This is a genomic window from Stenotrophomonas sp. CFBP 13724 (assembly GCF_014841975.1).
GTDB classification, from domain to species: Bacteria; Pseudomonadota; Gammaproteobacteria; order Xanthomonadales; family Xanthomonadaceae; genus Stenotrophomonas; species Stenotrophomonas lacuserhaii.
In genome coordinates, this window is the sequence record NZ_JACYUW010000001.1 from 573,593 (window position 1) to 803,027 (window position 229,435).

Below are 229,435 nucleotides of genomic sequence, written 5' to 3' on the forward strand. Positions count from 1 at the left end.
CGTCCAGCATCAGCACCGCCACCGAGCGTCCGGTGGCCTCGCGGGCGGCGATGATCTGCGCGGAGCGCTCTTCGAAATGCCGTCGATTGGGCACGCCGGTCAACGGGTCCGACGAAGCCAGGCGCCGCAGTTCGGCCGCCATCAGCAGGTCCGCGGTGATGTCGGTGAACAGCCAGATGCGGCCCTGCTCCCCATCGCCGCGCACCGGATGGGTATCCACCTCGAAGGTGCGCTCGCCCATCACCCAGTTCAGGGTGGTGGCGAAGTTGAGGTTGCCCACCTGCGCGGCGTATGCCTGTTCCAGTTCGGCATGGTTGTCGCAGCGCTGCCGCAGGGCGCGCATGGGGCCGACGAGATCCGCTGCCCGGTGCTTGCCAGGCTTCTGCCCCAGCAATTCGGCCGCACGCTGGTTGATGACCGTCCCCAGGCCGTCGCCGTCGAACAGCACGATACCGGCCGGAACACTTTCCACCAGGTCGATGAACTGGTTGCGCACGACGATGTCATGCACCGCGCCGCGTCGCGCCGAAAGAAGCTGCGCCACACTGGGGCCAAGCAATGCCATCGAGGCAGGGGGCGGGTCGGGGCTGGCACCGGGCTTCCAGAGCAGCAGCAGGCCGCTCGATGGGGCGTCGTCCGACGGCGCGGGGATGAACAGCACGCTGGCCGCAGGGCCGCCCAGCGCGGTGAGAACAGCTGTTGGCAGGCGGAAGCGCGAGGCGTCCACCGGCTGATCATTCCAGGCGTGCTCCAGCACGCCACTGCGCGCGAGATTGAAGCCGGAGAACGAGGTCACGGGAAAGCCGGTAGACCATGCGACGCGCCCGTCGGTCTGCACTTCAACCACGATTGCCAGGTCGGCGCCGGAGGCGCTACGTGCAAACTGGCTCAGGCTGACCAGGGCATTGCTGTCGGCCATGTTCAGCGCGCCGTCCGATCCAGTCGCTGTTCGAGTATTCGGGTCACTTCATCGGGTGCGGTCATGTGCGGAAGGTGGCCGGAGGCCTCGATGATGTCGAGAGTTGCCCCCTCGATGGCCTCGGCCAGCCACTGACCGACGGCCACCGGCACGGCGACGTCGACCGAGGTCTGGATCAGGTGCACCGGGCGCGAAACCTGTGCCGCCAGTGCCCGGACATCTGAAGTGAAAATGGTGCGGGAGGTATTCAGCGCGATATCCGGACGCATCCGGAACAAGGCGTTGGAAAAATCGGCGATGACCTCGCGGTCATCCACGCCGACCACCATCGGGGCGAAGCCGGCGACCCAGGCCTGGTAATTCGCGCTCATGCTGTCGAACAGCTTTTCCAGGTCATCCGGCTTGAACCCACCGGTGTAACCGTCGTCGTCAAGATAACGCGGCGACGCCCCGATGAGCACCATGCGCTCGAACAGCTCCGGCCGCGCGATGGAGGCAAGGGCGCCGATCATCCCGCTCATGGAGTGCCCGATATAGGTGCAGCTCTGCACGTCCTGCTCGTCCAGGATATCCAGAAGATCATCGGCATAGCCGGCCAACGAACCGTGCCGTTCGAAGTCGTAGGTTTCCGTACCACGGGGACCGCAGCCGGCGAGATCGAATGAAATGACATCGAACCGTTGTTCGAACCAAGGACGCAGGGCAGACCAGGCGTTCTGGTCGGTGCCAAAGCCATGCGAAAGGACCGCGATGGGCTTGCCTGCACCGCTGCGGTGGCCGTTGAATCTGTCAAAACTTTCCACGAACAAGGTACCCATGGCGTTTCGTAACCCGCGATAGTAGGCCACGTTGGGGCGAGGGTCCATTACACCTGCGGGGTAGGGGGGATACACCCGGCCGCGGGCGGCACCTTGGCGCAGGGCGGCCGGTTACTGTCCTGCTTCCGCCCTCAACTGCACCCCCAACGCCCGGCTCACCCCAAGCACCGTCTCGAAATACAGCGGTCGCGTGCCATCCAGTTGCCGGCGCATGGCGTCGCTGCGCATCCCGCAGGCGCGGGCGACGCGGCTCATGCCGTGCAGTTCGGACATCAGCAGCAGGGCGCGCGCGATGCTCGCTTCGTCGCAGTCCTGCAGGCGCAGGCGGGAGTCCAGATGTTCCGCCATCTGCCAGGCCGGATCCATGTTGCGGGGCGGACGATGCCCCGGACTTCCGTTGCCGCCAGGGCTCATTGGCTCCTCCACGCTGTCTGCGCGGCGTCACTGACCAGTGCCTGTCCGGCAAGGAGCAGGCCCTCAACGTGCCGTTCGCTGATGCCGCTGTTGGTGATGCCATTGATGCGGACCGTGTAGGCGGCATGCAGCAGGTCCAGCACGCAGGCCAGTCCTTGCAGGGTTCGCATCGGCACGGCGACGCGGCTGGCGTAGGCGCTTTCCTCGTGTTGCTTCGGCGTGTTCTGTAAGGCGTTCTCGACGTTATCGGCGACCAGCCGCAGATGCACCACGCTTTCGCCACGGGCGCGCGAGGTTTCGTACTCTTCCAGCCTTCGCTCGAGTCGTTCAATGAAGTGGGGCGGGAAGTCGAGCATTCTGTCGCCCAACAGGGCGTGCAGACGTTTGGCACTGAGCGGATGCTTCGGATCCATCGGTCGTCCTTCGCAAGGCGTGAGGCCACCTGCGCGTGCGCGCAAGGTGGCAGGCGATGCGGGTTGCCATACCGGTGAACATTGACAAAAAAGCCGGCGGATCAGGGATCCCCCACATCGCCCGCCATGGAATCCACGGGCAATGCAGTGCATTCTCCGCCGTGCCCAAAGGGCAAAACAGAGCAAAGTTGTCAATGTCTCAAACAGGATGGCAATCCCGACTGATGCTCTTCGTCATCAGCACGGCCATCCCAACAGCCATTGCCCCACGCGTACATGGGCGGATCTTCAAAAGCAGGCGGCGTCCGTCGTCCGGTGCGTCGGTATCAGCCCGCGCGTGCCGGGAAAAGTGCACCGGATCCCAGCCGACCCACACCGAATGCCAGCTGCCGCAGGTAGCCGCCCATCGCGCCCGCCGCGATGCCCGCCAGCGCCCGCCGCGCCACGCCAAGCGCCGGCCCCGCATGGCCGCGCAGCCACGGCAAGGTCGCCAGCATCTGCGCCCCCAGCAGCATCGCCAGCACGTCCAGGCCCAGCGCATCCACCACCGGCAGCAGCGGCAGCAACTCCGGATTGCAGGCCATCAGCAGCGCGAACACCGTGGTCAGCAGGAACAGCGTGCGCTTGCCCGCAGGGGAGGTCGTCCAGCGGACGATGCGTGACATGAGCAACATGGCGGGGCCTCATGGGCGGTTGACCGACAGTGTAGCGCCGGGCGACCCTCGCGCCTGTTACAGTCCGCAAAACGTCATGGGGAAGGAAGTCCTGTATGAAAGTCGCCGTTTTCAGCGCACGCCCCTATGACCGCCGCTCGTTGGATGAAGCCAATCAGCAGGGAGGGGCGGCCAACGGGGTCGAGTTCCAGTATTACGACGCCACGCTGGACGTCCACACGGCCACTCTGGCGCAGGATTGCGACGCGGTCTGTGTGTTCGTCAACGACCGTCTGGACGCTCCAGTGCTGCAGGCATTGCATGGAATGGGGGTGCGCGCGGTGCTGCTGCGCTGCGCCGGTTTCAATAATGTCGACCTCGCCAGCGCCGAAGGCCTGGGGTTCTTTGTCGCGCGCGTGCCCGCCTATTCGCCCGAGGCCGTCGCCGAGCACACGCTGGCGTTGATCATGACGCTGAACCGCCAGACCCACCGGGCGTACAACCGGGTGCGCGAGGGCAACTTCATGCTTGAGGGACTGCTCGGCCGCACCCTGCATGGCAAGACCGCGGGTATCGTCGGCACTGGAAAGATCGGTCTGGCGACCGCGCGCATCCTGCACGGCATGGGCTGCATCGTGCTCGGCCATGACCCTTATCCGTCACCGGACTTCGCCGGGTTGGGCCAGTTCGTGCCGTTGCAGGAGCTGCTGGCACGTTCGGATATCGTCTCGCTGCACTGCCCGCTGACGGCCGACACCAAGCACCTGATCAACGATGATTCACTGGCGCTGATGAAGCCCGGCGCGATGCTGGTCAATACCTCGCGCGGCGGGCTGGTGGATACCGATGCGGTGATCCGCGCGCTGAAGTCGCGGCAGCTCGGTCACCTGGCCGTCGATGTGTACGAGCAGGAAAGCGCGCTGTTCTTCCAGGACCGTTCCGGACAGATCATCGACGACGATGTGTTCCAGCGCCTGATGACTTTCCCCAATGTGCTGGTGACCGGCCACCAGGGGTTTTTCACCGCCGAGGCGCTGCAGGAAATCGCCGAGACCACGCTGGGGAATCTCCAGCATTTCGCTGCCGGCACCGACTGTCCCAACAAGGTAGCCAAGGCGTAACAACGGTCTTCATGCGCGCACCCGCCGGGCATGCCCGGCACCACCATAGGAAGGCGGGCCATGTGGCAACAGAACTACGATCCGCTGGGTAACCCCAATCTGTCGGCGCTGCTGGCCGCCTTGCCGGTGCTGGTATTCCTGCTGGCATTGACCGTGCTGCGCTTGAAAGGGCTGACCGCCGCGTTGCTGGCGGTGGTGGTGTCCGCGCTGGTTTCTGCCCTGGTATTCGGCATGCCGGCCGGCACCATCGCCGGGGCCGGGCTGCTGGGCATCGCCAACGGCGTGTTCCCGATCAGTTTCATCGTGCTGATGGCCCTGTGGTTGTACAAACTCGCCATCCGCAGCGGCAAGTTCGAGGTGATCCGCGGCAGCATCGCGACCATCTCCGAAGACCAGCGCATCCAGGTGCTGCTGATCGCGTTCTGCTTTGGTGGCTTCCTGGAGGGCGCGGCCGGCTTCGGCGTGCCGATCGCCATCTGCGCCGCGTTGCTGGTGGAGCTGGGTTTCCGCCCGTTGAAGGCGGCCATGCTGTGCCTGCTGGCCAACGGCGCGGCCGGTGCGTACGGGGCGATCGGCATCCCGGTGCTGGTGGGCGCGCAGCAGGGCGGGGTCAGCCTGGATGCGATGTCGCTGATGCTGATGGCGCTGGTGCAGGTGATCGCGCTGCTGTCCCCGGCGATCCTGGTGCTGATGCTGGATGGCTGGCGCGGTGTGCGCGAGACCTGGCCGGTGCTGCTGGTGGTGGGCGGGGTATTCAGTGGCGTGCAGACGGCGGTGCTGTATCTGCTGGGGCCGGAACTGGTGGACATCATCGGACCGCTGGCGGCGATGGCCGCACTGGCCGGCTTCATGCAGGTCTGGCGGCCCCGCCGCATCTACCGTGAAGCGGATACGCCGCCGGGGCCGGTGCAGCGCTACACCTTGAAGGAGGTGCTGCTGGCGTGGTCGCCGTTCTACATTCTTACCGGCGCCATCCTGCTGTGGAGCCTGCCGGCGTTCAAGGCGCTGTTCGCCGCCGGCGGTGCGCTGGGCAGCACCGTGCTGCACCTTCCGATCCGTCTGCTGGATGGCCGCGTGCAGGAGTTGCCGCCGCTGGTGGAAAACGTGCATACGCTGCCGGCGGTGTGGAATGTCGGCTGGTTGAATGCTTCAGGTACCGCCATCCTGGTGGCTGCCGTGCTGACCGTGGTGCTGTCGCCCCGGCTCAACCTGCGCATGGCCGGGGAGGAGCTGGCACAGGCCGGCCGGGAGATGTGGAAGCCGCTGGCCACGGTGTCGCTGGTGATGGCGGTGGCCTACATCACCAATTACTCCGGCGCCTCGTCCACCATCGGGCTGGCGCTGGCGCAGACCGGCGGCGTGTTCCCGTTGCTGTCGCCGGTGATCGGCTGGATGGGCGTGTTCATCACCGGCTCGGTGGTCAACAGCAATACCCTGTTCGCCCATCTGCAGGCGGTCACCGCCGCCCAGATCGGGGTGCCCGAAGCCCTGCTGGTGGCGGCCAACACGGCCGGCGGGGTGATGGCCAAGCTGGTGTCCCCGCAGTCGATCGCCATCGCCGCCGCAGCGGTCAAGCTGGTGGGGCAGGAGTCGGCGATCATGCGCACCACGCTGGGCATCAGCCTGGGTCTGCTGGCTTATGTATGCCTGTGCACGTGGGGGCTGTCGGTGTTGCTGGGGTAGGGGGGCACCCACGCGCCTTGGCGGCCGAAAAGCACGCATTTCGCAATTTTTCTCATGTACGGCGATGACGTCAGGCCACACGATGAACGTGCTGGACGCAGCTCCTCCGGCCGGTGGCGGCCCCTTCTCTCGAGGGCGTCGCCACCGTTTCAGCCTGTCATTGGGCAACGGCGGAAGTGTGGCGTCCTCGTCCTCACAGGGGGGGCGTCTGCATGGGGTCATGCCCATCCGCCGTATTTTTTTTCATCTGGTTGGTTGCCCTGCTTGGGGGCAAGGGGTAGGGTGCCTGGGGGAAGAGCGTGACGACCAACGGTCGTCACCCACCAGAGCGGCAGTCGTCGCGCACAAGGGCGGCGGTCGGCATCCATGGGGTGCTTTTTTCGGGCGACCTGCGCCCTGCGACAGGCGGCTGCGACAACGTGTCGCAGGCCGAAAACGTCGAAAACTGCGTCAGATCAATGTCAATGGCTTTCTTAAATGGGCAGTGACGGCCTAAACTTGAAAGGCTGACTCTTCCCCCGTTCTCCGAACCCGTCGATTCCTGACAGGTCGGGCCGGCTTTTGCCGGACTGGGCAGGGCGGGGTGGCATTCCCTCGCAATTGGATCGACCGATGATTCCGTTGAAAACCCTTGGACGCTTCTTGCGTCCGGGCCTGCTGTTCGCACTGGCGGTGTTCCTCACCGGCTGCAACACGGCCATCCTGAACCCGAAGGGCCAGATCGGCCAGGATGAGAAGACCCTGCTGATCACGGCTGTCGTGCTGATGCTGCTGGTCGTCGTCCCGGTCATCATCATGACCCTGACGTTCGCCTGGAAGTATCGCGCTTCCAACACCAAGGCCCGTTACGAGCCGAACTGGTCGCATTCCACCGCGATCGAAGTGGTGGTCTGGTCGATCCCCTGCATGATCGTGCTGGTGCTGGCCGTGCTGACCTGGCGGTCTTCCCACGCGCTGGACCCGTATCGCCCGATTGAATCGGACGTCAAGCCGGTCGTGATCGAGGCCATCTCGCTCGACTGGAAGTGGCTGTTCGTCTACCCGGAAGAAAAGATCGCCGTGGTCAACGAGATCAAGTTCCCGGTCAACACCCCGCTGAACTTCAAGATCACCTCCGATACCGTGATGAATGCGTTCTTCATCCCGCATCTGGGCAGCATGATCTACTCGATGGCCGCGATGGAGACCAAGCTCCACCTGATCGCCAATGAGACCGGTGAGTTCCCGGGCATGTCCTCGCACTACAGCGGTGCCGGCTTCGCCAAGATGCATTTCACCGCCCATTCGGTCACCGAGCCGGAGTACCGCGCGTGGGTGGACCAGGTGCGTGCCGAGCAGGGCAACAGCCTGAACAAGGACACCTTCCGTGCGTTGGGCGAAGAGCGCAACTCCGACTGGCATCCGGTGACCTACTACGGTCAGGTGGAAGAAGGCCTGTTCGACTGGGTCATCGCCAAGCACATGGGTGACAACAAGCACTACGGCATGAAGCACGCCCATGCCGGTGCTGCGGCGGCCGACGCGGGCTCGCAGGAAGACCATGAGGGCCATGCGCCGATGGACGACCACGAGTCCAAGGCGTCTGGCGAGAACCTCGACGCCAACACCAACCACGACGAGCACGCGGGCCACGCCGGCCACGAGGGCTCGGGAGAATGAACATGCTGGGTAAACTCTCTATTGAGTCGATCCCCCACGATCCGATCGTCCTGACGACGTTGATCGGCGCGATCCTTGGTGGCCTGGGCGTTGTCGCCCTGATCACCAAGTTCAAGCTGTGGGGTTATCTGTGGAAGGAGTGGTTCACCTCGGTGGATCACAAGAAGATCGGCGTGATGTATCTCATCGTCGCCTTCGTCATGCTGCTGCGCGGTTTCTCCGACGCCATCATGATGCGTACCCAGCAGGCCATCGCCGTCGGCGGGTCCGAGGGTTACCTGCCGCCGCACCACTACGACCAGATCTTCACCGCCCACGGCGTGATCATGATCTTCTTCGTGGCGATGCCGCTGATCACCGGCCTGATGAACCTGGCCGTGCCGCTGCAGATCGGTGCGCGCGACGTCGCGTTCCCGTTCGTGAACTCGCTCAGCTTCTGGCTGTTCGTGTCCGGTGCGGTGCTGATCATGCTGTCGCTGTGGATCGGTGAGTTCGCCGCCACCGGCTGGCTGGCATTCCCGCCCTTGTCCGGCATCGAGTACAGTCCAAGCGTCGGCATGGACTACTACATATGGGGACTACAGGTCGCAGGCCTGGGCACCACGCTGAGCGGCATCAACTTCTTCATTACCATCCTGAAGATGCGCACGCCCAGCATGAAGCTGATGCAGATGCCGATCTTCACCTGGACCGCGCTGATCACCAACATCCTGATCGTCGCCGCCTTCCCGGTGCTGACCATCACCCTGGTGCTGCTGACCCTGGACCGTTACCTGGGCACGCATTTCTTCACCAATGACGGTGGCGGCAACGCCATGCTGTACATCAACCTGATCTGGATCTGGGGCCACCCGGAAGTCTATATCCTGGTGCTGCCGGCCTTCGGCGTGTTCTCCGAAGTGATCGCCACGTTCTCGCGCAAGGCGCTGTTCGGTTACAAGGGCATGGTGTACGCCACGGCCGCCATCGGCGTGCTGTCCTTCATCGTGTGGCTGCACCACTTCTTCACCATGGGCTCGGGTGCCAACGTCAATGCCTTCTTCGGCATAACGACGATGATCATCTCCATCCCCACCGGCGTGAAGATCTTCAACTGGCTGTTCACCATGTTCCGCGGTCGCGTGCACTTCACCTCCCCGGTGCTGTGGACCATCGGCTTCATGATCACCTTCGTCATTGGCGGCATGACCGGCGTGATGCTGGCGATCCCGGCCATCGACTTCGTGCTGCACAACAGCCTGTTCCTGATCGCTCACTTCCACAACGTGATCATCGGCGGTGTGGTGTTCGGCATGTTCGCGGGCATCACCTACTGGTGGCCGAAGATGTTCGGCTACAAGCTCAATGAGTTCTGGGGCAAGTGCGCCTTCTGGTGCTGGTTCATCGGCTTCTACGTGACCTTCATGCCGATGTACGTGCTGGGCTTCATGGGCATGACCCGTCGCCTGCAGAGCACCGTCAACCCGGCCTACGAGCCGCTGCTGCTGATCGCTGCAGGTGGTGCCTTCATCGTCGGCGCCGGCATCCTGTGCCAGGTCATCCAGATCTTCGTGTCGGTCCGCGACCGCAAGAAGAACATGGACCTGACCGGCGATCCGTGGGATGCCCGTACGCTGGAGTGGGAAACCTCTTCGCCGCCGGCCTTCTACAACTTCGGTACGCTGCCGCAGGTCACCGAGCTGGACGATTTCTGGGCGCGCAAGCAGCGTGGTGAAGCCTGGCCGAAGCCGGCCAAGTACTCCGACATCCACATGCCGCGCAACACCGGCACGGGCGTGGTGATCGGTGCCTTCAGCATGGTGTTCGGCTTTGCGATGATCTGGCACATCTGGTGGCTGGCCATCATCGGCCTGGTCGGCATGATTGGCACGTTCATCTACCGCACCTTCGACAAGGACGTGGACTACTGGGTCCCGGCCGCCGAAGTGGAGCGCATCGAAAACGAACACCGCAAGCACCTGGTTGCCCAGGGCCTGGTCAAGTCGGAGCTGAAGGCATGAGCACCCATACCCCAACCGTGAACCACGGGCACGCCGCGCAAGCGGCGGCCCATGGCCATGACGAGCACGAGCACCACGACACCGGCGGCAACACCGTCTTCGGTTTCTGGGTGTACCTGATGAGCGATTGCCTCATCTTCGCTTCGCTGTTTGCCACCTACGTGGTGCTGGTCGGTGGTACCGACGGCGGCCCCGGCCCGGGCGATCTGTTCGAGCTGCCGTTCGTTGCGTGGGAAACCGCGCTGCTGCTGACCTCCTCGCTGACCTTCGGCCTGGGCATGATCGCCATGCACAAGAACAAGGTCGGCCAGCTGTACCTGTGGCTGGGCATCACCTGGCTGCTGGGCTTCGGCTTCATGTGCATGGAAGTCTGGGAGTTCAACCACCTGATCCACCAGGGTTACGGTCCGGACCGCAGTGCTTTCCTGTCGGCGTTCTTCGCCTTGGTGGGTACCCACGGCCTGCACGTGAGCGCTGGCCTGCTGTGGCTGCTGGTGATGTTCATCCAGGTCAAGCAGAACGGCCTGACCCCGACCAACAAGACCCGCCTCGCGTGCCTGAGCCTGTTCTGGCACTTCCTGGACCTGATCTGGATCGGCGTGTTCTCCGTCGTCTACCTCAATGGAGCGCTGTAATGGCACATGACAACGCACACGACCATGGCCACGGCGCCGGCGGCGAAAGCCACGGCAGCGTCAAGTCGTACCTGATCGGCTTCGTGCTGGCGGTGATCCTGACCGTCATCCCGTTCTGGGTGGTGATGTCGGGTGATTTCTCCCGCACCGTCAGCGGCGTGGTGATCGCGGTCTCCGCGGTGCTGCAGATGCTGGTCCACCTGGTGTTCTTCCTGCACCTGGACCGCTCGTCGGAAAGCCGCTGGAACGTCAATGCGGCGGTGTTCACCGTCGTGGTGATCGGCATCATCGTCGCCGGCACCCTGTGGGTCATGCACAACATGAACGTGCACATGATGCACTGACGTCTTCGCGACGTTGCCGCAAACGAAAAGGCCACCCCCAGGGTGGCCTTTTTGCTGGGTAGTGACGGCCGCTGGCCGTCATGGGTTGGACGCATTGCCCCGGTAGTGACGGCCGCTGGCCGTCATGGGTTGGGCGCATTGCCCCGGTAGTGACGGGCGCTGGCCGTCATGGGTTTCTCGTGTTGACGGCCAGCGGCCGTCACTACCGTGATGGGTGTTGACGGCCAGCGGCCGTCACTACCCTCAGGCGACCTTGCGCAGGAACTCGTCCGGGGCCATCGGGCGGCCCAGGTGATAGCCCTGCAGCTGGTCGCAGCCCAGGCTGCTGAGGTAGTCGCGCTGGCCGGCGGTTTCCACGCCTTCGGCCACCACGTTGAACTGCAGCGAACGACCCAGTGCCACGATCGAGGACACGATGGCTGCATCCTCGGCGTTGTCTTCCAGGTCGCGTACGAAGGCGCGGTCGATCTTCAATTCGGTGGCCGGCATGCGCTTGAGGTACAGCAGGCTGGAGTAGCCGGTGCCGAAGTCATCGATCGAGATCCGCACGCCCAGCGCGGTCAGCGCGTTGAGGATCTGCAGGCTGGTTTCCACGTTCTTCATCGCCGTGGTTTCGGTGATCTCCAGCGTCAGCCGGCTGGCCTCCAGACCATGCCGTTCCAGCGTTTCCTTTACCGTTTCCACCAGGCCGGCCGCGGCGAACTGCAGCGGCGACAGGTTCACCGCCATCGTCCAGTGCGGATTGCCGGCGTCATGCCATGCCCGCAGCTGCGCGCATGCCTGGTCCAGTACCCAGTCGCCAATCGGCAGGATCAAGCCGCTGCGCTCGGCGATCGGAATGAAGATGTCCGGCGCCAGCATGCCCAGCTCCGGGTGCTGCCAGCGCAGCAGCGCTTCAGCGCCCACCGCAGGGGCGCCGGCGGCGACAAATTTGGGCTGGTAGTGCAGCAGCAGCTCGCCGCGTCCGGTGGCCTTGCGCAGGTCCTGCAGCAGCCGCAGCTGGCGGTTGGCGCTGACCTGCATGGACGGGGTAAAGAAGGTGTAGCCGTTCCGCCCTTCCTGCTTGGTGTGGTACATCGCGGCATCGGCGTTGGCCATCAGCTCGCGTTCGTCTGCCGCATCGTCCGGATACAGCGCAACACCCAGGCTGGCGGTAACCTGCAGTTCGGCCGCCTCGATCAGGAAGGGTTCGGCCACGGCCGCGATGATGCGTTCGGCCACCACCATCGCATCGTCGGGTTCGTCGATGGGCAGCACGATCACGAACTCGTCGCCACCCAGGCGTGCCAGTGTGTCCTGCGGGCGCAGCAGGGAGCCGATGCGCTGGCTCACCTTCACCAGCAGTCGGTCGCCGAGCTGGTGGCCGTAGGCATCGTTGACGGTCTTGAAGCCGTCCAGATCACAGAACATCACTGCCACGGCGTGGTTGCGCCGGCGTGCTTTTTCGATGGCCTGCTCGATGCGATCCTGCAGCAGCGAACGGTTTGGCAGCTGGGTCAGCGGATCGTGCAGCGCAGCCTGCAGCAGCTTGTCATTGGCGCGTTCCAGCGACTCGGCCAGCAGGCCGGTGCGTTCGCGCATCTGGCGGTCGAACAGCGAGGCCACCAGCGCGATGCCGATGGTGCCCAGCGTGGTGACGATGACCAGCACCGCCAGCCATTGCGCGTCGATGCCACCGTCGATCACCGCCCCGCACAGGCTGCCCAGCGGGAAGCGTGCGGCGGCCATGCCGGTGTAGTGCATGCCGACGATGGCAAGGCCCATCACCAGCGACGCGGCGCCGCGCAGGCGGCGGGTATTGCGGCCTTCGATGCGCAGGCGGAAGGCGATCCACAGCGCTGCGCCGGCCGCGCCGATGGCAATCAGGATGGAGGCGATGAACCACAGCGGGTCGTAATCGATGCCCGGCTGCATGCGCATCGCGGCCATGCCCAGGTAATGCATCGCGGCGATGCCCAGGCCCATCAGCAGCGCACCGGCGAACAGGCGGCGGGTGGGCAGCTGCGGACGCGAGACCAGCCACAGCGCATACGCCGAGGCGCCCACCGATACCGCCAGCGAGTACACGGTGACGGCCAGGTCGTAGCCGATCGGGATCGGCAGCTTGAAGGCCAGCATGCCGATGAAATGCATCGACCAGATGCCCAATCCCATCGCCGCCGCGCCGCCGGCCAGCCACCAGCGCGCCACGCGCCCTTGCGCCGTGGCCAGTCGGCCTGCCATGTCCAGTGCCGTGTAGGAGGCCAATACGGCCACCAACAACGAGAAAAAGACGAGGCTCTGGCTGTAGCTGCCAGTCATGGAGAGTCCTTGGAATGGGGGAGGGCGCGCATGGCGGCGCACATGGTATCGGCCGGTCTGCGCTGAACCTGAGTGGAGCATCACGCTGCCCGCGGGGGGGCGGTCGCAGCGGTTGCGACGGGGCTCGGCTATGCTCGCCATCCAACGCGCAACCGGAATGATCATGGCCAAGAGCCGCACCGCCTACGTCTGCAGCGAATGTGGCGCCGACTACAGCAAATGGCAGGGCCAGTGCACCGAGTGCAAGGCCTGGGACACGCTGTCGGAAATCGTCGTGGAAAGCGCGGCGGCGGCCGGTGCGCCGGCCTCACGTCGCAGCGGCTGGGCCGGCAAGATCGATCCGCCCAAGGTCACCGCCCTGAAGGACGTGGCGCAGACCGACCACATCCGTGTCACCACCCGCATCGGCGAGTTCGACCGGGTGCTCGGTGGTGGCCTGGTGGAGGGCGCGGTGGTGCTGGTTGGCGGTGATCCGGGCATCGGCAAGTCGACCCTGCTGCTGCAGGCGGTGGCGCTCATGGCCGCCGAACTGCCGGTGCTCTATGTCACCGGCGAAGAGTCACTGGCCCAGGTGGCCGGCCGCGCGCACCGGCTGGAGCTGCCGCTGGAGGGCGTCAACGCGCTGGCCGAAACCTGCGTGGAAACCATCCTGCAGCACGCCGGCAAAGCCAAGCCGCGGCTGATCGTGGCCGACTCCATCCAGACCCTGTGGACCGAATCGCTGACCGCCGCCCCCGGCTCGGTCAGCCAGGTCCGCGAAAGCGCCGCGCGGTTGGTGCGATTTGCCAAGGAGACCGGCACCGCCGTGTTCCTGGTCGGCCATGTCACCAAGGAAGGCGGTATCGCCGGCCCGCGCGTGCTGGAGCACATGGTCGATGCGGTGCTGTATTTCGAAGGCGAGAGTGGCAGCCGTTTCCGCCTGCTGCGCGCGTTCAAGAACCGCTTCGGTGCGGTCAACGAACTGGGCGTGTTCGCGATGGGCGACAAGGGCCTGAAAGAGGTCTCCAACCCTTCGGCGATCTTCCTGTCCGGCGGCAGCACGCGGCAGCCGGGCTCCTGCGTGATGGTCACCCGCGAGGGCACGCGGCCGTTGCTGGTGGAAGTGCAGGCGCTGGTGGATGCCTCGCCGCTGTCCAATCCGCGCCGCGTGGCGGTGGGCCTGGAACAGAACCGGCTGGCGATGCTGCTGGCGGTGCTGCATCGCCATGGCGGGGTGCTGGTCGGCGACCAGGACGTGTTCGTCAACGTGGTCGGCGGTATCCGCGTGCAGGAGACCGCAGCCGATCTGCCGGTGCTGCTGGCGGTGCTTTCCTCGCTGCAGGATCGCGCCTTGGCGGAGAAGACCATCGCCTTCGGCGAAGTGGGCTTGTCCGGCGAGATCCGCCCGGTACCGAATGGCGAAGACCGCCTGCGCGAAGCGGCCACCCATGGCTTCAAGCGCGCCATCGTACCCAAGGCCAACGCGCCCAAGGGCGGCACGGTGAAGGGCATGGAAGTGATCGCGGTGGAGCGCCTGTCCGAAGCGCTGGAAGCGGCTGCACAGTAGCGGTAGCGCCGAGCCATGCTCGGCGGCTTTTGCTGCTGCAAACGATATCGGCGTGTCCGCCGAGCATGGCTCGGCGCTACCGGATCCGGATCAGGTAGTGCGCGAATACGGCCCGCTGCTTCAGCGGGTCGTATGCCCGAACACCAGTTCGATCACGAACTGGCTGCCGAAGAACGCCAGCAACAGCAGCAGCATCGCGCTCAGGGTCCAGTGCACCGCCTTCAGGCCGCGCCAGCCGTAACGACGGCGGCCGATCAGCAGCACGCCGAACACGATCCACGACAGCACGCTGAGCACGGTCTTGTGCACCAGTTTCTGCGCCAGCAGGTCATCGACGAACAGCACGCCGGTGACCAGGGTCAGCGTCAGCAGGAAGAAGCCGACGGTGATCACCCGGAACAACAGTGATTCCAGGTCCGCCAGCGGCGGCAGGGCACGCAGCCAGGGGCGGAATTCGCGCCGACGCAGGGCGCGTTCCTGCAGCCACTGCATGATCGCCAGCAGCGCGGCGATGCTCAGCGTGGCGTAGGACAGCAGTGCCAGCCACGCGTGGGTGGCAAGCCGCCAGCCCAGTTCCTTGCTCGGCTCATGCCCATAGCCGTGGTAGGCGCCCAACAGCACCGCCGCCAGCGGGAACACCACCACGCCGAGTGCGGCCATGCGACCGCGCGCGCCGACCAGCGAGGTCAGCCCGGCCATGCCCAGGCCGACCAGCGACAGCGCGGCGAAGAAGTGCATGTCCGGCCCGCCGGCGCTCTGCAGCGCCACCTGCACGTGGTAGCCGGCGTGCAGCAGCAGCGCCGGCACCGCAGCGGCCAGCCAACCGCGGCCCGGGCGCGGCGCATCGCTGCCGACCGCGCGCACCAGCGCGGCGGTGGCGATCAGGTAGAGCAGGGCTGCGATGAGAACGATTGTCATCGTGGAAGTTTCGCACACCCCCAACGCAGTGGCGACGGCCCATCGCGCGCGCCCGGGTCGCCGGGGCGACCGGCTATACTGTCTGCCTCATTGTCCCCCGTTCCAGACAGGTTGCATCGCATGTTCGAGTCCCTGACCCAGCGCCTTTCCGGCACCATCGAGCGCCTGCGCGGCCGCGGCCGCCTGACCGAGGAAAACATCCGCGACGCGACCCGCGAAGTGCGCATCGCGCTGCTGGAAGCCGACGTCGCCCTGCCGGTGGTGCAGGCGCTGATCGAGCGCATCAAGGAGCGCGCGGTCGGCCAGGAAGTGCTGAAGTCGCTGACCCCCGGCCAGGCCCTGATCAAGGTGGTCCGCGATGAGCTGACCAACGTGATGGGCGCTGAAGCCAGCGACCTGAACCTCAATGTGCCGGCACCGGCAATCATCCTGATGGCCGGCCTGCAGGGTGCGGGCAAGACCACTACGGTAGGCAAGCTTGCCAAGCACCTGAAGGAAAAGCGCAAGAAGAAGGTGATGGTGGTGTCGGCCGACGTCTACCGTCCGGCCGCGATCGAGCAGCTGAAGACCCTGGCCGAGCAGGTAGGCGTGCTGTTCTTCGCCTCCAGCGCCGACCAGAAGCCGGAAGCCATCGTGCGCGCAGCGATCGATGATGCGCGCAAGTCCTTCGTGGACGTGCTGATCGTCGATACCGCCGGCCGCCTGGCCATCGACGAAGCAATGATGGCCGAGATCAAGGCCCTGCACGCTGCGGTCAATCCGGCCGAAACCCTGTTCGTGGTCGACGCGATGACCGGCCAGGATGCGGCCAACACCGCCAAGGCCTTCGGCGATGCGCTGCCGCTGACCGGCGTGGTGCTGACCAAGACCGACGGTGACGCCCGTGGCGGTGCCGCGCTGAGCGTGCGCTACATCACCGGCAAGCCGATCAAGTTCGTCGGCGTCAGCGAAAAGCCGGACGGCCTGGATGTGTTCCACCCGGACCGGATCGCCAGCCGCATCCTGGACATGGGCGACGTGCTGTCGCTGGTGGAGCAGGTCGAGCAGCAGGTCGACAAGGACAAGGCGCAGAAGCTGGCCGAGAAGGTCGCCAAGGGCAAGAAGTTCGATCTGAACGACATGCGCGACCAGCTGGAGCAGATGCAGAACATGGGCGGCATCGGCGGGCTGATGGACAAGCTGCCGGGCCTGGGGCAGATCCCCGAGCACCTCAAGGCGCAGGTCAGCCAGGGCAAGGAAGTGCCGCGCATGATCGCCATCATCAGCTCGATGACCAAGAAGGAACGGCGTAATCCGGGCCTGCTCAACGGTTCGCGTCGTGCCCGCATCGCGCGCGGTTCGGGCACCCAGCCGGCCGACGTCAACAAGCTGATGAAGCAGTACATGCAGATGGAAAAGATGATGAGCAAGATGGCCGGCGGCGGCATGAAGGGCATGATGCGCAGCATGAAGGGCATGATGGGCGCCATGGGCGGCCGCGGCCTGCCGTTCCGCTGATACCGGATTGCCCCGCACGGACTCCTTCGAAGAGGGTCGATGCATGCGTGATGATGGAATTGCTGGCCGGGTAGAACGCTTCTGCCAGCGCTTCAACCTGCAGATGCCGGTCCTGCTGGCGCCGATGGCCGGTGCCTGTCCGGTGCCGCTGTCGGCGGCGCTGGCAACCGCCGGCAGCATGGGCGCGATGGGTGCGGTGCTCTCCCCCGCGGCCGATATCGGTCGCTGGATGGATGAGTTCCGTCGCCGCAGCAGCGGCCCGGCGCAGGTGAATCTGTGGATTCCCGATGCGCCTGCGCTGCGCGATGTGCAGGCCGAAGCGGCGACCCGCGCGCTGCTGGCGCAGTGGGGGCCGGAGGTGCCGGCCAGTGCCGGCGACGCCGGTCCGGCGGACTTCGATGATCAGTTCACCGCCGTGCTCGCCGCACGACCGGCCGTGCTGTCCACCATCATGGGCGTGCTCGAGGACCGCCACGTACAGCAGCTCAAGCAGGCCGGTATTGCCTGGATTGCCTGTGCCACCACATTGGCCGAAGGGCGCGCGGCGCAGGCCGCCGGTGCCGATGCGGTGGTGGCGCAGGGCTTCGAAGCCGGCGGACACCGCGGTGCGTTTGATCCGGCGCAGGCCGAGCGCCAGCTGGTGGGCCTGTTCTCGCTGCTGCCGCGCCTGGTCGACCATCTGGATATTCCGGTGATTGCCGCAGGCGGCATCGCCGACGGCCGTGGCATCGCCGCGGCACTGACCCTGGGTGCCAGCGCGGTGCAGATCGGTACCGCGTTCCTGCGCACGCCGGAGGCGGCGATCGCGCCGGCATGGGCCGATGCGCTGGCCGCCACGGAACCGGAAGACACCTGGCCCACCCGTGCCTTCAGTGGCCGGCTGGGACGCGGGCTGGCCACGGATTATGTACGTGCGGCGGGCGAAGCCGATGCGCCGCCGCCGCGGCCCTATCCGGTGCAACGCGGGCTGACCGCGGCGATGCGTGCGCAGGCGGCACGTGACAACGCCCTGGCTTCGATGCAGGCCTGGGCAGGGCAATCGGCGTGGATGGCGCGCGCCGAACCAGCCGCTGCGCTGCTTCAACGCTGGTGGCAGGACGCGCAGGCGCGCCTGTGAGCGCAGCCACCGGCACCGCGCTGTTCTGCAATGGCGAGCAGGCCGATGCGGCGACGTTGCGCGCGGCCCTGGTCAACTACGGCCACTTCACTTCGCTGCAGGTGCGCGGCAATGCGGTGCAGGGGCTGGATCTGCACCTGCAGCGATTGGCCCATGCAACCCAGGTGCTGTTCGGCAGCGTGCTGGATGAGGGCCAGGTGCAGCGATGGATGGCGCAGGCGCTGCAGCATGCCGGAGTGGCCGACGCATCGCTGCGGGTGACGGTGTTTTCCCGTGCTTTTGATTTCCGCGCTCCCCTCGCCACGGTAGCCGTGGACGTGCTGGTGGCGGTGTCCGCGCCGGTACGGCTGAGCGCGCCGCGCGCCGTGTGCAGCGTGCGCTATCAACGCGAATTGCCGGCGCTCAAGCACGTCGGCACCTTCGGTCTGTTCCAGCAGCGACGCGAGGCGATGGCCGCCGGCTTCGACGATGCGCTGTTCCTGAACGAGGAGGGTCTGGTCAGCGAAGGCAGCACCTGGAACCTGGCCCTGCACGATGGGCAGCAGCTGGTATGGCCCCAGGCCCCGGCGCTGCGCGGCACCGCCGAGACCCTGTTGCGGCAACACTGGAATGGGCCGCAGGTGGCAAAGCCGGTGGGCGTGGCAGAACTGGACGAGGTGCAGGCCGCGTTTGCCTGCAACGCCAGCGGCATCTGGCCGCTGGTGGCGATCGATGGCCGCGCGCTGGCCGGATCGGAGGCGCTGGCCGGGCAGGGCAGGGCAGTGATGGCCGCGGTGCCGTGGCAGCCGTTGCAGGCGTGAAGGTCGCAAACCCAGGCTGGGGTTGGCTTGGGCCGAACCTGCCGCTATAATCGTCGGCTTACCGCGCCATCCTGGCGACTGGGTTACATAGGAAAATACACCATGGTCAAGATTCGACTGACCCGCGGCGGCGCCAAGAAGCGTCCGTTCTACCACATCATCGTGACCGACGTCCGTAGCGCCCGCGACGGCCGCAACATCGAGCGCGTCGGTTTCTACAACCCGGTTGCACAGGGTGGCGAGAAGCGCATCGAGCTGGACCTGGCCCGCGTTGACCATTGGGTCAAGAACGGCGCCCAGCCGACCGACAAGGTCCGCAACCTGATCAAGGAAGCGTCCAAGTCCCAGGCCGCTGCGGCCTGATCTTGAAGGGCCGCGCCCGTCGCGGCCCATCTGGCATACGCAGATGAAAGATATCGAGCGCCGGATCCTGCTGGGCAGGGTTGCCGGCGCTTTTGGTGTGCGCGGCGAACTTAAGCTCGAGTCCTGGACCGAGCCGCGTTCTGCCATCTTCAATTACCAGCCGTGGATCGTGGTCAGCCCTTCGGGGCAGGAATCCACCGTTTCCGGCGTCCGCGGCCGCGATACCGGCAAGCACCTGATCGCCCGGTTCCCCGACGTGGATGACCGCGACGTGGTCGAGGCCATGCGCGGTACCGAGGTCTACGTGGCCCGCAGTTCGCTGCCGCCGCCGAAGCCGGACGAGTACTACTGGGTCGACCTGGAAGGCCTGGACGTCAAGACCGTCGAGGCGGTATCGCTGGGCCAGGTGTCGCACCTGTTCTCCACCGGTTCCAACGACGTGCTGGTCACCCGCGGCGACCGTGAGCGGATGATCCCGTTCGTGCAGCCGGAGTTCGTCAAATCCGTGGACTTCGATGCCAATCTGGTCATCGTCGACTGGGATCCGGACTTCTGATGCGCTTTGACGTCATCACCCTGTTCCCGGAATTCCTTGCCCAGTCCGCCGGACTGGGCGTGGTCGGCCGGGCGCAGGAAAAAGCGTTGTTCAGCCTGCACGGCTGGAACCCGCGTGATTACGCCGAAGGCAACTATCGTCGCGTGGACGACCGTCCGTTCGGCGGTGGGCCGGGCATGGTGATGCTGATCGAACCGCTGCAGGCCTGCCTGTCCGCGGTGCGCGCGGCGGACCCGACCCCGGCGCCGGTGATCTACCTGAGTCCGCAGGGACGCCCGTTGACCCAGGCCAAGGTGCGTGAACTGGCGGCATTGCCGCGCATGATCCTGCTCTGCGGCCGTTACGAGGGGATCGACGAGCGGTTCCTGGCCAGCGAAGTCGACGAGGAGATTTCCCTCGGCGATTACGTGCTGTCCGGCGGCGAACTGGGGGCGGCGGTGATCATCGACGCCGTGGCCAGGTTGCAGGAGGGCGCGTTGAATGACGCCGAATCCGCCGCCCAGGACAGCTTCGAAGGTGAACTGGGGCTGCTCGATTGCCCGCATTTCAGCCAGCCGGCCCAGCATCCGCTGGGCGACGTCCCGGATGTGCTGCGCTCGGGCAACCATGCCGCCATCGCCGCCTGGCGCAGGCAGCAGTCGCTGCTGCGGACCTGGCAGCGGCGGCCCGAATTACTGGACGAGTCCACGTTGAACAAGGCCGACCGCAAGCTGCTGGCACAGGGCCGGGACGCATTGGAAAGCGACAAGAACCCCTAGCAAGGACGGCCCGTATTGGGCTATGATTGCGAATTACCATCGCCCGTACTGGTCGATGTGCTCCATACATAACAAACGTGCGGCACAGTCCAGTGACCGCATGAGCCCACGCTGTCGAATGACACGCCCACCCGAACATATGAATCGGTGTAACCCATGAGCAAGCTGAACAAAACCATTCTCGCGGACTTCGAAGCCGCCCAGATCACCCGCGAACTGCCGAAGTTCAGCCAGGGCGACACCATCGTCGTGAACGTGAAGGTGAAAGAAGGCAACCGTGAGCGCGTCCAGGCCTACGAAGGCGTTGTGATCGCGACCAAGAACGGCGGCCTGAACTCGGCCTTCACCGTGCGCAAGATCTCGCACGGCTACGGCGTCGAGCGCGTCTTCCAGACCCACAGCGCCATCATCGACTCGGTCGAAGTGAAGCGTCGTGGTAAGGTCCGCGCCGGCAAGCTGTACTACCTGCGTGGCTTGGAAGGCAAGGCTGCCCGCATCAAGGAAGATCTGGCTGCTGCTGCGCAGGCCAAGGTCGCGCGCCTGGCTGCCAAGGCTGCCCAGTAATACCTGCCGACAACTCCGGTTGTCGCCGCAACGGCCGCCTTCGGGCGGCCGTTTGCGTTTGGGTCCGCGCAGCGGCTATGTTCCGGGCATGAATACGTCTACTCCCCCGATTTCCGAGCGCTATCCACCGCAGGTGCGCCGCGCGCTGCAGCAGCTGGACGCCGCTGGCGTGAAGCGCTCGATGTCCGCGCCACCGCTGTACCGCCTTTTCTGGCGGCTGGGCTGGGGCGTGGCGCCGCCGATCCTGACCGGCTTCGCCACCAATGTGCTGACCACCGGCGCGTGGTTCGGCATCGGCTGGGGCACGGTGATGTGGCTGATGCTGTGGCGCAGTAGCGGCATGACCGGGCTGGGGATGGTGACCACGGCCGTCCTGGCCGGCCTGGCCTTCGGCGTGTTGATGGCGGTGATGCTGCGCTATCAGCGGCAGCGCTTGGGCCTGCCGCTGTGGAAAGACATCGCGCCCTGAGGCAAGGTCCATGACACACCCGGTAGCGCCGACGCATGGCCGGCGAGCGCAGCGGGCCCTGCGCGGAGAGATTCCGCCGAGCATGGCTCGGCGCTACCGGGAACAGGGTAGCGCCGACCCATGGTCGGCGAGCGCAGCGGGCCCTGCGCGGGCGGCCTCAGCGCGGTGGCGCGGCGGGCGACGCGGCCGCAGGGGCGGCGATTTCCAACGCAGCATCCGGGTCGGCTACCGGCGAAGGCGGACTGGCCGGGACTTCGGCCGGCGTGCCGTGCGCGGGGCTGTCCAGCATCCGGGCCTTGCGCCATCCGCCCCAGCGGTAATAGGCCAGCGACAGCAGCATCGACACCAGTGAGCTGGCCGGGAAACTCCACCAGATCGCGTCCACGCCCAGGTACGGCTGCAGCAGTTCGGCGAAGGGCACCCGCACACCCCACAGCGACCCGGCCAGGATCAGCAGCGGCGCCAGCACCGCGCCGGTGGAGCGCACCACGCCGGAGATCACGAAGCTGACGCCGAAGAACAGGAACGACCACACCGCGATGTGGTTGAGGTGCCGTGCCGCCTGCAGCGCCTGGCTGCCATCGGGCAGGAACAGTGCCAGCGTGTAGCGGTCAAGCAGGATCAACGGGGCGATCAGCACGCCCGTCATCAGGAAATTGAACAGCACGCCCTGGCGCGCGGTGGCACGTACGCGTCCCCACAGCTGCGCACCGACATTCTGCGCCGCCATCGACGAGCACGCCGCACCGATCGCCATCGCCGGCATCTGCACGTAGGTCCACAGCTGCAGCGATGCGCCGTAGGCCGCAGCGGTATCGGTGCCGTACTGGTTGACCATGGTCATCAGCATGATCATCGACAGCGAGATCAGTACCATCTGCAGGCCCATCGGCACGCCCTTCACCACCAGCGCTTTCAGGATCGGCAGGTCCACTTTGAACAGCGCCATGTCCCTGCGCCCCAGCCACAGCACGTGGCGCTTGTGGCGCATGTACAGCAGCAGCGCAACCAACGACAGCGTCTGCGCGATCAGCGTGGCCCACGCCGCACCGGCAATGCCCAGCTCCGGCAGCGGCCCGAGGCCGAAGATCAGCAGCGGGTTGAACACGATGTCCAGCGCGACGGAAACCAGCAGGAAGCGGAAAGGCGTACGCGAATCGCCCGCGCCGCGCATCGCCGCGCTGAGGAAGGCGAACGCGTACAACGTCGGCATCGCCAGGAAGATGACCTTCAGGTAGGCCTCGGCCAGCGGCAGCGAGGCCGCCGGCGTGCCCATCGCCGCCAGCAGGGGATGCGCCAGGAACCAGCCGGCCACGGCGATCACCACCGACAAGCCGATGAAGAACGTGGCGCTGGTCCCCATCACCCGGCGTGCCTGGCCGATGTCCTTGGCGCCCATCGCCTGGCCGATCAGGATGGTCGAGGCCATCCCGATGCCGAACACCGAGCCGATCAGGAAGAACATGATGTTGTTGGCGTTGGCCGTCGCGGTCAGTGCCGCTTCGCCGAGGAACCGCCCGACCCAGACCGCATTCACCGAGCCATTCAGCGACTGCGCGATGTTGCCCGCCAGGATCGGCAGGGAGAACAGCAGCAGGTTGCGCCCGATGGGGCCGGAAGTGAGGTCGAGCGGCGCTTTTGCCATGGGTTGGAGATCGAACGGGCGTGCGCGCACACTAGCATTTGGCGGGTCTGCGGGATGTGCCGGTGAATCATTCACCGAGGGGCACAGCAGGTAGCAGGAGGAAGCTTGATTGCCGCAGGGACGGCCGCATGTCCTGAGCAGCATCTCCTTGAACGAGCCCGCGGAGCAACCCCTGTCGATGACCGAGCTTTCCCTGCCGCAGCCCAGCGTCCGCCTGGATATCTGGTTGTGGGCGGCACGATTCTTCAAGACCCGCAGCCTGGCCAAACAGGCCGTTGAAACCGGAAAGGTGACCGTAGCTGGCCAGCGGCCGAAGTCCTCGCGCGCGGTGCGGGTCGGCGAGCAGCTGACCATCGAGCGCGGCGAAGAGCAGTTCGAAATCGCGGTGGCCGCGTTGAGCGACCAGCGCGGTCCGGCGCCGGTGGCCCAGCAACTGTATGCGGAAACAGACGCATCCAAGGCACGCCGTGCAGAGCAGCGTGCAGTGCGGATCGCGGCGCGTGATGGCTACAAGGCGCCGGAGCACAAGCCGGACAAGCGGGCGCGAAAGCTGATCCGCGCGTTGGGGGACCTGGACGCGCTTTGAGTGTGGGGTGGAAGGCGGTGACGACCAACGGTCGTCACCCACCCGGGTCAGGGACTGCGACTTCAGCCGTGCAGGTCGTAGCGATCCAGCTCCATCACCCGCGTCCAAGCGGCGACGAAGTCCTGCACGAACTTCTTCTGGCCATCGGCACTGGCATACACCTCGGCCACCGCGCGCAGCACCGAGTTCGATCCGAACACCAGGTCCGCACGGCTGGCGGTCCAGCGCGTGCCACCGCCGTCGCGGCTGCTGCCTTCGTAGCCATCGCCGGCGGCCTTCCACTGCGTGCCCATGTCCAGCAGGTTGACGAAGAAGTCGTTGCTCAGCGTGCCGACACGATCGGTCAGCACGCCGTCCTTGCCGCCGTCCACGTTGGCGCCCAGCACGCGCAGGCCGCCGACCAGTGCGGTCAATTCCGGTGCGGTCAGGGTCAGCTGCTGGGCCTTGTCGATCAGCAGCGCTTCGGCGGGGACGCTGTAGCGGCCCTTGAGGTAGTTGCGGAAGCCATCGGCTGCCGGCTCCATCACCGCGAAGGATTCCACATCGGTCTGTTCCTGGCTGGCATCGGTACGGCCTGGAGTGAACGGCACGCTGATGTCATGGCCACCGGCCTTTGCCGCCTGCTCGATGCCCACGCCACCGGCCAGCACGATCAGGTCAGCCAGTGAAACCTGGGCGCCACCGGCACCGTTGAAGTCGGCCTGCACTTTCTCCAGCGCGGCCAGCACCTTGGCCAGCTGCTGCGGCTGGTTGACCGCCCAGTCCTTCTGCGGGGCCAGGCGCACGCGTGCCCCATTGGCGCCACCGCGCTTGTCTCCGCCACGGAAGGTCGACGCCGATGCCCACGCGGTGGACACCAGTTCGGCCACGTCCAGCCCGCTGGCGGCGATCTTCTGCTTCAGCGCGGCCACGTCCCTGGCGTCCACCAATGGGTGCGTGGGTTCGGGCACCGGATCCTGCCAGATGAAGGTTTCGGCCGGGATTTCCGGGCCCAGGTAACGGGCACGCGGGCCCATGTCGCGATGCGTCAGCTTGAACCAGGCGCGCGCGAAGGCATCGGCGAAGGCCTGCGGATCGGCCAGGAAGCGGCGCGAGATCTTTTCGTAGGCCGGATCGAAACGCAGCGACAGATCGGTGGTCAGCATGGTCGGACGGTGCTTCTTCGACGCATCGTGTGCATCGGGAATCACCGCCTCGGCATCCTTGGCCACCCACTGGTGGGCACCGGCGGGACTCTTGGTCAGTTCCCACTCGTGCTTGAACAGCAGCTCGAAGAAGTCGTGGCTCCACTGCGCCGGGGTGCGCGTCCAGGTGACTTCCAGGCCGCTGGTGATGGTGTCCCCGCCCTTGCCGCTGCCGAAGCGGTTGCTCCAGCCCAGGCCTTGGCGTTCCAGTCCATCGGCCTCGGGTTCCGGCCCGACATTGTCGGCCGGGCCTGCACCGTGGGTCTTGCCGAAGCTGTGGCCACCGGCGATCAGCGCAACGGTTTCCTCATCGTCCATCGCCATGCGACCGAACGTATCGCGGATGTCGAAAGCGGCCAGCAACGGATCGGGGTTGCCGTCCGGGCCTTCGGGGTTCACGTAGATCAGGCCCATCTGCACGGCGGCCAGCGGGTTTTCCAGCTTGCGCGAATGCACGTCGCCGTCGGCGTCGTCATCGGATACCAGCACGCCGCCGGCCTTCTCCACGCCCTCCGAACCGTGCTTGTAGCGTTCGTCGCCGCCGAGCCAAGTGGTCTCGCGGCCCCAGTACACGTCCTGGTCGGGTTCCCAGGTATCCGGGCGACCGCCAGCAAAGCCGAGTGTCTTGAAGCCCATCGATTCCAGCGCGACATTGCCGGTGAGGATCAGCAGGTCCGACCAGGAAACAGCCTGCCCGTACTTCTGTTTGATCGGCCACAACAGGCGTCGTGCCTTGTCCAGGCTGACATTGTCCGGCCAGCTGTTGAGCGGGGCGAAGCGTTGCTGCCCACGGCCGCCACCGCCGCGACCATCGCCGATGCGATAGGTGCCCGCACTGTGCCAGGCCATGCGCACGAACAGGCCACCGTAGTGCCCGAAGTCGGCCGGCCACCAGTCCTGCGAGTCGGTCATCAACGCTTTCAGGTCATTCTTCAGCGCCTGGTAGTCCAGGCCTTTGAACGCGGCGGCGTAGTCGAACTGCGGATCCAGCGGATTGGAGCGCGAGGAATGCTGGTTGAGCAGGTCCACGCGCAGTTGCTTGGGCCACCAGTCCCGGTTGGTGGTGCCTTCACCGGTGACGGCGTGGTTGAACGGGCACTTCGCTTCGCTATTCATGGGTCTCTACCTGTGTACTGGCGAATGTTTAATAGGGAACGTGAATCGAGGTTCCCCTCCACGGTAAGCACCGGGCGCGGGAACGTACATTCGATTCGCTCAACCTCATCAATAGTAAGAAGCTATGAACTAGGAGCGATTGGACAGTCGTGCCCAATCAGGGGCGCTTGCCGAGCAGTCCACCGCCGATTTTCAGGACATCACCGAGGCCAAACTGCCCATCGCCGTCCTGATCGAGCAGTGCGCCGAGGCCACCGCCGGCCATGCCTGATGACTGTGCTTCCTGTCCGAGAGCCTGGCTGAGCTGGCCGGCGTTGCCCTGTTGGGCAAATTTCTGGGCGAGGAACGACATCACGATCGGGGCAAGCAGGGCCAGCAGCTGGCCGGACCTGCTGCTGTCCAGCCCGGTCTTCTGGCCCAGCAGCTGCGCGGCCTGCGGACTCTGGCTGCCGAATACATGACCCAGGATGCCGGCCCCATTGGTGGCCTGGCCGCCGGCCCCGCCGAGCACCGCACCCAGCAGGCCGCCGAGGTCGAAACCGCCTGCGCCGCTGGCGGCGGCCGGGCGGGTTCCGAGGTGATCACGCTGCAGTGCATTGAGCAGCGACTGCGCACCCTGGGGATTGCTGGCGTTGTTGCCCAGGGCGCCCAGCAGCAGCGGCAGCGCGGACTGGATTGCCTGGCTGGCCTGGTTGCTGTCCACGCCGAGGGTCTGGGACACCTGCTGCAGGGCCGGACCCTGCTGCAGCTGCTGGAGGAGGGAGCTGGTGAGCGACTGCGTGTTCATGGCGGAACTCCTGCGGCTCGGTGTGGGTGCGACTCGGGTGTCGAACCCGCCGAGCATAACGCCGCCTGCACGAAAGCGATGCGAAGGCTTCACGGTGTGCCCTGGGGCACACCAGCAGCAGGCGGTGCCGCCATCGCGACAGTGCGCTCCCCTATCTCCAGCAGCAGGCGGTCGAAATCGGGCAGCAGGGTGCGGTTGCCGTGCCCACTCAGGTGATCCTGGTCGAAGAACAGAGGCTGGTCGCCATCCATTGCCGCGCAGCGCTGTGGCGTGCACAGCAAAGGCATGGGATCCCAGACGTGCAGCGCCGGATAGCGCGCCGACAGACGTTCCAGCATCGCCATCTGCGGCGCGCGCAGGGCCTCCATCTCCGCACGCGGCACGCTGAGTCCCCCGGCGCAGGCCGGGTTCATCCGGTTGAAGGCATCGGAGCATCGGTAGGCAGCTGACCGGAACACCGGCATCGGTGCATCGATGATCACCTGCACGTTGAGCGCCTGCAATCGCTGCAGCACGGCATCGGCGTCGCGCTCGGCCGCAGCGGTATCTTCCGCACGGCGCTCGCCGCGCAGGGCAGCGAAGCCCGCTGCTTCGCCATCGCTCCAGTCCGCGTCGCGCAGTTCCTGCATGCGCAGCGAGGCCAGCAGTACGATGTCTCCGGGCCGCGCCTCATCCTCGATCTTCTGCAGGACGCGATCCAGGTAGGGCGCGCAGTCGACGCTGCTGGCCCGCAACAGGTTGACGATGCTGCAACCCCCGCGCTCTTCAATGTGTAGCTCAAGGTCGAACTGTCGCGCCGCAATCGTCACCATGTTGCGATAGGCCGCCGCGTGCGAATCCCCAGCGACGAACAGACGGCGGCCCGCAAGTGCAGGTGCATCGATCGGCTCGACCGGCATCCAGGCGGGTTGCCGTTGTGCCCTCCAGGTGTAGCCATCGCGCGTGGCGCTCAACGACAGGCTGTCGGTGTACTGGAGGATGGTCCATGCACCTGCGGTGGAAACGCCCAGCCCGGCCATGGCGCAGAGCAGCACTTTGCCGGGGTGCCAGCGGCGACCAGCGTGAGCATTGCGCAGAGGGCATTCCACCCAGTGATACGACGCGCTGGCCAGGGCCAGCAGCATGACGGGATAGGCCCACAAGGCGATGCCCTGCATGCCGTAGGTCCAGCGCAGCAGGACCAGCAACGGCCAGTGCCACAGATACAGCGAATACGACAACCTTCCCAGGTACACCAGCGGCGCCCATTGCAGGCCGCGCAGAAGGACATGCGGGCGTGCCGCGCCGTTGGCCGATGCCGCAGCGCCAAGCAGCATCACCGTGCCGACGACGGTGGCGATGGCGCCGGGGAACGGCACCGGCTGATCACCGGCGAACAGGAACCCGACCACCACCAGCAGCAGTCCCGGCACCGCCCAGCCTTGCCAATGCGGCGCCAGCGTGCGGGTGGCGATGTACTGGTACAGCAGCGCGCCAGCGGCCAGTTCCCACAGGCGTGCTGGCAACAGATAGAACGCGCTGGTGGGCGCGGCCTTGGTCTGCCAGGCGGCCAACAGCAGCGATGCCAACGCCAGCAGCGGCAGGATCCCGTTTACCCATGGCCGCGATTGCCGTGCCCGCAGCCAGACCAGGAACAGCAGCGGAAACAGCAGGTAGAACTGTTCCTCCACGCCCAGTGTCCAGGTATGCAGGAACGGATTGAGGTCTGCACCCGGAGAGAAGTAGTCCCCCTGCTGCCACGCCAGCACGAAGTTGGCGACCCCGAACAGCGCGCCCAGTCCGGTCTGGTCGAACTGCTCGTTACGCCACGCACGCGGCATCAGCAGGGCTGACAGCAGGAAGGTTGCCAGCAGCACCAGCAGCAGGGCGGGCAGCAGGCGGAGGACCCGGCGACGGTAGAAGTCCAGCAGGTAGGGGACGGCACGGGCGTGCGGACGCGATTCCAGCGACTGGCTTATGACGAAGCCGGACACTACGAAGAAAAGGTCCACGCCACTGAAGCCCCCGGGCAGCAGGGATGAATCGACATGGAAGATGACCACCGCAAGTACGGCGATGGCACGCATGCCATCGATGGCGTTGTCATGGCGCGGTTTGGGATAGGACATGGACGAACCTGTGGCGGGCAAGGCCACAGGATCGAAAGCTGCGCGGTGGCGGACAAGCAGCAGATGCGACACGCATGATTGCTGTTTGGCCAGCGTTGGGCCCGCCCCGGTAGCGCCGACCCATGGTCGGCGAGCGCAGCGGGCCGTCCAGAATCAGATGAGCGCTTTCAACCGATACAGTGCTTCCAACGCCTGCCGCGGCGTCAGTTCATCCGGGTCCACCGCCGCCAAGGCATCCAGTGCGGCGGTGTTGTGGGCGGCAAACAATCCAAACTGCTGCGGCGCATCCAGCGCCTGCGGCGCAACGGCCGCCGACTGGGTTTCACCGCCGCGCTGTTCCAGTTCGGCCAGCCGGCGTCGTGCCTGCGCCACCGTTGCCCGCGGCAGCCCGGCCAGCGCGGCTACCTGCAGGCCGAAGCTGCGGTTGGCCGGGCCATCCTTCACTGCATGCATGAAGACCAGCCGCTCGCCGCCGTTCTGGTCGGTGTGTTCCACCGCGTCCAGATGCACGTTGGCGATGCCGCTGCGGCCGCCTTCGTGCTGTTCGCCGGCCAGTGCGGTCAGCTCGAAATAGTGCGTGGCGAACAACGTGTAACAGCGGTTCTGCCACGCGAGATGGCGCGCCACCGCATCGGCCAGCGCCAGGCCGTCGTAGGTCGACGTACCGCGACCGATTTCATCCATCAGTACCAGCGAATGCGCAGTGGCGTGGTGCAGGATGTAGCTGGTCTCGGCCATTTCCACCATGAACGTAGACTGCCCGCGCGCCAGGTCGTCGCCGGCGCCGATGCGGGTCAGGATGCGGTCGATCGGCCCGATCACCGCACGGCTGGCGGGCACGAAGCTGCCGATATGGGCCAGCAGCACGATCAACGCGTTCTGTCGCATATACGTGGACTTGCCGCCCATGTTGGGGCCGGTGATCACCAGCATGCGGCGTTCCGGGTGCAGGTCCAGGTCGTTGGGTTCGAACGGCTGGTCGCGCACCGCTTCCACCACGGGGTGGCGGCCGCGTTCGATCTTCAGGCAGGGCGCGGTGTCCAGCTCCGGCCGCGACCAGTCCAGCGCCTGCGCGCGTTCGGCGAAGCCTGCCAGCACATCCAGCTCGCTCAGCGCGCCGGCGCACTGCTTCAGCGGCTCCAGGCAGTCACCCAGGGTGTCCAGCAGTTGCTCGTAAAGCTGCTTTTCGCGCGACAGGGAGCGGTCGCGCGCGGAAAGCACCTTGTCTTCAAAGCTCTTCAGTTCTTCGGTGATGTAGCGCTCGGCATTGGTCAGTGTCTGGCGGCGGGTGTAGTGCACCGGCGCGCGGTCGGACTGGCCTTTGCTGATTTCGATGTAATAGCCGTGGACGCGGTTGTAGCCGACCTTCAGCGTGGCGATGCCGCTGCTCTCGCGTTCGCGCTGTTCCAGGTCGATCAGGAACTGGTCGGCATGCGTGGACAGCCGGCGCAGTTCATCCAGTTCTTCATCGAAGCCATCGGCCAGTACACCGCCGTCGCTGAGTTTGAGCGGCGGCATGTCGGCGATGGCGCTGGCCAGCAGGCGCGCGCAGTCGTCATGCTCGCCGAGCAGCTGGTTCAACGCCTGCAGGCGCGGCGAATCCAGCGGGGCAAGCACCTCGCGCACCGACGGCAGCAGCCCCAGGCCATCGCGCAGTGTGGAAAAATCGCGGGGGCGCGCCGAACGCAGCGCCACGCGGGTCAGGATGCGTTCCAGGTCGCCCAGGCGCCGGAACTGTTCGCGGATATCCGCATCCGCGCCGCGGTCGATCAGGGTTTCCACGGCATGGTGGCGCTGTATCAGCACCTCGCGCAGGCGCAACGGCCGGTGCAGCCAGCGCCGCAGCAGGCGCCCGCCCATCGGGGTGACGGTGCTGTCCAGCACGCCGAGCAGCGTGTTGCGGGTATCCCCATCGACGCGGGTATCCAACTCCAGATGGCGGCGCGTGGCGGCATTCATCGCGATCGCTTCGCCCGCGTTTTCCATCGCGATGGACGTCAGGTGCGGCAGGCGCTGCTTCTGGGTTTCTTCGACGTAGCCCAGCAGCGCACCGGCGGCACCGGTGGCACGTGGTTTGTCATCGATGCCGAAACCACTGAGGTCATGCAGCTTGAAGAACGCGAGCAGCTGGCGGCGGCCACTGTCGGCGTCGAACAGCCACGGCGCACGCAGGCGCACGCCCTTGCGCTGGCGCAGGAATTCCGGCCAGTTTTCTTCGTCGGGAACCAGCAGTTCGGCCGGCTCCAACCGTGCCAGTTCGGCTTCCAGCGCATCATCGGTGTCGACTTCATTGACCAGGAAGCGCCCGCCGGCCAGGTCTGCCCACGCCAGTCCATAGCCGGACCTGCTGCGCGAGAGCGCCATCAGCAGGGTGTCGCGGCGCTCGTCCAGCAGGGCTTCGTCGGTGACGGTGCCGGGGGTGACGATGCGCACCACCTTGCGTTCCACCAGCCCCTTGGCCAGGGCGGGGTCGCCGATCTGTTCACAGATCGCCACCGATTCGCCCAGAGCCACCAGCCGGGCCAGGTAGCCTTCATAGGCATGCACGGGAACACCGGCCATCGGGATCGGGGCACCGCCGGAGCTGCCACGCTGGGTCAGGGTGATGTCCAGCAGCCGCGCGGCCTTGCGTGCGTCGTCATAGAACAGCTCGTAGAAATCGCCCATGCGGAAGAACAGCAGCAGGTCCGGGAACTCGGACTTGGCGGCGAAGAACTGCTTCATGAGCGGGGTGTGCTCTGGCGCACTTCCGGATTTCTGCTGCTTTTCAATTTTTGACATATCAATCAATGCTTTAAGTAATCTGTTTGGCAGCAACTGCGGACGAGTAGGGGCATCTGTTCCCGTCTTCGGACAAGCGCCTGTAGCGCCAACGTAGCGCCCTAGGATAACGTCCAGCGAAACAGGGTCCACCCGGAGCTACACGATGAATAACAAGGCCTCTTGACGTCTGGCGCTCACGGCGACCATGGTCAAAGAGCAGCTGTCTTTCACGCGCGTGCCGGAGGTCAACGCCGAGGGCAAGATCGCCAAGTTTGCCCCGAATACGGATCAGAAGCGCTATGTGGTGTTCGACAGCACCGAAACGCGCCGCTTGGCTCTGGTGTGGCGGTGAACAAAACCGGGATGAGCTACATCCTGCAGCGGCGCATCGGACCCGGTGTGCTCAAAGCGACCTTGGGGAACTGACGGGACATTACGCTTGCCAAGGCCCGTGAAGACGCCAGGGTTGCTCTGGCTTCCATGCAAGCCAGTGGCAGGACGCCCGCCCAGGCCAAGCAAATCGACAAGGACGAGATCCGGGTTAGCCTCATGACGGTAGAGGCGTGCTTTGCGCCCTGTCGCCGTCACCTGATCGAGCGGGCAAGGCCCGCCAAGGACAGCAGCCTTCGGGGGCTGGAATAAGCCGAGAAGCGGCTCGGCCGGGCTGAGGCGGATCTGTTGGATTGTCCTATCGGTGACTTGGTCAACGAGCAGCGGACTTTGGACGCGTTTGACGAAATCGCCAAGGGCAAGCGCCACCTGGCCGAGGGCACCAAGCGCGCGAATGCCACAACCACGGCGTCTGACAAGCCAACCGTCACCACCGCAGAACTGACTTTCCGTTGGGCCAGTCGCGCGGTGGGCTACTGCATGGATCGGGAAAAGCGCATTGCGGTGAATGCGATTCTTGGTCGAGCTTGGCGCGTGGATGATCGTGGCATCCATGATCGTGCCCGCACGTAGGCTCAGGCACTGATGCTGCAGGTGTGCGTAGACCGCCTCAGGCATCTTGGCGGCCAGCCCGTGCGTCTCCAGCAACCGGGGGAAGTTGAGGACCGTAGTCTCATCAGGATGCGCTCCAGGCTGTTGATACCGGCGAACCGGCGCATCCCCGCCGTGTCGTACAACGCTTCTTCCATCGGCGGATCGCTCAACGCGTACCACTGCTGCAGGAAATGGATGCGCAGCATGGTTGCCAGTGGACACGGCTGACGGCCGCGGCGGCCTGCAACCGGATAGTGCGGCTCGATCAGTGCCAGCAGTCGCTTCCAAGGCACCACCGGGTCCATGTCGTTGAGGAACAGCTCGCGGCGCGTCTTCTTGCGCTGGGCCAGGCCTTCGACGTCACCGAATGTCAGCCGCATGGAGGGGCCTTCAACGTTATCTGATGGAACTCAATCTTGCCGGCCAGCGGCCGGCACTACCATCGGATTTCGTGCAGATTTGTTCAGACCACCCTTGGAAGGAGTTTTGCTGGAAATGCAGAAGATCAATGTTGAGTTTGATGTTCCCGTGCTGATGAGAGACGGCACTATCCTAAGGGCAAACGTATCAACCCCGGCCGGTGATGGGCCCTATCCCGTCTTGGTCGAGCGCACCCCCTATGACAAGAATGCCCCGCTCGCGATGGGCTTCGAGGTTCTCGATGCGGCGCGCGCCGGCTATATCGTCGTTCGGTTGGACACTCGTGGCAGCGGGTCTTCGGACGGAGAGTGGTTGCCGTGGAAATACGAGCGAGAGGACGGCTACGACACTGTTGAATGGGCGTCATCGCTGCCGAAGAGTAACGGCAAAGTCGGCATGTTCGGTGGCAGCTACAACGGCAGCACCCAGTGGAGTTCGGCCATCGCTCGCGCACCTGGTCTGGCAGCGATCGCGCCGATGGTGACGTGGGCGGATCCGGAGGATGGGCTGCTGTTCCGTGGCGGGGCCACCGAGCTTGGCATTAACGCCTTCTGGAGTATTGGAATGGCGCTGAGTCACTTCCACAAGGTCTATCCCCCGGACGAGGCGTCCGCAAAGGCGAAAGCGGCATTTCCGCATTACGCCGGCCTCAATGAGAGCATCTGGGCACTGCCTTCCGCCGCGCAACCTTACTTCGTGGAACTGGGTATGCCGGACCTCGGCGTTGCACGCGCGTTCGAGGACCGATCGACAACGGACGACTCCCGGGTGGCCGGCCGCTACGACCAAATCATCGTGCCTTCACTCAATTTCGCGGGCTGGTACGACGTGTTCCAACAGGGTGCGCTGGACAATTACAGTGCGATGCGCGCACGCGGCGTCGTGACTCGACTCATCGTTGGGCCTTGGATGCACACTTCAACGATTTCCGCTGTCAGTAAGGGAGAGGTTGGTGAGGTCAACTTCGGCCCGTTGTCGCTCATGCCGGGCGGTGAACCAATCTCAAAGCTGCACTTCGATTGGTACGATCACTGGCTCAAGGGGTCTCCTGCGACCAGCGCACACGCCTCGGGCGTGCTGATTTTCGTCATGGGGACGAACGAATGGAGAGTCGAACCAGACTGGCCGCTTGCGCGAGCGATCACCACGCCCCTCTATCTGGCGCCCGATTCGACACTGCGCTGGGAGCTGCCAGAACAAGAAGGCGGGGAGTCGAAATACGTCTACGACCCGGCCAACCCGGTGATCACACGCGGCGGTAACCTGTTCATGGATGCCGACTACCCCGCCGGGCCATTTGACCAGCGAGAGGTCGAGGGCCGTGACGACGTGCTGGTGTTCACGACGGAAGCGTTTGAGCGGAATACGGAGATCACCGGGCGAATCAGGGCAACTTTGTTTGCGGTCACCGACGGCCCCTCGACTGACTGGGTCGTTCGACTGTGTGAGGTCGACAACGCCGGTGTTTCCCGCAACATCGTCGACGGCATCACGCGAGTTCGCAGCGAGCCGGGCAGGGTGGATGAGGTCGGTATCGATCTCTGGTCGACGTCGATTTTGATCAAAGCAGGGCACCGTCTTCGAGTGCACGTCACTTCAAGCAACTTCCCGCGCTGGGGCCGGAATTTGAACACTGGCGAAAGAGAGGACAGGGGAGTCGCCATGCGTATCGCCAAGCAGCGAATTCTGCACGACAGCCGTCACCCATCCCGGGTGGACCTGCCAATCATTCCAGGTTGAACGCTGGGAGGCGCTTGTAGGCTTGACAGCTTGGAGGCGGCCCAGGAAGGGCTTGGAATTTTCCCCAAGAACGGTGAGCGGCGATCGTTGCCCTCAACCGGGAACTCAACCCCCCTCGCGCTGAACTGCGCGGGGGAATGACGGTGGATTGCTTTTGGGTCTACCTATAGGTAGGATGGCATCCTCGCTTACGGTGATGCCGCTATGTTTGCCCAGCTTTCCCCCAAAAGTGCCGAGATCGTCGCGCACACACGGACGCTGCTTGAATCTGGCGGCTACAACAGCTTCAGCTATGCCGATATATCGGCGTTGGTGCAGATCAGCAAGGCGAGCATCCACCATCATTTTCCCAGCAAGGTGGATCTGGTGCGTGAGGTGGTGGCGCGCTATCGGGCCGAGGCATCTGAAGGGCTGGGACTGCTGGAACGGCAACTGGCCGATCCCCTCAAGGAACTGACCGCCTACGCGGATTACTGGTCAAGCTGCATCCGGGGAGGCAAGTCGTCCTTCTGCATTGCCGCGATGCTGGCAGCGGAGTTGCCGACCATTCCTCTGGAGGTCGCCAGCGAGGTGCGTGGCCATTTCGCAGATCTTGCGGCATGGCTTGCATCCACCCTGGAGCGTGGGGTGGCGAGCGGGCAGTTCCACCTGACGCAGAGTCCTGCGCTTGAAGCCCAGGTTTTCATGTCCTCGGTATACGGGGCCATGCTGGCCGCGCGAGGGCTTGATGATCCGGACGCATTTGAATCCGTGGTGCGGGCATCCATCGGTCGTCTTACGAGTGGCCACTGAGCCCCGTGTAAGTCGCTGCTCCGCCAGGTAAACGGACCACCGCATTCGTACAGGCCGCTTCGGCATGGTCATGCGGCCTATCAACTAGTAGATATACAGTTATTTCCGCAGCCCAACATTCACTGGAAACCATCATGCAAGCAGCCAAGTCTCCCTCGTCCCCCACCGCCAATCAGTGGCTGGCAACCTATTACTTCCTCCGGGCAGGAGTCTCCTTGGCCTGGATCGCGCTGGCGGTGCTGCTGGGAAGGCACGATGCAACGCTCGGAGCGGTCCTGTTGGTGATCTACCCGGCGTGGGACGCCTTCGCCAATTACGTTGATGCGCGGAGGAATGGCGGGTTGATCCGCAACTCGACGCAGACGCTCAACCTGGTGATCAGTGCCGTTGTCACCGTCGCCATCGGCTGGGCATCGACCATCAGCATGCCAGCCACCATCAAAGTATTCGGCACCTGGGCGATCCTGTCGGGCCTGCTCCAACTGGCGACCGCAGTGCGCCGCTGGAGAACATCCAGCGGGCAGTGGGTCATGATCCTCAGCGGCGCGCAGTCTGCCGCGGCCGGTGTCTTTTTCTTCAAGATGGCCGCAAGCGGCGCCGCTCTGGGCGTGGTCACGGTGGCGCCCTACGCGGCGCTGGGTGCGGTGTACTTCCTGATATCGGCGGTCTGGCTGGCGGTGAGGAATCGGCGGCAGCACGCCGGCTGACGAGCACGGCCGGACGATCCTGCGATGCTGTCAGGGCGGCCCGGCCAGCATCGCCGCCCGCCGCGCCCGATACACCTCCGGCGTCTGCGGTTTGATGAACACCGCTGTCAGCTCGGGATACTCGCGCTTCACCGCCTGCTCGATGCGGGTGATGCATTCCTCGATCTGCGGCGTGGTGCGGTCATCTTCGAACTCCGCACTGAGCATCGCCACCACCTGGTTGGGTCCCATCTGCATGGTGCTCAGGCCGTTGGCACGGCGCACGTCCGGATCGGCGTTGGCTACTTCGAGAATGCGTTCGGCCACATGCGGGTGCGCCGCTTCGCCGACCAGCAGTCCCTTGGTTTCGCGGGCCAGCAGAAAGGCGGTGGCAGCCAGCACGGCGGCAATGCACAGCGACGCCACGCCATCCAGCACCGGCATGTCCAGCACCTGCGCGGCGAGCAGGCCGACCATCGCAAAGCCCAGGCCGAGCAGCGCCGCGCTGTCTTCCAACAGTACGGTAAAGGTGGTGGGGTCCTTGCTGCGTCGGAACGCTTCGAAGTAGCCCATTTGACCCTTGGTAGCGCGGAATTCGCGAAGCGCGATCCACCACGACGTGCCTTCGAACACCATCGAAACACCGAGCACGATGTAACTCACCAGGTGGTTGGTCGCCGGTTCCGGGTGCAGGATGTGCTGAACGCCCTGGTAGCCGGACACGATGGCACCGGCGGCGAACACCAGCAGGGCGACGATGAAACTCCAGAAGTAGAGCTCGCGGCCATGGCCGAACGGATGCGTTGCATCGGGCGTGCGTTCGGCGCGGTGCAGGCCGTACAGCAACAGCAGTTCGTTGATGGTGTCGACCAGCGAATGCACGCCTTCGCTGACCATGGCCGAGCTGCCGGACAGGCCAGCGGCAATGAACTTGGCGATGGCGATGGCGAGGTTGCCGGCGAGCGCGGCGTAGATCACGAGACGGGAACCGGACGGCTTGGCCATGGCAGGGCAGACGGGTGGGGGGCTATATCATCGGCAAGCGGCCGTGCCGGCTGCGTGCAGGGCGCGCCGGGGGGCATCCCGCGGCAGAAGCGGCATGGCATCATCACGGTCTTGTCCTGTCGTGTGATTGTCTATGCGAACCTACCTGCTATGCCTTGCCTTGTTGCTTACGCCGCTGCTGCCGGTGCAGGCCACGCCGCCCCAGCCCCAGAACGGGGATCTGTTGTTCGTCACCGCCGCCACCACCGGCCTGAGCGGTGCGATCAACGATGCCACCGGCAAGCCAGGCACCCTGAGCTACGACCACGTCGCGCTGATCGCACGTCAATCCGGCGGCGCGGTCGTGCTGCATGCCGATGACAAGGGATCGCGCGAACAGACGTTGGACAGCTTCCTCGATGATGCCCGTGCCAAGCACCGCCACGTGGTGCTGTACCGCCTGAAGGGGGAAAAGCGCGCGGCCATTCCGGCAGCCATCGCCACGGCGCGCACCCTGCTGGGCAAGCCCTACAACGACACCTACGTGCAGGATGAGGACAGCTACTACTGCTCGGATTTCATCGAACGTGCGTTCCGGGCGCAGCAGGTGTTTGCCACCCAGCCGATGAACTTCAGGAACCTGCAGACGGGAGAAGTGTCGCCGTACTGGGTGGAGTTCTACCGCAGCCGCGGCATGGACGTGCCACAGGGCGCGCCGGGCACCAACCCGAACGACATGTCCGCTGCGCCGGTGCTTGAGCGCATCGGGGAGATGGAATGATGCGCCTGCTGGTATCGAGTTTGTTCGCCGTGCTGCTGGTGGGCGGTGCAAGCGCGGGTGAGCGCGCCCCTGCACAGCGCGGACACGGCCAACCGTACGAGATCATCGGCAGCCAGGTATGGGACGTGCCGGATCCTGCTTCCGGACGCGATTACCAGGTGTTCGTGCAGCTGCCCGCTTCGTACGGGAAGGAGCCCGCGCGCCGCTACCCGGTGCTGTACGTCACCGATGCCGACTATGCCTTCCCGGTACTGCGCCAGGTTGGCCGCCGGCTGGGCAGTTCGGTGCAGGAGTTCATCCTGGTCGGGCTGTCCTACGCAGTGGGTGAGGAAGGCATGCCGAGCCGCCGCCGCGACTACACGCCCACCGCCAACGGCGCAGACGGTGCGCCGGCCGATGCGGTGCATGGCGGCGGCGCGGCGCACGCCGCTTACCTGCGCGACCAGGTGCTGCCGTTCGTGGCCGGGCGCTTCCGCACCGATGAGACGCAGCGGCTGTTCCTGGGCCATTCCTATGGTGCACTGCTGGGCACGCAGATCCTGCTGAGCGAGCCGTCGCTGTTTTCCGGCTATGTGCTGGGCAGCCCGTCGTACTGGTTCGACCAGCACGTGATGGAGCGCATGGAACAGGCGTCTGCGGCAACCCTGAAGGACATGCCGGCGAGGGTGTATTTCTACATCGGCGAGTACGAGGCGAAGCGGGTCGGTGATCCGCGTTACCTGCAGGACGATGACATGGTGGAGGACGCGCGGCGCATGGAGCGCACGCTGCGCAGCCGTGGCTATCCCTCGCTGGTGATGCGGTTGGATGTATTGAACGACGAGGACCACCTGAGCATCGCACCACGTGGTTTCACGCTGGGGCTGCGCTATCTGCTGCCGGGCAAGTCCGCACCGTAGTGGCGACCTTGGTCGCCACCTGAGGCATCCGCCGAGCATGGCTCGGCGCTACCACGGCCAGCGCGGAGCCGCCCCGCAGGGCGCCATCACCCGTCACGCGGGCTGCAGGTGGATCTGCGGGTGGCTGGCGAAGATGTCCAGCACGATGTCGAAGTAGGTCTGCCCGTGGCCTTGCTGCAGGGCCCACAGCTGCGCCTGCAGGGCGGCCGTGTTGAAGGTTCCTGGCTGGTCCAGCTTGTGCTGCAGCCAGGCTATGGTGGCTGTCACGCCGAGCGCGGCGCGGCTGGTTTCCATGTCCTGCCAGACCACCGTTACTGCCTTGTGGCCTTGCAGTGCGCCATAGCCGCCATACAGCAGGTCATCCAGCGCATCCAGGCTGTTGCCGAGCGCCCAGTCCTCGTCTGCCATGAACACGCGGTTGAGCTCGGCGTAGAGCGAGGGAATATCGAGAACAACGCTGCCGTGCAGCGTGAATTCGATGCTCATGCAACGCCCCGCGAGGGAACGCATTGACACTGTTGCCGCCACTTGTGCATTAGATTGCCCGCTTTCCTGGTCCTGGCGTCCGCAGTCTTGTCGACTTCCCCCTACCTGGGCAAGGCCCAACGCGGATTCCCCTTCACCGACGGGGATGCGGCCGATCGCGTGCGCGTCCATGACTGGCACGCTACTTCGCTTGGCCATCCGGATGGCTGGCCACTCGCACTGCGGCATGCCACCAGCCTGATGCTGGCCAGTCCGGAGAGCATGTACCTGGTGTGGGGTGATGAGCTGGTGTTCCTGTTCAACGATGCCTACAGCCCGATCCTCGGCCCGCGGCTGGAACAGGCGATGGGCGCGCCGCTGCGCACGCTGTGGGCCGATGCGTGGGACGCAGTGAGGGGGCCCATTGAACAGGCTTTGGCAGGAGAATCATCGCGCTTCGACAACATGCCGGTGCAGATGAACCGCCATGGAGCGGTGGAAGACACCTGGTGGACGTTCTCGTTCTCGCCGATCCTGCTTGAGGACGGCCGTGTCGGTGGGGTGTTCTGCGTGACCCGCGAAGTCACCCAGGCCATCGTGGCGCAGCAGCGGCTGGCCCATGAGAACGAGCGGCTGATCGCCCTGTTCGAGAAATCACCGATGTTCATGGCCTTCCTGAGTGGGCCGGAGCACCGGGTGGAGCTGGCCAATCCGCGATACGCCGAGATGGTCGGGAATCGGCCGGTGATCGGCCAGCGGCTGGCCGATGCGATCCCTGAAGTGATCGACCAGGGCTACCTGCCGCTGCTGGACCAGGTGTACCGCAGCGGGGAGACCTACATCGGTACGGAGGTGACCTATGACCCGCTCGCTGCCGACGGCAGCACGGCCGAGCCACGCAAGCTGGACATCGTCTTCCAGCCGGTCAAGGACGAGGCGGGCCAGTCGATCGGCGTGTTCGTGCAGGGCCTGGATGTCACCTCGCAGGTGGCGTTGCAGCGCAGGCTCAGGCGCAGCGAGGCGCGGCATCGGCAGATCATGGACAGTGCGATGGACTACGCCATCTTCGCCATGGACCTGGAAGGGCGCATCACGCTGTGGAACGAAGGTGCACGGCATACGCTTGGCTGGACCGAAGCGGAGATGCTGGGGCAGACCCCCGAGCGCTTCTACCTGGAGAAGGATCGCCGGGCAGGCCGGTTCCAGCACGGGATGAAGGTGGCGCTGGCCGAAGGCGGGCTGTCCGGCGAGCGCCCCTTGCTGCGAAAGACCGGCGAAACCTTCTGGGCCCAGGGCGCATTGACCCTGCTGCGTGACGAGGAGGGCACCGCGATCGGCTTCGTCATCGTGCTGCGCGACCGCACCCTGGAGCGGGCTGCGATCGATGCCCTTGCCGCCAGCGAGCGGCGGCTCGGCGCGCTGGTCGCTGCCTCTTCGCAGGTGCTGTATGCGCTGTCGGCGGACTGGCGCGAGCGCCGGCAGATACTGCGCCAAGGCGATACCGCGCAATTGTTGCCGCCAGACTGGAACTGGCGGGAAGCCTTCGTACATCCTGATGACCGCGCCATGGTGGATGCCGCCATTGCCGAGGCGGACCGGCACAAGAAGCCGTTCGAGATCCAGCACCGCACGCCGCTGCGCAACGGCAGCCATCGCTGGGTGCTGATGCGCGTGGTACCCATGTTGGACGCGGACGGGTCGGTCAGCGAATGGTTCGGCACGGCCACGGACATCACCGGGAAGCGCGAGGCCGAAGAGCGGCTGCAGCAGCTGACGGTCACCCTGGAAGAGCGCGTGCGCGAACGCAGTGCCGAGTTGTTGATGACCGAAGAAAAGCTGCGCCAGAGCCAGAAAATGGAAGCGGTCGGCCAGCTTACCGGCGGCATCGCGCATGATTTCAACAATCTGCTGACGTCGGTGTCGATGGGGCTGGAACTGCTGGAAATGCGGGTCGCGCAGGGACGTATCGACGACCTGGGCCGCTACGTGGAAATGGCGCGTTCCGGTGCCGACCGCGCCGCGGCGCTGACCCAGAGACTGCTGGCGTTCTCGCGGCGGCAGACCCTGGCCCCCACCGGTGTGGTGGTGGAGCAGATGGTGCTCGGGATGATGGAGATCATCACCCGCTCGCTTGGGCCGTCGATCACCATCAGCACCGCTTTCGACGATGGCGGTGCCACGGTGCAGGTCGATGGGCCCCAGCTTGAGAATGCGCTGTTGAACCTGTGCATCAATGCACGCGATGCCATGCCTGATGGCGGAACACTGGACATCAGCAGCCACGCCATCGACCTGGCCGGTACCGATGCGGCGGCGCTTGAACTTCCGCCTGGCCCCTATGTGCGCCTGTCAGTGCGCGACAGTGGCACGGGCATGGAAGCGGACGTCGTAGCCAAGGTGTTCGAGCCGTTCTTCACCACCAAGCCGATCGGCCAGGGCACCGGCCTCGGGCTGTCGATGATCTACGGGTTCACGCGGCAGTCCGGTGGTCAGGTCCAGGTGGATTCCCGCCCCATGCAGGGCACCACGATGCATCTCTACCTGCCGCGGATGGCCGAAGGCATGCAGGCGCCGGCGGACCCGGTGGCGGCGGTGGCCGAACACAGAGTGCGACGCGGGCCGACGCGCACCGTGCTGCTGGTGGAAGACGAAACCGCAGTGCGCGTACTGGTCAGTGAGGTGCTGGTGTCGGCAGGCTATCGGGTGATCGAAGCCTCCGAGGGGCCGCCTGCATTGGACGTGTTGCGCTCGGTGGAGCCGATCGATCTTCTGCTGACTGACGTCGGACTGACCGGACCCTTGAATGGCCGGCAGGTCGCCGACGCCGGCCGGCAATGTCGACCCGGCTTGCCGGTCATGTTCATCACCGGCTACGCGGCCAGTGCGGCGGTCGGCGCCGGGCACATGGAAGCAGGGATGGAAGTGCTGGCCAAGCCGTTTTCCGCGGCCGAGCTGGTGCGTCGCGCGGACGCATTGCTGTCCCGCAGCGAAGACGCCCCTCGGTCGCCACGGCCCACCGCTGGCTGAACAGGGCGACCCGCCTGCACAGTGCCTGCACGGAAATTCACCCCGGTTTCCCAGCGTCACGGGAAGACTGTCGGCATACACCCGGACCGTGAAGGAGTCCCCGATGAAGATGTCCATCTCCCTTTTGTGCGCTGGCGCCCTGATGGCCGCATCCTCGGCGGTGTCCGCGCAGACCTACGGCCCGCGCGATGAAGGTCGTCGCTTCGACGACGGCAGCCGCGTGGTTTGCCGCAACGTGGAAGTGCAGCGCAACAGCAAGGATTCCAACCGCATCGCAGGTACCGCCACCGGCGCGGTGGTGGGTGGCCTGCTGGGCAACCAGATCGGTGGCGGCAACGGCAAGAAGCTCGCCACCGTCGCCGGCGCCGTGGCCGGCGGCGCGGCAGGCCGCAACATCCAGGGCCGTCACCAGCAGAAGACCGGGGATCGCGTGGTCGAGCGTCGCTGCGAGCGCGAGTACAGGTAAGACCGCTGACAGGCGCAACGCGACTGTCATAGCAGCAACACGAGGGCGGCTTTGGCCGCCCTCCTGCGTTCGTGGCACGGCCGACGACCACGCGGGAGCGTAACTGCCTGCCGGCATCAGCTGCCCAGCACCCCGGCGAATTCATCCAACTGCTGCTGGCTGGTCGACCACGCCGTGACAAAGCGCACCGGTACCTCGTCAGCGCCCAGCGGCATTGACGGTGGCAGGCTGTCCGGGTACCAGTCGTAACACTGAACGTCGGCAGCGAGCAGGCGTTCCAGCAGCATTCTGGGCATCACTACAAAGACTTCGTTGGCCTGCACCGGCCAGGCCAGGCGGATGTCCGCATGCGCCTGCAGGGTGGTGGCGAGCACCTGGGCTGCATGATTCGCCTGCGCGGCCAGTTCCAGCCAATGGTCGTCCTGCAGCCAGGCGGTGAACTGGGCGCCGAACAGGCGTCCCTTGGATACCAGTTGGCCGGCGCGCTTGCGCCGGTAATCGAATCCCTCGGCAAGTTCCGGCTTGAAGAAGACCACCGCCTCTGCCGCCAATGCGCCGTCCTTGGACGCACCGAAGGACAGCACGTCGATGCCAGCGTGCACGGTCATTTCGGCAGGCGTGCAGCCCAGCGCCGCCACCGCGTTGGCCAACCGTGCCCCATCCATGTGCACGCGCAGCCCGTGCTCATGGGCGAGGTCGGACAGCGCCTTCAGTTCGGCGGGCGTGTACACCAGGCCGTTCTCGGTGGCCTGTGCCAGCGATATTGCCGCCGGCTTGACGCTGTGCGGCCGCGCATCGGGCAGCCGCTTGAGCGTATCGCGCAGCGCCGCCGGGGTGATCTTGCCGCTGTCGGTGGCGATCGGCAGCAGGCGCGCGCCACCGGTGAAGAACTCCGGTGCAGTGGATTCATCGCTGATCAGGTGCGCCTGCGCATGACACAGGATGGCATTCCAAGGCTGCGCAACTGCAGAAAGGGCAAGGCAGTTGGCGGCGGTGCCGGTGGCCACGAAGAAGGCCTTCACGTCGTGCTCGAACACGCGCGCGATCGCCTGTTCGGCCTGGCGGGTCCACGCATCATTGCCATACGAGGCGGCGGTGCCCGAGGACGCCGCGATGAGTGCATCAAGGATACGTGGCGAAACGCCGGACTGGTTGTCACTGCCGAAATTCATGCAAGGCCCTTCACTGGATGACATTGGCAAAGCGTACCGCGTGCAACCCACCTGCGGTTTATGGATCTGATCCGTGCACCGTATGTGCAAGGGCGCGTGTGGCGCGCAACGACTCGATCACTGGCAGCGAACGTAAATTTACGTTTTTGGTTGCTCTAATGCGCACGACCGATCTGTCGGGATCGGCACACAACTCGTCACCCCGTCCAGCGCTGCCTGCCTGGCGCGTGCTCCCCCAGGATCCCCCTGCGCACCCGTTGCTGCCGGCCGGGGAGGTGCATGCCTTTGTCTGGCGCCGCACCTCGAAAGGAATACCCTGCATGTCCCCATCCGCTCCCCCGCGCCGCCGCCGCATGCCGACGCCCCTCCTGCTTCGGCGCGCGCTGCTTCCTTCGATGATCATGGGCATGGTGGGCACTGCGCAGGCGCAGGCGCAGGTGCCGGCCACGGCATCGGAACCGTCCGCGCCGGTGGCTGCGAAGCAACTGGATTCGGTGCAGGTGCGCGGCGTGCGCGGCAGTGCGACCGGCGCGGTGGAGGCCAAGCAGGCCAAGGCGGAGATCAGCGATTCAGTCGTCGCTGAAGACATCGGCAAGCTGCCTGACAACAGCGTGGCCGCCGCACTGCAGCGGGTCACCGGTGTGCAGGTGGCGCGTGGCGGTGCGGAAGTCGGCACGGTGCTGGTACGCGGCCTGCCGGACGTGGTGACGACCTTCGACGGCCGCAACGTGTTCACCGCCAGCGGGCGCGGCATTGCCCTGCAGGACATTCCGGCCGACCTGCTGCAGAGCGTGGACGTCTACAAGACCGGCAGCGCGAAGTTCCTGGAAGGGGGCATCGGCGGCAGCATCGACGTGCACCTGCGCAAGCCGTTCGACCTGGACAAGGCCACCACGCTTGCCGGCAGCATCAGTGCCGTCCGCGGTGACCAGGCGGATGACACCAAGCCCAACGGCAGCCTGACCGCCGCACACAACTGGGACAGCGGACACGGGCGCATGGGCGTGCTGGGCAGCATCTCGCTGCAGCAGCGCCCCTACCAGGAGAGCAACAGCTTCCATGGCACCTACGATCGTGTTGCCAATCCGGCTGATCCCTCCCAGGAGATCTTCGTGCCGTACAACGCCGGCGGGCTGGTGGCGAACAACACGCATAAGCGGCGCGCGGCCAACTTCACCTTCCAATGGGCGCCGACGGACAACAGCGAGGTCTATCTCGACACGTTCTATGTCAATTACGAGGGCCGCAACAACGTCAATTACTGGATGCCGTTCCCCGGCCTGGTGAACCCGGGCAACGTGGAATCCGTGAGCCTTCGCCCCGGCAGCAACGTGATGGACGGCTTCGTCGCGCGCGACCTCTACACGCTGTCCAGCACGCAGGCACACAAGCAGACCTCCGATACCTTCCAGGCGGCGTTGGGCGGCAAATGGCACAACGACACCATCAGTCTGTCCACCGAACTGGCCTACACCTGGAGCACCAACAAACACCGCGCGATGACCCTGGACATGGGCATGGAGGCGCCGTTGATGCATATGCGCGATGCCGGTGGGGTGCCCGATACGTGGGTCACCCAGGCCGATGGCTCGGCATACGATGTCACCCACCCGGCCAACTGGTACCTCAGCCAGTACTACGACAGCTGGGACGAGCAGAAAGGCGAGGAGTGGGCATGGCGCGGCGACAGCACCTTCCAGTTCGAAGCCGGGCCGTTCAGTTCACTCGATGCGGGGCTGCGGATCAGCCGTCGCACTGCTTCCAACCACGGTGGCGATCCGGGCGCGATGGACAACATCACCGGCAGCCGGGTGTACGCCAGCGATGTCGCGGGGCTGGCCGACGTATCACCCGGTGGCATGCTGGATGGCGCCCGCGCGTTCTCCACCGACCGCTGGGCGGTCGCCAACGCGGACTACCTGCTGCAGCAGACCGCGCAGCTGCGCCAGGTCATGGGCCAGTCGCCGGACGCACCGGCCGAACTGGCCTCGCTGTTCTTCGACAACCGCGAAGACAACTACGCCGCCTACCTGCAGCTCAACTGGGGCACTACGCTGGGCAGCATCCCGGTGGATGGCCGCATCGGGGTGCGCGCCACCCGGTTGGAATCCGAGCTCAGCGGCACGCGGACCCTCGATGGCGTGGACGTGCCCAGCCGGATAAAGACATCGCAGACGAAGTTCCTGCCCAATGCCAGCGCAAATTTCTCGCTGCGCGAAGACCTGATCCTGCGGCTGTCCGGTAGCCAGACCATCGCCCGCCCGAACTTCGCCGACCTCAATCCGCAGCTCAGCCTGTATGAGTCCACCGACAGCCTGCCGGCGCGTGGCAATGGCGGCAATCCGGAGCTGCAGGCGGTGGAGTCGAAGAACCTGGATGCCTCGCTGGAGTGGTATTTCCAGCCCGGCTCGTTGTTGTCGGCCGCCGTGTTCCATCGCAGGCTGGACGGCTACGTGCAGCGCTATGCCGATGATGAAGTGATCGGTGGCACCACGTATTCGATCACCCGCCCGCGCAATACAGGGGAAGGCACGCTGAAGGGATTCGAGGTGGGTTACAGCCAGTTCTACGACTTCCTGCCAGGTTGGCTGTCCGGCTTCGGCACCCAGCTCAACTACACCCGCATCAGCGCCGAAGCCGAATCGCCGACCGGACAGATGCAGCCGTTGACCAATGTGTCCAAGCATGCTTTCAACGCGGTGCTGATGTACCAGTACGACCGCTTCTCGGCCCGCTTGGCGTGGAATCGTCGTACCGACTATACGGCCAGTTTCAACAGTTCCGGTGACCAGCCCAGCGAGATCCGGCATGCCGACGAGGACTGGCTGGACGTAGCATTGAACTACGACGTCAACGAGCGCATCACCGTGTTCGCCGAGGCGACCAACCTGCTTGGCGGCTCGACCCGCAACTATTTCGGCAGTCCGGCCTTCCCACGCGACTTCGCCTCGCCCGAGCGCACCTATACGGTAGGGGCGCGTTTCCGCCTGTGACTGCGGCTGAAGGGGCCAGTGTGTGCCGGGAGGGGAGACTCAGTCGTCGAGCCCGATCACGCCAGGCGCGAGCGGCACCCGCTTACCGTCCAGCAGGCCACGGCTCAGCCGGCCTTCTTCCATGAACAACAGTTCGCCGTTCTCGCCGTTCTTGATGCTGCTGTCGACTGCGATGACGCGATCGCCATGGAAGCTGCTCACGTGCGGCATCGAGGTGTGGCCGACCACGATGCGTTTCAGTCCGAGACCATCCAGCACCGCCTGCACGCCCTCCGTATCCAGGCGGCCATCGAAATAGCCGCGGTACCAGATCGGGCTGGTCTTGCCGTCGTACAGGGGGGCAGTGGATGGGTCGGCTTTCACCTGCTCGCGCGGGAGGCCCAGCGAGGACCGGTAGGCGGCATTGGTCGCCGCCGGATCCAGCGCCAGCGCGAGTGCATCCGGTGAGATGCCACCGTGCAGGAACAGCGTATCGCCGATGCGCAGCAGGACCGGCCGGGTGCGCAGCCATTGGCCGATCACCGAGTCAGGACCGTACAGCTGGGGGTAGCTGCGACCCAGCAGCTGCGCACTGCGCAGGTACTTCGGATTGACGTAGCGCAGGTCGTCGTACAGCACCATCGTCTCGTGGTTGCCCAGGACGAAGTGCACCGCGCCGCCTGCAGCGCTGGCTTGCTGCTGCAGGCCGTACAGCAGCCAGAAGGCCTCGGTCACCTTCGGCCCGCGATCAAACACATCGCCTGCCACGACCAGCGTGTCGGTACCCCGCGCCCAGCGGTCCTGCGCATCGATGATGCCGTTGGCGCGCAGCAGCTGCACCAGCAGGTCGTACTGGCCGTGGATGTCGGACAGCACCACCACGCGCGGCACGGCAGGCAGTACGTCCACCGCTGCGACCGCCCCGGGGGCGACGTCCACGGGGTGCGGATAACCACAGACCGGCGCGACGCGGGTGGCGGTCTGCTCGCGGGTGACCACCTTGTCATCGCATATCCAGCGCGCCTGCACCTGCTCGCCGTCACGCACGATGTAAGGACCATCGGCGTCGACGTGGGCGGCTGGCGCGGGGACTTCGCGCGCGCTGGATGCCGTGCTTGCAAGCAGGCCGGCAAGCAGCAGAAGGGGCGTGGTGCAATGGATCATGGCGGGACATCCGGGAAGGAATCGGGCAGGGCCGCGAAGGCCCCGCCCATGATCCTACCCGTTGTGCGCAGGCCGGGTCAGAACTTCGCGCGGACGTTGAACAACACCCGCCGCGGCTCGCCCCAGTAACCGGAATTGAAGAAGCCGACGTTGCGGTAGTAGACCTTGTCCAGCAGATTGGTGACGGTCACCCCGACGCTGACGTTGTCGTTGATGCGGTAGCGGCCCATCAGGTCGAACAGGACGTAGCCCCCTTGGCGGACCGCCCCTTCGGCGGTGTCCGGCGTGCCATTGGCGTTGAAACGGCCGGTGGGAATCGGCTGGGTCTGGGAGATGTCGCTCTGCACGGTGAAACCACCGCCAACGGACCAGTCACCCAGGCGGTAGGTGGTATTGAAGCGTGCCAGGTGCATCGGGCTGGTGGAGCCGAAGCGGCTTCCATCCGGATTGCTGCTGTAGGCGTAGGTGTAGCCGCCGGTCATGCTCCAACGCTCGGTGATGGAGCCGGACACCTCGAATTCGCCGCCCTGGGTCTTGATGCCGGCACGCGCAATGTACGGTGTGCTGCCATCGGGCAGCTTGATGTCGCCGGCCGCCGGATCGATCTCCGATACGTTGTCCTGCTCCATGTAGAAGCCGTTGAGCGCGGTATAAAGGCGGCCGCCGAAGAACTCGCCCTTCAGGCCGTACTCGTAGTTGCCGCCCGTGGTGGGGTCGAGCAACTGGTTGTTGATGTCGCGCCGCGCCGTGGCCTGGAAAACATCCGAATAACTGGCGAACGCGCTGATGCTGGAGCTGAGGTCATGGATGACGCCCACGTACGGGGTGGCGACGTGCGCGGTGGTGCGTGCGGTCTGCCCGGTGAACACGCCGTCCACGTTGTAACCGTCGGTGGTGGTTTCGTAGTCGGAGTAGCGCACGCCGGCGATGACCTTCAGCGGGTCGATCGGGTTCAGGCGCACGGCGGCGTAGTAGCCGGTTTCGGTGGTGTGGGTGATGCTGGACGGGATGCCGGCATTGAAGGTGGTCGGCTTGCCGATGTTGCCGTCCCACGTGAAGATGCTGGGGAACGCGGTGGTGCTGTAGGGGCGCGAGGTGATGCCGGCGCGGATCGTGTCCAGGTCGCGGTCGTAGTGGTTCACGCCGAGCACCAGTTCATGCTGGCGGCCGAACAGTTGGAATGGGCCGGAGGCGTAGAGGTCGAAGGCGTCCTCGCGGGTTTCCGACACCGAGTAGGTGTCCGAAACGGAAAGGCCCAGGCCGGTGATGGGATCGGCAAAGCCGGTGCCACGCGAGGCGTTGTAGCTGTTGGAACCGGCCAGCAGCAGCGAATCAGTATCGGTGGCACGGTGGTTGTAGGCGATGCGGCCACTCCAGCCTGCGGCCAGCTGCTGTTCCAGCGTGGCGAAGTAGTTGGTGCTTTCGCGGTTCCACTCGTTCCAGCGTGCCGCGGCGCTGTAGGAGCGCGACATCTTCGCGCGGCTGCCATCGCGGAAGAACAACGGTGATGCGCTCCACGCGCCCCCATCGGATTCGGTCTTCAGGTAGTCGATGCCAGCGCGCAGGCGGGTGCTGTCGGTCAGGTCGGCTTCGATCACGCCATACAGGCTGGGCGAGGTGTCGTGCTGGAAGCGCACCCAGCTTTCCTTGTCGGTGTAGGCGCCGACCACGCGCCCGCGAACGCGGCCGCCCTTGCTCAACGGGCCGGACACATCCAGTTCGGCGCGCTTGTAATCCCATGATCCGGCACTCAGGCTGGTGCTGGCCCGGAAGGTGTCGGTGGGACGCTTGCGCACCATGTTGACCGTGGCCGACGGATTGCCTGAACCGGTGACCAGGCCGCTGGCGCCGCGGACGATCTCGATGCGCTCGTACACCGAGGTATCACTGAGGATGGAGTTGCCGCCGGCGCCGGTGGTGTAGTTGGTGGGGATGCCATCGAACATGAAGTTGTTGATGGCGAAGCCGCGTGCGTTGAACAGCGTGCGGTTGCTGTCGTAGGACTGCACGGTGATGCCGGGGGTCTGCTGCAGCACCTCGGCAATGGTGATCAGGTTGAAGTCTTCGATGCGCTGGCGGGTGAACACGGTCAGCGACTGCGGCGTCTCACGCAGGGTCAGCGGCAGCTTGGTGGCGGTGTTGGTGCCATATACCTGGTAGCCCTCGGTGCGCTGGGTGACCATCACGCGGTCCAGTTCGGTGGCCTCGGGCACGTCGTTCACGGCGGCTGTGGGCGTGGACTGGGCGGAGGCCAGCGGGGCGGCAAGCAGCCAGCCAGCGGCCAGGGACACGGCAAGGACATGCCGGCGCGGGGCGCCAGGGGACAGCGTTTTCATCAGCGGGATCTCGGTATCAGGAGCGGGAAGACGGGCGTGGTGCCGGCATGGCCGGGTGGCGGAAGCTGAGCCAGAGCACCATCGCTCCGGCAGCGGCGGCGAGTACGCCGCACCAGCCGACCACGCCCCACGCAATGCCCCAGGCGCCGATGCTGGCCGCCAGGCTGGCGGCGAGGCTGCCGCATCCCAGCAACCGCAGCAGGCGTCGGCGCGCCGCTGCAGGCGGGTACCCGGCAACATCGCGGTGATGGCGCTCCATCGCCAAGGCCAGGCAGGCAAAGGCGAGGGTGGCCAGCAGCAGGGCCAGCACGCTCACAGCTTGGCCTCGGCGGTGGATGTGCTGCGCGTCGTGCGCGGCTTGCGCATGGCGGGCACGAACCGATGGACCTTGCGGGCGCACCACAGAAGGCCGCTGCCGATCAGCAGCAGGCCGATATCGATGCCGGCCTTTGCGCCGTCGCCCTCGCCCAATGCGCTGAACAGTCCGCCGTGCCAGGCGATGAGGTTGTAGACCGGAAGCCCCAGCGCCAGCACGCCGGCCAGCGCGAGCTGTTCCACCCAGCTGCGTCGTGGCAGGCGTAGCAGCGCGTGCAGCAGGCAGGCCGCCCACGTGTAGAAGAACACGCGGACTTCGGCATCGCTGCGGTCGGCCAGTTCCAGCGGCAGCAGCCGACTGCCCCACAGGAAGGCCAGCATGGCCACCGGCAGGCCGGCCACAAAGGCGATGTTGAGGCGTTCGACAATGCGGAAACCCAGGTGCGGGCGCGCCGGGTCGGGCAATTGGGCGCGGCGCTTGACCGTCCACAGCACCAGCCCGGTGGCCACCATCAGCGTGCCGGCGACGCCGGACAGGAAGAACAGCCAGCGCATCGCAACGGGCGCGAACCGCGCCGCGTGCAGGCCGATCATGCCGTCGCGGGTGACCACCACTGCCGACCTCGCGCCAGCCTCGTCGACCAAGCTGCCGCTCGCATCGAAAGTGAGTGTCTGGTCGGCGTCGGCGATGCGATCTCCCGATTGCCGGCGCACGCTGATGCGCATCGCCGCGTCTGCGGGGTGTTCCACCTGGACCGAGCCGCCGCGGCCATCGCCCCACTGCAGTTCGGCGCGGTGCAGCACGTCCTTCAGGTCTGGCGGGGTGGCGGCGACGTGGCGAGGCTCGACCTTCGCCGCGCGAGGGAACAGCTCGGCGAAGAACGCATCGCGGCCGCCGCTGAAGTTGGCATCCACCGCCCACGGCATGTACAGCGTCATCAGGGTGATCAGGCCGGTATAGGTGATCATCAGATGGAAGGGCAGGGACAGTACGGCCAGCGCATTGTGGCCGTCCAGCCAGCTGCGCTGGCCCTTGCCACGGCGGAGGGTGAAGAAGTCGGTGAAGATCTTCTTGTGGGTGATCACCCCGCTGACGATGGCCACCAGCATGAACATCGTGCAGAAGCAGACGAACCAGCGCGCCCACAGCACCGGCACGTAGTGCAGGTCGAAATGCAGCCGATAGAAAAAATCGCCACCACGGGTTTCGCGGACCTGGACCGGATTGCCCTGGGCGTCCAACGTGGCCTGGTAGGGATTGCGCTGGCCACGCCGGCGCTCGGCCGCGCCCGGCGGCTGCCAGCTGACCGTGGTGGCGCTGCTGCGGTGGCCGGGTAGTTCGATGGACCAGCGCTGGGCGTCCGGCGCGGTGCGCGCCAGGAAGCGCTGCGCCTGTTCCAGCGCGACCGGGGCGGTGGCAGGCAGCCCGGTTTCCGGCTGCATCCAGCGCGTCAGTTCAACGCGCCAGTAAGCAGCGGTGCCGGCGATGAAGATCAGGAACAGTACCCAGCCGACCAGCAGGCCGGACCAGGTGTGCAGCACCGATTGCGATTGGCGGATGCCGCCCAGGCTCATGCCGAGCCTCCGCGCAGCAGCCAGGCGATGGTCAGCCCGAGCGCCCCCGCCATCAGCAGCCCCAGTGCGGCACGTGCGGTGCTGCGCGCGGCGAACGCCCAGATTGCCGCTGCGGTGTAGACGAGAAAGGAGAGCATGGTGGCGATCAGCGCGGTGTCCGCCGCACCGCCCGGCAACAGACGCGCCAAGCCCGCCGCCCACGTTGCTGCGACTGCGTAGCCGCCGAGCAGGGCCAGGCCACCGCGTGCCCACAGCACCCCATGGCCGGCGCCGCGCGCGTTGCGCTTGGCCGGTGCGCGGGCAGGCGGAAGGGAACAGGAGGATGTCGACATTCTGAAGATGAATGAGAACCGTGTGCAATTGCGAGCAGATGCTATTTGAGCGCAACGGTGCTGTCGACCCCTCGATCGGGGGATGCGCTTCAGCCCGGGTCGAGCTTGAGCACCAAGGTGTCGGCGGCCTCCAGCACGCGACCTCGCGGCGTGCGGGGTTGCATGTACGGCAGTTCACGGCCGCTGCTGCGCTCCACCAGTCGCGAGTGCGGCTCGCCCGGAGTGAAGCGCTGCGCCTGGCCCCACTGCCGCAACGCAACCACGACCGGAAACAGCGCAGTGCCCGCCTCGGTGAGCACGTACTGCTGGTAAGAGGTGCCATCGGCGGCCGGCTGCAGTGCCAGCACGCCGCCGTCGACAAGGCGGCGCAGACGTTCGCTGAGGATATTGCGGGCCACCCCGAGGCTGCGTTGGAAGTCGCTGAAGCGGTGCACGCCATCGAAGGCGTCGCGGACGATCAGCAGGATCCAGCGGTCGCCGAGCAGCTCGGTGGCGCGGGCCACGGGGCAGGGGGAGGAACTGGGCATGGTCGGCTCGGCGATGGATTCTGGTTGCATTTTAAAACCAAACTACCTACGGTGCGAGCAGTTGCAATTTGAAACTGGTCCATGAAGAAGTCTACCCCCTCCCCGGTTGTCGGCCCCAGGCTGTTCCTGCTTGCCACTGCGGCCGGCGCCAGCGTTGCCAATGTCTACTACGCACAGCCACTGCTGGACCGCCTGGCCGATGCCTTCCGGATGGATGCCGCGATGGCCGGAATGGTGGTGGCGGCCACCCAGGTGGGCAGCGTGCTGGCGCTGTTGATCCTGCTGCCGCTTGCTGATCGGCGTGAACGCCGAGGCTTGCTGCTGTTGCAGTTCGGTCTGCTGGCGTTGTCGCTGCTATGGCTGGCTGCCGCGCGCGGAAGCGTGTCCCTGCTGCTCGGCATGCTGCTGGTGGGCCTGTTCGGGACGGCCTGCACGCAGGCCTTGATCACCTGCACGGCGGCGATGGCCACGCCAGCGGTACGCGGCCGCCACGTCGGCACCGTGCAGGGCGGTGTATTCGCTGGCCTGCTGTTGGCACGCGTGGTGTCCGGGACGGTAGCCGCCGGGCTGGGATGGCGCGCGGTGTACGCCGGTTCGGCGGTGCTGATTGCTGCGCTGGGGATGCTGCTGTGGCGGTGCTTGCCGCCGATGCCGGTAGCGCAGGGGCGAGTCCATCAACGCGGCGTCATGGCGTCGATGTGGCGTTTGCTGTGCGCGGATGCGACGCTGCGCGAACGGGGCGTGCTGGCGTTGCTGCTGTTCGCCGGCCTCAACCTGTTCTGGAGTGCGGGGTCGCTTGCGCTGTCGGCACCGCCGTTGGCCTGGTCCACGACGGGTATCGGCGCGCTGGGCCTGGCCGGGCTGGCGGGCGCCTTGCTGGCGGGGCGGGTGGGCCGCTGGATGGACCACGGTCATGGGCGCGCGGTGAGCGCTGCGGCCTTGTTGCTGATGCTGCTGGCATGGCTGCCGCTGCTGCAGCTGCCCACTTCACTGGGGTGGTTGCTGCTGGGCATCGTGTTGCTGGACCTCGGCGGCCAGGCCTTGCATGTGAGCAACCAGGCGCTGGTGCTGCGGGCGGCGGAGCCCGTGCACGGGCAGCTGATCGCGCTGTACATGCTGTTCTACGCGGTGGGCAGCGGCATGGGGGCGGCGGCCGGGCCCGCGTTGCAGGCACACGTGGGGTGGACAGGGGTCTGCAGCGCAGGCGCGGGCGTTGCGCTGCTGGCCTGCCTCTGGTGGGTCGCGGCGCGCTGGCACGGGACCGCCGCAGTGCGCTGCAGATGACCGCGTCGAGGGCGATGTTATAACCGGTGTGATGGTATCCCCTGCACGTGGGGCGTAGCCTGCCGGCAACACACAGGAGACCCTGATGGGCCACGACCACAACCATCTTCCCGCTGAAATCCGCCACGAAAAGCCGCTGTGGTGGGCACTGGGCCTGACCGCCGCGTTCCTGCTCGTGGAAATCATCGGCGCGTTCGTGACCAACAGCCTGGCGCTGCTGTCCGATGCGGCGCACATGGCCACCGACACCCTGGCTTTGATGATCGCGCTGGTCGCGGTACGGCTGAGCCGGCGTCCCCCCGATGCCCGCCGTACCTACGGCTACGCGCGGCTGGAAGCGCTGGGTGCGATGTTCAATGGTGGCATGTTGTTCGTGGTGGCCGGCTACATCCTGTGGGAGGCCATCGCCCGGTTCCGCCAGCCGCAGGAGATTGCTTCCACCGGCATGCTGGTGATCGCCGCGGTGGGCCTGGCAGTGAACCTGGTCTCGATGCGCCTGCTCAAGGCCGGCAGCGGCGAGAGCCTGAACGTCAAAGGCGCCTACCTCGAAGTCTGGGCGGACATGCTGGGATCTGTAGCGGTGATCATCGGCGCGCTGCTGATCCGCTGGACCGGCTGGAAGGTGATCGATCCGATCCTGGCGGTGCTGATCGGCCTGTGGGTGCTGCCGCGGACCTGGGTGCTGATGCGTGAAGCGATCAACGTGCTGCTGGAAGGCGTGCCGAAAGGCGTCGTGCTGGCCGATGTGCGCAGCAGCCTGTGCAACCACGGCGCGGTGGTGGACGTGCACGACCTGCACGTATGGGCTCTGGCCTCCAGCACGCCGGCGTTGAGCGCCCACGTGGTGCTGCGCGAAGGCGCCGATGCGGACCAGGTGCGGCGCGAGCTGGCCGACGCGCTGCACGAGCGCCACGACATCGACCATGTGACGCTGCAACTGGAAGCCGAGCATTGTGGCGATGCCTGCGCGGTGGGACCGGCGCCGACGGCACACGAGCACGGTCACGACCACGACCGTCACGGCCATCATGGCCATGTCCACCACTGAGCCGGCGCCCGGCGTTCTTTCACCGTCTACAATGGCCGCCTGCCTTCCCGATGTTGGAGACCCTGCAGTGACTCGTAAACTCGTACTGTTGCGCCACGGCCAGAGCCAGTGGAACCTGGACAACCGCTTCACCGGTTGGGTCGACGTGGAGCTGACCGACAAGGGGCGCCAGGAAGCGGCTGCCGCCGGTCGCCTGATGCGCGAAGAAGGCCTGCAGTTCGACGTGGCCCATACCTCCGTGCTCAAGCGTGCCATCCACACCCTGCAGGGTGCGCTGGCCGAAATGGACCAGGATTGGCTGCCGGTCAGCAAGAGCTGGCGCTTGAACGAACGCCATTACGGCGGCCTGCAGGGCCTGGACAAGGCGGAAACCGCGGCCAAGCATGGCGAGGAACAGGTCAAGATCTGGCGCCGTTCCTACGACATCCCGCCGCCGACGATGGACATCGAGGATCCGGGCCATCCGCTGCACGACCGCCGCTATGCCACGCTGGACCGCAACGCGCTGCCGGGTACCGAATCGCTGGCCACCACGCTGGACCGCGTGCTGCCGTACTGGTTCGATTCGATCGCCCCGCAGTTGAAGGACGGCAAGACCGTGCTGGTCACCGCGCATGGCAACTCGCTGCGTGCGCTGTACAAGTACCTCAACAACGTCTCGCGCGAGCAGATCCTGGAACTGAACATTCCGACCGGCATCCCGCTGCTGTTCGAGCTCAACGATGACCTGACGGTGCAGTCGTTCCGTTACCTGGGCGACCCGGAAGCCGCGCGCAAGGCCGCCGAAGCGGTGGCCAACCAGGGCAAGGCGAAGTAAAGGCGGTTGTAGTGCCGACCTTGGTCGGCAGTCGTTGCAATGGTGCCGACCAAGGTCGGCACTACACCACGATGCCCAGCGCCTCATCGGCCTGGGCATCGTCGTAACCGGGTTGCCAGGCGAAGCGGTGTTCCTTGTCCGGCAGGAACATGACCACGGCCTGCAGGGGCTGCCCGCCACGGTGACGCACCGCCATGCCGAGGTAGTCGTCATGGCAGTCCTCGCGCACCGCGCGGAAGATGACCTTGTAGTCCCCATCGAGCACCTTCGCATCTTCCACGCCGGTATCGATCCGGTGGCCGTCTGCAAGCAGCTGCGCGCACTCGCTCAGCAGCGCGTGCGCCTTGGAACGCTGGAGCCCGAACACCATCACTTCCGGCGCGTCATACGTCGCCTGGAAGCCTATCGAGTAGGAGAAGCCGGTTTCGCCGTCCGGTCCGGGCAAGATGTGCAGACAATGCCAGCCGTGCGCGCGGATATCGTCGGCCACTCTGCGATCCTGGGGTCTATCCGCTGTTGTCATGTGAAAGCCTGCCCGTTGATCGTGAAGGACGACCGCCAGTGTCACACGTGTGGCGGCCATGCGCGCGGCGTGACCTTTGGCGGTCCCCTGGGCCCCATGTCCGGGCTACCCTCGGGGATTACCTGTCGGAGAGTCCCATGAAGTTGCGCACCCTGGCCCCGTTGGGCCTGACCGTTGCCATCGCCGCCTCGCTGGCGGCCTGCGGCAAGACCGAAACCGCGCCCGCCGCCACTGCCGATGCGGCCAAGCCGGCCTTCGACCAGTCGCTGATCAAGACGCCGCTGATCTCGCTCGACAGCGCCGACCTGGACACTGCCATCTCGGCCTGTACCGACCTCAATGCGTTCGTCAACCAGAAGTGGTTGAGCGCCAACCCGGTGCCGGGCGACCAGACCACGTGGGGCAGCTTCGAGATCCTGCGCGAGCGCTCGCTGGAAGTGCAGCATGCATTGGTCCAGCAGGCCGCAGCCAGCGAGGCCAAGGCCGGCAGCGTGGAAGCCAAGATCGGTGACATCTGGAAGACCGGCAGCGACGAGGCGAAGATCGAAGCCGCCGGACTGGCGCCGCTGCAGCCGCAGCTGGACAAGATCGCCGCGCTGGGCGACACCGCCGCGATCACCCAGTACCTGCGCGACAGCCAGGCACAGGGGCAGGGCGTGCTGTTCTCGCTGTTCGCCAACGCGGATTACAAGGACTCGGCCAACGTCATCGCCTATGTCGGCCAGGGTGGCCTGGGGCTGCCGGAAAAGGGCTACTACTTCGATGCATCGCAGGCGAAGATCCGCGATGCCTACGTGGCCTACATTGCCCAGGTGTTGACCCTGTCCGGCGTGGACGCCGCGCAGGCGTCCGACCAGGCCAAAGCCGTGCTGGCCTTCGAAACCCGCCTGGCCAACGCCTCGCTGTCGCGCATCGAAATGCGTGATCCGTCCAAGCGTTACAACCCGGTCAGCGCCGCCGACGCGGACAAGCTCACCCCGAACTTCAGCTGGACCGCCCTGTTCGACACGCTGAAGGTGCCGGCCGCGCAGAAGTTCTCGCTGGCCCAGCCGCAGTTCTTCACCGAAGTGGACAAGATGCTGGCCGACGTCCCGGCCGCCACCTGGCAGGCGTACCTGCGCTTCCACACCATCGACGATGCTGCGCCGTACCTGAGCAGCAACGTGGAAAAGGCCAACTTCGATTTCTACGGCAAGACCCTGCGCGGCCAGCAGGAGATGCAGCCGCGCTGGAAGCGCGTGCTGGATTCGGTCAACACCGGCATGGGAGAAGCGCTCGGCCAGCTGTACGTGGACGCGGTGTTCCCGGCCGAAAGCAAGGAGCAGATGCAGCACCTGGTGGAGAACTTGTCCGAAGCGCTCAAGGCCCGCCTGGAGAAGCTGGAATGGATGGGCGAAGACACCCGCAAGAAGGCGCTGGAGAAGTGGGCCAGCTTCACCCCGAAGATCGGCTACCCGGACAAGTGGCGTGACTGGTCGGGCCTGCAGACCAACGGCGACAGCTTCCTGGGCAACATGCAGGCAGCGCGTGCGTACAACTACCGTTACATGCTGGACAAGATCGGCAAGCCGGTGGACAAGACCGAGTGGGGCATGACCCCGCAGACCGTCAACGCGTACTACAACGCTACCAAGAACGAGATCGTGTTCCCGGCGGCGATCCTGCAGGCACCGTTCTTCGACGCCAAGGCCGATCCGGCGCTGAACTACGGCGGCATCGGCGCGGTGATCGGCCACGAGATGATGCACGGCTACGACGATTCGGGCAGCCAGTTCGCCGCCAACGGCAACTTCGACAACTGGTGGACCGACGCGGATCGCAGCGCCTTCACCCAGCGCACCGACCAGCTGGTGGCGCAGTTCGATGGCTACGAAGCCGTGCCGGGCGTCAACGTCAAGGGCAAGCTGACCCTGGGCGAGAACATCGGCGACCTGGGCGGACTGACCGTGGCCTATGACGCGCTGCAGATGGCGCTGAAGGAAGATCCTTCGAAGAATGTACCGGTGGACGGCTACACGCAGGACCAGCGTTTCTTCATGAACTGGGCCACGGTGTGGCGCCGCAACTTCACCGATGGCGAGCTGCGCGTACGCCTGAACACCGATCCGCATGCGCCGGCGAACTTCCGTGCCAACGGTGCGCCGTCGAACATGCCGGCGTTCGCGGCGGCGTTCGAGTGCAAGGCCGGCCAGCCGATGGTGCGCGCCGACGACAAGCGCGTGGTCATCTGGTGATCATGCGCTGCCGTTGAAACAGGAAAAACCCGGCGCACGCCGGGTTTTTCTTTGGCGGCGGCGTAGCGCCGGTAGCGACGACCGCTGGTCGTCACGCGGGTGCTGCCTTGCCGCTGCGCTCGCCGAGCATGGCTCGGCGCTACCACTCCGGCGAGGTCACCTGACGGTGCCGGGTCAGCCCGGCGCCAGCGTCGTCAACAGCGCCTTGGCCGCATTGAAGCGGTCTTCCGGCAGCGGCAGTGGATGCTTGATGCGCAGTTTGTCCGGGCCATCCATGCTGTACAGATTCGACTGCTTCTGGATCAGCTGGATCACCGACATCGGATCGATGTTCGGCTTGGCCTCGAACACGATGCGGCCGCCGGCCTCGCCCAGGTCCAGCTTGCGGATGCCCAGCTCATTGGCCTGCAGCTTCAGTTCGGCAATGGCGAACAGGTGCTTGGCCGCATCCGGCAGCAGGCCGAAGCGGTCGATCATCTCCACCTGCAGCTCGCGCAGTGCCGCACTGTCGCGCGCGCTGGAAATGCGCTTGTACAGCGTCAGGCGGGTATGCACGTCGGGCAGGTAGTCGTTGGGGATCAGCGAGGGCACATGCAGTTCCACTTCGGCCCCACGCGCTTCCTCGCCGGCGTCCAAATCGGGCAGCTTGCCCAGCCGGATGCTGCGCACGGCGCGTTCCAGCAGTTCGGTGTACAGGCTGAAGCCCACTTCGGCCATCTGCCCGCTCTGGTCTTCGCCCAGCAGTTCGCCGGCGCCGCGGATCTCCAGGTCGTGGGTGGCCAGTGTGAAGCCCGCGCCCAGCTCGTCCATCGAGGCGATGGCTTCCAGGCGCTTCTCCGCATCCGGGGTGATCGAGCGGCGGTCCGGCACCACCAGGTAGGCGTAGGCACGATGATGCGAACGTCCCACGCGGCCGCGCAGCTGGTGCAGCTGGGCCAGGCCGAAACGGTCGGCGCGGTTGATGATGATGGTGTTGGCGTTGGGGATGTCGATGCCCGATTCGATGATCGTGGTCGACAGCAGCACGTTGAAGCGCTGCTTCTGGAACTCCAGCATCACCCGTTCCAGCTCGCGCTCGGGCATCTGTCCGTGGGCGATGCCGATGCGGGCCTCGGGTACCAGCTCGGACAGCTCACGCTGCATGCGGCCGATGCTTTCCACGTCGTTGTGCAGGAAGTACAGCTGGCCGCCGCGGGCCAGCTCGCGCTGGAAGGCTTCGCGCAGCAGCGCATCGTCCCATTGGCTGATGAAGGTCTGCACCGCCAGCCGGTTCGGCGGCGGGGTGGCGATGATCGACAGGTCGCGCAGCCCGGCCATGGCCATGTTGAGCGTTCGCGGAATAGGCGTGGCGGTCAGGGTCAGCAGGTGCACGTTGGCACGCATCGCTTTCAGCGCTTCCTTCTGGCGCACGCCGAAGCGCTGTTCCTCGTCGACCACGACCAGCCCGAGGTCCTTGAACTTCACGTCCGGCTGCAGCAGCCGGTGGGTACCGATGATGACGTCGATGGTGCCGTCGGCGACCTTCTCCAGTTCGGCCTTGATCTCCTTGGTGGACTTGAAGCGCGACAGCACTTCCACCTTCATCGGGTAATCGGCGAAGCGGTCGCGGAAGTTGCGGTAATGCTGTTCGGCCAGCAGCGTGGTCGGCACCAGCACGGCGACCTGCTTGCCGGCACTGGCCGCGGCGAACGCCGCGCGAACGGCCACTTCGGTCTTGCCGAAGCCGACGTCACCACAGACCACGCGGTCCATCGGCTGGCTGCTGGCAAGATCGCGCAGGGTGGCATCGATGGCGGCCAGCTGGTCCTGGGTTTCCTCGAACGGGAAGCCGGCGGCGAACGGTTCGTACATCGCGCGGTCCACATCCAGTGCCAGCCCGGCGCGGGCGCGGCGGCGCGCCTGGATCTCCAGCAGCTCGGCGGCAACGTCACGGACTTTCTCGGCGGCCTTGCGCTTGGCCTTGGTCCATTGTTCGCCGCCCAATGAGTGCAGCGGGGCGGTTTCCGCCGATGCGCCGGAATAACGGCTGATCAAGTGCAGCTGGGCCACCGGTACGTACAGCCGGTCGCCCTTGGCATATTCGATTTCCAGGAACTCGCCGGGCATGCCGCCGACGTCCATCGCGATCAGTCCGCGGTAACGGCCTACGCCATGGTCTTCATGGACGATCGGCGCGCCTTCGGTCAGTTCGCCGAGGTCGCGGATGATCGCCTCGGGCTCGCGACCGGCACGACGCGAGCGCCGCTGGTGCGCTGCGCGTTCGGGGAACAGCTGGCGTTCGGTCAACACGGCGATGCGCGGATCGTCCAGCGCGAAGCCGTCCTCCAGCGGCGCAACGGTGATCGCGAAGCGCTCGCTGCCGGCCAGGAAGGTCGGCAGGTCGGCCACCACCGGCGGACGCAGGGAGGCGGCCTGCAGGACTTCCAGCAACGCCTCGCGGCGACCGGCGGTATCGGAGGCGATCAGCACGCGGCCGGGATACTGCTCGATGAAGGTGGCCAGCGCCTGGCCTGCCGCGGCATCACGCGCAGCGACCGGCAGCGGCGGCAGCGCGGTGTCACCCAGCGCGTGTGCCTGCTCGATGCGCGCATGGCCGGGCGGCCACACTTCCACGCGGGGCAGGTCGTTGAGCTTTTCGCGCAGCAGTTCAGGCGACAGGTACAGCTGCCCCGGCGGCAGCAGCGGGCGTTCGACGTCGTGCCGGCGCTGTTCGTAGCGCTGGCCGGTCTGCGCCCAGAAGGCAGCCGCGGCTTCGCCGACGCCGGCGGCGATCACCGGAAGCACCTCGGCGGAAAAGTAATCGAACAGCGTCGCGGTGTGGTCGAAGAACAGCGGCAGGTAGTACTCGATGCCCGCCGGCGCGAGTCGGGATTTCAGGTCCTGGTACAGCGAACTGCGGCGCGTGTCGACATCGAAGCGTTCGCGCAGGGCGTCCATCACCCGCGAGATGCTGGCATCGTCCATCGGCACTTCGCGACCGGGCAGCATGTGCACGGCCTGGACCTTCTCCAGCGAACGCTGGGTTTCCGGGTCGAAGGCGCGGATGGTGTCGATGTCCTGGTCCAGCAGTTCCACGCGGAGCGGTTCGCTGGCACCCATCGGGTACACATCCAACAGGCCGCCGCGCACGGCGAAATCACCCGGATCCATCACCTGCGGCACGTTGCGGTACCCGGCGCTTTCCAGCCGCCGCTTTTCCGCATCCAGGTCCAGCCGCTGGCCGACCTCCAGATCGAAACTGCCCCCGATCACATATTGTTTCGGCGCCAGCTGCTGCATCAACGTCTGCACCGGCACCACCACCAACCCACGCTTCAGCCCGGGCAGGCGATGCAGGGCGGACAGGCGTTGGGAAATGATGTCCGGGTGCGGACTGAAGCGATCGTAGGGCAGGGTTTCCCAGTCCGGGAACGCCACCACCGGCAGCGACGGATCATCGCCGAGCAGCGTGCGCAGATCCGATTCGATCTGGTTGGCGCCGTGGTTGTCCGGCGCGACGACCAGCACCGGGCCATCGTGTGCCTGCGCCGCACGGGCGAGGTACCAGGCCAGCGCGGTGGGCGAACTGGGAGCGCGCCACCAGGCGCGGAGCTGGCCCGGACGGGGCAGCGGCGGAACGGGATAGGGAGAGCGCGACATTGGCCGCAGATTCTACCAGAGCCGCCTGTGCAGGCCCGGACAACACCGCGTCAAGCAGGGGGAGTACTGACCCACGCCGGTAATGGGTAGCGCCGAGCCATGCTCGGCGAGCGCAGCGGCCAGGCAAGCATCGCCGGGCAACGCCCGGCGCATCCGCTCAGCTATCCAGTTCCAGCACCATGCGCACCAGCCCGGGCGTACCCTGCGGATGCGGCACCGGCTTGAAGCCCAGCGAATCGGCCAGCTGCTTCATCGGCTCGTTTTCTTCGGCGACATCGCCATACAGGCGATCCAGATACTTGCCGCGCGCCCACTTGACCAGCTTGCGCATCAGCTGCCGGCCAAGGCCCTGGCCGATCAGGAAGCGGCTGATCAGGATGGCGTACTCCGCTTCACGGGTTCCCTGGATGATCGAGGCACGCGCGACGGCACCGACCACCGCTTCGCCGGCAGGCAGCGACTCGGCGGCGACCAGGGTGATTTCGGTCTTGGGATTGGGATGGGTCAGCCGCTGGGTGGTTTCCGGCGACAGTTCGGTCACCGCCTGCAGGAAGCGATCGCGGATTTCTTCCGGGCCGAACAGGCTGAAGGCCGCCTGCAACGGCGGGCCGTCTTCGGGCCGGATGGGACGGATCAGCAGTTCATGGCCACTGGGGGCCTTGAAGATCTCGTGCCAGGGCGGCATGCGGTTGCGAGTGGCCATACCGGGTAGTTCCTTGGTGGTCCAGCGATTGTGGCATCCCCATGGCTGCATTCCGTGAACGGAAGGTTCACGGGAGGCAGCGGCCAGGACGCCTTAGTCGGCGGTCTTCAACCAGTCCAGGCGAGTGCTGGCGCCGGGCTCGCCCAGGTGCTGCTTCAGGGCGGGCAGAGCGGGGCCAACCATGCGGTCGAACTGGAACGGGGCATTGAGGATCAGCATGCCGCTGCCATTGAGGCGCAACGGGGATTCATCCGGACGCACCAGCAGTTCGATGGTCATCGCGGATTTATAGGGCAGGGCGGTGGCCTTGCGCAGGAAATGGAGGATGGTGCGGCGCTGCTTGATCGGGAACCAGACCGCGCAGGTGGCCTGCGGCCAGCGCTCATGGGTTTCTTTCAGGGCGGCGAGGATGCGGATGTACTCGGCGTCCTGGCCCTCGTAAGGCGGATCGATCAACACCAGGCCGCGGCCGATCTTGGCGCCGTTTGCCTTCGGTGGGACCAGAGCCCGTATTTTTTCGTAGCCGTCGCCTTCATACACGCCGACCCGTGCATCACCGGCGAACAGCTTCTTCAGCGCGGCGGCTTCTTCGGGCTGCAGCTCGCAGGCGGCCAGACGGTCCTGCGGGCGCATCGCCTGGGCCGCCAGCAGGGGGGAGCCGGGGTAGGTGATCATCGCCCCGACCGGGTTGTCGGCCTGCACGGCCTTGAGGTAGCGCTCGACCACTTCGGGCAGCTTGGGCTGGGACATCAGCTTCATGACCCCGTCTTCGGCTTCCAGGGTCTTGCGGCTTTCTTCGCTGGCCAGCAGGTAGCGGCCGCGGCCGGCATGGGTGTCCAGCACGAAGAACGGGCTGTCCTTGCGCTTGAAGCTGTCGATCAGGGCCAGCTGCACGATGTGCTTGAGGACATCGGCATGGTTGCCGGCATGGAAGGCGTGGCGGTAGTTCATGGGGCGCAGTGTACGGGTCGGCAGGCGCAGCGGCTATCGCAGCGGCTATGCTGCCGCCCATGACAGAACCCGTTGCCCGCGTGCTGGTGGTTGAAGACGAAGCCGCCATCGCTGAAACCGTGTTGTACGCCCTGCGTAGTGAAGGCTTTGCGGCCACGCACTGTCTGCTGGGTGGGCAGGCCCTGCAGCAGCTGCAGGAGGGCACGTTCGATCTGGTGATGCTGGATGTGGGCCTGCCCGACCTGGGCGGCTTCGAGGTCTGCCGTCGCCTGCGCGCGCTGCCGGGCGCGGTGGGACAGCTGCCGGTGATCTTCCTGACCGCGCGCAACGACGAGGTCGACCGGGTGATGGGGCTGGAGCTGGGCGCCGATGACTACGTCACCAAGCCGTTTTCGCCGCGCGAACTGGTGGCGCGCGTGCGGGCCCGACTGCGCCGCAGCGGCGTGGCGGGGACCGCGCCCGATGGCCGCTGGCAGCAGCAGGGTACGTTCCACATCGACCGGCAGGGCCGCCGCATCCGCTATGGCGAGCAGCTGCTCGACCTGACGCGCTACGAGTACGCGCTGCTGGCCGCGCTGCTGCAGCGGCCCGGGGCCATACTCAGCCGGGCCCAGCTGATGGACCGCGGCTGGGATGCCAGCGCCGACAGCGCCGACCGCACCGTGGACACCCACATCAAGACGCTGCGCGCCAAGCTGCGCGGTGCCGGGGCCACCGATGACCCGATCCGCACCCATCGCGGCGTCGGCTACGCGCTGGAGGCCTGAGCATGCGGCTGGGGCTGAAACTGTTCCTGGGCTTCTTCCTGATCGTCGGCCTGGCCGCGTTCTTCGTGATGCGCGTGTTCGTGGAGGAAGTGAAACCGGGGGTGCGCCAAGCGATGGAATCCACCCTGGTGGATGCAGCGAACGTGCTCGCCGAGCTGGCGGCGCCGGAGCTCAAGGCCGGCACGCTGGCCCGCGGTGGCTTCACCACCAGCCTGGCCCGCGCGCAGCGTCGCGACCCGAAGGCGATGGTCTGGCGCTTTCCCAAGCGCGCGCTGGACTACCGGGTGACCATCACCGATGCCAAGGGCATCGTGCTGTACGACTCGCTGGGCCGTGACGTCGGCCGCGACAACTCGCGCTGGAATGATGTCCATCGCACCCTGCGTGGCGAATACGGCGCGCGCTCCAGTCCGGAGGTGCCCGGCGATGCCACCCACACGGTGATGCACGTGGCGGCGCCGGTATACGACCCGGCCGATGGCCGAACGTTGATCGGCGTTCTGTCCCTGTCCCAGCCCAACCGCAGCATCGATCCGTTCATCACCGCCAGCCAGCGCCAGATCATGCTGCGCGGTGCGTGGCTGATCGGCCTGTCCGCGCTGATCGGCATCATGATGACGGCATGGTTGATGACCGGTGTGCGACGGCTCAACCGTTATGCGCAGGCGGTCAGTGCCGGTGAGCCGGTGGCCCCGCCGAAGCCGCGGCGCGATGAGATCGGTGACCTCGGCCGCGCGCTGGAAACCATGCGCCGGAAGCTGGAAGGCAAGGCGTACGTGGAGCAGTACGTGCAGTCGTTGACCCATGAAATGAAGAGCCCGCTGGCGGCGATCCGCGGCGCAGCCGAGCTGTTGCAGGAGCCGATGCCTGCCGAAGACCGCGAGCGCTTTGCGCGCAGCATCGTCGACCAGCAGCAGCGGCTGACCCAGACCATCGACAAGCTGCTTGCGCTGGCCGAAGTGGAGCAGCACGGCTGGCTGCAGTCGCGTGACACGTTGGTGGTGTCCACGCTGTTCGCTGCGGTGGTGCAGGGTGCGCAGCTGCGCGCGCAGGCCGCCGGCGTGCAGGTGCAGGTGCAGCCCGTTGGCACGCTGACGCTGCAGGGCGATGGCTACCTGCTGCGCCAGGCGCTCGGCAACCTGCTGGACAACGCGATCGATTTTTCGCCGGCCGGCAGCAGCATCCAGCTGATCGCCGACGTGGAGGGTGCCGGCATCGCACTGCAGGTCGTCGACCAGGGCACCGGTATTCCGGCGTTCGCGCGCGGACGGGTGTTCGAACGCTTCTATTCGCTGGCACGCCCGGCCACCGGCGCACGAAGCTCCGGGCTGGGCCTGCCGTTTGTCAGCGAGGTGGCACGCCTGCACGGTGGGAACGCCAGCGTGGAAGCGGGCGCCTCCGGTGGTACCCGCGCGGTGCTGTGGCTGCCACGGTAGCGGCCACTTCACATTCGCTTCAAATTCAGCTCAAACCCCGCACATCCGGGATGTCCATCCTGCAGGCCTCTCCAACGAGGATGGACCATGAAATCCCTGCACCTTTTCCTGCGCTTCGCCATTGTCGGCGGGCTGATCCTGCTGCTGCTGGTTCCGCTGATGCTGATCCGCGGTGTGATCACCGATCGCAGCGAGTACCGCGAAGAGGCATTCCGCCGGGTGGCCGAAAGCCGCGCCGGCACCCAGCAGCTGGTCGGCCCGGTTCGCGTGGTGCCGTGGATCGAACGCACCACGGTGGTGGTGGTCGACAAGGCAGGCAAGAGCAGCAACGAAGTGCAGATCACCCAAGGCCACTGGTTGCAGATGCCCCGCCAGTTGAGCGTGGACGGACGGCTGGCGCCGGACCTGCGCTCGGTCGGTCTGTTCAAGGTGCCGGTGTACAGCTGGCAGGGGCACATCGCGGCCGACTTCGCTGCCGATGACTACCCGGTGAGGGAGGGGCGCAGCTATGGCACGCCTTACCTGGCCATCGGCCTGAGTGATGTGCGCGGCCTGGTCGGCACGCCGGACCTGCGGGTCAACGGTGCACCGTTGCGGCTGCAGCCGGGCGTCGGGATGGCAGACGCGCTGGGGCGGGGCCTGCATGCCGAGGTCGCCGGGTTCGCCGATGCACGCGGTGGCACGCTGGCCGCCAGCCGGATCGAGCTGGACCTGCAGGTGGATGGCAGCCGCTCGCTGGCGGTGGTGCCGGTGGGCGATGACAACCGGATCGCACTGCGTTCGCGCTGGCCGCACCCCTCGTTCGCCGGCGCGTTCCTGCCCAATGAGCGCCGCGTCGATGCGCAGGGCTTCGAGGCGCGCTGGACCGTGTCTTCGCTGGCTTCCGATGCACAGCCGCAGCTTCGCGCCGGTGATCCGTCGACGCAGGCGGTCGAAGTTTCGCTGGTGGATCCGGTGGATGTATATACCCAGGCTGATCGTGCTTCCAAGTACGGCGTGTTGTTCGTGCTGCTTACCTTCGTTGGCTTCCTGCTGTTCGAGCTGATCCGCCAGCTGCGCATCCATCCGCTGCAGTACCTGATGGTCGGCCTGGCGCTGGCGATCTTCTTCCTGCTGCTGATCAGCCTGTCCGAACACATCGCCTTCTGGCAGGCCTATCTGGTATCGGCGCTGGCCTGCATCGGCCTGCAGGCGGTTTACCTGGCCAACGTGCTGGGCCACTGGAAGCGCGGCATGGGCTTCGCCCTGATGCTGACCGTGCTGTACGGCGCGCTGTATGGCCTGCTGGTGTCGGAGAACAACGCGCTGCTGATGGGCTCGCTGCTGCTGTTCGGCATTCTGGCGCTGGTGATGTGGGTGACCCGCCGGGTGGACTGGTACGCGCTGGGCATGGGAGCGCCCCCGGCGCTGCCTGCGGACACCGCGCCGCGCAGTCCAGGCTGATTCTTTCCGGCACGCATGCCAGAGCGCCACGTTCCGGATCGGAATGTGGCGCTGCTGCCTTGTGTGACCTTAGGCATCTGGCGTGCGCGGCCCTTCGCCCTACACTCGGGGATTGATCTATGACGGCGCGTGCCGGGGGCTGGACGATGGGGAAGTGGGGTGTGCTGGCGATCGCGCTGGCGTTGAGCAATCCGGCAGTGGCGCAGCACGCCGAGCCGGTCGACCTGGACATGGTCAGCAAGATCCGCCAGGAAGCGTTCCATCGCTCGCAGGTAATGGATACGTTCAGTCATCTGACCGAAAGCATCGGCCCGCGACTGACCAATTCGCCGGCCATGGCCCAGGCCAACGCCTGGACGCGCGGCAAGTTCAACGAATGGGGCCTGGTCAACGTACACGATGAAGCGTTCGAAGATTTCGGGCGTGGCTGGGAGTTCACTTCGGCGTCGGTGTTGATGCTGGGCAGCGGCTCGCAGGGTGACCGCATGCAGCCGCTGCATGCGCTGCCCAAGGCCTGGACCCCGGGCACCAACGGCCCGGTGGAAGGCGAGCTGGTGCAGGTGGACATCAAGAAGCTGGCCGACCTGGAAAAGTACAAGGGCAAGCTGCGCGGCAAGATCCTGCTGCTGGGCGAAGCACGTGAGTACAAGCGCGGCACCGAGCCGGATTCGCACCGCCACGATGCGACCTCGCTGGAAGGCCTGCAGGAATTCACCGTGCCGAAGAATGCCGCAGCCGACAAGGAAAAGCGGGTCAAGGAGTACACCGAGCGGCAGGCGCTGGCCAAGGCGGTCAATGCCTTCTTCGTGGAAGAAGGCGCGCTGGCGGCGATCAGCATCAGCGGCTGGGACAACGGCATCATCCGGGTCGCTGGGGGCGGTTCGCGCAAGGCCGGCGAATCAGCAGGCATCCCGGAGCTGGCGATGATCTCCGAACACTTCAATCCGCTGGTACGCGCGCTGCTGGCCAAGCAACCGGTGAAGCTGCGCGTGGACGTTGCCGCACGCTTCACCGATGACAGCAACCAGCCCGGCTACAACACGCTGGCCGAGATCCGCGGCAGCGGCAAGGCCGATGAAGTGGTGATGCTCGGTGCCCACATGGATTCGTGGCATACCGGCACCGGCGCAGCCGACAATGCCGCCGGCGTGGCGGTGATGATGGAAGCCATGCGCATCCTGAAAGCCGTGGGCGCCAAGCCCAAGCGCACCATCCGGGTCGCGCTGTGGAGCGGGGAAGAGCAGGGGCTGATCGGCTCGCAGGCCTACGTGGCCAAGCACTTCGCGCAGTTCCCCGAACCCGCCGATGCCGCGCAGAAGGCCTTGCCGGCGTCGCTGCGCGAGCCGACCGGTGCACTGGTCAAGCGCCGCGATTACGAGAAGTTCTCGGTGTACTTCAACATGGACAATGGTTCGGGACGTTTCCGTGGCATCTACGCCCAGGAGAACCTGGCGGCGATGCCGGTGTTCGAGGCTTGGCTGAAGCCGTTCAACGACGTCGGCGCGACTACCGTGGCCACCCGCAACACCGGTTCCACCGACCACATCAGCTTCGACCGCGTCGGGCTGCCGGGCTTCCAGTTCATCCAGGACAAGCTGGACTATTTCAGCAACGTCCACCACAGCCACCTGGACACCTGGGACCACGCCGAACCGGAGGACCTCAAGCAGGCCGCCGCGATCGTGGCCTCGTTCGTCTACAACGCCGCCACGCGCGAGGACCTGTTCCCGCGCAAGGCGCAAAAAGGGGACGGAGGGGATTAAGTCGTAAACGGCACAGGTCCGGCGTGAAGGGTGGGGGGATCGCGACTTAATCCCCTCCGTCCCCTTTTGCTAAAATCGGCGGATATTCGTTCCCCGAGCGTCCCATGACCTGCCGCACCCGCTTTGCCCCCAGTCCTACCGGCTACCTGCACATCGGCGGCGCCCGCACGGCGCTGTACTGCTGGCTGGAGGCCCGCCACCGTGGCGGGGAGTTCGTGCTGCGCATCGAGGACACCGACCGCGAGCGCAGCACCCAGGGCGCCATCGACGCGATCCTGGAGGCGATGGACTGGCTGGGCCTGGGCTATGACGAAGGCCCGATCTACCAGACCCAGCGCGTGGCCCGCTACCAGGAGGTCGCCGAACAGCTGGTCGCCGAGGGCAAGGCCTACTACGCCTACGAGACCCGCGAAGAGCTCGACGCGATGCGCGAGGCGGCCATGGCGAAGCAGGAAAAGCCGCGTTACAACGGCGCCGCGCGCGATCAGGGCCTGCCTTGGCGCGATGACCCGAACCGGGTGATCCGCTTCAAGAATCCGCTCGACGGTACGGTGGTGTTCGACGACCTGATCAAGGGGCCGATCGAGATCGCCAACAGCGAGCTCGACGACATGGTGATCTTCCGCCCGGACGGCTACCCGACCTACAACTTCGCCGTGGTGGTGGACGACTGGGAAATGGGCATCACCGAGGTGATCCGCGGCGATGACCACATCAACAACACCCCGCGCCAGATCAACCTGTACCGGGGCATCGGCGCGCCGGTGCCGAAGTTCGGCCACATGCCGATGATCCTGGACGAGCAGGGCGCCAAGCTGTCCAAGCGCACGGGCGCGGCCGACGTGATGCAGTACAAGGACGCCGGCTACCTGCCGGAGGCGCTGCTGAGCTACCTGGCCCGGTTGGGCTGGTCGCACGGTGACCAGGAGATCTTCACCCGCCAGGAGCTGATCGACCTGTTCGACGTGACCAACTGCAACTCCAAGGCCGCGCGGCTGGACATGGCCAAGCTGGGTTGGGTCAACCAGCATTTCCTGAAGACCGAGGCACCCGCGTCCATCGCGCCGGCGCTGGTGTACCAGCTGGAGAAGCTGGGCCTGGACCTGAACGCTGGCCCGTCCGCGGAAGATGTCGTGGTCGCCTTGCGCGAACGCGTGCAGACGTTGAAGGAAATGGCCGAAAAAGCGGTCGTCTGGTACCAGCCGCTGGAAACCTACGACGAAGCCGCCGTGGCCAAGCACTTCAAGGCTGGCGCCGAACTGCCGCTGGGCAAGGCGCGCGAACTGCTGGCGGCGCTGCCGGAGTGGACCGCCGAGAGCGTTGGGGTGGCGCTGCATGATGCCGCCGCGGCGCTGCAGATCGGCATGGGCAAGGTCGCCCAGCCGCTGCGCGTGGCCATCACCGGCACCCAGGTGAGCCCGGACATTTCGCAGACGGTGTACCTTGCCGGTCGCGATGAGGCCTTGAAACGCATCGATGCTGCCATTACCAAGGTAGTGGCCGCGGCCTGAAATCCGCCCGAACTGGAGAACCCGCATGTCCGCCAAGCACGCCTGCACGGCCCCGCACCACCACGTCCACGACGCGTCGGACTTCGTGGGGGTGGTCGAGCGCGTGTGCCGCGAGCGCGGACTGCGGCTGACTCCCATCCGCGCCAATGTGCTGCGGCTGATCGCCGAGGCCGGCAAGCCGGTCAAGGCGTATGAGCTGCTGGAGTGGGTGCGCAGTGGCAAGGGCGTGGGCGCTGACGCCCCGCCGACGGTGTACCGCGCGCTGGATTTCCTGATGGCCAACGGGTTCGTGCACAAGCTGGAATCGGTGAACGCTTTCGTGGCCTGCCACCATCCGAGCAGTGCGGCGCATTCGGTGCCGTTCCTGATCTGCAACAGCTGCCACAGCGCGGTGGAGCTGGAAGACCGCGAGATCGTCAGCCAACTGGAAAAGCGCGCCAAGGAACTTGGGTTCCAGCCGCAGGCACAAACGCTGGAAGTACACGGTCTCTGCGCCCGCTGCGCGGGGTGAAGTTTTGTTGTTGCCGGGCCTGCGGCCCGGCGCCTGCTTTTTCAAGCCAGAGCAACAGCCACAGCAACGGCTGCGGGGCTGCGTTTGGCGGGGCGGGGTGGGTTGGCGGGACACGGGTCCACGCCATCGCATTCGCGCTGTCGCTCCCACGCTTTGGTGCGCAAACCGTGGGCCCCTCCTCACCAGCACCCATACCCCGCCGCTTCGCGGCCGCCCCTGACTCAGGGGCTCCCTCCACCCGACACGCCATCGCGGCCTTGGTAGCGCCGACCCATGGTCGGCGGAATGTTCCCGCCAACGGCCCGCTGCGCTCGCCGACCATGGGTCGGCGCTACCGCTTTTCTTCTTTTTTTTACGCGGGTGGCGGCCACCGGAACCTGTCAGGGGGCCGGGAGGTGGGGCTGGGCGGGGGCGTTGAGCGCCATGGATGGCGCGAAACGAGGCCCGCATGGACGCAGTTTTTGCCGTCCCCCGACCAGCCCCACCGCCCGACCCAACCCCAGATGCAGCTCTAGAAGCCACCCGTGAGGGGGTCTCACCCGTTCGACCACTCACCGCTCGCGCGGCGCCGCAGCAGCCTCAACCGACGTATCCACCTTCGCCACCACCGACATCCCCGGCCGCAGCCGCGCTGCCAGCGGTTGATCGGCATCGATCGCAATCCGCACCGGCAACCGCTGCACCACCTTGGTGAAGTTGCCGCTGGCATTGTCCGGCCGCAGCACGCTGAACTCCGAACCGGTCGCCGGTGCGATCTCCTCCACGCGGCCGCGCAGGACCTCTCCCTGGAATGCATCCACCGCGAAGGTGGCCGGCTGGCCGATGCGCATCTGCCAGGTCTGGCCTTCCTTGAAGTTGGCCACCACCCACAGCACATCCGGCACCAGGAACAGCAGCTGCGAACCGGCCGTGACGTACTGCCCGACCCGCGCGCTGGCTTCGCTGACCTGGCCATCGCGCGGGGCGAGCACCGTGGTGTTGGCCAGGTCGATCCGCGCCAGTTCCAGTGCCGCCTGCGCACTCTCGACCTGTGCCTCCAGCCCCTTGCGGGCGACCTGGGTGGAGACCAGCGTCTCTTCGGCAATCTGGATCTGCGCCTGCGACTGCTGCACGCCGGCCTGCGCGGAGGCCTGGCTGGTGCGGAACTTGTCGCGGTCGTTCAGCGCCACCAGGCGTTGTTCGGCCAGCTGCTCGTAGCGCGCAAGCTCGGCACGCGAACGCTGCAGTTCAGACTGCCCGGCCGCCAGCGTGGCCTTGGCCGAAGCGATCTGCGCGCGGTTCTGCGCCTGCGACTGGTCCGAATTCGCCAGCGCCGCCTTCGCGCTGTCCAAGGCCGCTTCGGCCTGCGCGACGCGCTGGCGGTAGATGCGGTCGTCGATGCGCAGCAACACATCGCCCTGTCTGACGTGCTGGAAATCCTTCACCAGGACGTCGGTGACGTAGCCATTGACCTGCGGTGCCAGCACGGTGACCTGCCCGCGCACGTAGGCGTTGTCGGTGCTGGCGATGGCGCTGGTGAACGGCCACAGCTGCCAGCCGCGCAGGATCAGCGCGATGCCCACCAGCGCCACCACCACCATGATCACCACGGCCCGGTTGCTGGGTTTGAGGTACTTCGGCGCGCCTGTGGGGGGCGCCGCAGCTGCCGCCGGCGGGGGCGGGGCAGGGGCCGGTGCGGCATCGGTGGGAGGCGCCGGGTTCACGTTTTCCGGGGCGTCGTCATCGCGGGGTGGTTGCTGGGACATGGAGTTACTCAACGCGGTGCGGCAGCCGCATCGGGCGCCGCGGGGAGGAAGAGGAGGGGCGGCGCCTGCGCCATTGCTTCATCGCGGCGATCCACAGCTGCAGTGACAGCAGCCAGCCCAGGAAGCCCAGCGCCAGCCAGCCGCTGAGCGTGAACACATCATTGAAGCCACGCACGTTGGCTTCGCGGCGCGCAATCTGCGCCAGCTGCGCGGTGCCCTGCGCGCTGCGCTGCACCGGGTCTGTGATCTGCGCGCTGTAAAGCTGCTGCTGCAGGCGCAGCCGCTGCGCGACCACCGGATCGGCCGGGTCCAGCTGGCTGACCAGCGCGCTGGAATACAGCTGTTCGCGATGCAGCTGCACCGTACCGAGCACCGCTGAACCGGCCAGCCCCCCCAGCGTCTGGGTGATCGACAGAGTGACCAGGAAGGTGATCATATGGTCCACGCCCTGCTTCAGCACGGCGGTGATGCCGAGCATGATCAGCGGGCCCATGAACATGCCCGAGCCGACCGAAGCCAGGAATTGGCTGACGAAGAAATCATGCGGACGGTCCAGGCTGGTGCGGTGCTGGTCGAGCAAGGCCGCGCTGCCCAGCAGCAGGATCGCCATCAGCACCTGAGGGATCAGTCGCTTCGGGCCGAAGGTCAGCGAACTGGCGGCGATGCCGGTGACCACCCCGGCCAGGATCACTGCGAAGAGCGGCCGCATCTGGTCCGGCCCCATGCCGAGAGCGCGCATCAGCCCGACCACGCCATAGGACTGTTCGGTAGTGAGAAAGCGCAGCAGGAACGCGCCGACGATGAAGTGCAGTACCGGCAGGCTGGCCAGCCAGCGCACCTGCAGCAGCGGATTGCGTCGGTAGTGTTCAATCACGAAGGCCGCCGTGGCCATCGTGATCGAGGCAATCAACGCCCAGCCCAGCCAGGGCGTGTCGGTCCACCAGCGCACGTACCCTTGTGCCAGCACCACCACCAGCAGGCCAACGGCTGGTGCCAGCAGCGCGAAGGTCAGGAAGTCCATCGGTTCGAAGGCCTTGATCTGCACGCCTGGTGGCAGCTTCAGCAGCACCACCGCAGCGAAGGCACACAGCGCCAGTCCGGCTTCGAGGAAGTACAGCAGATGCCATTGGCCGGTGCCCACCAGGCTGGGCGAGACCACCCAGGCCAGCGGCACCGCCAGCTGTGACAGCCCCACGCCGATCACCAACAAGTTGCCGGTGTAGCGGCGTGGCAACGACTGCAGCATGTACAGCGTGCCCAGCGTCGAGCACGCCGCGCCGGCGAAACCGCTGGCCGCGCGCAGCAGCACGGTGGTTTCGAAACTGCCGACGGCCAGGTGCAGCAGGGCCAGCGCGGCGTACAGCCCAAGGCCGATTTCGGCGAACAGGCGGATGCCATATTGCTGGCGGAACTTGAAGGCAAGCAGGTTGGCCGTCACGTTGACCATCACGTAGGAGGCGACCAGCCAGGTGCCCTGAACGGGGCTCAGCCCCAACTGGCCCTGCAGGAAGGGCAGGTTGGCGGTGACCAGCGCAGTGCCGAGGCCGCCGGTGATGGCCACCAGCACCGACACCAGCGCATAGGCGGCACGCCGGTGCGGCGGATGCCACGGCATCGACGCCGAGCCCGGGAGAGTGGGCTTCTCGTGTTCCTCCCAGTCCGGGATGGGCTTGAGGTACTGCGACATCAGGCCTCCGTGGCGCTGGTTCCCTGCAGGCCTGCGCGCAGCAGCTGCAGCGCGCGTCCTGCCAGTGCGCTGCGCTCTTCGCGGTTCTTGCCGCGCAGGGCCGCACCCAGCATGCCCGAGATCAGTGAAATATCCGTGGAGGTAAGGTCCGGCCGGCACAATCCGGCGGCGATGGCGCGCTGGATAGGTGCCTCCATCAGGGCGCGCACGCGTTCGCGCGCACCCCGCACGGTCGGGTCGTCCGGATGCACCGCGCGCCAGTAATCGGCCAGCGCAGGCGAATCGATGATGCGGCGGGCCATTCCATCGAGCAGCTCGAACAGCGCATCGTCGCGCGTGCCCAGTTCGGCTACCTGGCGCGCGATACGGTCGACGGTCCGCTGCAGCAGCGCTTCGATCAACGCGCTGCGATCCGGGAAATTACGGTACAGCGTCGCCCGTCCCACCTGCGCCCGTTCCACCACCAGGTCGAGCGGGGCGGTGACGCCGTGGTTGCCGAACACATGGTCGGCGGCATCGAGGATCAGGGCGCGGCGGGCGGCGGCGTCGGCACGTAAAGAAGTCATGGATCATTTTCGGACAAAAATGTCCGAACCACCAGCGCAGATCGCCGCTGCAGCGTCGCTGTGTCAGGGCGCAGTTCGCTTGGTGATGGTCGGGTGAGCGGAACTCAGGCGGTGCTCGCGGTTGCCAGCCGCGCTGCCTGCTCACGTATCGGGAAGTGCGCCACGGCGGCAATCAACGCAAGTGCGATGTCCAGGTACCACATCACCATGTAGTTTCCCGTATTGGCCAACACCACCCCGCCCAGCCAGGCGCCGAAGAAACCGCCGACCTGGTGCGACAGCAAGGTCAACCCGAACAGCGTGCCCAGGTAGCGCGGCCCGAACAGCTTGCCGACCAGGCCGGCGGTGGGCGGCACGGTGGCCAGCCAGGTGAAGCCCAGCGCAGCGGCGAAGACATAGAAGGTCAAGGCGGTCGGCGGGGCGACGAGGTACAGCCCGATCATCAGCGCGCGGCTGGCATACAGCGCCACCAGCAGCAGCTTCATCCGGTAGCGCTGGCCCAGGTAGCCCATCAGCAGGCTGCCCGCCACGTTGAACAGCCCGATCAGCGCGATCGAGGTGGATGAAACGGTGGGCGACAGACCGCACAGTGCGATCTCACCGGGAAGGTGGGTGACCAGGAAGGCGATGTGCAGCCCACAGGTGAAAAAACCAAGGTGCAGGTACCAGTAGCTCGGCTCGCGCAGGGCCAGCCGGAGTTGCGCGCGCAGCCCGATTTCGGCGGCTGCCGTGGCATGCGCATGGTCGCCGGCACGGCGGCGCAATGGCCAGGCCATCGGCAGGGTCAGCAGGGACACCACGGCCATCAGCAGCATCGCCCGTCCCCAGCCTGCCACGGTGATGACCACCTGCAGGATCGGTGCGAAGACGAACTGGCCGAGCGAGCCTCCGGCATTGATCAGGCCCGCTGCGAACGAACGGCGCTCGGCTGGCAGCCGATGCGCGGTGGCACCGATCAGCACGGAGAAACTGCCGGCACCAGCACCGGCCGCCATCATCAGGCCCAGGCTGAGGCCCAGCCCCCATCCGCCCGGAAGCAGGGGCGCGAGGGCCAGTCCTGCGGCCAGCAGGATGCCGCCGCCGATCAGCACCGGCAGCGGCCCGCGCTGGTCGGCCAGCGCACCGAACACCGGCTGCACCGCCCCCCAGACCAGTTGGCCAATGGCCAGCGCGAAGCTGATGTCGACGATGCTGACGCCGGTATCGCGGTGGATGGGATCGACGAACAGGCCGGTGGTCTGGCGTGCCGCCATGGTGATCATCAGGATGCCCGAGGCCGCCAGCAGGATGCCCCAGGGGAGACGCGTGGTGGAGTCGGTGGTCATGGCCGGCACTATAGGCCGTGATCAGCCAGTGCGGTGACGACCAACGGTCGTCACCCACCGACAGCGGAGCAGGCCAGCGGTCGTCACCCACCGAGAGCGGAGCAGACGGCCGGCGGCCGTCACTACCGACAGCGGGAGCAGACGGCCAGCGGCTCAGCCGATCAGAAGTACGCGCGGATGCCGAAGGCCACGCCGCGTCCCGGCAGCGGGGCGTAGTCGCGCAGCAGCGAGGTGTGCGGGCGCACTTCGCGATTGGTCAGGTTGCTGCCGTCCACGAACACTTCGTAGCTGTTGCTGTCGCTGCGGTCCCAGCGATACGCGAAGTGTGCATCCACCAACGTGTAGCCACTGGTCGGTTCTTCGTTCTGCGCGGTGTCCTTCTGGCTGCTGTAACGCACCGCACCGAGCGATGCGCGCCAGCCGTCCTTGGCCCAGCGCAGGTCGGCGCCCACGCGTGCCGGCGAAATGCGCGGCAGGTAGCCCCCGTTGGCCAGGTCCACGGTGTAGTTGTGGTTGTGGTCGCCATGCGGCACGGCGATGTCCACGCTACGGCTGCCACTGCCATCCAGTTCGGCCTTGACGTAGTCACCGAACACGCGCAGGTCCCAGTCACCGGCATTGCCTTCGAACAGATGCACCAGGGCCTCCGCTTCGGCGCCCTTGAAGGTGGCGTCCTGCTGCGCCCACAGGCGCACCGGCAGGTCTTCCACCACGCCGGTGTCGGCCAGGTAGATGAAGTCCTTGAACTTGGTCTGGTACACCGAAGCGGAGAAGTCCAGGCGATCGCTGTGCGTGTGGATGCCCAGTTCGATGCGCTGGCCGCGCTCGGTCTTCAACTGCGCATCGCCCAGTTCGATCGAACGCGTGGCGATGTGGGCACCGGCCGCGTACAGCTCTTCATTGGTCGGTGCACGCTCGGAACTGTCCACGCCGAAGCGCAGGTCCACGGCATCGTTCAACGTCCAGATGCCGGCGGCGGACAGGTTGGTGGCATCGAACCTGCGGCGCTGGTAGTCGGCGGTCGGGTCCAGCTTGACCTGGTCATGGCGCGCGCCCAGTTCCAGCTTGAACGGGCCGAACTGCTTTTCCTGCAGCACGAACACGCCCAGGTTCTCGGTCGTGGTATCCGGCACGAAAGCCTCTTCGCCCTTGGCGCCGAAATCGCTGTTGCCGAACTGCAGGCCGAAGGCACCGTTCCAGCCGGCGATCTCGTTCTGCACCGCTTCCAACCGGCCTTCGATGCCCTGGTTGGTGAAGCGGGTCGCCGGGGTGCCGGCTTCCAGTTCGGTGTGCTCGTAGTCGGTGTAACCCGCGCGCAGGGTAACGTTCTTCAGGAACGAGGTGGGGTTGTAGATGCCGCCTTTGAAGTCGAAGCGGTTCTGCACCATGTCGATGCGCACGTCGTGCTCTTCGCCTTCTTCTTCCTCTGCGCCGTGGTCGTGGTCATGGTCGTGGTCATCGCCGTCGGCGTGCACGTGCGCGCCGTTGGGGATGCCGTAGTTGGTGCGGTAGGTGCCGGCCGACAGGCCGAAGAAGCCTCCATCACCCAACCAGGTGGCACCGACGCCGCCGGCGCGGGTGCGGATGGAACTGTTGTCCAAGGTGCCGCGGCGCGGCTCATCGGCATCGCCGTCATCGTGTGCATGGTCGTGTTCTTCCAGCGCATCCACCACCGCGTAGCCGGGGATGCGGTAGTCATCGCCGTTGCGCACCAGGCCGTCCACGTGCAGTACCCAGTTGCCGTTGACCCCATCCAGCCGGAACATGCCGCTGCGCTCGTCGTTGACACTGTTGCCGCGCACTTCGGCGCGGCCGCTCAGCGGGCGCTCCGGCAGTTCGCTGGCAATGCGTCCGTCGACCACGTTGACCGCGCCGCCGATCGCGCCACTGCCGAACAGCAGGGTGGCCGGGCCCTTCAGGACTTCAATCTGGTCGGCCAGGAACGGTTCGATGCTGGTGGCGTGGTCGGCACTGACGGTGGAGGCATCCATGTTGCCGACGCCGTTGGACAACACGGCCACGCGCGGGCCTTCTTGGCCACGGATGATCGGCCGGCCCACGCCGGGACCGAAGTAGGAGCTCTGCACGCCGGGCAGCTTGGCTACGGTGTCGCCCAGGGTGCCGGCCTTGGCTTCGTCCAGGCGTTCGCCCGCGAGCACCTCGACCGGCCGCGCCAGCGATTCGGCATCGCCCTGCAGCGGCGAGGCGGTGACCTTCACTGCGGACAGTTCGGTCAGGTGTCGGTCGGCCGGGGCGTCGGCGGCCATCGCCATCGCGGGCAGCAGGGCAGCAGCGAGGGCCAGGGCGAGAGTGTGCGGGCGGGGCCGGGTACGCAGAGCAGTCATGGGGCTTCCAATGAATTGTTATAACGTATCAACAAGGGGGCGCACGAATCCCATGGCGGACAGCGGGAGAGAGTCGCTGGGCGAAACAGGCCGTGCGGGTACAGGAGGGATGTTATATTATTCCATAACGCTTCGCCGACCCTGCTGGAAGTCATGCCCCTGATCCCACGCCTCCGCCATCTGATTGATCGCTTCGGTGCCACCGGTTCGCTGCTGTGCGCGGTGCACTGCGCAGTGATCCCCGTGGCCTTGGCCGCTGCGCCCTCGCTGGGCCTGTCGGTGTGGCTGGGCGATGGCATCGAGCAGGCGCTGGTGGTGTTCGTCACCCTGCTGGGGTTGTTCAGCCTGTTCTGGGGTTACCGGCGCCATGGTGCGCTGCGTGCGCTGGGCTTCCTGATTCCCGGCCTGGTCGCTTTGTGGACCGGCGTGCTGTACGACCCGCTGCACCACGATCCGGTTCCGCATGCGGTGGTGATGACCCTCGGCGGGTTGCTGGTGGGCGTGGCCCACCTGGTCAACCTGCGCCTCAACCACGGGCACGTACACGACGCCAGCTGCGCGCATTGAGGCCGTCGTGGTAGGCTTTCCGATCGTGCGCGGGGGCGTCCAGCAAGACGGCCCCGCCAAACCCGTGTCAGCACGGGGTAATCAGAATCAACATAGCCAGGAGTTCAAGACATGGGTAAGGGTGACCGCAAGACCGCCAAGGGCAAGCGCTACAACGCCAGCTACGGCAACGCCCGTTCGCACACCGTGAGCAAGGCCGCCGTCGGCGCCGCCGCTCCGGTCGCCAAGAAGACCGTGGCCAAGGCCCCGGCAAAGAAGGCCGTTGCCAAGAAGGCCGTCGCCAAGGCCAGCTGATCCGCTGACCGGCAGAACACGAAAAAACGCGGCGCCCAGCGCCTCGTTTTTTTTATGCCTTGATGTTGCCTTCTTTACTTCACCGACCGGCACACGGCAACAGACTGTCCGGAGGCACGGGGAGCTGCGGCGCAGGACCGTTGGAGCCCCGGACGGGCGGAAACGAGCCCCCATGGATGGGTTTACGGCGTGTCCTGCGCCGTAGCTCCCCGTGCCGGGCACATCAGCAGTAAAGCGAACCGCAACACGGTCACACCACTTCTTCGCGCAGCACCGGATTATCCCAGCCCGGCCGCGGCGAGAACCGATCCCCATGCCGCTGCTGCAGCACCTTCAGCCGCTCCACCAGCGCATCGGCGCCGGTCGCCCGGATGTACTGCACCGGCCCCCCGCGGAACGGCGCGAACCCGGTCCCGAAGATCACGCCCGCATCCAGCAGGTCTGCATCGGCCACAACGCCTTCGTGCAGGCACGCCACGGCTTCATTGAGCAACGGCAGGATCAGCCGATCTTCCAGATCACCCGGCGCCTGGTAGCCCTTGGGCACTTCCGGCTTCTTCGCGCGGCCGTTTTCCCAGGCATAGATGCCCTGACCATCCTTCTTGCCGCGCTTGCCCTGTTCGACGGTCTGTAGCGCCGCCGGAATCTGCAGGCCGAGGAACGGAGCGAGCTCTTCGCCCACGCCGGCCGCTACGTCCAGTCCAACCGTATCGAGCAGTTCGATCGGCCCCATCGGCATGCCGAATTTGACCGCGGCCTTGTCGATCACCGGGCCCGGGATGCCTTCGGCATAGGCGGTCGCCGCCTCCAGCATGTACGGGAACAGTACGCGGTTGACCAGGAAGCCGGGCGTGCCGGCGACCGGCACCGGGAACTTGCCCAGCGCCTTGCAGAAGGCGGCCAGGCGGCGCTCGGTCTCCGGTGCCATGCCGTCGTGGTGGATGATTTCCACCAGCGGCATCTGCGCGACCGGGTTGAAGTAATGCAGGCCGGCGAACTGCGCCGGACGCTGGATGTGGTCACGCAGTTCGATCAGCGGGATCGAAGAGGTGTTGGTGGTCAGCAGCGCATCGGCCTTCATCTTCGGCTCCAGCGTCTGGTACAGGTCGCGCTTGGCCTGCGGGTTCTCGATGATCGCCTCGATCACCAGGTCCGCCTGCGCAGCGCCCGCGCCGGCCAGGTCGGCCTGCAGGCGCGCGGCCACCGCCGGCCGCTTGCTTTCATCGCGCACCTTCTTCTCGAACAGGGTCTGCGCACGCTGCATGGCCGGGTCGAGGAAACGCTGCTCGCGGTCCTGCAGGGTCACGTTGAAGCCCTTGTAGGCCGACCACGCGGCAATATCGCCCCCCATCACGCCGGCGCCGACCACGTGTACGTGATGGATGCCGTGGTCGCCACTGCCGAGGGCCTTCAGGCGTTCGGTCAGGAAGAAGATGCGGATCAGGTTGCGCGCCGTGGGCGTGCTGGCCAGCTTCACCACCGCGCGGCGTTCGGCATCCAGGCGCGCCTGCACCGGCTTGCCGCCACTGCGTTCCCAGGTGCTGATAAGCGCGTACGGAGCAGGGTAGTGCTCCTTGCGGGCCTTGCGTGCGACCTGCTTGGCCATCTGCGGGGCCAGCAGCTTGCGCGCCGGCCAGGTATTGGTCGCCCAGGCGGTTGCGCGCTGCTTGAACGGGCGGACGGTGCCCTTCAGCGCCAGCGCCACGCCGGTGTCCAGCAGCAGGGCCGGGGCCACCACCTTGTCTACCAGGCCGATGTTGCGCGCCGCGGACGCCGACAGGGTGCGGCCGGTCAGCATCATGTCCATGGCCGCCGGGGCGCCGACCAGCTGCGGCAGGCGTGCGCTGCCGCCCCAGCCCGGGAAGATGCCCAGCTGGGTTTCTGGCAGGCCGATACGGGTGCTGCTGTCGTTGGAGGCGACACGGTAGCGGCAGGCGAGTGCCAGTTCGGTACCGCCGCCCAGGCAGTGGCCATGGATCGCCGCTACGGTCGGGCAGGGCAGCTCGGCCAGCTTCTGGTAGGTCACCTGGCCGCGGCGGATGGCGTCATTGACGGTGCCGCGGCGGTCGAACTCCTGGAACTCCTTCAGGTCCGCGCCAGCGATGAAGCCGGCCTGCTTGGCCGACTGGATCACCACGCCCTTGGGCGGATCGATGGCGATGCGCTCGAGCAGGTCGCCCAGTTCCAGCAGGACATCCTGGGACATCGCATTGACGTTGGCGTCCTGGCGGTCGAGATTGAGCACCACGACCCCGTCGTCGCGGATCTCCGGGTGCCAGTGCGCGAGGCGAAGCCCATCGAAGCCTGAGAGCATGGACGTTCCATCCGGTTGTGTATGGAGAAGGCGGCTATGATCCAGAGGTTGTTTCCCTTCCGTCAAATCCCAATAGCTGGGGTAGCGATGGCGGAGGTTCATAGCATGGACCGCTACGTTAACGGAACGTTGGTTAAAAGCTGGTGCGGTGCCCGGTCAGATGGCGCTGAACTTTTCCCGGGATTGGCAGTCTCATTGCCTGACGTCGGTTGGGCTGACAGGAGTTCGGTCCCCAATGGCCGAGGTTGAAACACCACAGGAGCTGGACCTGGAACTGGTCCGGCGTGTGCAGCGCGGCGAAAGCGCGGCATTCGATGTCCTGGTGCGCAAGCACCAGCATCGGGTCGTGTCGCTCGTCGGGCGCTACATCGCCGACTGGAGTGAGTGCCAGGACGTTGCCCAGGACACGTTCATCCGCGCCTACCGCGCGATCAACAGTTTCCGCGGCGACGCCCAATTTTCGACCTGGTTGCACAGGATTGCCGTGAATACCGCCAAGAACCACCTTGCTGCAAGCAATCGTCGCCCGCCGACCGATGACATCGAAATCGGCGATGCCGAACAGTTCGATTCGGGAACGCGCCTGCGCGATACCGATACGCCGGAACGCCAGCTGATGCGCCAGGAGCTGGAAACCACGGTGATGAAGGCCGTTGCCTCCCTGCCGGAGGAACTGCGCCTGGCCATTTCCCTGCGCGAGGTGGAAGGCCTGAGTTACGAGGAAATCGCGCAGAAGATGGGGTGCCCGATCGGCACCGTGCGCTCGCGGATCTTCCGCGCCCGCGAGGCGATCGACACTGAACTCCGGCCGCTGCTGGACACCGGCAGCGCCACCCGTGAGAAGAGCCGCCTATGAGCAAGTACGACCAACCCGAAGACAAGATCGACCTGCATAACCGCCAGCAGTTGTCTGCGCTGGTCGATGGCGAACTGGCCTCAGACGAGGCCCGCTTCCTGCTGCGCCGCCTGCAGCATGATCCCGAGCTGCAGGCCTGCCAGGAGCGCTGGGCCCTGCTGGGCGAGGTGATGCGCGGCAAGGCCGTGGCGCCGGCGCCGCTGGATTTCGCCGCGCGCGTTTCGGCGGCGGTGGCGCAGGAACCCGTTCCCCAGGCCGAGCCGCGGCGCGAAGTGCGCACCGGCTGGCGTCGCTGGAGCGGCGGTGCCGCGCTGGCCGCGTCGGTGGCCGCGGTGGCCTTCTTCATGGGACGCCAATCGCTGGATGAGGGCGCACCGCCGGCAGAGCTGCCGGTGCAGGTGATCGCCAGCCAGGCCGAACTTGCGCTGCCGGCGTCCGCGCCGGTGCAGGAGCCTGCTGCATCGCCGTCCGGCGCAGCGCTGGTGGCCAGTGTCCCGGCGGCCGCGGTGGCCGCTGCGGCGCGTCGCCAGGACGCCAGCGTCCGCCGCGCCAGTGCCACGCGCAGCCAGCAGATGGCGCGCATCGCGCAGCGTGATGACGAGCCGCAGCGTGCGCTCGCCGCAACCCAGCCGGTGCTGTCGACCCCGCTGTCCACGGCCGCCCGGCACGAGCTGTCGTTCGGCAATGTGGGGGCGCTGCAGGCCCGGCCGTGGCCGCGCTCCAGCGTGGGTCCGGCCGCTGGGGCTGCACTGAATGCCAGTTTCCCCGGCAACACGCCGGGCACCTTCTATCCCTTTGAACCGCGGTTGCAGGACGCGCCGCCGGTCCAGGGCCCGCGCGACTGACCGCGCGTGGCCTGCGCCTGCCCGCCCGATGGCGGGCAACGCTTTCCCTTTCTGCTGTCCGCTGACCTGCCGGAGGTTGTATTCCGATGATCCCGCTTACCCGTTCGTTCCGTACCCAGGCCTTGGGCCTGCTGGCGATGACCCTGCCGCTGGCCGCCTGCGCGCAGTCACCTTCGCCGGCCCCGCAGGCCACCACGGCGCAGTCCGCGGCCGCCGCGCCGCGTGCGCCGGCCCAGCCGCTGGTATCGGGCCTGCCGGACTTCACCAACCTGGTCGACCAGGTCGGGCCGGGCGTGGTCAACATTGAAACCACCATCGTGCGCGGCGGCAACCGCCAGGCACGCGGTGGCGGAATGGGGCCGGGCCAGGATGAAATCCCGGAAATCTTCCGCCGCTTCTTTGGCCCGGAATTCGGCATGCCCGGTCCGGGCGGCCCCGGTGGCGACCCGGATGGCGGCCCCAGCATCAAGGGCCGCGGCATGGGCTCGGGCTTCATCATTTCCGCCGACGGCTACGTGCTGACCAACCACCACGTGGTGGCCGATGCGTCCGAAGTGAAGGTGAAACTGGGTGACAACCGCGAGTTCATCGCCAAGGTGGTGGGCAGCGACCAGCAATACGACGTAGCCCTGTTGAAGATCGAAGGCAGCGGCCTGCCGACCGTGCGCGTCGGTGATTCACGCACCTTGAAGCCGGGTCAGTGGGTGGTCGCGATCGGCTCGCCGTTCGGGCTGGACCATTCGGTCACCGCCGGCGTGGTCAGCGCCACGGGCCGCAGCACCGGCGGCGCCGACCAGCGCTATGTTCCGTTCATCCAGACCGACGTGGCGATCAACCAGGGCAACTCGGGTGGCCCGCTGTTGAACACCCGCGGCGAAGTGGTCGGCATCAATTCGCAGATTTTCTCCGCTTCGGGCGGCTACATGGGCATCAGCTTCGCGATCCCGATCGACCTGGCGATGGGCGCGGTCGAGCAGATCAAGAAGACCGGCCGGGTTAGTCGTGGCCAGCTCGGCGCGGTGGTGCAGCAGATCGATTCGTTGAACGCCCAGGCGCTGGGCCTGAAGGACAGCCGTGGCGCACTGGTGAATGAGATTGTCGCCGGCAGCGCGGCGGCCAAGGCCGGGGTGCAGGTCGGTGACGTGATCCGCTCGGTTAACGGCAGCCCGGTGAACTCCTTCAGCGATCTGCCGCCGTTGATCGGTGCGCTGCCGCCGGGCAGCAAGGTCAGCATCGGCCTGGTGCGCGATGGCAAGGAGCGCGAGCTCAGCGCCACCCTGACCGAACTGGCCGAAGACGCCCAGGCGGCGGCAAACCGTCCGGCGGCGGCCAACGAGGACGCGGCGCCGCAGACCGGTGCCAACGCCCTGCTGGGTCTTGAAGTGGCCGACCTGACCGCCCCGCAGCGCAAGCAGCTGGGGCTGGAAGCAGGCGAGGGGGTGCGGGTGACCCGCGTCAACGGCCAGGCCGCCCGCGACGCGCGGCTGTCGCCGGGGATGGTGATCCTGCAGGTCGGCCGTACGGCGGTGGGCAGCGTGGAGGCCCTGAACCGGGCACTGGCCGGTTACAAGAAGGGTGACGTGGTGATGCTGCTGGTCCGCAGCGGCGGCAACAGCGCCTTCGTGGCCGTGAAGACCGGCAGCTGACCGGGGGCGCGGTAGCGCCGGGCCATGCCCGGCGAGCGCAGCGGCAGGCAGGAGCGTGACGACCAACGGTCGTCACCCACCGAGGCGGAAAGCTGACGGCCAGCGGCCGTCAGGACCCACCGGCGGCGGCCGTCCCGTGCGATAATCCAACGTTTACCCTGACGACGCCCGGCGCCGCCGCCACCTCTATGTCCTCTGATTCGATGCGGAACATCCGCAACTTCTCCATCATTGCCCACGTCGACCACGGCAAGTCCACCCTGGCTGACCGCATCATCCAGCTGTGTGGCGGCCTGCAGGCCCGCGAGATGGAAGCGCAGGTGCTCGATTCGAACCCGATCGAGCGCGAGCGTGGCATCACCATCAAAGCGCAGTCGGTGTCGCTGCCGTACCTGGCGGACGACGGACAGACCTACCACCTGAACTTCATCGACACCCCCGGCCACGTCGACTTCTCCTATGAAGTCAGCCGCTCGCTGGCCGCCTGCGAAGGCGCGCTGCTGGTGGTCGATGCCGCCCAGGGCGTGGAAGCGCAGTCGGTGGCCAACTGCTACACCGCGGTGGAGCAGGGCCTGGAAGTAGTGCCGGTGATCAACAAGATCGACCTGCCCACCGCCGATATCGAACGCGCCAAGGCCGAGATCGAGGCCGTGATCGGCATCGATGCCGAAGACGCCGTGCCGGTCAGCGCCAAGACCGGCCTGAACGTGCGCGATGTGCTGGAAGCGATCGTCAAGCGCATCCCGCCGCCGGTGCCGCGTGATACCGACAAACTGCAGGCGCTGATCATCGATTCCTGGTTCGACAACTACCTCGGCGTGGTGTCGCTGGTGCGCGTCATGCAGGGCGAGATCAAGGCCGGCGACAAGCTGCAGGTGATGTCCACCGGCCGCAACCACCAGGTCGACAACGTCGGCGTGTTCACCCCCAAGCGCAAGGTGCTGCCGGCCCTGCGCGCAGGTGAAGTGGGCTGGGTGACGGCCAGCATCAAGGACGTGCACGGCGCGCCGGTCGGCGACACGCTGACCATGGCCGGCGATCCGGCACCCAAGCCGCTGCCGGGCTTCCAGGAAATGCAGCCGCGCGTGTTCGCCGGCCTGTTCCCGGTGGATGCCGAAGACTACCCGGACCTGCGCGAGGCACTCGACAAGCTGCGCCTGAACGATGCCGCGCTGCGCTTCGAGCCGGAAAGCTCCGAAGCGATGGGCTTCGGTTTCCGCTGCGGCTTCCTTGGCATGCTGCACATGGAAATCGTGCAGGAACGCCTGGAGCGCGAGTACAACCTGGACCTGATCAGCACCGCGCCGACCGTGGTCTATGAAGTACTCAAGACCGACGGCAGCATCGTCAACATGGACAACCCGGCCAAGCTGCCGCCGGTGAACCAGGTGCAGGAAGTCCGCGAGCCGATCATCCGCGCCAACATCCTCACCCCCGAGGAATACATCGGCAACATCATCAAGCTGTGCGAAGAAAAGCGCGGCAGCCAGCTCGGCATCAACTACCTGGGCAGCCAGGTGCAGATCAGCTACGAGCTGCCGATGGCCGAAGTGGTGCTGGACTTCTTCGACAAGCTGAAGTCGGTCAGCCGCGGCTATGCCTCGCTGGATTACGCCTTCGTGCGTTTCGATGCCGGTCCGTTCGTGCGCGTGGACGTGCTGATCAATGGCGACAAGGTCGACGCCCTGTCGCTTATCGTCCACCGTTCGCACTCCGATCGTCGCGGCCGTGAGCTGTGCGAGAAGATGAAGGAGCTGATTCCCCGGCAGATGTTCGACGTGGCCATCCAGGCCGCGATCGGCTCGCAGGTGATTGCCCGCACCACCGTCAAGGCCATGCGCAAGAACGTTCTTGCCAAGTGCTACGGCGGCGACGTGTCGCGCAAGAAAAAGCTGCTGGAGAAGCAGAAGGAAGGCAAGAAGCGCATGAAGCAGGTCGGCCGCGTGGAAATTCCGCAGGAAGCCTTCCTCGCCGTACTGCAGATGGACAACAAGTAACGGTACAGTCGGCCCCTTACCGGGCCGGTTGGCCCCGCGACGCTGCAAAGGACATTGAATGAAAGCGTTTGAGTTCCTCCTGGTTGCCTTGACCCTGGCCTCCGGCCTGATCCTGCTTGCCGACAAGCTGTACTTCGCCCGCCGCCGCGCCCGTCGCGCCGGCCTGCTGGACACCGAGCCGGCGCTGGTGGACTACTCGCGCGCGTTCTTCCCGGTGCTGGCGATCGTGCTGGTGGTGCGCAGCTTCATCGCCGAACCGTACAAGATCCCGTCCAGTTCGATGATGCCGAACCTGCTGATCGGTGATTTCATCCTCGTCAACAAGTTCGCCTACGGCCTGCGCCTGCCGCTGACCAACACCAAGTTCGTGCCGATCAGCGAACCGGAACGGGGCGACGTGGTGGTGTTCCATTTCCCGGGCCACGACGACCAGGACCCCAACAAGGGCGAGAATTTCATCAAGCGCGTGATCGGCGTACCGGGTGACCAGGTCACCTTCGAAGGCAACGGCCTGATCCTAAACGGCCAGCCGGTGGAATACGAAGACAAGGGCATCTACGCCGGCCATCGTGGCCATGGCGAAGGGTCCAGCCTGCTGGTCGAAAAGCTGCCGGGCCGTACCCACACCGTGCTGGAGACGGCGTATCCTGCCGGCCAGGGGGAATGGACCGTTCCGGCGGGCCGCTACCTGGTGATGGGCGACAACCGTGACAACAGTGATGACGGCCGTTTCTGGGGCCTGCTGCCGGAGCAGAACCTGCGCGGCAAGGCGTTCCTGATCTGGCTCAACTGCTCCGGCTGGTTCTGCAAGGACGGCTTCGAACCGTCGCGGATCGGCTCGGGCGTCAATTGATTCATCCACGCGTATCTGGGGAGAAACGCAATGAACAGCATGAAGGCGCAACGCGGCATTACCCTGACCTCCTTCCTGGTGGTCCTGATCGTGGTTGGCTTCTTCCTTTATGTCGGGATGAAGCTGTTCCCGATGTACCAGGAAAACTACGCCGTCCGTTCGGCCATGAAGAGCCTGGCCAATGAGCCCGGCATCGGCAGCATGCAGCCGGCCAATATCCAGAAGCTGCTGTTCAAGCGCCTGTACATCAACTACTCCGAGAACGTGAAGCCTGCCAACGTGAAGTTCGACCGCAAGGACAATGGCTGGACCATGCGCGTGAACTACGAAGTGCGGCGTCCGCTGATCGGCAACATCGACGTGGTCGGCAAGTTCGACTCAACCCAGGATCTCAGCCGTAGCGGTGTCGAATAAAACCTTCCAACGTGGTGACCTGATCGGCCACTCCTTCGCCAATGCGGACCTGCTCACGCAGGCCCTGCGGCACCGGTCTGCCGGCGTGCCGAACAACGAGCGCCTGGAGTTCCTCGGCGACAGCATCGTCAACATGCTGGTGGCGCAGGCGCTGTATGCGCGCTGGCCGAAAGCCGACGAGGGCGCGCTGACCCGCGGCCGCGCCGAACTGGTGCGCGAAGGCGCGCTGGCCGAGCGCGCCCGTGAACTCAAGCTGGGCGAACGGCTGGTACTGGGCGCCGGCGAAATGAAAACCGGCGGCCACCGGCGCGATTCGATCCTCGCCGACGCCTTCGAGGCGGTAGTGGCAGCGATCTACCTGGACGCAGGCTTCGATGCCTGCCGCGCGGTGGTGCTGCCCTGGTTCGATGCGGCCATGGACGCCCTGCCGGCGACCGGACGGCCGGAAAAAGACCCCAAGACCCGGTTGCAGGAATGGCTGCAGGGCCGACAGAAGGCGCTGCCGTCGTACGAACTGGTGTCAGAATCCGGTGACGACCATGCCAAGACCTTCCGGGTACGCTGCAACCTGACAGAACCGGCCGTGTGTACCGAGGGCGAAGGCTCCTCGCGGCGGCTGGCCGAACAACAGGCGGCTGCGGCCGCGCTTGACCTACTGGTGGATTCAAAGTGACCGAACAGACCCCCCATCGTTGCGGCAGCGTTGCTGTCATCGGCCGCCCCAACGTGGGCAAATCGACCCTGACCAATGCACTGGTAGGGGCCAAGGTCAGCATTGTCTCCAACCGGCCGCAGACCACGCGCCACCGGCTGCTGGGCATTGCCACCTATCCGGAAGGCCAGCTGGTGCTGGTGGACACGCCCGGCCTGCATAAAGTGCAGAAGCGGGCGATGAACCGGGTGATGAACCGTGCCGCGCGTGGATCGCTGGAGGGCGTCGACGCCGGCCTGCTGGTCATCGAAGCCGGACGCTGGGACGAGGAGGACAGCCTGGCGTTCAACGTGCTGCGTGATTCCGGCATCCCGGTGGTGCTGGTGGTCAACAAAGTGGACCGCATGAAGGAAAAGGCCGCGTTGCTGCCGTTCCTGCAGCAGATCACCGAAGGCCGCGAGTTCGCTTCGGTGCATCCGATTTCCGCGCAGAAGCGCAATGGTCTGGAAGCGCTGGTGCGTGACGTGCTGGCCCTGGTGCCGGAAGCCCCGCCGATGTTCGGCGAAGACGAAATCACCGACCGCAGCCAGCGTTTCCTGGCCGGCGAACTGGTGCGCGAGCAGCTGATGCGCCAGCTCGGCGAAGAACTGCCGTACGCCACCACGGTGGAGATCGAGCGCTTCACCGAAGACGGCAACCTGCTGCGCATCGGTGCGGTGATCTGGGTCGAGCGCGAAGGGCAGAAGGCCATCGTAATCGGCAAGGGGGGCACCCGCCTGAAGGACATCGGGGCCAAGTCGCGCATGCAGATGGAGCGCTTGTTCGGTGCCAAGGTGTTCCTGGAAACCTGGGTGCGCGTGCGCGAGGGCTGGTCCGACGACGAGGCCGCGCTGAAGGCCTTCGGTTACGAATAAGCAGCGCCTGCGGGACCCGCCCTGATGGAGATCGCGTCCGAACCGGGCTTTGTCCTGCACGCGCGGGCTTACCGTGAGACCAGCCTGCTGGTGGAGGTGCTCAGCGCCTCGCACGGGCGGCTGGGCCTGCTCGCGCGCGGCGTTTCCAGTGCGAAAGGACAGGTGCTGCGCGCGGCGCTGCAGCCGCTGCAGTGGATCCGTTTCGACGCGGTGCAGCGTGGCGACCTGGCACAGCTGCGCGGTGCCGAGGCGCTGGATGCTGCACCGCGCCTGGCCGGCAATGACATGCTGGCCGGTTTCTATCTGAATGAACTGGTGATGCGGCTGGCGCCCCGGCACGACCCGCTGCCGGACCTGTACCGGGCCTACGGCGAAGTGCGCGCGCGGCTGAGCCTGGAGCTGTCGCTGGCGTGGAGCCTGCGCCGGTTCGAACGCGATCTGCTGGAAGCGCTGGGGGTCGGTTTCGACTTGGCCTTCGCCAGCGACGGCAGCGCGGTGGACCCGGCCGCGCGGTATCTGCTGGATCCGCAGGAGGGGCCACGGCGGTTGCTCAGCGAACGCGATGGGGAAGGGCGGAGGGGGACAGCAACCGGGGCTGCGCTGCTGGCGCTGGCGCGCGATGAAGAACCCGGCACCGACGACCTGGCCAGCCTGCGGCTGCCGATGCGGGTGGTGCTGGCCTACCACCTGGGATCGCGTGGCCTGAAATCCTGGGAGCTGCTGGACGACCTGGCACGACGCCGCTGAGCGGCCCCTTCAATGCAGCAGGGCGGCCACCGCATCGCGGAAGCTGGCCTGGGCCATGTGCGAGGCGGGCATCTGGTGCAGGGTGCGCACCGCGCGGCTCAGCCGGGCAGCACCGACGAAACCACAACTGGCCTGCAGCCGGTGCAGCTGGTTACGCAGGGCCGGCTCGTCATGGCGGTCCACCGCCTGGTCGACGGCATCGCGCACGCTCGGCAGCTCGGCCAGGAACAGCTCGCGCAGCGCCACCAGATGGTTACGTTGCCCGTTCAGGGCGGCCAGCGCGGTGATCTCGTCCCAATCCTGGGCCTCGTTCAGCACCATGGCCTGGATCGGCGCGCTGTCCACCCGGTAACGGGCCCCTTGGCCCAGGCTGCGACGCACGCCCTTGAGCAGGGCATCGCGGCCCAACGGCTTGACCAGGATGTCGCCGAATCCGGCGTCCCGCAGGCGCCCATGCGCGGACGCGTCGCGATCGGCGGTATGTGCCAGTGCCGGCGTGTCCGGGTACTGCCGGCGCAACTGCTGCAGCAGCTCGCTGCCATGGCCATCGGGCAGGTTCGCATCGATCAGCCACAGGTCGTACTGCCGCACATGGGCCCGGGCGAGCGCGGCGTTGAGCGAGTCGGCGGTATCCACGTCCGCTGGCAGGGTTTCCAGCGCGGCCTTGAGGAAACCACACGTGATGATGTCGTCCTCGACCAGCAGGAAACGGGGGCGCGCGGGGCGCGGCGTATTCGTCTGCATAAGGCTGCCTCCATGTCAGCTACGCTGCATATTAACCACCGCGCGCCGCCTTGCAAGGGTAGAGAGGCGACTTTCCCCCTCATCTGAGACAATACGCGCCCTTTTTCACACGCAGCCCTTCGCCACGTGGCCCGTCAACGTTCCCGCATCGACCGCACCCTCTTCAGAACCGACATCCTCGACCTGAGCCACGACGGCCGCGGCGTTGCCCGCCGTGATGGCGAAGGTGGCAAGGTCACCTTCATCACCGGCGCGCTGCCGGGTGAAGTGGTGATGGCCGAACAGACCGCGCGCAGCAAGCATTTCGACCAGGCGCGCACCGTCGAAGTGGTGGAAGCCTCGCCGCTGCGCGTGCAGCCGAAGTGTCCGCATTTCGGCGTCTGTGCCGGCTGCGTGCTGCAGCACCTGGAAGAAAGCGAGCAGATCGTGGCCAAGCAGCGGGTGCTGATGGACAACCTGCAGCGCATCGGCCACGTGCAGCCGCAGCAGGTGCTGCCGCCGCTGGTGGGCGACAGCTGGGGCTATCGCCGCAAGGGTCGCTTCTCTGTGCGTCGGGTCGAGAAGAAGGACAAGACCCTGGTCGGCTTCCGCGAGCTGGATCCGCGCTTCGTGGCGGACCTGTCCCAGTGCCTGACGGTGATCCCGGAGATCGGCACCAAGGTGTCGGTGCTGTCCGCATTCGTTGAGTCGCTGGATGGCCGTCGCGACATCCCGCAGATCGAGTTCATCGCTGGCGACGACGCGATCGCGCTGACCATCCGCCACATGCAGCCGCTCAGCGCGTCCGATCGCGCGGCCTGGATCGCGTTCGGGCAGGAACACGGATTCGCCATTTTCCTGCAGCCCGACGGCGTGGATTCGGTCCACCCGCTGTGGCCGCAGGAGGTCCCGCTGTCGTTCCGGCTGGCACCGTGGGACGTGGAGCTGGCGTTCCGCCCGCTGGACTTCATCCAGGTCAATGCGAACCTCAACGTGAAGATGATCGAGCATGCGCTGGCGCTGCTGGATGCCGGCCCGGACGAGCGCGTGCTGGACCTGTTCTGCGGGCTGGGCAACTTCACCCTTCCGCTGGCCCGCGGCGTGCGCGAAGTGGTCGGCGTGGAAGGCGATGCCGGGCTGGTGGCGCGGGCGAAGGAGAACGCGCAGCGCAACGGGCTGGCCAATGCCAGCTTCCATGCCGCCGACCTGACCCAGGACCAGCGCCAGGCCTCGTGGATGCTGGAAGGCTTCGACAAGCTGCTGCTGGATCCGCCGCGCTCGGGCGCCATCGAAGTGCTGCAGCAACTGCCGCTGGAGCAGTTCAAGCGCATCGTCTACGTCAGTTGCCATCCGGGTTCGCTGGCGCGCGATGCCGGCTACCTGGTCAAGGAGCGTGGCTTCACCCTGGTCAGTGCCGGGGCGATGGACATGTTCCCGCATACCGCGCACGTGGAAAGCATCGCGGTGTTCGAAAAAGCCTGATCATGGTGGATGACGACCGTGGGTCGTGGTGGGCGACGACCGTTGGTCGTCACGCTCTTCCCGCATAATCCCCACATGGGCATTGAAATCGAACGGAAATTCCTGGTCACCGATGATGGCTGGCGGGCGGCGGCGCATGCTGTCATTCCGATGGCGCAGGGCTATATCAACGACATGGGTGCGCTGGACCGGGGCGACCAGAAGGCCTCGGTACGGGTGCGCATCGAAGGCGACGGCGCCGCACTGAACCTCAAATCACGCACGCTGGGGCGCAGCCGGCAGGAGTTCGAGTATCCGATTCCGCTACGGGACGCGCGTGAGCTGCTGGCGCTGTGCGCGGGCGGGCTGATCGACAAGCGCCGGCACCTGGTGCAGCACGACGGCCTGCTGTGGGAAGTGGACGAGTTCCTCGGCGACAACGCCGGGCTGGTGGTGGCCGAAGTGGAGCTGGATGACCCTGAGCAGGCGATCAGCCTGCCCGCGTGGGCCGGCCGCGAAGTCACCGACCAGGCCCGCTACTACAACGTAGCGCTGGCTTCCCACCCTTACACCCGCTGGTCTCCCGAAGAGAAAGGCGACGGCGGGGAGTAAGTCGTAGCCGGCGCGTCAGGGCTTGCCCGAACCCACGTGATCCCGTCCGCCCCTTTTCCGGGGCGCGGCCGTCCCCATGTCGGGGGGATGAAGATCGATATCTATTCCGACGTGGTGTGTCCGTGGTGCTGGATCGGCAAGCACCGTTTCGCGCAGGGTCTCGCGCTGCTTGGCGATGAGGTGCCCGCGCTGCAGGTGCGCTGGCAGCCGTTCCAGCTGGATCCGGATGCCGACACCACGCCGGTGCCGCTGCGCGAGGCCTACGCGCGCAAGTTCGGCGGTGCCGAGCGCACCAACCAATTGCTGGGCCAGACCCAGGCGACTGCCCAGGCCGAAGGCCTGCCGATGGATTTCAGCCGAGGCCAGGTCCGCGTGACCACGCTGCAGGCGCACCGCGTGCTATGGCTGGCCGGGCAGCATGGGGTCCAGGATGCGGTGGGCGAGGCGCTGTTCCGCGCGCATTTCGAACACGGGCACAATCTGGCCGATCCGCAGGTGCTGCTCCAGGCCGGGGTCGAGGGGGGACTGGCCGCCGACGACATCCAGGCGATGCTCGGCTCGGACCTCGGGCTGGACGAGGTGCAGCAAAGCCTGCAGCACGCCCATGCCATTGGCATCACCTCGGTGCCGACCTTCGTCATCGACGGCCGTTGGGCAATCCAGGGTGCGCAATCGCCGGAAGCGATCGCCCAGGCGCTGCGCCAGATCGCCGCCGAACGCGGCGAAGCCGCCGCTTCCGGCGCGCTGGACGCTGAAGACGGGTGTGGCCCGGACGGCTGCAGGGTCTGACGCTGGGCCACGCTTCTGCGACAATGCGGCGCTGCGCCATCGTGGCGCCTGCCGTGGAGACCTGAACATGCTGCTGATCGGCGTTGCCGGTACCGAACTGACCGCCCAGGAGCGTGAGTGGCTGCAGCACGATGCCGTGGCCGGCGTGGTGCTGTTCAAGCGCAACTTCGCCTCCCGCCAGCAGATCGCCGCGCTGTCCGCCGCGATCCGTGAGGCCGCACCGCGTCCGCAGTTGATCTGCGTGGACCAGGAAGGCGGACGCGTGCAGCGCTTCCGCGAAGGCTTCACCGATCTGCCCCCGCTGCAGCAGATCGGCCTGGGCTACGCGCAGGATCCACAGGCCGCGCTGGCCGCCGCCGAACAGCACGCCTGGCTGATGGCCAGCGAGGTGCGCGCCAGCGGCGTGGACCTGAGCTTCGCGCCGGTGGTGGACCTGGGCCATGGCAACCGCGCCATCGGGGATCGCGCATTCAGCGAAGATCCGCAGGTGGTGGCCGCCTTCACCGCCGCCTACGTGCGCGGCATGCACAGCGCCGGCATGGCCGCCACGCTCAAGCATTTCCCCGGCCATGGCAGCGTGCTGGAAGACACCCACGTCGACACCGCGATCGATCCACGCGGGCTGGATGAACTGCAGGCGCGGGACCTGGTGCCCTTCGTGGCCGGCATTGCCGCCGGCGCCGACGCGGTGATGATGGCCCACGTCATCTACCCCCAGGTGGCCCCGGAACCGGCGGGCTACTCGCGGCGCTGGGTCCAGGACATCCTGCGCGGCGAGCTTGGCTTCCGTGGCGTGGTGTTTTCCGATGACATCGGCATGGCCGCCTCGTTCAGCGCGGGCGGGGTGAAGGCCCGCGTCGACGCCCACCTGGATGCAGGCTGCGATGTGGTGCTGGTCTGCCATCCCGAGCTGGTGGACGATGCGCTGCAGGCCATGCAGCATCGAACCTCGAACACCGCCGCGCTGCTCGGCCTGATCGGCCGCGGCGCGCTTGGCTGGGACGGCCTGCTGGCCGATGCCCGGCATGGCGACACCCGAACCCGTTTTCTTGAATCCTCTGGAAGAACCGTCTGATGCCCAACCTCACCATTTCCCAGGCCCTGGAACAGGCTGACCTGCTGGTCGACCGCCCCACCATCGATCAGGCCATCGGCCGCATCGCCGACGCCATCGCCAGCGATTACAAGGGCGAAGTGCCGCTGTTCCTGTCGATCATGCATGGCGCGCTGCCGTTCGCCGGCCAGCTGGCGCTGGAGCTGGGCGCGCGCGGCCAGGACGTGCAGTTCGATTACCTGCACGCCACCCGTTACCGCGGCGAAACCACCGGCGGTGATCTGGTGTGGAAGCACAAGCCGGCCACCGCGCTGTTCGGCCGTCGTGTGCTGCTGGTGGACGACATCCTGGATGAGGGCTACACCCTGCAGGGCGTACGCACCTGGTGCCTGGAGCAGGGCGCCACCGACGTGCGCATCGCTGCGCTGACGGTGAAGAAGCACGACCGCGCGCTGCCTGACGTGCAGGCCGATTATTCCGGCGTGGAGCTGCCGGACCGCTATGTGTTCGGCTTCGGGATGGACGTCAACGAGACCCTGCGCTGCGTGCCGGCGATCTACGCGATGAAGGAAGGCTGATGCAGCCCATCGCCCTGGCGGTCATCGGCGGCACCGGCGTGTACAACCTCGCCACGCTGGATGACGTGCAGACCCACGAGGTCGAAACCCGCTTCGGTACGCCGTCCGGTCCGATCCGGGTCGGCAGCCTGCTGGGCCACCGCGTCGCTTTCCTGGCCCGCCACGGCGAGGGCCATTCGCTGCCGCCGCACAAGATCAACTACCGCGCCAATCTTGCCGCACTGCAGCAGATCGGCGCGCCGCGCGTGCTGGCCCTGAATACGGTCGGCGGCATCGGCGATGCCTTCGGGCCGCGCGTGCTCGCCTGCCCGGACCAGATAATCGACTACACCTGGGGCCGGATCTCCACCGTATGTGAAGAGGCGGGCAGCGAGGTCCTGCACGTGGACTTCGGTCACCCGTACACGCCTATGCTGCGAAGCAAAATTCTCGCCGCTGCAAAGGTGACCGGCGTCACGGTGCACGACGGCGGTTGTTATGCTGCAACGCAGGGCCCCCGCCTTGAAACCATTGCGGAAATCGCGCGTCTGCGCCGTGACGGCTGCGATCTGGTCGGCATGACCGGGATGCCCGAAGCGGCCTTGGCACGCGAGCTCGGGCTCGACTACGCCTGCCTTGCGATCGTGGCCAACTGGGCCGCCGGGTGTGGCGATGGGGAGGAAATCACGATGGCCGAAGTGCTGTCCAACGTCCAGGCCGCGTCCAACGGATTGCCCGAGCTGATCGGGGAATTGGCACGGGGGTGATTGTCATCCTCGGGCAAGGTTTGCATACTCGCCCCGTGCGCAGGGTTTTTGCGCACACCACCCATTCATTGCAAAGGTCTCGCATCAACATGGCAACAGGTACCGTGAAGTGGTTCAACGACGCCAAGGGATTTGGCTTTATTACTCCGGACGACGGCGGCGCTGATCTGTTCGCGCACTTCTCCGCCATCCAGGGCAACGGCTTCAAGTCCCTGCAGGAAGGCCAGAAAGTCACCTTCGAAAAGACCCAGGGCCCGAAGGGCGACCAGGCATCCAACATCCAGCCCGCCTGATCCATCCAGTCGCGTGTTGGAGAACCCCGCCTCGGCGGGGTTTTTTTTTTGCCTGCCGCGCGGATCAGGCACAATCGCAGCATGGATCCCCGCATGCGCATCGCCGTCATCGGCTACGGCACCGCTGGCCAGGCATTGGCCATTCTGTTGTCCCGCGACGACCACCACGTCGACATCTTCGAGCGCGCGCCCCACCCTGGGCCGGTCGGCGCCGGCTTCCTGCTGCAGCCCAGCGGCCTGCAGGTGCTGTGGCAGATGGGCCTGCTGGATGCGGTGCGCGCGCACGCCGCCCCGGTGCACCGCCTGCATGGCGATACGCCCTGCGGACGGGCGGTGATGGACATGGGCTACGACGGACTGGATGCGCGCCTGCACGGATTGGGCATGCAGCGTGGCGCGCTCTTCCAGCTGCTGGACCAGGCGTGTGAGGGCCTCGGGCAGCTGCACGCAGGTGTCACCATCGCATCGGTCGACCATGAGCGTGGGCTGCTGCGCGATGGCGAAGGACGCCAGCATGGTCCCTACGATCTGGTGATTGCCGCCGACGGCTCGGCATCGGCCCTGCGCGCGCAGGTCGGGGCGACTTCGCTGGACCGGGTCTACCCGTGGGGCGCGCTGTGGTGCCTGTTGCCGGCGGAGGATTGGCCACACGTGAACGAACTGCGCCAACGCTACGTGGCGGCGCGCAAGATGATCGGCCTGCTGCCGGTGGGGACGCGCCCCGGGGATGCCACGCCGCGCCTGAGCTTCTTCTGGAGCCTGCCGCGCGAAGACTTCACGCGCTGGGAGGCCGATGGCCTGCAGCCGTGGCTGGATGAGCTGCATGCGCTGTGGCCGGAGGCCGGCCCGCGCTTCGCCCACCTGCAGCAGGCCGGGCAGCTGGCGCGCGCCTCCTACCGCGATGCGGTGATGCGGCGCTGGCACAACGGCCGGCTGGTGCTGGCCGGCGATGCCGCGCATTCCATGAGCCCGCAGCTGGGGCAGGGGGTGAACATGGCGCTGCTGGACGCGCTGGCCCTGCGTGACGCGCTGCGCGTCCACGGCAAGGGCGAAGCCGCCCTGCAGGCCTACCAGGCGCAGCGACGCGCCCACGTGGCCGTGTACCACTACTGGAGCCGCTGGCTGACCCCGTTGTTCCAGTCCGACCGCGATGCGTGGTCGAAGGCCCGGGACGTGCTGCTGGGGCCGATGGGGCGCCTGCCGGGGGGGCGCGGCCACATGCTGCGCGTGCTCAGTGGCACTCAGCGCGGCTGGCTGGGAAAACTGCCGCTGGATCCTGCATTCATCGATGCACTGGGCGCGCCGCGCGAGCCTGCAGCGGAGGCTGCATTTTCTGTGGCGTGAACGCCGCCATGACCGGAGTTGACGGTCGGCTCACCCCGTTCGTGGCACAACAGGGGGGAACGCACGCACCGCGTGCCCCCGCACTGTTCCGTGATCCTGTATCGCGCCCCGGCGGGCGGCCCGTACTGCTGCCCCCTCTGGCTCGGGCGAGCCGCATGCAAGGAGTACCCCATGTTGTTCTCGGCTGAAGCGCTGGAATCGGAAATCTGCAAACTGCGCGGGTTGCTGCAGATGCTGCACGAAGACCAGCCGGACGTGCTGGAAGATGTCTTCGAATTCCATGTCGGCAGCCTGATCAGTCATTCCTCCCCGGAGCAGCACGGGTACATCCGCACGTGCGCCCAGGAGATGCTGGCCACGATCCGGGCGTTGCCGCGGCGGGTGGAAAGCCGCGGGCCGGATTTTCGACTGATGCCGGAGATGCTGGCGGTCGCGTGAGTGTTCTGCGCTGCGCGCGGGCTTGAAGCCAGAGCCAGAGCCAGAGCAACAGCTGCAGGGCTGCTTGTTGGTGGGGCGGGGTGGATTGGCGGGGGGCGGCAAGAGCCGCTCCTGCGGGCCTCGTTTCGCGCCATCCATGGCGCTCAACGCCCCCGCCAACCCACCCCGCCCCGCCTTCGACAGGTCCATGGTGGCCATGGACAGAGCAGGGGTTGAAGGGGGGGAGAAAGATGGGGTCAGAGTCCTTTCGCGTAGCGAAAGGACTCTGACCCCGTTTTTTTATTCTTTTTCCTTGCGCGGGTGGCGGCCACGGAACCTGTCAGGGGGCCGGGCGGGGAGGCTGTGCGGGGCCTTGAGCGGCAGGAGCCGCGAAGAGCTACATGGACGTACTTGCGCGTGCCCCGCACAGCCTCCCCGCCCGGCCCCAAACACGTGGCCAACAGCAAAGCCACCCGCGAGGGGGTCTCACCCGTTCGACCCACCTACCGCGAAGGCAACAGCACCGCCGCCGAGTCCACGCACGCGACCAGCCGCTCACCAGCCGCCAACACCGGCACCACCCCCGCCGTGAACTGCGAGAACGCCGGCAGTACCGTCACCCGATCCCGCAGCCAGAAGGCCGGCAACCGACGCGGCAATCCCGGCAGCGCCGCCAGCGGATGCAGGTGTCCCCCAATCACGTGGGCCTGCGCATCCGGCTCCGGTTCGTGGCGCAGCAGGAAGGGACCCAGTGCAGCCTGCTCCTCGTGCACCTGCACCTGCAGAGCGGCTTCGGACAGCGCGCGGTCGTGGTTGCCACGCACCACGTGGACCGCAAGCCGGGGCCGCTGCTCGCGCCAGGCCAGCCAGTGGCTGTACCACGGCGCGCGGTGCAGCGGGCCGTGCAGCACATCGCCCAGGATCCACAGCTGCTCGCAGGCGGTACGTTCGACGAGCTGCTGCAGCCGCTGCAGGTCGGCGGCGGTGCCACCCACCGGCAACGCGATGCCGGCGCGGCGGAAGATGTCCGCCTTGCCCAGGTGCAGATCGGCGATCAGCAGCGCGTGCAGTCGCGGTATCCGCAGAGCGCGCTCGCCGAGCAGGATCACTTCTTCGCCGGCCAGTTGCAGGACCAGATCATCGGACATTGCGCTTTTCCAGTTGTTGCGCGGCACGCTGTACGCGCGTGCGCCAGTCTTCGTTGCTCAACTGGCCGCGCAGGCGTTCGGCCCACAGCGGGAAGCCCAGCGGCGTCAGCGAGCGCGGCGCCTGCAGCGACAGTGAGCGGCCCTGCATCCGCTGCAGCGCGTCGCGCAGTCCGTCCACGTCCAGGCTGTCATGCAGGACTTCGCGTTCGGCCAGCTGCAGCAGCATGTGGTCCGGATCGTGTTCGCGCAGCACGTCGTACAGCAGTCCGGCGGAGGCCTGCAGCTGGCGCAGGGAACGCGGCATGCCGCCCGGCAGGCTGGGCACCAGCAGGCCGGACACCCGCGCGATGCCGCGGAACTGGCGGCGTGCCAGCTCCCCCAGGTTGACCGCCGCGCGCAGGTCATCAAGCAGCGCGCCAGGGTCCAGCAGTGCGTTCCATTGCGCAGCATCCAGGTCGATGGGCAGTGCCGGCGCCAGCACGAGCCCGTGGTCGTTCACCGCATAGCCGATGCTGTTGCGCTGCAGCCGCGTGCAACGCAGGGCCAGCAGCGCAGCAAGCGCTTCATGCACATGGCGTCCGGCGAACGGGTACACGAACAGGAACTGGCCTTCGCGCCGGCGCACGTCTTCCACCAGCAGGTGATCCGGCGAAGGCCGCGCCGACAGTGTTTCCTGCAGGGCCAGCAGGGGTGCCAGCCAGCGCGATTCCGGGCTGTCGTCGGTGCCGCCCAGCACCGCTTCCAGTTCGTGCCCCAGCGAAGGCGACAACGCCAGTTGGCCGCCCTGCCAGCGCGGCACCACGCCTTCTCCACCGCGCGCCACGCGCACGTAGGCGGTCATGTCCTTCAGCTGTACCAGTTCGAGCAGGCGGCCGGCGAACTGGAAGCGATCACCACGGCGCAGGCGGCCGGCGAACTGCTCTTCCACCGCGCCCAGGCTGCCGCCACGCAGGAACTGCACGCGCACGCTGCCGTCGCTGCTGATGGTGCCGATGGAAAGGCGATGGCGCAGTGCCTGGCGGCGGCCGTGCATGCGGTAGATGCCATCCTCGTCCTGCACCGCCTTGTGGAAATCCGGGTACTGCGCCAGCGCCCGCCCGCCCTGCACGATGAACAGCAGCACGTCCTGCCATTGCGCATCGGTGATGTCTGCAAAGGCGTGCGTGCGGCGGACCTGGGCAAGCAGCGAATCGGCGTCGAAGCCACCGGCCAGGGCGCGGCTGATGCAGTGCTGGGCCAGCACGTCCAGCGACAGCCGAAGCGGACGTCGCGCTTCGACCACGCCCGCGTCGAGGGCGCGGCGCGCGGCAGCGTACTCGGCCAGTTCCAGCGCATGGCTGGGCACGCAGAGGATCTCGCCGCTGGCGCCGGGGCGATGCCGCGCACGTCCGGCGCGCTGGCGCAGCCGGGCTACGCCCTTCGGGCTGCCCAGCTGCAGTACCTGTTCCACTTCCGGGAAATCCACGCCCAGGTCCAGGCTGGAGGTGGCGACCACGCAGCGCAGGCTGCCAGCGCGCAGCCCATCTTCCACCTGCTGGCGTAGTGCGGGATCCAGCGAGCCATGGTGCAGCGCCAGCGTGGCGCTGTCTTCGGGCCACACCGCCGACAGCGCCTGGTGCCAGAGTTCGGCCTGCGCGCGGGTGTTGGTGAACAGCAGGCTGCTGCGTGCGCCCATCAGCGCCTGCAGTACGCGCGGTAGTTGCCCCAGCCCCAGGTGGCCAGCCCACGGGAAGCGCTCGCCCGGCTCGGGCAGCAGGCTGCGCACGCGTACCGGGCGCGGACGGGCGCCTTCCACGGTCACTGCATCGGAGCGGCCGGGCAGCAGCACCGCGCGTGCCTGCTGCAGGTTGCCCAGCGTGGCCGACAGGCCCCACAGCTGCATCGAGGGGGCACTGTCGCGCAGCAGGGCCAGATTGAGCTGCAGCAGTACGCCGCGCTTGCTGCCCAGCAGCTCATGCCATTCGTCCACCACCACGCAGCGCAGCTCGCGCATGCGCGCCAGCGTATCGGGGTAGCTCAGCAACAACGCCAGCGATTCCGGCGTGGTGACCAGCACGTCCAGCCGGCCCTCGCGGGCGAGGCGTTTGTCGCGGCTGCTGGCATCGCCGCTGCGCAGGCCCACCTGCCAGTCCAGCCCGATGGCCTTCAGCGGCGCCTGCAGTGCGCGCGCGGTGTCGGTGGCCAGCGCGCGCAGGGGTGTCACCCACAGCACCTGCAACGGCCGTACCGCGCTGCGACGGGCCGGCGCGGGCAGGGGATCGATCAGCGCCTGCAGCAACGGGCCGCCGAACATCGCCAGGGTCTTGCCGCTGCCGGTGGGGGTGTGCAGCAGGCCGGACTGACCGGCCAGGTAGTGCCGCCACATCGTGCGCTGGAACGGCAGCGGCCGCCAGCCGCGCTCGGCGAAGAACCCCTGCAGGCGCTTGAGCGCCTCCGCTGCGGTCATCGCGCAAGGGCCTGCAGCTGCTGGAGATTGTCGGCTTCGGCGGCGGGCTTGTCCTGGCGCCAGCGCAGGATGCGCGGGAAGCGCACGGCGATGCCGGACTTGTGCCGCTTGCTGACATTGACCGCTTCGAAGCCCAGCTCGAACACCTGTTCGGCACGCACGCTGCGCACCGGGCCGAAGCGTTCGCGCGTGTTGGCGCGGATCCAGCGATCCAGCGCGAGGATTTCCTTGTCGTCCAGGCCGGAGTAGGCCTTGGCCACCGGCACCAGTTCGTCACCCTTCCAGACCCCGAAGGTGTAGTCGGTGTACAGCGTGCTGCGCCGCCCATGGCCCGCCTGCGCGTACAGCAGCACCGCATCGATGGTCAGCGGATCCACCTTCCACTTCCACCAGTCACCACGGCGGCGACCGGCCTGGTAGATCGAATCGGCACGCTTGAGCATCAGGCCTTCCACGCCGCGCACGCGGGCTTCTTCACGCAGGGTGGCCGCGTGCTGCCAGTCCTCGGCATGGACCTGCGGGGACAGCTGCAGGCGGGGATCATCCAGCGCGCCAAGCAGCGCCGCCAGGCGTTGCCGGCGCTGCTGCAACGGCACGTTGCGCAGGTCTTCGCCGCCTTCTTCCAGCAGATCGTAGGCGAGCACACGGACCGGCGTGCTGCGCAGCGTCGCCGGCCCCGGCTTGCGTCGCTGGATGCGCGTCTGCAGGGCAGTGAAGGCGCGCGGCAGGTCCTCTTGCGCGTCCCAGGCCAGCAGCTCACCGTCGATCACGCAGCCATCGGGGAGGGCGGCTGCGGCCTGTTCGATTTCCGGGAAGCGCCCATCCAGCTGCTCTTCGCCACGCGACCACAGCGCGACCTCGCCTTGCCGGCGCAGCAGCTGCAGGCGGATGCCATCCCACTTCCATTCCAGCAGCCAGTCGCTGACCGGCCCCAGCGTCTCCACCGCCGCCTCCATAGGCGAGGCGAGGAAGAACGGATAGGGCTGCTGCCGGTCAAGCGGCAGCTCTTCGTGCGTCAACAGCGTCGCCAGCAGCGTCGGCGAGGGCACCCACTCGCCGAGCATGCGCTGGGCGATGCGGGCGATGTCCAGCCCGGACAGTTCGGCCAGCGCTTGTTGCACCAGGCGCTGCGATACGCCGACGCGCAACGCGCCGGTCAGCAGCTTGTTGAACACCAGCCGCTGCGGCGCAGGCAGCGTGCGCCAGCCGGTTTCCACGGCGGCGCGGCGGATGGATTCGTCCTGGTTGGCCACGGCCAGCAGATGGGTTTCGATCCAGTCCACCAACGGGCGATCCGGCGCTGGCTGGCGCGGCTCATCCACCAACAGGGTCAGCGTTTCGGCCAGGTCGCCGACCTGCTCGTAGCTGTCTTCGACCAGCCATGCCGGCAGGCCGGATTCATCCACCAGCCAGGCGCGCAGTTCACCACTGGCGGCGATCTTGCGACGGGCGCCGCCGACCTTGCCGCCGCTCAGCAGGTACAACGCCCATGCGGCGTCGTGCGCGGGTGCATGGCGGAAGTAGTCGACCAGCGCGGCGCGTTTGTCGCCGGTGGCGGTACTGCGGTCCAAGCGCTGGTACAGGTCGGCGAAGGCCTTCATTCTTCGCTCCCGTAGTCGGTGCGGAAGGCTTCGGCGGCGGTGCCGTTTTCGCGCAGGTAACGGATCAATGCATCGGTGTTGCCATGGGTGGCGATGATCCGCGTGGCGCCGGTCTGCGCGATGGTCTGCAGCAGCGCCGGCCAGTCGGCATGGTCGGACACCACGAAGCCGCGGTCGACGTTGCGGCGGCGGCGGTTGCCGCGCAGGTGCATCCAGCCGGAGGCAAACCCGAGCTGGTGGCGGCCGAAGCGGCGCACCCACGGCGTTCCCGCAGCCGAAGGCGGGGCCAGCACCAGGCGGCCGGCCGAATCGGGCTGGCGGCCCTGTTCGGCGACCGCCTCGGTGGCCAGCATCGGCACGCCGGCCTGGCGGTAAACCTGCACGCCGTTGTCGATCGCACCGTGCAACCACGCCGGCTGGTCGTCCAGCGGCAGCAGTTCGGCCAGCACCCGCTGCGCCTTGCCCAAGGCGTAGCAGAGCAGGATCGCCGCTTCGCCCCGTTCGCCACATTCGCGGCGCCAGGCGACGATGTCGGCGGCCACCTCGGAGGTATCCGGCCAGCGGTAGATCGGCGAGGCGAACGTGGCTTCAGTGATGAACGTATCGCAGGGCACCACCTCGAACGGATCGCAGGTGGGATCGGGCTGGCGCTTGTAGTCACCGGACGCCACCCAGACCTGCTCGCCGTCGTCGATGCGCACCTGTGCAGAGCCCAGCACGTGGCCGGCCGGGTGCAGGGAGACCTCGACGCCGCCCATCCGGAACGGCACGCCCCAGCGGTGGGTGTGGATGCGCACATCGCCCAGCCGCCAGCGCAGGATGGCTTCGCTGGAGGTGATGCAGTGGTATTCCTGCATGCCGCCGCGGGCATGGTCGCCATGGCCGTGGGTGATCACCGCGCGCGCTACCGGGCGCCATGGATCGATGTGGAAATCGCCAGCGGGGCAGTACAGTCCTTCCGGACGCAGCACCACCAGATCGTCGCGTCTGCTCATGCCGTCACTGTGCCGGGGCGCTCGTGCAGGAGGTGAGAATCCGCCTGAACAGCAAGCACTCCCGCGCTGGGGCAGAATCAAGGGCCATGCGGCCAGGGAGGCGTTCCACCATGCGCGACCAAGCAGCACCGTTCCAGACCCACCTCGTGCAGAACCAGCCTCCCGCCTTCGCAGGGCGCCACCTGTGGGCCGATGATGCGGCGCTGGTGGAAGCGGTGGACCGCGGTGGTGCGTCGTCCTTCGCCGGTCGCCTGGCAGCGTACGGACGGCTTGCAGGCGATGCGCTGTACGGGCTCGGTTTCGATGCCAACCGCGATCGACCGCGCCTGCGCACCCACGATGCGCAAGGCCACCGCATCGACACCGTCGAGTTCCATCCGGCGTACCACCAGTTGCTGCGCACGGCCAAGGAACACGGCGTGGCCGGGCTGTCCTGGCATGAGCCGCAACCTGGCGCGCACGTGGCGCGCGCCGCGCTGAGCTACCTGCACCACCAGGCCGAAGCCGGGACCAGCTGCCCGCTGACCATGACCCACGCCGCGGTGGCGGTGCTGGCCGACCACCCGGTGTTGTCGGAGTGGGCAGGCAAGGCGGCCGCGCCGGTGTACGACCCGCGCGATGTGCCGATCGCCGACAAGGTCGGCATCACCCTGGGCATGGGCATGACCGAAAAGCAGGGAGGCTCCGATGTGCGCGCCAATGCCACCGTCGCCGAGCCTGGCGCGGATGGCAGCTACCGGCTGGTGGGGCACAAGTGGTTTCTCTCCGCGCCGATGTCCGACGGCTTCCTGGTGCTGGCACAGGCGCCGGCAGGCCTGACCTGCCTGCTGATGCCGCGGCGGCTGGCCGATGGCAACCGCAACGCCTTCCAGTTGATGCGCTTGAAGGACAAGCTGGGCGACTGGTCCAACGCCTCCAGCGAGGTGGAATTCACCGGTGCCCAGGCTTGGCGCGTGGGCGATGAAGGACGCGGCGTGGCAACCATCATCCACATGGTGATGATGACCCGGCTGGACTGCATGCTCGGCGCTGCCGCGGAAATGCGCATGGCGCTGGCGCAGGCGCTGCACCACGCGCGTCATCGGCACACCTTTGGACAACGCCTGTGCGACCACCCGCTGATGGCCAACGTGTTGGCCGACCTGGCACTGGAATCAGAAGCGGCGACCGCGCTCGCCCTGCATGTGGCGGCGGCGGTGGACCGCGCCGCGCGCGACCCGCGCCAGGCCCTGTTGGCACGGGTCGGCACCGCGCTGGGCAAGTACTGGGTATGCAAGCGCGCGGCGGCGTTCGTCAATGAAGCGCAGGAATGCCTGGGCGGAGCGGGCTACGTGGAAGAGTCGATGCTGCCGCGGCTGTATCGCCAGGCGCCGCTCAATTCGATATGGGAAGGCAGCGGCAACATCCAGTGCCTGGACGTGCTGCGCGCGATGCAGCGTGAGCCGGCGGCGCTGCAGGCGCTGCATGAGGAACTGCTGGCCGGCAGCGGACTGGATGCGACCTTTGACGAGGCGATGTCGCGCTGGTGGAACGCCCTGCCACCGGAGCCGGCGCTGGCGCGTGTGTACTGCGAGCGGCTGGCGCTGCTGCTGCAGGGGTCGATCCTGCTGCGTGCAGGCAGCCCGTTCGCGGCCACGTTCGTACGCAGCCGGCTGGGCGGTGAGCACGGCCTGGCCTTCGGCACGTTGCCGCTGGGGATCGACAGCGCGGCGATGTTGGCACGCGCGCTGCCCTGAGCCGGGGCAAAAAGAAAGGCGCCGGCCTGCGCCGGCGCCCGCCAGATGGAAGGGGGCCAATCAGTGCTGGCTGTGGTCGGCGTTGTCCTTGGCATCATCGGCAACGTCGCGGGCTTTGTCGGCCACGTTCTGTGCTGCCGTTGCGGTGGCTTCGCTGGCATTGGCAGCGGCATCCTTGGCGGCAACCTTGGCTTCGGCGGCGGCCGCAGCGGTGGAGTCGGCGGCACGGTCCAGCGCCTGCTGGGTATCGGCGGCGGCTTCGCGGGAGGCGGCGGCGGCGTCATCGGTGGCATCGCGGGTAGCAGCAGCGGCGCGGTCAACCGCATCGCGTGCGGCGACGCCGGCGCTGTCGGCGGCCTGGGCGGCATCCTGTCGCGCCTGTTCGGCTTCGGGACCCTTGCAGGCGGCCAGGCCGAGAACCAGCGCGGAGGCCAACAGGGACGTGGTCAGGGTGCGGATCTTCATGGCGCGCTCCAGGATCAGGGTTTCAGGGATCGCCAGCCTATTCATCGACCGGTCTAGGGCGGGTGAAGTTTTCTGCGCGTGCGCGCGGCTTTGGAGCCGACGGCAACGGCAACGTCAACAGCTGCAGGGTTGTTGGTTTGGTGGGGCGGGGTGGCTGTGCAGGACACGCCGTGAATCCGTCCATGGAGGCTCGCTTTTCGCATCCCTGCGAAAAGACGGTCCTGCACAGCCACCCCGCCCCACCTTCGACAGGTCCATGGTGGCCATGGGCAGAGCGGGGGTGGGAAGGTTGGGAGAAAAATGGGGTCAGAGTCCTTTCGCTATGCGAAAGGACTCTGACCCCTGCCTTCACGTCTGGTGGAGGGAGCCCCTGAGTCAGGGGCGGCCGCGAAGCGGCGGGGTGTGGGTGTTGGTGAGATGGGGCCCGCGGTTTGCGCAGCAAAGCGTGGGCGCGGCAGCGCGAATGCGATGACGTGGACCCGCGCCATGGATGGCGCGAAACGAGACCCGCAGGAGCGGCTTTTGCCGTCCCCGCGCCCAGCCCCATCGCCCGGCCCAAGCGAAGCTGCGGCTTTCAAGCCACCCCGCGAGGGGGTCCCACCCGTTCGACCACCCCGAACGGCAGGCAAAGAAAAAGCCGCTGGCGAACCAGCGGCTTCTTCAGAACAGCGTGAAGAGAGAAGTTATTACTTCTTGGCTTCTTCAGCAGCGTCCTTGGCCTGCTCGGCGGTGCCTTCGGCAGCCTTGGCAGTGTCAGCAGCTGCGTCGGCAGCAGCGTCGGTGGCGGCGCCAGCGGCGGCACCGGCAGCGTCGGCCGAAGCGTCAGCAGCGGTAGCGGCGGTGTCAGCAGCCTGCTGGGCAGCATCGGCGGTGGCGGTGCCAGCGGCAGCAGCCTGGTCAGCAGCGGCCTGCGCTTCGGTGGCAGCTTCGTTGGCCGAAGCGGCGGCGTCCTGGGCAGCTTCCTGCTTCGAGCAGGCAGCCAGGGCCAGGGCCAGGGACATAGCAACCAGCAGCTTGTTGATGCTCATTTGGTGAATCCTCGTCGTCGTTAGATAGGCAACGCGCAGTTGCGCGCCGCCAACATGATGACAAGCCACGAATGGCTGTCAAGCGATCCCGCATTCAGTTTTGCGAAACGGGAGTTAAATCCAATCAAATCAATTCGATGGCGATGGCCGTTGCTTCACCACCGCCGATGCACAGCGTAGCGATGCCGCGCTTGCCGCCGCGGCTGCGCAATGCGTGGACCAGGGTGACCACCAGACGCGCACCGGATGCGCCGATCGGATGGCCCAGCGCGCAGGCGCCACCATTGACATTCAACCTGTCGTGCGCGATGCCCAGTTCACGCATCGGCGCCATGGCCACCACCGCAAATGCCTCGTTGACCTCGAACAGGTCGACATCGGCCAGCGTCCAGCCTGCCTTCTCCAGCAGTTTGTGGATCGCGCCGATCGGGGCGGTGGTGAACCATTCCGGCTCCTGCGAGTGGGTGGCATGGGCAATGATGCGGGCCAGCGGCTGCAGGCCGCGGGCGTTGGCATCGTCTTCGGACAACAGCACCACCGCAGCGGCACCATCGGAGATGCTGGAGGAACTGGCGGCGGTCACGCTGCCGTCTTTCTTGAACGCCGGACGCAGGGTGGGGATCTTGGCGATGTCGGCGCGGGTGGGCTGCTCGTCGACGGAAATTTCGACCTCGCCCTTGCGGCTGGCGACCTTCACCGCGACGATTTCATCGGCGAATGCGCCATTGGCCTGCGCGGCCTGGGCGCGTTTGACCGACTCGATCGCGTAGGCATCCTGTTCTTCGCGGCTGAACTGGTACTTGTCCACGGCGCACTCGGCGAACTCGCCCATCGCCTTGCCGTCGTAGGCATTGACCAGCCCGTCGTGGGCCATGTGGTCCACCGCCTGGAAGTTGCCGAAGCGGTTGCCGGTGCGCGAATTGGGCAGCAGGTGCGGCGCGTTGGACATGGACTCCATGCCACCGGCGACGACGATGCTGGCCGAGCCGGCCTTGATCAGGTCATGCCCCAGCATGATCGCCTTCATGCCCGAACCGCACACCTTGTTCAGCGTGGTGGCGCCGGTGGACAGCGGCAGTCCGCCGGCGATGGCGGCCTGGCGGGCGGGCGCCTGGCCCAGGTTGGCTGGCAGCACGCAGCCCATGATGACTTCGGTAACGTCGCTGGCCGGCACGCCGGAGGCTTCAAGCGCGGCGGCGATCGCGGTCGCGCCCAGGGTCGGGGTGGGGACGCCGTTGAACTGGCCGAGGAAGGAGCCGATGGCAGTACGCTTGGCCGCGGCGATGACGATGTTGGACATGGCAATCTCGTTGTTGCGTGAGCAAATTCGGAAAAGGAGACGCGAGCCGTTGGAAGGCGACGCGAATCCCGGCAGACTGCGTGGGGGACGCCAGTATAGGCGGTGCCCCTGACTGCGGGTTGGCTGGCCCAGTGCCAGCATCCGGCGAGTGCGGCACTCGACACCTTCGACGGGGGATACAGGGATGAAACGGGTTCAACTGAATACGGCTGCAGGGATGAAGACCGCCCTGGCCATGGCGCTGGCCGCGGCATTGAGCGCCTGTGGAGGTGGTGGCGGTGGGGGCAACGTCCGCGTCGAACCACCCGTCCCGCCGCCGGTCACGCCACCGCCGGTGACCCCGCCTCCCGTTACGCCGCCGCCCGAAGCGCCGCCGCAGCCAAGCAGGCAGGGCCATCTCACCGCGATCAACGCGCTGGGCACCGGGCTGACCGGGCAGGGTGTGCGTATCGGCGTCGTGGACTCAGGCGTCAACCGCACCCATCCGGCGCTGGCCGGTCGTGTGGTCGCCAACTACACCTATGTCGATCCACGGGAGAACGACCTGGGACGCGACGATGTGGTCGGGCATGGCACCACCGTGTCGATGCTGGCCGCCGGTGGCGCCTATTCCGGCTCGCAGGTCGGCGTGGCGCCCGGTGCGGAGATCGTCTCGGCGCGGATCATCGCCGACAAGCGGCCCGTGGATGACGGCAGCGGCAATGGCAACCAGGTCAGTGGTGCGATCGGCCTGGCGCCGGTGCATCGCGACCTGATCAATGCCGGTGTCAAGATCATGAACAACTCCTGGGGTGGCCTGTACTGGACCAACGCGGCGACCACCGCACAGATCGCCGACGAGTACCGCCCGTTCATCACCAGCAACGGCGGACTGGTGGTGTTTGCTACCGGTAATGACGGCAGGTCCACCCCGTCGAACATGGCCGCGCTGCCGAGCCGCCCCGGTGTCGGCGGCAGCACGCCCGCGGCCGACCTGGTGCGCGGCTGGCTGGCGGTAACCGCCGTGGATACGGTCACCCCGACCCAGCTTGCCCGCTACGCCAATGCCTGCGGCGAAGCCGCCAGCTACTGCCTGGCCGCGCCCGGCACCGCGGTCTATCCGGATCCACAGGCGACCACGGCGACCGCAAGCTATTACTACGGCTGGGGCACGTCCTATGCGGCGCCACTGGTATCCGGCGCGGCGGCGCTGGTCTGGCAACGCTATCCATATTTCAGCAACGACCTGGTCCGCCAGACCCTGCTGGGCACGGCAACCGACATCGGCGCTGCCGGGGTGGACCCGGTGTTCGGCAACGGGCTGCTCAATGTCGGCAAGGCCGTGAACGGTCCGGGCCGACTGGACTGGGGCGATGTCAGCGTCAACGTCAACCGGCTCGGGCTGGATTCGGTATGGAGCAACGACCTCAGTGGGTCCGGCGGCCTGGTCAAGCAGGGCGTGGGCGCCTTGGGCCTGTCGGGACGCAACACCTACAGCGGTGCCACGCGCATTGAACAGGGCACGCTGGCGCTGCGCGGTGGCGCCTCGATCACTTCCAGCGTCGGTATCGTCGCCCAGGCCGGCAGCCCCGCTGGCGCCGCGCTGCAGTTCATGAACGGCACCACCCGGGTGGTCGGCAGTGTCGACAACGGCGCCAGCGTGGTACTGACCAGCGCCAACGCCGATGCCACCATTGAAGGCAATTACCTGCAGCGCGACGGTGCCCAGCTGATCGTCGCGCTGGGGGTCAACGCATTGAAGGTAACCGGCACGGCGACCCTGCAGGGCGGTGGGGTGGTCGTCAACGGCGCGATTGCCGGTTATGTGCCGGCCGATGGCACGCGGCAGTCGCTGATCCAGGCACAAGGGGGATTGTCCGGCCAGTTCAACACCGCGGCGGTGGGGCAGAACGGCGTGTCGCTGCTGGAATCTTCGTACGGCTATGACAGCACGACGGCATGGCTCGAATTGACCCGGGTCAGCGTGGTGGCCGCGGCCAGCGCGGCGTCGCTGGATGCGGGCGCACTGGCATCGGCCGAGCGCGTGGAGCGCGCCTTCGAACGGCTCGACGGCAGCCCGGACCTGCAGGGCAGTGCGTTGGCCGATTCGGCCGGCGAGCTGCAGCGCACGCCCGGTGGCATCAGCGGCCTGTCGGCCAGCCTGGACAGCCTGTCCGGCAAGGCCCACGCACTGGCCACGCAGGCCACGTTCGACAGCGTGGACATGAGCCGCCGTGCGGTGGCTGCGCGCTTCGGCCAGGTGCAGGCACGCCCGGCGCTGCGTGGTGCGTGGCAGCGTGCGCTGGGCGAGGCAGGGCAGGGCAATTTCGCCGGCAATGGAGCGCAGACCCGGGGCTGGATGGTGGGCCATGAGAGCGCGTTGAGCGGCAATGGCGTGCTGGGCGTGGCCTTCGGCGAAGTGCGCAGCAACGCCAGTGGTAACGACAACGGTGGACTGGGGCGTGATCGCCAGGCACAGGCGCAGCTGTACGCCGGTTGGAGCGAGGGACGTGGCTATCTGCTGGCGCAACTGGGCGCTGGACAGTTCCAGCGCCAGGTGGATCGTCAGCTGCTGCTCGGTGCGCAGGCGGTAGCTGCCGGCGCGCGTTACGGCGGCCGCTTTGCCAGTGTCAGCATGGAATCCGGGCTGCGCTTTGGCGGCCCGCGTACGGCGCTGACGCCGTACGTGGCGGCCAGCCAGGTGCAGGTCCGGTCGGACGGGTTCACCGAGCAGGGCGGGCTGGGCTTCGGCCTGCGCATGCAGGACACCCTGGCGCGGCGCAGCCTCGCCATGGCCGGTCTGCGCGCAGAGCGCCAGTGGCGGCGCTGGACGCTGCGCGGCTACACCGAATGGCAGCAGGAGCTGTCCAGTGAGGGGTTCGATGCTCAGGCCGGCTTCACCGGCGTGGAGGCGTGGGCCCCGCTGGTTTCCGGCGCATTGCCGCGTGCGTCGGGCCTGCTCGGCGTGGCGCTGGAAGCCGGGGTCGGACGTAGCGGCCGGGTGTCGTTCGGCTACGACCAGCGCTTCGGTGGTGGCCTGGATGTATCGCAGGCGGCGCTGAACTACAGCACCGGCTTCTGATTCCGGGGCCGCGCGGTCGGCTTTCCGGGTCGGCGCCGTGGGGTCTGATGGAAGGCGCCGCGCTTTGCGCTCGCCGAGCATGGCTCGGCGTTACCGGGTTTTCCGGGTCGGCGCTAGCGGCGGTCAGCCGGCGCGCAGGTCGCCCAGGCGCGGAGTGGCGCGTCCCATCGGCAGCTTCAGTCTGCCGATCGACTGGATGCGCGCTTCGGCAATGCGGTCGGCCGCGCGCTGCGGGGCGATGTTCTCGCGCTGGGACAGCGCAAAGATGCGGCCCAGGTTGTGGTAGATGCTGCGGATCAGGCGCATCGCGCGTTCGCGGTTGTAGCCGTCGATTTCCAGCGAGACATTCATCACCCCACCTGCATTCACCGCGTAATCCGGCGCGTACAGGATGCCGCGCGCGTGCAGTTCGTCGCCCACTTCCGGGTTGGCGAGCTGGTTGTTGGCGGTGCCGCAGATGATGCGCGCCTTCAGCCGCGGCAACACGTCCAGGCTGATCGCACCTTCCAGCGCACACGGAGCGAACACATCGGCGTTGACCTCGTGGATCTCGTCCGGCTTCACCGCCTCGGCGCCGTACTCGGATACCGCGCGGTCCACCAGCGATGCATCCAGGTCGGTCACGTACAGTTTGGCGCCGCGGTCGCGCAGCAGCTTCACCAGTTCCATGCCGATGTGGCCCAGCCCCTGCACGGCGATGCTGGTCTTGCCTACTTCCTCATGGCCCAGCTTGGCCTGCAGCGCCGCCATCAGCGCCTGCAGCGCACCGTAGGCGGTGAACGGGGCCGGATCACCGGAGCCGCCATGCACCTGGTGGACGCCGGTGACGAACTGGCTTTCCAGGTAGATGTTTTCCATGTCGTTGACATCGGTGCCGACGTCCTCGGCGGTGATGTAACGACCACCCAGCGCATCGACCTGGCGACCGAAGGCACGCAGCAGCACTTCGGTCTTGTCGGTGCGCGGGTCCCCGATGATCACCGCCTTGCCACCGCCGACATTCAGCCCGGCCAGTGCGTTCTTGTAGGTCATCGTGCGGCTGAGTCGCAGCACGTCGGCCAGTGCTTCGTCCGTGCTCGCATAGGGACGCATGCGCACACCGCCCAGGGCCGGGCCCAGGGTGGTGCTGTGCAGGGCGATGATGGCCCGCAACCCCGCGTCGGGGTTGTTGCAGAAAACGACCTGCTCGTGACCGGTAGTGGCGAGGGTTTCGAATAGCATGGCGACTCCGTTGGCGTGAACAGCAGCGAACCACTTCGAACAGGCCAGCAACGATAAGGGTGCAGAAACAAAAAAAGCGACGTCGTCAGTTCAGGGGACGGGCCGCGCGGCGCCATTCTAGTCCATTCCCCGGGGTGGTGCTGTGCACGTCCGGGCCCATGGCCAAGTGGGTGGCCGGGTTAAAGAACCGACCCTGTCGGCCGATGCTGGATGCACGGCGGTGTCCGCCTGAACCCAAGGAACGGTGCGGTGGCAGTAAAGCAATCCTACGCCCGCTTTGCCGGGCCATGCGGGGCGGGCCGATGAGCATGACGGGCAGCAGTGGCTGGGCCGGCTGGTGGGGGCGGCTGTTCGGCCGTGCCGGGGCGGGACATGCCACGCAGCAGCGCATGCAGCGCCACGATGTCTTCGTGGCCGAAGCCGCTGCGCCGGCCAGGGCGGAAGCCGATGCCCATGCCGATGCCGAGGCGCGGCTGCACTCCGGCCTGTATGCACTGGCCCTGCACCCGGCCCTTGATGGCGGCGCTGCCTGCAACGACGCCCTGCTCGAGGCGACCCGGCAGGCGCTGCTGTCACGTGACTGGAGCGCGCGCCAGTTGCCGCGGCGCCCGCAGCTGCTGCCGCAGCTGATCCAGACCGTCAACGACCCGGAATCCTCCGCGCGGGCGACCGCGGCGATCATCGGCCAGGATCCGGTGCTGACAGGCAACCTGCTGCGCATCGCCAACAGCCCGGCTTTCCGCATGCAGGAGCGGCCGGTGGACAGCCTGCAGCGGGCCATCACGCTGGTCGGCACCGAAGGCATCCGGCAGATCATCAGCGCGGTGCTGGTGCAGCCGGTCATGCACCTGCAGTGCAGCGAGTTCCCGCAGTTCAGCACGATCATCTGGGAGCATGCGCTGCTGTCCTCGCGCGCGGCGGCCGACCACGCGCGCACGGTGAGCCAGCAGGATCCGTTCGCCGCGCAGTGGCTGGGGCTCACCCAGGGCCTGGGCGCGGCGCTGGTGATGAAACAGCTGCTGCAGGAAGCGCAGACGCTGCAGGTGCCGCTGGACTACCCCAGCGCCGAGGCGGTGCTGCGTCAGTGGACGTTGCCGGTCGCCCAGCGCGTGGCGGCGGCCTGGGAGCTGCCCGCGCCGGTGCACGAAGCGCTCAAGGAAACCAACGCCGACAGCCCGCTGCCACGCACCCTTCGCTTCGCTCGCGCGGCGGCGGCGGCCAGCCTGTTGGCCCGGCATGGGCACATCGGCAAGAGCCAGGGGTTGGCCTGGCTGGAGCAGCTGCCCGGCACCCCACCGCATGCCCTGCTGTGGATCTGGCGGCGCCTGCACGGTCGGCCGGTTGAAACCCTCGCCGACGAACACGACGGCGACGCCTGAGCGGCGTCAGAGCTGCGATTCCAGCGGCAGCCAGCTGATCACCCGGGCACTGGCGCGCAGGCGCACGCTGCTGTCCGGTTCGGTGTCGACCCAATGCGGCGGTGGATCCCGTTCCAGCCAGCGCACCCGGTCCTGTGCGTCCAATGCCAGCCACCAGCTCTGTTCCGGGCTGGACAGCCGCAGGTATTCGGCCGTCAGCTGGGCCGCCAGCAACGGGTCGTCGAAGATCACGCCCATTTCCGTGTTGAGGTAGGCCGAGCGCGGATCCAGGTTGAAGGAGCCGACGAAGCCGTGCCGGTCATCGAGCACGAAGGCCTTGGTATGCAGGCTGGCACCACTGCTGCCGAACAGGCCGGAACTGGTCGCCTTGCCATGTGCCTTCAGTTCGTACAGCTGCACGCCGGCCTGCAGCAGCGGCACGCGATAGGTCATGTAGCCGCCGTGCACGGCGACCACGTCGTTGGCGGCCAGGGAGTTGGTGACCACGCCGACCTGCACGCCGCGTTCGCTCAGCCGGGATAGTCCATCCAGCCCCTCGTTGCCGGGCACGAAGTACGGCGATATCAGCAGGGCCTTGTGCTGCGACGCCGTCAGCATCTGGACCAGGTCGCTGACCAGCCAGTTCTGCGGATCATCGCGGCGATGCTTCATGGGCGGATCGGAAACGATGCGCACGTTCCTGCTCCAGTGCAGCGGCGCCGCACTGGCCCGTGCGCGCTGCCGCGACTTCGCCACTTCCGCAAGGTACGGCCTGGCCGATTCCAGTCGTGCTTCATTGTCCGATTCGCGCATCAGCAGGCGCAGCTGCTGGCGCGTGTGGTAGGCCAGCGCGGCGATCGGCACGGCCGCTTCGCTGTTCCAGTAAGCGTCGAACACGGTGTTGGCCTGGCCGACCGCTTCACCGGCCACCAGCAGGTCCAGGTCGCGGAAGTTCACGTCCGGGCGCGCGCTGAAGTACTCCTCGCCGATATTGCGGCCGCCGACGATGGCGACCCGGCCATCGGCGATCCAGCTCTTGTTGTGCATGCGGTGGTTGACCGAGAAGAACCGCTGCACCATCTCCAGCATGCGCCACGGTCCATTGCGGTTGCGGAACGGGTTGTACAGGCGGATCTCGATGTTGGAATGGGTGTCGAGCGCCATCATCAGCGCGTCCTTGTCCTGCGCGTTCATGTCGTCGAGCAGGATCCGCACGCGCACGCCCCGTTCGGCGGCGTCGTGCAGGGCACGCGCCATCAGGTGGCCGATCAGGTCGTCCTTCCACATGTAGTACTGCAGGTCCAGGCTGCGTTCGGCGCGTTCGGTGATGACCGCGCGCGCAGCGAAGGCATCCAGTCCATCGGACAGGAAGGCCACGCCGGATGCCCCGGGATGCGCCGCCTGCAGCGCGCTGACCTCGCGGTCGATGCGGGTCTGCGCGGGGTGCACCGGCAGCACGTGCGATGTTTCCCCGCGTGCCTGCGGAGTGAGGTAATCGGCCAGCAGCAGGCCGGACAGCACCAGCAAGACCAGCAGCGCAAGCACGATGGCCAGGCCGCGCAGCAGCCGGCGCCACAGGGGAAGGGGTTTACTCATGCACCGATCCTAACCGCCAGGCCGGTGCACGCGCAGTGCACTGCTCAGAAACGCTCGTCGCTGCCCAGGTAACGCCAGCTGCCCGGGGCCAGTTTGCCCAGCGAGACACGCCCGATGCGCAGGCGGCGGATGCCGACCACCTGCATCGAGGCGCCCGCGCAGGCTTCGCGCAGCATGCGCGGATGCAGGCCCTTGCCGGCGAAACGCAGCCGCTGTTCGCTCTGCCAGCTGATCTTGCAGCCGGGAATGGTGCGTCCGTTTTCTTTCAGACCGGTCTGCAGCCGGGCCACGTCCCACATCGCCCGCTCGCCCTGGATATCCACCAGGAACTCCTGTTCGGTGCGCGCAAGCTGCTGCTGCAGGTGGGCGATGATCAGCGGGTCCTGGCTGACCACCACCAGGCCACTGTCCGAAGCGGGCAGCGCGGCGGCCAGCTGCAGGCCGTGGAAGTGGCGCTGCAGCGGACGGATGCTGCCCAGGTCCAGCGGGCTCTGCGATTCCGGGGTGACCATCGCGCTGAGCGTATGCGCAGCCGCATCGACCGGCTTGGCCAGCAGCATGGTGACGCGCTCGGTTTTCTCATCGCGTGCGGCCGGGTCCATCTCCACGGTCTCGGTGGTGACCTGCGCCTGCGGCTGTTCCACCACCTGGCCATCCACGCGCACCCAGCCGCCTTCGATGTAGCGGCGGGCTTCGCCACGGGGGCAGCCGAGCAGTTCGGCCAGGCGTTTGTCGAGACGGGTGGAGAGCATGGGGCAAGGAACCTCAAGGGGGCGCGCAGTGTACCTGCCACGGCGCCTGGCTGCTTCAGCCGCCGCGGTGGGCCAGTTCAGTCAGGAACAGCCGGGTGTCGAATTCCAGCTGCAGGTAGTCCGGTTCCATATGCTGGCATAGCTGGTAGAAGGCCTTGTTGTGGTCGGCTTCCTTCAGGTGCGCCAGTTCATGCACCACGATCATCCGCAGGAAGGCGGCCGGAGCCTGCCGGAACACGCTGGCCACGCGGATCTCGCGGCTGGCCTTCAGGCGTCCGCCGTGCACGCGCGACACCGCGGTGTGCAGGCCCAGCGCATGTTTCACCACTTCCAGCTTGTTGTCGTAGCAGACCTTGTTCAGGTGCACCGACTGGCGCAGGTAGCGGTCCTTGAGGTCTTGGGTGTAGTCGTACAGCTGGCGGTCGCTGCGTACCTCGTGCGCCTCGGGATAGCGGCGCTGCAGCAGCGCGCCAAGGCGGTCTTCGGCCAGCAGCTGGCGCACCTGTTCCTGCAGGGGTTCGGGGTAGCCGGTCAGGTATTTCAGGGAGGGCATGGGGCTGCCGGGGCTCCGGTATCATGGACGTCCCTAAGATAGACCAGTTGCAGGCAGGACCATGGCAAAGCCGAACGCGCTGCAGGAACAATTGCTCAAGGCCGGGTTGGCCAAGAAGGCGCAGGCGAGTGCCGCGGCCCGCGAGCAGGCCAAGGCCCGCCAGGGCAAGGCGCCGGATGCATCTGCGGAGATCCAGCGCGAGGCCGAGCGCGTGCGGCTGGAAAAGGTCGAGCGTGACCGCGCGATCGCCGCCGAACGCAATGCACAGCTGCGTGCCACCGAAGGCCGCGCGCAGGCTCGGCAGATCGTGCAGGCGCATGCGGTTCCGCACGCGGGCGAGAGCGAGTACCGCTTCACCCACGGCGAGGTGATCCGCACGTTGCTGATCGACGCCAAGCTGCGCAAGGCGCTGTCGGCCGGTGCGCTGGTGATCGTGGCGGCGGGCGAAAGTTATGCGTTGTTGCCGCGCGCGGCGGCGGAAAAGGTGCGCGAACGCGCCCCGGAACTGATTGCGGTCGACCACGGCCAGGCGGGTGAGAGCACGGTCGCCTCCACCGGCAATGCCGAGGACGATGCGTATTACGCGCAGTTCCAGATTCCGGACGACCTGGTCTGGTAAAGGGTTTTTCTGCGCTTGCGCGCGGGCTTGAAGCAACGGCAACGGCAACGGCAACGTCAACGTCAAAAGCTGCGGGGCTGTGGGTTGGGCGGGGTGGGGTGGCTGTGCAGGACACGCCGCAAGTACGTCCCTGTAGGCTCGCTTTTCGCATCCATGCGAAAAGACGGTCCTGCACAGCCACCCCGCCCCGCCTTCGACAGGTCCATGGTGGCCACGGGACCTTCGGTAGCGCCGACCCATGGTCGGCGGATTCTGGAGGAATGGGGTCTGATGGATTCCGCCGACCCATGGTCGGCGCTACCAGACCGCCACCCTAGGGGCCGTCGCAAGCGACGTTGGCAGCGGCTCCTGCCGCTGCCTTCGGCGCCACCGTTTTTTTTGCTTTTTTTTACGCGGGTGGGAGCCACCGGAACCTGTCGGGGGTCGGGCGGGGAGGCTGTGCGGGGCCTTGAGCGGCAGGAGCCGCGAAGAGCTACATGGACGTACTTGCGCGTGCCGCGCATAGCCTCCCCGCCCGACCCAACCCAGCTCCAGCTTCAAAGCCACCCGCGAGGGGGTCTCACCCGTTCGCCACACCCAACGGGTGCTTCACCCGTGCGGGATTAGGCTGGATACCCATATCCCCCGTGGAGGAAGCCCCCATGGCCACCGGATGGGCACAGGACGGCGCCGTGCAGGACCAGATCGACGCCACCGTCGACGATGCCATCGCCCGCGCCCGCAGCCAGCTCAAGCAGGGCCCCGGCCTGGAACACTGCGAAGAATGTGGCGCCCCGATCCCGCTGGCACGCCGCCAGGCCGTGCCCGGCGTCCGCCTGTGCGTGGCCTGCCAGCAGGCCCACGACGAAGACGAAAGCGCGCAGTCCGGCTACAACCGCCGCGGCAGCAAAGACAGCCAGCTACGCTGAACCAGCAGCGTATTGCCCAAGCTCGCGGACAGAAAGATGGGGTCAGAGTCCTTTCGCATAGCGAAAGGACTCTGACCCCTGCCTTTGTTTTTTTATCACGCGGCCGGCGGGCCCGGAACCTGTCAGGGGTCGGGCGGTGGGGCTGGGCGGGGGCGTAGAGCGCCATGGATGGCGCGAAACGAGGCCCGCAGGAGCGGCTCTTGCCGTCCCCCGACCAGCCCCACCGCCCGACCCAGACCAAGGCTGTAGGTTCAAAGCCGCCCGCGAGGGGGTCCCACCCGTTCGACAACCCCTCAACCGTCGCCCTGGATCCCACCCGGCGCCGTAGACGGATCCAGCCACCGCCGCACGGTGCGCTGGAAGAACAGGTTGTTCGGCAGCTGCAACACCGTGCCTTCGTGTCCCTCGCCGGTTTCCTGCAGCGTGGTGTAGATCAGGTTCACATCGATCACCCGGCCCTTCAGCCCCGGCTTCTCGCCGTTCTCCAGTACCTCGATGTAATCGTGCAGGCGGAACGGCCGCGTGGTGAAGATCAGCAGGGTGCAGAAGATGTTGGAGAGCACGCTCCAGGCCGCGAAGAACGCCACCGCGCCCACCGCCGCAAAGCCGGTGAAGGCCGTCCACAGCACCGTCCCGGAGGTGCCCAGGATGCGCAGGATCACCAGCAACGTACCGAAGTAGATGACGAAGGTCGTGATCCGGCGCGCGCCCATCACCATTTCCGGCGGCAGGGTGTAATGCGCAGCGAAGCGGCGGATCAGCCGTCGCAGCACCAGCTTCAGCAGCCAGGCGGCCAGCAGCGTGGCCAGTACCAGCAGGACCATCTCTGCTTGTTCCAGCCAGGCATGGGCCCACGGCGGCAGGTACTTTTCCATCGAACAGACATCCGGTAACGCAGGGGGAGGTCGATGTTACCTGCGCCCGGCCCGGGGATCGACCATCGCCATCGCGCCGGGCAGCTCGGCACAGGCCGCTACTACGCCCTGCTGCAGCAGGCAGGCGCGGTTGCCCTGCAGGCGCACCTGCAGTTGCAGGGGATTGCCCTGCAGCAGTCCGCAGACGAGGATGGCAAGCAGGCCGCTGGCGGCGGGGGTGGACATGGGCCTTCTCCTTGGCCGTGGTGGCCGCTGGGTGTCTGGCTTGGATGCAGGTGGGGGCCGAAAGGTTTAACGCCACCTCCCGCTCAACCGCTTTAAACCTTTTCCGCAGGTGCCGCATCCAAGGGTCATGCTCGACACGCTCACGCCCGCACTGGATACAAACCTGCCTGCCTACGACGAACCGGCGGTGGTGCGGGCTGCCGCCGCGGGCGATGTGGCCGCCTACGAGCAGCTGTACCGGCGGCATGCGCCGCGCCTGTTCGCGGTGGTGTGGCGGTTGTGCGGCGGCCAGCAGGCACGTGCCGAAGACGCGCTGCAGGAAGCGTTCCTGCAGGCTTGGAAAGCGCTGCCGGCCTTCCGGATGGACAGCAGCATCGCCACCTGGCTGCATCGGCTGGCGGTCAACGCCGCGTTGATGGAGCTGCGCGCACGCAGCAACCAGGCCCACGACAGCCTGGACGATGCGGACCTGGACCTGCCGGAAATGCACGTGCATGACCGTTGCGCCGGGACCGAGCGCGACCTGGAAAGGGGGCTGGCCACCTTGCCGCCGCGCGCCCGCGCCGTGCTGGTACTGCATGACATCGAAGGCTGGAAACACAGTGAGATCGCCGAACAGCTGCAGATGGCGGTCGGCAGTTCGAAGGCACAGTTGCATCGAGCACGCGGCCTGCTGCGCGCGCGCCTGGGAGACATGACATGACCCACGAAGACCCCCGTATGACCGACGACACCGACCACACCGACGATGCGCTGCAGCAGCGCCTGCGCGCGCTGCCAAGGGAGCTGGCGCCGCCAGGTGACGGTTGGGCACGGTTGCAGGCTGCGCTGCCGCCGCGGCCGGCGATCGTCGCCGCCCCGCTGCGCACGCTGGGCCACGGCCGCTCCGCACGGCGCCGCCTGCGCTGGGCATTGCCAGCCGGCGCGGCATTGGCCGCCAGCGTTGCCTTGTACTGGGTGGCGCCGATGACGATGCAGCTGCCATCGCAGACGCCGGCTGCGCCCAGCGTGCTGCAGCAGCAGGCCAGCGCGATGAGCGCCGATTACCAGCAGGCCATCGCAGCGCTGCCACGGGTCGATGCGCCTGAGTGGCGCCCGGCGCTGCGCGAGCTGGACGACAGTGCCCACCAGATCCATGCCGCGCTGGCGCAGAGCCCGCGTTCGCGCCACCTGCTTGAACAGCTTCAGCGCACCTATGCGCTGCGGCTTGAACTGACCCGGCAGGCGGCAACGTCCGCTACCGGCCTGCCCAGCTGATCCGATCCAACAGGAGAATCATGACCATGAACGCTTGTTTCCTACGCCGCCCGCTGCTTTTCGCCGCGTTGGCGCTGCTGTCCCTGCCGGCGTGGGCGGACACCCGCGTCGATGAGCGCCACGCCATCGCCAGTGGCGGGCGGGTCGAATTGAGCAACATCGCCGGCAAAGTGGTGGTACGCGGCTGGGACCGCAGTGATGTGCAGCTCACCGGCACGCTGGCCGAGGGATTGACCTTGAAGCAGGAAAAAAGCGCCAACCGGGTGCGCTGGGAAGTGCAGTACCCGCGGCGCAGCAACAGTGGCGGCGCCACGCTGGAACTGCGCGTGCCGCGTGCGGTGGAGCTGCAGCTGGGTACGGTGAGCGCCGGCCTGGACATCAGTGCGATCGACGTCAAGCGCCTGCAGGCAAACACGGTCAGCGGTGACCTGCGCGCTGCCGGTCGCAGCGGCGAGAGCACACTCAACACCGTCAGCGGTGATATTGACGCGCAGGTGCAGACCCCCCGCATGGACGCGCGGACGGTGAGTGGCAGCATCCGGGCCGGTGGTGGGTTGTCCGGCGAAATCGGCGCCACCTCGGTGTCGGGCCGGGTTGGCGTGGAGGCCGGGCGCACCCAGCGCATGGTGGTGGAAACCGTATCGGGCACGGTCGAGCTGTCCGCGGCGGCCTTGGCACCGGGCGGGCGGATCAGCGTGGAATCGGTCAGCGCGCCGATCTCCCTGCACCTGCCGCGCAACGTGTCCGCGCAGCTGTCGGTGAACAGTTTCAGTGGCTCCATCCAGAGCGACGCCGGCAAGGTGGAACGGCCGCGTTACGGGCCAGGCAGCTCGCTGGATACCCGGTTGGGCAATGGCGATGGGGACATCAGCCTGGAATCGCATTCCGGTGGCGTGCGGGTGCGGCTGGATCGCTGACCCGTTGGCAGGGGCCAGCCTTGGCCGGCCGCGGCGGTGATGCCGCCGCGGTCGCCGACGCGGTCAGCTGGCTTTCTTCAGCGACCAGGTGTTGCCGAGGACTTCGATCTTGCCGCCAGCCTTGCGGAACGCGGCCAGGTCGGCGGCGATGCTGTTGCTGCTGGGCGTGGAGGATGAACCGCCCTTGCGCTCGTTGCGGATGGTGTTGCTGGCCTTCGCGGGGGTCTTTGCCTTGCGGGGCATGGGTGCTCCTGTCAGGTGGAAGGGTGGGGAGGGGTCCAGGCAAGTGCCTGGTTCTGGTAATCCTGCCGTTCACGCTGGCAGTCATCGCCGCCCATCTCGAACTGGCGACAGATGGCGGGGCGCTGCGTATAGATGGAACAACGCAGGTGATACGGGTCGATGGCTGCGCACCAGCCTTCTTCGTTCTGCGCCATGCGGCGACCGCCGTGGCCGTCGCTTTCAACGAACCAGATGGGGACGTCATCGCCCGGCATCAACCACACCGGCATACGGCAGCACACCGCGTCACAGCGACGACAGTCGATGGAGGAGGGGGTCTGCTCAGGTTGTAAGGCCTCGTGGGCCTTCGTAATGCCCAAGGATGGTCTCGATCGCGGCTCGGAGCGGGTGCGTGGTCATGGCAGCGCCAAGGAAAGCATGGCCACAGGGCCCGCAGGGGGCGGCTGCGCACTGGAGAGCGCGGCGTGCGCCACAAGGGCGGCACGTCAGCGGTAAGCGCAGGTGAATGTCAAGCCGGTCGAGTTTAACGCGGATAGTGCGGAGATATGTTAATGCGAACCCGCTGCGGCCAGCGCGAGGCCCTGCACGACGCCGAAGGAGGCGTCGCCATGCACCTGCCGCGCCTCCGGGAAGGCGTCTGCGGCGGCCTGCCGCAGGTAGCCGGCGCGGGACATGCCGCCGGTCATGAACACCGCATCCGGTGCCTGGTCGATGTCCTGGCGGACCTGGTCGAGCAGCTCGCGCAGCTGGCCAAGGTAGCCGTGCGCGGCGTGCCTCAGGCCCTCGGCGGAGGTTTCCGCCTGCAGGTCCTTTTCGATGAACGGCAGCGGACTGGCATGCGCGGCAACGCCACTCAGGCTGATCTTGGCGCGTTCCACCTCACGGTACAGGCGTGCGGTGTTGCCGGTGTCCTGCAGCGCCTGCAGCCGGCTGCCATAGGGGTCTTCGACGTGGTCGTAGCTGTGCTGGCGGAAGTCGCGTTGGCGGGTCATGTCCTGCACCATCGCCGCTTCCACGTAGTGGTGGGTCGGCACCCGGGTGATGCCACGGCCGAACAGCGGCATGTAGGCGGCCAGGCTGAGCGCCAGATCGATATCGGTACCGCCGCGGGCGATGCCCCAGGCGCGGTGGATGCGCGGCGGCTCGCCCCCGCCCACGCGGGCATGGGCGATGTCGGTGGTGCCGCCGCCGATGTCCACGATGATCGCCTCGTGCGGCTGCCCACTGGTGGCGTGGTAGTGCATGGCGGCAGCGGCGGGCTCTTCCATGAAGGCCACTTCGTCGAAACCGGCGCCCAGCGCGGCTTCGCGCAGGATCGCCAGCGCCTGGTCGTTGCCGGCATCGCCGATGGAACTGCGGAACTGCACCGGCCTGCCCAACAGGGCTTCGCGCACCGGTGCGCCCAGCTGCGCGCTGGCGGTGAGCCGGATGTGTTCCAGGATGTGGGTGGCGATCCCGGTGATGGTCTGGCGAGCGCGCGGATGCAGGTTGTAGCCGAGCATCGATTTCGGGCTCTGCACCAGGTTGCCTTCGTTCTCCTCGAAGTAGGCTTCCAGCGCGTCATCGCCATACACCGCGTTCTGCAGCAGCTGGCTGGAACTGCGCGGCTCGGCCATGCGCTTTTCCATCCACTGGCGGCGCAGCGACAGCAGTGCTTCGCGGCGCAGGGCTTCCAGCGGGCGGGCTTGACCGTTGGCACGTGCCTGGGCGGCGGCCGCTTCGATGAGCGCCTGCAGCTCATGTTCCTGGCCGGGTTCCAGCTTGAACTCACCGGGGTCCTGCATGATGCCCGGGAAGTACACCGAGGTGCGGAACTGGTCGGCGTCGCCGAAACGGATCGGCTGTACCTGGCCATCGCGGACGATGGCTGCGGCGGAGTTGCTGGTGCCGAAGTCGATGCCCAGGCGCATGGTGGGGTTCCGCTGTTTCGAGGGCCGCGCACTGTAGCGCGCTGGCCGGCCCAGCGGTAGGGCCGGTCCGCCAGGGCGGGCGGTTACAATGGCCGCTGTTGAACTACAGCCAGGTTTCGCCCGATGTCCGCCACCCCCGCCTGCCCGCAATGCACGCTTGAAAACACCTATGCCGATGGCGCCCTGATGATCTGCGCCGACTGCGGCTTCGAGTGGACCGCCGAGGAAGGTGTCGGTTCCGGCGTGGTGGTACGGGACAGCAACGGCAACGTGCTGGCTGCCGGTGACACGGTCACGGTGATCAAGGACCTGAAGGTCAAGGGCTCGTCGATCCCGCTCAAGCAGGGCACGGTGATCCGCAACATCCGCCTGGTGGAAGATGATGCCGAGCATATCGAAGGCAACTCGGACAAGATCAAGGGCCTGGTGCTGAAGACCTGCTTCCTCAAGAAGGCCTGATGCCTCAGCGGCCCAGCCGGGCGCTGGCCTGCTGCCGCCGCCAGCGCTGCAGGCTGTCCAGCTTGTCCTGGTAACGTGACTGCAGGGCTGCACCGCCCAACGCCTGTGCGCGCGCCAGTTCGTCATTGGCACGCTCCAGCTGGCCGGCCATCAGGTAGGCACGGGCGAGCGCGAAATGGAACTGGTGTGCGCTGTCGTACAGACGCAGCGCACGCCGGTAATAGGTGATGGCCGCATTGGCATCACCGGCGCGTTCGGCCTGGGTGCCCAGCACATACTGGAAGAACGGATCACTCTGCCGCACGCTGCGCAGGCGGGCCTGCAGGCGTGCCGCTTCGCTGGTTTCGCCCAGCCGCAACAAGAGGTTGCTCGCATTGGCCAGGCTGGCGGGGTTGCGCGGTGCGATGCGCAGCGCATCGGCGTAATGCTGCCGCGCAAGTGCCAGGTTGCCCTGGCGGGTTTCCAGGACGCCAAGGTTGTTCAGCGCCGAAGGGAAGTCGCTTGCCTGGCCCAACGCGGCGCCGTACCACGCACGCGCGCCTGCCACGTCACCGGCCTCCATCCGTTCGGCACCGCGGTTGTTGTAGAAGTGGGCAAGCGCCCGCGCATCACTGATCGGCCGTGGGCCGTCGCGGTCGTACAGCACGTTGCGGTCCAGGTCGACGGTGCCGCGGCGGCCGTTGAATTCGATGCCCGCGTTGACGTGGCCGACGTTGTAGAGCACGCCGGCGTCCTGGTACCACGACACCACCTGCGCCACTTCCTGCACCTGCGCCTGGATGCCGATATGGCGCGCCAGGGTGACGAACAGCAGGGTGAAGGACAGGCAGTTGGCGCGACGATGCTGCCATGTCTCTTCGATGGTGTAGGTCGCCCCGGCGTCGTACTGCAGGTCCATGCCATCGCGGTCGAAGATCATTTCCGCCAGTCGAAGCAACTGTGGTCCGCGGCCGCCGCCGGGATCGATGACGCGGGCCTGCAGCAGCGCGGACAGTGCCGGCGGGATGGCCGTCACTTCAGCCGGGGAGGGGGCCGGTACCGTCGGTGGCACGGTCTGCAACTGGGCGGAAGGGATATCCACCGTTGGCTGGGCCATCGCCGGAGCGGCGGCCAGCGCGACCAGGGCAAGCATCACCACGGCGTGCAAGGACAGGCGGCTCATCGCCATTCTCCGCAGGCGCGGCACGCGCCATTGGGCCGAGCATAGACCGGCCCATGCCCGCCGCCGCACCGCTGGTCGGACACATGCCGGTCATCCACAGCGGGTGTGGACCATGCGCGGAGAAAGCTGTGCATAAGTGGCGATGACGCTGTCGTTGCAGGGCGCGTGAATGGGTGGTGAAAGATTGTCCAGTGCTTGCGTCGCGGCGGCCCGCTGGCACATCCTGAGCCGATGGAATTCCAGCCGATCATCCTGCCCGCCGGGCAGTGGGACGCCCTGCAGGCCAGCTATGCCGCACCGCCGCGGGCCTACCACCACTTCGGCCACGTGCGCGCCTTGCTTCAGCACGCGCAGTGGGTCGCTGCGCAAGCGCCGTGGCAACAACCGCGCGAGGTCTACCTGGCCGTGCTGTACCACGATGCGATCTATGAAAGCGGGCGCAAGGACAACGAGGCGCGTTCGGCTGAGCTCGCTGCCGAAGCCATCGCACAGTGGCTGCCCGAACAGGACATCGACGTGGCGCGGGTGCGCGAACTGATCCTGCTGACCGCGCGCCACGGCAGCCTGCAGCCCGGCGACGTCGACGACGAGGCGGCGTTGTTCCTGGACTGCGACATGGCCATCCTCGGCGCGCCCGAAGCGGTGTTCGACGCCTACGACCGCGGCGTGGCCGAAGAGTACGCCGGCAGCGTGCCTGCGTTCCTGTACCGCGCCGGCCGTCGCCGCTTCCTGCGCAACCTGGCGCGGCAGCCACGCATCTACCTCAGCGATCTGTTCCACCAGCATTTCGACGCACCGGCACGGGCCAACCTGCTGCGGGTGGCCGGGCCCTGACAGCGGCCGCTACACTGGCGGCCTGTCCTGTTGGCCTGATTGCGTGACTGATCCCGATCCCCGTCCGATACCGCCGGAAGCGCCCGGTCCGAATGAATGCTGCGGCAGTGGCTGCCCGTTGTGCGTGCTCGACCTGTACAGCGAAGCGCTGCAGAACTACCGGCAGGCGCTGGCGGCATGGTTGCTGCGGCATCCGGAGGCAGGCGCGCCATGAACCGTGCACGCGACCCTCGCTGTGCCAGTGGCATTGCGATGGTGGCGTTGCTGCTGTTCGTGGCGACCGCCCTGTGGACCCAGTTCGCGCGCGCTGACCTTGACTGGGTCAACGCTACCCTGAGCCTGTATCTGCACGGACCCTGGGGGGTTGCGCTGCGCACGGCGTACTGCCTGCTGGCAGGGGCCATCGTGGTACTCGGGCTTTCCATGTACCGGCACCTGCGCGGTCCGCGCCGCAGTGGCGCAGCAGCGCTGCTGTTCGTGTGTGCCGGGCTGGGCCTGGTTGGCGTTGCGGTGGGGGACAGTTGGCTGCCCGAGCGGGCCCCGCTTGCGTGGCCGCTGGTGCACGGCCTTTCGGCGATGACCGCATTCCTGTGCGCCAGCGTGGCGATGCTGCTGCAGTCCTGGTACCTGCGCCGCGAACCCGGTTGGAGGCGCGCGGCGGCGGTGCTGTGGTGGTGGGCGTGGCTGGCCTTCGTGCTGTTGTGGCTGCACGTGCTGTGGCGTGGACCGCCGCGCGGGGCAGGGCAGAAACTGGTGATCGCGGTGATCGTCGGCTGGCTGCTGTGGTTGGCGTGGTCCAGCTGGCGCCACGCGCGCCCCCCACGCTGAGCGGACGCCCATTCCGGCACACCCCCTTGGCAGCTGCCGGGCGTATCGTGGGCGCAGGTCAGGTCCCGGTGGAGTGGTGCATGCGGTTCAGTGGAAGATGCGCGCGCGCGCTGATGGCGTGGTGCGTGCTGGTGCCCTGCGTAGCGGCTGGAATGCCCGTACAGCAGGCCAGCCATGGACGGTTCCAGCAGGTGCCGCTGGCACAGCCGCAAGGCACGGTGCAGCGCGTGGTGCTGTGGTTCCATGCGGCCGGCAAAGCCGACGCCGCCCAGCGCGAACGCGATGCGCTGCGTGATGCCGGCGCGCTGGTGGTAGCGGTGGACCTGGGACAACTGAATAAAGTGCTGCAGCGCGAAGGCAGTGGCCCGTGCGCGTTCGGTGCGGGCGACGTGGAGAATTTCTCGCGCTGGCTGCAGGCGTGGCTGCACCTGCCCGGTTATCGCCTGCCGCTGCTGGGCGGTGACGGCGAGGGCGCCCGGTTCGCCTATGTGCTGGCGGCGCAGGCGGGCGACGGGGTATTCGCTGGCCTGCTGACCACCGGCTTCCAGCCGGGTGTGGCACCGCAGCGGATGGCGTGCGGCGCCGGTATCGTCGATGGAACCCTCAAGCCCGTGCCGCTTGCGCTGCCCTGGCTGGCCGCCGATACCGGCGCGCAGTCGCGTGCCTTCCAGCAGACAATCGCTTCGGCACGTACCTTTCGCCGTACCGCTGGCGGCGATGCGCTGCCTGGCCTGCTGGCCGCGGCGCGGGTGCTGGGGGAAGCACCCGGCGTCAACGTGGCGCCTGCCCCGAAGGACCTCGATGGCCTGCCCGTGGTCGAGGTTCCGTCGACCGTCCCCGGCGATACCGTTGCCATCTTCGTCTCAGGCGATGGCGGCTGGGCGGGACTGGACAAGGACGTTGCCGCAGCGTTGGCCGCGCAGGGCGTGTCGGTGGTCGGAGTGGACTCACTGCGCTACTTCTGGAGCGCCCGCACGCCGGCCGGCTTTGCCGCCGACCTGACCCGCATCGCCGACTATTACCGGCAGCGCTGGCAGCGCCCGAAACTGCTGTTGATCGGCTTTTCCCAAGGCGCCGATGTACTGCCGGCCAGCATCAACCGGCTGGCGCCGGCGCTGCGCGCGCAGGTGGAGCTGATCGCGCTGCTGTCGGTGGGGCGCACTGCGGACTTCGAGTTCCACGTCAGCAACTGGTTGGGCAGCAACGACGATGGCCTGCCGATCGCACCGGAGATCGCGCACCTGCCCGCCGACAGGACCCTGTGTGTTTACGGGCAGAAGGACGCCGACGCCCTGTGCCCGGACCTGCCACCGGGCGTGCGCGTGCTGCCGTTGCCTGGCGACCACCATTTCAATGGTGACCACGACCGCCTCGCCCGGGAGATCCTCAATGCCGCTGCACGCTAGTGGCGGGGCTCGAGTGAGATCAGGCGGGTGGCATCGAGCAGCGCCGCCGGCAGGTGCACGCCACCGGGTGCAGCCAGGTAGCGCGGCCGCCACTGCGGGGCGAACTTGGATTTGAACCGACGCAGTCCGCTGAAACCATAGAAGCGCTCGCCGTGGCGTGCCACCAGCGTTGCCACGCGTGACCAGCGACCGGCCAGGCGATGGTTGGCCAGCCCGGACAGCGGTGCCATGCCCAGCGAGAATCGGATGTCGCCGCGCTCGCGTGCCCACAGGAACAGTTCGATGAACAGGAAGTCCATCGTGCCCTTCGGCGCATCGGGCAGGTGGCGCATCAGGTCGACCGACAGTTCGTGCCCTGCCGGTGCGTGCCACAGGTTGGCGAAGGCCACGATGCGGCCCTCCGCTTCCACCAGCGCCACCGGGAAACGTGCCAGGTAAACGGGGTCGAAGCTGCCCAGCGAAAAGCCTTTTTCTTCGCCGGCCTTGTCGTCCAGCCAGGCACTGGAAACCGCCGACAGTTCGGGCATCAGGGCCGGCACCTCGTCGGCTGCGGCCACGCGGAAGTTCAGTCCGCTGCGTTTGCCCCGGTTCCAGGCTTGCCGCAGGTCGGCTCGGTCGCGCCCTTCCAGGGTGAACTCCTGCAGCGGCACCATCGCCTCTTCGCCCAGTTTGACCAACCCCAGCCCCAGGTCGAGATAGGTCTGCCAGTAGGCTTCGCCGACCTGGTAGAAGACCGGCCGCAGGCCAAGGCGATCCGCTTCTTCGCGGAAGCGCCAGATCAGCGTCCGGGCCACGTCCGGTGGCCCCACCGGGTCGCCCATCGCGATCAGCGAGCCGCCATGCCGCTGCATCATCACAAAGCCCAGCCCAGCCTCGTCGCGCAGCACGGCCTTGTCGGCGGTGAGCACCAGGCAGGCCTGGGTATCGCGTGCGGCCGCCAGTACGGGCGCCAGCGCCTGCAGGGTGGCCTCGTCGGCCGCCGGCAGCGGGCCGCGGGTGCTGTGCAGCAACCGGCCGATGCCGAAGATCGCCACGGCCATCGCCACCACCAGCAGCGCGCGCAAGGCACGTGGTGCGTTGCCGGACAGCGCGAACTGCCACCACAGTTCGTTCTGGTATTCCACATGGCTGTAGACGAAGAACAACAGCCACACCACCGCCACCAGCACCAGGCCCAGGTTGCGCAGCCACGGCCACGACCATGCCTGGTCCAGCAGCGCGCCTTCGCGGTAGAACTCGCGGCGCGCGGTCCACAGCGCTACGGCCACCAGCAGCGCGGCTACCGCGATCAGCACCTGCCCACCGCGCAGCCAGATCGGCAGCGGCGCGGCGATGCAGATCACCAGCGCCAGCACCCAGGCGGCGTGGCTGCGGCGTGACAGGCCTTGGCCGATCAGCAGCAGCACCACGCCGGCCAGGCTGCCGAGCAGGTGCGAGGTTTCCAGCAGCGGCAGCGAGGCCGTGTGCAGGTGCCGATGCGGCGCCGGCAGCGTGCCGTCCACGATCAGCGCGGCGCCGACACTGAACACCGCCAGCGCCACGATGTGCGGCAGCCACGGGCGCAGCGCGTTCCAGCCAGCGCGGGTGGCACCGGCGCTGGCACGCAGCGGGCGGCGCAGCGCCGGCGCGGTGGCCAGCAGCGTGGCCAGCAGCAGCGGCAGCACGTAGTAGGTAACGCGGTAGACCAGTGCGGCGGCCAGCACCGCACCGGGTGCCACCTGCGGCAGCAGCTTCAGCAGGCTCCATTCGAACACGCCCAGTCCGGCCGGCACGTTGGAGACCAGCCCGGCCAGCACCGCCACCAGGTACATGCCGACGAAGCCGGGCAGGCCGGTGGGCGTGGAATCGGGCAGCAGCACGTACAGCGCGGCAGCGGCGAGCACCAGTTCGACCACACTGAGCGCGGTCACCGCCAGCATGGTGCGACGATCCGGCAGCCACAGTGCATGGCCGAACACGGAGAACGTGCGGCCTTCGTGGCCCACTGCCAGGATGGCCCCGGCATAGCCCAGCCATAGCGCCGCGCCGACCGTCTGCAAGGCACCGACCTGCAGCGGCAATGCAAGGGCGGCTGCGGCCGGTTCCAGGCACAACGCGGCGCCAAGCAGTACCCAGGCGCCAAATACGAAGCCCAGCGTGCTCATCAGCACCACCTGGCCGATCTGCGCCAGGTCCAGCCCCGCGCTGCGATAACCGCGCAATCGCACGGCGCCACCGGTAAGCGCAGCGAAGCCGACGGTCTGCCCCAGCGCATGGGCGAGGAAGGCGGTGATGCCGATCCGTGCCGGATGCACGTGCACGCCGCTGCGGCGCAGCCCGATCGCATCGAAGCCGACCAGGCACGCGTAACTGGCCAGCCCCAGCAGCACGGCGAGCAGCAGTTGCCCTGTGCCGAGATCACGGAACGCCTGGCGTACCGCGCGGTAGCCATGTTCGTCGAAGGCGCCGGCCAGTCCGTGCAGCGCCATTGCCAGCACCAGCAGCGGAAACACCACGGTCAGCAGCCGCTTGACGCGTTGGCGGGCCGGAGAGGCGAGCGGGGCGGATTCAGTCATGGAAGGAAAGTGGACCCGCACGGGCGATGGGCGCGTCAACGGCGCGAAGCTGCGCATCGTGCGCCCGTGCCGGGGGTTTGGCTAGAGGCGGGCGGTTGCGCTGTTGCACTGCCGTTGGCCATCACCACAAGGCGGTCGCGGTGGGCCAGAATGGGGCTTGTCCACAGAAAGAGGAGCACGCCCGTGTTGGAGCGTTTCGATGTTGGTCCGCGCATGTCCGAGATGACCATCCACAACAAGGTCGCCTACCTGTCGGGGCAGATTCCCGAGGACACCAGCCAGGACATCACCGGGCAGACCCGGCAGGTGCTGGAAGAGATCGACAAGCTGCTGGTGCTGGCGGCCAGTGACAAGCAGCACGTGCTGCGGGCGGAGATTTTCCTGGCCGACATGGCCGACTTCGATGGCATGAATGCCGCGTGGGACGAATGGGTGGTGGCGGGCATGACGCCGGCGCGTGCGACGGTGGAAGCCAAGCTGGCGCATGCAGAGTGGAAAGTCGAGATCGTGGTGACCGCCGCGGTTCCTTGATCGGGTGTTGATGTGTTGCCGGGCTGCGCCCGGCACCTGCTCTTCAAGCAACGGCAACGGCAACGGCAAGAGCCTGCAGGGCTGTTGCGTTGGCGGGGCGGGGTGGGTTCGTGGGAATCGCCGCAAGTACGTCCATGTAGGCTCGCCATCCGCATCCATGCGGATGAGCGTTCCCACGAACCCACCCCGCCCCACCTTCGACAGGTCCATGGGGGCCATGGGCCCTTCGGTAGCGCCGACCCATGGTCGGCGGAGGGTGGGAGGAATGGGGTCTGATGGTTCACGCCGACCATGGGTCGGCGCTACCGCTTTTCTCTCTTTTTTTACGCGGGTGGCGGCCACCGGAACCTGTCAGGGGCCGGGCGGGGAGGCTATGTGGGGCCTTGGGCGGCAGGAGCCGCGAAGAGCTACATGGACGTACTTGCGCGTGCCCCGCATAGCCTCCCCGCCCGGGCCACCCCCATCCCCAGTTCCAGCTTTCAAGCCACCCGCGAGGGGGTCTCACCCGTTCGACCGACCAGATCGATGCAGTCCACCGGACACGGCGGGATACACAACTCGCACCCGGTGCATAGATCGGCAATCACCGTGTGCATGTACTTGGCCCCGCCGACGATCGCATCCACCGGGCAGGCCTGGATGCACTTGGTGCAGCCGATGCAGTCGGCTTCGATGATCACCGCCACCTGCGCTGGCTTGTGCTCGCCGCGGCTGCGGTCATACGGCAGCGCCGGCACGCCGAGCACCTGCGCCAATGCGCGCGCACCAGCATCACCGCCCGGTGGGCAGCGCTCCACGCCGGCTTCGCGGCGGGCCATCGCCGCGGCGTAGGGGCGGCAGCCGTCGAACCCGCACTGGCCGCATTGGGTCTGCGGCAACAGGCGGTCCAGCCGCTCCACCAGCGGGGGAGGCATCAGGCTCATGCGGGGCGATGGCGGCGCAGGGGAATCATCGTTCCAGTGGTTTTCCGCGATACCAGCGGTCGTGGGCGAGGGCGAGCATCGGCGCGTCCTCGCAACTGTCACCGTAAGCATGGATGCGCGTGTAACGGGATAGATCGAAGCGCTGCCGGATGTGCTGGGCCTTGCGGGGGCCGCAGTCACCGCCGGCATAACGGCCGGTCAAACGGCCCTCGCGGTTTTCCAGTTGGTTGCAGATCAACTGAAGTCCCAACTGGTCGCACCAGGGCCGCAGGTACAGATCAAGCGACGCCGACACGATGGCTACGGTGTGCCCCTGCGCCTGGTGCCAGCGGATCTGCTCAAGCATTTCCGGGCGCATCATCTCCGGCAACGCATCGCGTGCGTAGCCGGCGGCCAGCAGCGCGATGTCATCGGCGTGGCGGCCACTGAACACCAGCGCGGTGACGCGGGCGCGGATGCGCTCGGCGCTGATCAGCCGCAGGCGGAAAGCGGCCAGCCAAGGCCCCACCAACCACCAGGCGCGCGCCCGTTGTTCGGGTGTAGCCACCCGCCGCAGGAAGCGGCGGTAGCTGTCGGCCGTGGTGACGGTGTGGTCGAAGTCGAACAGCGCCAGCTCCATCGCACCCTCCGGCGTGGCCAGTTGCAGGTCAGCGGACCGGCATGCCTGGCAGCGCGGCACTGTCGGCATCCAGCAGTGCCAGGGCACCGCCGTCAAAACCGGCCGACAGGATCATCCCTTCGCTCAGGCCGAAGCGCATCTTGCGCGGCGCCAGGTTGGCGATGAACACCACGCTGCGGCCGACCAGCTTTTCCGGTTCGCCGTAACTGGCGCGGATACCGGAAAAGATCTGCCGGGTGCCCAGCTCGCCGGCATCCAGTTCAAAGCGCAGCAGCTTGTCCGAGCCCTCCACGAATTCGCAGGCCAGCACCTTGCCGATGCGCAGGTCCAGTTTGGCGAAGTCGTCGATGCCGATGTATGCCGGCGCGGCGTCGCCCTGCGCCGCGCTCATGGCAGCAGCAGGCTTGGCTTCGGCCTTGGCGGCAGGTGCGGCAGCGGCAACAGGGGCAGCGGCGATCGGCTGCAGGGTGTCCTTGGAGGCGTCGGTCATGGCGTCGATTTTCTTCGGGTCGATTCGGGTGAACAGCGCAACGTAGTCGTTGATGCGATGCGCCAGCAGCGGCTGCGCCAGTGCGGTCCAGTCGCTGACCGGTGCGGCCAGGAAGGCTTCGGCCTGCGCCGAGGTGGCAGGCAACACCGGCTTGAGCGCGGTGACCAGCACCCGGAACAGGTTCAGGCCCTGGGTGCACACCGACTGCAGCTGCGCATCGGCGCCTTCCTGCTTGGCGATCACCCACGGCTTTACGTCGTCGATGTAGCGGTTGGCTTCGTCGGCCAGCGCCATCGTCTGGCGGATGGCGGCGGCCGGATCGTTGCGCTCGTAGGCTTCGCGGATCGGCGCGAGGGCCTCGACGAAACGCTGGTACTGCGCCGGGTCGGGCAGCTGCGCGGCCAGCTGGCCATCGAAGCGTTTGCTGATGAAGCCGGCGCAGCGGCTGGCCAAGTTGACGAACTTGCCCACCAGGTCGGCGTTGACGCGGGCGATGAAGTCGCCCAGGTTCAGGTCGAGATCGTCCACCCCGCCGGAGGATTTGGCGGCGTAGTAGTAACGCAGCGCTTCCGGTTCCAGCCCGGCATCCAGGAACGTCCGCGCCATCACGAAGGTGCCGCGTGACTTGCTCATCTTCGCCCCGTCCACGGTCAGGTAGCCGTTGACGTGCAGTCGGGTTGGCGCGCGGTGGCCGGTGGCATGCAGCACCGCCGGCCAGAACAGGCCGTGGAAATTGACGATGTCCTTGCCGATGAAGTGGTGCAGTTCGGTGGAGGTGCCGGCGCGCAGGTGCGATTCGAAATCCACGCCGGTCTTCGCGCACAGCGTCTGGAAGCTGGACAGGTAGCCGATCGGTGCATCCAGCCACACATACAGGAATTTGCCCGGGTGGCCGGGGATCTCGAAGCCGAAGTACGGCGCATCGCGCGAGATGTCCCACGCGCGCAGGCCGCCATCGGCGTTCATCCATTCCATCAGCTTGGCCTTGACCCCGGGCAGGGCGACATCGCCGCCCAGCCAGTCGCGCAGGAAGCCTTCGAACTTGCCCACTTCGAAGAAGAAATGCTCGGAATCGCGCACTTCCGGAGTCGCTCCGGAGATCACCGATTTCGGCTCCTTCAGGTCGGTCGGGCTGTAGGTGGCGCCGCAGACTTCGCAGTTGTCGCCGTATTGGTCGGCGCTGCCACAGTTCGGGCAGATGCCCTTGATGTAGCGGTCCGGCAGGAACATGCCCTTGGCCGGGTCGTAGAACTGCGCGACCGAGCGGCGGCTGACGTGGCCTTCCGCTTCCAGCTTCAAATAGAACGATTCGGTCAGCGCCTTGTTGGCAGCCGAGTTGGTCGAATCGTAGTGGTCGAAGTCGACCCCGAAGGCGGCGAAATCGCGCTCGTGGCCGGCCTGGATGCCGGCGATGAACACTTCCGGGGTCAGTCCGGCCTTTTCGGCGGCCAGCATGATCGGGGTGCCATGGGTGTCGTCGGCACAGACGAACCAGGTGGTCCCGCCGCTCATTCGCCGCGCACGCACCCAGATATCAGCCTGGATGTAGCCCACCAGGTGGCCCAGGTGCAGCGGGCCGTTGGCGTAGGGCAGGGCGGTGGTGACGAGCGCGGTACGGGTCATGGTCACGGCGTGCAGCGAGGGGAATCCCGGATTATCGCACAAGGGGGTCGGATGGCCTTCCAGAAAAGGGCGATCCGACCTCCGTGACCGCCTGCGCTTACTCGCGCTGCCAGGTCTGGGCGCGGCAGATGAAAGCCACGCAGCCGGACACGTCCAGGCGGGTGCCACCGGGCTGCAGTTTCATCTTGGATTTGTAGGTCTTGCCGTTGGCCGGGTCCAGGATGGTGCCGCCGGACCAGCTGGCGGTGCCGTCGGACTTCAGGTTCCAGAGGATGGTCATGCCACGCACGGGCTTGTCCTTGTTGGTGCCGCTGCAGTCGCTGCAGACCGGGTTCGGCCCCTTGTCCGATTGCAGGATGTCGACCACCTTCCCGCTCAGCGTGCCGTTGCCCGCCTGGGTGATCTCCACGATCGACTTCACCTTGCCGGTCTTGTCATCGATGGTCTTCCAGCGGCCCACCGCCGAATCGGCGGCGTTCGCTGAAAGCGCGGCCACGCACAGCGGCAGCGCCAGCAGCAGGGTCTTGAAGGTCTTGCGCATGGTCCCCTCCCAGGGCTTTGGTTCAACGCCGGCGCGGGTGCCGGCCTGTGCCGACTGTATACCCATCCGGGTAGGTATGGTGCAAGGGCCGTCACTACCGCAGAGGCTCCGCCGTTTCGTACAGCTCCAGCGGCAGGTCATCCGGATCGGCGAAGAAGGTGAAGCGGCGGCCGGTGTACTCGTCCACGCGGATCGGCTCGCACTTCACGCCGTGCCGGGCGAGGTGCGCGATGAACGGTTCCAGCGCCTCCAGCCGGAAGGCCAGATGGCGCAGCCCCTGCGCCTCGGGCCGGCTGGGGCGCGGCGGCGGGTTGGGGAAGGAGAACAGCTCCAGCTGGCTGCCATCGGGCAAGGCCAGGTCGAGTTTCCAGGAGTCGCGTGCGGCCCGGTGATGCTCGGCCAGTACCGCCAGGCCCAGCACATCGACATAGAACGTGCGCGAACGCGCATAGTCGGCGCAGATCAGCGCGACGTGGTGAATGCCTTGCAGGCCGTGGGACATGGGGCGTGCACCAGGGAAGGCTGGCCATGATCTCAGATCAGGCCTCTGGACGCAGCCGCCACCCCGTTGCCAGAAGGACGAAAAGCGAAAGCCGCTGGACGCGGGGGGAGGCAGCCTAGGGTCTCTTCCGATCGCAGAGAACCGTTATGACCGCCATTACCGATGACCCGGTGAGATACACGTCGTTTCTTTCGGTCAAACTGGCGGCGAAGCCACCTGTACCGAATGCGCTGCCGTCCATGCTGGCGGTCAGCAATCCACCGTCCGAACAACACGGTTTGCTCCAGAAGCGCACGCTGGAGCCAGCGCCGGCTGTACCCGGTTCGCCACATGCATCGGCTGCGCCAGCGGCGAATGCAGCGGCGGATGCCGGTGACTGGAAGGACTTCGTCAGTCATCTGCAGCAACAGGGCACGGTGCCCGGCGCGGGACGCGCGGATCCTGACCAGGGCGTCATGAGCACGCCGAACGTCAAGGTGAAGCAGATGCTGGCGTATCTTGGCAATCAACCGTCGGCAACGCGTGCCGGTGTCGACCCGTTGGTTCGCCCAGGGCCCGCGACCGTGGCTGCGGGAGCTGGCTCGGCTCCGGTCTCGCCAGCGACCGGCGTGTCGACCCATGCAGCAGCCGATGCCGGTGACTGGAAGGACTACGTCGGTCATCTGCAGCAACAGGGCAAGTTACCTGGCGCGGGACGCGCCGATCCTGACCAGGGCGTGGTGAGGCCGTCCACCATCAGAGTGACGCAGATGCTCGCGTATTTTCGCAACCAGCCGCCAGCAACGCCTGCTGGTATGGCGAAGGTGGTGCGCCCGCCAGCGCCGGCGGCGGCCATGGATGTTGCAGCGGCCGCGGAGCCGGCAACCGTGCCATCGATGTCGCTGCTGCAGGATGACGAACCGGTGTCCGCCGATGATCCGTGGAACGTGACCGAGCTGCTGGAGCAGATGGAGCACCAGCAGCGTGCCGCTGGAATAGGGGCCGGGTTGATCGACCCGCAGCCGCTGGAAGAAGATCGCACCATGGACGGAGAACCCGGCGTGCTGGCTGACGCGCAGCGTCCGCGCGGCACTGAGCTTCCGATGATCCACGAGGAGCACGACGAGGATCCGTTCCACCCGTCCGAACTGTTCGGGACGATGCCGCGCACAGAACTGGCCAGGCTTCGCAGGGAAGCGATGCTGCGCGGAAACGCAGCGCTTGAAGAGGAGGATGCCGAGCAGGTGATGAGTCCGCAGGGGCGCCGGGGAACCGTGAGATTTGATGAGATCGAAACCAGCCGTGTGCTCGAGGTTGATGCCGAGTCGGGCGAGTCGGTATCAGTGACAGACGCGTTCTTCCTGACCAAAGAGCACGATGGGAAGTGGAGGCAGAATCAATCCAAGCAGTCGATATCGCCGGACCGGATCAGCGACAACGCAGGCCCACGCCCACGCCTGGCCACGTCCACAACGCCGCGCGTCTTGACTGCTGCCGATGACAGCGGGTTCGTGGTGCATTCTGAGCTCCACGAAGATCGGTATGGCCAGCCGACCCATGCCGAGATCGGTGAAACCTTCTGGGCCGATCTTGGCCGGGACGACGAGCCGGCTGAGCCGGGCGTGGGCGAGGCGCTCCTTCAGCTGCAGCAGCTGCAAGCGTTGCATCGCAAGGTGGAAGCCGCCCTGCGCCGCAACCAGCAATTGAAAGAGGAGGTCGGCGTCTACTTCTGACCCTTGGCCTGTGCCGGATCCCGTGCCCTGCGGCAGCGGGATCCGGCCCCATCAGCGGCCGGGCTGCGCCTGCCAGCGGCTCATCCGCTGTTCCAGGATATCCAGCGGCATCGAGCCGTCCTTCAACAGTTCGGCATGGAAGGCGCGCAGGTCGAAGGCGCCGCCCTGCGCCTGCCGGGCGCGGTCGCGCAGCTCCACGATCTTCGCCTCGCCCAGTACGTTGGACAGCGCTTGTCCGGGCTGGGCCATCATCCGTTCCACTTCGGCGTTGGCATCATCGACGGCCATGCCGGTGTTCTGCTCCAGATACTCCACCGCGCGCTTCTTGTTCCAGCCCTGCGCGTGGATCCCGGTATCGGCCACCACCCGCGCCGCGCGGGTCAGCGCGGCGTGCAGGTAGCCGATGTGGTCGTAAGGATCGGCGTACAGCCCCAGCGGCTCGCCCAGCGATTCGGCATACAGGCCCCAGCCTTCCACGAAGGCCAGGTCGCCGCCGAGACGTCGGAAACGGGGCAGCTTTTCGATTTCCTGCTGCAGACCCAGCTGTACGTGATGGCCCGGCACGGCCTCATGCAGGTACAGCATGGGCACGCTCCAGCGCTTGCGTGCGGGCAGGTTGCTGGTGTTCACCGACAGCACGGCGGGGCGGCTGCCGTTGACGCCGGGCTGGTAGGACGCCGCTGCCGAGGAAGCGGCGCGGTCGGCTTCCACCGGCTGGATCTCCAGCGCGGCCTTGGGCAGGGTCTGCAGCACGCTGGGCAGTTTCGCGGCCACCTGTTGCTGCACCTGCCGGTAACGGCCCAGCAGCGCATTGGCATCGGTGTACTGGAACTGCCTGTCGCTGCGCATCCGCTGCAGCAGCTTGGCTTCGCTGCCGCGCAGCTTGTTGTCCTTCATCACCGCGGCGATCTGTGCATGCAGGGCCTGCACCCGCTGTTCGCCCCAGGCATGCAGCTGGGCCGGGTCCTGGGCGGTGGCGGTGGCCTGGCGCAGCGTGCCGGCGTACCACGCCGCGCCATTGGGCAAGGCGCCCAGGCCCGCGGTTTCGCGCGTGGCGGGCAGGTACTCGGTGGCGATGAACCCACGCAGCGCGCGGTAGGCGGGCATGAGGCGGAACTCGATCATGCGCTTGTACTCGGCGCTGATGCGGGTTTTCTCTTCGGCCGGGATGGTGTCCGGCATGGTCCGGATCGGCGTCCAGAAGATGCTTTCTTCGGCAGTCGGCTTGATCACCGCATCCAGCTGCGGCAGCACTTTTTCCATCAGGTCGCGCGGCTGCACCACACCGGCGGCCATGCCCTGGCGCATGTTCGCGGTGGCCTGTTCGAAAAGGGCCGGGATGCCCAGCGAACGCTTTGACCAGTCGTCGTAGTCCTTGACCGTATTGAACGGCTGCGCCCCCGCGCCGGCGCCGAGGATGGCCATGATGCTGCCCAGGTTGTAGTACTGGCTGATCGGCAGCATCCACGAGGGGTATTGCTCGGCTGCCAGCGATGCCTTGGCATCGCGGACGAAGATCTCATAGCTCAGCAGATCCTGCCCCTGCAGGCCGCTGCTGCCGATCTTTTCCACCTTGCCCAGCCATTGCGTAGTGAAGTCATGCGACTGCTGGCGCCAGGCCGCAGACAGGATATTCGGTAGCTCGCCGTTGTAACGCGCGTCCCCCTGGAACGTGGCCTGCAGGGGATTGAGCCGCATCGACGCGTCCCAGTACTCGTCGTACAGGCGCTCCAGCTGGGTCGCCTTGCTGGCCGGTGCAGCCGCGGCCTGCCGGCCGGCCGCAGCTGCCGGGCGTGCACGCGGCCTGGCCTTGGGCTTGGTCGCCTGGCGGGTCTGCGCCGCCGCAGGGCGGGTGGCTTTCTTCTTGGCGGCTTCGGCCGGCGGCGCGGCGCTGAACAGCATCAACGAGGCAAGTGCGACTGCCAGGGCGCGGGCAAGCTGGGGCATCGGACATTTCCGTGGAACACAGACCGTGGAGCTTGCACGATCTAGACGCATACGGCCAGCATCGAGCGCGCAGTCAGGAAACGCCGCGTTGTCGCTCAGTCAGCTGCCGCGTCGGCCCGTAGCTGTTGTGCCCGGTCCGCACCCAGGTATTGCGTGATCGCATGCCGCATCAGGTACAGCAAGGGAATGAGGGCAATGGCGAAGCCCATTTTGTAAACGTAATTGACACTGCTGACTGCCAGGAACAGCGAGGTCGGCCACTGTTGCGGCCCCAGCACGAAGGCGATCCAGATCACCACGAAGCTGTCGATCAGCTGTGACACGGCCGTTGATCCGGTGGCCCGCAGCCAGACATGGCGTTCGCCGGTCACGCGACGGATGCGGTGGAACACCGCTACATCGATCAGCTGGCCCACCATGAAAGCGACCAGTGAGCCGGCGATGGTCCACATACCCTGGCCGAAAACCACGGCAAACGCCGCCTGGTAGTCCGGCACGCCCTGCGCGCTCATCGAGCCGACCCACCAGCCGGCCGGTGCCAGCGAGATCGCCGCGTAGGCGAACAGGAAGCCGTAGCAGATCAGGACCGCCGCCAGCCACGAAATGAAGCGCACGCCGCGCTTGCCGAAGAACTCGTTGATGGTGTCGGTCATGACGAACACCACCGGCCACAGCAACGTGCCGGCGGTGAAGCTGAGCGAGCCGGTCTGGCCGAACAGGTTCCAGTCCAGCGGTGCGATGCCGAGGGTGTCTTCCAGCGCGAAGATCTTCACCCCGATCAGCTCGGCCAGCACCGCGTTGGCGCAGAAGAACGCGGCCAGCGCGATGAACAGCAGGACCGCACGGTCCTGCAGCGGCCGCGCGCTCATCAGCCGCGTTCGCCGGCGCGGGTGAACGGCACGGTTTCCGGCGCGACGGCACCGCCGGAGATGATGAAGCTCATCGCCTGGTCCACGGTCCAGTCGGTCGGCGTCAGCAGTTCCACCGGCACGATCTCCAGGTAACCGGAGGTCGGATTGGGCGTGGTCGGCACGTACACCGCCGCCAGCTCGCGGCCGGTGCCCTGTTCGCGGATGACCCGGGTGACCAGGCCCACCGCCTTCATGTCACGGTGCGGGAAGTCGATCAGCACCACGCGCTGGGTGGTGCCCGGCTCGGTCTGCAGCATGTCCAGCAGCTTCTTGGCACTGTCATAGATGATGCTGGCCAGCGGAATCCGTTTGATCACCGCGCCGACCCAGCGCAGCAGTCGCTGGCCCACCACCCGGCGGCTCAGCACGCCCACGGCCAGGATCACCAGCAGGGTGGCTAGCAGCGCCACCACGTTCTGGATCCATTCGACGTGGACCCAGCCCAGGTAGTGCGGGAACCGTGTGGCGATGGGTTCGGACATCGCCACCACCAGCGGACTGGAGATGCCGGACAGCAGCACGAAGACGAACTTCACCACGACCCAGGTCAGCCAGATCGGCAGCAGGGTCAGCAGGCCGGTCAGGAACAGCCGCTGCAGGGAAGGGCGGGGGGTGAGAGTGGGAGCTGGGAGTGACATCGACGCATTGTAGCGGTCGCGTGCCGCCGGTTAGGCTCTGCTGTGTCATAGGACGTGGCAGGGAGGTGGGTTGCGATGGTGTCGAGGATGGCAAAGGGGGTGAAGTGGTCGGTGGTCAGCGTGCTGGGCGTGCTGGCGGCGGCGGTGCTGCTGTGGTGTGCATCGCATTTCTGGCCGATGCCCGACAACCAGCGCCGCGCGTTGGCGCTGATGCGCACGCAGGTCCCGGTCGAAGGCCGCAACGGCTATGCGTTGTTGTGGATGCTGGACTTCGATGGCATGGACGACCGCTCCCGCGCGGCGGCGATGGCGGTGGACGCCGCGCGCTGGCAGGTTGATCCGGACCTGGCCGGCGGCGTGCGGATGAGTGCCGAAGGCGATCATCCACGCGCGGCGTATCCACAAGGACGCCACTGCAGCGGCCCCACCGGCACCTGCCTGGAGCAGGTGCGCAGCGACCCGCAGCGTTTCGCCCAGGCCCACGCCGGGCATGCAGGCCTGCATGCACGCGTGGCGCAGACGGCGGCATCCGCGCACTTCACCAGCCCATGGGACAGCCAGGTCGCCGCGATCATGCTCCCGTTCCCCGCGTTGAATGGAATGACCGATCCGGTCACCGCGCACGCATTGGCCCATGTCCAGGGCGATACCGCCGGTGCCTTGCAGGGTCTGTGCAGCGGCCTCCTCGCTGGCCGCCGTCTGCTGTCCGGCAGCGATACACTGCTTGCCAGCAGTGTCGGCATGGCCATGGTGGAACTCAATGGTGGCGTGCTGGGCGAGGTGCTGGCCGAACTGCCGCGCGACGCCTCGCTTCCCGCTGCCTGCAGCGCGGCGCTGCGGCCGATGACGGCGGCCGAAACCAGCCTGTGCCGACCGCTGCAGGGCGAGATGCGCTACGCCGACATGGCGATGCATTACTCTGTGCGATCGCCGGGTTCAGTGCTGGTGCTGGATCCCGAGCGCTCCCTTGCGCGCATCGCCACGGCGCATGCATGGGCGTGCGACCCCGCACAGCAGCAGCGATTGGGCGAGGACAGGCAGATCGAGACGCCCACGCCGGCCACGCGCGGCTTTGACTGCGTAGCCAACCTGGCAGGTTGCGCGATGAGCGATATCCCCGCGCAGCTTTACCTGCGCTATGCCGACCGCAGCCAGGACGCCGCCGCGATGGTGCGGCTGCTGGCGGCGCAGCAGTGGCTGCGCACGCGGTCGGATTCACCCGCCGATGCGCTGGCCAGGCTGCCGGTGGCGCTACGTTCGGCAACCCGCGCTCCCCATGCGGATGCCGAGGGGCGCTGGCTTCAAGTCGCGCGGCGTGACACCTCGCGCTCGCCCGACGACCGCCTGCTGAGGGTGCCGCTGCGCTGGGATCCAGAACCCTCACGGCAAGCTGCGAAGTGAGGCGGACCCTGCGCAGGTGTCAGCCTGTGGCGAGCACCACCGTCCACTCTGCTTCCAACGGTTTATCCTCCCCCACGCTGCGCGGCAGCAGGGTGACGGTCTCGCGATCTTCGGCAGACAGCGCCTGGTAGAGCAGGTCGCTGTCATTGAGTGGCTCGCCACTGAAATAGATCTGCGTCACCAGGCGATCATGCTGGCCGCGGATGTCGAAGTGGATGTGCCGCGTGCGAAACTGATCCGGGCCGGTCCCGATGGGATACGCTCCGGGGACGATGGTCAGGAAGCGGAACCTCCCCTCCGCGTCGGTTTCCTGTCGACCAAACCCCTGGAACGCAGGGTCAAGCGGCGCAGCCTCGTTGGCGTCGGTGGCATGCGCGTAGCGCCCGTGGGTGTTGGCCTGCCACATCTCGATCCAGGCGCCTGCCACCGGCTGGCCCAGGGTGTCGACGACGCGTCCACGCAGGTCGATCCGGGTGCCCTGCGCAACGCCCGGCTGTCCATCGACGCGGGTAAGGTCCGCGTCCTCGTCCAGCGGTCGCTGGATGGGATAGTACGGACCCATGATGTCCTCCACGGTGATCCGGCGTTGCTGCTGCGCGGCGGTGGTGGTGGTGAACAGGGCGGTGGCCGCCCACCCGGCGGCCTGCAGGGCGTGGCGTCTGCTGATCGTTGCTGACATTTCGTTTCTCCGATGAGGATCGGCGCACCGCATGTGCGCCGCACTTCATCATCGATATGCCGCGATGCGGTGCCGTGTGCTCCATCTCGGTATAAGCACAAGCGTTCGATTCGGCGGTACTCGCCTCAATCGACAATTGCGCCGCCGCGCGCCTGCGGCTTGAGCCGGATGTAGACCTGCTTGCGCACGCGTGCGATCACCTCTCCGGAAGCATCCAGTACGTCGTTGCTGTACCAGCGCAGTTGCTTGCTGCCATCGGCAGCGGCCGAGCGGATTTCCGCGAGCATTGCGTCATCGATGCGGAAGGTCGCACGTACCGTCCCGCGGCCGGGTTTCAGGAATTCGATCTCGCCGGCGCGATCCCAGACGTAGTAGTCGCGGCCCAGGTTGTTCATCAGCCCCAGCATCCAGAACGGATCGGTCATCGCGAACAGGCTGCCGCCGAAATGGGTGCCGACATAGTTCCGGTTCCACGGACGCATGCGCAGTTCGACGACGATGTCGCGGTAATCCGGCGACACCCGGGTTACGTGGATGCCGGCGAACAGGAAGGGCGGCCACAGATTGATGCCGTGGCGGAACAGGCTGGCTTTCATGGTGGACCGGCGCCGCAGTGGGGAGGCCAGTGTAACCATGCGGGTGCGTATGGAAAAGTCTGATGGGGAGGGCGGGGTTTCAGCCCTCATCCAGTACATAGCCGTCGCGGCCATTCGCCTTGGCCCGATGCAGTGCGGCGCCTGCGCCGGCCACGAACGCCTGCACGGACAGTTCCGGGTCCGGCACCCGGCAGAATGCGCCGATGCTGAGGGTCACCTTCGAGGCGGCCGGATCGGTCGCGGCAGAGGCAAGCCGACGTACATCGTCGATCAGGTCCTCGGCCACCTGGAGGGCACCGCCCGGCGCGGTATCGGGAAGGATCATCGCCAACGCATCGTCGCCAACGCGGGCAGCGGCGTCGCGTGGTCGGCGGGCATGGGCGGCCACCAACCGGGCGACCGCGACCAGCACCTGCTCGTCGGCGCGATGACCGGGCCGGAGGGGGTGGCCCATGCCGCGCTGCACCTCGATCAATACGACGGTGAGCGGCCTGCGCGCGCGCTGCCCGGCCTCGCGCTCCTGCTGCAGGGTGTGGTCGAAGCGCTGCCGGTTACCCAGCCCGGTGAGCGTGTCCAGCCCGGCCCGTCGACGCCATCCGGCGATCGACCACGCGGCGACTGCCGTGATGCAAGCGAGCGCCACGACCCACGCGGCCGCGGGCGCCCACCACAGGTTGCCGGACCGCAACAATCCCAACGCAAGCAGCAAGGGCAGGACCAGCCCGACCATCACGCCCACCACGGTGGCGGTGCGCCCGCCACAGACCCCAAGCACGCAAAGCGCCACCACCAGCGCGCTGATGCCGTCTTGCCAGGTCCCTGCCATGACCTGCAGCCTGCGTGACTGCAGCAGCATCGAAGCTACGTGGGCCTGGAATCCGGTTGCGCTGATTCCGGATCCGCCTGCGCCTGGGGGACGCAGGCGCGGAGCGATGGCAGGGGCGGCAGGCCCCACCAGGACGCGCCGGCCGTGCAGCAGGGAGGGCGCCACCCGACCTTCCAGCACCTCGACATAGGACAGCTGCGGGACCCCCTGTGGCCCCGCGTATCGAAGGCGGACGTAGTCGTCGCCGACCCATTGGAAAGGCGCGGCGTGCTGTTGCCGAACCGGCAGGCCCTTCTTGCGCTCGGGCAGGTCGGCAAGTGCGACGCCCAGCGCTGGCCAATGGGCTGATCCGATGCCGGCATGCAGGAAAATACCGCGTGCCACCCCATCGGCGTCGACGTGCACCTCTGCGTGGCCCAGCGCGGCCGCATTGGCGGTCATCCGTGCAATGGGTAGCCGTTCTTCGGCCAACCGGCCGTCGCGGGCCGGTACCGCCAGCACCGGCAACACCACCTGGCCGTTGCGCGCGATCGCCGCCGCCAGGGCGGCGTCGGCGCCCGCATGACGGTCAGGTTCGGACAACGGCAGGTCCAGCAGCACCCGCTTGCTGCCGGCCTGGGTCAGCCGGTCCAACAGGCGCGCGTGCACGCTGCGGGGCCAGGGCCACGGGCCGATCTGCTGCAGGCTTGCCTCATCGATGGCGACGATCAGCAGGCTGGGGTCGGCTGGGTAACTCCAGCGGGCGACGTAGTGATCGAAGATCGCCTCGTCCACTGCGCCCAGCCATCGGCCATGGCTGGCGGCAGCAGCGGCCAGCCCGGCAGGCAGCGCCAGCAGCAGCCGATAGCGCCAGGCCAGCGGCTGCCGCTTCATCGCCGCCGCCAGCCGCATGGGGTTACCCCTTCAGCAATCACGCGATCCTCCCCCGGGAAAGATCGGTGGAGCGATGCCCTCGGCCGGCTGGCCGGGTTTCATTCCCCCGAATGAACCGTGACGTCTAGGACGCCACCGGATCAGTATCGCGTGCCGGCCGCAGGCCGGTTCTGAACGTATTTACCTTCAGAACAGCAGCGCGGCCATCTTCCGCCGGTACTGGCTGACCAATGCGGGGTCGGTGATCACGTTGAAGGCATCGATCAACGCCTTGCGCGGCAGGCCGTCCTGGAAACTGCGATCCACCCGCAGCATCTCCAGGAACTGCTCCAGCGCCGCCGCGTCTTCGCCTGCCAGCAGCAACTGCACGCCGCGCAGGTGGCGGGCGGCCAGGTCGCCAGCATCGGCCGTGATGCGCGCTTCCAGCGCTTCCGGGGCCGGTGCATCCTTCAGGGCCGAAGCGAACGAAAGGCGGGCGCGGGCGCGCACGGCGCGGTCATCGGTGGCCAGGTTGGCCGGCAGTCCATCGATCAGGGTGCGGGCTTCGTCCACCCCGCCGATCTGCAGCAGGGCGACGGCCAGGTCCAGACGCAGCTCGTCCTTGCCCGGTTCGGCCGCGATCTGCGCGCGAAGCACGTCGACCTGCGCCTGCGCATCCAGCGGCTCCGGCTCGGCTTCGGCCACCGGCTCGGCCGGGGCGATGCCGTGCTGGGCCAGGAACTCACGCAACTGGCCTTCGGTCACTGCGCCGGGGAAACCATCCACCAGCTGGCCGCCCTTGACCAGGAACACGGTCGGCACCGAACGGATCTGGAACGCCGCGGCGATCTGCTGTTCCTTGTCCACGTCCACCTTGGCCAGCTGGAAGGCACCGTTGTATTCACCGGCCAGCTTTTCCAGCAGCGGTCCGAGGGTCTTGCAGGGCTCGCACCAGGCCGCCCAGAAATCGACCAGTACCGGCGTCTGCAGGGACTTCTGCAGCACTTCGGCTTCGAAGGTTTGGGTGACAGCGTCGAATACGTTCGGCAGTTCGCTCATGGAAACTCTGGATCTACGGCGGGAGATCGATTCTATGGTGGCGGACGCTTGCGGCTTCAACCCACCGCCGGTTCGATGTTCCACAATAGGGTCCCCGATTTCCCGAGTGCCGCTCCATGCCGACCCTGCTTCCGCGCCGTCTCGAGAACCTGCTCGGTCCCGCCGCGGCGGTGGGGTGGGTGCTGTCCGTGGCCGGTTTCGGCGTTGCGCTGGACGGCTTCGAGCAGGGGCGCCATCCCGTGGCGCTGCTTGGGGCGGGCGGCATCGCCCATGCACTCGGCTTCAACCTGCTGGGTTGGGTGCTGCCGGGCCTGCTCGCCACGGCGATGGCGCTGTGCCTGCTGGCGCGCCTGCCGGCCGGCAGCAGCTGGCTGCTGCGGGTGGCCGGCCAGCTGCTGGTGCTGGCCGGACTGGCCTTCGTCGGCATGGGCCTGTTCCCGTTGGACGTGCAGGACCTGGACGGCCCGGCCAGCCAGGCGCATGCCAGCGCATGGATGGTGTGGGCACTGGCGTTCATTGCCGGCACGCTGATGCTGGGCGTCGGCAGCTGGCGCAGATCGCCGCCGTTGGCGCGGCTGGCGCTGGGCTGCGGGCTGGTCGCGGCGGTCACCGCTTTCGCCCTGCAGGGCGTGGTGCCTGCACCGCTGGCGCAGCGGCTTACCTTTGCGGCGTGGGCGTCATGGCTGCTGCTGGGGCTGCGCCTGCTGGGCCCGGCCGAGACCCGCCGGTAAGCCGCCGGGAGCGGTCGGGGGGCCGCCTGTCGGCCGGATTGGAGGCTTTTGCCGCACTGCGGTACCCTGTGCCGCTTTGCCGCCGCACTTGTGTGTTCCATGACCAGCGTCGAACCCAACGCCTACGACCCGCAGCAGGTTGAATCCGCCGCCCAGCAGTTCTGGGACGGTACCCGTGCCTTCGAAGTCAACGAGACCTCGGACAAGCCGAAGTACTTCTGCCTGTCGATGCTTCCGTACCCGTCGGGCGCGCTGCACATGGGCCATGTGCGCAACTACACCATCGGTGACGTGATCAGCCGCTACAAGCGGATGACCGGGCACAACGTGCTGCAGCCGATGGGCTGGGACGCGTTCGGCCTGCCCGCCGAAAATGCCGCGATCAAGAACAAGACCGCGCCGGCCAAGTGGACCTACAAGAACATCGACCACATGCGCAGCCAGCTCAAGTCGCTGGGCTATGCCATCGACTGGTCGCGCGAGTTCGCCACCTGCAACCCGGACTATTACGTCCACGAGCAGCGCATGTTCACCCGCCTGATGCGCAAGGGCCTGGCCTACCGCCGCAACGCGGTGGTCAACTGGGATCCGATCGACCAGACCGTGCTGGCCAACGAGCAGGTCATCGACGGCCGCGGCTGGCGCTCCGGTGCGCTGGTGGAAAAGCGCGAGATCCCGCAGTGGTTCCTGCGCATCACCGATTACGCCCAGGAGCTGCTGGACGGACTGGACGAACTGGATGGCTGGCCGGAATCGGTAAAGACCATGCAGCGCAACTGGATCGGCCGCTCGGAAGGGCTGGAGATCCAGTTCGCCGTACGTGATGCCGAGGGCAACACGCTGGACCCGCTGCGCGTGTTCACTACCCGCCCGGACACGGTGATGGGCGTGACCTTCGTGTCCATCGCCGGCGAACATCCGCTGGCGCTGCATGCGGCCAGGAACAACCCGCAGCTGGCTGAACTGCTGGCCGGGCTGAAGCAGGGCGGGGTGTCCGAGGCGGAACTGGAAACCCAGGAAAAGCGCGGCATGGATACCGGCCTGAAGGCCATCCATCCAGTGACCGGCGAGCAGGTGCCGGTGTGGGTGGCCAACTTCGTGCTGATGGGCTACGGCACCGGCGCTGTGATGGCCGTGCCGGGCCATGACCAGCGCGACAACGAATTCGCCAACAAGTATGGCCTGCCGATCCGCCAGGTCATCGCACTGAAATCGCTGCGCAAGGACGAAACCGCGTACGACGCCAGCCGTTGGCAGGACTGGTACAGCGACAAGAGCCGCGAAAGCGAGCTGGTCAATTCCGGCGAGTTCGATGGCCTGGATTTCCAGGGCGCCTTCGAAGCCTTGGCCGAACGCTTCGAGCGCAAGGCCCAGGGCCAGCGCCGCGTGAACTACCGCCTGCGCGACTGGGGTGTAAGCCGCCAGCGTTACTGGGGCTGCCCGATTCCGGTGATCTACTGCGACAAGTGCGGCGCGGTGCCGGTGCCGGAAGAGCAGCTGCCGGTGGTATTGCCGGAAAACGTGGCCTTCTCGGGCACCGGTTCGCCGATCAAGACCGATCCGGAATGGCGCAGGACCACCTGTCCGGACTGCGGCGGCGCGGCCGAGCGCGAGACCGACACCTTCGATACCTTCATGGAATCGAGCTGGTACTACGCCCGCTACACGTCCCCGGGTGCCCGCGATGCGGTGGACAAGCGCGGCAACTACTGGCTGCCGGTGGACCAGTACATCGGTGGCATCGAGCACGCGATCCTGCACCTGATGTACTTCCGCTTCTATCACAAGCTGCTGCGTGACGCGCGGATGGTGGACAGCAACGAGCCGGCGCGCAACCTGCTGTGCCAGGGCATGGTGATTGCCGAAACCTACTACCGCGCCAACCCGGACGGGTCCAAGGACTGGATCAACCCGGCCGACGTGGACGTGCAGCGCGACGAGCGTGGCCGCATCACCGGCGCCACCCTGGTGGCCGACGGCCAGCCGGTCGTGGTCGGCGGCACGGAGAAGATGTCCAAGTCGAAGAACAACGGGGTGGACCCGCAGACCATGGTCGGCAAGTACGGCGCCGACACCGTGCGCCTGTTCTCGATGTTCGCCGCACCGCCGGAACAGTCGCTGGAGTGGAACGAAGCCGGCGTGGACGGCATGGCGCGCTTCCTGCGCCGGTTGTGGGCGCAGGTGCACAAGCATGCCGCCGACGGTGCGGCCCCGGCGCTGGACGTGTCCGCGCTGGACGCCGGCCAGAAGACGCTGCGCCGCAAGACCCATGAAACCATCGGCAAGGTCGGCGACGACTATGGCCGCCGCCACAGCTTCAACACCGCCATTGCCGCGGTAATGGAACTGATGAATGCACTGGCCAAGTTCGATGACGCCACGCCGCAGGGCCGGGCGGTGCGCCACGAAGCCCTGCAGGCGATCGTCCTGATGCTCAACCCGATCACCCCGCATGCCAGCCATGCGCTGTGGCAGGTGCTGGGTCATGGCCAGACGCTGCTGGAAGACCAGCTCTTCCCGCAGGCCGACCCAGCTGCCCTGGTACGCGATGCACTGACCCTGGCGGTGCAGGTCAACGGCAAGCTGCGCGGCACGATCGAGGTCGCCGCCGACGCGGCGCGCGAGCAGATCGAAGCCCTGGCGGTGGCCGAACCGAACGCCGCCAAGTTCATGGAGGGCCTGACCGTGCGCAAGATCATCATCGTGCCCGGCAAGATCGTGAACATCGTCGTCGGCTGACCCCGGTCGCGCCGGCTGACGCCAAGCGCCGGTGGGTGACACCCAGCCCTGGTGGGTGACGACCGTTGGTCGTCACCGCCTTCCCAGGCCCCGATGATCAACCGTCATTCACGCCTCATCGGGCAGGCTGTATTGCCGCAGCCGCCCGGCTACTACAGACTGTGTCCATGACCCGAATCCTGCTTGCCCTTCTCTTCGCCCTCGGCCTGGCCGGTTGCGGCTTCCACATGCGCAACAAGCTGATGCTGCCGGCTGATACGGCAGCAGTGAAGGTGGTCTCGACCGCACCTTACAGCGAGCTGGCCAAGCTGCTGCGACGCAGCCTGCTGGCCTCCGGGGCGACCTTGGCCGACGACGACTCGACCGCGCCGGCCGCGCAGCTGCAGGTGCTGTCCGAACGCTGGGGTGACCTGCCGATCGCCATCGACGCGCAGGGCCGTGCGCAGGAATACAGCCTGCGCTACGCGGTGATCTTCATCTTCCGCCGCGAAGACGGCAGCGAACTGGTACCGCAGCAGGTGATCGAGCTGTCGCGCGATTACGTGTCCCCGCCGACCGACGCCACCGGTACCACCACCGAGCGCGAGATCCTGGCTGATGAGCTGCGCCGTGAAATGTCGGCCTCGATCATCCGCCGCATCGACAGCGTGGTGCGCAATGAACTGCGCGAAGGCCGCAGCATTTCGGCCCCGGTCGAGGCGGTCGACGGCCAGGCGATTCCGGCAGGCCCGGCGCCGGCCGGCGTCCCCGCCATCAAGACCACCATCCCGACCGCCAAGCCTGTCCCCGAACCGGCCGCCCCGCCGGTGCAGGACTGAGCCGGCACCCGGATGGAACTGCGCCCGGAGCAGTTGGCCAGCGCCACCGGTGGGCAGCCGCTGGCGCCCGTCTACCTGATTGCCGGGCCTGAAACCCTGCGCATTCTGGAAGCGGCCGATGCGGTGCGGGCGAAAGCGCGCGCCGAGGGCATCAGCGAACGCGAAGTATTCGATGCCGATGGGCGCGATTTCGACTGGGGACGGCTGCAGGCCGGGTTCAACGCACCGAGCCTGTTCAGCGCACGCCGCCTGATCGAAGTGCGTCTGCCCAATGGCAAGCCGGGCAAGGAGGGTGCCGAGGTCATCAGTGACTTCTGCGCCTCGCCGCCGCCGGACGTGGTGCTGTTGATCACCGCCAACGAATGGAGCAAGTCGCACCAGGGCAAGTGGGCCGATGCCGTGGGCCGTGCCGGCGTGATCTCGGTAGCGTGGGCGATCAAGCCGCACGAGCTGCCTGAGTGGATCGAGCGCCGCCTGCGTGGCAAGGGCCTGCGTGCCGATCCACAAGCGGTGCAGCGGCTGGCCGAGCGGGTGGAAGGCAACCTGCTGGCGGCCGCGCAGGAAATCGACAAACTGGCCCTGCTGGTCGAATCCGGCCAGGTGCTGGACGTGGAAAAGATGGACGCGCTGGTCGCCGATGCGGCCCGCTATGACGTGTTCCGGCTGGTGGAGTCGACTTTCTCCGGCCAGCCCACCGCGGTGCTGCGGATGGTGGCCGGGCTGCGCGCCGAAGGCGAGGCGGTGGCCGCCCTGATGCCGATCGTCATCCGCGAACTGCTGGCTGGCGCTGCATTGGCCCAGGTGCAGGCGCGGGGCGGCAACCTGGCCGCGGAAATGAAATCACGCGGCATCTGGGAGTCCCGCCAAGCGCCGTACAAGCGCGCGCTGCAGCGGCACCCGGAAGCCAAGCGTTGGGAGCGCTTCGTTGCCGAAGCCGGGCTGGTGGACCGCATTGCCAAGGGGCGCGCCGACGGCGATCCGTGGCTGGCGCTGGAACGCCTGCTGGTGGCGGTGTCCGAAGCACGCGCGGTACGCCTGCTGGCGCGTGCCTGAGCGCTGGCCATGGGCCTTCGCATCTATTACGGCGGTACGTTCGATCCGGTGCACAACGGGCATCTTGCCATTGCCCGAGCCGCACGCGATGCCTTGAACCTGCCGATACGGCTGCTGCCGGCGGCCGACCCACCGCACCGTCCGGCACCCGGCGCCAGCGCCGAGCAACGTTGCCGGATGCTGCAGCTGGCGCTTGCCGATGAAGCCGGATTGCTGCTGGACCGTTACGAACTGGAGCGCGCCGCCCGCCATCCGCAACGTCCGTCCTACACCGTGGATACCCTGACCGAACTGCGGCAGGCCTTCGGCGCGGATACGCCGCTGGCGTGGCTGGTGGGGGCGGACAGCCTGTTGTCGCTCGCCACCTGGCATCGCTGGCAGGACCTGTTCGGGCTGGCGCATTTCATCGTCGCCGAGCGCCCCGGCAGCAGCTTGCCGCAGGTGGTGGAGGGCGTGCTGGGCCAGGCACTGCACGGCCGCTGGACCGACCAGCCGAAGGACCTTGAAGGTGCAGCGGCAGGGCGTGTGCTGCGCCTGCATCAGCCGCTGCGCAGCGAGTCGGCCAGCGAGGTCCGCGCCCGCATCGCCGCCGGCGGGCCGTGGCAGCCGCTGGTGCCACCGGCGGTGGCTGATTACATCGCCGAACATCGGCTTTACGGCTGCTGACCCTCGGTGAATGCCTCCCGCGCCGGTCCCACGTATAATCCCCCCTACGTTTATCGAGTCGACCCGCTTTGAGCAACCAGCCCCAACCCCAGACCATCAAGGTCGAACTGCCCAACCCGCCGCCCTCCGTGGAGCAGCTGTTGGCCTGCGTGACCGACGCGACCGAAGAACTGAAAGCCAAGGACGTGGTCACCATCGACGTACGTGGCAAGTCCAGCGTCGCCGATTACTTCGTGATCGCATCGGGCACCTCGTCGCGTCACGTGAAGTCCATCGCCGAGGAAGTTGTCCGCTTCGCCAAGAAGCTGGACATGATGCCGCTGGGTGTTGAAGGCGAGCGCGAAGCCGAGTGGGTGCTGGTCGACCTGGGGGATGTCGTGGTCCATGTCATGCTGCCGCGCGTGCGCGAACTGTATGCACTGGAGCGCCTGTGGACGGTGGGTGACCAGCGTCGCCAGCATGAAGAAGAAGAAGGCCAGGACGACGAGGTCTGATCGACCGACCTGCTGCCTGTGGTGTACCCCGACGGCGCCGATGGCGCCGTTGGACGTTATGAGGATGCCTGATGAAAGCGCGACTGATCGCCACCGGTGAACGCGCCCCCAGCTGGGTGGCGCAGGGCTTTGCCGAATACCAGAAGCGGCTCTCGCACTGGCTGCCGTTCGAGCTGGTGGAGATCGAGCCGGGCCTGCGTGGCAAGGGCCGCGATGCGCGCCGTGCGACCGATGACGAAGGCAAGCGGGTGATTGCCGCGCTGCCGAAGAATGCCTACGTGGTGGCGCTGGACGTTCCCGGCCGACAGCTCAGCTCGGAACAGTTGGCGCAGCGGCTGGAGCACTGGCGCGGACAGGGCAGGGACCTGGCGTTCCTGATCGGCGGGCCGGAGGGGCATTCGTCGGAGGTGTCGGCGCTGGCGGATGAAAAATGGTCGATCGGCCCATTGACCCTGCCGCACATGCTGGTGCGCCTGGTCGTCGCCGAACAGCTGTATCGCGCCGCGGCGATGTTGGCCAACCACCCCTACCATCGCGCGTGAAGAGTCGTTATACTGGTCGTCTGCCCGAATAGCTCAGCCGGTTAGAGCACTTGACTGTTAATCAGGGGGTCGTTGGTTCGAGTCCAACTTCGGGCGCCATTTTGAAAACCCGCATCGCGAGATGCGGGTTTTTTTTGTGTGGCATGCTGCGTCCATCCTTGGCTGGAGCGTTACGATGGGTGAAATCATCACAGCGGGTATCGTCTTCACCTGCCTGAGCGCGGCGTCGATCGGCATGATGTACCTGTATCCGCGGCTCTCGGCCCGGCACCGCGACGATGAAACCAATACGGTCCTGCGGTTGGTGGCCAATATCTTCGTGGTGATGACCTCGCTGGTGTTCGGCCTGCTGATCAATTCGTCGAAGAATACCTTTGAAACCATCGATTCGAACGTGCACGGTTTTTCGACCAGCCTGATCATGTTCGACCGCTCGCTGCGGACGTACGGGGTGGAAACCGAGGAGACCCGGCGGCGGCTCAGGGAGTACATCGAGACCGCCATCGCCCATCCCGCGCGCAGCGACGACGCCCTCGTCCATCATCACGACCCCGCGGCCAACGCACTGGACCAGGTCGGTGGCGCGCTGGACCGCATCGCACCGTCGGATCGTTTCCACGAGGGGCTGCTGGCCGATGCACGACAGCAGTACCAGACCGTCGTGCTGCAGCGATGGAGCATCGTCGAACAGTCCGAAGCCAGCGTGCCGCGGTTGATCATCTGGATGCTGATGGCATGGTTGACGCTGATCTACGGCAGCTTCGGTTACCGCGCCCCGCATAACCCGATGGTGGTCGGCATGTTCCTGGTGTCCGCCGCGTTGATCGCCACCTCGGTGTATTTCGTACTGGACATGAGCGTGCCCTTCCATGGCCCGATCCAGGTGTCCGACGCACCGCTGCGCCGCGCACTGGCCGAAATCCAGCCATGAGGTAATGCGGCGGATGTGCCCGCCCCGGTAGCGCCGAGCCATGCTCGGCGGTAGGCTGCCGCAGCCAGAAACCACAGGCTCCCGGCGACGTCGATGAGCGGCCCTCGGGAGCCACGGACGTTTCCGCCGAGCATGGCCCGGCGCTACCAAGCAACGCGCCCTCGGGTGCAGAAAAAAGGCCGGGCACGAGGCCCGGGCTTGGTCACATCACACAGTGAAGCCGATCAGTTGAACGTGTACTTCGCGCCCACCGTGAAGTAACGCCCGATGGCGCCACTGAATTGCAGCGGGTTGTGGTTGATGCCGCCGTAGGTCGCCGAAATCCAGCCATGAGGTCACCCAGCGCATGTGCCTGCCCCGGTAGCGCCGAGCCATGCTCGGCGGTAGGCTTCAGCGGCCAGCATCGGCATCAGGAGCAGTATCTCATGGAGAAAAAACAAGCCGCCGCCATCGCAGAGGCGGTGCTCGACCCCCACCTGCAGGCACAACAGTACCGTTCCGCGGCATTGACGGCGGCCTCGCGTCAGCGGGCCCGAAATCGGGATGTCGCCTGGTTCGGCCTTGCCGGCTTGGTCGTGGGCATGCCGCTCGCCTGGCTGCTTGGTGCCGCGCCCGGCCACGGCGCGCTGCTGGGCGTGGGGGCAGGGTGCGTGCTGGGGTGCATCGCGCGCGTCCTCCGATCCACGCGTCGCCGTTAGTCATACCGCGGGCCGATGCGCGCGCCCAGAAAAAAGCCCGGGCACGAGGCCCGGGCTTGGTCACATCACGCAGTGAAATGGATCAGTTGAACGTGTACTTCGCGCCCACCGTGAAGTAGCGGCCGATGGCGCCGCTGAAGTGCAGTGGGTTGTAGTTGATGCCACCGTAAGTGGCCGGATCCAGCGGTGCGGTGCGGTCGAACACGTTGGCCACCGAACCGAAGATCTCCAGTCCATCCATCGCCTTCCAGTTGGCCGACAGATCGAAGGTGGTGAACGAAGCGACCTCGCAGTTGCCCGGGGCCGGGCTGCCATCGGCGCGGAAGTTCAGGCAGTCGTCTTCCTTGGTGCCGCCGGTTTCGGCCAGGTTGTCCATCGAACTGATGTAGTTGACGATGCCGCTGACCGACCAGTCGTGGTAGTTCCAGGTGGCGCCGAAGTTGATGCGGTCCTTCGGCGTGCCGATGCAGTTGGTGACATCGCAGTTGCCGTGGGTGCCGGCGTATTCGTGGGTGGTGTCACCCTCGGTACGCTCGAACTTGCTGGTATGGCTCCACTGCAGGTCCAGCCGCAGGTCGCCCGCCGTGCCCAGCGGGATGTCCTGGCGGATATCGGTATCGATACCCTCCACCTTCGACGCACTGGCATTCACGTAATTCGTGTTGATGGCCAGGATCGAGCCGGTGCCCGGCACGCCGTTGAGCAGGTCGGTATCGCGCAGCACGTTGCCCGATGCGATGGCATCGGCCGTCGAACCCTGCGCGATTTCATTGCTGCGCTTGATACGCCATGCGTCCACCGTGATCGACGTGGTGCGGGTCGGCTGCAGCACGATGCCCAGCGAGTAGCTCTTGGACTCTTCGGCTTCCAGCAGCGGGTTGGGGCGGGTGATGATCGCCACCGGCTGCTGGCCGCAATCGTCCTGGGTACCACCCGGGGCCGGTGTGCCGCCCGGGCAGCGGACCGGATCAAGCGCATTGGAGAACGCGGCCAGGCCACCGTCGCCGTTTTCGGCTGGGTTCGGTGCACGGAAACCTTCGGCATACGTACCGCGCACGGCGATCCAGTCGATGGGGGTCCACTTGAAGCCCACCTTCGGAGTCACCGAATCATCGCCGCTTTCGTATTTGTCATAGCGCGCGGCGGCGGTCAGTTCCAACGACTCCAGCACCGGCGCGGCCAGCTCGGCATACGCGGCGTAGACGTTCTGGGTACCGTCATAGGAGGAGAAGCCCAGGCCGATGATGTCGCCGGTATCGGTGTACGTCTGCGGCGACAGGCTGTTGGTGGTACGACGCCATTCGGTGCCCAGCGCCAGGCCCAGCGGGCCGCCAGCCAGGTCCATCAGCGAGCGGTTCACCTTGAAGTCGAACATGTCCAGGCTGCTCTTGGCGGTGGCCTGGATGGTCGGGGAAATGTAGTCGTACAGGCTCTGCGGATTGCCTTCCGCGCCGGCACCGATGTTCCATGTGCCGGCCGGGCAGGCCAGGTCGCCCAGCACGCACTGCACGGCGCTGTAACGCAGGAAGCCGTCGCGCTTGTTGACCAGGTTGGTGGACGAATGCAGGTAGCCGGTGTCGTAGCTCCATTCGCCCCAGGTGCCCTTTACCCCGGCCAGGAAGCGGATGAACTCGTTGTCGTTGTTGGTCTTGCGCGGGCCGACGTCGAAGGCGTTGTAGCGCACGCGCACCGGTTCGCCGTACGGGTTGTCGGGATGCCCGACCGCCAGTACGGTGGCGCCGGGGCCGCTGTTGGCGTTGACCGGGCCACCGGGATAACCCCACGCCCCGGACACGTTGGAGGGGGTGTTGTTGAAGGTGGTTTCCTTCTTGGAGTAGCCCATTTCCACGTAGGCTTCGGCGCTGTCGTTGAAGGCGAAGGTCGCACGTCCGAATACGTTGACGTACTTCTCTTCCGGGCTCAGGTCACGGTAGTCGGCCATGTCCCACAGGCAGCCGCCGCCTGGATCCTGCGGGGCGACACTGGAAAGGCCAGAACACCCGGGCAATGATTCCAGCAGGCCGGTGGTCGGGTTGAAGATGCTGCCGGTCGGCGAGTTGCCGCCGCCGCTGCCGTTGCCGGTGATCGCGCCACCAAGGAACTGGCTGCCGCCGGCGCTGTAGCCCCAGCGACGCAGGTCGCCGGTGCCGATCCAGTCGCGGTTGCGGCGGTCGCTTACGCGGATGCCATCGGACTTGCCCACGTCGATGCTGGCAAAGGCGTTCCAGCCATCTTCGGACAGATTGCCGGTACCGGCGGTCAGAGTGGCCTTGCGCGCATCGCCGTCACTGTCGCCGGACAAGCCATAGGAGCCGCGCAGGATCACGCCTTCGAAGTCACTGCGCAGGATGATGTTCACCACGCCGGCGATGGCGTCCGAACCATAGGTCGCCGACGCGCCGTCCTTCAGGACTTCCACGCGCTCCACGGCATCCAGCGGGATGGTGCTGAGGTCTGTGAAGACCTTCTGTCCGTCATCGGCCAGGCCATAGGTGGCCATGCGCCGTCCGTTCAACAGCACCAGAGTGGAACCAGCGCCCAGGCCGCGCAGCGAAATGCCGGCGCCGCCGCCGGCGAAGCCGTTGCCGAAGGTCTTGGGGATGGAGCCGGAGCCGTCCGAAGTCAGGGTCTGCAGGTATTCGGCGACCGTGGTCTTGCCGGTACGGTCGATCTCTTGGCGGGTGACCACCTGTACCGGCGAGGGGGTTTCGGTATTGGTGCGCGGGATGTTGGAGCCGGTGACGGTGATCCGGTCCAGATTGGTGGCGGGGTCCTGCGCGAAGGCCGTGGTGGATCCGGCGGCCGCGATCAGCAGGGCGCTGCCAGCAAGGACGTGGGTGATGGACGTGGCAAGCGACGTGCGGCGGCTGGCACGTGGAAGGGTCGGGTATTTCACAGCTCTCTCCTGACTGGGAATACGTAGTGGCGTGTCCTACCGCAGGCCCCCTTGCCCCGCGATGTCGCCAATCTAGGTTTCTTTCAGGTGACGCAAGAGTGAAATTTTGCTTAATCGGGACCGCTTTGTGACGTGCGTCAGGAAGCAGGACAGGGGGTGACATCCGTCACCCCCTGTCGCGCCTTACTCTGGCAAGGAGAACTCGATCGGCACCAGGCCCACCGAGGACGTGGCCACGCCGTCCTGCATGGACGGTTCGAATCGCCACTGGCGCAGCACCTGCTGGCGCGCAGCAAGGTCCAACGCACGCGAACCGCTGCTGCGTTCGATGGAAACCGCAGTGGGGCGGCCCTCGGCACTGACTTCCACCCGCAGCAGGACGGTGCCCTGCTCACGGCCACGCAGGGCGGCGATGGGGTAGGCCGGCGGCGGGGCGGAGCGGTACCGCAGCTGTACGCCAGGGCCGCTGCGGGTAGGCGTAGCGGTCTGCAGGGGCACGCTCGGAACGGGGGCGGGCTGCGGTTCGGCGGCGGGCACGGCGTAGGCCGGGACCTGTTCGGTGACGGTGGTGGGGGTCGGCAGGTGCGTCGGCTGGGGTTTCACCACGGTCTGCGGCGGTGCGACCTGCTGGACGACTTCCGGCGGAACCGGCGTGGGCGGCAGTGGCTTGTCCGGGGTGATCCAGCGGATCTGCGGGGCCTCACGTGGCAGGGGGGCAGCCACGTAGGCGGCGGGGATGACCAGCAGCATGAAGGCCAGCACGTGCAGCGCGATGGCGGTGCTCCATGCAGCGATGCGGGCGGGGTCGAAGCGGAGCGGGACTACCGGGTACGTACGAACCATGGTTCACCTCCATGCAAGCCAGCAGGGGGACGTCATCGGGGCCGGTGGGTGCCGGTGGACCAGCAATAGCGCGGGAAGCGCGGCCTGCCCAGCGGGGCAGGCGCGTTCGTTTTGTCAGCAGTCAGGTAAAGCGGGGGTGCTGCGTAGTGACGACCAACGGTCGTCACCCACCAAAAGCGGTCGTCGCCCGCCCCACGCCGGCTCAGCGGCCCAGTTCGAACACCACGTCCAGGTTCACCGATACGGTGGTTTCACCGGCGGCCACCGGGGTGCTGGCCATGTCGGCGGCCATCGGCGCGGCGGCCGCGCGCATCATCACCGGGCGGAAGCCGCCACCGCTGCTTTCGGAGATGCTGACGATGCGGCGCACCTGCAGGCCCAGCGACTTGGCGTAGGTCTGCGCACGGGCCTGTGCCTTCTTCAGCGCGGCCAGGCGGGCTTCGTCATACACCGGCTCCGGTTGGTCGATCTCGAAGCTGGGGCCGTTGATCTGGTTGGCGCCCTGTGCGGCCAGCGCGTCCAGCACCTTGCCCAGCTTGGCGATGTCACGCACCTTCAGGCTGACGGTGTTGCTGGCCTGGTAGCCGGTGATCTTCGGTGCCTCGTTTTCGGCGTAGCGATACTGCGGGCTCAGGTTCACTCCGCTGGTCTGCACGTCGCGCTCGGCGATGCCGGCGGCCTTGATCGCGGCCAGCACCGTGTCCATCTTCTGCGCGTTCTCGCGCATGGCGGTGTTGCCGTCCACGGCCTGGGTAACCACGCCGGCGGAAAGCGTGGCGATGTCCGGCACGCGGCTGGCTTCGGCGTTGGCCGATACGTTGAGCAGGGTGCCTTCCACCGGGGCGATGGCAGGGGCCGGTACGGCGGCTTGAGCGGTCACGGAAGCTCCCAGGGCGAGGGACAGGGCGAGCAGCAGGGGCGAGAGGACAGGGTGACGCATGGATATCTCCTTGAAGGCCATCGAGGTTGCTGGCGAGGGGATGAACGCGTTGTGAGCCGGAACGGGGTTGCGCATGACCGCGGCAGGTTGCCTGCGATTCAGGCCGTGCGCGCAGGGTATGCTGTGTCGATGCTCTATCTTGCCTCCCGCTCCCCCCGCCGCAGTGAATTGCTTGCCCGCCTTGGCCGTCCGTTCCAGACCCTGGACCTGGACGTGGCCGAAGTGCGCGCTGCTGGCGAAACGCCGCGCGATTACGTGCAGCGCGTAGCCGCCGACAAGGCCCGCGCCGGACTCGCCCACATGCTGGCCGCCGATCCCGAAGCGGTGGTGGTCGGGTCGGATACCGAAGTGGTGCTGGGTGAGCGCGTGTTCGGCAAACCGGCTGATGCCGAGGATGCCGCCGCCATGCTGGCCGCGCTGTCCGGCCGCACCCACCAGGTGATGACCGCCGTGGTGCTGGCTTCTGCCGGCGGCCTGTCGGTGGACCTGGTGGTGTCCGAGGTGACCTTCGCGGCGCTGGATGATGCCCGCATCGCCGCCTATGTAGCCACCGGCGAGCCGTTCGGCAAGGCCGGTGCATATGCCATCCAGGGAGAAGCAGAGCGCTTCATCACCCATCTGGCCGGGAGCTATTCCGGCGTGATGGGATTGCCGCTGTACCAGACCGACCGGCTGCTGGCCGGCGCGGGCTTGCCTTCCTACCCTGTTGCCGCCACGGAGGCTGCCGTACATGTCTGAAGAAATACTGGTCAACGTGACCCCCCGCGAAACCCGGGTGGCGGTGATCGAGAACGGCATGCTGCAGGAGCTGCACATCGAACGTGGCTGGCGCCGCGGGGTGGTTGGCAACATCTACAAGGGAAAAGTGCAGCGGGTGATGCCCGGCATGCAGGCCGCGTTCGTTGAAGTGGGGCTGGAGCGCGCCGCGTTCCTGCACGCCAACGACGTGGTGCGGCCGGCCCCGGTGGCCAGCCCGGACACCGATGGCACCACCTTGCCACCGCCCTCCAGCGTGCCCATCGTGGAGCTGCTGCGTGACGGCCAGGACATCGTGGTGCAGGTGGTCAAGGACCCGATCGGCACCAAGGGCGCGCGCCTGACCACCCAGATCAGCATCCCCTCGCGTTACATGGTGCTGCTGCCGCAGTCGAAGGTGGTCGGCGTTTCTGCGCGCATCGAAGACGAAGGCGAGCGCGCACGCCTGAAGGCGCTGGTCACCGAACTGTCGGCCCAGCACGGCGGCTACGGTTACATCGTGCGCACCAACGCCGAAGGCCAGCCGGCCGAGGCGATTGCCGAAGACGTGGCGTACCTGTCGCGGGTATGGAACGTGGTCGAGCGGCGTGGCCGCGAAGCCGCTTCGTGCAGCGTGATCTATGAAGACCTCAGCCTGCCGCTGCGTTCGGTGCGCGACCTGATCCGCAAGGACGTGGACAAGGTGAAGGTCGACTCCAAGGAAACCTTCGTGCAGCTGCAGGCCTTCGTGGCCAAGTACATGCCGGTGCTGGCCGAGAAGCTGGAGCTGTACGCCGGCGACCGTCCGATCTTCGACATGTTCGGCGTGGAGGACGAGATCGGTCGCGCGCTGGACAAGCAGGTGCCGCTGAAATCCGGCGGCTACCTGGTGATCGACCAGACCGAAGCGATGACCACCATCGACGTCAACACCGGTTCGTTCGTCGGCCAGCGCAACCTGGAAGAAACCGTTTACCGCACCAACCTGGAAGCGGCGCAGGCCGTTGCCAGGCAGCTGCGCCTGCGCAACCTCGGCGGCATCATCATCATCGATTTCATCGACATGGTGGACGCCGAGCACCGTCGCCAGGTGCTGCGCACGCTGGAAAAAGCACTGGCCCGCGACCATGCCAAGACCACTGTCTACGACTTCTCGCCGCTGGGTCTGGTGGAGATGACGCGCAAGCGCACCGTGGAAAGCCTGGAGCGCCAGCTGTCGGAAACCTGTCCGCAATGCAGTGGCCGTGGCAGCATCAAGACCACCGAGACGGTCACCTACGAAATCTTCCGCGAGATCACCCGTGCGGTGCGCCAGTTCGAAGCGGCGCGCCTGCTGGTGATCGCCTCGTCGAAGGTGGTGGCCCGCATAACCGACGAGGAATCCACGGCCGTTGCCGAACTGGAAGAATTCCTGGGCAAGAGCATCCGCTTCCAGGCGGACGACCAGTACCTGCAGGAACAATTCGATGTGGTCCTGCTCTGATCTTTACCGGCCGGTTGCCGGCCAGGGCCGATGAGCGCGCCGCCGCGCCTGCGACTGCGAAGGATCCGCCGTCTTGCCCTGTACGCGTCCGCCATCACTCTGGTGGCGGTGGCGTTGCTGGTCGGTACCTTCAGCCAGCTGCTGCCGCTGGCTGAGCGCCACCCGGAACAGATTGCCGCCTGGTTGACCGCACGTGCCGGCCAACCGGTGCGCTTCGATGACCTGAAAGCGCAGTGGACGCGGCGTGGTCCGCTGTTGCAGCTTGACGGCCTGCGTATCGGGGCCGGCGATGGCCTGCGCGTAGGCCAGGCCGAAGTGCAGGTGGCGATGTACGCCGGCCTGCTGCCAGGGCGTTCGTTGACCGAACTGCGCCTGCGGGGGCTGGCGCTGACCCTGCAGCGTGCCGACGATGGACGCTGGAGCGTGCGCGGCCTGCCGAGCCGGCCGGGCAGTGATCCGCTGGAGTCGCTGCGGCGTCTTGGCGAGCTGCAGGTCGAACGCGGCCGCCTGACGGTCGATGCACCGTCACTGGGGCTGCAGGCGACCCTGCCGCGGCTGGACGTGCGGCTGCGGGTCAACGGTGACCGCCTGCGCGTCGGCGTGCGGGCATGGGCCAATGAAGATGCACTGCCGTTGTCGGCGGTGCTGGACGTGGACCGCCGCCTTGGCAATGGCGAGGCCTGGCTGGGCGGGGATCCGGTGGACCTGCAGGCGTGGTCGTCGCTGCTGTCCGGCGCCGGCGTGCAGGTACTACAGGGCCGCGGCGAACTCAACGCGTGGGCCGCCCTGCGTGATTTCCGCCCGGTGATGGTCACCACTGATTCGGACCTGTCCGCGCTGCACCTGTCCGGCGCGCCCACGGCCCACGTGGCGCGGCCGACGCTGGAGGTGGAACGCCTGCAGATGCGCGCGCGCTGGCGTTACAGCGAAGGTGGCTGGCGCGCACAAGCGCCCCTGCTGCGGGTGCGTGCCGATGGCCGCGAACAGGTGCTGGACGGCCTGCTGGTCGGTGCCGGGCAGCACATGGCGCTGGTCGCCGACAACGTGGATGGCAATGTGTTGCTGCGCGGACTGGCACTGACCGATCGGGTCGATGCCGGTCTGCGTGACTGGCTGTACCGCGCCCACCCGCAGGTGCGCGTGCGTTCGCTGCAGGCCCGCGGCGAACGCAACGGTGCGCTGTGGGTGCAGGGCGATCTGGAAACGCTGGCGTTTTCCAGCGTGGACGGCGGGCCGGGACTGGCCGGCGTGGGTGGCCGCTTCCAGGGCGACGCCGAAGGTTTTTCACTGCAGTTGCAGCCGCAGCAGCAACTGCAGTTCGACTGGCCCAAGGGCTTCGGCGTGCGCCATGACGTGCGCCTGGCCGGTGAAGTGGTGGGCTGGCACGACGAAGCCGGTGGCTGGCGCATCGGCACCCCGGCGCTGCGCGTGCAGGGCACCGATTACGCGGCCGACCTGCGCGGCGGGTTGTGGTTCCAGGGCGACGGCACGCGGCCGTGGATGCAGCTGGCGGCGAAGATCGACGATGTGCCGATGACCGCCGCCAAGCGCTTCTGGATCCGTTCGAAGATGAGCGCCAACGCGCGCGATTGGCTGGATACCGCGCTGCAGTCCGGGCGCGTGCGCAACGGCATCGGGCTGGTCACCGGTGATCTGGATGACTGGCCGTTCGACCGCAACAACGGCCGTTTCGAGGCCACCGGGCATATCGAGGACGGCACCATCCGGTTCCAGAAGACCTGGCCGGACATGACCCAGGTGGATGCGGAGATCGCCTTCATCGGCCCGGGCTTCTCGCTCAAGGGCCGCGGCGACCTGGCCGGCGTCAACGTGGATGCGATGGAAGCCGGCATCGAAGATTTCGGCCAGACGCCGCTGTACGTGCGCGCGCAGAGCCGCAGCGAAGCCAGCCGGTTGTTGGCGATGCTGCGGCGCAGCCCGCTGCACGGCCAGTACGGCGACACCCTGGATGCACTCAGCGCCAGCGGTCCGGCCAACGTGGATTTCGACCTGCTGCAGCCGCTGCATCCCGGCCAGCCCGGGCACCTGCAGGGCAGCGTGGCACTGGACGGGGTGAAGCTGTCCGACAAGCGCTATGCGCTGGATTTCGAGGACGTGCGCGGCAGCGCGAAGTACGCCGGTGGCGGCTTCGGTGCCGACAACCTCAGCGTGCGCCACCTCGGCGCGCCGGGTACGTTGAGCCTGCGCGCCGGCGGCTTCGTGCGTGATCCGCAGCTGGCCTTCGAATCGGAGCTGGATGCCAACCTGGACGCCGGCACGCTGCTGGACCGCGCTCCGGAAATGGCGTGGCTGAAGCCCTATATCGAAGGCCGTTCGGACTGGAAAATCGGCGTGGACATGCCCAAGGCGGTGGCTGCGGCGCCGTCTGCGGGCGGCCAGGCAGCGCCGACTCCGCCGGCACGCCTGCACCTGCAGTCCAACCTGGTGGGCACTACGCTGAGCCTGCCGGCGCCCTTGGACAAGCCGGCCGCCGAGGCGCTGGATACCCGCGTGGCGGCGCAGCTGCCGATGGGCGATGGCCGCATCGACGTGGCCTTCGGCGAACGCCTGGCACTGGCTGCGCGCACCCAGCAGGGCCAGACCGGGGTGCAGGTCACGCTGGGCAGCGCGCGGGTGGACCGCGACCCGCCGGCCAGCGGGCTGGCGGTCAATGGCCGCAGCGGCTCGCTGGATGCGCTGGAATGGATATCCCTGGCGCGTGGTTCGGCCGGCGATGGCAAGGACGCTGGCCCCCCCAGCGACCCGATGCCGCTGCGTTCGGTGGATGTGCAGGTGGCCCAGCTGCTGTTGATCGGCGGGGTGTTCGAACAGACCCGCCTGCAGCTGCGGCCGACCGCCCAGCACCTCGACGTACGCCTGGAGGGGCCGTCGCTGGCCGGCCAGCTGCAGGTGCCCAACGCGAGCGGCGGCACCATCAGCGGCACCCTGCAGCGCGTGCACTGGAAATCGCTGCCGGGCCCGGTGCAGCGGCGTCCGCGCGATGGGGCGCCGATCGTGATGCCCGATGGCCAGGTGATGGCCGCGCGCGTGCAGGCCAGCGCCAACGACACCGATCCGGCCGCCATTCCGCCGCTGTCGCTGGATATCGCCGACCTGCAGTTCGGCAAGATCAACCTCGGCCAGGCGGTGGTACGCACCCAGCCGGTCGCCAACGGGCTGCGCGTACAGCAGCTGGATTTCCGTTCGCCGAAACAGGCCATCGACGTGCGTGGCAACTGGCTGGGCAAGGGGCCTGCGGCGCGTACGGACCTCACCGCGCAGGTGCGCAGCGAAGACCTCGGCGACCTGCTGCGTGACCTGGATTATGGCGGCCAGCTGCGCGGCGGGCAGGGCAGCATCGACCTGCAGGCCGGCTGGGCCGGCGGTCCGTCGGACTTCCAGCTGGGCAACCTGCAGGGCAGCATGAAGGTCGATGCACGCAACGGCCAGCTGCTGGAACTGGAGCCCGGTGCGGGGCGCGTGCTGGGCCTGCTGAGCATCACCCAGCTGCCGCGCCGGCTGATGCTGGACTTCCGCGACTTCTTCTCCAAGGGCTTTGCGTTCAACCAGATCGCCGGCACGCTGGCCTTCGCCGATGGATCGGCCACCACCGACAAGGTGATGATCGAAGGGCCGGCCGCCAACATCCGCATCCGCGGCCGGACCGACCTGCGCGCGCAGCAGTTCGACCAGACCATCGACGTCAACCCGCGCTCGGGCAACCTGCTGACGGTGGTGGGTGCAGTGGCCGGCGGCCCGGTGGGCGCGGCATTGGGCGCGGCCACCAATGCGGTGCTGTCCAAGCCGCTGGGCGAAATCGGCGCCAAAACCTACCGCGTCACCGGCCCCTGGAAAGACCCGAAAGTGGAGGTGGTGGAGCGCGATGCGTCCGTACCCCCGCCGCCCAAGCCGACCGCGCGCTGAGCGCGCCGGCTCTCCTCCCAGCATGACGCGGCTTGCCATGGCCGCGTTTCGCCCCCAGATTGAATACCATGACCGATAACGCCCTCACCCTCGCCACCGACCGCCTGTTGCAGCCCGCCGGGCTGGACGCCGGCACCTTGGAAAACACCTTCGGCCACCTGCTGGGCCCGGGCATCGACTTCGGTGACCTGTACTTCCAGCACGCCCGCCGCGAAAGCTGGAGTGTGGAGGACGGCATCGTCAAGGACGGTGCGCATTCCATCGAACAGGGTGTCGGCGTGCGCGCGATTTCCGGTGAGAAGACCGGCTTCGCCTACTCCGATGACATCCACCGCGATGCGCTGTCCAACGCCGCGCAATCGGCCCGCGCGATCTCCCGCGAGGGTGGGGCGCAGACCGGCAAGTCGCTGCTGCGCGGCGATGCGCGCGCGCTGTACCCGGCGCTGGATCCGGTGGACAGCATGGGCAACGAAGCCAAGGTGGAAGTGCTCAAGCGCCTGGACGCCTACCTGCGTGCCGCCGACCCGCGCGTGAAGCAGGTGATGGTGAGCCTGTCCGGCGGCGTGGACACCATCCTGATCGCCCGCAGCGACGGCGTGCTGGGTGCGGACATCCGCCCGCTGGTGCGCTTGAACGTGCAGGTGATCGTGGAGCACAACGGCCGTCGCGAATCGGGTTATTCCGGTGGTGGTGGTCGCTATGACTACACCGAACTGTTCGCCAGCGGCCGTCCGGAAGCCTTCGCCCGCGAAGCGCTGCGGCAGGCGCTGGTGAACCTGGACGCGGTACCCGCACCGGCCGGTGTGATGCCGGTGGTGCTCGGCCCGGGCTGGCCGGGCGTGCTGCTGCACGAAGCGGTCGGCCATGGCCTGGAAGGCGACTTCAACCGCAAGGGCACCAGCGTATATGCCGGTCGCCTGGGCGAGCGGGTGGCCTCGCCGGGGGTGACCATCGTCGATGACGGCACGCTGGAAGGCCTGCGCGGCTCGCTCAACATCGATGACGAAGGCCAGCGCACCCAGTGCACGACCCTGATCGAAGACGGCATCCTGGTCGGCTACATGCAGGACTCACTCAACGCGCGCCTGATGGGCATGGCGCCGACCGGCAACGGTCGCCGTGAGTCGTTCGCCCACCTGACCATGCCGCGCATGACCAACACCTACATGCGCGCCGGCGAGCATGACCCACAGGAAATGATCCGCTCGGTGAAGAAGGGCCTGTACGCGGTGAACTTCGGTGGCGGCCAGGTCGACATCACCAGCGGCAAATACGTGTTTTCGGCCACCGAGGCCTACCTGATCGAAGACGGCCGCATCACCGCGCCGGTGAAGGGCGCCACGATCATCGGCAACGGGCCGGAAACCATGCAAAAGGTGCGCATGATCGGCAATGACCTGGCGCTGGACCAGGGCGTCGGCATCTGCGGCAAGGATGGCCAGAGCGTACCGGTCGGCGTGGGCCAGCCGTCGCTGCTGATCGATGGACTCACCGTAGGTGGCACCCAGGCGTGATGCCAGCGGTGCCCCTGCCCGGTGGCGCCGCGCGCTTCCCGGCGGTATCCCGGCCCGGTAGCGCCGAGCCATGCTCGGCGGCTTTCCCGGCAGTGCAGGCAGGTAGCGCCGAGCCATGCTCGGCGGCTTTCGCGGCAGTGCAGGCCTCAGTCCTGGCTGTCGTCCGCGTCGTCTTCCACCGCTTCGGCGTCTTCGCCGCTGTCGGCCACGATCAGCCCCAGCGCGGCCGGCAGCATCAGCGTACGCAGCACCTGGAAGATTTCCCGGTAGGCGCGCGGCGGCTTGTTCTTGGCTTTCTCGGCCTGGGCGTTGCGCACCAGCGTGCGCAGCTCCTGGCGATCGGCCTGCGGGTATTCGTCCAGCAGCTTGGACAACGCGGCGTCGCCATCGCTCATCAGCTTTTCGCGCCAGTCTTCGGCCCGGTGCATCATCGCCACTTCGCGGCGGCCGGTATCGCTGTTGGCGTCCAGCGCTTCGCGGATGGCATCCAGCGTGGACTCTTCCTCGCGCCGCATGTGCTTGGCCAGGAATGCCAGCTGCCGCTTGTGCGCGATGTGGGCGGTGATCCGCTTGCATTCGGCGATGTGCGGGAGCAGGTCTTCCGGCACCGGCAGGCGGGCAAGCTGTGCAGGAGTCAGCGAAACCAGCTTTTCGCCCAGCGCAAGCACGTCCAGCGCTTCGTTGCGCTTCTGTTTGCGGCTTTTATCGTGGAATTCACCGGTTTCTTCGTCGCGTCCGCGCATCGTCTTTCCTACTTTCGTAAATACGTCGCCCGGCGCAGTGCCGGGCCCAACCTGTACAGGATAAAGCATTGAACGTCATCGCCCCTGAAGCGGCCGCTGCCGCTGGCACCGAGGCCCGGCTGGAACAGCTGGCCGATATCTCCCAGCAGCTGCTGGACCACGCCCGCCGGCTGGGCGCCAGCCAGGCTGAAGTGTCCTGCAGCGAGGACCGCGGGTTGGACGTGAACGTGCGCCTGGGCGAGGTGGAGACGGTTGAATCCACCGCCGACCGGGGGATCGCGGTCACCGTCTACTTCGGCAAGCGCAAGGGCAGTGCCAGCACCGCCGACCTGCAGCCATCCAGCCTGGTGGCCACGGTGGAGCAGGCCTGCGCGATCGCCCGGCATACCGAAGACGATGCCGCCGCCGGGCTGGCCGACGCCGAGCTGATGGCCCGCGAATTCCCGGAACTGGACAGCTGGCACCCATGGGCGCTGCAGGCCGACCAGGCCATCGACCTGGCGCTGGCCTGTGAGGCGGCCGGCCGCGACAGCGATGCGCGCATCAGCAACACCGATGGCGCCTCGGCATCGACCGGGCAGAGCCTGTCGGTGTATGCCAACTCGCACGGCTTCTTCGGCCGCGAGCGCGGCACTCACCATTCAATCAGCGTGGCGCTGATTGCCGGCCACGGCGACGGCATGCAGCGCGATGGCTGGTACACCAGCGCGCTGGCGCGGGAGGATCTGGAGGACCCGGCCGCAGTGGGACGCAGGGCCGCCGAGCGCACCATCGCCCGGCTGCAGCCGCGTTCGATGGCCACCAGCAGCATGCCGGTGCTGTTCGCCCCGGAAGTGGCGCGCAGCCTGGTCGGCCACCTGCTGTCGGCGATTTCGGGCGGCGCGCTGTACCGCCAGTCCAGCTTCCTGCTGGACAGCCTGGGCACTTCCCTGTTCCCGGCATGGATGCAGATCGACGAGCTGCCGCACCTGCGTCGTGGCCGCCGCTCGGCCGCCTTCGATGGCGACGGCGTGGCGACCCGGACCTCGGCGATCGTGCGCGATGGCGTGCTGCAGCGCTACATCCTGGGCAGTTATTCGGCGCGCAAGCTGGGCCTGCAGACCACCGCCAACGCCGGTGGCGTGCACAACCTGCAGGTGGCCGCCAGCGCACCGGGGCTGGACCTGCATGCCATCGCCCGGCAGATGGGCAACGGCCTGCTGGTGACCGAGCTGATGGGGCAGGGCGTCAACGGCGTGACCGGCGATTACTCGCGTGGTGCCGGCGGCTTCCGCGTGGAGAACGGGGAAATCCTGTACCCGGTGGACGGCATTACCATCGCCGGCAATCTGCGCGACATGTTCCAGTCCATCGAGGCGATCGGCAGCGACGTGGACGTGCGTTCGCATATCGCCATCGGCTCGCTGTTGATCGGCAAAATGACGGTGGCCGGTAACGACTGACGTCGTTATTGGCGTACTCTTGCCGGGCTGCGACGGCCCACGGGGAGTGGGTCGCGCCGACCCTATACCTTAAAAGGAGTTTTCCGTGAGCGAATTCGACAACGTCACCGCCCCGCCGCCGCCGCCGTCCAGCGTGGAGCCGGCCCCGGCCGACCAGCGCACCATGGCACTGGCCGCGCACCTGCTGGGCATCTTCACCTGGTTCATCGGCGCGCTGGTGATCTGGCTGATCAACAAGGACGACGCCAGCAAGGCGTTCGTCACCGACCAGGCCAAGGAAGCGCTGAACTTCCAGATCACCATCGCCATCGCCATGGCGATCTGCGTGGTGCTGATGATCGTTTTCATCGGCGCCCTGCTGATGCCGGTGGTCGGCGTGTTGAACGTGGTGTTCTGCATCATCGCCGCAGTGAAGTCCAACAACGGCGAAGCCTACCGCTACCCGTTCACCCTGCGCCTGATCAAGTAATCACGGTGGGTGACGACCGTTGGTCGTCACGCTCTGCACAAAATGCCCGGCCATGCCGGGCATTTTTTTTAGCAATGTAGCGCTGCGCGCTCGCCGAGCATGGCTCGGCGCTACCCGGTTCCCGGATCGGATCGCGGAGTATCAGCCTGCGCTCGGCGGCACCGGCGTGTTGAGCAGCTGCTGTTCCCACAGGTAGGCGATTCCGCTGCCGGTGGCGTGCTGCTTCAGCACTTCGGTCAGTTCGGCTGCGTGCTCGGTACGTGCCCAGTCGCGCTGCCATTCGGCGGCCAGTGCCATCCAGGTCATCATGTTGGCGCCGGCCGCGATCATGCGTTGGATCGCCACCTGGTGGGCCTCGACCGAAACCGCGCCGGAGGCATCGGTGATCACGGTGACATCCCAGCCTTCGCCCAGCGCCTGGATCACCGGCATCGCCACGCAGATTTCGGTCCACAGGCCAGCGATGATCAGCTGCTTGCGGCCGGTGGCCTTTACCGCATCGACCACCTTCGGGTCTTCCCAGGTATTGATGAAGGTGCGGTCGATGACCTCCTGGCCGGGGAAAACATCGGTGATGTGCGGGAAGATCAGTCCACCGCGGTCGGCGATGACGCTGGTCAGGATGGTCGGCACCTTGAAAGCCTTGGCTGCCTTGGCCAGCGCGGTCGCGTTGTTCACCACGGCATGCGGGTCGTGGCTGTTGAGGTTCGCCAGCTGGTAGGGCTGGTGGTCGATGAGGACCAGCACGGAATCTTCAGGGCGGAGCAGCGAGGAAAGGCCGTTGCGGAAGGTCATGGAGTGATCCTGTTGTCGAGGGGTGTGCAGCGAACCCGAACCTTGTCATCCCCCCGTCCGGGGCGGTAGAACCCTTTACTGCCAAGCTGTGTCGCACAATGAGGAACGCGGGACGGGCCCGGCGTGTGTCAGGCTGGCGAGTGGATCCGGGAGGTCACGGTGGATATCGAAGAACTGCGCACGTTCGTGGAAGTGGCCAACGCAGGTGGCGTTTCGCCTGCCGCGCGCCGGTTGAATGTGTCCAAGTCGATCGTCAGCCGGCGGCTGGCCCGGCTGGAGGCGGAGCTGGGGGTGCAGCTGCTGGCGCGCACCACGCGCGGTGCGGCGCTGACCGAAGCCGGCGCGACGTTCCGAGATCACGCCGCCAAGGCCTGCGCGGAGATCGATGCGGCGCGCGATGCGATCCTGCCCAGCGGTGATCTGCGCGGGCGCCTGCGGGTTGCCGCTCCGCTGACTTTCGGACCGACCCACTTCGCTTCAGTGTTCGCCGAGATGGCGCGGCGCCATCCACAACTGCATGTGCACGCGTCCTACAGCGACCGCTTCGCGGACCTGGTGGCGGAGGGTTTCGACTGCGCGATCCGCGTGGGTTACCTGCCCGATTCCAACCTGGTCGCCCGCTGCGTGGGGCCACTGTACGGGAAGCTTGTCGCTAGTCCAGCGTATGTGGCGGCGCATGGCGCGCCGGAAACGCCGGACGAACTGTTGGCCCACGAGGCGTTGATGCAGGGCACCGAAGCCTGGCAGTTCAGCGATGGCGATGCCGTGGTGACCGTGCACCCGCGTGGGCGCTTCAAGGCCGACAACGGTACCGCGCTGATTGCCGCGGCGGTGGCGGGACTGGGCATCGCCTGGCTGCCCGATGGACTCACCCAGCCGTACCTGGACGCCGGCACGCTGGTGCCGGTGATGCCGCGTTATCCGCCGCCGACAGCGGGAATCTATGTGATCCGTCCGCCGGGCCCGCACCCTTCGCTGAAGGTGCGGGCGCTGACCGAACTGCTGATCTCGTGCTTCGACGAGGGGCCGCGGGAAGCGGCGTTTCGCCGCTAGCTGCTGCGCCAGCCGCGGGTCAGGATGAAATCGAGCACGCCGATGACCAGCAGCGACAGCCCCATCAGCGGGAACAGGATGCCGCCGATGCACAGCAGCGCGAACACGATGGCGACCGTGCGTTTCGCGTGCGGCAGGGGAGGGATGCCGATGCCACCGGCGGGACGGCGTTTCCACCACATCACCGCGCCGCTCACGCACAGCAGGAAGATTGCCGCGCAGGCCATCAGCAGCACCAGCCGGTTGAAGGTGCCGTATTGCTGGCCGAGGTGCACGTTGATGCCCCATTCCAGTCCACGGCCCAGCGCGCCATAGTCGGCGTAGCCCATGTCCAGCAGGATGCGGCCACTGTACTGGTCCATGTGCACCACGCGTTGCAGGCTGACCTGCTCGGGATAGACCGATGCGGAGTACACCCCCATCGCGCCACGCGGCAGTGCCACGCTGTAACCGCGTGCCATGCCCAGCCCGTTGAAGCGCTCCAGCGCGGCATCGATGCCGATGGCCCCGGGCTGCGGCGAAAGATCTCCGGGCACCATGCCGCCGTGGCCTTCATGGCCCTCGTGCGCCTGCTGCGGTGGCGGCGCGGCGTGCCGTGCAGGGGCGTGGTGCGAGGTCGGCAGCCTTGCCTGCTCCATCGACCAGCTGGGGACGGTGGTATCGGCCAGGCGCTGGTCGGACATCGGCACGTCCACCCGCATGCCCGCCGGGTAACCAGAATTGTGGCCGTTTGCCCAGACGTTGACCTGCTTGCCCCAGACCAGTGACCACGGCATGCCGGTCAGGGCCAGGAACAGCAGCACCGCACCCACCCAGACGCCGGTCACCGCATGCAGGTCACGCCAGAACAGGCGCTGTGCAGGTCGCCCGCGCACGCGGGTGAGGCCGCCACGCTGCCCGCGCGGCCACCACAGGAAAACCCCGGTGATCACCAGCAGGATCGCCCAACCCGCGGCGATTTCGATCAACGCGCTGGCCCGGTTTCCGATCAGATCCAGGCTGTGCAGCCGGCGTACCACGCCGGAGAACGTGCCCTTGTCCGGCAGCGAGCCCAGCACGCGCGCGGTGCCGGGGGCGACGTAGTACACATCGCGCGCTCCATCGGCCTGCTGCACGCCGATTTCCACGCTGCCATCGGCGCGCTCGGGCAGGGTGTAACGGAACGTTCTTCCTGCTGCGATGGCTTCAACGGCGGCGATCTGGGCACTCGCTGATGTGGGCATGCCGTGCGCGGGTTCCACCACTTTCAGATCGTGGTGGATCCAGCGGTCGATCGGTTTCTGGTACAGATACGCCACGCCGGTCACCGCCAGCCATGCGATGAACGGCAGCACGAACAGGCCCGCATAGAAGTGCCACCGCCACACCGCGCGATGGAAGCGCCAGCGATCAGTCGGCCGTGGAGAAGGCGTGGTCTGCATGTCAGATATCCCGTGTCCAGCTCAGGTAGAGCGCGCGTCCATCACCGGGTGAATAACCGGAGGATCCGCTGTCATACCAGGCATACACATAGAAGTGGTCGGTCGCGTTCTTCAGCTGCAGGGCCACGCGGTTACGCTCATCCGCATGGTAGGTCGCGCTCAGGTTGACCAGCACGTAGCCGCCATGACGGCCCAGCGCATTGGTGCGTTCCACGAAGTAATCGCCTTGCCCGTTGCCCCATGCGCTGAAGCTCCAGTCCGCACGCGGCGCGTACTCCACGCCGGCACTGGCCAGCCAGTTCGGCACGTTCTCGATCTGCCGGCCACGGGTCTGCGGCGCGCTGGGGTCGGCCACGGTGATGACCGCTTTCTGGCGCGAATACGAGCCCCAAGCCCGCCACTGGTCGTTGGGCTGCCAGCTCAACTGGGCATCCCAGCCGCGCCGCAGCGTCCGGCCGACATTGCCGACCTCATTGGCACCGATCGCGCCGTTGACGCCCAGGATGGTGGCCACTTCATCCGATGCGCGCTGCTCCCAGTACGCCACGCGGGTCTGCAGCCCCGGCAGCGGCGTCCACTTGAGCCCACTCTCCCAGCCTTCATTGCGTGAGGGCAGCACGTTGTTGGCCTGGATACGGTAGGCACCGTTGCCACTGCCGATCTGGAACGTGCGGCCCCAGTTGGCGTATGCCACGGTGCGGGCGCCCAGATCGTAGGACACACTCAACTTCGGCTGTTTGATCAGCCCGTAGTTGTAGGCCGGCGCATGGCTGCCATCGGCGCGGTTGTGGAACCCGCCGTCGATGTGGTCCACCCGGTAGGCCGGTACGATCTTGAGGGCTTCAACCGGCTTGACCACGGCCTGCACATACGCGCCCTGGGTATCCAGGTTGAAGCGCCAGTCACGCAGGGTGGTCTGGCGCTCGCGCGCCACGGTGCGGTAACGGGCGGCGAGATTGTCCTGCCACTGCGCGTCCACGCCGGCATCCAGCACCAGTTCGGCCAACGCCGTGGAAGGTCGCCAGGTGGTGTTGAGGATCACCCCGCGGTGCGTCTCGTCATTGAAGCGCTCCTGCTGTGCGCCGCCGGCGGTGAAGGTCACCCAGCGCTGGTTGCGGTAGTCATTCTGGTAGGCCTTGGCATTCCAGCTCCAGCCGTTGCCCAGCTGGCCATCGGCATGCAGTGCGGTCTGCACGGTCTGGCGTTCACTGCGGTCATCGCGGGCGTAATACGGGGATTGCGTTGGATTGGCCTGCACTTCGGCGTAGCTCAGGTAGCCGGCTTCCAGTGCGGTGTTCTTGTAGTAGCGGGTGCTCAGCCCCGCACGCCATTGGCCTTCTTCGTTGGTGTAGAACCACTTGCCGGCGAAGCTGCGCTGGTTGGATTCGGCATGGTCGCGCTCACCATCGGAGCCGCGCCAGCCGACGAAATAGTTCTGCGCCCACGCGCCCTTTTCGAATCCTTTGGCGATCTGGACATCGCGGGTGCCGAAGCTGCCGACGGTGAGGCTGGCCTGCCCGTCGTTGCCGCCTTGGCGGGTCAGCACATTCACATCGCCGGCGATGGCATGCAGGCCATAGCGGGCATCGTTGGTGCCGCGGACGATTTCCAGTGCGCTGATATCCTGCGGGAACACCGCATCCAGGTACGGCATGCCGCCGGCATTGTCATTGCTGGGAATGCCGTCGATCAGCAGCTTGACCGCGTTGATGCGGCCTTCGCCGTTGAAGCCGCGGAAGGAGAAGCGACCGGCATCGGTGCCCATCTTGAACTGGGTCACCTGCACGCCGGGGGCGTTCATCAGCAGCTCCCAGCTGTGGTCGACTTTCTGCTGCTGCAGCAGGTCACCGCCGATGACATCCACCGAGGTGAACATCAGGCGCGCCGGCAGCTCCCGGTGCACCGTCGCGCGGGCCTGTACGGTGCCCAGCGTCAATGCGGTTCCATCCTGCGCGATTGCCGGCGTAGGCACGGTGGTCGCGCACGCCAGTGCCGCCAGGATCGCCGTTGGCAGCGGGTGCTTTGATTGAAGTTTTTTCATTGTCCACAACATCGAAATGCCGCGACCGGGTGCGGTCGAGACAGGCAGAAGATCCGGTGCGTCAGCCCGGTGGAAGAGGAATATAGGATTCAGTCACGCGTCGAAACGCAGCGTGCAGCCGCAGGCTGGGGAACTGAATCAGCAGACGATGGCGGGCGGACCGCGGGCGCCCAGCGTGCCCAGCGCAGGAGCGGGCCGGGTCGGGTGACGTGCCGTGATCGTGCAGAAGGCCGTGGGCCAGACGGTGAGCAACAACAGCAACGCCACCAGCAGGCTGATCATGCGCGCGGCGATCAGGCAGTAGTCGCACTCCATGCCCATCTCATGCTTGGCGTGGGGATCGGCGGAAGAGGGTGCTACGGATTCGCTCGACGCCGCGTGGGACGGCGCTTGCGGCGCCGTCATGTCGTGATGCATGGCGTGATGCATATCGTGCGCGCTGGCCGTGTGCGGGTTCGCGGCAGCGTCCATGGGCCCCGGGACAGCGATCGGCGCGGGTTGCTCCGCCAGCGCCCGGCTGATCAGCGGCGCCACCATCACCAAGGCCATGGCCAGGCATGCCCAAGCGTGGAGCCAGCGGTGGAAGAGGGGCGAGCGCACGTCCCGGATTCTAGGGGAAGCCGGCGGGATCAGGGCGTGAGGCAGCCGTTCAACTGCCCGCTGCGACGCTTTGTCACACCTCGGCCAAGGGTCACCCGTGCCGGGATGCTGCCAATTGGGCCGCTGTTGAATATAGTGAGGCCGGGGGCGCCCTGCGCAGGGGGATGGATCGCAAGGCCCGCGCCGAGACCCGTGGTTCGAACCGCTGACAGAAAGGATGCATCGTGAGCCCGGAAACCATCCTTGCAGGCGTCGCCGCCACAGTCGTCATTCTGGGGCTGATCGGATCGTTCTGGCCCAAGCGCAAGCCACCGCACATGGTGTTCAAATGTGGGCGTTGTAACACCGCCAGCCGACACAGCAATCGCACCATCGAGGCATGGCGTCGTGGAAAGACACGGTTCTTCTGTCCGCCCTGCCACCTGAAATGGCTGCAGTCGCAGCCCCGGCGTGAGCACGATACGTATGCCGGCCATGGACGCAGCGGCGGTTCGGGGTGCCTGGGCGTCTTTGTGGTGCTGGGCTTTCTGCCCGCCGGTGGCATGCTGGCGTGGGCCTTCGTATGAACAGGAAAAGCGCGTGAACGCAGTGGTCATTCCACTCCGCCGTTGGTTTCCACCACGAAACACGCGCCGGATGAGCCAGTGGCCGGCTCAAGCCTGATCGTCCACCCATGCGACAGGCAGATTTCCAGGCAGATGGACAGGCCCAGTCCCGCGCCGCGACTGTCGCGCGCAGTGCCGCGCCAGAAGCGTTTGAACAGGTGTGCGCGATCCGCTTCGGCGACGCCGCATCCCCGGTCGCACACGCTGAAGCCATCCGGCTGAAGTGCGATGGTGATGGTGCTGCCTGCCGGCGAATGATGCAGTGCGTTCTCCAGCAGGTTCTTGACCAGCACGAACACGGCCGAAGCGTCGGCTTCCACGACAGGGGTGGGCATGCTGCCCGGCAGCACCACCACGTGCACCGCGTGCTGCGCTGACAGCCGCGCCAGGTAGTCCACCGCGTCGGTGACCACTGCGCCCAGCTGGATGGGGGCGAAGGTGTAGTTGTGGCCCTCGCTGACTTCGGCCAGGTGCAGAAGTTGATGCACCTGGCGCGCCATCTGTTCGGTATCACGCAACAGCAGCGGTGTGTTGGGCGCGCCGCTGAGTTCGATCTCGGCCTGCAGCAGGGCAAGCGGGGTCTTCAGCTCGTGGGCGGCAGCGGCGAGGAAGTCCTGCTGCACGCGGAAGCCTTGTTGCAGGCGTTCCAATGCGGCGTTGAACGCCTCGATCAACGGCACCACTTCGGATGGCAGCCCGTCGCTGCGCAGGCGGGCGCCCAGGTTGCGTGGACCGACCCGCGCCGCCACGCGTGAGGCCTGCCGCAGCGGCCGCAGCATGCGGTTGACGGTGAGGGTGATCACCAGCGCGAAGGTCAGCAGGGCGAGGATGACCACCGCCGCGCCGGCACGAAGGTACAGCTTGTCTGCGTGGTTTTTCAGGGTGATCACCAACCGGTCGCTGCGTGCGATGTTTGCCACGTAAGCGCGTCCGGCATGGTCGATCCGGGCGCGGATCACCTGCAGCGTGATGTCGCCGCGGGGGTTGGCAACGGTCATCCGCGTTGCGCCGGCAGGCAAGGCCATCAATGCGTCCAGCGCCGGACTGGCACGGCTGCTGGCGACCGTGCGGCCCTGGGCGTCGGTGATCCAGTAGGCCGCGTCGCGGGGCATGGCGTCGTAAACGTTGCCGGCCTGTGGCGGCAGCACAACGTGCAGCTTGCCAGCGGCATCCAGCCGAAGGCCTGCGCGCACCTCATCGACTTCTTCCAGCAGCTCCTCGCGCACCGCGTCCTCCGGCGTGCTCGTCCTTACCCAGGCCGTGACCGCGACAGCGGCGGCCGCCGCGGCCAGCATTGCCAGCAGCGTGGCCAGCATCAGGCGTGCGCTGAGGCTACGCGGCAGCATCGGCTGCCCGCAGGGCAAAGCCCAGGTTGCGCACGTTCACCACACCCAGGCCCGATTCGATGGCCGCCAGCTTGCGCCGCAGCCGGTGCAGCGCCACGTCCAACGCATTCGGGGTCACCGCTTCACCGACACCCCACGCGGCCGCCTCCAACGTGCTGCGGCGGACCACCTGCCCACCGGCGTGCACCAGCGAGAGGATGATCTGCAGCTCCGCTGGCGCCAGGCTGATCTGCTCGTCGCCGCAGCGCATGCAGCCTTCGGCAGCCTTCACGTACAGGCCCTGGTGGGACACATCCAGCGCGCGCAGTTCCGATGGCCGGCGCATCAAGGCGCGCACGCGCGCGGTCAGTTCTTCAATGGCAAACGGCTTGGGCAGGTAATCATCGGCCCCGGCATCCAGCCCATCCACGCGATCGTGCAGGCCGTCGCGTGCGGTCAGCATGAGGCAGGGAATGCGGTTGCCGGCCGCCCGCATGCGGCGCACCAGGTCCAGCCCATCGCCATCGGGCAGGCCGCGATCGATCACCGCCGCTGCGTAACCGTTCCTTGCAATCGCATGCCACGCGGTTTCCACGCTGGGGTAGATATCCACTGCGATGCCCGCTGCCCCCAGCCCGCGCTCGACCAGGCTGGCCAGGCGCGGATGGTCTTCGATCAGCGCGATCCGGTTGGGCAGGGCGGCGAGGGGAGGCGGTGGCATGGCAGGCAGGTACCGGGAAGCGGGAGGTCAGAAGCTGCGGGTAATGCCGATCCGGAGGCCCGCCGAGCCGTCCGTATCGGGCTCGCTCAGGGGGCTTTCGGTGATTTCGTCGGGCAGGAACCGGTAGTCCACGCCGCCCATCACGCGCCACTTTTCACCCAGCGGATGCGAGAAGCCGACGCTGATCTGCGGTACCACCGCCGATCCCGGCTGGTAGCGGGCCACGCCGCGCGCGACCTCCTTCTCCAGCGTGCCATGGTAATAGTTGACCAGGCCGTCGGACATCCAGCGAACGCCGACCCCCGGGACGATGGTGGTACGGCCCCAGGTGAGAGCGTACGCATAATCGGCGGCGATTTCGTAGCCGCCGCTGGTATCGGTGACATCGGCCAGTGCGCTCAGCTTGAACTCGCCGGCACGGCTGCTCCAGCTGGCCGCCAACCCCGCATCCAGAGCGTCATCGCGGTCCTCCAGCAGATCCCGATCGACTCCGTTGCGTGCCAGCTCGCGTCGTCCGAGATCCTTGATGTCGAGGCCATCGAAGCGGCCGGCCAACACCGCATCCAGGGTGAATGATTCGCCCTTCACCAGGTGCACGCCACCACTCACCCCGCGCCAGAAGATCCGCTCGCCTTCGAAGGTGATCAGCGGCAACGGCCGCACGCGGGTGCCTTCGCCGGCATACGGGCTCTGCCTGGCCGCGGCAGCCACGCCGATCGACCAGCGGTCGTTGTCGACCTTGGCCAGCAGGTCGCCGGTGCTGGAGGAGTTCTGCGCGAGGGCCAACGCCGGCAGCAGGAAGGGAACGGACACGACGTACTTGAGCATCGGAAGGACTTCGCTGGGGAGAGTGCGGCGAGTCTTGCGGGGGCTGACTTACAGGCGACTTACCGGGGGTACCTGGGTGGTGGATGGTTCAGGCAGCGGCGCACGCAAACGGTAGCGCCGAGCCATGCTCGGCGAGCACGGCGGCAACAGCATGACGGCCAGCGGCCGTCACTACCGGGTCGGGCCTTGCGGCGGCCAACCTAACACTGTTAGATTCGCCCCCTAACACCGTTAGGTAGAATCGTTTTGCGCCAACCGATTGCCCGCGAACAGATCGTCGGGGCGGCCTTCCGGATACTCGACGAGGCCGGCCTGGAGGGCCTCACCCTGCGCAAGGTCGCCTGCTCGCTGGGGATCCGTGCGCCGTCGCTGTACTGGCATTTCAAGAGCAAGCAGGCGCTGATCGATGCCATGGCCGACGCGATGATCGCCGACGTGGCGCAGGCCATCCCGGACGGCCAATCCTGGCGCCAGACCCTGCTGCAGATCGCACGCGAGTTCCGCGTCGCGTTCAAGGCGCGGCGTGATGGCGCGCGGGTGTATGCCGGGACCTTCCTGGCCACCGAGAACGTGCTGCGCGTGGGCGAGGCCAGCATCGCCGCACTGGTGGGCGCCGGTGCATCGGCCTGCTTTGCCGCCACCACGGCGATGGACCTTGTGTACTACACGATGGGGTATGTCATCGAAGAACAGTCCTGGCCGGGCGACGGCAGCATGGAAGCGCTGGGCGAGGCGTTCATGGCGCTGGCCGAGCAGCGTTTCCCGCATTGCTGGGAAGCGCGAGAGGTCTGGCGCGAAGTCGATTTCGATACCCGTTTTGAACAGGGCCTGGGGCTGATGCTGGACGGCATCGAACTGCGGCTTGGCCGCAGCCCCTGACTCCCGCATTCCTTTTGAACCTGATGCCTCCACACGGAAAGCTACTCATGCGTGCACCCTTCTTGATCCTGCTGGTTTGCCTGCTCGCCGGCTGCGGTGGCAAGGACGAAGCGGCCGATGAAACCGCCGCCGACAGCTCCGCGCTTCCAGTATCGCTGGCCCCCGCGCAGCAGCAGGCGATGGCGCGCACGGTGCTGGTGTCCGGGCCGGTCACCGCCTACGAGGAAATGCAGCTTGGCGTGGAAATCAGCGGCCAGCGGGTCACCGCGCTGCCAGTTGACGTGGGCCAGTGGGTGAAGAAAGGCCAGGTGCTGCTGCAGCTGGACCATCGCACGCTGGACAGCGAACTGGCACAGGCCGATGCCTCGCTGCGGCAGGCGCAGGCTTCGCAGGAACTGGCACGGATGAACTACGAGCGCAGCGCCAAGCTGGCCGCCCAGCAGTTGATCAGCGCCAGCAGCCTGGATGAGCTGCGCGCCAACCGCATCAATGCTGAAGCGCAGACCGCCACCGCTCGCGCCGCGCGCGATGCAGCCAAGCTGCGGCGTGACTTCGCCGACCTGCGCGCACCGGCGGATGGCTTGATCTCCAAGCGGCTGGTGCAGCCCGGCCAGGTGGTATCGGCCGGCACCGAGCTGCTGCGCCTGATCCGCGATGGTCGCCTGGAATGGCGCGCCGAACTGCCGGAAAACCAGCTGGCCGACGTCGCCGTGGGCAATACCATCGAACTGCGCTACGCAGGCCAGGTGGTTACCGGCAACATCCGCGCGGTCACTCCTGGCGTGGATGCACAGACCCGGACCGGCACCCTGTACGCCGACCTGCCCACGCCCGGTCCGCTCAAGCCCGGCGTCTACGTGGAAGGCCGCATCGTCACCGGTGATGGGCAGGCGCTGACGATCCCGACAGCAGCGATCGTGCAGCGTGATGGCCACAACTACGTGTTCACCGTTACCGACAAGCATCAGGCCAGCCGCCATCGCGTCAGCACCGGCCAGGCCGTGCAGGGCCGTACCGCCATCCTGGAAGGCCTGAAGGCCGGCGACCAGGTGGTAGTGGACGGCGCGGGCTTCCTGGGTGAGGGCGACCGCGTGCGCGTGGTCACCACGCCGAAGGCCAGCGATGCGAAGGCGGCTGCGCAATGAATTTTTCCGCCTGGGCGATCAAGCGCCCGCTGCCCGCGCTGCTGATCTTCTTCGTGCTGTGCGTGGCTGGACTCTGGGGCTTCTACCAGCTACCGGTAGCGCGCTTCCCGGACATCGCCTTCCCGATGACCACCGTGACGGTGACCCAGCCTGGCGCCTCGCCGAGCCAGCTGGAAGCAGAGGTCACGCGCAAGGTCGAAGACTCCGTCGCCACCGTCAACAACGTAAAGCGCGTGATGTCCTCGGTCAGCGAGGGCGTCAGCACCACCACCATCGAGTTCCAGCTGGAAGCTGACCTCGCCACGGCGCTGGACGACACACGTGATGCGGTCACCCGCATCCGCACCGACCTGCCGCAGGACATCCAGGAGCCGGTCATTTCCAAGGTCGATATCGGCGGCTCGCTGATGACCTATGCGCTGGTTGCGCCGCACATGAGCAGCGACGAAGCCAGCTGGTTCGTCGACCGCGATATCGCGCGCGCCATGTACGGCGTACCCGGCGTGGCCCAGGTCACCCGGGTGGGCGGCGTGGAGCGCCAGGTACGCGTGGACCTGGACCCCAACGCGCTGATCGCCATGGGCATCACCGCCGGCGATGTATCCCAGCAGCTGGCGCGCATCCAGGTGGAGCGCGCGGGCGGCAAGGCCGAGATAGAAGGCGCCCAGCAGACCATCCGCACGCTGGGTACGGTAGGCGATGCGCAGGCACTGCGTGACTACTCCATCGCGCTGCCGGATGGCCGCGCGGTGCGTCTTTCCACGCTGGCCACGGTGACCGACGCGGCCGCCGACCCGACCGAAGCAGCGCTGCTGGACGGCAAGCAGGTCGTGGCGTTTTCGATGTCGCGTACGCGCGGCTCCAGCGAGGTCAAGGTGGAAGCCGGCGTGCATGCCGCGCTGGACAAGATCAAGGCGGACCATCCCGGCATTGATTTCCGGCTGGTCACCACCGCCATCGACGAAACCCACCGCTCCTACGATTCGTCGATGACGATGCTGTGGGAGGGGGCGCTGCTGGCCCTGCTGGTGGTGTGGCTGTTCCTGCGCGACTGGCGTGCCACCTGGGTGGCCGCGCTGGCGTTGCCGTTGTCGATCATTCCGACCTTTGCGGTGATGTACTTCTTCGGCTTCACGCTGAACATGATCACCCTGCTGGCGTTGTCGGTGGTGGTCGGCATCCTGGTCGACGATGCCATCGTGGAAATCGAGAACATCGTGCGCCACCTGCGCATGGGCAAGCCGCCACTGGAAGCCGCGCGCGAAGCCGCCGGTGAGATCGGCAATGCGGTCATCGCCACCTCGCTGACGCTGGCGGCAGTGTTCGTCCCGGTGGCGTTCATGCCCGGCATCGCCGGCAAGTTCTTCCGTGAGTTCGGCTGGACAGCCGCAACCGCGGTGCTGTTCTCGCTGCTGGTGGCGCGCCTTCTCACCCCGATGATGGCCGCCTACCTGCTCAAGCCACACGGCGAAGAGAAACCGGATTCGCGCCTGATGGTCTGGTACCTGGGCTGGGTGGATGCAGCGCTGCGCCACCGTGGCCGCACGCTGTGGCTGGCCACCGGCCTGTTTGTCGCCTCGTTGGGGCTGGTGCCGTTCATCCCGGCCACCTTCATCCCGCAGTCCGACCTGGGCCGCAGCAACCTCAACCTGGAACTGCCGCCCGGCACGCGCCTGCAGGACACCGTGGCGGTGGCCGAACGTGCCCGCGCGCTGCTCAAGGACATGCCGGAACTGAAGCAGGTCTACACCGCCGTGGGCAGCGTGCTGGACCTGGGTGACCCCGGCGCCACCGGCGTGGGCGAGCCGCGCAAGGCGACGCTGGTGCTGGACTGGGGACCGGCCGATGACCGCGACCGTGACCAGCGCGCACTCGAACGTGAGGCCCGGCACAAGCTGGCCAACCTGCCCGGCGTGCGCGTGAGCTACGTGAGTTCCGAACCGGGCAACCTGCTGCAGTTGGTGCTGTCCGGTGATGATCCGCAACGCCTGCAGGAGGCCTCCACCGCGCTGGAGCGCGACCTGCGCGGCATCCAGGGACTGGGCAGCGTGAGCTCCACCGCCTCGCTGCTGCGGCCGGAAGTGCAGATCGTTCCGGACTCGGCGCGCGCCGCCGATCTGGGCGTGGCAACGGCCGACATCGCCGAAGCCGCCCGCATCGCCACCGCAGGCGACTACGAACAGCGCCTGGCCAAGCTCAACCTGCCGGACCGCCAAGTGCCGATCCGCGTGGGCTTCGCCGAAGCGACGCTGGCCAACCCGGCGTTGATCAGCCAGTTGCGCGTGCCCGGGCGTGATGGCCCAGTGCCGCTGGCGGCGGTGGCCGATATCCAGCAGGGCAGTGGCCCGTCGCAGATCTCGCGTTACCAGCGCCAGCGCAATGTCACCCTCACCGCCGAACTCAACGGCCGTCCGCTGGGCGAGGTGATGGCTGAAGTGCAGGCATTGCCCGGGGTGAAGCAGTTGCCGCCGGGCGTGAGCTTCCTCAACACCGGCGATGCCGAAGTGTTCGTGGAGCTTTTCATCGGCTTCATGCTGGCCATGGCGGCGGGCCTGGTCTGCATCTACATGGTGCTGTTGCTGCTGTTCAACCATGCGCTGATGCCGGTCACCATCCTGGCGGCGGTGCCGCTGTGCGCCGGTGGTGCGTTCGGTGCGCTGTTGATCACCCAGAACATGCTGTCGCTGCCGGCGTTGATCGGCCTGCTGATGCTGATCGGCATCGCCACCAAGAACTCGATCCTGCTGGTGGACTACGCGGTGATCGCCGAGGACGAGCACGGCATGAGCCAGCACGATGCTCTGGTGGATGCCTGCCGCAAGCGTGCACAGCCGATCATCATGACCACGCTTGCGATGGGTGCGGGCATGATGCCCATCGCGCTGGGATTTGCGGGTGACTCCAGCTTCCGCGCGCCGATGGCGATCGCGGTGATCGGTGGCTTGATCACCTCCACGCTGCTCAGCCTGATCGTGATCCCGGCCGCATTCACGGTGGTGGATGATCTGGGCGAGTGGATGTCACGCAGGTTCCGGCGGAAGTCCTCGCATCCTGCCACCTAGCCCGGTAGCGCCGAGCCATGGTCGGCGGCATCCGTCACCATCCGGCCGCGGGAACCGTCACCGGGCTGCCGCGGCTTGCTCTGCATCTGTTGCGGTGTCTGCAGCAGCGTCCGGGTAGTCGCACGCAGCACCAGCGTGGACGGTACGCTTACGCGGCTGGCAGGCGGGTCATTGCCCAGCATTTCCACGCACTGGCGGCCCAGCAGGGTCATGTCCTGGACAAAGGTGGTAAGGCGGTTCTGCTGCCATGCCGCCATGGGAATGTCATCGCAGCCGATGACCTGGATGTCCTCGGGCACGCGCAACCCGGGCACGGTCCTGATGGCGTCCAGTGCGCCGATGGCCACCAGGTCGTTCACGCAGAACAGCCCGTCGGGCCGAGCCCCGGATGCCAGCAGCTGCACCATTGCGGCGTAACCTTCTTCATAGGTGAATCCGGCCACAGCACGCTGCGGTGTGGGCAGTCCGCGGGCGACAACGCGCTTGCTGAAGCCGCTTTCGCGTTCGCGCTGTGATGGGTTATCGCGCCCGGCCAGGTACGCCAGCTGCGTGCAGCCCCTGTCCACCAGCGCGTCCGCAGCATCCCGGCCGATGGTCCGGTTCGAGGTGGATACCACCCTTAGCGTGCCGAACTGCCGGGAGTTAACCGCCACCACCGGAATGCCAAGCTGATCGAGCCGGGCGGCGACCTTGGCCGAACGCACCGCCAGTGCGCTGATGGCGCCATCGATCCGGTAGCGCGACAGGTCGTCGACGCGATCCCCCAGGTTCTCGTCGCTGCCGGCATCGACCAGTACCGCTTCCAGCCGACGTTCCTTCAGGGCGGTGGTGATGCCGTGGAGAATCCCTGCGTATACCGGATTGTAGAAGCCGCCCATGACTACCGCGACCAGGCCTGAGCGGCCTGTCTGCAGGATCGCGGGCAGCGCGTTGGGGCGGTACTTGAGCTGGTCCGCGGCGGCCAGGACTTTCTCCCGCACCGGCAGGGACACGGACGCCCCGGGCGTGAAGACCCGGGAGACCGTGGACTGGGAAACGCCGGCCAACCGTGCCACGGACCAGGAAGAGACCTGCGGTCGCCGTTTTCCGTTCGATGTCGAGCCTGCAGGACACATGGATGCACCGTTTGATGATTCGGTTTTCACTTTCGCGGGCGTAGTCTTGCATAGCTATGCAAACAAAGTTTCATCCCCCGAAGCGGCCCGCTGCGCCAGATGTGACGCCCGGCCTGCTTACCCGGTCTCCCCCGGGGACCCGCCTGCACCGGTACCCAGGCGCCAGGCACGCGTCCCCCTCTCTCCCGGAACTGAAATGAACTCCTCGGAAAAACCCCTCGTTCGCGCAGGTCGGTGGCTGTTGTCGCTGGTCCTGGCCGTGTTCGGCCTGTGCATGGTCGGCGGCGGCATCTGGCTCATCGCGTTGGGCGGCAACTGGTACTACGCCATCGCCGGGCTGCTGAGCCTTGGCAGTGCCATGGGATTGGCGCGGCGACGGCCATCGGCCTCGCTCTGGTTCGGCGCCTTGTTCCTGCTCACACTGGCGTGGACCGTCTGGGAGGCCGGTTCACGCTATTGGGCCTGGGTGCCGCGCTTTGCGTTGGTGCTGGTGCTTGCCATCGGCTTCTCGCTGCTGCTGCCTACGCTGCATGCCCGCATGACCCGGCGCAGGGCAGGGGCGGTCACCGGTGTGCTGGTCGCCGCTTTCCTGGTTGCAACCGGGCTGGCCTTCGTACCGCAGGGCGTGACCGAAGCAGAGAATGTACCGGCCGTCGCAGGCAACGCATTCGAGGCGGCCACCGGGGCCGGCACGGACAGTGCGTTGCCGTCCACCGATTGGCCCGCCTACGGCGGCAACCAGGCCGCCATGCGCTATTCGCTGGCGAGCCAGATCACGCCTGGAAACGTGAAGAATCTCGCGGTGGCATGGACCGCGGAAGTCGGCGAGGTGCCGAGTGATTCGCGCTGGGGCGTGCAGAACACGCCGCTGAAAATCGGCGATTCTCTGTACGTATGCGGCTACCTCAATACGGTGACCGCATTGGACGCTGCCACGGGCAAAGCGAAATGGACCTTCGACCCGGGCGTGACGTCCAAGGCAGTGCCCTACACCCCGGCCTGTCGTTCGCTGGCGTACTTCGCCGAACCGGCCACCGACACCGCGACCGCGGGTGCCACCTGCGCGAGCCGCATCATCGTCGGCACGCTGGATGCGCGCATCATCGAACTCGACGCGCGTGACGGCAAGCGCTGCGATTCCTTCGGCAGCAACGGCGAAGTGAAGCTCACCGAAGGCATGGGCGAGGTGTACCAGGGTTACGTGGCCATTACCTCTGCGCCTGCGGTAGTGCGCGATACGCTGATCGTCGGGCACACCACCATCGATGGGCAGCGCGCTTATGGTCCTTCCGGCGTCACCAAGGCCTACGATGTGCGCACCGGCAAGCTGAAGTGGGCATGGGACGCGGCAACCCCGATGGATACCGCGCCGCGCGTGGGCGAGGACGTGTACAAGCGCGGCTCGCCGGACGTGTGGACCTCCTTCACCGGCGACAACAAGCTGGGCCTTGTGTACCTGCCGGTCGCCAATGCATCGGGCGACTATTATTCCTCCGAGCGCACGCCGGAAGAACTGAAATACTCGCCCTCGTTGACCGCGCTCGACGTGGAAACCGGGCAGCCGCGCTGGACCTTCCAGAACACCCACGCCGATGTGTGGGACAACGATCCGGGTTCACCGCCGACCCTGTTCGACTATCCGCAGGCAGACGGCACGCGCATCCCGGCGGTGATCTTCCCGACCAAAAGTGGCGACGTCTACGTGTTGAATCGCGAGACCGGCAAGCCGGTGTTCCCGGTGGAAGAGCGACCGGTGCCGCAGGGTGGCTTCGAGCCGGCGGCGCGTTCAAAGACGCAACCGTTCTCGCTGTTCAACAGCCTGGCCAAGGGAGACATGACGCCGGAGAAGACCTGGGGCCTGACCCCGCTGGACCAGCTGGCCTGCCGCATCCAATACCACCAGGCGGATTATCGCGGGCAGTACACGCCGCCCAGCGTGGACAAGCCGATCATCAACTATCCCGGCTATAACGGTGGCTCGGACTGGGGTGGCGTGGCGCTTGATCCGGCACGCGGCCTGATCATCGCCAATTACAACGACATGCCCAACTACACCCGGCTGGTCAGCCGTGCAGAGGCGGACAAGCTGGGTTGGAAGGCCCCGCAGATCATCAACGATCCCGGCTACAAGGCGCATGGCGAAGGCGCAGGCGATCCGCAGGAAGGCCTGCCGGTTGCCGTGGATGTCAATGCGGGCTGGCAGATGAAGTTCACCGGCATGCTGTGCAAGGAGCCCCCGTACGGTGGCATCCGCGCGATCGATGTGCGCGACGGTCGTACCGTGTGGGATCGACCGCTGGGTACGGCCCGCAAGAACGGTCCCTTCGGCCTGCCCACGGGGCTGCCCATCGTCATCGGCACGCCGAACAACGGCGGCTCGGTGGTCACAAAGTCCGGCCTGGTCTTCATTGCGGCGGCAACCGATGACCTGATCCGTGCCATCGACATCACCACCGGCAAAACCGTCTGGTCTGCTCCGCTCCCTGCCGGTGGCCAGGCGATGCCGATGGTCTACGAGGCAGGGGGCAGGGAATACGTGGTGATCACGGCGACCGGCCACCACTTCATGCACACCCCACGCGGCAACTTCGTGGTGGCCTACGCATTGCCGCAGTAGCACGACGTAGGCGCGACAACTGCCGGCGCCCGATCCTCTTTTCCTGATGGAAAGGGGTTCTGGCGCCGCGCAGCGGGGCGGACGGCGCTCATTCTGCACGGCGGTCATTCACCACCGGCGTTTGCCTTTTTAATTCGATGCGCTATGGCGCAGTGTCCACCCGCATCCTGGTCCCCGGTGCACCCACCACGTTACGCCGGCGTTCGCCAGCGCCCGCAGCGTAGTGACGGGGATGACGATACGTTCGACATGCGTCAGGTTGGCAGCACCGTCGTAGGTCGGTGCTGTTCCTTGATCGTGGACTCCGTTGACCGGCCTCAGTTGCACCACGCGAGCTGGCCGGGCACGCCGCTGCTACATCTCTTCCAGCTTGCGTTCCAACTGGATGACGAAGCAGGAGGGAAGTCGTGCACGGTCACGGGTACACGGCGGACGTGGATTGCGGCAGTGCAGTACGAACCACTTCACAGATTTGCTGTCGTGCCATTCCTTCAGCCATCCTTCATCCTTTAGACTTGACGCCTAAACAGCGCATGGAAGCGTCGTCCGCCGTCGTGGCCGGGTACGCGGACGTGTAGTGAAAGGGAGACTGGGGTTGACTACGAAACTGAGCTGGGGCGGCCGTATCGGCGCCGCCCTACTAGCTGGCTTGTGCGTGAATCAGGCTGCGGCCATCGAGCCATACCAGGAGTACCGCAAGCACATCGAATCGGCGCAGAACCTCACCGCGCTGAAAGATGACCTGATGGGCGACAACGTCAGCCTGTACAACGGCAAGACGGAGTTCGCCGTCACCGACATCACCCTGCCGGGTAACAATTCCCTGCCGGTGCAGATGCGTCGGCGCTTCAGCGTCGAGCTGGATCTGATCGGTGGCACCAACTACAACGCCAATCTTGACGGCGTAGGCGGCTGGGAAGTCGATGTGCCCAGCATTTCGGGGACCTTTCCGGCCAGCGGCTGGGGTGAGAACCGCTGTAGTGGGCACATGGTGCCCTCCTATCCACCAGCGTTCCAGTTGACGGAGATCTGGCAGGGTAATCAGATCCATATTCCGGGTGGCGGCGACCGCGCCATGCTGGGACTCAACGCCGACACGCCGCGCCCCAATGATGGCGTGGCCCGTAAATGGACCACAGCCCAGCGCGATGCCATCGACTGTATTCCGATGAAGTCTGGACTGGCTGGTGAGGGGTACCGGGTCAAGACCACGGAAGGCGTTTCCTACTACTTCGATACGGCTACCAGCCGACTGGCTGGCATCATTGACCGTTCGTTGGGCGAGGGTGGTCGTGCCCGTACGTCTCGCATGCGCATCTACGTGCAGGCCAGCCGTGTGGAAGACCGCTTCGGCAACTGGGTGCAGTACGCCTACAACGCGGAAGGAAGGCCGGTACGCATCTGGTCCAGCGATGGGCGCGAGATCGTGCTGACCTACAGCGGTGGCCACTTGGCGACGGCGACGGCAGCGGGACGAACCTGGTCGTATTCCTACGGTAGCGTAGACGGGCAGACCCGTCTTACGCGCGTCGCACTTCCAGACGGCAGCGCGTGGTCCTATGCGTACTCAAGTGCGTTGAGGACGGAAGAACAGTCATGGGATGGGAATTCCCGCCCCAACTGCGCTGAGCAGCCGCCTGAAGCTTTCGGCGAGTTGACGATGACGATCGGCCACCCCTCTGGTGCCGCCGGAACATTCCAGCTTCGCAATCTGCGGCATGGCCGCAGCGGCGTTCACATAAGCGAATGCCTGCAGCGGATAAGCAACGCCGTGGGCTCGGCAGGAACTTACTATTACGTGTTGGGGCGTCCCTTCTTCTTCGACGTCGTGTCGCTGACCAGCAAGACCATAACTGGCCCGGGGCTTTCCAAGCCACTGACATGGTCATACGCCTACGGCGGAGGAATGGAGCCGTTGTGGGGCAGCGCAGGTACGCCAGCAGTTTATCCTTGCACCACATGCAAAAAGGAAAAGAACGTAACCATCTCCAATCCGGATGGCACGCGGACCGTTCACCGCTACGGCACGCTTTTTGCGCTCAACGAAGGTAGGCTGCTCGGGACCAGTACGCTGGATGCCGCAGGCAATACGGTCAGTACGCGGTCCAGTGTCTACATGACGACGGGTGAAGTCGCAGGCCAGCCCTTTGCCCCAACCTACGGTCTGATCTACGGTAGTGATGACCCCAGCGTTGCCCAGGTACGACCGGTCGTGGCCGAGGCCATCGATCAGGACGGTGACAGCTACCAGACCAGTATGTTGGCTTTTGATTCCATGGCGCGCCCTACACGGGTCAACCGTTCCAGTGCCTACGGTTCGCGCACGGATACTACGACCTATCAGGACAACAGTGCATTGTGGGTGATGGGCCAGACGGCCAAGCTCACCAATGATGACACCGGGGCCGTTGAATCGCAGACGACCTTCGATTCGCTGATGCGTCCCATCGAAGAACGCGCATTCGGCAAGCTGAAGCAGGCATTGGGCTACAACGCCGATGGCACGGTGGCCTCTGTAACGGACGTGCTGGGCAACGCGACCACGTTGTCTGCATGGAAGCGCGGCACGCCACAGCAGATCCGCTTTGCCGACGGTGCAACGCAGTCCGCCGTGGTGGACGACAATGGCTGGATTGCCTCGGTCACAGACGAGAACGGAGCGACCACCCAGTACGGCTATGACGCCATGGGCCGCATTGCCAGCATCGACTGGCCGGCAAATGACAGCGTTGCCTGGACGCGCACCACACAGACGTTCTCTGCGGTGAATGGCGACGAGCATGGCATTCCGGCCGGCCATTGGCGACAGAGCACCATGACTGGCAATGCCCGCAAGAATACATATTTCGACGCGTTCTGGCGGCCGTTGGTGACCGAGGAATACGACAACGCAGCGCGCAGTGCAACGCAGCGTTATCAGCGGTTCGCGTATGACGAGGCTGGGCGTCGTGTATTCGCCTCCCATTGGGGGACCAGCGCGACCCTGAACGCGGGAAACTGGACGACGTACGATGCGCTTGGTCGGCAGCGTTCGGTTTCCGTCGATTCCGAGTCGGGTCTGTTGACCACGCTGACGGATTACCCTGGCGGCGGTCAGATGAAAGTTACCGACGCGCGCGGAAACATCACCACGACGCGGTTTCAGGCCTTCGGCGCACCATCAACCGATGCCCCAACCTTCATTTCTCATCCGGAAGGCGCGGTTACCGAAATCACGCGCGATGTGTTCGGCAAACCCCGTTCCATCGTTCGCCGTAACCTTGATGGCAGCACACGCATTACCCGCAGCTACGTCTACGACGCCAATCAGCGCTTCTGCAAGTCGATTGAGCCGGAAACCGGTTCGACACTGATGGGTTACGACGACGCGGGAAATCTGGTCTGGAGCGCGTCAGGTCTCAACCTCCCCAGTACAACGTCGTGTGACATGGCTTCGACCACCATCGCCGCACGGAAGGTGACGCGTGGCTACGACGCGCGCAATCGTCTGATCACCCTGCGCTTCCCGGACAAGAATGGCGACCAGGACTGGACTTACACCGCGGACGGCAAGCCGGCAACCATTACCACGTCGAACGAGGCGGGCACCGCCCAGGCCATAAACACGTACAGCTACAACAAGCGCGGAATGCTTGTTGCTGAAACGTCCAGTGAAAGTACGCTGGGTATTCAGTCCATCGGATATGCGTACAGCCCGCTGGGCGCGTTGGCGGGGCTGACCTATCCCAGCGGCCGCTATGTCGATTACGAACCCAATGCGTTGGGTCAGCCGACCAAGGCCGGCAGTTTTGCAACCGGCGTCAGCTACTACCCGAACGGTGGGATGAAGCAGTTCAGCTATGGCAATGGCATCGTCCACACGATGCAGCAGAACGCACGCCAGTTGCCTGCACGGGTGACCGACAGCCGCGGCGCACTTGATACCACTTATGAGTTTGATGCCAACGGCAACGTGGGGCGCATCGTGGATCACCTGGACGGCGCGCGCACACGGACGATGAGCTATGACGGCCTGGATCGCCTTGTGCAGGCGAACTCGGCGTCGTTCGGCGGCGATGGTGTGTTCCGTTACACCTACGATGCGGTGGACAACCTGCGTAGCGCGAAGTTGGGTGGGGTCAAGGACCACAACTACTGGTACGACGCCAAGAATCGCCTGGCCAACGTGCAGGACAGCGCGGGCGCAACAACCATAGCGCTGACCTACGATGTGCAGGGCAACGTCGCCAAGCGCAGCGGTGTCACGCACACCTTTGACTTCGGCAATCGCTTGCGCGCGGTGGCTGCCGCTGAGCGGTATCGTTACGATGCACAGGGGCGGCGCATCCTGTCGACCGCGACCAGCGGTGGCAGCACCATCCGCTCCCTGTATGGGAACGACGGCGTTCTACGCCGGCAGGACAATGCTCGCGAAGGCAAGAACACGGAGTACATCCAGCTCAACGGGAGCTTGGTCGCGCGCGCGATCCAGGTCGTTGCGCCGACCACGCCAGCGCTGACTGTTGCATCGTTCAGCAATAGCGGGACGTATGTGGTGAGCTGGACCGCTGTCAGCTATGCAACACGCTATGAATTGCGCGAGCAGCTCGGGACGGGTGCGTGGACCACTGTGCACAACGGCACAGCGCGAACCTGGAGTGCCTCTGCCAAAGCCGAAGGAAATTATGGCTACAGCATCCGTGCGTGCCAGCAGGACGCCTGTGGTAGCTGGAGTGCAACGGCCACGATCTCGGTGCAGAAGCCGCCCGCTGCCTCTGCAGTTGTCTCAGTTCCGACAACCGCGCTGAACGGCAACTATCCCGTCACCTGGACGGCTGTAACGGGCGCTGCCACGTACCGCCTGCAGGAGCAGATCGGCAGTGGTACATGGGCAACGGTGCAGGAGACTGCGGCGCGTAGCTGGGCGGTTTCGGGCAAGGCGACGGGCAGCTACGGGTACCGTGTCTACGCTTGCAACCCGGCAGGATGTGGAGCGGTGTCGGCTACCGCAAAGACGACGGTTCTTTATCCGCCGGCAAGCGCGCCGGGTATCTCCGCACCCGGTCAGAGTCTGGGGGGGGCCTACACCGTGAGCTGGAATGCGCTGGCTGCGACCACGCGCTACGGCCTGGAGGAAAGTGTGAATGGCGGCGGCTGGACGGTGGTGGCTTCCATTACCGGTACCAGTCAGGCGTTCAGCGGCAAGGGGACGGGTAGTTATGCATACCGCGTGCGTGGCGGCAACGATGCAGGGTGGGGTGCCTATTCGGGAACCGCGACCGTCTCGGTCATCCAGCCTCCGGGCGCGCCGGGGTTGAGCGGCCCGGCAAGCACTGGTAGTGGAAGCGCCACGATGAGCTGGAATGGCGTTGCGATGGCGGTGAACTACGTGCTTGAGGAGAGCGTGAATGGCGGCGGTTGGGGCGTGGTCCAGAACGATGGATCTACCCAGTCAACGCGCAATGGCCTTGGGTTTGCCACTTACACGTATCGGGTGAAGGCGTGCAATGCCGCCGGCTGCAGCGGGTATTCCAACAACGTGGCGGTAGTTTCCAACCCGCCGCCTGGTACGCCTGCAATCACCAAGTCGGTCAAGTATCAGTGGATCGTGAACCGTGCCACCAAGAACCGCTGTGAGGCGCAATGGACCGCTGTGACAGGGGCTGCAACGTATGAGTTCCAAGCTTATGGTGGCCGAACGCAGTACACCGGGCCGCTGACCTCCATCAAGTCTGAGGGCGCCGGATATTGTGCGTCCAGCCACATCATCCGTGCCTGCAATGCCAGTGGTTGCTCTGCATGGTCCAGTCCGCCTGTCAACCAGTCGTTGGTTGACCTGGGCGACCTCACTAACCCGTGGTGACGAACAGATGCGAACCATGAACATCATCAAGCGATTGGCCACGGGCGCTGTGTTGCTGGCAGGCACGTGGAGTGCCGCTGGCCAGGAGATCATCGAGTACATCCACACCGATGCGCTGGGCTCGCCGGTTGCGGTATCCGATGCCGCGGGGAACGTGACCGAGCGGACGGTCTATGAGCCGTACGGCGCGACCGTAGGAGCCGGTCCGTCGGATGCGCCGGGTTTCACGGGGCATGTCGCGGACTCCGCGACGGGTCTGACTTACATGCAACAACGCTACTACGACTCAGAGATCGGCGCCTTTCTTTCAGTCGACGCCGTCGCTGCTTACAGCGGTAGTTCTGCGAACTTCAATCGCTACCGTTATGGGAATGGGAACCCGCTCAAATTTCTTGATCCTGACGGGAATGATGCGATTTATTTCACAGACGCAAATGTAGTTGTCATACCCGTTCATTTTAGTGGTTCTGGTGCAACGCGAGAGAATGTTGGGGAAATCAAGCGTAGAGTGGATTCGCTTAAATCCGAATTCTCTGGGCTGAGGATAGTGCTTCAGCCCCTTCAGGCGCCAGGGGGTATTGGAACTAATGTTATGCAGCTCGAGGAGGGGAGGGACTACAAATCCTATCCTCGCGCTGGCGAAGGGGTTGACAGCTTTGGCGGAAACAAAGGCTATATTGACACGGGTGGGCTCAACTGGCGCGGAGCAGCGGTGCATGACATATTGCATTTTGCTGGCGCGCCTGAGGGCTATGCTGACTCAGGTAGCAGGGAGGGGCGTACATCCACCTATCGGCCTGGGTATTCGCAGAAACATATCATGGCTGATCGCAGTGGAAACTCGCTTCGCGCAATGGATGAGGATGCAATCAAAGGAAACTCCACTACATTCAGGCACCAATTGGGATCTTTCCAAGGGGTGTTCAGAGTGAGTGGTAGGATTGAATCAAAGCAGCTTGAGAAAAAATTGGGTGGTAAATAATGGGAAGAAATCGATTGTCGCTGAGCATGCGGGTAGTGAGATCCGCGTTTCTGCTTGGCTCTGGTTTTATGCTGGCTGGATGTGGCTACGCTCCATGTCAGGTTGTTGTTATCAACCAGATGCCTAGTGCGGGAATGGCGCAGTGGTATCAGGTAGAGCTAATGAGGCGTGTCCAGCTCGCGCATACGGCCGATTTAAATAATGGATCATGGCAAATTAACATCCGAGAGGTCAGGCCCTTGACTCGAGACGTTGTGCAGGCAGCGGATGGAAGCCCGCTGTCGAAACATTTGATCGACTTCGACGTGCAGGATCCTCAGTCGAATTCAGTAGAGGGTCGTTGCGATAATGGGTTCGATGAATGTATCGAACAGGTGCTGTTAAAGCTGCCCGAGCAGTGCGTCATGTAAGTTTTGCGACATTCCCACTTCTATTCGTGCAGGGTAAAGGTGGCTCATGTTGTTGGCTGTAGATGGAGTTGCCGCTCACAAGTCACCGCCGATGGAAGCGTCGAGGGTCCGCACGGGCATGGCGGGTTTGTACAGGAGGCTTCGAAGCTTCTGGCTTTTCCTTCTGGCAGCCTTGAGCATGAGCGTGTGGCCCGCTGCGGCCAAGGATGCAAAGCTCTGGCTCTATAGTTGTGATCACTTCCCCGGCTCAGCCTGCCCACGACTGCCCAACTTCATGTCGGTGTCCTATGAAGTGCCGACTGGCTTTGGAATTCATCAGGTCAGTGCAAAGTCTGGGATGTCGCTCACGCTGTACGAAGGCGATGCGCGATCTCGGAGCATCTCGGATGACGCACCGTCGTTGTCATTCAGTGCGGATGGTCGAGTGGTGACGGGCTATCAGCAGTCCCAGGGGACAGGCTGGGAGGTCGTTGATGTTGTCGTTCTGCAGGGAGGATCAGGCAAGGGCGCTGTGCACATGCATGTGGTGATCGAGAGTGAGGCCGAGCGTGCAGATGCCGCACGCGTTTTGTCTGGCTTTCGCCCATTTCGTTTGCGGATTTCCTGCTGGGAGGCCACGCAGTCTTGTCTGCGGGTGAACAGCATCGGAGAACGTATGGTTGCGTGGCTGATGGCGAGCAAGGTCGATGACGGCTAACCTGATGCGTGTGGGCCACGGCTGCGGTAATTGATCCAAAGAAAAAACAGGGTGACGACGACTTGCGCAAAGATGGAGCTGGATACGGAATCTGCCATTGGCGCGCTGCTTCATATGCTTGCACGGGCATGCCCTGACAGCTTTGGTGTTACCAGCATTTCCATCTCCCTTCGATTCATCAATCCTGTCTTGATTCCGGGCGAGGGCCTGTACGTTGACGTCGATTTTGGGTGTGCTGCCACGATTCGCGAGATGGGACCGTCGCCCGACACGCCGAGGTCAAGCGACTTCTTTGTCGGGCGGATTGAGTTTCTTGCGCGGGTATTCTTTTGTATTGGCAAGGCGGTTGATGCCACTCAACTCCAAGCGGATGGGCGGCTATCCATAGTCATTGCCGCCGTGGTGATCGAATTGTGTGTGTCCGTGGAAGACGACGGGCAGGATGATTCGGTGTGGGACGTTTCCGTGCAAAGGGCGGATGCTGGGCATCTTCCTGCGCAGGCCATAGCGTGCGTACCAGATGGTTCCGGTGTCAGATTTCTGGTCGATTCGGAGTCAAGGAGTAGTTTTTATGGCTGATGATGAAATCAGGGATGCCATCATCAATGGTATCCGGACCCTTCTTCTATCCGAGCCGGAGTGCAGGGAGGGCATGGCGCAGTGGAACAGTGATGCAGCGACCATCAAGCGGCTCATGATGCTGGAGCGAGGCGCCGTGGGTGTTCCGCATGAACTGTGGCATTACCTCGACGATGTGGATATCAGGGTGAAGGACAGGGATTACGCGAAGGCGCAGATTGAGCACGTCGAGGATCTAATTCGGCAGTGGACGAGCCGCAACGAATGATGGTTTTTTAAAGCAGGTCCTCGAAGGACTCCAAACCTCACCCCGCCGTAGGCCACACCAGCGTCCGATGGATCTGCGCCCCCGCCCACGCGCCATCCGCCACGGCCAGTGAAACCGAGTGCGGCATGCGCGCAACGTCGCCGCAGGCGAACACACCTTCAACGCTGGTCTCCTTGGCATCGGTGGTCTGCAGCTGGGTACCCATCGGCGTCTCCATCAGCGCACAGTCCAGGGTCTGCGCGATCGGCGTGGAAGGCGCGTTGAGCGAGGCGGTGAACAGCCCCGCAAAAGACAGCCGCCGCCCGTCCGCCAGCACCACATCGGCATGTTCTTCGATACGTGCGATGGGCGTCTCTTCGATGCGTACGCCACGCGCAACAAGTTCCTCGCGCGCCGCCGCATCCAGTTCGATGGCCCCGTTGAGCAGGAACGTAACGTTGCCCCATTCGGGCAGCAACTGCGCCTGGTGGATCGACATCGGCACCGCGGCAATCACCCCGATCTCGCCCTGGTCCAGCTCATAACCATGGCAGTAGGGGCAGTGGAATACGCTCTTTCCCCAGCGCTCGCGGATGCCGTCGATCGGCGGCAGCTCGTCCGATAAGCCGGTGGCCAGCAGCAGGCGACGGGCGCTGAAGGTGCCGGATGCCGCAGTCGTCACACTGAAGGCATCTCGCGTTCCCGATGCATCCAGGGCCACGTCTTCCACCCAGGTCAGGGTGGGGTAGGCCTGTAGTTGTTGGCGTGCGGTGCGGGCGATCTCGGCGGGGTCGGCGCCGTCCTGGCTGAGGAAGCCGTGCGAATCGGCGGCCACCTGGTTGCGTCGCTTGCCTGCGTCGATGATCAGCACGCGCCGCCTGGCACGTACCAGCTGCAGGGCCGCGGCCATGCCGGCGTAGCTGCCGCCGATGATGATGACGTCGTGGGTGTTCATGGATGCTTGCTCCGCAGATGGTGGGCGTGACGGCGTTTGAAGTCGGCGGCGAGATCGGCCAGTGAGACCGCGGCAAAGCGCTCCAGCAGCAGCGTTTCTGCCTGGTCGAAGGCATCGTCCAGGGCGGCGTTGACGGCCTGTTCGACCAGGCACTCGGGGTTTTCGTGGCGGTTGCCGATGGCGAACAAGGCCGGCTCACCGAGTGCCTCGTGCAGTTGGCGCAGGCTCACCTTGCTCAGGTCAGCCTTGATGCGCCAGCCGCCGGCGTGGCCGCGCACGGCGGCGACCAGCCCGGCTTCGCGCAGCAGGCCCATGGTGCGGCGGACCACCACCGGATGGGTGCCCAGGCAGGTCGCCAGCGCGTCGGAGGTCATCGGTCCGGGTTGCTCGGCCATGTGCAGCAGGGCATGCAGGACGGCGGAAAGTCGACTGTCGCGTTTCATGTAACTAATGATGTTACCTTTGGCGTCACAGGTCAAATCGACGAGGCAGGCACATGTTTTCCGATCCCCACGCCATTGCAGGCTATGCAGAAGGTGCGATGCAGAAGGTCCCGGGCCTGCTGGACATGCAGCGCATGGCGCGCCTGTTGCTGGAAGAACGCGTACCGGCAGATGGCACGGTGCTGGTGCTCGGTGCGGGCGGTGGGATGGAGTTGCGTTGCTTCGCGGAGGCGCAGCCCGGGTGGCATTTCCGCGGCATCGATCCGTCTATGCCGATGCTGGACATGGCGCGCCAGACGCTGGGGCCGTTGGCATCACGCGTGGCGTTCACCGAGGGCTACATCGACGATGCGCCTGATGAACCATGCGACGGCGCGGCCTGCCTGCTGACTCTGCATTTCCTGCCGGCTGAGCAGCGGCTGCACACGCTGAAGGAAGTACGGCGCCGGCTGAAACCGGGCGCGCCGCTGGTGGTGGCACATCACAGCTATGCGCAGGATGTCGCACAGAAGCGCCGCTGGCTGCAGCGCTTTGCCGCGTTCTCGGCCTCGTCGGGCATCGCGCTGGACGTGGCGCACACCGTGGACAGCATGGCCCGCCTGCTGCCCGCGCTGTCACCGGAGCAGGACGTGGCCCTGCTGCATGAGGCCGGCTTCGGCACGGTGGAACTGTTCTACGCCGCCTTCAGTTTCAGGGGTTGGGTAGCCTACGCCGGGTAGTCCCCGCTTGCTGCCGGTCAACCGCGTTCGCTGGTGATGGTGGCGCCTTCGCGCATCGCGAGCGTCACCGGGGTGCGCTCCACCACGTCCAGCAGGCGCGCCCACTGGGCGTCGGTCACGCTGGCCGATGCGCGCAGCGTGCGATGCACCAGCAGCTTGCCTGCCGCGTCGCGCGTGGAGGTCAGCTCGGCATTGAACTCGCCCAGCTCCCAGCCCTTCTTTTCGGCATACATGCGCAGGGTAATGGCGGTGCACGCGGCCAACGCGGAAAGGTACAGGTCGAACGGGGCCATGCCCTGGTCCTGGCCTCCCAGTGCCGCGGGCTCATCGGCAAGCAGCGTGTGCTGGCCGCTGCTGATGCGATGGGCGAAGTTGCTGCCGGTGGAGGTGACGTGGACGTGGGCCATGCGGGTGCTCTCTGTGCGGAACGGCGGGCCTGCGATGGTAAGGCGGGGCAGCGGCCAGTACATCGCCCGGTGGGGGGACTGGTCGAAATGTAATGTTATTCTGTAACATTGCCCCGCTCATGACCTTGTCCCCATCCGCATCAGGCGTTTCCACCCCATGAAGATCCAAGCTCTGGTCGCTGCCACGGCGGCCATCCTGTTCGCGCCCGAGTCGCGCGCGCAGTCCTCCAGCTCCGCCCTGACCCTGGGCAAGGTGGATGTGCACCAGCACACCGACGGCCAGCTCACCGCGCACCAGGTGCTGACCTCGGTGGACGTGCTGGGCGCGGACCAGATCGAGGACAAGAACGTGTCGCACAGCTGGGAGCTGCTGGGGCAGATGCCCGGCATCCAGCTCACCGAAACCCGGCAGGGTGCCGAATCGGGCAAGGTGAGCTTCCGCGCCTTCAACGGCGAGGGTTACCTCAATGCCATCAAGACCCTGATCGACGGTGTGCCCAGCAACGTCAACAGTGGCAACCAGCGCTTCATCGACATGTTGTTCCCGCTGGAAATCAGCTTCATCGAGGTGGTGCGCGGCACCAACGATCCGCGTTACGGCCTGCACAACATCGGTGGCAACGTGAACTTCGGTACCCGGCAGGGGGGCAACTATACCGATGCCCGGCTCGGCTATGGCAGCTACAACACGCGCGACGCGCAGTTGGCGGTTGGCCGCGAGCGCGATGGATTCGCGCAGAATTACTTCATCGGGACCCAGGCGTCTGATGGCTACCGGGACCACGACGCCTCCGAAAAATACGCGCTGGGTGGCAAGTGGTTCCATGGGAATCTTGAAGACGGCATGCGCATCGGTCTGACCGCGCGCGCCTATCACCACATCGCCGATGAACCCGGTTTCATGACCGCCGACGAGCTGCGAAGCGACCGTCGGGGGTCGCAGCGGCGCAACCTCAATGACCGCGATGTGCGCGACATGCAGCAGGTGGGCGTACATCTGGACCTGAAGCTTGCCGAGAGCCTGTTCCTGGGCAGCAAGCTGTACTACAACCGCTATGAAGACGACCGTCGGGTGACCTTCAGCGACCTGCCTACCGGCAACGCGCCGCGCCAGCGCCGGGTGTGGGACGAGAAGCAGACCGGCATGCTGACCACGCTCACCTGGCATGCCAGGGACAGCCTTACCCTGGAAGGCGGGGTGAACTACGAACACCAGGACAACGGCTACCAGCGGCAACGCTTCAGCTACAGCGAGCCGACCGATTTCAACAGCGCGCCGGCGCGCATCCAGAATGATGACCGGCATACGTTCGACAACTGGGGCGCCTACGTACAGGCGATCTACCAGCCGATCGAGCGGCTGAAGATCGTGCCGGCGTACCGCGTGGACCGCTTCGATGGCGATACCCGGCTGCCCGGCGGCGTCACCGGCCCGCTGCAACGCTACGGCACGATTGAACAGCCGAAGCTGAGCGTGGTCTATGCGCTGGCGCAGGACACCAATGTGTATGCAAATTGGGGACGCACCTTCCAGGTACTGACCGGCTCCACCGCGCCTGCCTACCTGACGCCAGGGCAGGCGGCGATGCGTCCGTCGACCAATACCGGCATGGAGCTGGGCCTGAAATTCAGTCCGTTCGTGGGCAGTCAGGCACGCATCGCGGTGTGGCAGCAGGACGCGGCCAACGAGGTGTCGAACATGCCGGCCACAGGCACCACGGTGACGCTGGGCAAGACGCGCCGTCGCGGCGTGGATGCGCAGATCAGCACGCAGTGGGGCGACAACTGGACGCTGTGGGCGTCGCATGCCTACCAGGAAGCAAAGATCACCCGCGATGATCGGGATGCGGCCCTTTCGCTGCAGGGCCGCGAAGTGGCCGCCACCCCGCGCTACATCAGCAACATCGGCGCGGATTACCAGGCCAGCGATGCGTTGCAGTTGGGCCTGCAGGCGCGTGCGCAGGGCGATTACTACCTGGAAGAACGCAACGTGGCGGGCAAGTTCGGCAGCTTCGCGGTGCTGGACCTGAGCGCGCGCTACCAGATCAATCCAGCTTGGAGCGTGGACCTGCAGGTGAAGAATGCCACCGGCCGGGAGTACGCGTATGCGTGGTATGACAGCTTCTTCTGGGAGCAGGCGCAGCCGATGTTCTCGCCTGCTGCAGGGCGTTCGGTGTATGTGGGGTTGAACATGAAGCTGTGAGGGGGAAGGGCGTGACGGCCAGCGGCCGTCACTACCAACGGTCCTCACCCACCGAAGGCGGGGTAGCGCCGAGCCATGCTCGGCGAGCGCAGCGGAAGGCGGAAGCTTGACGGCCAGCGGCCGTCACCCACCAGGGCGGTCGTCAGTGGTCGCGTTCTATGGCCAGGCGGCCGAGGGCGCGCAGGGCGTTGGCTTCTTCGCCGTAGGCGGCCAGGGCGTCGTGCATCACCGCGCTCAGTTCGTCCAGCTTGGCCTTGGCGCCCTCCATGCCCAGCAGGGCGGGGAAGGTGGACTTGTCCTGCGCGACGTCTTTGCCGGCGGTCTTGCCCAGCTGCTCCGAGCTGGCTTCCACGTCCAGGATGTCATCGCGTACCTGGAAAGCCAGGCCCAGCGCATCGGCGAAGCGATCCAGGCGCGCAAGATCCGCCGCCGGTGCGTGGCCGCACAACGCGCCCATCCGTACCGCGGCGCGGATCAGCGCACCGGTCTTCAGGGCATGCATGCGGGTCAGCGCGTCCAGCGACTGCAGCTGGCCGGTGGCATCGATATCCAGTGCCTGGCCGCCGCACATGCCGGCGGCGCCAGAGGCGTGAGCCAGCGCCTGCAGGCAGGCAACACGCAGCTCCGCAGGCAGCGCCGCTTCGGCCAGCAGGCTGAAGGCGCGGGTCTGCAGGGCATCACCGGCGAGGATGGCGGTGGCTTCGTCGAAGGCGATGTGGGTGGTCGGCTTGCCGCGACGCAGGGCGTCATCGTCCATCGCCGGCAGGTCGTCGTGCACCAGCGAATAGGCGTGGATCAGTTCCACCGCCATCGCCGGGGCGTCCAGCTGGTGCGGGTCGGTGCCGAACACTTCACCGGCCGCATGCACCAGCAGCGGACGCATGCGCTTGCCGCCGCCCAGCACCGAATGGCGCATGGCCTGGTGCAGCCGGCGCGGGGCATCGGCCGGCGAGGGCAGGGCGGCGTCGAGCTGGCTTTCGATGCGATCGCGCAGGCGCGCGAAGCTCGCCTCAAGCGTCATTGGAAGGCGGATCGAAAGGCTCGGCGTTTTCCGGCTGGGCCGGATCGGTGAGCAGGCGCACGCGCAGTTCGGCCTGTTCCAGCGCCTGCTGGCACTGGCGGTACAGGCCGACGCCGCGTTCGTAGGCGCTGAGCGAAGCTTCCAGGCTGAGCTCTCCGGTTTCCATCTGCTCTACGAGCTGCTCCAGCGACTCGAGCGACTGCTCGAACTGGGCTACCGGGGAGGCGTTTTCGGGGGTTTTCTTAGCCATGCGACAAGTGTGGACGGCCCGCGCGCAGGGGTCAATTCACCAACCGCCCGGACGCCAGTGCAGCTGGGCATCGTGCTGCTGCAGCCAGGCCTGCAACGGCGCGGACAGCACCACGTCGGCAGCGGCCTGCAGCTGGCCATTCGCGAACAGCAGTGGCAGCTGGCGGCGGCGCCACGGGGCCAGGTGTTCACGCTGCAGGCAGTCCTTCAGCGCGTGCTGGTGGCGGCGGCCGGGCAGCTGGATGCGTTCACCGCCTTGCCGGCCCGTCACCTGCATCGGTGCCTCGAATGCCGCCGCGCCCTGCAACCGGAGTTGGCCGCCGTCGGGCAGCGCCAGCGGTGCGCGGCCATCCCATGTGGCGTGCCAGCCGGCCGGCAGCTGCGGCAGCTCGGCCGGCAGCAGGTACCAATGGCCGCGCCACAGGCGGATGCTGTGCTGGTGCCAGCGCACCTGCGCATCGCGATCCGGCGCGGCAGCCAGCAGTTCGTGCTCCAGCTGGGATATCACCCGGCACGGCAGCGCGGGCACACCGTGGGCCAGCACCCAGCGCCGCAGTACGCGGGCACGGCGTTGCGGTGATACCTGCCGCAACAGCTCCACCGACAGCACGCGCGATGCCACCTGCAGATGCTGCAGCAGCTCCTCGTCTTCTTCGTCCAGCATCCGCCGTGTGTCGCCACACAGCGCGGCACTGGCGGCCAATGCCTGGCCGGCATGGGGCCAGCGCTGGCGCAGCAGCGGCAGCACGTGAAGGCGCAGGAAATTGCGGTCCGGACCGTCATCGGCGTTGCTGGGGTCTTCGATCCACTGCAGTGCATGCTGCCGTGCATAGACGAGCAGCGCGCTGCGCGGAACGCCCAGCAATGGCCGCCACAGCCGATGCGTGCCGAGTGCCGAATCGGCCGCCATCGCCGCCAGCCCATCCACGCCGGAACCACGCAGGGCACGCAGCAGGAAGGTTTCGGCCTGGTCATCCTGATGCTGGGCCAGGGCCAGCGTCTCGCCGTCGCGCAGTTCGGCGGCGAACGCGGCACGCCGGGCCTGCCGTGCGGCGGCCTCCATTCCCGTGCCGGCGCGCAGATCCACGTTGACGCGGTGGATATGCAGCGGTACGCCCAGTGCGTCGCACTGTTGCTGGCAGTGCAGCGCCCAGTCATCGGCCGCAGCCTGCAGCCCGTGGTGCACATGCACAGCGCGCACGCCCACGCCCGCCGCCGCAGCCGAGCACTGCAGCCAGTGCAGCAGCACGGTCGAATCCAGCCCGCCGCTGTAGGCGACCAGCAGGGGGGTATCGACACGGGCGAGGGCAGGGAACAGGGGCATGGGCAGCACGAAAAAAAGGCGGCGACCAGTATGGTCGCCGCCATCGTATTGCTCCAGTCCCGCTGCGCGCTTACTGGGCGGGCGGGGAACGCTCGAACTTGGCCGGCGCCGGCAGTTCCACCGGAACGCCGTTGCCATCACAGGTGCCGGCCTGGCACAGGCGCTCGCGCAGGCGCGGGGTGGCCTGCACGATCATGTGGTAGATCGCGTTCTGTTCCAGCGTGCCGCGGATCGCCTTGCTGCCGGGGCCGCGCGCCCAGATGCCCACGTCCTCGCCACCGTGCGATTCACTCTTGCCCGGCACCAGCGCTTCCTGCATGTAATCGGGGTGCTCGGTATCCACTGCAGTCAGGTCCGGACGGCCGGTGGACGGGTCGAAGCTGGACGGGTTATGCGGGTAGCGCTTGGTGCCGGCCGGCTGCTGGTTGGTGGCGCCGGTGAAGCCGGGGCCGTTGGCGTAGCTCAGCGTGGTGTACGGCTGGCCGCCACCGTCGCGGGCCAGGTCCAGCGCGCCCAGGCCGTCTTCGCCGCCCTTGTCCTTCACCTTGCCCAGGATCGGGTTGCCGCGTGCCGGGTAGCCCACGAAGTTGAGGGTGTGGGAGTGGTCGGCGGTGACGATGATCAGGGTGTCGTCGTCGCGGGTCATTTCGGTGGCCACGCGCACCGCATCGGACATCGCCACGGTATCGGTCAGGGCACGGTAGGCATTGCCGCTGTGGTTGGCGTGGTCGATGCGCGCCCCTTCGATCATCAGCACGTAGCCCTGCTTTTCCTTGGACAGGTTGGCGATGGCGGTACGGGTCAGTTCGGCCAGGCTCGGCTCACCGCCGGCGTCGTTGGCACGTTCGTACTCGTACTGCATGTGGTCCGGCTCGAACAGGCCGAAGATGGCCGGCGCGTTGGCCGCTGCCTTCAGCTGGTCGGCGTTCCACACGTAGGCACCCTGCGGGTTGGCCTGCTGCCATTCGCTGACCAGGCTACGCCCGTCCAGGCGCTGGCCGACCTTGTCGTCGTACTCGGGATCGCGCTCTTCCACCGTGGTGAACTCGCCGCGCCCGCCGCCCAGGATGACCTGCGGACCGCGGCCGAAGCGCGAGGTGGTCAGCAGCTGCTGGGCGATGTCCTTGCAGCCGGCGGCCTTGGCCTCTTCGGTCAGGTCGGTATCGTTTTCCCAGTTGCGTTCCGGCGAATGCGCGTAGGTGGCCGCCGGGGTGGCGTGGGTCAGCCGTGCGGTGGTGACGATGCCGGTGGCCATGCCGGCGCTGTCAGCCAGCTGCAGCCAGCTCAGCAGGCCCTTCTGCAGGCTGTCGGCGCAGTCCGGACGCTTGCCGGCGCTGACCCCGATGGCGCCCATGTGGGTCTTCACGCCGGTGGTGATGGCGGTCATGGTGCCGGCCGAATCCGGGGTCTGCGAGTCGACGTTGTAGGTCTTGCTGAATGCCGTGGCCGGGAAGTGCTCCCAGGACAGCAGGTTCTCCTCACCGGATGCGCCCTTGCGCTGGCCTTCGAAGATGCGCGCGGCGGCCACGGTGGTCAGGCTCATGCCATCACCAAGAAACAGGATCACGTTCTTGGCTTTGCCGTTCATGGCGCCATTGCCAGCGGCCTGGGCCGCGCCACTGCGGTACCACCACTGCGGGGTCTCGCCATCCGGGTGGGCCACCGTGGGTACGGTGATCGACAGGCCGGCCGGGCGGGATGCCGGCGGCGTGCTGGAACAGGCGCCCAGCAGCAGGGTAGCGGCGGTGGCGGCGAGCAGGGAGGTGGTACGGATCATGGACAGCGCGTCCTCACGAAACGAAACAGGTGTTCATTATGACCGGCTGGACAAGGCATGCCGATGACACGCTGATTTGTCCGCAGGCTGGTCGTACGCCGGGCCGGCTTGGGCTAAGGTGCGAGCATTGTTCTCTCCCCCTGGAATTTCCATGAAGCTGGTCTCTGCCTGGCTGCGCATCCCGTTCTGGCAACGCGTGGTCGCAGGCTTCGTCCTTGGTGCCCTGGCCGGCTGGCTGATGGGGCCGGCGGCTGAAACCTGGTTCGGCCCGCTGGGCGAGCTGTACGTGACCCTGATCAAGATGATCGCGGTGCCGCTGGTGTTCTTCGCGGTCATCAATGCGATCTCTTCGCTGCACGGACAGAAATCGGTGGCCGCGCTCAGTGGCCGCACCTTCCTGTGGTTCGTCATCACCGCCGCGCTGGCCGTCGGCATCGGCCTGCTGGTGGGCACGGTGATGCAGCCCGGCACCGGTGGCCTGCAGCTGGCGATGGCCAACAACTACGTGCCGCGCGAAGTGCCCAGCGTGGTGCAGGTGCTGCTGGACGTGGTGCCGTCCAACGTGTTCTACGCGCTGAGTGGCATCGGCACGCGGGTCAATGCGGCCGGCGAAACCGTGTTGGCCGCGGGGCGCGGTTCGATCCTGCCGGTGATCTTCTTCGCCGGGCTGGTGGGCTTTGCCATCGTCAAGCTGGGCGAGAAGGTCGGCCAGGCCCGCCAGCTGGTCGGGCAGATGAGCGAGATCATGATCCAGGTGACCCGCTTCGTGCTGGAAGTCACGCCCATCGGGACCTTCGGCCTGATCGCCGGGCTGGTGGGCAGTTACGGCTTCGAGAAGCTGCTGCCGCTGGGCAACTTCGTGCTGGCGCTATACATCGCCTGCGCGCTGCACATCGTGGTGGTGTACAGCGCGCTGCTGCTGTCGCATGGCCTGAACCCGCTGAAGTTCTTCCGCGGTGCCGCGCCGGGCATGCAGGTGGCCTTCGTCAGTTCGTCCAGCTTCGCGGCGATGCCGGTGGCGCTGCGTTCGATCACCCACAACCTGGGCGTCAACAAGGACTACGGGTCGTTCGCGGTGCCGCTGGGCGCCAGCATCAAGATGGATGGCTGCGGGGCGATCTACCCGGCGCTGTGCGCGGTGTTCATTTCGCAGTACAGCGGCGTGCCGATGTCGCCGGAGCAGTATCTGATCGTGCTGATCGCTTCGGTGCTGGGCAGCTTCGGCACCGCCGGCGTGCCGGGCACGGCGGTGGTGATGGCCACGGTGGTGCTGAGCGCGGCCGGGTTGCCGCTGGAGACCATCGGCTATCTGTATGCGATCGATCGCATCCTGGACATGATGCGCACGATGACCAACGTCACCGGCCAGATGCTGGTGCCGGTGCTGGTGGCCAAGGAGACCGGGCTGCTGGACCAGAGCGTGTACGACAACCCGTCGACCAACGTGGGTATCGATGACCCGGATCCCGCGCCGCGGGTGTGAGGGTACGCGTGATCGGATTGACGGCCAGCGGCCGTCACTACCGAGGCATTGCCGGTACCTGAAGCGGGGGCGTACGCGGTTGTGTCATGACCTGTAACAGGTCTGTTACACCCCGGCGCCGGGCAGGCGCAGCAGGCCTCTCTGCGGGTTCAGGCGCTCGCTGCGCTCAACCGAGGTGTAACGGTCGGCATCCAGCTGGCCCCTTGTTGCCAGCCGGAATCCCTTTGTTTCAGGGCCCTGCGTACTTGGCACGAAAGCTGCGTCCTCCCTTCCCGTACGTAACGGGAGAGCGGCATGGACAGCAGCACGAAGCGCAGGATGTTCCTGGTGGCCAGCTTGGCCGCGCTGGCGGTATGCCCTGTGCTGGTGCATGCCTCCGGTGCCCGCCAGGGCGTCACCCAGAAGCCCGGCGAGATCGTCTTGCTGCGCGATGTGCACACCCGCACCGCCTATCGGCCCGCCCCTCCGGGTGTGGCGCTGATCGCCGATCCTTCGCCGCAACGCGAAGTGGCTGCCGCCCTGGGTACCTCCAATGGCATGGCTGAACTCAGTGACGATGACTTCGCTGGCCTCGGTGCGGGCCAAGCGGTCCACACCCCGCATGCCGGCACCACCACCGTCGAACGGGTCACCAGCACCGCGCTGGGCGGGGCGGTGGGACGGCTCGGCAGTTCCAACGGCGGCATCATTTCCGGCAACCAGATCAGCGGGGCGATGAGCGGCCCGCTGGGCGCAGTCGGCAACACCACGCGCGGCATCGGCGATACGGTACGCGGCGCCCTGGCGCAGTTCCCGATGGGCGCCCCGGCAGGTGGCAAATGAAGACGCGCGCGCTGCTGCTCGTCGCCTTGCTGCTGCCGTCGCTGGCCCAGGCTGACGACTACGCCGGGATGCTCGGCTACCTCAACCAGTCGCGCATTGACGGCCGCGCGCTGGCCGGCGCCAGTGGTGCCATCGCGATCAACCAGGTGGCCGGTGACATCAACACCCAGGCCAACCTGGTGGGCATGGCCCAAGGCAACCAGGCGCGGGTGGATATCGATGCGCGCAGCACCTCATCGCGCAACAGCGTGCTGCTGGACGGACCGCTGCACGCCAGCGCGCACCTCGATGGCCAGGTCCTGCAGGGCGCCAATGGCATCGCAACGATCAACCAGACCAGCGGCATCGCCAACGCCAGCATGAACGTGGTGCGCGCGACGCTGGCCCGGGAAGGAATACGCGAGTCCGACGATGAGGCCCTGGCCGAATCAGGCGTGACCGCGTCAGCAGGGGGGCAGGGCAGGGCCGGCAACGGCCTGGCCGCGGGCACCCGCAGCGTCGGCGTGGCAGCGTCGGCACTGCGGGGGTTCGACGGTGTCCTGCAACTCAATCAAATCGCGGGCGCAGGAAATGACACGGCCAACATCCTCGGTATGGCAGTGCACGGCAACCCGTGAGTGGTACCCACCCGTTACACCACTGATGAGAGAGAAGGCACCATGAAAGCGATCGTTAAAGGGACTGTACTCGCCATGGCCATCGCAGGCGTGGTCGCCACCGCACACGCGGCGGATGACCAGAACGCAAGCGCCACCATCAACCACAACCACAACGTCAATGAAAACTGGACGTTGAACGACACCCGCAACGTCACCCGCAACAACGTGACCAGCAACACTGACACCGATACGGACACGGTGAACGACACCCGCAACGTGGTGCGCAACACCACCCGCAACACCAATACCACCAACAACACCAGCACCACCGACAACACCGCCAACACCACCTCGAACGTGCGGTACTCCAGCACCACGACCAACACCAGCCGCTCCAACGTCGATTACTCCGACGTAGACCACACCCGCGACGTATCGGTCAACGAGACCAGCAACATCTCGGCCGACGAGCGCAAGGAAAAGAACAACCACGGCGTGGACGTGAACCTGGAGAAGGACCTGCGCTTGAGCTCGGACATCAATTTCTCGGGTGATCCGGAAATCACCGGCGACATCGACCTCGACTCGGCCGCCATCGCCGTCATCGACAACCGTCAGTCGATCAGCGCCAACGAAGCCTCCAACGAGATGCTGGACAACACCGCGTCGATCTCCGATGACGTGGCGTCCGGTGCATCGGGCAACCTGGGCTTCAACGTCGCCGCCGGTGACAACAACGCACAGGACAACGCCGCTTCACTGTCTGCGGCCGATGCCTCCTTCAGCTTCGGCATGGCCGATGCGGAAGTGTTCGTCCACCAGGCGGTGGGCGGCAACACCACCCTCAACGAAGGCGTCACCAACGCCGCCGGCCTGGGTGGCAATGCGTTCTCCGGCGCGTCGGGCAACATCGGGGTGAACGTCGCTTCGGGCAACAACAACGCGCAGAAGAACGCGCTGGCCGCCTCGGTCGCTACCGCCGCGATGGCGCAGTCGAGCATCTCGTCCAACCAGGTATCCAGTGGCAACTCGGTGTCCAACGCCGGTTACGTGCAGCGCTTCAGTGACACCACTGAAGTCAGCCTGCGCGGTCGTGTGGCAGGTGCCACGCTGGCCTTCGGTGCAGGTACCTATGAAGGTACCGGCAACGCCTACCAGCAGGACAACTACTACCTCGACAGTTGGGATGGCGCGCTGCCGCACACCAGCGGTGACAGCACCGGCCACATCGACCTGGACAACGAGATCCAGAACGCTACCGACAACCCGTACCGTGACGGCGTGGGCGGCATCGCCTTCGACACGGACGAGGAAGGCACCAGCCAGTTCGTCGAACTGGGCGTGGCCGACCTCTATGCCAGCCTGAGTGGCACCGTGCGCACCTCGCGCTGGGTGGCGGTCAATGCGACCAACACCGCGGGCCTGTCCGGCAGTGCGTTCTCCAACGCGTCGGGCAACATCGGCGTGAACGTGGCTTCCGGCACCGGCAACCTGCAGGCCAACAGCCTGGCCCTGGCCGTGGCGCAGCCGTCGACCGGCGGCGGCACCCCGGGCGGCGGCGGCGAGTAACACGTGGCGTGACCGCTTTCGCAGGCTTGCTGCGTTGAGCGCAACAAACCCGGTCATCCGCCAATGACCGGGCTCCCCGGGAGCCCCTGTCCCATCTCCCCCTTTGGGGCAGGGGCTCCTACCTTGGAAGGAGCCGTTGCAATGCGAGTTGCCTGGTCCACCTTGTTGTTGCCTTGCCTGCTGCTGCTGGCGGGCACCACGCCGGTACGTGCCGGCGACGTGGCCTTCAGTGGCGTGCTGCCCAACGGCGGCCTGCTGCAGCAACGCGTGGAGAGCATGCAGGAACGGCGCTTCCGCCACCTGGTCCGCCAGCACACCGATTACAGCTGCGGCGCCGCCGCGCTGGCCACCATCCTCAAGTACGCCTATCACCTGGACGCCGACGAGGCCACGGTGATCGAAGGGATGATGAACGTGTCCGACCAGACTCTGGTGCGCGACCGTGGTTTTTCGTTGCTGGACATCAAACATTACGTTGAATCGATGGGCATGCGTGGGCGCGGTTACCGCGTCGACGAAGCCCGCCTGCGCAACCTGCGCGTACCTGGCCTGGTGCTGATGGACGTGCGTGGTTTTCGCCATTTCGTGGTCATGAAACAAGTCCGCGGCGACTTCGTCGAAGTGGCTGATCCGATCCTCGGCAACCGCAGCGTGCCGCTGGCGGAGTTCCTGGAGGCCTGGCCATCACGCGCGGTCTTCATCGTGATCGGCAGTGATTTCGATCGCAACACCGTGCTGCTGCAACCCAGCGAACGGCCCAGTGCACGCGCGCTGTATGCGCGCCAGGGCCCCATCACCGATGCCGAACTGGTCGACTTCGGCTTCAGCCACGCCGACCTGTTCTGAAGGAGTTCCACCATGAACATGCGCCTGATCGTCCTTGCCAGCGCCCTGGCCGTCCTGTTGCCCACTGCGCTGCACGCGCAGGAAAAGCGCAGCGGCAAGGGACTGACCGAAATCCCCGATCCCGAACTCAACCTGATGCGTGGGCGTTACACCGTAGGCGGCAACAACGTCGCCTGGTTCGGCGTGACCATGGCATCGCAGTGGCAGGCATCCAGCGGCGCGGCGATGGAAGGCGCGCTGAAACTCGGCATGGACTTCCGCCAGGGCGGTACGCCGAAGGTGAGTTTCACCCCGACCGTGAGCGTCACCGCGGCCGACGCGCCGCTGCCGCAGACGGCCGCCGACACCGCCAGCGCGGCAGTTGCCAGCGTGGACAGCAGCGGGTTGGCGAATGTGTCCGGCCTGGTGCAGAGCGTGCAGGTCGCCGGCGATGAGAACAGTGCGCGCAACGTCACTTCGCTGACCATCCGTGATGGCGAGGTACCCGCCGTCGCCGACAGCGGCGCGCGCAGCGCGACCGCACAGCAGGGCGGCGCCAGCGCCACCGCGTCCTTCGACAACAACCAGGCCCGGCTGGAACTGCAGCTGGAAGGCGTGGGCGCGGTGCAGCAATGGATCCGCAGCGGCAGCGTCGGGCAGACCATCGCGCTGGGCGGCAATGCGCAGCAGGTCAGCAACCGGCTGCAGATCGAACTGGTCACGCAGAGCATGGCGAGCAATACCCCGTTGACCCAGAACATCGCCCAGGCGATGGCGCTGACACGCGGGATCGGGCCGGGCCAGTAACCGCGGCGCGGCAAGGGGGATGGCACTCAACGGACGAAGGACATGCACAGCAATCACCGCATCACCCCGCTGGCGCTGGCGGCGCTGGCCTGGATCGTGTTCGCCGACAACGCGCACGCCCAGCCGGCCACGGCGGCCGGCAACGAACAGGCCGATGTGCAGGCATTGATGGCCCAGCTGGAAACACTGAAGGCCAATTACGCGCAGGAGGTGCGTCGCCTGCGCGAGTTGGACATGCAGGTGCAGGCCATGCAGGCGCGGCTGTCCGGCAAGGCCGGAGGCGTGGCGCAGCAGGGGCCACCGTTGCCACCCGAACCGGCACGTGCGCCCGCCACGGCGACCGCCGGCGCCGAAGGCGGCTACGCCAGCAGCGCAGCGGAAGCGCAGCAGGCCAAGCAGGCGGCGCGGCGCAGCGTGGACGATGTGAAGCAGCAGCAGCAGGCGCTGTTCTCGCGGCGTTTCACCATCGAAAACAGCCTCACCTACGCGCGCTATGACCGCAAGCAGCTCACCCTCAACGGCTTCCTGGCGCTGGATGCGATCTTCCTCGGCAACATCGGCATCGAGAACGTTGAATCCGATTCGCTGACCTACAACCTGGCCGCGCGCTGGGGTGTCAGCCCCAACCTGACCGTCAACATGGACGTGCCGTGGGTGGCACGCAGGACGGTCTACCAGAAAGGCGGTGCGGGCGGATCCGCTGCGGCGGTGGCCGAAGAGGAAACCAGCGGCAATGGCATCGGCGACGTAGCCCTGAGTGCCAACTACCGGCTGTTCGGCGAACGCGGCTGGAAACCGGAAACGGTGCTGACCGCAGGCGTAACCGCGCCCACCGGACGCGAGCCCTATGGCGTGGACTGGACCGTGCTGGAGCGCGATGACGATGATTACATCCGTTTCGCCGTGCCAAAGGACCAGCCCACCGGAAACGGCGTGTGGCAGGCCAACGTGGGCCTGTCGATCGTCAAGACCGCCGACCCGGCGATCCTGTTCGCCAACGCCGGCTACATCCATTCCTTCGAAGCCAGCTTCGATGATCTCGACGGCAATCCGGATACGGTCAACCCCGGTGACGTGAAGCTCGGCGGCTCCTATTACTTCGGTGCCGGCGTGGCGTTCGCGTTCAACGAGCGCACCAGCCTGAGCATTTCCTTCAGTGACAAGCTTAGCGCCCGCGCGTCCACCCGCTACCACAATGGCCAGTGGATGAAGGTGATCGGCAGTGATGCCAACGCGGCGACCTTCAACCTGGGCGTCACCTACGCGCTCAACCAGAAGACCACGCTGGTGAGCCTGCTCGGCATTGGACTGACGCCCGACGCACCGGACTTCACCCTGGCGTTCAAGGTGCCGTACATGCTGTAAGTCCGCGCGGGGCGTCGAGGCGACTCGACGCCGGCAGGGCTCAGCGCAGCGCCGGCAGTTCCACCTGGTGCTTGCGGCACAGCCGGTACACGGTGACCCGCGAGACCTGCATGTGGCGTGCGCAGGCGGATACATTGAACTCATGCTCGCGCAGGGCCTGCAGCAGCAGCTCGCGTTCCACCTGCTCGCGCGCATCCTGCAGCAGGGCGCGTGCGGCGGCGGGCAGGGTGGCCACCAGGTCCAGGTCGGACGGCTCGATCAGCTCGCCGTCAGCGACGATCGCCGCGCGCTGCACGCGGTTGAGCAGTTCGCGCACATTGCCCGGCCAGTCGAAGCGTTGCATGGCCTGGCGCGCACAACTGCTGAAGCCGCGCGCGCGGCCCGGGTGGCGGGCACGGAACTGGCGCAGGAAATGCTCGGCCAGCACCAGCACATCGCCACTGCGTTCGCGCAGTGCCGGCATCGCCAGCCGCAGCACGTTGAGGCGATAGAACAGATCACGACGGAAGCGCCCTTGTGCCACGGCTTGTTCCAGATCCACGTGGGTAGCGGCCAGCACGCGCACGTCCACCCTCAGGGGCTGGCTGCTGCCGACGCGTTCGATGGTGCCCTCCTGCAGTACACGCAGCAGGCTGGTCTGCGCATCCAGCGGCAGGTCGCCGACCTCGTCCAGGAACACGGTGCCGCCGTTCGCGCTTTCGAACAGGCCCAGCCGCCGTTGCGCCGCACCGGTGAAGGCGCCGCGCTCATGCCCGAACAGTTCGGACTGCACCAGGTTGGCCGGGATGGCGCCGCAGTTGACCGCCATGAAGGGATGATCGGCGCGCGCGGACATTGCATGCAGCGCATGAGCTGCCAGCTCCTTGCCGGTACCTGTTTCGCCGGTGACCAGCACCGGCAGGTCCACCGGGGCGAACTTGAACAGCGATGCGCGGGTGGCCAACAGGGCCGGACTGTCACCGATCAGCCGCTGCGCGGGGCTGTCCGCCACGCTGGCGGCATCCGGCTCGTCGCGCTGCAGATGGTCCACCAGCCCGGCCAGGTCCTGTGGCATCACGTAACGATGCGGGCAGGCGTCCAGCAACGGCTGCCAACTGGGCGGGGGGGAGCTGATGCCGCCTGGCAGCGCTGCCAGCAGCGGCAGGTGGTCGTGCTGCTGGATCCACGCCTGCACCGCCCCGAGCGCATCGGCGGGAATCTGCCGCAGGTCGATCATGCCGACCAGCTGGTCGCGGGCACGCAGCCCGACGGCCTGTGCGTTGTGCGGATCCACGCTGCGCACCTGCCAGCCGGCCGCTGCCAACGCCGCGCGTTCGGCTACCAGGGGATGGCCAAACCAGATCACGCACCGTGACTGAATCTCCGAGACCGCCGCCATGCCTCACCTGTCCTTGTAGAGGGGCGGTCGACTACTCAGGAACACGTGCGTGCCGCCCCCACGCCGCCATCCCGGAAGGACATGGCTGCCCGACCGCCGCCGGATCCATTCCGGGGATACCAATGCAAACGCGGTTGGCAGCCGATAGCGGCCATTGGATTGGAGATCCGCCCATGAAAAAAAGCCGCTGCAGGGCAGCGGCTTTCAACATGCGGCGCGGTATGGCGGGTCTTACAGTTCGACCCGGCGCGCCTGCATGAACTTGTTGCCCCAGTAGCCGGTCAGCAGGGTGTCCACGCGGACGTCCTTGCCGGTGCTCGGCGCATGCAGGAAGCGGCCTTCGCCGACATAGATACCGACGTGGTCCACGCGGCCCTTGCGGCCGAAGAACACCAGGTCGCCTTCGGTCAGCGCGGTGCGGTCGGCGATCAGCTGGTTGTTGCGGTCGCTGGCCATGTCGCGGGAAACGCGCGGCAGCTCGACGCCCAGCGCGGTGCGGAACACATAGCCGACCAGGCCGCTGCAGTCGAAACCGCTGTCCGGGGTGTTGCCGCCCCAGCGGTACGGCGTGCCCAGCAGGGTCATCGCACGGCGCAGGACCGACTGGATCTTGCCGTTCTCTTCGGCGCCGCCGACCACGATCGAACCCGATGCGCTGGTGTCGTAGTTGGCGAGCAGGCGGCTGAGGTCGCCGGCAACCATCGCCGAACGGTCCATCAGGGGAATGCTGTCATTGGCTGCAAGATGCGGCAGCAGGGCGGCCAGGGTGGCGCTGGCGGCGGCATCGGCGCGGCTGCGCGTGGGAGCCGCTTCGGTCTTGGCTTTTACAACGGCTACGGCGGCTTCGGCAGTGGCCGGGGTGGCCGGTGCATTTTGTGCCCAGGCCGGCGCGCTGGTGAGCACGAGAGCAAGGGAGAGCAGGGCGGCGCGCTGGATGCGCTGGGTCAGGCGGGGTGAATTCACGGCGCGCTGGCCTTCACACATCAGTTCGTCGGTCGTCACTCGGCGGTCACAGGGTTGGAAGCGATGGGCAATCATGCCCTGCCAAAGCGTGGAACAAGTACAAATTTCGTTAAAGTTTCGTTTGTTTCAGTGTGATTTGCATCACGTTTTGAAGCATTTGGCCTGTTCAGCTTAGTGCAGGACGCGTTTCGCTCCTGTGTAGTGGTCCTTCCAGTAGTGTCCGCCCAGGGAATCCAACCTGACGGTTCCACCAGAACTTGGCGCATGCACAAAGCGGCCTTCCCCTACATAAATTCCGACGTGGCTGACGTTGCCACGGCTGCCGAAGAACACCAGGTCGCCGGTCGCCAGCCGCTGGGGCTCGATCTTCGGGCCCTGCACGGCGGCCAGTTCGCGCGAGGTCCGCGGCAGCTTCAGATCCACCATCTCGCGGTAGACATAGGTGACCAGGCCGCTGCAGTCGAAGCCGGATTCGGGCGTGTTGCCTCCGTAGAGGTAAGGCGTACCGACCAGCCCGATGGCGCGCATCAGCACCGCATTGGCGACCTGCGGGTTGGCCGGGGACGTACTCGGCCAGACCTGCGTGGCGGGCGGCGGGGCGGCGGGGCGCCCGGTCTTTCCGCCACCGCAGGCCGTCAGTGCGGCGGCGGCGATCAGCAGCGCCACGGTGGCCACGCGGCGGTGCCGTCCGGTCGAAACTGGCGTCATGTGCGTGATCTCCGGATAATGCGCGACCTCAGATAGGCCGTCATGATGGCGGCGTACCCGTCGGGCGGCAACCCGCCCCCACCGCCTGCCCTTGGCAGTTACCAGACAGAGTTGCGCATGAAGATCGAAAAAGACCGCGTCGTCCGTTTCCACTACACCGTGTCCGAAGTCGGCCAGGAGCCGATCGAGTCCTCCAAGGACCGTGAGCCGCTGGCGATCCTGGTGGGCCACGGCAACATCATCCCGGGCCTGGAAAAGGCCATGGAAGACAAGGAAGCCGGCGCCACTTTCGGCGTGGACGTGGTTTCGGCCGATGCCTACGGCGAGCGCCGCGAGGGCCTGACCCAGCGCGTGCCGAAGAAGCATTTCGGCAAGGAAAAGCTGGTGCCGGGTGCGCAGGTCGTGCTGCAGACCAACTTCGGCCCGCGCGCGGTGACGGTGCAGAAGGTGGGCATGAGCGTGGTCGACGTTGACCTGAACCACCCGATGGCGGGCAAGGACCTGCACTTCGACGTGGAGATCATCGACGTGCGCGAAGCCAGCGAAGAAGAGATCCAGCACGGCCACGTGCACGGCGATGGCGGTCACCAGCACTGAGTGCTGAGCGCGTCTGAACCCGTTCGAACGGCCCGCGCAAGCGGGTCGTTTTTTTTTGGGCAACAGAAACATCAACGGCTGCAGGGCTGTGTGTTGGCGGGGCGGGGTGGGGTTGCGGGAATCGCCGTGGATCCGTCCATGGGGGCTCGCCATCCGCATCCATGCGGATGAGCGTTCCCGCCAACCCACCCCGCCCCACCTTCGACAGGTCCATGGGGGCCATGGAACCTTCGGTAGCGCCGACCCACGGTCGGCGGAATGTTCCCGCCAACGGCCCGCTGCGCTCGCCGACCATGGCTATGCCGCTCGTCCTGACCGGCACCCTTCGGGCCGTCGCAAGCGACGTTGGCAGCGGCTCCTGCCGCTGCCTTCGGCGCTACCGCTTTTCTCTTTTTCTACGCGGGTGGCGGCCACAGGAACCTGTCCAGACGCCGGGTGGGTGGGGTTGGCAGGACGCTGAGCCGCATGGATGCGGCGATGCAGCCTACAAGGACGTACTTGCGGCGTGTCCTGCCAACCCCACCCACCCGGCGTCAAACACGCAGCCTGCTTTCAAACAACAACCACCCGCGAGGGGGTCACACTCGTTCGACCCACCCCCACCGCATAATGGCGCCCCGCACCCCCGGATCCCCCGTGACCACCGCGACTCCTGCCTTGCAGCCGCTGCCCCCCGCCGACCGCATCACCGTGATGGACATCCTGCGTGGCGCCGCCCTGTTCGGCATCCTGTTGATGAACATCGAAGCGTTCACCGGTCCACTGGACCTGTCCTTCACCGGGGTGGATCCGCACTGGCACGGCATCGATTACCTCGCCGATGCGCTGGTGTATGTGTTCGTGCAGGGCAAATTCTTCCTGCTGTTCTCGCTTTTGTTCGGCGCTGGGTTCGCGGTGATGGCCCAGCGTGCACAGGGCGCCGGGCGGAACTTCACCCCGATCTACCTGCGTCGCAGCAGCGCCCTGCTGCTGATCGGCGCCTGCCATGCGCTGCTGGTGTGGTCCGGCGACATCCTGCTGGTGTATGCGCTGCTGTCCTTCCTGTTGCTGGTCACCCGGCGCTGGCCGCTGTCGATGCTGCCGGGGATGGGCGTGCTGGTGTATGCCTTCGCCGTGGGGCTCAGCCTGCTGTTCGCGCTGCTGGTGTGGGCGGCGGCGCGCGGTGGCAGCCCGCTGGACAGCGCAGGCAGCATGCGCGCGGCGCAGGAGGTCCTCGAAGCCCAGCGCCTGGCATATGGGCAGGGAAGCTGGGCGCAGGCCAATGTGCAGCGGTTGGCCGACCTGCGCCACATGATCGGCGGCATCCTGATCACCGGCCCGGAAATCTTCGGCATGTTCCTGATCGGGGCCTGGTTCGCGCGCAGCGGTGCACTGGCCGATCCCACGCGCTTTGCGCCTCTGTACGCGCGCCTGCGCTGGATCGCCATGCCCGTGGGCGTGGTGCTGATGCTGGCCAGCGCCGCGTGGCATCCCTACCTGGCGCCCGGCGAGTTCACCGTGCAGACCGGGCTGTCCTACGCGCTGGCCGCGGTGGCCAGCCTGTTGATGGCGCTCGGCTATCTGGGCTGGATCGTGCACGCGCGGCACGCACTGGGCTGGCTGGCCGCCCCGGGGCGGATGGCGCTGACCCACTACCTGCTGCAGTCGCTGCTGTGCACTTGGCTGTTCTTCGGCTATGGCCTGGGCTTCTTCGAGCAGCTGCCGCGTGCGTGGCAGCTGGTGTTCGCCGTGGCGTTGTTCGCGCTGCAGGTGGGCATCAGCAACCTGTGGCTGGCACGCTTCCGCCATGGCCCGATGGAATGGCTGTGGCGGGCGATGACCTACCTGCACTGGCCGCCGCTGCGGCGCACGCAGCCGACGCGCTGATCGGGCACCGTCACGTCTGGCGCGCGGCCGGCCGTGGCATGCTTTGCACTGCCCCCCCTGTTGACGCAACGAAGCGAGCGAGCCCGATGACAAACACTGCGCATGACTACGACCTGATCGTCCTGGGGGGCGGATCCGGCGGCCTGGCCGCTGCCTTCCGCGCGGCACAGCACGGCAGGAAGGTAGCGATGCTGGAGCCCGGCGAACTGGGCGGCACCTGTGTCAACGTCGGCTGCGTGCCGAAGAAGGCGATGTGGCTGGCCGCCGACCTGGCCGGGCGCATCGGCTTGGCCCGTGCGATGGGCTTCGACGTCCCACTGCGTCCGGCGCTGTCCTGGAAGGAACTGGTGGTGCATCGCCAGGCCTATATCGAGAACATCCATGTCAGCTATCGCAAGCGCCTGGACGAGACCGGCGTAGTGCGCGTACCACGTCGTGGGCGGCTGGTGGATGCGCATACGGTGGAGTGCAGCGACGGGGTGCGCATCAGCGGCGAGCACATCCTGCTGGCCACCGGCGCCCACCCCCAGCGCCCCGACATCCCCGGCGCGGAACTGGGCCTGGTGTCCGATGACTTCTTCAATCTGTGCGACGCACCGGAGCAGGTCGCGATCGTCGGCGGCGGCTACATCGCGGTGGAGCTGGCTGGGTTGCTGCAGGCGCTGGGTAGCCGGGTAACGTTGCTGGTGCGCGGTGGCCGGCTGCTGGACCGCTTCGATGGCGAACTGGCCGCGCAGCTGGCCGACAATCTGTGCCACCAGGGAGTGCGCATCCAGTTCGACTACCGCCTGCGTGAACTCCAGCGCGACGATGATGGCCAGCATGTGCGCGTGCTGGGCCACGATGGTCCGCTGGACAGCGTGTTCGATACGGTGTTCTTCGCCATTGGCCGGCGTGGCAACTCCACCGATATCGGCCTGGAGCAGGTCGGTGTGGCGGTGGGTGACCGCGGCGAGGTGATCGTCGATGAGTGGCAGGACACGTCCGTGCCAAGCATCCACGCGGTAGGGGACATCGGCGGCAAGGTGGGCCTGACGCCGGTGGCGATCGCCGCTGCGCGGCACCTGATGGACCGGCTGTTCGGCGGCAAGCCGGACGCGAAGATGGACTATGAGAACGTCCCCAGCGTGGTGTTCTCGCATCCCCCGTTGGGCATGGTCGGCCTGGGCGAAGAGGAGGCGCGCGCCCGGTACGGCGAAGTGCGCACCTACCACAGCAATTTCCGGCCGATGCTGCAGGCGCTGGCCGACGGCACCCAGCGCAGCATGTTCAAGCTGGTCTGCGTGGGTGCCGAAGAGCGCGTGGTCGGCGTACACCTGCTGGGCGAGGCGGCCGACGAGATCCTGCAGGGATTCGCGGTGGCGGTGAAGATGGGCGCGGCCAAGGCGCAGTTCGACGATACCGTGGCGATCCATCCCACCTCCTCGGAAGAGATCGTGCTGATGCGCGGCTGAGCGCGCCTGCCGGGCTTGGGTGGCAGGGTGGATCACGGTGCCGACCAAGGTCGGCACGACAAAGGGCAGGGCCGCACCCATGCGATAATGGCGCGCTCCATGAGCACTCCGTCGCCCATCGCCACCTCGTCCACCCGCATCGCGCTGGGAGGTATCGGGCTGGCTGCGATCGGTGCGGTGGCCGCGTCCGGCAAGGCCGTCATCGTCAAGCTGGGCCTGCGCCATGGCGTGGATCCGACCACGCTGCTGGCGCTGCGCATGGCGATGGCGTTTCCGCTGTTCCTGCTGCTGGCCTGGTGGTCCTCGCGCCGCGCAGCATCGCTGGGCTGGGCTGACCGCGCACGCGTCCTGTGGCTGGGTTTCACCGGCTATTACCTGTCCAGCTGGCTGGATTTCCAGGGGCTGCAGTACATCAGCGTGACGCTGGAAAGACTGATCCTGTACCTCAACCCGACCCTGGTGCTGCTGATCAACGTCCTGCTGGCGCGGCAACGCCCGGGCCGTTGGCAACTGGCCGCGCTGGCGCTCAGCTACGCCGGCGTACTGGTGGCGTTCGGCCACGACCTGCAGCGCGAAGGCGGGCAGATCGTGCTTGGCAGCCTGCTGGTGCTCGGCAGTGCGATCAGCTACGCGCTGTATCTGTTCGGCAGCGGGCAGGTGGTGGCGCGCATCGGCGCGGTGCGGCTGACCGCGCAGGCCAGCTGCGTGGCCTGCGTGCTGGTGCTGCTGCATTTCGGCCTGACCCATCCCTGGCCGCTGCTGTGGCAGGCACCGGCAGCGGTGCAGTGGCTGTCGCTGGTCAACGCCACGGTCTGCACGGTGCTGCCGGTGATGGCGATCATGCTGGCGGTCAAGCGCATCGGCTCGTCGCTGGCCGCGCAGGTCGGTATGCTCGGGCCGGTTTCCACGATCGTGATGAGTCTATGGCTGCTCGACGAACCGATGGGCCCGGCGCAGATCGCCGGCACCGTGCTGGTGCTGTGCGGGGTGCTGCTGGTGACCCGCCTGCGGCGCTGACCCCGGAGCAGGCGCGCGAGCGCATCCTGGCGGTGATCCGCGCCATTCCGGCCGGGCAGGTGATGGGATACGGGCAGGTCGCCGCGCGCGCCGGGTTGCCGGGCAGGGCGCGGCTGACCGCGCGCGTGCTGGGCATGAATGATGATCCGCAGCTGCCGTGGCACCGCGTGCTGCGCGCGGATGGCCGAATCGCCATGCCGGAGGGTTCGCGCGGCTGGCGTGAGCAGAGCCAGCGCCTGCGTGCCGAAGGCGTGGTGGTGGAACGAGGGCGCGTGCGGATGCCTGCGCTGGATCCGGCGCAGGCGCTGGATGCGGAGATCTGGGGGCCGCGCTGAGCGTGCCAGCGGCCTGAACGCGTGAGCGGCGGAAGACAACGCCATCCACGGGCGCTGCCGTTATGATGGAGGCCGTTCCAGAGGATGCCCCCATGCTTCCGCGACTGCCCACCGTTACCAAGGCGTTGCTGATCGCCAACGCGATCCTGTTCCTGCTGCAGCAGCCGTTCCTGCTGGGCGATGCGACCTTCGCACCGTTCATGCTGCAACCGCTGCAGGGCAGCTTCGATGCCTTTTCGCCCGGCGGTAATTTCCAGCCGTGGCAGCTGCTGACCTACGGTTTCCTGCATGGCAGCTTCGGCCATCTGTTCTTCAACATGCTCGCCGTCTTCATGTTCGGCGCACCGCTGGAACAGACCTGGGGCGAGAAACGCTTCCTGACCTTCTACTTGGTCTGCGTGGCCGGCGCCGGCCTGTGCCAGCTGCTGGTGGGCAGCCTGATGGAGAATCCGGCCACGGTGCTGGGGGCTTCCGGCGGCGTGTTCGGTCTGTTGCTGGCCTACGGCATGCTGTTCCCGAACCAGCGGGTGATGCTGCTGTTCCCACCGATTCCGATGAAGGCGCGCACGTTCGTGATCCTGTTCGGCGTGGGTGAACTGGTGCTGGGCGCCACCGGCTGGCAGCCGGGCGTGGCCCACTTCGCGCATCTGGGCGGCATGTTGTTCGGCTGGTTGCTGATCCGCTACTGGCGCGGCCAGCCGCCGTTCAAGCCGCGCCCGCCGGGCCCGCCGAAGCGGCCGAACCACCTGCGTTCGATCAAGTAAGACAGCCCAGGGTAGTGACGACCGCTGGCCGTCACGTGCGGGATGATCGGGTTGACGGCCAGCGGCCGTCACTACCGGGCTCACCGGATGGCGGCCTCGATGGTGGCGATGTCGATCTTGTGCATGGTCATCATGGCGTCGAAGGCGCGCTTGGCCAGCGCCTTGTCCGTACTGGTCACCGACTCCAGCAGGATGCGCGGGGTGATCTGCCAGGACACGCCCCAGCGGTCCTTGCACCAGCCGCACGCGCTTTCCTGGCCGCCGCTGCCGACGATGGCATTCCACAGCCGGTCGGTCTCGGCCTGGTCTTCGGTGGAAACCTGCAGTGAAAACGCTTCGGTCTGGCGGAAGGCGGGGCCACCATTGAGGCCGACGCAGGGCAGCCCGCAGACGGTGAACTCCACGGTCAGCACGTCGCCCTGGCTGCCTGATGGAAAGTCGCCGGGCGCATGATGGACGGCGACCACCTTGCTGTCCGGGAAGGTCTCCGCATAGAAGGTGGCCGCGTCCAGCGCGCCGTTGTCGTACCAGATGCAGACCGTGTTCTTGTGGACCATGGTGGTGCTCCCGAAGGGACGAGCGTGCAGCGATAGCACGGCCGATGTTAATCCCGGATCGTGTTCCACGGAGGCGCCGCCACGTTACCCTGTGGGCAGGGCGGACACGGACGGAACGCAGGTGAAGATTCTCATCCTCGGGGCTACGGTGTGTTCGGTGGGCGGCTGGCCCGGCTGCCGGCCGACCTTCCCGATCTTGAACTGCTGATCGAAGGGCGCAACCTGGCCGCGGCAAGTGCGTTCTGCAGCGCGTTTGCGGGCGATGCCCGCCTGCGCCCGCCTTCGCTGCAGCCGCTGTCTCCGCTGTTCCATCGGGTGTTGAACCGGATGAAGTCCGGCGAGCACCGTGGCGGCATGATGGTACGCGCCAAGGGGCTGCGTGCAGGCGTGTCCGTCGTGCAGAGCTGGCACTTGTTGGCCGAGGGCGATGACGGCCCCTACATTCCGTCGGTGGCCATCGAGGCGATCATCCGCAAGCTGCTGCAGGGGAGCGCCCTGCGGTGGGTGCGCGGGTGGCCACGCATGCGCTGCAACTGGCGGACTAATGAGCCGCTGTTCGAAGGCCGCTACACCCACACCGGATTCCGTCATGACGGAGCCGGTGCCAGCCTTTACCAACGCGTGCTGGGTACGGCGTATGCCACGCTGCCGGCGAGCGTGCAGGCCCTGCATGCGCCTTCGGCGGCGAAGCGTTGGCACGGCACCGCGCGCGTGGAGCGGGGCAGCGGGATGCTGTCGCGGTTGTTGGCAGGGAGGTTCGGGTTCCCCGCCGCAGGCGAGCAGGTGCCGGTCATGGTCGAGGTCACCGATGAGGCCGGTGGCGAGCGCTGGACGCGCACCCGGAGGGGAATACAGGTGTCGCGAGTGGCTGGAACCCCGCTTTCGGCTGTCGTGCCTGTGTGACCGAGGCGGGCTGATTGCGTAACGGAGCGCCGTCATCGACCATGAAACGCCCTCATGTCGTGTTCTTCGTAGGCCTGCGGTTCAGCTGCTTGTTCAACTTGTGTTGCAGATCTGCGGTGGACCGCGGCCTGCTTCCCCTTGGACAAGGAGTTTGCATGAGCAGCATCAAGCGGGCCGCACCATTGAAGCGGACCAGCATCGTCGTGGCCCTGATGTCGATCATCGGCGCGGCCTCCGCACAGAGCACCACCGGCTCGCTGTACGGCAGCGCACCGGGCGCTGCGGGCGCCTCGATCATCGTGGAGAGCGACAGCGGTTTGAAGCGCACCGTGGAGGTCAATGCCAACGGCCGTTACACCCTCGGTTCGTTGCCGGTCGGCAAGTACACCGTGACCCTGCAACGCGATGGCAAAGTGGTGCAGCAGCGCGACAACGTGCAGCTCAAGGTCGGTGCGGGCACCGATGTCTCCTTCGCCGAAGCGGCGGCCACCACGCTGGAAACCGTGACCGTGACGGCGGCCCAGCTGCCGAAGATCGATGTCACCAACACCGTCTCACGCTCGGTGATCACCTCCGAACAGCTGGATGTGCTGCCGCTGGGCCGCAGTGCCGAAGCGATCGCGCTGCTCGCGCCGGGCGTGGTCGCGGGCAGTGGGGCGTTCCTCAACGGTTCGCGTTCTTCGCTGTCCTTCGGCGGCGCCAGCGTCACGGAGAACGCGTACTACCTCAACGGCTTCAATGCCACCAATCCGCTCAACAACATCGGCGGGGTGAGCCTGCCCTACGGCTCGATCGACCAGCAGGAAACCTTCACCGGCGGCTACGGGGCCAGTTACGGACGCTCCACCGGCGGGGTGATCAACCAGCTCGGCAAGCGCGGGACCAGCCAGTGGCATTACGGTGTCCAGGCCACCTGGCAGCCGGGTTCGCTAGCCGAATCGCCGCGCGATATCCGCTACCCCGATGCTTCGCTGCCGCCCGGCTATCAACTGCAGGATCCAACCCTTCCCGGTTCGCTGTACCGTTCCAGACGCGGCGACAGGGCCGACCGGACCACCTACAGTGGCTATGTCAGCGGCCCGCTGATCGAAGACCGGCTGTTCGTGCACGTGGCTGGCGAGGTCGACAAGTCCAGCGGCGTCCTGACCCACAGCATCGAATCGGCACAGCAGGTGAAGCGCCATTACACCATCAATGCGCCGAAGTTCTACGGCAAGGTCGACTGGAACATCAACGACAGCAACACGCTGGAGTACACCCGCATCCAGAACACGGATCGCTACGACGCCTACTACCGTGCCTACGACTACCCGACACGGCAGGAAGGCGAGCGCACCGGCACGTTCGCCAACACCACCAAGCTGAAAGACAACTACGACATCTTCAAGTTCACCAGCTACCTCAGCGACGACCTGACGCTGAGCGCGCTGTGGGGGCGCAGCAGGCAGCGCAACCTGGACGCGAACCCCCTGAATTCGCCCAACCCGTTCATCAGCGGCGCCAACAACCAGGATCCCTCCATCACCGGTGGCACGCCGATCCGCAACGACCAGCCCGCCATGAATGACAAGGCCTCCAATGCGGGCAGCAACACGCGCGGCCTGCGCGTGGATCTGCAATACCGCATCGGCGACCACGAGCTCACCGCCGGCATCGACAACATGACCTTCCAGGCCAACAACGAGGGCCAGGCGATGACCGGTCCCGGCCATGCGTGGATCTATTCGCGCGTTGCCCCGGGCTCCTCGCCGGCGCCGGGCTTCGGCATCACCCCGCCCGGCGGTGATGGCTATTTCGTGCAGAAGTACATTTTCTCCACCACCACCAGCATGTCGCTGCAGCAGAAAGCGTACTACCTGGAAGACCGGTGGCAGGTGACCCCGGACTGGCTGCTGACCCTGGGCCTGCGCAACGACAAGTTCACCAACTACAACAGCGCAGGTGTCGCCTATGTGGAAAGTGGTGACCAGTGGGCCCCGCGGCTGGGCGCGGCCTGGGATGTGTTCGGCGATTCCTCGTTGAAGGTGTTCGCCAACCTGGGGCGCTACTACCTGGCGCTGCCCAACAGCGTGGCCATCCGTGGTGCATCGGCGTCGACGTATACCCGCGAGTATTTCACCTACAGCGGCATCGATGCCAACGGCAACCCGACTGGCCTGACCCCGCTGGGACCAGGGCCGGTCTCTTCCAACAACGAATACGGGCAGACGCCGGATCCACGTAGCGTGGCGCCGTCGGACCTGAAGTCGCAGTTCCAGGACGAGCTGATCCTCGGCTTTGAAAAGACCCTGGGCGAATCCTGGAACAGCGGCGCCAAGGCGACCTATCGCCGCCTGCAGACCGCAATCGACGACACCTGCGATTCCGGCCGGATTGCCGACAAACTGGACGCGATGGGGGTGGATTCCAGCACACTGGATATCCCCGGCTGCGTCATCTTCAATCCGGGCAAGAGCAACACCTTCCTGGTGAAGAAGCGTGACGGCTCGGGCTATGTCCCGGTGAGCATGAGTGGCGAGGATTGGGGGCTGGGTGGGCAGAAGGCCAAGCGTGACTACGTGGCGGTGGACCTGTTCATCGAGCACCCGATGCGCAACAACTGGT

The 229,435-nt window shown here is 66.7% G+C and carries 199 protein-coding genes, 1 tRNA gene and 2 pseudogenes (2 of these 202 cut by a window edge); 116 read left to right on the top strand and 86 right to left on the bottom strand.

The genetic code is table 11. The features are described from left to right. The 5 genes from IFT63_RS02445 to IFT63_RS02465 all read right to left on the bottom strand — a co-directional run. A protein-coding gene (locus IFT63_RS02445; protein WP_249404318.1) for a sensor domain-containing diguanylate cyclase crosses the window boundary here: on the bottom strand, positions 1-919 show its 5' portion. 386 nt of this gene lie to the left of the window's left edge; only the first 919 of its 1,305 coding nucleotides appear in the window; its start codon is at positions 917-919; the stop codon falls past the left edge of the window. Between the two features lie 2 nt (positions 920-921). Continuing rightward, complete coding sequence (locus IFT63_RS02450; RefSeq protein WP_249404319.1) at positions 922-1,737, bottom strand: alpha/beta hydrolase; 816 nt, start codon at positions 1,735-1,737, stop codon at positions 922-924. A gap of 111 nt (positions 1,738-1,848) precedes the next feature. Next, a complete protein-coding gene (locus IFT63_RS02455) occupies positions 1,849-2,085 on the bottom strand; it encodes a hypothetical protein (protein ID WP_042613185.1) in 237 nt (78 codons plus the stop codon). A gap of 62 nt (positions 2,086-2,147) precedes the next feature. Next, on the bottom strand, positions 2,148-2,564 hold the full coding sequence (locus IFT63_RS02460) for a hypothetical protein (RefSeq protein ID WP_192083149.1): 417 nt from the start codon (positions 2,562-2,564) through the stop codon (positions 2,148-2,150). Between the two features lie 326 nt (positions 2,565-2,890). Further along, complete coding sequence (locus tag IFT63_RS02465) at positions 2,891-3,238, bottom strand: hypothetical protein (RefSeq protein ID WP_192083150.1); 348 nt, start codon at positions 3,236-3,238, stop codon at positions 2,891-2,893. A gap of 95 nt (positions 3,239-3,333) precedes the next feature. Here IFT63_RS02465 and IFT63_RS02470 point away from each other — a divergent pair, with 95 nt between their 5' ends. The 6 genes from IFT63_RS02470 (at position 3,334) to cyoD (ending at position 10,659) form a co-directional block, all read left to right on the top strand. Beyond that, positions 3,334-4,338, top strand: coding sequence for a 2-hydroxyacid dehydrogenase (locus IFT63_RS02470; RefSeq protein WP_192083151.1), 1,005 nt, complete (start codon positions 3,334-3,336; stop codon positions 4,336-4,338). Between the two features lie 60 nt (positions 4,339-4,398). Continuing rightward, on the top strand, positions 4,399-6,021 hold the full coding sequence (locus IFT63_RS02475) for a lactate permease LctP family transporter (protein WP_192083152.1): 1,623 nt from the start codon (positions 4,399-4,401) through the stop codon (positions 6,019-6,021). Positions 6,022-6,633: 612 nt separating this feature from the next. Next, on the top strand, positions 6,634-7,680 hold the full coding sequence (cyoA, locus tag IFT63_RS02480; protein WP_101100241.1) for a ubiquinol oxidase subunit II: 1,047 nt from the start codon (positions 6,634-6,636) through the stop codon (positions 7,678-7,680). 2 nt (positions 7,681-7,682) lie between these two features. Beyond that, positions 7,683-9,680 (top strand): cytochrome o ubiquinol oxidase subunit I, encoded by a 1,998-nt coding sequence (gene cyoB, locus IFT63_RS02485; RefSeq protein ID WP_192083153.1) that lies wholly within the window; start codon positions 7,683-7,685, stop codon positions 9,678-9,680. Next, positions 9,677-10,315, top strand: a complete 639-nt coding sequence (gene cyoC, locus IFT63_RS02490; RefSeq protein WP_192083154.1) for a cytochrome o ubiquinol oxidase subunit III — start codon at positions 9,677-9,679, stop codon at positions 10,313-10,315. The genes cyoB and cyoC overlap by 4 nt, the downstream gene beginning before the upstream one ends. Continuing rightward, complete coding sequence (gene cyoD / locus IFT63_RS02495) at positions 10,315-10,659, top strand: cytochrome o ubiquinol oxidase subunit IV (protein ID WP_042613166.1); 345 nt, start codon at positions 10,315-10,317, stop codon at positions 10,657-10,659. The genes cyoC and cyoD overlap by 1 nt, the downstream gene beginning before the upstream one ends. A gap of 243 nt (positions 10,660-10,902) precedes the next feature. Here the strand turns inward: cyoD and IFT63_RS02500 are convergent, their stop codons facing one another. Next, positions 10,903-12,960 carry a bifunctional diguanylate cyclase/phosphodiesterase gene (locus tag IFT63_RS02500; RefSeq protein ID WP_192083155.1) on the bottom strand — a complete coding sequence of 686 codons (2,058 nt, stop codon included), beginning with the start codon at positions 12,958-12,960 and terminating at the stop codon, positions 10,903-10,905. Positions 12,961-13,123: 163 nt separating this feature from the next. On the opposite strand from IFT63_RS02500, the gene radA reads away from it, so the two are divergent. Next, entirely contained in the window at positions 13,124-14,506 is a 1,383-nt protein-coding gene (gene radA, locus IFT63_RS02505; RefSeq protein WP_057509205.1) for a DNA repair protein RadA, read from the top strand. A gap of 120 nt (positions 14,507-14,626) precedes the next feature. Here radA and ccsA read toward each other — a convergent pair whose 3' ends face one another. Further along, positions 14,627-15,424 (bottom strand): cytochrome c biogenesis protein CcsA, encoded by a 798-nt coding sequence (gene ccsA / locus IFT63_RS02510; RefSeq protein WP_192083156.1) that lies wholly within the window; start codon positions 15,422-15,424, stop codon positions 14,627-14,629. A 120-nt stretch (positions 15,425-15,544) separates the two neighbouring features. Here ccsA and ffh point away from each other — a divergent pair, with 120 nt between their 5' ends. From ffh to IFT63_RS02550, 8 genes are all read left to right on the top strand, one after another. Further along, positions 15,545-16,921, top strand: coding sequence for a signal recognition particle protein (gene ffh, locus IFT63_RS02515; protein WP_192083157.1), 1,377 nt, complete (start codon positions 15,545-15,547; stop codon positions 16,919-16,921). Positions 16,922-16,964: 43 nt separating this feature from the next. Next, complete coding sequence (locus tag IFT63_RS02520) at positions 16,965-18,038, top strand: nitronate monooxygenase (RefSeq protein ID WP_192083158.1); 1,074 nt, start codon at positions 16,965-16,967, stop codon at positions 18,036-18,038. A gap of 20 nt (positions 18,039-18,058) precedes the next feature. Beyond that, on the top strand, positions 18,059-18,838 hold the full coding sequence (locus IFT63_RS02525; protein WP_192084112.1) for an aminotransferase class IV family protein: 780 nt from the start codon (positions 18,059-18,061) through the stop codon (positions 18,836-18,838). Between the two features lie 102 nt (positions 18,839-18,940). Then, complete coding sequence (rpsP, locus tag IFT63_RS02530) at positions 18,941-19,201, top strand: 30S ribosomal protein S16 (RefSeq protein WP_042612633.1); 261 nt, start codon at positions 18,941-18,943, stop codon at positions 19,199-19,201. Positions 19,202-19,244: 43 nt separating this feature from the next. Continuing rightward, the gene (gene rimM / locus IFT63_RS02535) at positions 19,245-19,757 is read left to right on the top strand and encodes a ribosome maturation factor RimM (protein WP_192083159.1); all 513 of its coding nucleotides are present in this window, start codon (positions 19,245-19,247) and stop codon (positions 19,755-19,757) included. Beyond that, positions 19,757-20,515 carry a tRNA (guanosine(37)-N1)-methyltransferase TrmD gene (trmD, locus tag IFT63_RS02540; RefSeq protein WP_192083160.1) on the top strand — a complete coding sequence of 253 codons (759 nt, stop codon included), beginning with the start codon at positions 19,757-19,759 and terminating at the stop codon, positions 20,513-20,515. Before rimM ends, trmD begins: the two co-directional genes overlap by 1 nt. 156 nt (positions 20,516-20,671) lie before the next feature. Next, entirely contained in the window at positions 20,672-21,079 is a 408-nt protein-coding gene (rplS, locus tag IFT63_RS02545; RefSeq protein WP_042612636.1) for a 50S ribosomal protein L19, read from the top strand. A gap of 88 nt (positions 21,080-21,167) precedes the next feature. Beyond that, on the top strand, positions 21,168-21,548 hold the full coding sequence (locus IFT63_RS02550) for a DUF6404 family protein (protein WP_042612637.1): 381 nt from the start codon (positions 21,168-21,170) through the stop codon (positions 21,546-21,548). Positions 21,549-21,705: 157 nt separating this feature from the next. On the opposite strand, the gene IFT63_RS02555 is transcribed toward IFT63_RS02550, so the two are convergent. Then, the gene (locus tag IFT63_RS02555; RefSeq protein ID WP_192083161.1) at positions 21,706-23,193 is read right to left on the bottom strand and encodes an MATE family efflux transporter; all 1,488 of its coding nucleotides are present in this window, start codon (positions 23,191-23,193) and stop codon (positions 21,706-21,708) included. A gap of 178 nt (positions 23,194-23,371) precedes the next feature. On the opposite strand from IFT63_RS02555, the gene IFT63_RS02560 reads away from it, so the two are divergent. Then, the gene (locus IFT63_RS02560; protein ID WP_192083162.1) at positions 23,372-23,779 is read left to right on the top strand and encodes an RNA-binding S4 domain-containing protein; all 408 of its coding nucleotides are present in this window, start codon (positions 23,372-23,374) and stop codon (positions 23,777-23,779) included. A 62-nt stretch (positions 23,780-23,841) separates the two neighbouring features. Here IFT63_RS02560 and katG read toward each other — a convergent pair whose 3' ends face one another. The 4 genes from katG to mutS all read right to left on the bottom strand — a co-directional run bounded on the left by katG (position 23,842) and on the right by mutS (position 31,698). Continuing rightward, entirely contained in the window at positions 23,842-26,079 is a 2,238-nt protein-coding gene (katG, locus tag IFT63_RS02565) for a catalase/peroxidase HPI (protein WP_192083163.1), read from the bottom strand. A gap of 157 nt (positions 26,080-26,236) precedes the next feature. After that, complete coding sequence (locus tag IFT63_RS02570; protein WP_192083164.1) at positions 26,237-26,866, bottom strand: DUF937 domain-containing protein; 630 nt, start codon at positions 26,864-26,866, stop codon at positions 26,237-26,239. An 89-nt stretch (positions 26,867-26,955) separates the two neighbouring features. Continuing rightward, on the bottom strand, positions 26,956-28,974 hold the full coding sequence (locus tag IFT63_RS02575; RefSeq protein ID WP_192083165.1) for an acyltransferase family protein: 2,019 nt from the start codon (positions 28,972-28,974) through the stop codon (positions 26,956-26,958). 153 nt (positions 28,975-29,127) lie between these two features. Further along, a complete protein-coding gene (mutS, locus tag IFT63_RS02580) occupies positions 29,128-31,698 on the bottom strand; it encodes a DNA mismatch repair protein MutS (RefSeq protein WP_249404320.1) in 2,571 nt (856 codons plus the stop codon). A 244-nt stretch (positions 31,699-31,942) separates the two neighbouring features. Between mutS and IFT63_RS02585 the strand changes: the two genes are divergently transcribed. Beyond that, complete coding sequence (locus tag IFT63_RS02585; RefSeq protein ID WP_192084208.1) at positions 31,943-32,089, top strand: hypothetical protein; 147 nt, start codon at positions 31,943-31,945, stop codon at positions 32,087-32,089. Between the two features lie 326 nt (positions 32,090-32,415). Then, complete coding sequence (locus tag IFT63_RS02590; RefSeq protein WP_192084209.1) at positions 32,416-32,700, top strand: hypothetical protein; 285 nt, start codon at positions 32,416-32,418, stop codon at positions 32,698-32,700. Here IFT63_RS02590 and IFT63_RS02595 read toward each other — a convergent pair. Further along, positions 32,638-33,101 (bottom strand): annotated as a pseudogene (locus IFT63_RS02595) (transposase); the annotation flags it as partial. The gene IFT63_RS02590 and the pseudogene IFT63_RS02595 sit on opposite strands and share 63 nt — an antisense overlap. 115 nt (positions 33,102-33,216) lie before the next feature. Between IFT63_RS02595 and IFT63_RS02600 the strand changes: the two are divergent. The 3 genes from IFT63_RS02600 to IFT63_RS02610 all read left to right on the top strand — a co-directional run bounded on the left by IFT63_RS02600 (position 33,217) and on the right by IFT63_RS02610 (position 36,380). After that, positions 33,217-34,881 carry a CocE/NonD family hydrolase gene (locus IFT63_RS02600; RefSeq protein WP_192083167.1) on the top strand — a complete coding sequence of 555 codons (1,665 nt, stop codon included), beginning with the start codon at positions 33,217-33,219 and terminating at the stop codon, positions 34,879-34,881. Between the two features lie 204 nt (positions 34,882-35,085). Further along, a complete protein-coding gene (locus IFT63_RS02605) occupies positions 35,086-35,673 on the top strand; it encodes a TetR/AcrR family transcriptional regulator (RefSeq protein ID WP_042612644.1) in 588 nt (195 codons plus the stop codon). 134 nt (positions 35,674-35,807) lie between these two features. Next, the gene (locus tag IFT63_RS02610) at positions 35,808-36,380 is read left to right on the top strand and encodes a DUF308 domain-containing protein (RefSeq protein ID WP_192083168.1); all 573 of its coding nucleotides are present in this window, start codon (positions 35,808-35,810) and stop codon (positions 36,378-36,380) included. Positions 36,381-36,410: 30 nt separating this feature from the next. Here IFT63_RS02610 and IFT63_RS02615 read toward each other — a convergent pair whose 3' ends face one another. Continuing rightward, positions 36,411-37,364 (bottom strand): cation diffusion facilitator family transporter, encoded by a 954-nt coding sequence (locus IFT63_RS02615; RefSeq protein ID WP_192083169.1) that lies wholly within the window; start codon positions 37,362-37,364, stop codon positions 36,411-36,413. A 133-nt stretch (positions 37,365-37,497) separates the two neighbouring features. Here IFT63_RS02615 and IFT63_RS02620 point away from each other — a divergent pair, with 133 nt between their 5' ends. Both IFT63_RS02620 and IFT63_RS02625 read left to right on the top strand, forming a co-directional pair. Next, positions 37,498-38,124 (top strand): YiiX/YebB-like N1pC/P60 family cysteine hydrolase, encoded by a 627-nt coding sequence (locus IFT63_RS02620; protein ID WP_192083170.1) that lies wholly within the window; start codon positions 37,498-37,500, stop codon positions 38,122-38,124. Next, positions 38,121-39,023, top strand: coding sequence for an alpha/beta hydrolase-fold protein (locus IFT63_RS02625; protein ID WP_192083171.1), 903 nt, complete (start codon positions 38,121-38,123; stop codon positions 39,021-39,023). Before IFT63_RS02620 ends, IFT63_RS02625 begins: the two co-directional genes overlap by 4 nt. A gap of 93 nt (positions 39,024-39,116) precedes the next feature. Here IFT63_RS02625 and IFT63_RS02630 read toward each other — a convergent pair whose 3' ends face one another. After that, positions 39,117-39,509, bottom strand: coding sequence for a ribonuclease inhibitor (locus tag IFT63_RS02630; RefSeq protein WP_042612648.1), 393 nt, complete (start codon positions 39,507-39,509; stop codon positions 39,117-39,119). A 261-nt stretch (positions 39,510-39,770) separates the two neighbouring features. On the opposite strand from IFT63_RS02630, the gene IFT63_RS02635 reads away from it, so the two are divergent. Both IFT63_RS02635 and IFT63_RS02640 read left to right on the top strand, forming a co-directional pair. Then, a complete protein-coding gene (locus IFT63_RS02635; RefSeq protein ID WP_249404382.1) occupies positions 39,771-42,515 on the top strand; it encodes a PAS domain-containing protein in 2,745 nt (914 codons plus the stop codon). Positions 42,516-42,618: 103 nt separating this feature from the next. Next, entirely contained in the window at positions 42,619-42,981 is a 363-nt protein-coding gene (locus IFT63_RS02640; protein ID WP_042612649.1) for a glycine zipper 2TM domain-containing protein, read from the top strand. A gap of 116 nt (positions 42,982-43,097) precedes the next feature. On the opposite strand, the gene IFT63_RS02645 is transcribed toward IFT63_RS02640, so the two are convergent. Further along, positions 43,098-44,153, bottom strand: coding sequence for a low specificity L-threonine aldolase (locus tag IFT63_RS02645; RefSeq protein WP_192083172.1), 1,056 nt, complete (start codon positions 44,151-44,153; stop codon positions 43,098-43,100). Between the two features lie 395 nt (positions 44,154-44,548). Here IFT63_RS02645 and IFT63_RS02650 point away from each other — a divergent pair, with 395 nt between their 5' ends. Continuing rightward, entirely contained in the window at positions 44,549-47,146 is a 2,598-nt protein-coding gene (locus IFT63_RS02650) for a TonB-dependent receptor (RefSeq protein WP_080335049.1), read from the top strand. A gap of 39 nt (positions 47,147-47,185) precedes the next feature. Here the strand turns inward: IFT63_RS02650 and IFT63_RS02655 are convergent, their stop codons facing one another. The 6 genes from IFT63_RS02655 to IFT63_RS02680 all read right to left on the bottom strand — a co-directional run bounded on the left by IFT63_RS02655 (position 47,186) and on the right by IFT63_RS02680 (position 53,374). Further along, complete coding sequence (locus tag IFT63_RS02655) at positions 47,186-48,289, bottom strand: metallophosphoesterase (RefSeq protein ID WP_042612652.1); 1,104 nt, start codon at positions 48,287-48,289, stop codon at positions 47,186-47,188. Between the two features lie 77 nt (positions 48,290-48,366). After that, on the bottom strand, positions 48,367-50,625 hold the full coding sequence (locus tag IFT63_RS02660; protein ID WP_192083173.1) for a TonB-dependent siderophore receptor: 2,259 nt from the start codon (positions 50,623-50,625) through the stop codon (positions 48,367-48,369). A gap of 16 nt (positions 50,626-50,641) precedes the next feature. Further along, complete coding sequence (locus tag IFT63_RS02665) at positions 50,642-50,941, bottom strand: DUF3325 domain-containing protein (RefSeq protein ID WP_042612653.1); 300 nt, start codon at positions 50,939-50,941, stop codon at positions 50,642-50,644. Continuing rightward, positions 50,938-52,515, bottom strand: a complete 1,578-nt coding sequence (locus IFT63_RS02670; RefSeq protein WP_042612654.1) for a PepSY-associated TM helix domain-containing protein — start codon at positions 52,513-52,515, stop codon at positions 50,938-50,940. The genes IFT63_RS02665 and IFT63_RS02670 overlap by 4 nt, the downstream gene beginning before the upstream one ends. Then, a complete protein-coding gene (locus IFT63_RS02675) occupies positions 52,512-52,847 on the bottom strand; it encodes a hypothetical protein (RefSeq protein WP_197974207.1) in 336 nt (111 codons plus the stop codon). The genes IFT63_RS02670 and IFT63_RS02675 overlap by 4 nt, the downstream gene beginning before the upstream one ends. Before the next feature lie 89 nt (positions 52,848-52,936). After that, the gene (locus tag IFT63_RS02680) at positions 52,937-53,374 is read right to left on the bottom strand and encodes a helix-turn-helix domain-containing protein (RefSeq protein ID WP_042612673.1); all 438 of its coding nucleotides are present in this window, start codon (positions 53,372-53,374) and stop codon (positions 52,937-52,939) included. Positions 53,375-53,455: 81 nt separating this feature from the next. Here IFT63_RS02680 and IFT63_RS02685 point away from each other — a divergent pair, with 81 nt between their 5' ends. The 3 genes from IFT63_RS02685 (at position 53,456) to gpmA (ending at position 56,523) form a co-directional block, all read left to right on the top strand. Further along, positions 53,456-54,658 (top strand): MFS transporter, encoded by a 1,203-nt coding sequence (locus tag IFT63_RS02685; protein ID WP_042612655.1) that lies wholly within the window; start codon positions 53,456-53,458, stop codon positions 54,656-54,658. Positions 54,659-54,743: 85 nt separating this feature from the next. Next, positions 54,744-55,706 carry a cation diffusion facilitator family transporter gene (locus IFT63_RS02690; RefSeq protein WP_042612656.1) on the top strand — a complete coding sequence of 321 codons (963 nt, stop codon included), beginning with the start codon at positions 54,744-54,746 and terminating at the stop codon, positions 55,704-55,706. 67 nt (positions 55,707-55,773) lie between these two features. Next, positions 55,774-56,523 (top strand): 2,3-diphosphoglycerate-dependent phosphoglycerate mutase, encoded by a 750-nt coding sequence (gpmA, locus tag IFT63_RS02695; protein WP_042612657.1) that lies wholly within the window; start codon positions 55,774-55,776, stop codon positions 56,521-56,523. A gap of 61 nt (positions 56,524-56,584) precedes the next feature. Here gpmA and IFT63_RS02700 read toward each other — a convergent pair whose 3' ends face one another. Further along, entirely contained in the window at positions 56,585-57,013 is a 429-nt protein-coding gene (locus IFT63_RS02700) for a DUF4262 domain-containing protein (RefSeq protein ID WP_042612658.1), read from the bottom strand. 170 nt (positions 57,014-57,183) lie between these two features. Between IFT63_RS02700 and IFT63_RS02705 the strand changes: the two genes are divergently transcribed. Further along, positions 57,184-59,280, top strand: coding sequence for a M13 family metallopeptidase (locus tag IFT63_RS02705; protein ID WP_192083174.1), 2,097 nt, complete (start codon positions 57,184-57,186; stop codon positions 59,278-59,280). 174 nt (positions 59,281-59,454) lie between these two features. Here the strand turns inward: IFT63_RS02705 and mfd are convergent, their stop codons facing one another. The 3 genes from mfd to rlmJ all read right to left on the bottom strand — a co-directional run bounded on the left by mfd (position 59,455) and on the right by rlmJ (position 64,573). Next, a complete protein-coding gene (mfd, locus tag IFT63_RS02710) occupies positions 59,455-62,919 on the bottom strand; it encodes a transcription-repair coupling factor (RefSeq protein ID WP_042612660.1) in 3,465 nt (1,154 codons plus the stop codon). Positions 62,920-63,076: 157 nt separating this feature from the next. Then, entirely contained in the window at positions 63,077-63,622 is a 546-nt protein-coding gene (locus IFT63_RS02715; RefSeq protein ID WP_042612661.1) for a GNAT family N-acetyltransferase, read from the bottom strand. Between the two features lie 93 nt (positions 63,623-63,715). After that, a complete protein-coding gene (rlmJ, locus tag IFT63_RS02720; protein WP_042612662.1) occupies positions 63,716-64,573 on the bottom strand; it encodes a 23S rRNA (adenine(2030)-N(6))-methyltransferase RlmJ in 858 nt (285 codons plus the stop codon). A gap of 47 nt (positions 64,574-64,620) precedes the next feature. On the opposite strand from rlmJ, the gene creB reads away from it, so the two are divergent. The 6 genes from creB to IFT63_RS02750 all read left to right on the top strand — a co-directional run bounded on the left by creB (position 64,621) and on the right by IFT63_RS02750 (position 72,004). Then, complete coding sequence (gene creB / locus IFT63_RS02725; RefSeq protein ID WP_192083175.1) at positions 64,621-65,340, top strand: two-component system response regulator CreB; 720 nt, start codon at positions 64,621-64,623, stop codon at positions 65,338-65,340. A 2-nt stretch (positions 65,341-65,342) separates the two neighbouring features. Next, a complete protein-coding gene (gene creC, locus IFT63_RS02730; RefSeq protein WP_192083176.1) occupies positions 65,343-66,776 on the top strand; it encodes a two-component system sensor histidine kinase CreC in 1,434 nt (477 codons plus the stop codon). Between the two features lie 87 nt (positions 66,777-66,863). After that, positions 66,864-68,219, top strand: coding sequence for a cell envelope integrity protein CreD (gene creD / locus IFT63_RS02735; RefSeq protein ID WP_192083177.1), 1,356 nt, complete (start codon positions 66,864-66,866; stop codon positions 68,217-68,219). 146 nt (positions 68,220-68,365) lie between these two features. Beyond that, on the top strand, positions 68,366-69,982 hold the full coding sequence (locus IFT63_RS02740) for a M20/M25/M40 family metallo-hydrolase (RefSeq protein ID WP_192083178.1): 1,617 nt from the start codon (positions 68,366-68,368) through the stop codon (positions 69,980-69,982). A 104-nt stretch (positions 69,983-70,086) separates the two neighbouring features. Beyond that, on the top strand, positions 70,087-71,493 hold the full coding sequence (gltX, locus tag IFT63_RS02745; RefSeq protein WP_192083179.1) for a glutamate--tRNA ligase: 1,407 nt from the start codon (positions 70,087-70,089) through the stop codon (positions 71,491-71,493). 25 nt (positions 71,494-71,518) lie between these two features. Continuing rightward, positions 71,519-72,004: a Fur family transcriptional regulator gene (locus tag IFT63_RS02750; RefSeq protein WP_042612667.1), complete on the top strand. Its 486-nt coding sequence runs from the start codon at positions 71,519-71,521 to the stop codon at positions 72,002-72,004. Positions 72,005-72,555: 551 nt separating this feature from the next. Here the strand turns inward: IFT63_RS02750 and IFT63_RS02755 are convergent. From IFT63_RS02755 to IFT63_RS02775, 5 genes are all read right to left on the bottom strand, one after another. After that, positions 72,556-73,749 (bottom strand): HlyD family secretion protein, encoded by a 1,194-nt coding sequence (locus tag IFT63_RS02755; protein WP_192083180.1) that lies wholly within the window; start codon positions 73,747-73,749, stop codon positions 72,556-72,558. Positions 73,750-73,753: 4 nt separating this feature from the next. Continuing rightward, positions 73,754-75,439, bottom strand: a complete 1,686-nt coding sequence (locus tag IFT63_RS02760; protein ID WP_192084114.1) for an MFS transporter — start codon at positions 75,437-75,439, stop codon at positions 73,754-73,756. Next, a complete protein-coding gene (locus IFT63_RS02765; protein WP_192083181.1) occupies positions 75,436-76,002 on the bottom strand; it encodes a TetR/AcrR family transcriptional regulator in 567 nt (188 codons plus the stop codon). Before IFT63_RS02765 ends, IFT63_RS02760 begins: the two co-directional genes overlap by 4 nt. Before the next feature lie 104 nt (positions 76,003-76,106). Then, positions 76,107-77,327, bottom strand: coding sequence for an MFS transporter (locus IFT63_RS02770; protein WP_192083182.1), 1,221 nt, complete (start codon positions 77,325-77,327; stop codon positions 76,107-76,109). Positions 77,328-77,488: 161 nt separating this feature from the next. Beyond that, entirely contained in the window at positions 77,489-79,672 is a 2,184-nt protein-coding gene (locus IFT63_RS02775) for a TonB-dependent receptor (protein ID WP_192083183.1), read from the bottom strand. Between the two features lie 153 nt (positions 79,673-79,825). Between IFT63_RS02775 and IFT63_RS02780 the strand changes: the two genes are divergently transcribed. Next, complete coding sequence (locus IFT63_RS02780) at positions 79,826-80,239, top strand: MerC domain-containing protein (protein ID WP_192083184.1); 414 nt, start codon at positions 79,826-79,828, stop codon at positions 80,237-80,239. Positions 80,240-80,350: 111 nt separating this feature from the next. Next, positions 80,351-80,533 carry a 30S ribosomal protein THX gene (locus tag IFT63_RS02785; RefSeq protein ID WP_042615275.1) on the top strand — a complete coding sequence of 61 codons (183 nt, stop codon included), beginning with the start codon at positions 80,351-80,353 and terminating at the stop codon, positions 80,531-80,533. A gap of 250 nt (positions 80,534-80,783) precedes the next feature. Here IFT63_RS02785 and IFT63_RS02790 read toward each other — a convergent pair whose 3' ends face one another. Beyond that, positions 80,784-82,847 carry a 3-hydroxyacyl-CoA dehydrogenase NAD-binding domain-containing protein gene (locus tag IFT63_RS02790; RefSeq protein ID WP_192083185.1) on the bottom strand — a complete coding sequence of 688 codons (2,064 nt, stop codon included), beginning with the start codon at positions 82,845-82,847 and terminating at the stop codon, positions 80,784-80,786. 235 nt (positions 82,848-83,082) lie between these two features. Here IFT63_RS02790 and rpoE point away from each other — a divergent pair, with 235 nt between their 5' ends. From rpoE to recO, 9 genes are all read left to right on the top strand, one after another. Further along, positions 83,083-83,703 carry an RNA polymerase sigma factor RpoE gene (rpoE, locus tag IFT63_RS02795; RefSeq protein ID WP_042615277.1) on the top strand — a complete coding sequence of 207 codons (621 nt, stop codon included), beginning with the start codon at positions 83,083-83,085 and terminating at the stop codon, positions 83,701-83,703. Further along, entirely contained in the window at positions 83,700-84,548 is an 849-nt protein-coding gene (locus IFT63_RS02800; RefSeq protein WP_192083186.1) for a sigma-E factor negative regulatory protein, read from the top strand. Before rpoE ends, IFT63_RS02800 begins: the two co-directional genes overlap by 4 nt. An 86-nt stretch (positions 84,549-84,634) precedes the next feature. Next, a complete protein-coding gene (locus IFT63_RS02805; protein ID WP_192083187.1) occupies positions 84,635-86,194 on the top strand; it encodes a DegQ family serine endoprotease in 1,560 nt (519 codons plus the stop codon). A 203-nt stretch (positions 86,195-86,397) separates the two neighbouring features. Continuing rightward, on the top strand, positions 86,398-88,191 hold the full coding sequence (lepA, locus tag IFT63_RS02810) for a translation elongation factor 4 (RefSeq protein WP_042615285.1): 1,794 nt from the start codon (positions 86,398-86,400) through the stop codon (positions 88,189-88,191). A 58-nt stretch (positions 88,192-88,249) separates the two neighbouring features. Beyond that, positions 88,250-89,044: a signal peptidase I gene (gene lepB / locus IFT63_RS02815; RefSeq protein ID WP_042615280.1), complete on the top strand. Its 795-nt coding sequence runs from the start codon at positions 88,250-88,252 to the stop codon at positions 89,042-89,044. Positions 89,045-89,074: 30 nt separating this feature from the next. Then, the gene (locus IFT63_RS02820; RefSeq protein WP_042615281.1) at positions 89,075-89,458 is read left to right on the top strand and encodes a DUF4845 domain-containing protein; all 384 of its coding nucleotides are present in this window, start codon (positions 89,075-89,077) and stop codon (positions 89,456-89,458) included. Continuing rightward, positions 89,448-90,131, top strand: a complete 684-nt coding sequence (gene rnc, locus IFT63_RS02825) for a ribonuclease III (RefSeq protein WP_042615282.1) — start codon at positions 89,448-89,450, stop codon at positions 90,129-90,131. Before IFT63_RS02820 ends, rnc begins: the two co-directional genes overlap by 11 nt. Continuing rightward, the gene (gene era, locus IFT63_RS02830; RefSeq protein ID WP_057507294.1) at positions 90,128-91,024 is read left to right on the top strand and encodes a GTPase Era; all 897 of its coding nucleotides are present in this window, start codon (positions 90,128-90,130) and stop codon (positions 91,022-91,024) included. The genes rnc and era overlap by 4 nt, the downstream gene beginning before the upstream one ends. Before the next feature lie 24 nt (positions 91,025-91,048). Continuing rightward, positions 91,049-91,771, top strand: a complete 723-nt coding sequence (gene recO, locus IFT63_RS02835; protein ID WP_192083188.1) for a DNA repair protein RecO — start codon at positions 91,049-91,051, stop codon at positions 91,769-91,771. A 9-nt stretch (positions 91,772-91,780) separates the two neighbouring features. Here the strand turns inward: recO and IFT63_RS02840 are convergent, their stop codons facing one another. Further along, complete coding sequence (locus IFT63_RS02840) at positions 91,781-92,515, bottom strand: response regulator (RefSeq protein ID WP_192083189.1); 735 nt, start codon at positions 92,513-92,515, stop codon at positions 91,781-91,783. Between the two features lie 126 nt (positions 92,516-92,641). Between IFT63_RS02840 and rlmD the strand changes: the two genes are divergently transcribed. The 9 genes from rlmD to IFT63_RS02885 all read left to right on the top strand — a co-directional run bounded on the left by rlmD (position 92,642) and on the right by IFT63_RS02885 (position 99,809). Then, positions 92,642-93,976, top strand: coding sequence for a 23S rRNA (uracil(1939)-C(5))-methyltransferase RlmD (gene rlmD / locus IFT63_RS02845; protein WP_042614982.1), 1,335 nt, complete (start codon positions 92,642-92,644; stop codon positions 93,974-93,976). Positions 93,977-94,051: 75 nt separating this feature from the next. Continuing rightward, positions 94,052-94,567 carry a CYTH domain-containing protein gene (locus tag IFT63_RS02850; RefSeq protein WP_192083190.1) on the top strand — a complete coding sequence of 172 codons (516 nt, stop codon included), beginning with the start codon at positions 94,052-94,054 and terminating at the stop codon, positions 94,565-94,567. An 87-nt stretch (positions 94,568-94,654) separates the two neighbouring features. Continuing rightward, positions 94,655-95,356 carry a DsbA family oxidoreductase gene (locus IFT63_RS02855; protein ID WP_192083191.1) on the top strand — a complete coding sequence of 234 codons (702 nt, stop codon included), beginning with the start codon at positions 94,655-94,657 and terminating at the stop codon, positions 95,354-95,356. 67 nt (positions 95,357-95,423) lie between these two features. After that, positions 95,424-96,431, top strand: coding sequence for a beta-N-acetylhexosaminidase (gene nagZ, locus IFT63_RS02860; protein WP_042614979.1), 1,008 nt, complete (start codon positions 95,424-95,426; stop codon positions 96,429-96,431). Then, entirely contained in the window at positions 96,431-96,988 is a 558-nt protein-coding gene (locus tag IFT63_RS02865) for a hypoxanthine-guanine phosphoribosyltransferase (protein WP_101099608.1), read from the top strand. Before nagZ ends, IFT63_RS02865 begins: the two co-directional genes overlap by 1 nt. Then, positions 96,988-97,734 carry an S-methyl-5'-thioinosine phosphorylase gene (locus IFT63_RS02870; protein ID WP_042614977.1) on the top strand — a complete coding sequence of 249 codons (747 nt, stop codon included), beginning with the start codon at positions 96,988-96,990 and terminating at the stop codon, positions 97,732-97,734. The genes IFT63_RS02865 and IFT63_RS02870 overlap by 1 nt, the downstream gene beginning before the upstream one ends. 89 nt (positions 97,735-97,823) lie before the next feature. Continuing rightward, positions 97,824-98,027, top strand: a complete 204-nt coding sequence (locus IFT63_RS02875) for a cold-shock protein (protein WP_042614976.1) — start codon at positions 97,824-97,826, stop codon at positions 98,025-98,027. 81 nt (positions 98,028-98,108) lie between these two features. Then, positions 98,109-99,371, top strand: a complete 1,263-nt coding sequence (locus IFT63_RS02880) for an NAD(P)/FAD-dependent oxidoreductase (protein ID WP_192083192.1) — start codon at positions 98,109-98,111, stop codon at positions 99,369-99,371. A 171-nt stretch (positions 99,372-99,542) separates the two neighbouring features. Further along, entirely contained in the window at positions 99,543-99,809 is a 267-nt protein-coding gene (locus IFT63_RS02885) for a hypothetical protein (protein WP_042614974.1), read from the top strand. Between the two features lie 482 nt (positions 99,810-100,291). Here the strand turns inward: IFT63_RS02885 and pdeM are convergent, their stop codons facing one another. From pdeM to IFT63_RS02905, 4 genes are read right to left on the bottom strand one after another with little or no spacing between them, the layout of a single operon-like run. Next, positions 100,292-100,936, bottom strand: coding sequence for a ligase-associated DNA damage response endonuclease PdeM (gene pdeM / locus IFT63_RS02890; protein ID WP_192083193.1), 645 nt, complete (start codon positions 100,934-100,936; stop codon positions 100,292-100,294). Further along, entirely contained in the window at positions 100,926-103,382 is a 2,457-nt protein-coding gene (locus IFT63_RS02895; protein ID WP_192083194.1) for a ligase-associated DNA damage response DEXH box helicase, read from the bottom strand. Before IFT63_RS02895 ends, pdeM begins: the two co-directional genes overlap by 11 nt. Further along, positions 103,379-104,983: an ATP-dependent DNA ligase gene (locus IFT63_RS02900; RefSeq protein WP_192083195.1), complete on the bottom strand. Its 1,605-nt coding sequence runs from the start codon at positions 104,981-104,983 to the stop codon at positions 103,379-103,381. Before IFT63_RS02900 ends, IFT63_RS02895 begins: the two co-directional genes overlap by 4 nt. Continuing rightward, complete coding sequence (locus IFT63_RS02905) at positions 104,980-105,978, bottom strand: ligase-associated DNA damage response exonuclease (RefSeq protein ID WP_192083196.1); 999 nt, start codon at positions 105,976-105,978, stop codon at positions 104,980-104,982. The genes IFT63_RS02900 and IFT63_RS02905 overlap by 4 nt, the downstream gene beginning before the upstream one ends. 110 nt (positions 105,979-106,088) lie before the next feature. Here IFT63_RS02905 and IFT63_RS02910 point away from each other — a divergent pair, with 110 nt between their 5' ends. Next, positions 106,089-107,714, top strand: a complete 1,626-nt coding sequence (locus IFT63_RS02910) for an acyl-CoA dehydrogenase family protein (protein ID WP_192083197.1) — start codon at positions 106,089-106,091, stop codon at positions 107,712-107,714. 60 nt (positions 107,715-107,774) lie between these two features. Here the strand turns inward: IFT63_RS02910 and IFT63_RS02915 are convergent, their stop codons facing one another. The 3 genes from IFT63_RS02915 to IFT63_RS02925 all read right to left on the bottom strand — a co-directional run bounded on the left by IFT63_RS02915 (position 107,775) and on the right by IFT63_RS02925 (position 110,507). Further along, a complete protein-coding gene (locus tag IFT63_RS02915; protein WP_042613274.1) occupies positions 107,775-108,179 on the bottom strand; it encodes a hypothetical protein in 405 nt (134 codons plus the stop codon). Positions 108,180-108,865: 686 nt separating this feature from the next. Beyond that, entirely contained in the window at positions 108,866-109,207 is a 342-nt protein-coding gene (locus tag IFT63_RS02920) for a hypothetical protein (protein WP_042614545.1), read from the bottom strand. A gap of 124 nt (positions 109,208-109,331) precedes the next feature. Next, entirely contained in the window at positions 109,332-110,507 is a 1,176-nt protein-coding gene (locus tag IFT63_RS02925) for an acetyl-CoA C-acyltransferase (RefSeq protein WP_192083198.1), read from the bottom strand. 217 nt (positions 110,508-110,724) lie between these two features. On the opposite strand from IFT63_RS02925, the gene IFT63_RS02930 reads away from it, so the two are divergent. Further along, entirely contained in the window at positions 110,725-113,568 is a 2,844-nt protein-coding gene (locus tag IFT63_RS02930; protein WP_249404323.1) for an autotransporter serine protease, read from the top strand. 123 nt (positions 113,569-113,691) lie between these two features. Here IFT63_RS02930 and IFT63_RS02935 read toward each other — a convergent pair whose 3' ends face one another. After that, entirely contained in the window at positions 113,692-114,789 is a 1,098-nt protein-coding gene (locus IFT63_RS02935; protein ID WP_042614542.1) for a Glu/Leu/Phe/Val dehydrogenase, read from the bottom strand. A 302-nt stretch (positions 114,790-115,091) separates the two neighbouring features. Between IFT63_RS02935 and IFT63_RS02940 the strand changes: the two genes are divergently transcribed. Continuing rightward, positions 115,092-116,168, top strand: coding sequence for an HDOD domain-containing protein (locus IFT63_RS02940; RefSeq protein WP_249404324.1), 1,077 nt, complete (start codon positions 115,092-115,094; stop codon positions 116,166-116,168). A gap of 6 nt (positions 116,169-116,174) precedes the next feature. On the opposite strand, the gene IFT63_RS02945 is transcribed toward IFT63_RS02940, so the two are convergent. Genes IFT63_RS02945 through IFT63_RS02955 form a run of 3 tightly spaced genes read right to left on the bottom strand, consistent with a single transcriptional unit; the run spans position 116,175 to position 119,048 of the window. Beyond that, positions 116,175-117,743, bottom strand: coding sequence for a phospholipase D family protein (locus tag IFT63_RS02945; RefSeq protein ID WP_192083200.1), 1,569 nt, complete (start codon positions 117,741-117,743; stop codon positions 116,175-116,177). A gap of 44 nt (positions 117,744-117,787) precedes the next feature. Next, positions 117,788-118,495, bottom strand: coding sequence for an RNA pseudouridine synthase (locus IFT63_RS02950; RefSeq protein ID WP_042614540.1), 708 nt, complete (start codon positions 118,493-118,495; stop codon positions 117,788-117,790). A gap of 55 nt (positions 118,496-118,550) precedes the next feature. Further along, a complete protein-coding gene (locus IFT63_RS02955) occupies positions 118,551-119,048 on the bottom strand; it encodes a M48 family metallopeptidase (protein WP_042614539.1) in 498 nt (165 codons plus the stop codon). 61 nt (positions 119,049-119,109) lie between these two features. Here IFT63_RS02955 and IFT63_RS02960 point away from each other — a divergent pair, with 61 nt between their 5' ends. Together IFT63_RS02960 and IFT63_RS02965 are read left to right on the top strand one after the other, a co-directional pair. Then, positions 119,110-119,667 carry a DUF2058 domain-containing protein gene (locus IFT63_RS02960; protein WP_042614538.1) on the top strand — a complete coding sequence of 186 codons (558 nt, stop codon included), beginning with the start codon at positions 119,110-119,112 and terminating at the stop codon, positions 119,665-119,667. Positions 119,668-120,308: 641 nt separating this feature from the next. Further along, positions 120,309-120,575: a DksA/TraR family C4-type zinc finger protein gene (locus IFT63_RS02965; protein WP_042614901.1), complete on the top strand. Its 267-nt coding sequence runs from the start codon at positions 120,309-120,311 to the stop codon at positions 120,573-120,575. Between the two features lie 293 nt (positions 120,576-120,868). Here the strand turns inward: IFT63_RS02965 and IFT63_RS02970 are convergent, their stop codons facing one another. Next, positions 120,869-121,399: a mechanosensitive ion channel family protein gene (locus tag IFT63_RS02970; protein WP_249404385.1), complete on the bottom strand. Its 531-nt coding sequence runs from the start codon at positions 121,397-121,399 to the stop codon at positions 120,869-120,871. An 87-nt stretch (positions 121,400-121,486) separates the two neighbouring features. Then, complete coding sequence (locus IFT63_RS02975) at positions 121,487-121,675, bottom strand: hypothetical protein (RefSeq protein WP_042615091.1); 189 nt, start codon at positions 121,673-121,675, stop codon at positions 121,487-121,489. Between the two features lie 127 nt (positions 121,676-121,802). Between IFT63_RS02975 and IFT63_RS02980 the strand changes: the two genes are divergently transcribed. From IFT63_RS02980 to IFT63_RS02990, 3 genes are read left to right on the top strand one after another with little or no spacing between them, the layout of a single operon-like run. Then, positions 121,803-122,378: a sigma-70 family RNA polymerase sigma factor gene (locus tag IFT63_RS02980; protein WP_042615090.1), complete on the top strand. Its 576-nt coding sequence runs from the start codon at positions 121,803-121,805 to the stop codon at positions 122,376-122,378. Between the two features lie 17 nt (positions 122,379-122,395). Then, positions 122,396-122,932 carry a hypothetical protein gene (locus IFT63_RS02985; protein ID WP_192084116.1) on the top strand — a complete coding sequence of 179 codons (537 nt, stop codon included), beginning with the start codon at positions 122,396-122,398 and terminating at the stop codon, positions 122,930-122,932. A 26-nt stretch (positions 122,933-122,958) separates the two neighbouring features. Further along, positions 122,959-123,849 (top strand): DUF4097 family beta strand repeat-containing protein, encoded by an 891-nt coding sequence (locus IFT63_RS02990; protein ID WP_192083202.1) that lies wholly within the window; start codon positions 122,959-122,961, stop codon positions 123,847-123,849. Between the two features lie 63 nt (positions 123,850-123,912). On the opposite strand, the gene IFT63_RS02995 is transcribed toward IFT63_RS02990, so the two are convergent. The 3 genes from IFT63_RS02995 to IFT63_RS03005 all read right to left on the bottom strand — a co-directional run bounded on the left by IFT63_RS02995 (position 123,913) and on the right by IFT63_RS03005 (position 126,002). Next, entirely contained in the window at positions 123,913-124,092 is a 180-nt protein-coding gene (locus IFT63_RS02995; RefSeq protein WP_042615088.1) for a hypothetical protein, read from the bottom strand. 11 nt (positions 124,093-124,103) lie between these two features. Continuing rightward, entirely contained in the window at positions 124,104-124,397 is a 294-nt protein-coding gene (locus IFT63_RS03000) for a YkgJ family cysteine cluster protein (protein ID WP_192084117.1), read from the bottom strand. Positions 124,398-124,640: 243 nt separating this feature from the next. Further along, positions 124,641-126,002, bottom strand: a complete 1,362-nt coding sequence (locus IFT63_RS03005; protein WP_192083203.1) for an Hsp70 family protein — start codon at positions 126,000-126,002, stop codon at positions 124,641-124,643. 123 nt (positions 126,003-126,125) lie between these two features. Here IFT63_RS03005 and IFT63_RS03010 point away from each other — a divergent pair, with 123 nt between their 5' ends. After that, a complete protein-coding gene (locus tag IFT63_RS03010) occupies positions 126,126-126,461 on the top strand; it encodes a zinc ribbon domain-containing protein YjdM (RefSeq protein WP_042615086.1) in 336 nt (111 codons plus the stop codon). Between the two features lie 4 nt (positions 126,462-126,465). Here IFT63_RS03010 and IFT63_RS03015 read toward each other — a convergent pair whose 3' ends face one another. Beyond that, positions 126,466-127,623, bottom strand: coding sequence for a tetratricopeptide repeat protein (locus IFT63_RS03015; protein WP_192083204.1), 1,158 nt, complete (start codon positions 127,621-127,623; stop codon positions 126,466-126,468). 231 nt (positions 127,624-127,854) lie between these two features. Between IFT63_RS03015 and IFT63_RS03020 the strand changes: the two genes are divergently transcribed. From IFT63_RS03020 to IFT63_RS03035, 4 genes are all read left to right on the top strand, one after another. Next, the gene (locus tag IFT63_RS03020; RefSeq protein ID WP_042615084.1) at positions 127,855-128,457 is read left to right on the top strand and encodes a hypothetical protein; all 603 of its coding nucleotides are present in this window, start codon (positions 127,855-127,857) and stop codon (positions 128,455-128,457) included. A gap of 43 nt (positions 128,458-128,500) precedes the next feature. Further along, a complete protein-coding gene (locus IFT63_RS03025) occupies positions 128,501-128,671 on the top strand; it encodes an oxidoreductase-like domain-containing protein (RefSeq protein ID WP_192083205.1) in 171 nt (56 codons plus the stop codon). Further along, the gene (locus tag IFT63_RS03030; protein ID WP_192083206.1) at positions 128,668-129,285 is read left to right on the top strand and encodes a DUF998 domain-containing protein; all 618 of its coding nucleotides are present in this window, start codon (positions 128,668-128,670) and stop codon (positions 129,283-129,285) included. Before IFT63_RS03025 ends, IFT63_RS03030 begins: the two co-directional genes overlap by 4 nt. Positions 129,286-129,365: 80 nt before the next feature. Further along, positions 129,366-130,691, top strand: coding sequence for a virulence factor family protein (locus tag IFT63_RS03035; protein ID WP_192083207.1), 1,326 nt, complete (start codon positions 129,366-129,368; stop codon positions 130,689-130,691). Here IFT63_RS03035 and mprF read toward each other — a convergent pair. Beyond that, positions 130,688-133,246: a bifunctional lysylphosphatidylglycerol flippase/synthetase MprF gene (mprF, locus tag IFT63_RS03040; protein WP_192083208.1), complete on the bottom strand. Its 2,559-nt coding sequence runs from the start codon at positions 133,244-133,246 to the stop codon at positions 130,688-130,690. The two genes, IFT63_RS03035 and mprF, sit on opposite strands and share 4 nt — an antisense overlap. Positions 133,247-133,429: 183 nt before the next feature. Here mprF and IFT63_RS03045 point away from each other — a divergent pair, with 183 nt between their 5' ends. Next, positions 133,430-133,777: a RidA family protein gene (locus IFT63_RS03045; RefSeq protein WP_042615079.1), complete on the top strand. Its 348-nt coding sequence runs from the start codon at positions 133,430-133,432 to the stop codon at positions 133,775-133,777. A gap of 479 nt (positions 133,778-134,256) precedes the next feature. On the opposite strand, the gene rnfB is transcribed toward IFT63_RS03045, so the two are convergent. The 5 genes from rnfB to IFT63_RS03070 all read right to left on the bottom strand — a co-directional run bounded on the left by rnfB (position 134,257) and on the right by IFT63_RS03070 (position 138,475). Further along, complete coding sequence (rnfB, locus tag IFT63_RS03050) at positions 134,257-134,700, bottom strand: Rnf electron transport complex subunit RnfB (RefSeq protein ID WP_192083209.1); 444 nt, start codon at positions 134,698-134,700, stop codon at positions 134,257-134,259. Between the two features lie 25 nt (positions 134,701-134,725). After that, positions 134,726-135,319 carry an HAD family hydrolase gene (locus tag IFT63_RS03055; protein ID WP_192083210.1) on the bottom strand — a complete coding sequence of 198 codons (594 nt, stop codon included), beginning with the start codon at positions 135,317-135,319 and terminating at the stop codon, positions 134,726-134,728. A gap of 28 nt (positions 135,320-135,347) precedes the next feature. Next, a complete protein-coding gene (gene metG, locus IFT63_RS03060; protein WP_192083211.1) occupies positions 135,348-137,432 on the bottom strand; it encodes a methionine--tRNA ligase in 2,085 nt (694 codons plus the stop codon). A 97-nt stretch (positions 137,433-137,529) separates the two neighbouring features. Beyond that, a complete protein-coding gene (locus IFT63_RS03065; protein WP_042612224.1) occupies positions 137,530-137,973 on the bottom strand; it encodes a DUF2147 domain-containing protein in 444 nt (147 codons plus the stop codon). Positions 137,974-138,067: 94 nt separating this feature from the next. After that, complete coding sequence (locus IFT63_RS03070) at positions 138,068-138,475, bottom strand: VOC family protein (RefSeq protein WP_192083212.1); 408 nt, start codon at positions 138,473-138,475, stop codon at positions 138,068-138,070. A 146-nt stretch (positions 138,476-138,621) separates the two neighbouring features. On the opposite strand from IFT63_RS03070, the gene IFT63_RS03075 reads away from it, so the two are divergent. Beyond that, positions 138,622-140,187 carry a hypothetical protein gene (locus IFT63_RS03075; protein ID WP_192083213.1) on the top strand — a complete coding sequence of 522 codons (1,566 nt, stop codon included), beginning with the start codon at positions 138,622-138,624 and terminating at the stop codon, positions 140,185-140,187. Positions 140,188-140,238: 51 nt separating this feature from the next. On the opposite strand, the gene IFT63_RS03080 is transcribed toward IFT63_RS03075, so the two are convergent. The 3 genes from IFT63_RS03080 to IFT63_RS03090 form a co-directional block, all read right to left on the bottom strand. Continuing rightward, complete coding sequence (locus tag IFT63_RS03080) at positions 140,239-142,134, bottom strand: DUF885 family protein (RefSeq protein ID WP_192083214.1); 1,896 nt, start codon at positions 142,132-142,134, stop codon at positions 140,239-140,241. Positions 142,135-142,229: 95 nt separating this feature from the next. Continuing rightward, complete coding sequence (locus IFT63_RS03085) at positions 142,230-143,003, bottom strand: queuosine precursor transporter (RefSeq protein WP_192083215.1); 774 nt, start codon at positions 143,001-143,003, stop codon at positions 142,230-142,232. Beyond that, positions 143,003-143,683, bottom strand: a complete 681-nt coding sequence (locus tag IFT63_RS03090; protein WP_042612229.1) for a DUF502 domain-containing protein — start codon at positions 143,681-143,683, stop codon at positions 143,003-143,005. Before IFT63_RS03090 ends, IFT63_RS03085 begins: the two co-directional genes overlap by 1 nt. 87 nt (positions 143,684-143,770) lie before the next feature. On the opposite strand from IFT63_RS03090, the gene IFT63_RS03095 reads away from it, so the two are divergent. Beyond that, complete coding sequence (locus tag IFT63_RS03095) at positions 143,771-145,084, top strand: hypothetical protein (RefSeq protein WP_192083216.1); 1,314 nt, start codon at positions 143,771-143,773, stop codon at positions 145,082-145,084. 19 nt (positions 145,085-145,103) lie between these two features. Here the strand turns inward: IFT63_RS03095 and IFT63_RS03100 are convergent, their stop codons facing one another. The 4 genes from IFT63_RS03100 to trxA all read right to left on the bottom strand — a co-directional run bounded on the left by IFT63_RS03100 (position 145,104) and on the right by trxA (position 149,096). Then, a complete protein-coding gene (locus IFT63_RS03100; RefSeq protein WP_192083217.1) occupies positions 145,104-145,763 on the bottom strand; it encodes a protocatechuate 3,4-dioxygenase in 660 nt (219 codons plus the stop codon). A 125-nt stretch (positions 145,764-145,888) separates the two neighbouring features. Then, entirely contained in the window at positions 145,889-146,359 is a 471-nt protein-coding gene (locus IFT63_RS03105) for a DUF4442 domain-containing protein (RefSeq protein WP_192083218.1), read from the bottom strand. A gap of 79 nt (positions 146,360-146,438) precedes the next feature. Then, complete coding sequence (locus tag IFT63_RS03110) at positions 146,439-148,076, bottom strand: CHASE2 domain-containing protein (protein ID WP_342450431.1); 1,638 nt, start codon at positions 148,074-148,076, stop codon at positions 146,439-146,441. 168 nt (positions 148,077-148,244) lie between these two features. After that, the gene (gene trxA, locus IFT63_RS03115; protein WP_192083219.1) at positions 148,245-149,096 is read right to left on the bottom strand and encodes a thioredoxin; all 852 of its coding nucleotides are present in this window, start codon (positions 149,094-149,096) and stop codon (positions 148,245-148,247) included. 116 nt (positions 149,097-149,212) lie between these two features. Here trxA and IFT63_RS03120 point away from each other — a divergent pair, with 116 nt between their 5' ends. The 10 genes from IFT63_RS03120 to IFT63_RS03165 all read left to right on the top strand — a co-directional run bounded on the left by IFT63_RS03120 (position 149,213) and on the right by IFT63_RS03165 (position 157,768). Continuing rightward, the gene (locus IFT63_RS03120) at positions 149,213-149,827 is read left to right on the top strand and encodes a DUF998 domain-containing protein (RefSeq protein ID WP_192083220.1); all 615 of its coding nucleotides are present in this window, start codon (positions 149,213-149,215) and stop codon (positions 149,825-149,827) included. Between the two features lie 99 nt (positions 149,828-149,926). Further along, positions 149,927-152,566, top strand: coding sequence for a leucine--tRNA ligase (leuS, locus tag IFT63_RS03125; RefSeq protein ID WP_042612234.1), 2,640 nt, complete (start codon positions 149,927-149,929; stop codon positions 152,564-152,566). Between the two features lie 167 nt (positions 152,567-152,733). Further along, on the top strand, positions 152,734-153,384 hold the full coding sequence (gene lptE / locus IFT63_RS03130; protein ID WP_042612235.1) for an LPS assembly lipoprotein LptE: 651 nt from the start codon (positions 152,734-152,736) through the stop codon (positions 153,382-153,384). A gap of 12 nt (positions 153,385-153,396) precedes the next feature. Then, positions 153,397-154,437: a DNA polymerase III subunit delta gene (gene holA, locus IFT63_RS03135; RefSeq protein ID WP_192083221.1), complete on the top strand. Its 1,041-nt coding sequence runs from the start codon at positions 153,397-153,399 to the stop codon at positions 154,435-154,437. 9 nt (positions 154,438-154,446) lie between these two features. After that, positions 154,447-155,103 carry a nicotinate-nucleotide adenylyltransferase gene (nadD, locus tag IFT63_RS03140; RefSeq protein ID WP_192083222.1) on the top strand — a complete coding sequence of 219 codons (657 nt, stop codon included), beginning with the start codon at positions 154,447-154,449 and terminating at the stop codon, positions 155,101-155,103. Positions 155,104-155,171: 68 nt separating this feature from the next. Continuing rightward, positions 155,172-155,597 carry a ribosome silencing factor gene (gene rsfS, locus IFT63_RS03145; RefSeq protein WP_042612238.1) on the top strand — a complete coding sequence of 142 codons (426 nt, stop codon included), beginning with the start codon at positions 155,172-155,174 and terminating at the stop codon, positions 155,595-155,597. A 71-nt stretch (positions 155,598-155,668) separates the two neighbouring features. Next, positions 155,669-156,139, top strand: a complete 471-nt coding sequence (rlmH, locus tag IFT63_RS03150; RefSeq protein ID WP_057508755.1) for a 23S rRNA (pseudouridine(1915)-N(3))-methyltransferase RlmH — start codon at positions 155,669-155,671, stop codon at positions 156,137-156,139. Between the two features lie 22 nt (positions 156,140-156,161). Continuing rightward, positions 156,162-156,238 (top strand) — tRNA-Asn (locus IFT63_RS03155). A gap of 76 nt (positions 156,239-156,314) precedes the next feature. Then, entirely contained in the window at positions 156,315-157,070 is a 756-nt protein-coding gene (locus IFT63_RS03160) for a hypothetical protein (protein WP_192083223.1), read from the top strand. 425 nt (positions 157,071-157,495) lie between these two features. After that, positions 157,496-157,768, top strand: coding sequence for a hypothetical protein (locus IFT63_RS03165; RefSeq protein WP_192083224.1), 273 nt, complete (start codon positions 157,496-157,498; stop codon positions 157,766-157,768). Positions 157,769-157,850: 82 nt separating this feature from the next. On the opposite strand, the gene IFT63_RS03170 is transcribed toward IFT63_RS03165, so the two are convergent. The 3 genes from IFT63_RS03170 to IFT63_RS03180 all read right to left on the bottom strand — a co-directional run bounded on the left by IFT63_RS03170 (position 157,851) and on the right by IFT63_RS03180 (position 162,447). Then, positions 157,851-160,664, bottom strand: coding sequence for a TonB-dependent receptor (locus IFT63_RS03170; RefSeq protein WP_192083225.1), 2,814 nt, complete (start codon positions 160,662-160,664; stop codon positions 157,851-157,853). Positions 160,665-160,847: 183 nt separating this feature from the next. Beyond that, entirely contained in the window at positions 160,848-161,507 is a 660-nt protein-coding gene (locus IFT63_RS03175; protein WP_192083226.1) for an energy transducer TonB, read from the bottom strand. A 202-nt stretch (positions 161,508-161,709) separates the two neighbouring features. Beyond that, a complete protein-coding gene (locus tag IFT63_RS03180; RefSeq protein WP_042612282.1) occupies positions 161,710-162,447 on the bottom strand; it encodes an SIMPL domain-containing protein in 738 nt (245 codons plus the stop codon). 129 nt (positions 162,448-162,576) lie between these two features. On the opposite strand from IFT63_RS03180, the gene IFT63_RS03185 reads away from it, so the two are divergent. The 4 genes and pseudogenes from IFT63_RS03185 to tldD all read left to right on the top strand — a co-directional run bounded on the left by IFT63_RS03185 (position 162,577) and on the right by tldD (position 170,103). After that, the gene (locus IFT63_RS03185) at positions 162,577-163,185 is read left to right on the top strand and encodes a Maf-like protein (protein WP_192083227.1); all 609 of its coding nucleotides are present in this window, start codon (positions 162,577-162,579) and stop codon (positions 163,183-163,185) included. Then, positions 163,178-164,665, top strand: coding sequence for a ribonuclease G (gene rng / locus IFT63_RS03190; RefSeq protein WP_042612244.1), 1,488 nt, complete (start codon positions 163,178-163,180; stop codon positions 164,663-164,665). The genes IFT63_RS03185 and rng overlap by 8 nt, the downstream gene beginning before the upstream one ends. A gap of 30 nt (positions 164,666-164,695) precedes the next feature. Continuing rightward, positions 164,696-168,615, top strand: a pseudogene (locus tag IFT63_RS03195) (YhdP family protein). A 42-nt stretch (positions 168,616-168,657) separates the two neighbouring features. Then, positions 168,658-170,103 carry a metalloprotease TldD gene (gene tldD / locus IFT63_RS03200; RefSeq protein ID WP_042612246.1) on the top strand — a complete coding sequence of 482 codons (1,446 nt, stop codon included), beginning with the start codon at positions 168,658-168,660 and terminating at the stop codon, positions 170,101-170,103. A gap of 146 nt (positions 170,104-170,249) precedes the next feature. On the opposite strand, the gene yjgA is transcribed toward tldD, so the two are convergent. After that, positions 170,250-170,846: a ribosome biogenesis factor YjgA gene (gene yjgA / locus IFT63_RS03205; RefSeq protein WP_042612247.1), complete on the bottom strand. Its 597-nt coding sequence runs from the start codon at positions 170,844-170,846 to the stop codon at positions 170,250-170,252. 68 nt (positions 170,847-170,914) lie between these two features. Between yjgA and pmbA the strand changes: the two genes are divergently transcribed. Beyond that, a complete protein-coding gene (pmbA, locus tag IFT63_RS03210) occupies positions 170,915-172,288 on the top strand; it encodes a metalloprotease PmbA (RefSeq protein WP_042612248.1) in 1,374 nt (457 codons plus the stop codon). Between the two features lie 85 nt (positions 172,289-172,373). After that, positions 172,374-172,757 carry a DUF4870 domain-containing protein gene (locus IFT63_RS03215; RefSeq protein WP_042612249.1) on the top strand — a complete coding sequence of 128 codons (384 nt, stop codon included), beginning with the start codon at positions 172,374-172,376 and terminating at the stop codon, positions 172,755-172,757. 141 nt (positions 172,758-172,898) lie between these two features. Here the strand turns inward: IFT63_RS03215 and IFT63_RS03220 are convergent, their stop codons facing one another. Beyond that, positions 172,899-173,552, bottom strand: a complete 654-nt coding sequence (locus IFT63_RS03220) for an isochorismatase family protein (protein WP_042612250.1) — start codon at positions 173,550-173,552, stop codon at positions 172,899-172,901. Between the two features lie 159 nt (positions 173,553-173,711). Between IFT63_RS03220 and IFT63_RS03225 the strand changes: the two genes are divergently transcribed. Further along, a complete protein-coding gene (locus IFT63_RS03225) occupies positions 173,712-174,605 on the top strand; it encodes a LysR substrate-binding domain-containing protein (RefSeq protein ID WP_192083229.1) in 894 nt (297 codons plus the stop codon). Here the strand turns inward: IFT63_RS03225 and IFT63_RS03230 are convergent. The 3 genes from IFT63_RS03230 to IFT63_RS03240 form a co-directional block, all read right to left on the bottom strand. Beyond that, positions 174,602-176,026 carry a PepSY domain-containing protein gene (locus IFT63_RS03230; RefSeq protein ID WP_192083230.1) on the bottom strand — a complete coding sequence of 475 codons (1,425 nt, stop codon included), beginning with the start codon at positions 176,024-176,026 and terminating at the stop codon, positions 174,602-174,604. The genes IFT63_RS03225 and IFT63_RS03230 overlap by 4 nt on opposite strands. Before the next feature lies 1 nt (position 176,027). Beyond that, positions 176,028-178,067, bottom strand: coding sequence for a TonB-dependent receptor (locus IFT63_RS03235; RefSeq protein WP_192083231.1), 2,040 nt, complete (start codon positions 178,065-178,067; stop codon positions 176,028-176,030). A gap of 138 nt (positions 178,068-178,205) precedes the next feature. Continuing rightward, positions 178,206-178,616, bottom strand: a complete 411-nt coding sequence (locus IFT63_RS03240; protein WP_192083232.1) for a hypothetical protein — start codon at positions 178,614-178,616, stop codon at positions 178,206-178,208. Positions 178,617-178,891: 275 nt separating this feature from the next. On the opposite strand from IFT63_RS03240, the gene IFT63_RS03245 reads away from it, so the two are divergent. Beyond that, positions 178,892-179,233: a hypothetical protein gene (locus tag IFT63_RS03245; protein ID WP_042612254.1), complete on the top strand. Its 342-nt coding sequence runs from the start codon at positions 178,892-178,894 to the stop codon at positions 179,231-179,233. 26 nt (positions 179,234-179,259) lie between these two features. Here the strand turns inward: IFT63_RS03245 and IFT63_RS03250 are convergent, their stop codons facing one another. From IFT63_RS03250 to IFT63_RS03260, 3 genes are read right to left on the bottom strand one after another with little or no spacing between them, the layout of a single operon-like run. Next, on the bottom strand, positions 179,260-180,618 hold the full coding sequence (locus IFT63_RS03250) for a HAMP domain-containing sensor histidine kinase (protein ID WP_192083233.1): 1,359 nt from the start codon (positions 180,616-180,618) through the stop codon (positions 179,260-179,262). Beyond that, positions 180,605-181,318 (bottom strand): response regulator transcription factor, encoded by a 714-nt coding sequence (locus IFT63_RS03255; RefSeq protein ID WP_042612255.1) that lies wholly within the window; start codon positions 181,316-181,318, stop codon positions 180,605-180,607. Before IFT63_RS03255 ends, IFT63_RS03250 begins: the two co-directional genes overlap by 14 nt. 27 nt (positions 181,319-181,345) lie before the next feature. Beyond that, positions 181,346-182,146, bottom strand: coding sequence for a MipA/OmpV family protein (locus IFT63_RS03260; RefSeq protein ID WP_042612256.1), 801 nt, complete (start codon positions 182,144-182,146; stop codon positions 181,346-181,348). A gap of 246 nt (positions 182,147-182,392) precedes the next feature. On the opposite strand from IFT63_RS03260, the gene IFT63_RS03265 reads away from it, so the two are divergent. From IFT63_RS03265 to IFT63_RS03275, 3 genes are read left to right on the top strand one after another with little or no spacing between them, the layout of a single operon-like run. Then, on the top strand, positions 182,393-183,025 hold the full coding sequence (locus IFT63_RS03265) for a TetR/AcrR family transcriptional regulator C-terminal domain-containing protein (protein ID WP_042612257.1): 633 nt from the start codon (positions 182,393-182,395) through the stop codon (positions 183,023-183,025). 47 nt (positions 183,026-183,072) lie between these two features. Further along, positions 183,073-184,170, top strand: a complete 1,098-nt coding sequence (locus IFT63_RS03270) for an efflux RND transporter periplasmic adaptor subunit (protein ID WP_042612258.1) — start codon at positions 183,073-183,075, stop codon at positions 184,168-184,170. Next, positions 184,167-187,232 carry an efflux RND transporter permease subunit gene (locus tag IFT63_RS03275; RefSeq protein WP_192083234.1) on the top strand — a complete coding sequence of 1,022 codons (3,066 nt, stop codon included), beginning with the start codon at positions 184,167-184,169 and terminating at the stop codon, positions 187,230-187,232. Before IFT63_RS03270 ends, IFT63_RS03275 begins: the two co-directional genes overlap by 4 nt. Here the strand turns inward: IFT63_RS03275 and IFT63_RS03280 are convergent. Next, the gene (locus IFT63_RS03280) at positions 187,229-188,347 is read right to left on the bottom strand and encodes a LacI family DNA-binding transcriptional regulator (RefSeq protein WP_249404326.1); all 1,119 of its coding nucleotides are present in this window, start codon (positions 188,345-188,347) and stop codon (positions 187,229-187,231) included. The two genes, IFT63_RS03275 and IFT63_RS03280, sit on opposite strands and share 4 nt — an antisense overlap. Before the next feature lie 196 nt (positions 188,348-188,543). Here IFT63_RS03280 and IFT63_RS03285 point away from each other — a divergent pair, with 196 nt between their 5' ends. The 6 genes from IFT63_RS03285 to IFT63_RS03310 all read left to right on the top strand — a co-directional run bounded on the left by IFT63_RS03285 (position 188,544) and on the right by IFT63_RS03310 (position 199,742). Next, entirely contained in the window at positions 188,544-190,964 is a 2,421-nt protein-coding gene (locus IFT63_RS03285) for a membrane-bound PQQ-dependent dehydrogenase, glucose/quinate/shikimate family (RefSeq protein ID WP_192083236.1), read from the top strand. A gap of 595 nt (positions 190,965-191,559) precedes the next feature. Then, positions 191,560-196,806 (top strand): RHS repeat protein, encoded by a 5,247-nt coding sequence (locus IFT63_RS03290; RefSeq protein ID WP_192083237.1) that lies wholly within the window; start codon positions 191,560-191,562, stop codon positions 196,804-196,806. A 16-nt stretch (positions 196,807-196,822) separates the two neighbouring features. Then, complete coding sequence (locus IFT63_RS03295) at positions 196,823-197,788, top strand: RHS repeat-associated core domain-containing protein (protein WP_249404327.1); 966 nt, start codon at positions 196,823-196,825, stop codon at positions 197,786-197,788. A gap of 588 nt (positions 197,789-198,376) precedes the next feature. Next, positions 198,377-198,895 carry a hypothetical protein gene (locus tag IFT63_RS03300; protein WP_192083239.1) on the top strand — a complete coding sequence of 173 codons (519 nt, stop codon included), beginning with the start codon at positions 198,377-198,379 and terminating at the stop codon, positions 198,893-198,895. A 72-nt stretch (positions 198,896-198,967) separates the two neighbouring features. After that, positions 198,968-199,474 (top strand): hypothetical protein, encoded by a 507-nt coding sequence (locus tag IFT63_RS03305; RefSeq protein WP_192083240.1) that lies wholly within the window; start codon positions 198,968-198,970, stop codon positions 199,472-199,474. After that, complete coding sequence (locus IFT63_RS03310; RefSeq protein WP_192083241.1) at positions 199,467-199,742, top strand: hypothetical protein; 276 nt, start codon at positions 199,467-199,469, stop codon at positions 199,740-199,742. Before IFT63_RS03305 ends, IFT63_RS03310 begins: the two co-directional genes overlap by 8 nt. A 37-nt stretch (positions 199,743-199,779) precedes the next feature. Here IFT63_RS03310 and IFT63_RS03315 read toward each other — a convergent pair whose 3' ends face one another. Then, positions 199,780-200,676, bottom strand: coding sequence for an NAD(P)/FAD-dependent oxidoreductase (locus IFT63_RS03315; protein WP_192083242.1), 897 nt, complete (start codon positions 200,674-200,676; stop codon positions 199,780-199,782). Next, a complete protein-coding gene (locus IFT63_RS03320; RefSeq protein ID WP_192083243.1) occupies positions 200,673-201,119 on the bottom strand; it encodes an Rrf2 family transcriptional regulator in 447 nt (148 codons plus the stop codon). The genes IFT63_RS03315 and IFT63_RS03320 overlap by 4 nt, the downstream gene beginning before the upstream one ends. A gap of 53 nt (positions 201,120-201,172) precedes the next feature. Here IFT63_RS03320 and IFT63_RS03325 point away from each other — a divergent pair, with 53 nt between their 5' ends. After that, positions 201,173-201,838, top strand: coding sequence for a class I SAM-dependent methyltransferase (locus IFT63_RS03325; protein ID WP_192083244.1), 666 nt, complete (start codon positions 201,173-201,175; stop codon positions 201,836-201,838). 17 nt (positions 201,839-201,855) lie between these two features. Here the strand turns inward: IFT63_RS03325 and IFT63_RS03330 are convergent, their stop codons facing one another. Next, positions 201,856-202,245, bottom strand: coding sequence for an OsmC family protein (locus IFT63_RS03330; protein WP_192083245.1), 390 nt, complete (start codon positions 202,243-202,245; stop codon positions 201,856-201,858). A gap of 157 nt (positions 202,246-202,402) precedes the next feature. Between IFT63_RS03330 and IFT63_RS03335 the strand changes: the two genes are divergently transcribed. Next, the gene (locus IFT63_RS03335) at positions 202,403-204,448 is read left to right on the top strand and encodes a TonB-dependent receptor (RefSeq protein ID WP_192083246.1); all 2,046 of its coding nucleotides are present in this window, start codon (positions 202,403-202,405) and stop codon (positions 204,446-204,448) included. Positions 204,449-204,590: 142 nt separating this feature from the next. On the opposite strand, the gene IFT63_RS03340 is transcribed toward IFT63_RS03335, so the two are convergent. The 4 genes from IFT63_RS03340 to IFT63_RS03355 all read right to left on the bottom strand — a co-directional run bounded on the left by IFT63_RS03340 (position 204,591) and on the right by IFT63_RS03355 (position 208,819). Beyond that, positions 204,591-205,469 (bottom strand): farnesyl diphosphate synthase, encoded by an 879-nt coding sequence (locus IFT63_RS03340; RefSeq protein ID WP_192083247.1) that lies wholly within the window; start codon positions 205,467-205,469, stop codon positions 204,591-204,593. Next, positions 205,459-205,719, bottom strand: a complete 261-nt coding sequence (locus IFT63_RS03345; protein ID WP_101098317.1) for an exodeoxyribonuclease VII small subunit — start codon at positions 205,717-205,719, stop codon at positions 205,459-205,461. Before IFT63_RS03345 ends, IFT63_RS03340 begins: the two co-directional genes overlap by 11 nt. A gap of 36 nt (positions 205,720-205,755) precedes the next feature. Continuing rightward, positions 205,756-207,042 carry a tRNA lysidine(34) synthetase TilS gene (tilS, locus tag IFT63_RS03350; protein ID WP_192083248.1) on the bottom strand — a complete coding sequence of 429 codons (1,287 nt, stop codon included), beginning with the start codon at positions 207,040-207,042 and terminating at the stop codon, positions 205,756-205,758. A 70-nt stretch (positions 207,043-207,112) separates the two neighbouring features. After that, positions 207,113-208,819 (bottom strand): alkaline phosphatase, encoded by a 1,707-nt coding sequence (locus IFT63_RS03355; protein WP_192083249.1) that lies wholly within the window; start codon positions 208,817-208,819, stop codon positions 207,113-207,115. A 151-nt stretch (positions 208,820-208,970) separates the two neighbouring features. Between IFT63_RS03355 and IFT63_RS03360 the strand changes: the two genes are divergently transcribed. From IFT63_RS03360 to IFT63_RS03390, 7 genes are all read left to right on the top strand, one after another. Continuing rightward, positions 208,971-210,302, top strand: coding sequence for a dicarboxylate/amino acid:cation symporter (locus tag IFT63_RS03360; RefSeq protein ID WP_192083250.1), 1,332 nt, complete (start codon positions 208,971-208,973; stop codon positions 210,300-210,302). A gap of 318 nt (positions 210,303-210,620) precedes the next feature. Then, positions 210,621-211,124, top strand: a complete 504-nt coding sequence (locus tag IFT63_RS03365; RefSeq protein ID WP_042612287.1) for a hypothetical protein — start codon at positions 210,621-210,623, stop codon at positions 211,122-211,124. Beyond that, positions 211,121-211,741 (top strand): hypothetical protein, encoded by a 621-nt coding sequence (locus IFT63_RS03370; protein WP_192083251.1) that lies wholly within the window; start codon positions 211,121-211,123, stop codon positions 211,739-211,741. The genes IFT63_RS03365 and IFT63_RS03370 overlap by 4 nt, the downstream gene beginning before the upstream one ends. 42 nt (positions 211,742-211,783) lie before the next feature. After that, on the top strand, positions 211,784-213,292 hold the full coding sequence (locus IFT63_RS03375) for a hypothetical protein (protein WP_042612271.1): 1,509 nt from the start codon (positions 211,784-211,786) through the stop codon (positions 213,290-213,292). Positions 213,293-213,433: 141 nt separating this feature from the next. Continuing rightward, the gene (locus tag IFT63_RS03380; protein ID WP_192083252.1) at positions 213,434-214,138 is read left to right on the top strand and encodes a C39 family peptidase; all 705 of its coding nucleotides are present in this window, start codon (positions 213,434-213,436) and stop codon (positions 214,136-214,138) included. 12 nt (positions 214,139-214,150) lie between these two features. Continuing rightward, positions 214,151-214,924: a hypothetical protein gene (locus IFT63_RS03385; RefSeq protein ID WP_042612273.1), complete on the top strand. Its 774-nt coding sequence runs from the start codon at positions 214,151-214,153 to the stop codon at positions 214,922-214,924. 42 nt (positions 214,925-214,966) lie between these two features. Next, positions 214,967-216,289 carry a transporter gene (locus IFT63_RS03390; protein WP_042612274.1) on the top strand — a complete coding sequence of 441 codons (1,323 nt, stop codon included), beginning with the start codon at positions 214,967-214,969 and terminating at the stop codon, positions 216,287-216,289. Positions 216,290-216,329: 40 nt separating this feature from the next. Here the strand turns inward: IFT63_RS03390 and IFT63_RS03395 are convergent, their stop codons facing one another. The 3 genes from IFT63_RS03395 to IFT63_RS03405 form a co-directional block, all read right to left on the bottom strand. After that, complete coding sequence (locus IFT63_RS03395; RefSeq protein WP_042612275.1) at positions 216,330-217,667, bottom strand: sigma-54 dependent transcriptional regulator; 1,338 nt, start codon at positions 217,665-217,667, stop codon at positions 216,330-216,332. Positions 217,668-217,898: 231 nt separating this feature from the next. After that, positions 217,899-218,669, bottom strand: coding sequence for a C40 family peptidase (locus IFT63_RS03400; protein ID WP_042612276.1), 771 nt, complete (start codon positions 218,667-218,669; stop codon positions 217,899-217,901). A 132-nt stretch (positions 218,670-218,801) separates the two neighbouring features. After that, on the bottom strand, positions 218,802-219,338 hold the full coding sequence (locus IFT63_RS03405) for a C40 family peptidase (RefSeq protein ID WP_192083253.1): 537 nt from the start codon (positions 219,336-219,338) through the stop codon (positions 218,802-218,804). A gap of 117 nt (positions 219,339-219,455) precedes the next feature. On the opposite strand from IFT63_RS03405, the gene IFT63_RS03410 reads away from it, so the two are divergent. From IFT63_RS03410 to IFT63_RS03435, 6 genes are all read left to right on the top strand, one after another. After that, the gene (locus tag IFT63_RS03410; protein ID WP_042612288.1) at positions 219,456-219,935 is read left to right on the top strand and encodes a peptidylprolyl isomerase; all 480 of its coding nucleotides are present in this window, start codon (positions 219,456-219,458) and stop codon (positions 219,933-219,935) included. Between the two features lie 609 nt (positions 219,936-220,544). Continuing rightward, positions 220,545-221,801, top strand: a complete 1,257-nt coding sequence (locus IFT63_RS03415) for a DUF418 domain-containing protein (protein WP_192083254.1) — start codon at positions 220,545-220,547, stop codon at positions 221,799-221,801. 86 nt (positions 221,802-221,887) lie between these two features. Further along, positions 221,888-223,255 (top strand): glutathione-disulfide reductase, encoded by a 1,368-nt coding sequence (gene gorA, locus IFT63_RS03420; protein WP_192083255.1) that lies wholly within the window; start codon positions 221,888-221,890, stop codon positions 223,253-223,255. Positions 223,256-223,354: 99 nt separating this feature from the next. Next, entirely contained in the window at positions 223,355-224,272 is a 918-nt protein-coding gene (locus IFT63_RS03425) for a DMT family transporter (protein ID WP_192083256.1), read from the top strand. Continuing rightward, on the top strand, positions 224,236-224,607 hold the full coding sequence (locus IFT63_RS03430; protein ID WP_232767835.1) for an MGMT family protein: 372 nt from the start codon (positions 224,236-224,238) through the stop codon (positions 224,605-224,607). Before IFT63_RS03425 ends, IFT63_RS03430 begins: the two co-directional genes overlap by 37 nt. Positions 224,608-224,699: 92 nt before the next feature. Then, positions 224,700-225,371, top strand: a complete 672-nt coding sequence (locus tag IFT63_RS03435; RefSeq protein ID WP_042614086.1) for a rhomboid family intramembrane serine protease — start codon at positions 224,700-224,702, stop codon at positions 225,369-225,371. Between the two features lie 80 nt (positions 225,372-225,451). On the opposite strand, the gene IFT63_RS03440 is transcribed toward IFT63_RS03435, so the two are convergent. Continuing rightward, positions 225,452-225,928 (bottom strand): VOC family protein, encoded by a 477-nt coding sequence (locus IFT63_RS03440; RefSeq protein ID WP_042614085.1) that lies wholly within the window; start codon positions 225,926-225,928, stop codon positions 225,452-225,454. 150 nt (positions 225,929-226,078) lie between these two features. Between IFT63_RS03440 and IFT63_RS17710 the strand changes: the two genes are divergently transcribed. Together IFT63_RS17710 and IFT63_RS03450 are read left to right on the top strand one after the other, a co-directional pair. After that, positions 226,079-226,831, top strand: a complete 753-nt coding sequence (locus IFT63_RS17710) for a DUF4166 domain-containing protein (protein WP_052811979.1) — start codon at positions 226,079-226,081, stop codon at positions 226,829-226,831. Between the two features lie 155 nt (positions 226,832-226,986). Continuing rightward, on the top strand, positions 226,987-229,435 hold the 5' portion of the coding sequence (locus IFT63_RS03450) for a TonB-dependent receptor (protein WP_192083257.1). The gene runs 575 nt beyond the window's last position; 2,449 of the gene's 3,024 nt are visible here — the first part of the coding sequence; its start codon is at positions 226,987-226,989; its stop codon lies beyond the right edge, outside the window.

Bases quoted from the DNA above. Each gene is read 5' to 3' on its own strand.
- IFT63_RS03365 (WP_042612287.1), top strand. From the start codon at position 210,621: ATGTTCCTGGTGGCCAGCTTGGCCGCGCTGGCGGTATGCCCTGTGCTG.
- IFT63_RS02920 (WP_042614545.1), bottom strand. From the start codon at position 109,207: ATGAGCATCAACAAGCTGCTGGTTGCTATGTCCCTGGCCCTGGCCCTG.
- IFT63_RS02925 (WP_192083198.1), bottom strand. From the start codon at position 110,507: ATGTCCAACATCGTCATCGCCGCGGCCAAGCGTACTGCCATCGGCTCC.
- IFT63_RS02855 (WP_192083191.1), top strand. From the start codon at position 94,655: ATGAAGATCGATATCTATTCCGACGTGGTGTGTCCGTGGTGCTGGATC.
- IFT63_RS02820 (WP_042615281.1), top strand. From the start codon at position 89,075: ATGAACAGCATGAAGGCGCAACGCGGCATTACCCTGACCTCCTTCCTG.
- IFT63_RS02840 (WP_192083189.1), bottom strand. From the start codon at position 92,515: ATGCAGACGAATACGCCGCGCCCCGCGCGCCCCCGTTTCCTGCTGGTC.
- IFT63_RS02880 (WP_192083192.1), top strand. From the start codon at position 98,109: ATGGATCCCCGCATGCGCATCGCCGTCATCGGCTACGGCACCGCTGGC.
- IFT63_RS02755 (WP_192083180.1), bottom strand. From the start codon at position 73,749: ATGTCCCAGCAACCACCCCGCGATGACGACGCCCCGGAAAACGTGAAC.
- ccsA (WP_192083156.1), bottom strand. From the start codon at position 15,424: ATGACAATCGTTCTCATCGCAGCCCTGCTCTACCTGATCGCCACCGCC.
- lepA (WP_042615285.1), top strand. From the start codon at position 86,398: ATGCGGAACATCCGCAACTTCTCCATCATTGCCCACGTCGACCACGGC.
- lepB (WP_042615280.1), top strand. From the start codon at position 88,250: ATGAAAGCGTTTGAGTTCCTCCTGGTTGCCTTGACCCTGGCCTCCGGC.
- IFT63_RS03335 (WP_192083246.1), top strand. From the start codon at position 202,403: ATGAAGATCCAAGCTCTGGTCGCTGCCACGGCGGCCATCCTGTTCGCG.
- IFT63_RS02775 (WP_192083183.1), bottom strand. From the start codon at position 79,672: ATGACTGCTCTGCGTACCCGGCCCCGCCCGCACACTCTCGCCCTGGCC.
- IFT63_RS03425 (WP_192083256.1), top strand. From the start codon at position 223,355: ATGAGCACTCCGTCGCCCATCGCCACCTCGTCCACCCGCATCGCGCTG.
- IFT63_RS02955 (WP_042614539.1), bottom strand. From the start codon at position 119,048: ATGCCCTCCCTGAAATACCTGACCGGCTACCCCGAACCCCTGCAGGAA.
- IFT63_RS02930 (WP_249404323.1), top strand. From the start codon at position 110,725: ATGAAGACCGCCCTGGCCATGGCGCTGGCCGCGGCATTGAGCGCCTGT.
- IFT63_RS02500 (WP_192083155.1), bottom strand. From the start codon at position 12,960: ATGACTGGCAGCTACAGCCAGAGCCTCGTCTTTTTCTCGTTGTTGGTG.
- IFT63_RS02850 (WP_192083190.1), top strand. From the start codon at position 94,052: ATGGGCATTGAAATCGAACGGAAATTCCTGGTCACCGATGATGGCTGG.
- IFT63_RS02470 (WP_192083151.1), top strand. From the start codon at position 3,334: ATGAAAGTCGCCGTTTTCAGCGCACGCCCCTATGACCGCCGCTCGTTG.
- IFT63_RS02780 (WP_192083184.1), top strand. From the start codon at position 79,826: ATGCCCCTGATCCCACGCCTCCGCCATCTGATTGATCGCTTCGGTGCC.
- IFT63_RS02455 (WP_042613185.1), bottom strand. From the start codon at position 2,085: ATGGCGGAACATCTGGACTCCCGCCTGCGCCTGCAGGACTGCGACGAA.
- yjgA (WP_042612247.1), bottom strand. From the start codon at position 170,846: ATGCGCGGACGCGACGAAGAAACCGGTGAATTCCACGATAAAAGCCGC.
- IFT63_RS03295 (WP_249404327.1), top strand. From the start codon at position 196,823: ATGAACATCATCAAGCGATTGGCCACGGGCGCTGTGTTGCTGGCAGGC.
- IFT63_RS02790 (WP_192083185.1), bottom strand. From the start codon at position 82,847: ATGCTCTCAGGCTTCGATGGGCTTCGCCTCGCGCACTGGCACCCGGAG.
- IFT63_RS02785 (WP_042615275.1), top strand. From the start codon at position 80,351: ATGGGTAAGGGTGACCGCAAGACCGCCAAGGGCAAGCGCTACAACGCC.
- IFT63_RS03285 (WP_192083236.1), top strand. From the start codon at position 188,544: ATGAACTCCTCGGAAAAACCCCTCGTTCGCGCAGGTCGGTGGCTGTTG.
- IFT63_RS03165 (WP_192083224.1), top strand. From the start codon at position 157,496: ATGGAGAAAAAACAAGCCGCCGCCATCGCAGAGGCGGTGCTCGACCCC.
- IFT63_RS03370 (WP_192083251.1), top strand. From the start codon at position 211,121: ATGAAGACGCGCGCGCTGCTGCTCGTCGCCTTGCTGCTGCCGTCGCTG.
- IFT63_RS03270 (WP_042612258.1), top strand. From the start codon at position 183,073: ATGCGTGCACCCTTCTTGATCCTGCTGGTTTGCCTGCTCGCCGGCTGC.
- IFT63_RS02610 (WP_192083168.1), top strand. From the start codon at position 35,808: ATGCAAGCAGCCAAGTCTCCCTCGTCCCCCACCGCCAATCAGTGGCTG.
- IFT63_RS03100 (WP_192083217.1), bottom strand. From the start codon at position 145,763: ATGTCAGCAACGATCAGCAGACGCCACGCCCTGCAGGCCGCCGGGTGG.
- IFT63_RS03385 (WP_042612273.1), top strand. From the start codon at position 214,151: ATGAACATGCGCCTGATCGTCCTTGCCAGCGCCCTGGCCGTCCTGTTG.
- IFT63_RS03230 (WP_192083230.1), bottom strand. From the start codon at position 176,026: ATGCAGACCACGCCTTCTCCACGGCCGACTGATCGCTGGCGCTTCCAT.
- holA (WP_192083221.1), top strand. From the start codon at position 153,397: ATGGAACTGCGCCCGGAGCAGTTGGCCAGCGCCACCGGTGGGCAGCCG.
- cyoC (WP_192083154.1), top strand. From the start codon at position 9,677: ATGAGCACCCATACCCCAACCGTGAACCACGGGCACGCCGCGCAAGCG.
- IFT63_RS03330 (WP_192083245.1), bottom strand. From the start codon at position 202,245: ATGGCCCACGTCCACGTCACCTCCACCGGCAGCAACTTCGCCCATCGC.
- IFT63_RS02520 (WP_192083158.1), top strand. From the start codon at position 16,965: ATGCGTGATGATGGAATTGCTGGCCGGGTAGAACGCTTCTGCCAGCGC.
- IFT63_RS02650 (WP_080335049.1), top strand. From the start codon at position 44,549: ATGATCATGGGCATGGTGGGCACTGCGCAGGCGCAGGCGCAGGTGCCG.
- nadD (WP_192083222.1), top strand. From the start codon at position 154,447: ATGGGCCTTCGCATCTATTACGGCGGTACGTTCGATCCGGTGCACAAC.
- rlmH (WP_057508755.1), top strand. From the start codon at position 155,669: ATGAAAGCGCGACTGATCGCCACCGGTGAACGCGCCCCCAGCTGGGTG.
- IFT63_RS03305 (WP_192083240.1), top strand. From the start codon at position 198,968: ATGGAGCTGGATACGGAATCTGCCATTGGCGCGCTGCTTCATATGCTT.
- IFT63_RS02970 (WP_249404385.1), bottom strand. From the start codon at position 121,399: ATGGTCCTGCTGGTACTGGCCACGCTGCTGGCCGCCTGGCTGCTGAAG.
- IFT63_RS02705 (WP_192083174.1), top strand. From the start codon at position 57,184: ATGAAGTTGCGCACCCTGGCCCCGTTGGGCCTGACCGTTGCCATCGCC.
- IFT63_RS03360 (WP_192083250.1), top strand. From the start codon at position 208,971: ATGAAGCTGGTCTCTGCCTGGCTGCGCATCCCGTTCTGGCAACGCGTG.
- IFT63_RS02555 (WP_192083161.1), bottom strand. From the start codon at position 23,193: ATGGCAAAAGCGCCGCTCGACCTCACTTCCGGCCCCATCGGGCGCAAC.
- IFT63_RS02905 (WP_192083196.1), bottom strand. From the start codon at position 105,978: ATGAGCAGACGCGACGATCTGGTGGTGCTGCGTCCGGAAGGACTGTAC.
- IFT63_RS02630 (WP_042612648.1), bottom strand. From the start codon at position 39,509: ATGAGCATCGAATTCACGCTGCACGGCAGCGTTGTTCTCGATATTCCC.
- IFT63_RS03185 (WP_192083227.1), top strand. From the start codon at position 162,577: ATGCTCTATCTTGCCTCCCGCTCCCCCCGCCGCAGTGAATTGCTTGCC.
- recO (WP_192083188.1), top strand. From the start codon at position 91,049: ATGGAGATCGCGTCCGAACCGGGCTTTGTCCTGCACGCGCGGGCTTAC.
- IFT63_RS02640 (WP_042612649.1), top strand. From the start codon at position 42,619: ATGAAGATGTCCATCTCCCTTTTGTGCGCTGGCGCCCTGATGGCCGCA.
- IFT63_RS02645 (WP_192083172.1), bottom strand. From the start codon at position 44,153: ATGAATTTCGGCAGTGACAACCAGTCCGGCGTTTCGCCACGTATCCTT.
- IFT63_RS02670 (WP_042612654.1), bottom strand. From the start codon at position 52,515: ATGAGCCTGGGCGGCATCCGCCAATCGCAATCGGTGCTGCACACCTGG.
- IFT63_RS02635 (WP_249404382.1), top strand. From the start codon at position 39,771: ATGTACCTGGTGTGGGGTGATGAGCTGGTGTTCCTGTTCAACGATGCC.
- mutS (WP_249404320.1), bottom strand. From the start codon at position 31,698: ATGAAGCAGTTCTTCGCCGCCAAGTCCGAGTTCCCGGACCTGCTGCTG.
- IFT63_RS02655 (WP_042612652.1), bottom strand. From the start codon at position 48,289: ATGATCCATTGCACCACGCCCCTTCTGCTGCTTGCCGGCCTGCTTGCA.
- tilS (WP_192083248.1), bottom strand. From the start codon at position 207,042: ATGCCCCTGTTCCCTGCCCTCGCCCGTGTCGATACCCCCCTGCTGGTC.
- IFT63_RS03235 (WP_192083231.1), bottom strand. From the start codon at position 178,067: ATGAAAAAACTTCAATCAAAGCACCCGCTGCCAACGGCGATCCTGGCG.
- creD (WP_192083177.1), top strand. From the start codon at position 66,864: ATGAAATCCCTGCACCTTTTCCTGCGCTTCGCCATTGTCGGCGGGCTG.
- IFT63_RS02965 (WP_042614901.1), top strand. From the start codon at position 120,309: ATGGCCACCGGATGGGCACAGGACGGCGCCGTGCAGGACCAGATCGAC.
- IFT63_RS03240 (WP_192083232.1), bottom strand. From the start codon at position 178,616: ATGGCCTTGGTGATGGTGGCGCCGCTGATCAGCCGGGCGCTGGCGGAG.
- IFT63_RS03280 (WP_249404326.1), bottom strand. From the start codon at position 188,347: ATGTGTCCTGCAGGCTCGACATCGAACGGAAAACGGCGACCGCAGGTC.
- radA (WP_057509205.1), top strand. From the start codon at position 13,124: ATGGCCAAGAGCCGCACCGCCTACGTCTGCAGCGAATGTGGCGCCGAC.
- rpsP (WP_042612633.1), top strand. From the start codon at position 18,941: ATGGTCAAGATTCGACTGACCCGCGGCGGCGCCAAGAAGCGTCCGTTC.
- pdeM (WP_192083193.1), bottom strand. From the start codon at position 100,936: ATGTCCGATGATCTGGTCCTGCAACTGGCCGGCGAAGAAGTGATCCTG.
- IFT63_RS03005 (WP_192083203.1), bottom strand. From the start codon at position 126,002: ATGCGCCTGGGCATCGACTTCGGCACCAGCAACTCCGCCGCAGCCATC.
- IFT63_RS03300 (WP_192083239.1), top strand. From the start codon at position 198,377: ATGAGCGTGTGGCCCGCTGCGGCCAAGGATGCAAAGCTCTGGCTCTAT.
- rplS (WP_042612636.1), top strand. From the start codon at position 20,672: ATGAGCAAGCTGAACAAAACCATTCTCGCGGACTTCGAAGCCGCCCAG.
- IFT63_RS02895 (WP_192083194.1), bottom strand. From the start codon at position 103,382: ATGACCGCAGCGGAGGCGCTCAAGCGCCTGCAGGGGTTCTTCGCCGAG.
- IFT63_RS02680 (WP_042612673.1), bottom strand. From the start codon at position 53,374: ATGCCCAGTTCCTCCCCCTGCCCCGTGGCCCGCGCCACCGAGCTGCTC.
- IFT63_RS03380 (WP_192083252.1), top strand. From the start codon at position 213,434: ATGCGAGTTGCCTGGTCCACCTTGTTGTTGCCTTGCCTGCTGCTGCTG.
- IFT63_RS03035 (WP_192083207.1), top strand. From the start codon at position 129,366: ATGCGGTTCAGTGGAAGATGCGCGCGCGCGCTGATGGCGTGGTGCGTG.
- IFT63_RS03070 (WP_192083212.1), bottom strand. From the start codon at position 138,475: ATGTCCCACGGCCTGCAAGGCATTCACCACGTCGCGCTGATCTGCGCC.
- IFT63_RS03390 (WP_042612274.1), top strand. From the start codon at position 214,967: ATGCACAGCAATCACCGCATCACCCCGCTGGCGCTGGCGGCGCTGGCC.
- rnfB (WP_192083209.1), bottom strand. From the start codon at position 134,700: ATGAGCCTGATGCCTCCCCCGCTGGTGGAGCGGCTGGACCGCCTGTTG.
- IFT63_RS03325 (WP_192083244.1), top strand. From the start codon at position 201,173: ATGTTTTCCGATCCCCACGCCATTGCAGGCTATGCAGAAGGTGCGATG.
- IFT63_RS02985 (WP_192084116.1), top strand. From the start codon at position 122,396: ATGACCGACGACACCGACCACACCGACGATGCGCTGCAGCAGCGCCTG.
- katG (WP_192083163.1), bottom strand. From the start codon at position 26,079: ATGAATAGCGAAGCGAAGTGCCCGTTCAACCACGCCGTCACCGGTGAA.
- IFT63_RS03345 (WP_101098317.1), bottom strand. From the start codon at position 205,719: ATGGCTAAGAAAACCCCCGAAAACGCCTCCCCGGTAGCCCAGTTCGAG.
- IFT63_RS03030 (WP_192083206.1), top strand. From the start codon at position 128,668: ATGAACCGTGCACGCGACCCTCGCTGTGCCAGTGGCATTGCGATGGTG.
- cyoA (WP_101100241.1), top strand. From the start codon at position 6,634: ATGATTCCGTTGAAAACCCTTGGACGCTTCTTGCGTCCGGGCCTGCTG.
- IFT63_RS02940 (WP_249404324.1), top strand. From the start codon at position 115,092: ATGAGCATGACGGGCAGCAGTGGCTGGGCCGGCTGGTGGGGGCGGCTG.
- IFT63_RS02945 (WP_192083200.1), bottom strand. From the start codon at position 117,743: ATGAGTAAACCCCTTCCCCTGTGGCGCCGGCTGCTGCGCGGCCTGGCC.
- IFT63_RS03220 (WP_042612250.1), bottom strand. From the start codon at position 173,552: ATGACCTTCCGCAACGGCCTTTCCTCGCTGCTCCGCCCTGAAGATTCC.
- IFT63_RS02570 (WP_192083164.1), bottom strand. From the start codon at position 26,866: ATGAACACGCAGTCGCTCACCAGCTCCCTCCTCCAGCAGCTGCAGCAG.
- IFT63_RS02900 (WP_192083195.1), bottom strand. From the start codon at position 104,983: ATGAAGGCCTTCGCCGACCTGTACCAGCGCTTGGACCGCAGTACCGCC.
- IFT63_RS02465 (WP_192083150.1), bottom strand. From the start codon at position 3,238: ATGTTGCTCATGTCACGCATCGTCCGCTGGACGACCTCCCCTGCGGGC.
- creC (WP_192083176.1), top strand. From the start codon at position 65,343: ATGCGGCTGGGGCTGAAACTGTTCCTGGGCTTCTTCCTGATCGTCGGC.
- IFT63_RS03175 (WP_192083226.1), bottom strand. From the start codon at position 161,507: ATGGTTCGTACGTACCCGGTAGTCCCGCTCCGCTTCGACCCCGCCCGC.
- IFT63_RS03315 (WP_192083242.1), bottom strand. From the start codon at position 200,676: ATGAACACCCACGACGTCATCATCATCGGCGGCAGCTACGCCGGCATG.
- IFT63_RS03275 (WP_192083234.1), top strand. From the start codon at position 184,167: ATGAATTTTTCCGCCTGGGCGATCAAGCGCCCGCTGCCCGCGCTGCTG.
- cyoB (WP_192083153.1), top strand. From the start codon at position 7,683: ATGCTGGGTAAACTCTCTATTGAGTCGATCCCCCACGATCCGATCGTC.
- IFT63_RS03355 (WP_192083249.1), bottom strand. From the start codon at position 208,819: ATGATCCGTACCACCTCCCTGCTCGCCGCCACCGCCGCTACCCTGCTG.
- IFT63_RS02625 (WP_192083171.1), top strand. From the start codon at position 38,121: ATGATGCGCCTGCTGGTATCGAGTTTGTTCGCCGTGCTGCTGGTGGGC.
- IFT63_RS03415 (WP_192083254.1), top strand. From the start codon at position 220,545: ATGGCGCCCCGCACCCCCGGATCCCCCGTGACCACCGCGACTCCTGCC.
- IFT63_RS02885 (WP_042614974.1), top strand. From the start codon at position 99,543: ATGTTGTTCTCGGCTGAAGCGCTGGAATCGGAAATCTGCAAACTGCGC.
- IFT63_RS02620 (WP_192083170.1), top strand. From the start codon at position 37,498: ATGCGAACCTACCTGCTATGCCTTGCCTTGTTGCTTACGCCGCTGCTG.
- IFT63_RS03440 (WP_042614085.1), bottom strand. From the start codon at position 225,928: ATGGTCCACAAGAACACGGTCTGCATCTGGTACGACAACGGCGCGCTG.
- mprF (WP_192083208.1), bottom strand. From the start codon at position 133,246: ATGACTGAATCCGCCCCGCTCGCCTCTCCGGCCCGCCAACGCGTCAAG.
- IFT63_RS03020 (WP_042615084.1), top strand. From the start codon at position 127,855: ATGGAATTCCAGCCGATCATCCTGCCCGCCGGGCAGTGGGACGCCCTG.
- IFT63_RS03075 (WP_192083213.1), top strand. From the start codon at position 138,622: ATGACCGCCATTACCGATGACCCGGTGAGATACACGTCGTTTCTTTCG.
- IFT63_RS02915 (WP_042613274.1), bottom strand. From the start codon at position 108,179: ATGAAGATCCGCACCCTGACCACGTCCCTGTTGGCCTCCGCGCTGGTT.
- leuS (WP_042612234.1), top strand. From the start codon at position 149,927: ATGACCAGCGTCGAACCCAACGCCTACGACCCGCAGCAGGTTGAATCC.
- IFT63_RS02935 (WP_042614542.1), bottom strand. From the start codon at position 114,789: ATGCTATTCGAAACCCTCGCCACTACCGGTCACGAGCAGGTCGTTTTC.
- IFT63_RS02875 (WP_042614976.1), top strand. From the start codon at position 97,824: ATGGCAACAGGTACCGTGAAGTGGTTCAACGACGCCAAGGGATTTGGC.
- IFT63_RS03090 (WP_042612229.1), bottom strand. From the start codon at position 143,683: ATGTCACTCCCAGCTCCCACTCTCACCCCCCGCCCTTCCCTGCAGCGG.
- IFT63_RS02910 (WP_192083197.1), top strand. From the start codon at position 106,089: ATGCGCGACCAAGCAGCACCGTTCCAGACCCACCTCGTGCAGAACCAG.
- IFT63_RS03095 (WP_192083216.1), top strand. From the start codon at position 143,771: ATGGCAAAGGGGGTGAAGTGGTCGGTGGTCAGCGTGCTGGGCGTGCTG.
- IFT63_RS02690 (WP_042612656.1), top strand. From the start codon at position 54,744: ATGGGCCACGACCACAACCATCTTCCCGCTGAAATCCGCCACGAAAAG.
- creB (WP_192083175.1), top strand. From the start codon at position 64,621: ATGCTGCCGCCCATGACAGAACCCGTTGCCCGCGTGCTGGTGGTTGAA.
- nagZ (WP_042614979.1), top strand. From the start codon at position 95,424: ATGCTGCTGATCGGCGTTGCCGGTACCGAACTGACCGCCCAGGAGCGT.
- lptE (WP_042612235.1), top strand. From the start codon at position 152,734: ATGACCCGAATCCTGCTTGCCCTTCTCTTCGCCCTCGGCCTGGCCGGT.
- IFT63_RS03065 (WP_042612224.1), bottom strand. From the start codon at position 137,973: ATGCGCAAGACCTTCAAGACCCTGCTGCTGGCGCTGCCGCTGTGCGTG.
- IFT63_RS02585 (WP_192084208.1), top strand. From the start codon at position 31,943: ATGGTCAAAGAGCAGCTGTCTTTCACGCGCGTGCCGGAGGTCAACGCC.
- IFT63_RS03405 (WP_192083253.1), bottom strand. From the start codon at position 219,338: ATGACGCCAGTTTCGACCGGACGGCACCGCCGCGTGGCCACCGTGGCG.
- IFT63_RS02600 (WP_192083167.1), top strand. From the start codon at position 33,217: ATGCAGAAGATCAATGTTGAGTTTGATGTTCCCGTGCTGATGAGAGAC.
- IFT63_RS03110 (WP_342450431.1), bottom strand. From the start codon at position 148,076: ATGCGGCTGGCGGCGGCGATGAAGCGGCAGCCGCTGGCCTGGCGCTAT.
- IFT63_RS02740 (WP_192083178.1), top strand. From the start codon at position 68,366: ATGGGGAAGTGGGGTGTGCTGGCGATCGCGCTGGCGTTGAGCAATCCG.
- IFT63_RS02865 (WP_101099608.1), top strand. From the start codon at position 96,431: ATGCCCAACCTCACCATTTCCCAGGCCCTGGAACAGGCTGACCTGCTG.
- IFT63_RS02615 (WP_192083169.1), bottom strand. From the start codon at position 37,364: ATGGCCAAGCCGTCCGGTTCCCGTCTCGTGATCTACGCCGCGCTCGCC.
- rng (WP_042612244.1), top strand. From the start codon at position 163,178: ATGTCTGAAGAAATACTGGTCAACGTGACCCCCCGCGAAACCCGGGTG.
- IFT63_RS02870 (WP_042614977.1), top strand. From the start codon at position 96,988: ATGCAGCCCATCGCCCTGGCGGTCATCGGCGGCACCGGCGTGTACAAC.
- IFT63_RS03375 (WP_042612271.1), top strand. From the start codon at position 211,784: ATGAAAGCGATCGTTAAAGGGACTGTACTCGCCATGGCCATCGCAGGC.
- IFT63_RS03320 (WP_192083243.1), bottom strand. From the start codon at position 201,119: ATGAAACGCGACAGTCGACTTTCCGCCGTCCTGCATGCCCTGCTGCAC.
- IFT63_RS02960 (WP_042614538.1), top strand. From the start codon at position 119,110: ATGGCAAAGCCGAACGCGCTGCAGGAACAATTGCTCAAGGCCGGGTTG.
- IFT63_RS03015 (WP_192083204.1), bottom strand. From the start codon at position 127,623: ATGAGCCGCCTGTCCTTGCACGCCGTGGTGATGCTTGCCCTGGTCGCG.
- IFT63_RS02550 (WP_042612637.1), top strand. From the start codon at position 21,168: ATGAATACGTCTACTCCCCCGATTTCCGAGCGCTATCCACCGCAGGTG.
- IFT63_RS02605 (WP_042612644.1), top strand. From the start codon at position 35,086: ATGTTTGCCCAGCTTTCCCCCAAAAGTGCCGAGATCGTCGCGCACACA.
- IFT63_RS03435 (WP_042614086.1), top strand. From the start codon at position 224,700: ATGCTTCCGCGACTGCCCACCGTTACCAAGGCGTTGCTGATCGCCAAC.
- IFT63_RS03260 (WP_042612256.1), bottom strand. From the start codon at position 182,146: ATGCTCAAGTACGTCGTGTCCGTTCCCTTCCTGCTGCCGGCGTTGGCC.
- trxA (WP_192083219.1), bottom strand. From the start codon at position 149,096: ATGAGCGAACTGCCGAACGTATTCGACGCTGTCACCCAAACCTTCGAA.
- rimM (WP_192083159.1), top strand. From the start codon at position 19,245: ATGAAAGATATCGAGCGCCGGATCCTGCTGGGCAGGGTTGCCGGCGCT.
- IFT63_RS02560 (WP_192083162.1), top strand. From the start codon at position 23,372: ATGACCGAGCTTTCCCTGCCGCAGCCCAGCGTCCGCCTGGATATCTGG.
- IFT63_RS02800 (WP_192083186.1), top strand. From the start codon at position 83,700: ATGAGCAAGTACGACCAACCCGAAGACAAGATCGACCTGCATAACCGC.
- IFT63_RS02995 (WP_042615088.1), bottom strand. From the start codon at position 124,092: ATGCCCCGCAAGGCAAAGACCCCCGCGAAGGCCAGCAACACCATCCGC.
- IFT63_RS02805 (WP_192083187.1), top strand. From the start codon at position 84,635: ATGATCCCGCTTACCCGTTCGTTCCGTACCCAGGCCTTGGGCCTGCTG.
- tldD (WP_042612246.1), top strand. From the start codon at position 168,658: ATGACCGATAACGCCCTCACCCTCGCCACCGACCGCCTGTTGCAGCCC.
- trmD (WP_192083160.1), top strand. From the start codon at position 19,757: ATGCGCTTTGACGTCATCACCCTGTTCCCGGAATTCCTTGCCCAGTCC.
- IFT63_RS02990 (WP_192083202.1), top strand. From the start codon at position 122,959: ATGAACGCTTGTTTCCTACGCCGCCCGCTGCTTTTCGCCGCGTTGGCG.
- IFT63_RS02660 (WP_192083173.1), bottom strand. From the start codon at position 50,625: ATGAAAACGCTGTCCCCTGGCGCCCCGCGCCGGCATGTCCTTGCCGTG.
- IFT63_RS03080 (WP_192083214.1), bottom strand. From the start codon at position 142,134: ATGCCCCAGCTTGCCCGCGCCCTGGCAGTCGCACTTGCCTCGTTGATG.
- IFT63_RS02765 (WP_192083181.1), bottom strand. From the start codon at position 76,002: ATGACTTCTTTACGTGCCGACGCCGCCGCCCGCCGCGCCCTGATCCTC.
- IFT63_RS03120 (WP_192083220.1), top strand. From the start codon at position 149,213: ATGCCGACCCTGCTTCCGCGCCGTCTCGAGAACCTGCTCGGTCCCGCC.
- IFT63_RS02575 (WP_192083165.1), bottom strand. From the start codon at position 28,974: ATGTCCTATCCCAAACCGCGCCATGACAACGCCATCGATGGCATGCGT.
- gorA (WP_192083255.1), top strand. From the start codon at position 221,888: ATGACAAACACTGCGCATGACTACGACCTGATCGTCCTGGGGGGCGGA.
- IFT63_RS03010 (WP_042615086.1), top strand. From the start codon at position 126,126: ATGTCCGCCACCCCCGCCTGCCCGCAATGCACGCTTGAAAACACCTAT.
- ffh (WP_192083157.1), top strand. From the start codon at position 15,545: ATGTTCGAGTCCCTGACCCAGCGCCTTTCCGGCACCATCGAGCGCCTG.
- IFT63_RS03410 (WP_042612288.1), top strand. From the start codon at position 219,456: ATGAAGATCGAAAAAGACCGCGTCGTCCGTTTCCACTACACCGTGTCC.
- IFT63_RS03255 (WP_042612255.1), bottom strand. From the start codon at position 181,318: ATGCCACCGCCTCCCCTCGCCGCCCTGCCCAACCGGATCGCGCTGATC.
- IFT63_RS02685 (WP_042612655.1), top strand. From the start codon at position 53,456: ATGAAGAAGTCTACCCCCTCCCCGGTTGTCGGCCCCAGGCTGTTCCTG.
- IFT63_RS02460 (WP_192083149.1), bottom strand. From the start codon at position 2,564: ATGGATCCGAAGCATCCGCTCAGTGCCAAACGTCTGCACGCCCTGTTG.
- IFT63_RS02715 (WP_042612661.1), bottom strand. From the start codon at position 63,622: ATGGCCACTCGCAACCGCATGCCGCCCTGGCACGAGATCTTCAAGGCC.
- IFT63_RS02475 (WP_192083152.1), top strand. From the start codon at position 4,399: ATGTGGCAACAGAACTACGATCCGCTGGGTAACCCCAATCTGTCGGCG.
- IFT63_RS02770 (WP_192083182.1), bottom strand. From the start codon at position 77,327: ATGACCACCGACTCCACCACGCGTCTCCCCTGGGGCATCCTGCTGGCG.
- IFT63_RS02675 (WP_197974207.1), bottom strand. From the start codon at position 52,847: ATGTCGACATCCTCCTGTTCCCTTCCGCCTGCCCGCGCACCGGCCAAG.
- metG (WP_192083211.1), bottom strand. From the start codon at position 137,432: ATGACCCGTACCGCGCTCGTCACCACCGCCCTGCCCTACGCCAACGGC.
- rlmJ (WP_042612662.1), bottom strand. From the start codon at position 64,573: ATGAACTACCGCCACGCCTTCCATGCCGGCAACCATGCCGATGTCCTC.
- IFT63_RS02975 (WP_042615091.1), bottom strand. From the start codon at position 121,675: ATGTCCACCCCCGCCGCCAGCGGCCTGCTTGCCATCCTCGTCTGCGGA.
- rpoE (WP_042615277.1), top strand. From the start codon at position 83,083: ATGGCCGAGGTTGAAACACCACAGGAGCTGGACCTGGAACTGGTCCGG.
- IFT63_RS02950 (WP_042614540.1), bottom strand. From the start codon at position 118,495: ATGCTCTCCACCCGTCTCGACAAACGCCTGGCCGAACTGCTCGGCTGC.
- IFT63_RS03085 (WP_192083215.1), bottom strand. From the start codon at position 143,003: ATGAGCGCGCGGCCGCTGCAGGACCGTGCGGTCCTGCTGTTCATCGCG.
- IFT63_RS03180 (WP_042612282.1), bottom strand. From the start codon at position 162,447: ATGCGTCACCCTGTCCTCTCGCCCCTGCTGCTCGCCCTGTCCCTCGCC.
- cyoD (WP_042613166.1), top strand. From the start codon at position 10,315: ATGGCACATGACAACGCACACGACCATGGCCACGGCGCCGGCGGCGAA.
- IFT63_RS03310 (WP_192083241.1), top strand. From the start codon at position 199,467: ATGGCTGATGATGAAATCAGGGATGCCATCATCAATGGTATCCGGACC.
- mfd (WP_042612660.1), bottom strand. From the start codon at position 62,919: ATGTCGCGCTCTCCCTATCCCGTTCCGCCGCTGCCCCGTCCGGGCCAG.
- gltX (WP_192083179.1), top strand. From the start codon at position 70,087: ATGACCTGCCGCACCCGCTTTGCCCCCAGTCCTACCGGCTACCTGCAC.
- IFT63_RS02980 (WP_042615090.1), top strand. From the start codon at position 121,803: ATGCTCGACACGCTCACGCCCGCACTGGATACAAACCTGCCTGCCTAC.
- IFT63_RS03340 (WP_192083247.1), bottom strand. From the start codon at position 205,469: ATGACGCTTGAGGCGAGCTTCGCGCGCCTGCGCGATCGCATCGAAAGC.
- IFT63_RS03160 (WP_192083223.1), top strand. From the start codon at position 156,315: ATGGGTGAAATCATCACAGCGGGTATCGTCTTCACCTGCCTGAGCGCG.
- IFT63_RS03250 (WP_192083233.1), bottom strand. From the start codon at position 180,618: ATGCTGCCGCGTAGCCTCAGCGCACGCCTGATGCTGGCCACGCTGCTG.
- IFT63_RS02750 (WP_042612667.1), top strand. From the start codon at position 71,519: ATGTCCGCCAAGCACGCCTGCACGGCCCCGCACCACCACGTCCACGAC.
- IFT63_RS03395 (WP_042612275.1), bottom strand. From the start codon at position 217,667: ATGGCGGCGGTCTCGGAGATTCAGTCACGGTGCGTGATCTGGTTTGGC.
- IFT63_RS03105 (WP_192083218.1), bottom strand. From the start codon at position 146,359: ATGAAAGCCAGCCTGTTCCGCCACGGCATCAATCTGTGGCCGCCCTTC.
- IFT63_RS02450 (WP_249404319.1), bottom strand. From the start codon at position 1,737: ATGGGTACCTTGTTCGTGGAAAGTTTTGACAGATTCAACGGCCACCGC.
- IFT63_RS03055 (WP_192083210.1), bottom strand. From the start codon at position 135,319: ATGGAGCTGGCGCTGTTCGACTTCGACCACACCGTCACCACGGCCGAC.